Origin of the sequence: Cryobacterium ruanii (genome assembly GCF_004404055.1) — a bacterium.
Taxonomy (GTDB): domain Bacteria; phylum Actinomycetota; class Actinomycetes; order Actinomycetales; family Microbacteriaceae; genus Cryobacterium; species Cryobacterium ruanii.
The window spans coordinates 56,676-287,361 of sequence record NZ_SOHK01000017.1 but is presented as its reverse complement, the minus strand read 5'-3'; the positions used below and the strand labels follow the sequence as shown (position 1 = coordinate 287,361).

Below are 230,686 nucleotides of genomic sequence, written 5' to 3'. Positions count from 1 at the left end.
TCGCGGTATCCGCTCGCAATCATGGCCGGCAGAAACTCGCGGGCAATGTACATGGGGGCGAGGGCGTTGATCTGCATGGTCGGGCGGGTGTCGGCACCGTTGTCGTGTTCCCAGAAGTACTTGCCGCGAACGATTCCGGCGTTGTTGATGACCACGTCGGGGTCGCCGATCTCGGTGCGCACCCGCTGCGCGGTCTGCGCGATGGCGCCCAGGTCGGCGATATCGACGACGTAGGGGACAACCTGCGTGCGCCCCCGGGAACGTTCGGTGAGAATGGCGGTGGTCGCGGCGAGCGCGGCACCGTCGCGGTCCCACAGGATGACGGTTTTCGCCCCCTCGGTCACGCAGCGTTCGGCGTACAAGCGGCCCATTCCCATGGCGGCTCCGGTAATCAGCACGCGGGCTCCGGCGACGGTTTGACTCATACACCCATCATGCCGCCTGCGGGGGTCGCCCGGCACGGATACCACGGGACTACGCTCGATTCAGCTGAAGGACTGGGGAGGTGCGCATGGACTTTCAGACCCTCGCGATCATCTCCGTGATCGCGCTGCTCGGGCCACTACTGGCAACGCCGCGCCGCTGGAACATTCCCGTCGTGATCGGCCAACTCGCCGCCGGCGTGATCGTCGGCCGCACCGGTTTCGGCCTCATCGACGCCGCCGACCCCACCTTGACCCTCCTAGCGGACGTCGGATTCGCCTTGATCATGTTCGTCGCCGGCACGCACGTGCCCGTGCGCTCCGGCGCGATTCGTGCAGCGCTCTCGGCTGGCCTGGTGCGGGCGATCCTCGTGACCGTTTCGGCTAGCGTCCTCGGCGTGGCCATCGCGATGATCTTCGGCACCCAGCACGCACCCTTGTATATCGTGTTGCTCGCCTCCTCCTCGGCCGCGCTCGTGTTGCCCCTCATCCACTCGCTCGGGCTGCGCGGGCGATCGATGCTCGAGCTCACCGCGCAGGTTGCGATCGCCGATATCGCTGCGATCGTGGCGTTGCCGCTCGCCATCGACCCGCCGAATGCGCCTCGCGCCGCCCTCGGAGCCGCCCTGATAGCGACTCTGTCCGTGGCTCTCTACGTCGTGCTGGCCTGGCTCGAACGCAACGGCTCGCGCCTGCGGCTGCACAAGCTCTCGGCCAATCGCAAATTCGCGCTCGAGCTGCGCATCCAGCTGGCCATTCTGTTCGCTCTGTCAGCGGTGGCCGTGTTCAGCCACGTCTCGGTCATGCTCGCCGGGTTTGCGTTCGGCCTCGCCGTCGCCGCGGTCGGCGAACCGCGCCGCCTCGCCCGCCAGCTGTTCGCTCTCGCCGACGGATTCTTCGGGCCGCTCTTCTTCGTTTGGCTGGGCGCCTCGCTCGCACTGCGCGACCTCGCCGAACACCCGCAGATGATCGCGCTCGGCCTCGCACTCGGCCTGGCTACCCTGCTCACCCACGCGACCACCCGCGTGCTGGGCCTCCCGCTGTCGCACGGCCTGCTGTCGGCCGCCCAGCTCGGAATTCCGGTCGCGGCCGCGACGATCGGCACCCAGTTGCACGTTCTGGCCCCCGGTGAAGCGGCGGCCCTGCTGCTCGGCGCGCTCGTGACCATCGCGGTGACCGCGGTGGCGAGCGGATGGGCGCGGACGCGCGCGGCATCCGTTTCTGGGTCGACGGTCGGCTAGAGGAACATCAGTGCGATGCCGGCGACGGCGGCGACTACGCCAATGCCGAGCAGAACCAGGCCGGTCAGGCGCAGCCCTTTACCGTCCAGGTCGGGGTCGTGCGTGCGGCACCGCTCGGGATAGCGATTGCGAAACCACACCCGCACGTCATCGCCCGCCACGAGGTGGTGCGTCTCGTGCGTTTCAGCGGGACACTCGTGCACATCGCCGTCGCTGTCAAACCAGCGGATGACCGTGGTCGGCCCCGACTCGGCCGTTCCTGACGATGCGATCACGGCGGTCGTGCGCGTCCAGCGACCGCCGATGCCGCGCACGGAAAGGCCGACGAAATAAAGGATGAGTCCGATGATAAGGCCGACGAACGAGAGGATCTCACTGATGATGCCGGCGAAGTCGAGTGCGTCCACTGGCACCGCCGTCCGTTGTCTCGTCTGCTCGCGGCACTTACCCCGATGGCTCAAGAGTATCGGGTGACGCGCGCCGGCGGCACGGTCCCGACTGGCGTGCAGCATCCGTTTTTTGACGGCCCGACTCAACAGGGAGGAAACAACATCAAGGCGCTCAACATCGTGCAGCCGATCATGCGGATGCGACCGTCGCCCAGGTCGTCAAAGCTCAGGGTCTCGATGCTCACCCGGAGCGTGTCCATTTCGTTGCCTCTTCTCGCGGGAGAAAATCAGCTCGGGGCATCCATCTGTCAAGAGGCGGTCTGACACACTGGGGACAATGATGCTCGACAATGAAGTGCCGGCCTGGTGGCGCACGCTTGGCCTGCCTGGCCTGGTCGACCTGCACACCCATTTTCTGCCCGAGCGGATGCTGCGGCGCGTTTGGGCCCACTTCGACGACATCGAGCCGCTGATCGGTCACGAGTGGCCGATCCAGTACCGCGACGACCAGGACTCACGGCTCGCGACGATTCGCCGGCTCGGCGTGCGGCGCTTCACCGCGCTGTCCTACGCGCATCGCCCCGGAATGGCGGCCTCCCTGACCGATTTCTCGCTCGACCTGGCGGCTGAACACGCCGATTGCGTGCCGAGCGCCACGTTCTATCCGGAGGAGGGCGTGCTCGGACAGGTGCAGTCCGCCCTTGATCGTGGCGCGCGGGTATTCAAGATCCACGCGCAGATCGGGGCGTTCGACCTGCGCGAACCCCTGCTCGACCCGGTCTGGGGGCTGCTCTCCGACGCCGCGATCCCGGTCGTGATCCACGTCGGCAGCGGGCCGGTTTCCCGGCCGGGGATCACCGGACCGGACAAGCTTGCGGGTGTGCTGGCGCGGCATCCGCAGCTGTCTGCGGTCGTCGCCCATCTCGGTGCCCCGGAATACAGCGAGTTTCTCGACCTGGCCGAACGGTACCCGTGGGTACACCTCGATACGACGATGGTGTTCACCGACTTTTTCGAACAGCTCGCGCCGTTCGCCCCCGCCCTACTGTCACGGCTGGCCGACCTGCCAGACCGCGTCGTGCTCGGCAGCGACTTTCCCAACATTCCCTACCCGTACGCGCACCAGCTGGAGTCGCTCGAACGGCTGCGTGACCGGGAGCCGCGGCTCGACGACGACTGGTTACGTGCCGTCTGTTGGTACAACGGACTGCGCCTAATCGGCGAGTAGGGCGCCGCAAACCTTCGGACAGTTCAGCGTGCGTCGGCGCGCAGACCTTCGCGCGATCCGGCCGTCACGCTGGCTAGGCCCAACGCCGCGCAGCCGACGTTCACCTTCCCCTTCTACAAGTCTTCCGCGAACAGTCGATCAGCGTTTTCAGGACCATCTGGCAGCCCGAGCCGACACCATCCCCGGCACTAATTGTGGTTGCTTCCGTTGCCAGAGCCGCCGTTCTCATCAGCATCGGGCTTGGAATCGGTCCCGCGGTCCGAGCTGTCGCTATCGTCGCCCGTGTCGCCCGTGTCGCCATCGTCGCCCGTGCCGCCCGTGTCGCCCGTGTCGTCCGTGTCGTCCGTGTCGCCCGTGTCGCCCGTGTCGCCCGTGTCGCCATCGTCGTCCGAGTCGCTGGTGCCGGGCGCGGCGTCGTGGTCATGGTCATGGTCCGAAGCAGCTTCGGTGGCTGCGGGCGCAGGCGCCGGCTCCTTTGCCATGTCCACACCGACCCCGGCGGTCGAGCGGGGGGAAACGGTGACTGCTGTCAGCTTGGTGTGCGCCGCGCGCGCGATGCCGTTTTGAACCGACTTTATAAGATCATCGCTGAGTAGCGGACCGGTGTAGGTCACGTCGAGCTCACCGGTGCGGAGGATGGTGGCGTAGTTGCCGAGCGCGTCCGACAGGATGCCTTCCCGAGCGATGGACTCCTCCAGTGCGGCAGGGCTGGTCGCCCGCACCGCGAACCGGAGATCGTGTACCAGGACCTCGGCGACGTGGTAGTGGTCCACCCCGGAAACCGCTGGGTCCTGAAAGTACGCTCGGTTGACCAGTTCCCCGGCTTCGGCAACGGTGCCCCCCATCGGCAGGGCCACGATCAGCTCCGGCACGAGGTGGTCGAGCGAGGCGGGGTCGAGCACGTCGGGAGAGATGTCGGACAGGCTTATCTGGCTCTGGTTCGCCTCATCGTCCAGCACCGTGCGGAGCGCGGCGAGATCGGCGCCGGGAGTCGAGTGGATTGCGATCACCACCCGACGTCGAACCATCAGCCCGTCGTAGGTCACAGTAGGTCGGTCGTTGCCCGCATCGGTACCCGCCTCAGCGGAGCCGATCAGTCCGGCCGAAGCGGGAGTGACTGTGAGGGGCGCAACCACGGCGGTGCATCCGCTCAGTGCGAACGCGATGAGCACCGCCGTGACCAACTTGGTGACGTTGTTCATTTCAGGTTCCCGGCGCAAACCCGGGTTGGTACGCCGGCGGATACGAGCCCATCGGTGTGGTGTCCACGACCGGATAGTCGGAGCTGATTGGGTCGTTGTTGCGCCAGTCGCCTACCGAGAACTGGATCATCATGTCGTGATCTTCGTGCACCAGGTTGTGGCAGTGCACCATGTACCGCCCGCCGATGTGGGCGCCGGTGTTGAACTGCATCAGCATGGTGATGGACTCGTTCTCTCCCGCGTAGAAAACGTCTTTCGGCCCACCCTCCCAGGGGAACGGCTTACCGCCGTTGGTGTTTCGGGCGATGATCTTGGCGTCGATCAGGTGTATGTGCACCGGGTGGAACCAACCTCCGGATTCGTTCGTGATGGTCCACTGTTCAATGGAGTACGGCTGAGGACTGCCGAAGCACCGGGAGAACCCGGAGGCCGCCACGTCCTCCCAGGTTTCCCCGTTGATGGTCCATTCTCCGCCCTGGCGCTGCACCCGAAGTATCCGCTTCGCCACCGCCATGTCCGGGGTCAGCTTCATCACGTCGAGGCCGCCGCGCTCGGGGTTTGCCGAGCCGCCGTCGTCGAGGGTCGCCGGGATGGCGGAGATCGACCCGGCCGTGGAGCCTGAGTCGGCCACCACCTGGAACCGCATGATCTTGTTCGTGTTGGCGTAGCTGACGTTGTTCTTGTTGCTCAGGTTGCGCATCTCGATCATTTGTCCGACCCTGTACTTGCGAAAGTCGATCAGGATCTCGTAACGCTCCGCCGTGCCCTGCCGCCAGGACTGCACCGCCTCCACCCTGGGCGTCATGCCGCCGTCGGTGCCGACGACGTAGAACGGGTCACCGGTAGACAGGGTGGGTCGATAGGAGCGTGTGATCGAGGCCACGAGCACTCGAAAACGGTAGATGCGCGGCTTGACCTTCATCGTCGGCCACGGCACCCCGTTGACCATGATCACGTCACCCCACAGACCCGCGTGGCCGTTGTCGTTGAATCCCAGAGAGCCGTCGGCATTGAACATTGCGTCCGAGATCATCAGCGGCACGTCAAACTCGCCCTGCGGCAGTTGCGCCTGCTCGTACTGGTCCGACATCGGGTAGAAACCGGCGAGCCCTGAGTACACGTTCTGGCTCGTGACCAGGTGGTTGTGGTCGTGGTACCAGAGTGTGCGCGCCGACTGCCAGTTGGGGTACTGGTAGTTCTTGACTTTGCCCGGAGCCGTGAAGTCGTTGGCGTACCCGTCGTACTGGGGCAACGACGCCGAGCCGTGCAGGTGGGTGACGGTGTTGAACGCCGCCGGGTGCAGGAGCCCTGCTGCCGGCAAAGCGTTGCGGATGCGTATCTCGGATCGGGTGCCCTGCCGCACCCGAATGGTCGGGCCGGGAAAGACACCGTTGTAGCCCGCCAGCGTGGTGGAGAGTCCCGGGAGGAGCTGGGCTTGCGCCAGCCTCTGGGTGAGGGCGAATTTGGCGAATGGCCGAGCCGGGTCGCCATCATCGAAGCCCGTGGCGTACGGCACCAGCTCGGGCGGGCGACGGAATACGCCCCGGTACGGGACCGGCATGTTCGCGGGCGCCAGCAGGCTGGGGGTGGGGACCGGGTCCGACATCCTCGCCATGCCGAGAGCACCCATCGCACCGACGGCGCCCACTGCGCCCAACTGCAGTATTTCCCGACGTGTGGTCATAATAACTCCAGAGCGGTGCTTTGAAATGAGTTCATAACGAAGAATGCCGTGGCGGCCTTGTGAAAACCTTGCCCGCCGGGGTGGTGTTCGTGTGCACGCTCGGGAACTGACCCGTTGTGCTGATTACTGGTCGCAATCGACTACTGCCGTCTCCTCAGCTCACCGATCGACACGCCACGGTGAATTCGCGCGCCATTACGCCCCGATAGCAACGATTCCTTGCGAGAAGTCGCAAGAAAACGCCGCTCGACGCCCGATATTCTGAAGAGGTACGCCCGCCGCGACCGCGGCATTCACTCGAATCGGAGGTTCCCATGTCGATATCTGTTGAAAAAACACACGTAGCTAACGCTTTGGTCGGAGAGCCCGAGGTTCTCGAAGACGGCGGAACGCCCCTTGCCCAGCACCGGTCCTGGCTCAGCCTCAAGGCCGCGGCAACCGCGCTGCAGGGTGTGCAGTCTCAGAACGGGTCCATAGCCGACGCCGAACGGCACACGGATGCCGCGGCATCCGTTTTGCGCATCACCGAGTCCATCGCAGACCTCGCGCCGCACTTCGCGCACGATGCTGCATATCTGACGGCCCTGATCACGGACTTCGACCGCTGGGTGGCAGACGGATTCGGCGAACCGGACTTCTATGACTCCCTCATGGCCTTCCAGCCGCAGCAGCAGCGGGTGAACGGGCTGCGCCACCTCGTGGTGTTCCCGATGTACACGCAGAACGGCAGCGCCAACCGCCTCATCGAAGCCGTGCTGATCGAGGTCATCTGGCCCGAGTTCGTCGGCGAGCTCGAGGCCGGCTATGCGAACAAGCTGTTCGTGCCGATTCGTTTTCTCGATTTCACTCCGGGCTACGACACCAACTCGGCCGTGTTGTTTCCCGAGACCGTGGCGATGCGCGAAATTCCCACGTTCACCTGGGGGGCGATCTTCGCCGACCGCGAAGCCGCCCGTTTTCGCCGGGTTGTGCGTGCCGCCGCCGAGATCACCCGACTTGAGTTGCCCGCCGACGCGGCCCTGCTGCTCGACGACCAGCACCTCACCGAAGAGACCTTTGTGATGTGGGATCTCATCCACGACCGCACTCACATGCGCGGCGACCTGCCGTTCGACCCCTTCATGATCAAGCAGCGCATGCCTTTCTTTCTGTATTCCCTCGAGGAACTGCGGTGCGACCTGACCGCGTTTCGCGAATCGGTCACGATCGAGCGCACTGAGCTGGCGAGCCCGGAGGCGCGGCGGCACGCGAAACTGGTGCAGTACGCGGTAATCTTCGACCGCATCTTTCGGTTCGCGATCACCGGAAACCGGGTGCGCAATTATGACGGCCTCGGCGGTCAGCTGTTGTTCGCCTGGATGCACCAGCACGGTGTGTTGCACTGGACCGACACCCGGCTCACGTTCGACTGGGAGGCGGTGCCCGAGGTCGTCATCGCACTCGGCGCGCAGATCGACGAGCTGTACTGGGCGTCGATCGACCGGCCGAAGAAGGCGCACTGGCTCGCGGCCCACGAGATGATCTCGAAGACCCTCACGCCGAATCCGGCATCGACGTGGGCCCGCGGCCTACCGCTCGAGGTGCTCGCCGGAGCGCCGAAGGGCTACACCGACCAGGTTCTCGACGACGAATTTCCGCTGTCGATGTTCTTCGAAGCGCTCGAGAAGAAGATGCGCAATGTCATCGAGTCCACGGCCGGTATCACCGGAAACGCGGTCGACTGATGCGTGCCAGTCCGGCCGTCGCCGGTCGCACCGTGCTGATCGCCGGCGCGACCAGCACGGCCGGTCTGGCCGTCGCCTCTTCGCTAGCGGATGCCGGCGCGCACGTCTTGGCTGTCGGCTCCAATCTCGCTCGCCTTCAGTCCGTACTGGCCGTGGCACCGGAGGCTGTGCTCTACGAGTGCGATCTCGCTGACTTCGATGCGGTGACCGCATTGGCGGCGCGGGTTTCTTTATCGCACGGCCCGATTGACGGGCTGATTCACCTGGTGGGCGGCTGGCGCGGCGGCGGCGGTCTGGCCGGCCAGACCGACGAGGACTGGGCTTTTCTGCACGCGCACGTCGTCACCACGCTGCGAAACACCACCCGGGCGTTCAACGCCGGCCTTCTGGCCTCTGCGGCCGGGCGCCTCGCGATTGTCTCAAGCGTGTCGGTAGACCGGCCTCTAGCGGGCGGCGCGAATTATGCGGCCGTGAAGTCTGCGGCCGAAACGTGGGTACGCGCGGTCGGGCAGGGGTTTGCGAAGGCCGGGGACACCGCCGCGGCGGTGATTTTCGTCGTGGGGTCGCTGGACGGTCTCGAAACCGAGCTGGCTACCCGGGTGACGGGTCTATGGGATGAAACGGCGGCATCCGCTAATAACAGCCGGGTGGCGCTCGCGCTCCAGTCCCCAAAACCTGACGAATAGAAAGGGCTCACGCCAGCGTAAGGGCATGAGCACCACCGACTCCCCCCTCGTCGACAAGTGGCGCAGACCCCGCCCGAGCGGGCCGAGCCTCCGCAAAGGCCTGTGGGTCACCCCCGTATTGGCCGGCGCTACCGCCCTAAGCGTGTCGCTCACTCGCAGCGCCGACGTCTTCACCCAAGCGCCGGCATCGCCGTCGACGAGCTGCACACCATGCTCGGCGCCCTGCGCGGAGACGACGCTCAACGCGCCGAACCGACCAGTCAGAGTGGTTTACGCCTACGAGCACCGCGTGATCGTGCCCGGCGGCGCGCTCGAAGCCTAGCTCCCCCGCACGGCGTAGACCGGGTTCACCCGCCAGGCGGATGTGCCGGCCCGCTGCCCCGCGCTACCGTGAAGACACGCACAACGAAAGGGCGAGCATGCTCGACATCAGGGGAGTCACCAAGAGCTACGGCGCGCGGAAGGTGCTCACCGACGTGAGCTTCACCGTCGGGGACGGCCGCATGACCGGTTTCGTCGGCGCAAACGGTGCCGGCAAAACCACGACGATGCGCATCATTCTCGGTGTGTTGTCGCCCGATTCGGGTACCGTCTTCATCGACGGAGCGCCGGTCACCGCGAGTGACCGCCGCCGCTTTGGCTACATGCCCGAAGAGCGCGGCCTCTACCCGAAGATGAAGGTGGCCGAGCAGCTGGTCTATCTGGCCCGCCTGCACGGGCTGTCGCCGGCATCCGCTCGTCGCAACACAGTTGATCTGCTTGGGCGTCTCGGGCTCGATGCGCGCGCCGGCGATACCGTCGAGTCGCTTTCGCTCGGCAACCAGCAGCGCGCCCAGATCGCCGCCGCGCTCGTTCACGACCCCGAGTTTCTCGTGCTCGACGAGCCGTTCTCGGGCCTCGACCCGCTCGCGGTGGAGATCGTGATGGGCGTTCTCGCCGGTTACGCCGCCCAGGGCGCGCCCGTGTTGTTCTCCTCGCATCAGCTCGACATCGTCGAACGACTCTGCGACGATCTCGTCATCATCGCCGACGGAGAGATTCGCGCGAACGGTTCCCGCGACGCCCTGCGCGAGCAGCACAGCAGCCCCCGCTTTGAGATTCGCACCGCCGGCGATACCGGCTGGATCCGCGAGGTGCCCGGCATCACCGTGATCGACTTCGACGGCGACTTCGCCATCTTCGAAAGCGAAACGGATGCCGCCAGCCAGGCGGTTCTGCACCGCGCGGTCGCACTCGGCGCGGTGCACACCTTCAGCCAGCAGCGACCTTCGCTCGCCACGATCTTCAAGGAGGTCATCGCATGAGCACCACGACCCGACCGGTACACACCGCCCCCACCTTCGCCCAAAGTGTCTGGCTGGTCTCCAACCGTGAGATTTCGGCACGCCTGCGCAGTAAGTCATTTCTGATCGCTACCGGAATTCTGCTGCTCATCTCGATGGCGTCGGTCATCGTCGGCAGCATTGCGAGCCAGAACACGAGCCTGACCAAGGTCGCCGTGGTTGGCACGGCTATCAGCGTCGTCGAGCGGACCGAAGCCTTCGACATCGTCGAAACTTCAAGCGTCGCCGTCGCAGAGGCTCTCGTGCGCGACGGCACGGTCGACGCGGCCGTCGTTCCGTCGTCGAGCGCCGATTCCCTGCTCGGCATCACCGTGATCGCCCTGGATTCGGTACCGAGCGACGTGCTCGGCACCCTCAGTGTGAGCCCGGACCTTGAAATTCTCGACCCGGCCGAGCAGGATAGTTTTCTCGCCTACCTCGTTGCCATCGGGTTCGGCATCATCTTTCTCATGTCGGCGACCACCTTCGGCGCCACCATCGCCCAGAGCGTCGTCGAGGAGAAGCAGACCCGCATCGTCGAGATTCTCATGTCGACCATCTCGGTGCGGGCCCTGCTCGCCGGCAAGGTGCTCGGCAACAGCCTGATGGCGTTCGGGCAGATCGTGTCCATCGGCCTACTGGTCTCGATCGGCCTGGCGATCACCGGACAACGGGTGTTGCTGGCCGATGTGGGCCCGGCGATAGTCTGGTTCGCCGTGTTCTTCGCCTTCGGTTTCGTGTTGCTCGCCGCGCTGTACGCGGCCACGGCATCGATGGTGTCCAGACAGGAAGACGTGGGTTCGGCGACCTCGCCGGTATTGTTCCTGGTGATGATCCCCTACTTCATGGTGGTCTTCTTCAACGACAACCCGCTCGTGCTCGCGATCATGTCGTATGTTCCGTTCTCGGCCCCGGTCGGCATGCCGGTGCGCATCTTCCTCGGCCAGGCCGAATGGTGGGAGCCCGTGCTCTCCCTCGTGGTGCTGGCGCTGTCGACGATGGTCGTGATTTTGATCGGGTCGCGCATCTATTCCAACGGCCTGCTGCGCATGGGCGCTAGGGTCTCGTTGCGCGAGGCCCTGCACAAGTAGGCAGGCGGGGCGGCGTCCAGCCGAATGCGGGAGGATGGGGGAGTGACCCAACTCCATGACCTGTCCTCCCGCGGTTTCGCCTCCGACAACTACTCCGGAATTCATCCGGAAATTCTAGAGGCGATGGCCCGGGCCAACGGTGCCCACCAGATCGCCTACGGCGAAGACGTCTACACGGCGCGGTTGCAGGAGGTCTTCGTTGAACAGTTCGGCGCCGGCATCGAAGCTTTTCCGGTGTTCAACGGCACCGGCGCCAACGTCACCGGGCTGCAGTCCATGTTGCCGCGCTGGGGCGCCGTGATCTGCTCGGCCACCGCCCACATACACAACGACGAAGGCGGCGCCCCCGAACACGTCGGCGGCTTCAAGCTGCTGCCGGTCGTGACCCCCGACGGCAAGCTCACCCCCGAGCTCATCGACCAGGAGGCGTGGGGCTGGGGCGATGAGCACCGCGCCCAGCCGCTCGTGGTGGCCATCACGCAGACCACGGAGCTCGGCACCGCCTACACGGTCGACGAGGTGCGCGCCATCGCCGACCACGCCCACTCCAAGGGGATGACGCTGCACATGGACGGTGCCCGCATCTCTAACGCGGCAGCAAGCCTCGGGGTGCCGCTGCGCGCCTTCACCCGCGACGCCGGCGTCGACGTGCTCAGCTTCGGCGGCACCAAGAACGGCATGATGCTCGGTGAGTGCATCGTGGTACTGAACCCGGCGGCATCCTTTGGATTGAAGTTTCTGCGCAAGTCGAACATGCAGCTCTCCAGCAAGATGCGTTTCATCTCGGCGCAGCTCATCGCGCTGCTCGACGGCGACCTGTGGCTGCGAAACGCCACCCATTCCAATGCGATGGCCGCACGGCTGCGCGGAGCGCTGGAAGGCGAACTCGCCGACGGCACCATCACCGGCCTGAATTTCAGCCAGGCCACCCAGGCCAACGCCATCTTTGCCACCCTACCCGTCGGCGTCGCCGACCGTTTGCGTGAGTCGTTTCGGTTCTACGACTGGGACGCTTCGAAGAATGAGGTGCGCTGGATGTGCGGCTTTGACACGACCGAAGACGACATCGACCAGTTCGTAGCCGCGATCACCCGGGAGCTGTCATGACGTTCAAGGACCAGCCCTGGCTCGCCTCGTACGCGCCCGGCGTTCCCGCCACCATCGCCGAGACCACCGAAACCCTCATCGACATGATGGAGACTTCGGCCGCATTGTTCGCGCCGAACATCGCCCTCGACTTCTTCGGAGCCACGACGACCTACGCCGAGCTTGGCGAACAGATCTCCCGGGCCGCCAACGGCCTGCGCAGGCTCGGCATCACGCCGGGAGACCGCGTGGCGCTCGTGCTGCCGAACTGCCCGCAGCACGTCGTCGCGTTCTATGCGGTGCTGCGCCTCGGCGCCATCGTGGTCGAGCATAATCCGCTCTATACCGACCGGGAACTGCGGCACCAGTTTGAAGACCACGGTGCCCGCGTCGCGATCGTCTGGGACAAGGTCTACGAGACTGTGCGTGCCTTCCCGAAAGATATGGGGGTAGCGGATGTTGTCACCATCGACCTCACCCGCGCCATGCCGTTCTCGAAAAGGCTGGCTCTCAAGCTGCCGATCAAGAAGGCGCAGGACGCCCGCGCCTCCCTCACGGCCGGACCGGGAAAAGGGGCGATCAGCTGGGAGTCCATCGTCGGTGCCCGCAAGCTGCACCACTCGCATCAGCGCCCCCTTCTCACCGACACCGCCGTGCTGCAATACACGAGCGGCACGACCGGCACCCCGAAGGGCGCTATCCTCAGCCACTACAACCTGCGCGCCAACGCCGCACAGGGCTCCGCCTGGGTGGCGGGCCTGCGCCCCGGCGATGAGACGGTGTACGGCGTTCTGCCCATGTTCCACGCCTACGGGCTCACGCTCTGCCTCACCTTTGCCATGAGCATCGGTGCGCGTCTCGTGCTGTTCCCCAAGTTCGACGAGAAGCTCGTGCTCGATGCCGCCAAGCACGCACCGCCGACATTCCTGCCCGCGGTGCCGCCGATCTACGACCGCCTGGTCACGGCCGCTGCGAAAAAGAAGGTGCGCCTCGCGGGCATCCGCTTTGCTATTTCGGGCGCCATGAACCTGCCGGTATCGATCGTGGAACGCTGGGAGAAAGCCACCGGCGGGCTGCTAGTCGAAGGCTATGGCATGACCGAGGCTTCGCCCATCGTTGCCGGCAACCCGATCGGCCCGAGTCGTCGGCCCGGAACGGTTGGCGTGCCATTTCCCAGCACGGACATTCGCGTGGTCGACCCGGAGGACCCGTCGATCGAGCGCGGCTTCGAACAGGAAGGCGAGCTGCTCGTACACGGCCCGCAGGTCTTCTCAGGCTACTGGGACCGCCCGAGTGAGACCGCGCAGGTGCTGCTGCCGGGTGGCTGGCTGCGCACCGGCGACATCGTGCGCGTCTCCGCTGACGGTTTCATCACCGTCGTCGACCGCATGAAGGAGCTCATCATCACCGGCGGTTTCAACGTGTCGCCGTCCGAGGTGGAAGAAGCCCTGCTCTCGCACCCCGATATCACGGACGCCGCCGCAGTGGGGTTGCCGAGCGCCAGCGGCGGCGAAGACGTCGTGGCGGTCGTTGTGCTTCGACCCGATGTAGAACTTGACGTCACCGCTTTGCGCGAGTACTGCCGCACTCGGCTGTCGGCCTACAAAGTTCCGCGACGCATCGTCGAGGTCGACGACTTGCCGCGCAGTCTCCTCGGCAAGGTGCTGCGCCGCGAGGTGCGCAACCGCTTGCAAGGCAAGTAACGCCCCGGGCGTACCGGCGCCCGATGCACCTCTCTCTCTCTCTCTCTGATCTGCTCCTCACCAACGACTAAGCCCCGAACGAGTCGTCCCGAGCGCAAAAAGTGCCCGTTTGAACAAGTCAAACGGGCACTTTTAACGCTTTTGCGAGACGATCAGGGGCGTAGCAATACCTTGATGGCGCGGCGTTCGTCCATCGCGGCGTAGGCCTCGGCGACCTCGGCCAGGGGAAGCTCCAGGTCGAAGACCCGGCCGGGGTTGATCTGGCCGGACAGAACTTCGGGCAGCAATTCCTCGATATAGCCTCGAACGGATGCCACGCCACCGTTCACGCCCACGTTGCGTCCGAACAGCGAGCGAATTGGCAACTCGGCGCCACCGTTGGGCACGCCGACGTAGCCGACCATTCCACCGGGCCGTGTCGACCGGATGGCCTGATCCATGGATTCCTTCGTTCCGACACACTCGAGCACACAGTCGGCGCCGATCCCATCGAACAGGGCCTGCACCGCTGCAACGCCCTCGTCGCCGCGTTCTTCGATGATGTCCGTCGCACCGAATTCGCGAGCCACTGCCTGGCGGTCGGCGTGGCGGGACATGGCGACGATGCGGCTCGCGCCGAGTCGTTTGCTCGCGAGTATGGCGCAGAGCCCGACGGCTCCGTCGCCGACGACAACAACGGTGCTTCCGGTGGTGACACCGGCCGACACAGCCGCATGGTGCCCGGTGCCCATGACATCGGAGAGGGCCAAAAGCCCCGGAATCAGTGCGTCTTCGGGCATCTCGGGTGTTGCCACGAGCGATCCGTCAGCATGGGGAACGCGCACCCGCTCGCCCTGAGCACCGTCGGCGAAGCCACCCATATCGTCATTCGCGCCCCACGGAACGACGTGGAGGCAGGAAAAACTCACGCCGTTGCGGCAGTTGATACAGGTATTGTCGCAGTCGTAGAAAGGAGCAATGACGAAGTCACCCACTTTCAGCGTGGAAACGTCTGGGCCGATCTCTTCGACGATGCCAACAAACTCATGGCCGATCCGGTGCGGTTCCTTGGTTGGCGTGACGCCGCGGTACGGCCACAAGTCCGACCCGCAGACGCAGGCCGCAACCACGCGAACGATGGCGTCGCCGCCGGTCGAGAGTACGGGGTCGGGAACTTCCTCGAGGCGAACATCCCGTTCGCCGTAAATCACAGTTGCGCGCATCGTTAAACCCTAACCGGGCAAACCTGAACCTAACCTCTGCATCTTCTTTTCTCATGAAAGCGGGTAGCGGTTCAGAGCAGATCCCCCTCGGGCGGTACCTCCGGCAGCGCCGGAGCGGATGCCACAGTCAGCGAATCGCCGTCGGCGGCCAGCGCCACGAGCACCGTGTCGCCGTCTCGAATATTGCCGGCGAGCAGTGCCCGCGCCAGGCTGTCGTCGATCTCACGCTGCATCAGCCGGCGGAGGGGACGTGCGCCGTAGATCGGGTCGTAGCCGCGCTCGGCCAGCCAGCGGCGGGCATCCGGAGTCACGGCCAACTCGAGGCGACGCTCGGCGAGACGCTTCTGCAGCCGGTCGACGTCGAGCTCGACGATCTCACCGAGTTCCTCGGTCGTGAGCGAGGAGAACACCACGATGTCGTCGAGCCGGTTGACGAACTCGGGCTTGAAGGCTCGCCGCACGAGGCCCTGCACAGCCTCTTCCTTCTGAGCCGCCGACAGGGTCGGATCGACCAGGAACTGCGAACCGAGGTTTGAGGTGAGCACGAGGATGGTGTTGCGAAAGTCCACCGTTCGGCCCTGGCCGTCGGTGAGCCGGCCGTCGTCGAGCACCTGCAGCAGCACGTCGAATACCTCGGGATGCGCCTTCTCCACCTCGTCGAAGAGAATCACTGAATAGGGGCGCCGGCGCACGGCCTCGGTGAGCTGACCGCCCTGTTCGTAGCCGACATAGCCCGGAGGGGCTCCGACCAGGCGGCTCACCGCGAACTTCTCGCCGTACTCGCTCATGTCGATGCGCACCATGGCTTTTTCGTCGTCGAACAGAAACTCGGCGAGCGCCTTGGCCAGTTCGGTCTTGCCGACACCGGTCGGCCCGAGAAACATGAACGATCCGGTCGGGCGGTCAGGGTCGGAGATGCCGGCGCGCGAACGGCGCACGGCGTCGGCGACGGCACGCACCGCGCGCTTCTGGCCGATCAGGCGGTGGCCGAGCTCATTTTCGAGGTTGAGCAGCTTCTCGGTTTCGCCCTGCAGCAGTCGACCCACCGGGATCCCGGTCCAGGCGGCGACCACGGCGGCGATGTCCTCGCTGGTGACCTGTTCGTTGACCATGCGGGGGCCCACGGATTCTTGGTTCTCAGCGTCGGCGAGCGCCCGTTCCATTACCGGAATGTCGCCGTAGAGCAGTCGTGACGCCTTTTCCAGGTTGCCTTCGCGCTGCGCCCGGTCGGATTCGATGCGCGCGGCATCGAGCCGCCCGCGCAGCTCGCCGACCCGGTTGAGTGACGCCCGTTCGGTGTCCCAGCGCGCCTGCAGCTCCTTCAGGCTGGCTTGGCGCTCCTCGAGATTGCTGCGCAACAACACCCGCCGCGCCTTCGAGGCGTCGTCCTTCTCCTTCTTCAAGGCGAGTTCTTCGAGCTTCAGCCGGTCGACACTGCGCCGCAACTCATCGATCTCGACCGGTGAGGAGTCGATCTCCATGCGCAGCCGGCTCGCCGCCTCATCGATGAGGTCGATCGCCTTGTCGGGCAGCTGGCGGGCGGTGATGTAGCGATTCGAGAGGGATGCAGCGGCCACGAGGGCAGAATCGGCGATCGTCACCTTGTGGTGCGCTTCATAGCGTTCCTTAAGCCCGCGCAGAATGGCGACGGTGTCTTCCACCGACGGCTCGTCGACAAGCACGGGCTGAAAGCGGCGCTCGAGCGCGGCATCCTTTTCGATGAATTCGCGGTACTCGTTGAGGGTCGTGGCACCGATCAGGCGCAGTTCTCCGCGCGCGAGCATGGGCTTGAGCATGTTGCTGGCCGCGACGGAGCCTTCACCGCCGCCCGCGCCCATGAGGGTGTGCAGTTCGTCGACGAAGGTGATGATCTGGCCGTCGGCGTCGTTGATCTCCTTGAGCACGGCCTTGAGCCGCTCCTCGAACTCGCCGCGGTACTTGGCGCCGGCCACGAGTGCGGCCAGGTCGAGCGAGACCAGCTGCTTGTCTTTGAGCGAATCGGCCACGTCTCCGGCCACGATCCGCTGGGCTAAACCCTCCACCACAGCGGTCTTGCCGACCCCGGGTTCACCGATGAGTACGGGGTTGTTCTTGGTGCGCCGGGTGAGCACCTGGCTGATCCGGCGAATCTCGGCGTCCCGACCGATCACCGGGTCGAGCTTGCCGCTGCGGGCGATATCGGTGAGGTTCACCCCATACAGTTCGAGGGCCGTCTTAGCGTTTTCTTGCTGTGGTCGCTGACCGGCTTGCATCGCTATCTCCTCTGAACCTGAGTCTTACTGACTCAAGTTTAGTAGCAGAAAGTCGGCGGCCAGAAGGGGCTTCACCTACCTGACTAGAAAACAAATCAGCACCCCGCTCGTCCGCATGAACTATCCCTGCCGCGGCGCGATGCCGCCCCCGGTAACGAGCCCGAGCGGCCCCAAGCTTTTCCTAAGTTCCTTGGTGCAGTGTCGGGTCAACGTTCCACTCAGAAACGAGCGCAGGAGGCTTGCATGACGGGCTTGACCATGGTGGGGATCTCTCATCATGGCGCATCCTTGGCATTGCTCGAACGGGTTTCCGTTCGCCGGGACGCCCGCCAGGATCTGCTCATGGTCCTGCGTGCCGCGGGATGTCCAGAGGCGGTCTTGCTATCTACCTGCAGCCGAGTCGAGATCTATGTCGACAACACATCACTCGGACTGACCGACCTCTTCTGTGCGCTCCTCGACGTGCTCGTCAAGCATTCCGGAGTGACCCACGACGAACTCAAGGCTGTCATCGAAGTCCGTACCGGCCGAGTCGCCCGCGAGCACCTCTTCGATGTGACCGCGGGGCTGAAGTCCCGCATGCGCGGCGAGGTCGAGATTCTGGCCCAAACCCAGGCAGCCTATCGTGAGTCTCAAACGGCGGACATGGCTGGCCGTGCATTGGCGCAGCTGTTCCCTGCCGCGTTGCGCTCCGGCCGCAAAATCCGCGCCACCACCGCCCTCGACGGGTTCGTTCGCTCGCTCGCTCATCGAGCCGTCGAGACTGGGCTCGCCTCCCTGGCCACGGGCGCCGACCCGCGGGTGCTTGTCGTCGGGTCGGGCCAGATGGCCGCCTCTGCGGTCAACCATCTGATGGGTCTGGGCATACGCGTGACCGTTGCGGCACGCGACGAAGCGTATGCCGCGCGACTCGCCGGTGCCGGAGCCGTATGCGCGCTTTCCGCTTTGACGCGGGGAATCGCCCAGACGGACCTGGTGATCTGCACCACCGCGGCGGCCCAGCCCGTCGTGACGATGGACCACGTCAGTGGCGCCATGGCCGAGCGGAACAGCCCGCTCACGGTCGTCGATCTGTCCGTACCCCGCAACGTCGACCCGGCGGTGGCGCAGGTGCCGAGGGTCACGCTCATCGACCTCGTAGGCTTGAACGACGACGGCACCGCCGAGCCCGGCCTGGTGGCCGCACTCTCTCTTGCCGCAATGATGTCCAACGCCGCGGCCGCCGATTTCACTGTCAGACTGGCTGCACGTGAGGCTGGTCCAGTCATCGCGGCGATGCGATACCGAGTCAAACTGGCCTGTGAGGCCGAGCTCGCCGAGTCCGCCGACTGGCCCACGCTCGATTCCGACGCGCGCGCCCGCTCAGTGCACGCCATCGCCGGCAAACTGCTGCACGGTCCGACCATGGCTGCCCGTCACGCGGCTGCGGTTGGCGACTCCGACGGGCTCAGGCGCCTCTGCACCACCTTCGGGGTTCCGCTGGCCGAAGTTGGTTTGGCCGAGACTGCTCGGACCGGACCCGGCAGTGGAGCGGTCAGGATCGAGTACCATCCCGCTGCATCCCGCTAACGCGCCATGTGGCATGCCGTTGCCGCCTAGTCGCGCCGAGCAGTTCGCGGGGACCGGGCGCGCCCGCTCCCCGAGCGTGATGTCGCCGGCCCGGTCAGCCGCACATGAGACAATGAGGGTTGGTCCTTTTTTCTTACGGAGCTCCCACACCTATGGCCCATTCGCTCAGCACTCATGAGATCGCGCGCATCGTTGGCAGCCAGTCATTCTCGCGCGGTGAACGGTACGCCCGCAACGGGCATGTCACCGAACAGTCCTGGGCCCCGTCGGGAACACACCTCACCGGTCGCGTCAGCGGCACCAGCCCGCAGCCGTACACGGTGCTCGTCTCGTTCACATTGAATGTCGCCGGCCAAGCAGTACGGGCCAGTGGAACCTGCACCTGCCCCATGGGCAGCAACTGCAAACACGTCGCCGCGCTGCTGTTGGCCAGCCGGAGCAGCCCAGCTGAGTTGAACGCTGCGCGCGCCGCCTCCAACGTGCGCGCAATCGGCGATCGCCGCACCGCCGTGTTCGAGTCGACCTTCGTGCCGGCCGCCTACCAACCACCCGCGCCGGCGCCCGTCATCCCCATTCTCCCGCTGGTACCCGCCTGGCGCGCGGCTCTGGCCCCGATCGCTAAACCCAGCGCTGGCGAGGCGACGTCCAGCATGGCGCTCGCGCTACAGTTCGACCTGCTCGACCCCGCCTACAGCCCCAACCGACGCACGGGCCCCCGCCGTCTCGGCGCCCGCCCCATGGTCATGGGTAAGAAAGGCAAATGGATCCGCGGTTCCCTCACCTGGGACAACCTGTCCTGGACCCCTGGCACCTACAATCGCGGCCACCGCAAAATTCTCAACGCCCTTTACGCCCTCTCGGCGACCGGGCAGCGCTACTACAGCTACACCGACCATTGGCTCTACCTCGACAACTTCGAGAACAAGGCCCTCTGGGATCTCCTGTACGAGGCCCAGCTAAGCGGCCTGCCGCTGGTCTGTGCAACGGATGCCCAGAATCCCGTTCTTCTCTCGCCCACGCCAGCCTCGCTCGAGGTCGACATCCGACGCGACGACGACGGCCTGCAACTGACCCCGCTGCTCGTGCTGAGCGAGCGGCTGCACCGCGGCGCTGAATTCGGTTTCATCGGCGATCCAGCACACGGTGCGTACACCTTCACGAGCCCCGCCGACCCGCTGGCGACCGGCCGGCAGCTCGTTCTCGCCCCGCTGAATGCCCCGGTCAGCTCCGAGATCCGCGCCCTCGCGGTCACCGGCGGATTCGACATTCCAGCCGACGACGAGCCAGCCTTCCTCGCCGACTATTACCCGTTCCTGCAGCAAAAACTGGCCCTCACCAGCCACGATGCGTCGTTCGAGCGACCCAGGACCGCCCAGCCCCAGTTGGCCCTCACAATCACCCACCAGACGGATGCCCGCATCACCCTCGCGTGGGAGTGGCAGTACGTCGCACCCCCCGAACCGGCCAACCGTGTCTCGATCACCTCCGGTGCGGCATTCGGCGTGGCCGCCGTGGATGCCGCCGACCCGGCCGGGACGTCCGCTGGCGAAATAGCGGAAACCCCCGTGCTCTACCGTCATCCCCTGCGCCCGACACCCAGCGACACCCGCTTTCGCGACGCGACTCGCGAAACCGACACCCTGCGAGACGTCGAACGCACGATCATTTCGTTCGCCGCGCTCTGGCAGCCCGCCACGCCGGTCAGCCCGGCCCGACTGCTCGAGCACTCCGAACTGCGCGGTGCCGTCATGATCGACTTTCTCGAGCACATCGTGCCGCTGCTCGCCGAGGCCGGCATCGTCGTGCAAGTCTCGGCCGACGCCCCGAGCTACCGTGAGGCCGAGGAAGCCCCGGTGATCAGCCTCGCGACCACCGAAAGCACCGATACGCGCGACTGGTTCGACCTCGCCGTGACCGTTTCGATCGAGGGCGAAGACATTCCCTTTGACGACCTGTTCCGGGCGCTGGCCACCGACCAAGACCTCATGATCCTCGACAGCGGCACCTACTTCAGTCTCGACCGCCCCGAATTGCAGCAGCTGCGGCGCCTGATCGAAGAGGCCCGTGGTTTGCAGGAGAGCAACGCCGGCACGCTCGGCCTCAGCCGTTTTCAGGCCGATCTGTGGGACGAACTGCAGCTGCTTGGCGTCGTCGCTGAGCAGGCCGCCACCTGGCGCAGCGCTGTCGAAGGCCTCGCCGCACAGGGACTGGCTGAGGCAGCTCCGATCGCCGAACGCCCGCTCCCGCCGGCCGTGCACGCCACCCTACGCGCCTATCAGCAGACCGGATTCGACTGGCTCAGCTTTCTCTACGACCACCAACTCGGCGGCGTGCTGGCCGACGACATGGGGCTCGGCAAGACCCTGCAGGCCATCGCGCTCATCGCCCACGCCCGCGACAGCCAACGTGCTGTGCACGGCGCCGCCCGCAAACCGTTCCTCGTCGTCGCGCCGACGAGCGTCGTCTCCAACTGGGCCACCGAGTGCGCTCGGTTCGCGCCCGACCTCACGACGGTGGCCATCGGGCAGACCGCCGCCAAGCGCGGCTCCAGCCTACAAGACGTGATGGGTGAAGCGGATGTCGTGATCACCTCCTACACGCTGTTCCGCCTGGACTTCGAGGAGTACAACGCACAGGACTGGGCCGGACTACTGCTCGACGAAGCGCAGTTCGTGAAGAACCACCAGAGCAAGGCGCACGTTTGCGCCCGCCGCCTGCGCACCCCGTTCAAGCTCGCCATCACCGGCACGCCGATGGAAAACAACCTCATGGAACTGTGGTCGTTACTCTCCATCACCGCCCCCGGCCTGTTTCCGAGCCCCAGCCGGTTCGCCGACTATTACCGCAAGCCCATTGAAACGGATGCCGACGCCGACCGGCTCGCACAGCTGCGCCGCCGCATCCGTCCTTTCATGCTGCGGCGAACCAAGGCCGAGGTGGCCAGCGACCTGCCCGAGAAGCAGGAACAGGTGCTCGAACTCGACCTGCACCCGCGGCACCGTAAGGTCTACGACATGCACCTTGCCCGCGAACGCCAAAAGGTGCTCGGCCTGATCGAGGACATGAACGCGAATCGGTTCGAGATTTTTCGCTCGCTCACCATGCTGCGCCAGCTCAGTCTCGACGCAAGCCTGTACGACGCGAAGTACGACAGTGTGCCGTCGACCAAGCTCGACGCCCTGCTAGAGCTGCTCGAAGACACCGTCGCCGAGGGCCACCGCACTCTCATTTTCAGCCAGTTCACCCAGTACCTCGGCAAGGCGCGGGACCGGCTCGACGCGGCGGGAATCAGCTACTCCTACCTCGACGGCAAGACCCGCAACCGGGCCAAGGCGATCAGTGATTTCAAGGAGGGCTCGAGCTCCGTCTTTCTGATCAGCCTCAAGGCCGGCGGGTTCGGCCTCAACCTCACCGAGGCCGACTACGTCATTCTGCTCGACCCCTGGTGGAACCCGGCGACCGAGGCCCAGGCCGTCGACCGCGTGCACCGCATCGGCCAGACCAAGAACGTCATGGTCTACCGTCTGGTCTCCAAGGACACCATCGAAGAAAAGGTCATGGCCCTCAAGGCCACGAAGGCTCGCCTGTTCGAAAGCGTCATGACCGATGGCGCTCCGCAGGGCACCGCCCTGACCGCCGCCGACATCCGCGAGCTCCTCGCCTGACCTCTCCCGCGTATCTCCGCGGAACCATGCCCGAGCCCAGGCCCGGAACCGCCGATCGCCCCGGTTGTCTTTCGCACGCTCTGCGCACGACCCGACACCAACAGTTCACCCAGCACACCTAGACTGCACGCGACGACCCCACCTCGCGCCTGCAGAAACGGTCCTATGTCCACTATTTTCGATCGGGTTGACGCTCGCCTGGCTCGCACGCTGACCCCGAGCCGTCGCCTCACACTCCAACGTCCGCGTACCCTGGCGCTCGGCTTCCTCGGTCTCCACACGATATTCCTCATCGCTCTGCTCCCCACCATCCTCACCGGCCGGGTACTGGGCGACCTCCCGCTCTACCGCACTTGGGCCGAACTCGGCCTCAACAACGGCGTCTGGCAAGGTATCGATACCGCCTGGGTCTATCCCATCGGCGCCATGCTGCCGATCGCGTTCGCGAGTATCGCCGGTCCGCTTGTCTATCAATTGCTGTGGTTTCTGATGACGACCGCGCTCAATGCCGTCGCGGTCGGGGCGCTCACCGACTGGGGTCGCCGCCGCAGCGGGTTCAAGTCGGCCTGGTACTGGATGCTCGCATCGTTCCTGCTCAGCCCGGTGGGCCTGCTGCGCCTCGAAGGAATCACCGCTCCACTCGTCATCGTCGGCCTTGTGCTGCTCGCCCGGCGTCCGGTTGTGGCCACAGCCTTCCTCACTCTCGCCACCTGGATCAAGGTTTGGCCGGCCGCTGTCATGCTCGCCGTGATCACGGTATCGCCCCGCCGCCGTACGGTCCTGCTCACAGGGGCTGCGCTGTCGGCCGGAGTGGCAGCATCCGTCTGGCTGCTGGGAGGACTGCAATTTCTCACCGGATTCATCACGGAACAGACCGACCGCGCCCTGCAACTCGAGGCGCCCATCACCACCCCGTGGGTGTGGCTGGCCACGCTCGGCCACCATGGCACGGTCATCTACGAGAATTTTGCAATAGCCACCCGTGAGGTGAGCGGACCCGGCACCGACCTGGTCGCTTCCCTGATGACGCCGGCCATGTTTGGCGCCATCGCGGCGATTTTCGTGCTCATCCTCATCACCCAGCATCGGCGAGCGGATGCCAACCAGTTACTGCTGCTCGGAGCCCTTGCCCTGGTCAGCGCGTTCATCGCCTTCAATAAGGTCGGTTCACCGCAATACATGTTGTGGCTGGTGCCGGTAGTCGCGGTCGGTGCTGGCCGAAGCTGGGCCGAGTGGCGGGTGCCCGCTGTGCTGATGCTGGCCATCTCGGGCCTGACGACGCTGATCTTTCCCATTTTCTACCTGCCCCTCATCGACGGCGACCTGTTCTCCCTGCTGCTGCTGACGGCGCGCAATGCGCTGCTCGCCGCACTGATGGGCTGGTCGATCGTGGCCCTCGCAAAGTTGGCCGTTTCGGCCGGCAGGACGCCGCGAGCAATGGTCGACGCACACAACACGCTGAACGTTCAGGCCGACTAATACGCAATTCGTCAATCGGGTTGGGAACGAAACGGTTCGGACGCAGGGAATCATTTCGGCTGAACTGAGGTTAAAGCGAACATGAATATTCAGACACTGGGCATCATCGGCGCCGGTCACATCGGTAGCCAGCTCGCTCGATCCGCGATCTCCGTCGGATACGACGTCGTCATCAGCAACTCACGCGCACCCGAAACCCTCACGGACCTCATTGCGGAATTGGGACCGAAGGCGCGTGCCGCGACGGCCGCAGAAGCAGCCGCGGCAGCGGACGTGGCGATCGTAACCGTACCCTTGCGGGCATACGAAGCCATTCCGGTCGAACCATTGGCCGGCAAGATCGTGATCGATACGAACAATTACTACCCCGACCGCGATGGCACATTCATCGGCCTCGACACCGGCGTAGACACTGTCTCTGAGATGTTGCAGCGTCACCTTCCGACCAGCAAGGTTGGCAAGGGATTCAACCACATCATGGCCCCGGACATCACCACCGATGGAACACCCGCCGGCACCCCTAACCGTCGCGCCCTGGCCACTTCCAGCAACTTCGACGAGGCCACCGAGTTCGTCACGAAGCTCTACGAACAGCTCGGCTTCGATACGGTCAACGTCGGCCCGCTTTCGGAAAGCTGGCGCGTCGAGCGCGACCAGCCTGCCTATGTCATCCGTCAAAACAAGCGCGAACTGATCGAGAACCTCGCTAGGGCCACGCGCACGGGCGCAATCGCCTCGGCCTGAACTCACCGATCGGGCACCACGCCGGTAGGTGCAGGCCGCGCTTGACTGCGTACCCGCGTCGACCCTACACTCCCAGTTCGCCCAGGCAGAATAGACGGATGACCACGACGACGACCTTCGCCCTCATCCGCCACGGCCAGACCGATTGGAATGCGGCCGCGCGCATCCAGGGAGCCACCGATATTCCGCTCAACGACGTGGGGCGCGGCCAGGCCGTGGATGCCGTCGCCCCCCTGAAACGCTACGACTGGGATTTCATCGTCTCGTCTCCGCTGTCCCGTGCGGCCGAAACCGCCGACTTGATCGGTGAACAGCTCGGGCTCGACGTTGCCCAGCGTGTTCCGGACCTGATCGAGCGCGATTATGGGCCAGCCGAGGGCCTCACCGCGGGAGCAGAGCTCGACGCCCTGCGTTTTCCCGGCGGTTTCCGCGGCGCTGAGACCGAGGCGGCTGTCGCGGCGCGCGGGATCGATGCCCTGCAACAGCTGGCCGAGCAACATCCTGGTGCGCGCATCATCGTGGTCGCACACGGCACCCTCATTCGTCTGAGCCTCGCGCACGCGCTCGACCAACGCATCGGCAGCATCACTAACGCCACGCTCAACCTCGTGCATCACCACCACGTACACGCCGATGGCGCGACAACGTGGCAGCTCGACGTACTGAACGGCGAGTCGCTCCTAGCCGTCTGACCAACGCCGAAGCGTCAGCGGCCGGTGGACACCGTCACTGTGAACTTGGTGTTTCGGCCGACCTGGCGGGTCGAACCGACTATCCGGGTAAGGGTGGGTCGGTAGCCGAGGTGCGTGTTCCACACCGTCCACAGTTCGCCGCCGGGTGCAAGCACGCGCGCTGCGTCGATGAACAGTTTTTCAGCGAGGCCGGCGTGCACGGACGCTCCGATATGGAACGGCGGGTTGAGCAGAATCAGATCGGCCGAGTTGTCCGCCTGGCCGGATAGACCGTCGGCGCGCACCACGGTAACGCGATCGGCGAGTGCGTTGGCGTCGACGGTTGCGCGAGCGGATGCGACGGCAACGGCCGACTGGTCCGTCGCGAGCACCTGCAGCAGCGGGCGCTGGGCTGCCAGCGCCGCGGCGAGCACGCCGGTGCCGCAGCCGAGGTCAATGGCGCGCTCGGCGTCGGGCTTCATGCGGTCAAGAACCTCGAGCAGGGCCCGCGTGCCGATGTCGATGCTGGTTCCGGCGAACACGCCGCCGTGGCCGCGCACGGTGAGGTCGAAGTCGTCGTGGCGCTCGTTGCGGGGCCAGTCGCTCGTTGATGTGGACAACGGCGATGAGGCGATGAGCACACGGGACTTCTGGCGGGCCGGGCGCACGTTGAGAGCGCCGAAATGGCGGCGCAGCACCTCATTCATGCTCACGGTCATGTGTTTGATGCGCCCACCGGCGAAGACGATCACGTCGCCAGCGGCGTACTTTGCGATCGCGCCGGCGATCTCGTCGAGCGCATCGAGGCTCCTCGGCAGCTGCAGCAGCACGACGTGGGCGTCTTTGAGTAGTTCTTCGCCGAGCGGCAGTGAGCGGTAGGCATCCGTCAGGTTGACGCCGGAGGCGTTGCTGTCGAGCGCGTATTCGCCCGAAAGTGCGTCCTGGTAAACGCGAATGCCGCGGGCGTCGTGCAGAGCTGCGGCGCCGAGGGTGAGAGCGCCATAGCGGTCCTCGAGCACGACGACCCCACCGGAACGGTAGGCGGCGAGTGCGCCGGCCGCCTCATCAAGGATGAGGCGGTCACTCGCGTCGACGGCAAAGAGGTTCTCCGCCTCGATATCAGGACGGCGACGCAGACGGTCGAAATCGAATTCGTTCACGCTGTCCTTCGCCGGCATATTGGTGTTCCGCGGCGCGGACTGGTCATTCGTGCCCGATTCGGACATGGTTCCCCCTGAAAGTGGTGCTGGTGCAACTAGTTCGTGCTGTGAAACAAAAACATGGAGCTGACTATGGTCTGGGCTGCCGCCAGATGACAATCTGGTTGCTGCGCCTGGTGCGGGTGCCCGCCTTCATCGAAATGACGTCGCCGGCCGAGCCAGCCGCGAAAACGCGGCGGCCCGGTCGGTTCAGCAGTTCGTCGGCGAGCGTCGATTCCAACTCGCGCAGGCGATTTTCGAGCCCGCGCACGTGGTCCTCGAGTTCGAGGATACGACGGATGCCTTCCAAACTCACACCTTCCGAGCCCAAGAACGCAATTTCACGGAGCTTTGCCACGTCGAGCATGGAATAGCGGCGGCTCTTGCCGGGGGTGCGTTCCGGGCTGACGAGCCCCAGGCGATCGTATTGGCGCAAGGTTTGCGGGTGCATTCCCGCAAGCTCAGCGGCCGTGGAAATCACGAAAACCCGGGTGGTCTCGTCCATGACTAGCCCTTCGCCCGCGCGATCAGTTCATCGCGCGGGTTTTCCTTGGGCAGCGCTTCGGCGAACGCGGCGAGCTTTTCCTCTGCATCTTTCGACAGGTGAGAGGGCACTGCGACCTGCACGACCGCGAGCAGGTCGCCCGTGCCCTTGGCCGTGGTCACTCCGCGACCCTTGACGCGCAACACGCGGCCACCGGGAGTACCGGGAGCAACGCGCAGCTTGACGGGGCTGCCGCCGAGGGTGGGTACCTCGATCGTCGCGCCGAGACTGGCCTCGACGAAGGTCACCGGAACGGTCACACGCAAATTGAGTCCGTCACGTTCGAACACCGGATGCTTCCGCACGGTGATCGTCAGCACGATATCGCCGGATTCTCCCCCGTCGGGGCTGGGCTGGCCCTTGCCACGTAGGCGAATCTTCTGCCCATCGGCGACTCCGGCCGGAATCTTGACCTTGATCGGTCGGCCGTCCTGGGTCTGCAGGCTGATCTGGTCGCCCTGGGTGGCCGTGATGAAATCGATGGTTGTCGACGCGATGACGTCGCGGCCCCTGGTGGGCGCGCCCGACCCTCGGTAGCCGCCGGTCGGGTTGCCGAAGCCGCCCCCTCCGCCGCCACCTCTGCCGAACATACCCCCGAGGATATCGTCGAAGCCGCCCTGCTCGAAGGTATAACTTTGCTGGCGGCTTCCGCCGCCGAACATGCCTCCGAAAGCGTCCTCGAATCCGCCGCTTTGGGCGCGCCCGCCGGGCGCGGCGAACCGCGCCCCGCTGCCCATGGCCCGCACGGCGTCATATTCCTTGCGCTGCGCTGCATCGTTCAGCACCGAGTGCGCCTCACTCAGCTCCTTGAACTTCGCCTCAGCGGCGGGGTTCCCCGGGTTGGAGTCCGGGTGGTACTTTCGAGCGAGTTTGCGATACGCCTTCTTCAACTCGGCCGGCGTGACATCTTTCGACACTCCGAGAACCTTGTAGAAGTCCTTGTCGAACCAGTCTTGGCTAGCCATCGCTCGGTACCTGAACGACGACCTTGGCCGCGCGCAGCAGCGTGGAGCCGAGGTAGTACCCCGTCTCCGCGACGTCGCCGACGGTTTCGGTGTCGACGGCCGCACTCGGTTGCTGGAAGATCGCCTCGTGCATGGTCGGGTCGAACGGGTCGCCGACCGTGCCGAACGAGGTCAGGCCGAGGCGTTCGACGCTCGAGCGCAGCTTGGCTGCGATCGTGGCGAAAGCGGAATCGGGCACGAGATCGCCGTGCTTCTCGGCACGGTAGATGTCGTCGAGCACTGGAATCAGCACCTTGACGATATCCCCGGTGACGCGCTCTTTCTCGATGGCACGGTTGGCTTCGGTGCGGCGACGGTAGTTAGCGTACTCGGCCGTCACGCGCTTGAGGTCGGCGAGGTGTTCGCTCGTCGGCTCGGCCACTTCACGCTCCGCCGCGTCCAAAATGTCCTGAACGGTTAGCTCGTCTTCTTCGATACCGTCGGCCGAGGCTGCAGCAGCACCGTCAACGGCGGATTCCGCATCGGGCTCCGTCTCGTCGGGCGCCGCGCCTGCCGCGGCGGTGCCGTCATCGGGCACCCCCGCAGCAGACTCGCCTTCGTACTTCTTGTCCGGGTCTTTCTTATCAGCCATTGTTGCGGCCTACTTCTTCTTGTCGTCGTCGTCGTCGTCAACAACCTCGGCGTCGACAACGTCTTCGTCTTTGTTCTCGTCGGCGCCAGTCTCGTCGGCGCCGGCCTCGTCGGAGCCGGCCGCGGCATCCGCCTGGCTGGACTTGTAGATGGCTTCGCCGAGCTTGCCCTGGCTTTCGTTGAGCTTGTCGAACGCGGTCTTCACCGCGTCGTCGTCGTCACCGGCGAGAGCGGACTTGAGGGCGTCGACATCGGCCTGCACCTCATTCTTCACGTCTTCGGGCAATTTGTCGACGTTGTCCTTGATCAACTTCTCGATCGAGTAGGCGAGCTGCTCGGCCGTATTGCGGGTCTCGGCGACTTCACGCAGGCGCTTGTCTTCGGCGGCGTGCTCTTCACCCTCGCGCACCATGCGCTCGATGTCTTCCTTCGCGAGCGAGGAACCGCCCGTGATGGTCATCGACTGCTCGGTTCCGGTGCCCTTGTCCTTGGCAGACACGTGCACGATGCCGTTGGCGTCGATGTCGAAAGTGACCTCGACCTGCGGAATTCCGCGCGGTGCCGGCGCGATGCCGGTGAGCTCGAAGGTTCCGAGGTTCTTGTTATCGCGGGTGAACTCGCGCTCGCCCTGGAACACCTGGATTGCGACGGACGGCTGGTTGTCGTCGGCCGTGGTGAAGGTTTCGCTGCGCTTGGTCGGGATGGCCGTGTTGCGCTCGATCAGGCGCGTCATGATGCCGCCCTTGGTTTCGATGCCGAGGCTCAGTGGGGTGACGTCGATCAGCAGAACGTCCTTGCGCTCGCCCTTCAGTACGCCGGCCTGCAGTGCTGCACCGACGGCGACGACCTCGTCCGGGTTGACGCCCTTGTTCGGGTCCTTGCCGCCGGTCTCGCTCTTGACGAGCTCGTAGACGGCGGGCATGCGGGTGGAACCACCGACGAGAACGACGTGGGCGATGTCGCCGACCTTGACGCCGGCCTCACGGATGACGTCCTGGAAGGGCTTCTTGGTGCGGTCGAGCAGGTCTTCGGTCATCTTCTCGAACTGGGCGCGGGTAAGCGTCTCGTCGAGGTTGGCCGGGCCGTTTTCGGTCAGCGACAGGTAGGGCAGCTGGATGCTCGTCGACATGCTCGAGGAGAGTTCCTTCTTGGCCTGCTCGGCGGCTTCCTTGAGACGCTGCTTGGCGATCTTGTCCTTCGAGACGTCGACGCCGGTGGTCTCCTTGAAGCGCTTAATGAGGTGATCAACGATGCGCTGGTCCCAGTCGTCGCCGCCGAGGCGGTTGTCGCCGGCCGTCGAGCGCACCTGGATGGTGGAGAAGTCGTCGTCCTTGCCGACCTCGAGCAGCGACACGTCGAAGGTTCCGCCTCCGAGGTCGAAGACCAGAATGAGCTCGTCTTCCTTGCCCTTGTCGAGGCCGTAGGCGAGCGCGGCGGCAGTCGGCTCGTTGATGATGCGCAGCACGTTGAGTCCGGCGATCTCGCCGGCCTCCTTGGTGGCCTGGCGCTCGGCGTCGTTGAAGTATGCGGGCACGGTCACGACAGCGTCGGTGACCTTCTCGCCCAGGTACTGCTCGGCGTCACGCTTGAGCTTGGCGAGGATACGCGCCGAAATCTCCTGTGGGGTGTACTTCTTATCGTCGATGGCGACGTTCCAGTCGGTGCCCATGTGGCGCTTGACGCTGGAGATGGTGCGGTCGACGTTGGTGACGTTCTGACGCTTGGCGGTTTCTCCGACGAGCACTTCGCCGTCCTTGGTGAACGCGACCACCGAGGGGGTGGTGCGCAAGCCTTCAGCGTTGGCGATGACGGTGGGTTCTCCGCCTTCGAGCACGGCCACCACAGAGTTGGTGGTTCCGAGGTCAATACCTACTGCACGAGCCATGTGGGTTGTTCTCCTTCAATCAGATGCGAAATGAACGTCAAAAGTGGTCTCAAGACTTGAGCCTCGATGACTCAAGTATTCCAGCGCACTCAAGGGCTGTCAATTTCTGTAGCTGAAAGTTGAGTGTGAGTGACTCAACTTTGACGGTTAACGGTCCCCGTCCGCGTGACGGCAGACATGAAAAAGCGGGCCGCACCATAAAATCAGTGCGACCCGCCCACGGTTGTAGCCCGAATCCTGGTTAGTCACCCTCAACTTTGATGGTGGCGATAGTTCCGGTGATGACGCCGATCAGGCGATCGCCGTCAAATTCCGAGGTGGGAGCATCCATGACAACGCGCCCCAGTCGCATCACGACGATGCGGTCAGTCACCTCAAGCACGTGCGGGAGCGTGTGGGAGATGAAGATAACCCCCAGCCCCTTGGCCTTAGCCGCGCGAATGACCTTCAGCACCTCGCCGGCCTGACGCGCACCAAGGTGGTTGGTCGGTTCGTCGAGGATGATTACTTTTCTCGCCCACGACACCGCGCGACCGATCGCGACCGCCTGGCGCTGGCCACCCGAAAGCTGGGACACGGAACGGTTGGACGCCGGAACAGCGATTCCGACCCGCTCGAGATCAGCGTGCGCCTCGCGGGCCATCTCCTTTTTGGAGAGAAAGCCGAGCTTTCCCAGAATTCCCGGAACCAGCTTCTCCCGACCGAGAAAAACGTTTTCCGACACGGTCAGGTGGGGCGCCAGCCCTGAGTCCTGATACAGCGTCTCCACACCGGCTTCGAGCGCCTCTCGCGGCGAGTTCCACTCGCGCTCTTCGCCGTCGAGAAAGATCTGTCCCCCGTCGGGACGGTGTGCTCCCGAAAGAACCTTGACCAGGGTCGACTTTCCGGCGCCGTTGTCGCCGACTAGACCGACGACCTCTCCGGCGTGCAGCTTGAGGCTCGCCCCGTCGAGAGCAATTACCGATCCGTATCGTTTGGATACATTTCGTACTTCGTAGATGACTTCGCCGGCCATGGTTATTTTCTCCCGTTCTTGCTCTGCAGGGTCTGGGCGGCGACCGCCGCTGCGATGAGGACGGCCACGACGACCTTCTTCCAGTCGGGTGCGACACCGACCATGATGAGGCCCGACTGCACAGTGAAGAGGATGAGGGCACCCAGGATGGTGCCCATGATGCGGCCAACGCCGCCCATGAGCGAAGCGCCACCGATTACGACCGCCGCGATGGCGTCGAGTTCACGACCGGTCCCCGACGAGGGAGACCCGGCGCCAAGACGGATGTAGACGTACATGCCGGCCAGACCGGCCAGGGCACCGGAGAGGGCGTAGATCATGGTGATGTGGCGTTCCACATTGATACCCGCTGCGCGCGCCGCGAATGCATTCGAGCCAATGGCGTAGGTGTATAGGCCGAAGCGTGACTTGTGCAGAAAGAGTCCGAGGACAACGATAACGATGGCCACGAACAGAACCGCCCAAGACAGCGGATTCCAGTTGGGCGCCATGGCGGTAATCAGGGTGAAGTCGTTAGCGCTGCCGATGGGTGCACCCTTGGAAAGGATGACTGAGAATCCGAGTGCTGCACCCATGGTGGCGAGCGTTGCGATAAAGGGAACGATTTTGAACTTATTGATCAAAAATGCGTTTACGAGACCAACCAGGAGTCCGACGGTGACCGAGACGACGGTTCCCAGTAGCAGCGGAACAGCGGCATCCTGGCCTTTGACCGTCTGGTCCAGGCCCAGCACGTTGGCCATGGTCCAGGCCGAAATTACTCCACTGAGGCCAATGGTGGCACCGACCGACAGGTCGATGCCACCACTGATCACAACAAAGGTTTGACCAACGGCAATCAGGGCAACCGAACCCCAGTCCGTCAAGACGTTGTTCGCCGTCGCGACCGAAAAGAACTTCGGTTCGAGCACGGTGAAGACAACGATCAGGATAATCATCACGCCCACCAGAATTGTGCTCTGGTTGGAGCCCAATGAGGAGAGCCGAGACGAAAGCGTGGATTTCTGCGCGCTCTGTGCGGTTGTCTGACTGACGCTGGTCATGTTTTGCCTTCGTTTTCTACAGCTACCGGGGGGAGGTCTTACTTAGTCGCGACGTAGGTGTACTTCGCGAAGTCAGCGTCGGTGGTGCTGGAATCGAGCACGACGTTCGGGATGACGACCTCGCGCTCGGTCGCCGTCTCGCCGGTCTTGATGAACTCAACGAGGGTCTGGATGGCCAGACGGGCTTCGGCGGCGGGGTCCTGAGCGACGAGCGCGGTGAACACGCCCGACTTGATCTTGGCGACGTTGTCTGGGTACGCGTCGTAGCCGACGAGTCCGACGGTGCCTTCGAGGCCCTTGGCCTCGAGCGCGGCGGCGGCACCCGATGCGTTGGTGCCGTCAATGGCGAAGATGCCGGCCAGGTCGGGGAAGCGGGTCAACCAGTTGTTTACGTTGGTTGCGGCCTTTTCCGGGTTGGACTCGGAGTAGGCAACGTCGGCAATTTCGATGCCGGGATATTCGGCTTCGATCTGGGCCGTGAAGCCGTCGAGGCGGCTGACGTTGGTGGTTGCGGTGGCGCTGGTGAGTCCAACGACGACCTGGTAGGTGCCGCCGTCTTCGTAGCCGATTTGAGTGGCGAGTGCGTCGGCTGCCTTGGCGCCACCGTCGGCGTTGTCGCCCGTGATAAAGGACACGACGTCGGAAAGGTCCTCAACGTGGGTGTCGACGTTGACCACGGGGATACCCGCGGCCACGGCCTTGGACACCGACGCCTGGAGGGCGGTCGGGTCGGTAGGGATGAGCACCAAACCGTCGGGCTGCTGAGCCAACACCGCGTCCACGATCGGAATCTGGGTTTCGGCCGAATAGTTGGCGGGGTCGCCCTGCCAGATGAGCTTGACGCCAAGCTTGGCGGCCTCGTCCTCTGCGCCGGCCTTCATGGCCTGGAAAAAGGGGTCGGCCTCGGCGCCCATGACGAACGCGATTGTGATCTCATCCGCTGCGGCGGCATCGGTGGAATCGGTGCTGGCAGCTCCTGAGCAACCGGCCAGCGTCAGTGCGAAAGCCGTCATTGCACCAACAGCTGCAATCGTGCGGATTGAACGCCTCATGAATGTCTCCTTTGACTACATCACCAGTGCGAGATCGTTCTCGCAAACTGGGTAATATATATAGTCCAGTGCAGGAAACCTTTATGCAAGTTCGACGGGTAACGGTTCGATCACGAAAGTGCGAGGTAATTTTGCCGGACGAAGACGTCACGCAGGCCGCTCATTCGCCGACGATTGTTGACGTGGCGACCCGCGCGGGCGTGTCTCGCGCCACCGCCTCACGCGCCCTTGGCCACTACGGGCGGATCGCCCCCGCGACCATTAAGAGGGTAGAACAGGCGGCCGAGGCACTCGGCTATCGTCCCAACGAGCTCGCTCGAGCGATGCGCATTGGAATCACCAAGACCATCGGCTTGGTGATCATCACCGACTTCACGAACGCTTTTTTCGACCGGGTCACCAAGGCCATCGTCGACGAGGCTAAGCTGCACGGCTACCAGGTCCTCATCACCAATACCGATGAGGATTCCGAAATAGAGCGCCAGGCCGTCGAGACCCTGCTGGAGAAACAGGTCGATGGCTTGATCGTTGTGCCATCCCTGTCGAAAAATTATGACCATCTAGGCGCCGCCAAACTCGGCGGGCGACCCATTATGCTCATCGACCGCCGCCTCGATAATCTTCCGTTTACGGCCATCATCACCGATGACTTCGCGGGCGCCCAGAACGCGGTGCGCCACGCAATTTCGCTCGGCCATAAGCGCCTGGGTTTTCTCATTTCGGCCGCAAGCGTCGAGAACGTCACGGCCCAGAGGCCGGCCGAACTGGTATCGACCGTTTTTGATCGCACCGAAGGTTTTCTACGGGGGGCCTTCGATGCCGGGATAAAGCGAAGCGACCAGCATTGGATTTTTTGCGAAGATGAACCGAAATCTTCAGAGGCGGCCGTGGCATCGCTCCTGGACCGACCAAATCCGCCGACCATCATCTTTACGTCGAACAATGACATGGCGCTAGCTGTGCTCAAGGTGGCGGGCAATCGTCGGCTCACCATCGGTCGCGACATTTCTCTCGTCACAGTGGATGACAGCCAATGGGCGGCCGCCATCGTGCCGGGCATTACCGTCATTGCTCGCCCCGTCGAAGAAATCGGCCGGCTCGCTGTCCAACGACTTCTCTCCGAGATTGCCGACCCGGGTCAGCCGACCGAAATCGTGGTCCTGCCCACCACGCTCATCGCCCGCGATTCCGTGGCAAACCTGTATCTGGAGGGCTTTCGCTCAAGCTAGCGCTGGCAAGCGGATGCAGCCCCCAACCGCGGAACGCCGGCGCCGCATCCGCTGGCCACGGGTGGGCAGTAGATTATGCACATGATCCAGACCGTCGCCGCAGTCGCGGATTCCGCAGCAACACGTGGCCGCGTGGTGGCCTGGGCCTTTTGGGATTGGGGCTCGGCGGCGTTCAACGCCGTCGTAACGACCTTTGTCTTCACCGTGTACCTCACGGGTTCCGCGTTTGGCGATAAGGACGTAATTCCGGCCCAGCTGGGCTGGGCGCTGGCGATCGCCGGCATACTCATTGCCGTCTTGGCACCGATCACCGGTCAGCGATCCGACACCTCCGGGCGCCGCAAGTTCTGGCTCGGGGTCAATACCTTCGCGGTCGTCGCCATCACCGCGACCATGTTCTTCGTTGAGGCGAGCAGCGACTACCTGGTGCTCGGCCTATTCTTGGTGGCTGCCGGAAACGTATTCTTCGAATTCGCCGGGGTCAATTACAACGCGATGCTGGCGCAGGTATCGACTCCCGGCACCATCGGCAAAGTAAGTGGTTTCGGCTGGGGAATGGGCTATCTCGGCGGCATCGTGTTGCTGCTCATCGTGTACTTCGGCTTTATCGCGCCCGAGGTGGGGCTGTTTGGCGTCACGAGTGAGAACGGCCTTGCCGTGCGGGTGTCGATGCTCCTCGCGGCCGCGTGGTTTGGGCTGTCCGCGCTCCCCGTGCTGGTGCGAGTGCCCGAATACCGAGCGCCCACCGCGGAGCGCCGTCAACGGGTCGGGTTTTTCCGCAGCTACGCCGTTCTCGGCCACGACATCGCCCGGCTCTGGAAGACCAGCCGGCCCACGGTCTACTTCCTCCTGGCGAGCGCGGTTTTCCGCGACGGGCTGGCCGGCGTCTTTACCTTTGGGGGCGTGCTGGCAGCATCCGTCTTCGGATTTTCGCCGGGCGAGGTCATCATCTTCGCCATCGCCGCCAACGTGGTCGCCGGCGTGGCAACGATGGGTGTGGGCGTGCTCGACGATCGACTCGGTGCCAAACCGGTGATCCTGACCGCGCTGGCGGGACTTCTCATGAGCGGCCTGGTGGTGTTCTTCCTGCACGACGGCGGACAAATCGTGTTCTGGACCGCCGGCCTCGCCCTGTGCCTCTTCGTCGGGCCAGCTCAATCGGCCAGCCGCACCTTTTTGGCCCGGCTCATCCCGGCGGGCCGCGAGGGTGAGGTCTTCGGCCTCTACGCCACGACCGGACGCTCCGTGAGCTTTCTGGCACCCACTGCTTTCGCCCTCTCGGTCACGATCTTTGGTGAAACCTATTGGGGCATTCTTGGCATCATGCTCGTTCTGCTCGTCGGCTTGCTGCTGCTCATCCCGGTCGCCGCCAAGCAGCAGAAGATCGCCTGACCTCCCTGGAGTCTGAGTACTGCCTGTGCATTCACTGAAATAGGAATGTCTGGTCGCTTCCCGAGCGCGGGCCGGACAGACTTAGGCGCATGACACTGACTCAGCTCCAGAAGGCCGAACTTTTCAACTCGCTGCACGTGCCCGGTGATCCTCTCATCGTGACCAACGTGTGGGATGCCATCACCGCCAAGATCGTGGCCGACGCCCCCGGGGTCAAAGCCCTCGCCACCGCGAGCCACTCCATCTCCAACGTGCGAGGTCTGCAAGACGGCGAGGGTCTCTCGCTCGAGGAGGCCATTATCGCCGCCACGATTATCGCCAGCGCGGTCGATCTGCCGGTATCGGCCGACTTTGAAAAGGGCTACGCCCCGGATGCTGTCGGCGTGACCCGCAACGTGCGGCGGCTCATCGAGGAATCCGGCATCGTCGGTATCAACATCGAAGACTCAATCGGCGCCTCGAAGGCCCCGCAGTTCGACATCGAAACCGCGACCGCGCGGGTTGCCGCGGCCCGCGCCGGAGCCGACCAGAGCGGCATTCCCCTGGTGATCAACGCCCGCGTCGATACCCTCGCCGGCGGCGGCGACTGGGACGAAGCCGTCGTCCGCGCCAATGCTTACCTGGGCGCCGGCGCCGACGTCATCTTCTTCCTCGGCCTCAGTGACGAAGACAAGGTCTCGCGCGCGATCGACCAGGTCAACGGTCGCATCTCCGTCATTGGTGCTCCGGGCCTCGTGCCGTTGAAGCGGCTGGCCGAGCTGGGCGTCTCCCGGGTGAGCTTCGGCCCCAAAACTCTCGGCCTCACCCTCGCGGCACTTCAGGCGGCGGCCACGAACCTCACTGCCCTCGGCGACTACCCCGCCGACTTGGGCTTCGCCTTCAAACTGTAAGCGCCAGCCTCGACGAGGCCAGCGGCATCCGTTTTATGTGCGGATGCGGGTGGCCTCGTTGTGTTCAATGAGTTGCCAGGTCGCACCCTCATCGGCCGAGACCCAGCCTTCCCACTTGTAGCTATCGGGCGTGATGGCGGTGAAGTTCCATCGGATGGGGCACCCGTCGGTGCGAGTGCCCTCCTGCCGCACTCCGTGACGATAAGGAGTGGCAATCAGGTGGCAGTACTCGCCCATTTTGGGGGCGAAGTAGCTCACGCGCCAGGCGCCAGCGAAGGGGTCGTAGACACGCACCGTCGTGGCAACGGTTTCAAATCCCGAGGGGTTCGCCGAGTTGGCAATGACCTCAATGTCCTGCACGGCGCGGCCATCCAGGATGAACTCGACCATCCAGACGAAGTCTCGTTCCACCCACTCGCCGGTTTCTTCGTCCAGTCGCGACCCCTTCGCGGCCCACGAGCCCACCATCTGGCCGAAGCGATGCATGCGCCCGGGATATTCCGGCGTGGGGCCATGCGCGACGAGCGCCTGGTCGAATCGGACGGGCAAGAAAGTCATATTCAAATTTTACCCGACCTCACGTTACGAACGGGTTTCTCACCAGTATCCGCGTGCTCAGTGAACGCTGCGGCTACCGATCGATCGCGGTGCGATGAAAATTTTGAAACGAGCGCGAGGCCGTCGGGCCGCGCTGACCCTGGTAGCGGGAGCCGTACTCGCTCGAGCCATACGGCTTCTCGGCCGGGGAGCTGAGTTGAAAGAAGCACAGCTGGCCAATCTTCATTCCGGGCCACAGCTTGATCGGTAGCGTCGCGACGTTGCTGAGCTCGAGCGTGACGTGGCCCGAGAACCCGGGGTCGATGAAACCGGCCGTGGAGTGGGTGAGCAGGCCGAGGCGACCGAGCGAGCTCTTGCCCTCGAGCCTGGCTGCCACATTGTCCGGCAGGGTGACCTGCTCGTACGTGGCACCGAGTACGAACTCGCCCGGGTGCAAGATGAACGGCTCGTCGGTTTTGGTCTCGATGAGATGGGTCAGCTCGGGCTGGTCTTCGGCCGGATCGATGTAGGCGTACTTGTGGTTGTCGAACAGCCGAAACAGACGGTCGAGGCGCACGTCGATGCTGGACGGCTGAATCATGGTGGGGTCGAGCGGCTCCAAACCGATACGTCCAGCGTCGAGTTGAGCCTTGATATCGCGATCTGAGAGCAGCACTGTGCCAGCCTAGCGGCGCGGGGTTGATATGCTGGCACGGTTCCGATTGTTGTTCATCCATGGTCGGGCGCGCGGATGTAGTTCAATGGTAGAACTTCAGCTTCCCAAGCTGATAGCGCGGGTTCGATTCCCGTCATCCGCTCCAGATAAAAGCTCCGGTCGCATGCTGGCTGGACCACTTCGTATGGTGTTGCCCACCCCCGACCCTACAAAAGCGTCAAGTCGACGACGGATTCAGTCGGCACCCACGTCGTGCCGGTGATGCACGATGTCATGCAGAAAGTACGCCCCGAGCGTGACCACGGTGAACGACGCACCGTCGCTGCGGCGAACGGTGCGCTGGCGGGCATCCGTTGGTACGGCCGCAAAGCTCTCGGCGACGCTGGATGCGGCTGCCATGAGCTCGCGGCCCACGCTGTGCGTATCCTGCAGGTCGTAGCGCTCTGCGATCGCCGTCGCGTCCTGGTCCCAGTTCGCCAGCAGCGGGTTGTCTTCGTCGAGCGCGGCGTGCAAGCGCCTATCGAACAGGAGACAGACATCGCGCACGTGGGCCGCGTATTCGAGGCTCGACCAGGTGTGGTCGTTCGGGCGCACCGCCGCGTCGGTTCGCGCCAAAACGGCAGTCCAGGCGGCGGCGTTCTCGCGAACCAGGCCCGGCAGATCCTCGAAGAGCACCGCGCTCGCCCGAAATCCACAGGCGGGGCACGGGCGTTCGAGCACCCAGGTCCAGTCAGACGTATCAGGGATAATAGGCATAGCTTCATGTTACCGGCCAGGTGTCAGACGGGCTCCGGGCGAACAGTCATGGTGCGCCCGATACCGTGGAGTCAAGCAGGGAGACAGATGACGATTCTGATTGCCGGATGCGGCGACCTCGGCACCGAGGTAGGCCTGCGGTTCGCGCGACTAGGGCATCCGGTGGTCGGGTTGCGCCGCACCGCGAGCCTGCTCCCCGCCGAAATCTCTGGCCAATCCGTCGACCTCAGCATTGAGAAGCCCACCATTCCGGGCGATACCGAGTTCGTCGTCATCGCCATCTCTGCCGGCAGCCCCACCATCACCGCCTACCGCGCCGCCTACCTCGACGGCCTGAACAACCTGCTTGACGCCCTCGCCGAGGCCCGCGTCACGCCCCGCCGGGTGCTGCTGGTGTCATCGACGGCCGTCTACGACGTCAACGACGGCAGCCGGGTCGACGAGCAGACCCCCGCGAACCCCAAGCCCGGCACCGATTCCATCGTGCTTGAAGCTGAGCGGATGCTCCATCAGCGCCTCCCCGCCGCCACCGTGCTGCGCCTGGCCGGCATCTACGGCCCCGGTCGGGAACGACTGATCCAGCAAGTACGTGCTGGTGCCCAGCTCTCCACCCAGTCGCGCCACACCAATCGCATACACCGGGACGACGCCGCTGCCGCGATCGTTCACCTGCTGCTGCGCCCGGAACAGCCCGCACCGCTTTATCTCGGCGTCGACAGTGCCCCGGTGCCGGCCAACGAGGTATTGACCTTTCTTGCCACCGAACTCGGCCTGCCCGAACCGACCCTGAAACCGACAATGCAGCCGACGCCGAACGAGCCGGAATCCCGCGAAAGCCAGCGCGGCGGCGACAAGCTCCTCAGCAACCAGCTCTTGCTGGACACTGGTTTCACCTTCAGCTATCCAACGTACCGAGAGGGCTACCGAGCTCTTCTCTCCGCTCGAGGCACTCGTTACCCCTAGGCGCGTCTCAGCCGACGTACCTACGTTGTCGGCCCGGCCGGGCTTGCCCCGGAGGCCGATGCGATGAGGACTGCCATCGAGGTCAACAACGACCCGAGCCGAACTTGGTCTTCCGGCGTCACGTTGCGGGCGGCATGAGCGAACAGCACTTGAAAATCGTCTTGGATTCTCGCCGCAGTTTTTTGCGCTGCCGGGGTTAATTCCAGCAGGAGACTACGTCGGTCGTGCGGGTGCGGCACTCGGGTGAGCATGTTCAGCTCCACGAGATGACTGGAAATCGCGGTTACGGCGCCCGTAGTCATCTCCAGAGCCTCGGCGAGTAACTTCGGGGTGATGCTGCCAGCTTCGGCTACCCGGGACAGGGCCCGCAATTCACTGATGGAAACGCCGATCTCGGCCGCAACTCGACTGCGGTTGTGGTCCATTGCTCGGAGGAAAGCGAGGGCCGGTACCGACAGGCGTTCCTGGGTGCGTACCAAGTTGTTTGCGTCGTCCATACGTTCCTGACCTCTGGTCGTTACTGATTTCCCGCGCTGCAGGTCCGTGTTATTGCCCGATCAGGGCTTTCCGTTTTGCCAGTGTAACAAGCGATCAATTTCTCAAGTTTCTCACGATCTAAATAGTTAGATTTGTGAGTTACTTGCCGTATATTTAATGATCGGTGAATCCGTGTCCCCATTAAGGGCTCGCAGCCCCGTGCGCCCATGAGCTCACCGCAATGAAATGGATCAAGTAATGCAGAGCTATCGGTTGACCATCAACGATGACTGGTACTACCTGTCGAACGAATACAACATTGCAGATTTGAAGGCGACCTTGGCCGCCGCCGTACACAGTGGCGGTGGCTTCGTGGATATCGTCAGCTCTGTGCAGTCGCACGTGTCCCTGCTGATCACGGCCTGCTCGGTGGTGAAACTCGAAACCGTTGTCGAACAAGACCTGTCCAACACCAACGCAGAATCATCGATCGTCGGACCGACCTCTATCGATGATGACTATTGGCTCGACTGAGCGTTTCATAGCCAGCACAGAGCGAAGTCGCTGACCTGCAGCCACTGTTCGGGAATGTTGACAAATCGTTGATTTTGCGTCATTGACGAGAAGCAAGCACATGAGTACGTTCACGCGAACGGCACCCCCCGCTTCGTGTACGTCTACTGAAAGGCAGTCTCATGAGTTTCCTCGGATTCCTCTTACTCGGTCTCATTGCCGGCGCCATCGCCAAGGCGATCCTGCCCGGCAGGCAAGGCGGAGGCTGGTTCATCACCCTGCTGCTCGGAGTCATCGGAGCTTTCCTTGGCGGATGGCTGGGTGGGCTCCTGTTCAACGTCAACCTGGGCGAGTTCTTCTCCTTGACGACTTGGATCCTCGCGATCGTCGGATCGCTCATCGTGCTCCTCATCTATGGCGCGATCACGAACCGCCGCAAGGCCTGACCCGATCCCCCACCACGAAAAACAGCGCGCCACCCCTTCCGGGTGGCGCGCTGTTTTGTTCTCCGCCATTCAAGATTGACCAAAATAACAAGATTAACGCCACGGTTAGCACCAATCCGAAGCAGGTGTAGCTCCGAATGTATAGCGACCACGGGTTTGCCGTGAATCACCTAGGAGGCACCTGAAATGCGCACATCACCCAATCGCCTGATCGCCACCGTCTTCGGCTCGGTCTACGTTCTCGTTGGATTGCTCGGCTTTGCCGTCACCGGCAGTGTCGGCTTCATCGCCACAGAGGGCGGATTACTTCTCGGCATCTTTGAGGTCAACCCGTTGCACAACGTCGCGCACCTCCTGATCGGAGCCGCCCTGCTCATCGCCGGACTGTCCAACGCCATGGCGGCCAAGGCCACCAACACCACGATCGGCTCCGTGTACTTACTCCTCGGCATCGTCGGATTCTTCATCGCGAGCACCTCGCTCAACATCCTGGCGCTCAACACCGCTGACCACTTCCTGCACCTCGCCAGCGCGATCGTGCTCCTCGGGGTCGGCCTCACCGCTGACAAGACTGTTCGCAACCACGCGACGGTCTAAGCGCAGTACCCCGCTCCGTCCCTTCGCAGCAACAGATCAACCAAGGAGCATCATGTCCCCGGTCCTTCGCACCTGGCTCGGCTTCGCCGCACTCGGCGCCGCCCTCATCCATCTGGCTGTGGGCGTGACCGCTCCGTTTCCCCTCTCGGTTCTCCTGGTCGGGTTCGGCATCGCTGAACTCGGCTGGGGAATCGCGACCCTCGCCGCGGGCCGCGTGATCACCCCCCGCATCGTCGTGGGCGCAGCTCTCATTCCCGTCTACATCTGGGGCGCTACCGCTGCCCTGGGCAGCGGGCTCGGTGTCACGAGCGCGCAGACCGGACTGCCGTTGTACCCGATGGCCGTGGCATCGCTGTTCAGCATGTTCCTGGCCGCTACGGTGGCTATCGCGCTGCGGCGCGCACCGAACGGGATTCTTACACCCGCCGGTACCGCCGTGCCGCGTGCCGCCACACCCGGGGGCTGGCGTTTTCTCACCGGCCTCGTCGTCGGAGGCTTTCTGCTTTCGGCGCTCACCACTCCCGCCCTCGCCGCCACCGAGGTCGGCTCCCACGCGGTGCCGCATGGTTCGCACGGAGTGACGGAGGTCACCGTGCCAGACTCCGGCGGCCACCGGTCACACTAGAGTCCCGCGCAGAACGATCAGGCCGCGTCGGTCGCACTCACCCCGACGTGTCCAGCCCCGACGTGTCCAACCCCGCCAAGTCGGTCACCGGCGGCACGACCTCAATGTTCATGAACCGTTTGACGTTCTCGTCGACCATGATGTCGCTCGGTCGCAGCGGGCGGGTCAGGTAGAGCCCGTCCAGGCTCGTCAGCCGGCTCAGCGCCACGTAGGTCTGGCCGGGGCTGAACACCCGTGCGCCGAGATCGACGACGGCCCGCTCGTAGGTGGCTCCCTGCGACTTATGAATGGTCACCGCCCAGGCCAACCGCAGCGGAAACTGCGTGAATTCCGCCACGACGTCCCGGCTCAGTTTTTTGGTCGCGGCGTTGTAGGTGTACTTGTACTTTTCCCAGACGGTGGGCTCGACCTCGTGCACCTCACCGTCGATGTCGACGAACACGGTTGAGGTGACCTTCGTCACCGTGCCGATACTGCCGTTCACCCAGCGCGGACCGCCGTCGAGTGGTGAATCGTTGCGCAGAAACATCACCTGCGCGCCCACCTTCAGCTCGAGCACTTCGTCAGCCGGAAATTGCCTGCCACCGAAATCCCCGGTGATGTCTGCTTTCGCGGTGAGGGATTTGCCCGACAACTTCTTCAAAGCGGATGCGTTGATGCGATTTACAGCATCATTCCGCGTCGCGAGAGTGATCACTCCCTCACTCGGCGGCGTTCGCGCACCGGCGCCGTTGAGCGCACCGCCGATCTCGGGCGTGACCTGCCCGTGGCGCACGGCGTTGAGCATGAGCTTGAAGTCATTGTCGCGCTGACGGTGAATCTCGGTCAGCTCGAAGATACGCAGTTCAGCGTCACGCCAAACCTTCGCATCGAAAAACCACATAGACCGGTAGTGATCAGCGAAATAGGCGCGCTCGTCGGGGCCACCCGGCACCGGGGCCAGCTGGTACGGGTCGCCGAACAGCACGATCTGCACCCCGCCGAACACGTCGAACGGCCGCTGCCGGGCCTGACGCAGGCTGCGGTCGATCGCGTCCATCAGGTCGGCGTTGACCATCGAGACCTCGTCGATAACGAGGGTGTCGATGGTGTTCAGGAGCTTGCGTACTTGGTCGTTCTGGTCGATCGGGCTATCGGCGATCACTCCGATCGGCAGGCGAAAGAGCGAGTGAATGGTCTGCCCGCCCACGTTCAGCGCGGCAACTCCGGTCGGAGCGGCGATCACGATCTGCTTGCTCGTGTTCCACGACAGGTGGTTCAGCAGGGTGGACTTACCCGTTCCGGCCCGGCCAGTGACGAACACGTTCTGCTTCGTCCCCTCGACGGCCGCGAAGACCAGTGCCTGTTCACGGCTGAGCGGAATCTCGGACACGGCACACTTTCTCTCGCGGACGAATGCTGAACACTGTTATCGGCACAGGTGTTATCTGCACAGGGGACATCCAACTGTAACTGCCGCCGGCCCGCGAGGGGGCGATACCGAGGGCTGGCCCCCTGACTGACGCACCCCCCATACAATATTCAAGTGACCATTCCGGCCGAACAGCAACGGGCGAACGGGCGCCGCGGCAGAATGCTCCGGGCCGTTCTCGCCATCGTGGTGGTCACCGCGCTCCTCGTGGCTGGCCTCGTGGGCACGATCGGAGCCCTCAATCGCACGGTGTACAGCGCCGGCGGCTTTGTCGAGCAGTACCTCGACGCCCTCGCCCGCGGCGACACCGTCGGTGCCCTCGCCCTCGGCGGCGTCAGGCCCACCCGGGCTGACCTCGCGGCCTGGGGGCAGACCGACGAGGCGGCGCACGATCTGCCCGAGACGCTGCTGCGGGCATCCGTTCTCGGCGGCCTCGACAATATCGAACTCGCGAGCACGACCGCCACAACAGCCACCGACGATGGAACCGCCCAGACCGTCGTCTTCGACTTCGACCTGAACGGCACAGCGTCGAGCATGGCGTTCACCGTGGAGCGCGCCGGCACATTCGCCGGCGTTTTCCACGCCTGGCAGTTCACGGCCAGCCCCCTCGCGGTGCTCCAGGTCTCGGTGCTGCACGAACGATCATTCACGGTCAACGGCCTCACGCTGGACACGCGCGCCCACAGCGCAGCAGAGGCCCCCACCACTTTTTCCACGTCCGCCACGTATCTCGCCTTCGCTCCAAACCGCTACACGTTCGAACACGAGTCGGCCATGCTCACGGCCACGACGTCCACCGTACGTGTCACGGCGGCCGGCCCGACGGCGGTCGAGGTCGACGCCCTACCGAACGAGGCCATGGTGGGCCAGGTGCAGTCGGAGCTAAATAAGTTTCTCGACGCGTGCGCGACCCAGACGGTGCTGCAACCGACCAGCTGCCCGATGAGCTTTCCGATCGACGACCGCATCGAGGGCACACCGGCCTGGTCGATCACGGCGTACCCCACCGTCGCGCTGACCGCCGGCGAGTTGTCCTTCGAGATGGTCGCCACTCCCGGGCAGGCCCATATCGTGGTCGAAGTGCAGTCGCTGTTCGACGGCGACATCAGTATCCGCAACGAGGACGTGCCATTCACGATGGGGCTCAGCGTTGTCGTGCAGCCCAGCGGAGCCCTCGCCATCCAGCTGCACTAATAGCTCCGGCCGCCGCTGACCTCGCTACGGTGGACCCTACTCGCTCGGGGTCTGCGCGTCGCGCTGAGCGATTCGGGCTAGGTTCGCGTTGTACGCGACCAGCTCGGCGTCCTCGTTGCGGTCGGCCTTGCGATCGAGTCGCCTGGTGACCTTGGTGTCGTCGCGGCTCCACTGGATTGCCACCACGACGGCCAGCACGAAGGTCGGCAGTTCGCCGATTCCCCAGGCGACGCCGCCGCCCATCTGCTGGTCGGCGATGGCCGAGAGTCCCCAGGTGCGGCCCATCGCGCCGTACCAGTCGGCCAGAAGCAGCCCGGTTCCGCTCATCAGGGCGAGGCCGAAGAAGGCGTGGAATGCCATCGTCACGAGCAACAGCAGCAGGCGGAAAGCGTATGGCAGCCGGAACGGCACCGGGTCGATGCCGATCAGGGACTGCACGAACAGGTAGCCGGAGATCAGAAAGTGCACGATCATCCACTGGTGGCCGATGTGGTCGGTCGTCGCCCAGCTGAAGATGGGGGTGTAATAGAACACCCAGAGCGACACGCCGAACAAAATGGCCGCGACGATCGGATTGGCCACGATGCCGGCGAAGCGCGAGTGCACCGCGGTGAGGATCCACTCGCGCGCCCCGCGACTGCCGTCTTGTCGCTTGGCGATGGCCCGCGCGGCGAGGGTCACCGGGGCGCCGGGCACGAGCATCAGCGGCACGAGCATGGTCAGCATCATATGCATGAGCATGTGGGTGGAGAACAGGTACTTCTCGTAGACGTTCACGCCGCCGTTGGTGATGTAGAACAGGGTGAGCATGCCCAAAACCCAGAGCACGCTGCGGTAGATCGGCCACGCGTCGCCGCGGCGTCGCAGCCGCCAGACGCCGGCAAGATAGAAGAAGATGCCGAAGGCGCAGAACAGAATCCAGGCGAGGTCAAAGTTCCATTCGGTGAAGTACCGCGAGAAGGTCAGCTCGGACGGCAGGAGCTCTCCGGTGAGAATCTGCGCCGGCGTGGACTGCGGAATTTCGGTCGCGACCACCTGGGCCACCGGCGTGGCCGTGCGGGCGAGCGCGGCAGCCACGCCCGAGGCGAGGCCCATGAAGCCGAGCTCGGTCACGACGAGCCACCAGAACCAGCGGCCGCGGCCTGGCTCGACCCGCCGCATCCGCTTGATGAAAAACTGTCGTTGGAAAACCCCGAAGGCGCCCAGGACGATGAGGGCAACGGCCTTGACCAGCACGAGGACGCCATAGGGGCTGAACAGGTTGTCCCCGCTACCGATGCGCAGCTCGGCGTTAACATAGCCGGACGCCGCCACGACGATGAACGAGACCAGCGCGAGCGAGGAATACCGCCCGATCACCCGGCGGATGCGTTCGCCGTCAAGCTGGGTGCGAAGCACAATGATGGTGAGCAGGCCGCCGAGCCAGATCGCTGCGAAGACGAGGTGCAGGCCGAGGGCGGTGATCGCGGCGTTGTGCCCGGCAGCGCCGGCCGAGTGGCCCTGCTGGGCCATGGGTAGCAGGGCGGTCAGGGCCAGCACGGTCACGAAGACCAACGCGGTCTGGTTGCGCACGGCGAAGCACAGCACGGTGACGCCAGCGGCGATCAGGGTGGTCGCGAGCCAGGCCTGCCCGAGCTCGATCTGGCTGAAGAACTGCCCGACCGTGGCGCTGAACTGGTCACTGACGCCGAAGGGCACGTTGGTGACCTGCAAAAAGGTCAGAAAACCCGTCAGAGCGGATGCAACGGCAAACAGCGCAGCCGACGCCGCGGCGAAGTCCAGGGCGGTGCCGAACTCACGTTCCTTCGGGCTGAGCGCGAACAGCGTGAGCACGAGGGCACCGATCGTGCCGGCCGCCGCGACGTTGACCACGAGCTTGGCGATCGGCAGTCCCCAACGCACCACCGGCCCGGGGTCGGCGAGCAGTTGGGCCGAGGCGCCACCGCCATAGGCCAAGGCAACAAGGGTGGACAGCACTGCGACCAGCAGCAGGGCTGCCGGTCCGAGAACGCGGACGAGACGGGGCACCCGTCCAGCTTATTCTCCCATCCCTGGGCATCCGTCGCGCCGGGCGCTGCGCGCAGGCCCGAACCCTCGCTGAGCCGTGAGTTTTGACCCGTTCGAGCGCTCATAGATTCACGGCCGAACGCCAGACGGATGCTCCGGGGCGCCAAAAAGGGCGCCGACCGTGGTCGCCGCCCTTTTTTAGTGCAAGAGCTACTTGGCGGCAGCCTTGAGCTTGCTTCCGGCGGTCAGCTTGACGCGGTGGCCGGCGGCGATGGCGATCTCTGCGCCGGTCTGCGGGTTGCGGCCGGTGCGCGCTGCTGTTGCGGTGCGCTCGACGCCCAACCATCCCGGGATGGTGACCTTGCCGTCGGCGGCAACGGTCTCGGCCAGGGTTGCAAAGAATGCGTTCAGAACGCCGTCAACGGCGGCCTGGCTCTGTCCGGAGTCAGCAGCAACCTTGGCAACGAGCTCGGTCTTGTTCAGCGACTTGTCAGCCATTGAGTGTCCTCCTCGGACCTTTGTCTGTGTAAACAGCGATATTCGTAATGCGGATGTTCCTCGAGAGAGAAGCCCCGCTGGTCGGTTCGACCGAGTTGAAATCTAGCATTGATCCGCCAAATTCCCCGGATCTACGGCGTTTTTGGGCCATTTCAGGACAATTTCACCCCCGCAGGCACTCGATTTTCGCTCTCCGCGAACCAGCGACGAACACCGGGCGAACACAAAACGGGATGCCGACGCAAAGTCGACATCCCGTTTGGGTGATTCTCAGGCCGTCAAAGCGCGAGCTTCAGCGGCTGCCGGCAGGAGTTACCAGCTGGACTTGGTGATGCCGGGCAGCTCGCCGCGGTGCGCCATGTCGCGAAAACGAACGCGCGAGATGCCGAACTTGGAGAGGTGGCCGCGGGGGCGACCGTCAACGGCGTCGCGGTTGCGCAGGCGCACCGGGCTCGCGTTGCGCGGCAGCTTCTGCAGGCCCTTGCGAGCTGCTTCACGCGACTCATCGGTGCCGGCCGGGTCCACGAGGGCCTTCTTGAGCTCAAGGCGTTTGACCGCGTAGCGCTCGACGATGACCTTGCGCTGGTTGTTCTTGGCAATCATGCTCTTCTTCGCCATGTTTAGCGCTCCTCACGGAAGTCAACGTGCTTACGGATGACTGGGTCGTACTTCTTGAGCACGAGACGGTCGGGGTCGTTACGGCGGTTCTTCTTGGTCACATAGGTGTAACCGGTTCCAGCCGTGGAACGAAGCTTGATGATCGGACGTACGTCATGAGCCTTGGCCATTAGATCTTCACCCCACGAGCGAGAACGTCCTTGACGACGCGCTCGATACCACGAGCATCAATAACCTTGATGCCCTTTGCGGACAAGGTCAGCGTGACCTTACGACGAAGCGACGGCACGTAGTACGTCTTCTTCTGAACGTTCGGATCGAAACGACGCTTGGTGCGTCGGTGCGAGTGCGAAATATTGTGTCCGAAGCCGGGAACAGCTCCGGTCACCTGGCATACAGATGCCATGGTTACCTCCATTACCGAAGGGCGAATGCCCTTCCCAAGATCCCTTGTCGACGGGCACAACCCCGCATCGGCCCAGAACTGACCGAGGCCGGGGAAGAAGCGCCCGCAGTGTACGCACACAGGCGTAGCAGTGCTCAACGTTACTGGATCACAGCGCATCCCGCAAACTCACCGGCGGAAGGATTTACGGAGCGGATGCTCTGGCCCTGGCGCTGCAGGCAGCGCAGAGCCCGAAGACATCCACGACGTGCTCGGCCTGCGTGAACCCGTTCGCAGCTGCGACATCGTTCGCCCATTGTTCGACGGCATGCGGCTCGATCTCAATCGTCAGCCCGCAATTGCGGCAGATCAGGTGATGGTGGTGTTCATTGGTACTGCACGCCCGGTACAGGCTCTCTCCCTCGGGTGACTGCAGCGAGTCGGCGTCTCCCCTGGTCGCGAGATCGGCGAGCGCACGGTAGACCGTGGCGAGGCCAATAGGAGATCCGGTCGCGTGCAGGGCGGAGTGCAGGGCCTGGGCGCTGACGAAGCCGTCGTTCGCGTCGAGGGCGCCCCGCACGGCCTCACGCTGCCAGGTGTTTCGCTTCATGACTTCAACCGTAGCGATGTTCGCGGCGACCGGCGCTCATCCCCTCTGCCAGAGCTTCGGCCGGCACCGACCAGCCGTCGCAGCAGCAGGGCAAGCAAGAACAATGTGGCTGCCGTGAGTGCGATCGCCGGGCCGGCTGCCACGTCGAGTGAGCGGGAGAGCAGCACGCCGGCCAGTCCGGACAGCGCACCGAGCACGGGGGCGATGACGAACATCTGGGTGGTCGTGCGCGAGACGAGCCGGGCGGCGGCGGCGGGGGCAGCGATGAGGGCGATGGCGAGGATGGCTCCAACCGCGGGCATCGCGGTCACGACGGTGGCCGTGATCAGTGCCAGGGTCAGCAGTTCAATCGGCCATTCACGATAGCCGGCCGCGCGAAAACCGTTGACATCGAAGGTCGAGAACATGATCTGCTTGCCGAGAAGGATGATGGCCAGCACGGTAAATGACAGCACGATGGCGACGAGCACCACATCCCGGTCGGTCACCGTGAGAATGGACCCGACCAGGTAGGAGTCGACCTTCACCGGCAGGGACGGGTTGAGACCCTGCAACAGAACGCCGAGTGCGAATCCCGCGGTCAGCAGAATGCCCGAAGCCACCTGGTTTCCCTGTCGTTTGACCCGCCCGATCATCGTCATGATGCCCACGATGAACACGCTCGCCACGGCGGCGCCGAGCGGGATGCTCACCCCCACGATCGCCGCTCCGACCGCACCCGGAAAGGTCGCGTGGGTGAGGGCCTGGGCGAAAAAGGTGCGCTGGCGCAGCACCACGAGGGTGCCCACGAGGCCGCTGAGCGCCCCGATCAGCAGCGCCGCCAGCACAGCCTGCTCGAAGTAGCCCATCAGTGCGCCACCGATTCCGCGGCACGGCGCGGGCCGGCGATTCTATCCAGCGTGAGGCGAACGATCAGGGCCGCCACGTAACCGGAAACGAGCACGAGCACGACGGTGGCTCCGCTCGGCAGATCGACGCCCCCGTTCACGGAGACGTCATAGCCGAGCACGAGCCCCACCCAGGCGGCCAGGATCGCGAAGCCGGCGGCGACCGGAAAGAGCAGCCACAGGCGATTGGTCACCAGGCGGGCGACCGCGCCCGGCACGATCAGCACTGCAAGCACGAGCAGGTTGCCCACCGCGCTGCTCGCGGCCACCACGACGAGGGCAATGGCCACGTTGAGCAGAATGTCGAGCACGAGCGGGCGGTAACCGGCAGCAGCGGTACCTTCGAGGTCGAAGGCTCGAAAGACCTGCTCCTTCAGGGTGAACCCTACGATGATCAACGCGATCAGGCAGACGACGACGGTCTGGTTGACCTCGGCCGGGCTGACGGTGAGCAGTCGTCCGAACAGCAGGGCGTCGAGCTGGCCGACGTAATTTGTTTCCCGTGAAACCACGATGATTCCCACGCTGAACATGGCGGTGAACACGATGGCGATGGCGGCGTCCGACGTGACCGCGCGTTTGACGATCACGGTGAGCACGACGGCGGCGATCAGGGCCGCCACCATGGCACCCACGAACAGGCCATCGCGGCCACCCCAGACGAATCCGATGGCCACACCGGGAAAGACCGCGTGGGTGAGCCCATCACTGATGAACTCGAGCCCGCGCAGGTTGACGAGCACGCCGACCAGACCGGCGACGAGGCTGAGCACGACGAGCACGAGCAGTGCCCGCGCCATGAACGGCAGGTCGAAGGCAGTGATCAGGACGATATTCATCGATGGCGTGACGACGTCCACTCAGTGACCTCCGTGGCCGGGAACCACGATGGTGTGCTCGTCCATCTCCACCCCGACCGAGCCGAAGGCCTGCTGCACGTTGGCCAGGGTCAGCACCGTGTCGCGCGGACCGAAAGCCACCTGGGCACCGTTGAGCAGCAGAACGCTCTCACACACGGCACGGGCAAGATCGAGGTCGTGCGTCGACACCAGCACCGCAACGCCCTGCTGCTTGAGCCGTTTCACGGTTTCAATGAGGGCGTCCCGGTTGACCTGGTCGAGACCGTTGAAGGGCTCATCCAGCAACAACAAACGCGGGGCGGATGCTACGGCGCGCGCGAGCAGACCGCGTTGCTGCTGCCCACCAGACAGCTCACCAAAGCGCGTCTTGGCGCTGTTACCCAGGCCAACGGTCTCCAGCGCATCGGCGACCGCGCGGCGATCGGCCCTGGTGGGCATGCGCCACCAGCCCAGCGAGCGGTAGCGGCCCATCATGACGACCTGCTCCAGCGAGACCGGAAAGTGCGGGTCGAGCTGGTCGGTCTGCGGTACGTAACCGATGTAACCGGCCGGTGCCGGCCACTGCCCGAGCACCTCGACGGTGCCGTCCGTGCGTGTGATGAGTCCAAGGATGCCCTTGAGCAGGGTGGACTTGCCGGAACCGTTGGGGCCGATCAGGGCGACGGCCTGGCCCGGCAGCAACGCGAAGTCGATCCCGGTGAGCGCGGGCACGGCGCCGTACGCAAACGACGCCGCCGCCACTCGGAGAGCGGCGCCAGTGTTCGCTGTTGGTGTTATTTGAGAAGTGTTCTCGATCACGGGTTAACTATTGCAGGTCGGCGGGCAGCGCAGAGGGCGTGACGCCCCACGATTCGAGCACGAGCGTTGCATTGTGCAGCTGCGCCTTGATGTAGGTGTCGCCGGCGCTTCCCTCGGGGCCGAGCGAGTCTACGAACAGAGCGTCGTCACCGGAGTAGACGGTGACGCCGGCTTCGGTCGCGATCGTGTCGGCGGTTTTCGGGCTGAGGGATGCCTCGGAAAAGACGGCCGTTACGCCGGTCGCCGTGATGGCCGCCACGAGGGTGTCGATTTCAGCGGCGCTCGGCTCGGCGTTGTCGTCGAAGCTCGGAATCACCGAGCCGACATAGTCGATGTGGTACGCCGCGGTGAAGTAGCCGAGGGCGTCGTGGTTGCTCACGAGCAGGCGGTCGCTCTCCGGCACGGTCTCGACGTTGGTGCGGATCCACTCGTCGAGACTGCTGAGCTGGGCCGTGTAGGCCGTCGCATTGGATTCGAAGGTCGCCGCGTTGCCTTCGTCGGCCGCCACGAGGCCGTCGGTGATCGTCGCGACGATGGTCTCAGCGTTCTGCACGTTCGTCCAGATGTGTGGGTCGCCGCCCTCGTGGGCGTGCTCGTCGGCCGCGGCGTGCTCATCCCCAGCGGCGTCGGTGTGGGCGTCCGCTTCGTCGTTGGCGTGCTCGTCGCCGGCCCCGACCTCGGAGATCGTGATGCCCTCGTCAGCATCGATCGTGACGCCGTCGAAACCGGACGCGGCGATGGCGTCGTCGAGCCACTCTTCAAGACCGACGCCGTTGATCACGAGCACGTCGGCCGCGCCGAGCGCGGTCAGGTCGGCCGCGGACGGATCGTAGCTGTGAGCGCTCTGGTTCGGCTGGATGAGCTGGGTCAGGATGACGCCGCTGGCATCATCGATGACGTTGCGGGTGAAGTCGGCGACCTGGGTGGTCGTCGCAACGATCCTGAGGTCGGCAGCCCCGCCGTCGGCGCTCGCGGTGGTTCCGGCGGAGCACCCCGAGAGGGCTAGGGCGGCTGACGCGAAAAATGCGGAAACGGCGAAAAGTCTCTTGTGCATTCCCCGAGACTAACCTTGCTGATAATGATTGTCAAAACCATTAACAGGCAGGGCAACTACTCGAGCAACAGCGCGGGCTCCTCGATGATGCTCGCGACGTCGGCGAGAAAACGACTCGCGACATCACCGTCGACGACGCGATGGTCGAAGCTCGCACCGATCGTGGTCACGTACCGCACCCGCACCTCACCGTCGACGACCCACGGCTTCTGCTTGATCGTACCGAGTGCCACGATTCCGGCCTCGGGGGCGTTGAGGATGGGGGTGCCGGTATCCATGCCGAAGACGCCGATATTCGTGATGGTGATCGTGCCGTTACTCATCTCGGCCGGACTGGTCTTGCCGTCGCGCGCGGTCATGGTGAGCCTCTCGAGGGCAGCCGCGAGCTCGAGCAGGCTCATGTCCTGCGCTTCCTTGATGTTCGGCACGATCAGCCCGCGCGGGGTCGCCGCAGCGATGCCGAGGTTCACGTAGTGCCGCACGATGATCTCCTCGTCGGTGAACGTTGAGTTCACTGTGGGGTTGCGCCGAACCGCCCAGATCATGGCCTTGGCCATGATCAACAGGGGAGACACCCGAATGCCGGCGAAGTCGGTCGACGCCTTAAGTCGCTTGACGAATTCCATCGTGCGGGTGGCATCGACGTCAACGAACAGACTCACGTGCGGCGCGGTAAAGGCGCTTTTGACCATCGCCTGCGCGATGGCCTTGCGCACGCCTTTGACCGGAATGTGTTCGTCGCGATCGGCTGGCCATTCCGGGGTTGCAATGTTGCGGAACACGCTGGCCTGGGTCGCCCCGCGCAGTACGTCCTCGCGGGTCACGTCGCCCACTGGCCCGGTCGCCTCGACGAGAAGGAGGTCGACGCCGAGGTCCTTAGCGAGCTTGCGAATCGGCGGCTTGGCCATAACCGGCCCAGCGGATGCAGCGCGCCGGGTCGGTTCCAGCGGCTGCGCGCGAGTGCGCGCCGGGGCCTGCGGGGCTAGGGTCTCGTGGGCGACAGCAGCGCCGGGGTGCCGGCGCCGACGGGTCGGCATCGTGGCGGAAGCACCGCGGCCGACGAGCACGGGCTCGGGGGCCTCGTCGCTGATGCTGCTGCTCGTGTCCAGTGTTAGGGCGTCAGCGACAGCGGATGCGGCGGCATCCGCTGTCGGAGCGGCCGCCGGCTGGTCTGCACTCGCGGTGGCGCCGGAGTTGATCGTGATGATCAACGTGCCCACGTCGACGGTGGTGCCGGCCTCGACCAAAATTTCGCCAACCACGCCGACGAAGGGCGAGGGCAGTTCGACGAGGGACTTGGCCGTTTCGATCTCGACCAGCACCTGGTTGATCGTCACGGTGTCGCCGGGCGCGACCTTCCACTCGACGATTTCGGCCTCGGTCAGGCCTTCGCCGACGTCGGGGAGGGTGAACTTCGACACGCTCATGCTGTGCCTTTCCTGCTGCTGGTAAGAGTGAGAATGATCAGTAGGCCAGAACGCGGTCGACGGCCTCGAGCACCCGGTCGGGGCTGGGCAGGAAGTGCGTCTCGACGGCGGCCGGAGGGAACGGCGTGTCAAAGCCGGAGACCCGCAGCACGGGCGCTTCGAGCGTGTAGAACGAGCGTTCGGCGACCGTGGCGGCGATCTCGCTGCCGACGCTCACGAACCCGGGGGCTTCCTGGGTCACGACGAGGCGGCCGGTTTTCTGCACGGAGCCGAGGATCGGCCCATAGTCGATCGGCGAGATCGAGCGCAGGTCGATGACCTCGAGACTGATGCCCTCGCTCGCGGCGAGGTCGGCGGCCTGCAAGAGCACGCTCACCATGGCGCCGTGGCCGACGACGGTGACGTCGGTGCCGGCCCGCACCACCCGGCTCGCGTGCAGCGGTGTCCCGCTCTCGCCGAAGCGCACCTCGCCCTTGGGCCAGTAGCGGCTCTTCGGCTCGAAAAAGATCACCGGGTCGTCGCTTTTGATGGCTTCCTGCATCATCCAGTAGGCGTCGTGCGGGTTGGACGGGCTCACCACGCGCAGGCCGGGCGTGTGCGCAAAGTATGCCTCGGGGCTCTCCTGGTGGTGCTCGATCGAGCCGATGTGTCCGCCGTAGGGAATGCGAATGACCACGGGCATGACGAGGCCGCCCTCGTGGCGGTTGCGCATGCGGGCGAGCTGGCTGGTGATCTGGTCGAAGCCGGGAAAGACGAATCCGTCGAACTGGATCTCGCAGACCGGGCGGAATCCGCGCATGGCCAGGCCGATGGCCGTGCCGATAATGCCGGATTCGGCGAGTGGCGTGTCGAGCACCCGCTTGTCACCGAACTCGGCGATGAGGCCCTCGGTGACCCGAAAGACTCCGCCGAGCGGGCCAATGTCCTCGCCCATCAGCAGCACTAGCGGGTCGTCCAGCATCGCGCGGCGCAGCCCGGCGTTTAGGGCCTTCGTCATCGGCAGCGCAGCGGATGTAACGCTCGTGTCAGTCGCAACGGTCATCAGTTCTCACCCTCGTCGAAAGAGGCTTCGTAGCGGTCGAGCCAGGCCTTTTGCTCTGCCACGAGCGGATGCGGTTCGGCGTAGACGTTGTCGAAGATCACCGACTGTTCCGGACCGGTGATCTCCAGGGCTCGACGGCGGGTGTCGGCGGCGAAGTCGGCCGCTTCCTCGTCGACGGCGTCGAGGAATTCCTGCTCGATTCCCCGGCCCTGCAGGTAGCTGCGAAACCGCACGATCGGGTCGCGGGCCACCCAGTAGGCGAGTTCGTCCGGGTCGCGGTATTTGGTGGGGTCGTCGGCGGTGGTGTGGGCGCCGACCCGGTAGGTCAGTGCCTCGATCAACGACGGGCCGTGGCCGGCGCGGGCGTCATCCATCGACTTGGCCGTGACGGCAAAGCTTGCGAGCACGTCGTTGCCGTCGATCTGGGTGCCGGGCATGCCGAAGCCACTGGCGCGCAGATAGAGCGGTGTGCGGGACTGTCGTGCGACGGGCACCGAGATGGCCCACTGGTTGTTCTGCAGAAAGAACACCTGCGGTGTCTGGTAGCTCGCCGCGAAGACGAGGGCCTCATTGGCGTCGCCCTGCGAGGAGGCGCCGTCACCGTAGTAGACGATGACGGCCTGGTCGGTCTCGGGGTTGCCGGTCGCGGTCGAACCGTCCAGTTGCATGCCCATGGCGTAGCCGGTGGAGTGCAGCGTCTGCGAGGCCAGCACGAGGGTGTAGAGGTGAAAGTTTCCGTGCGCTTCCGGCACCCAGCCGCCGAGGGTGACCCCGCGCAGCATACGCAGTATGTCGACGACGTCGAGGCCGCGGATCATGCCGACGACATGCTCCCGATAGGACGGAAACACGTGGTCCTGCGGCCGGGTGGCGTAGGCGGACCCGACCTGCGCGGCCTCCTGCCCGTGGCTCGGCACCCAGAGGGCGAGCTGGCCCTGGCGCTGCAGGTTGGCCGCCTCGGTGTCGAATCTGCGCACCACGACCATGTCGCGGTAGAAACGGCGATGATCGGCCTCGGTGAGCCGATCGAGGTAGGGCAGAAACTCCTCGGCGGCGGCGTTCGGTTCGAACACCCCGTGCGGTGAGATCATGCGTACGCAGGTCTCGGCCCCGTCGAGGCCGTAGGCCACGGCTGCGGAGGAGGGCATTGCAGCGGTGCTTACCGCAAAACCGGGTGCGGTCGAGTCGTTTCGAGTGGCTGACACCGTACTAACCTATCTGCCGAGCCGCGTGATCGGCGGGAAGGGCTTCGACAAGATCCGCGCTCATGAGTAGGAGTGTCGCCACAGCGTCCTCCTCGCCGATCGAGACCCGGATGCCCTCGGGCGGGAAGGGGCGCACGACGAGGCCTGTCTCGCCGAGCGCCTCGGCCACGCTGGTTGTTTCAGCGCCGGTGGGCAGCCAGAGAAAATTACCCTGGGGCGCAGGCATGTTCCAACCCTGGCGGGTGAGCGCCTGCCAGGTCGCATCGCGGCGCGCGGCGATGATCCGAACGCGGGCGAGCAGCTCTGTCTCGGCTTCGAGGGAGGCGATCGCGGCAGTGGCGGCCTGCGCGGTCACCGAGAGGGGAATCGCGGTCGATCGGGCGGCATTCAGTATGTCGACCGGGCCGAGCGCGTAGCCGACCCGCAGGCCAGCGAGTCCGTAGGCTTTCGAAAAGGTGCGCAGTACGACCAGGTTGGGGTAGCGGGCCAGCAGGAGCGGCCCGTTCACGGCATCCGCTTGGGTGACGAACTCGATATATGCCTCATCGAGAATGACCAGCAGATCGGTGGGCACGACGGCCATGAAGGCTTCGAATTCGTCCTTCGTGACGATGGTACCGGTTGGGTTGTTCGGCGAGCAGACGATGACGACGCGGGTGCGGTCGCTGATGGCTGCGGCCATTTCGGGCAGGTCGTGGCCGTGATCGGTGCGGTTGGCAACGCGCACGCTCGTGGCCCCGGCGACCGTGACGAGTGAGGGGTACGCCTCGAACGACCGCCAGGAGTAGAGCACTTCATCGTCGGGGCCGGCTGCGGCGAGGATGAGTTGTGCCAGTAGCGCTACGGAGCCGGCGCCGACGTGCACCTCATCAACGTCGACGCTGTACTTGGCAGCCAGGCGTTCACGCAGGGCGAGCGCCGAGGCATCCGGGTAGCGGTTGTACGCCGTTTCGGCCGTGACCGCCGCGATGACCCCGGGCAGCGGGTCGAACGGGTTTTCATTGCTGGAGAGCTTGAAGGCGCTGGCGTCAGCCGGTTTGCCCTGCTTATAGGCCGGGAGGGCGATGATCTCCGGGCGCAGGCGCACGATGGGTCGGTCTGAGAGGCTCACTCGGTGAGTCTACGCCCGGATATATTCGCAATAGTGAATGAATGTTCGCGTGACTTTCGCCTGCCGCATACCGGTGAGATAGTAGGGGCATGGCCAGATTCCTGATCCAACTGATCGTCAATGCGGTAGCCCTGTGGTTCACCGCCCTGCTCGTGACGGGGGTGCACGTCGCGCCCTACGCGCCCGACGCGGGTGCCAGCGTGCTCACCTATCTGCTCATCGCGCTCATCTTCGGGTTCGTCAACACGGTTGTCGGCGGGGTGCTGCGCGTCGTCGCCTTTCCGCTGTACATTCTGACGCTCGGCCTGTTCTCCCTGATCGTCAACGGCCTGTTGCTCTTGCTCGTGGGCTGGATCTCCGGGTTTCTGGGCTTCGGTCTGGTCATTGACGGCTTTTGGTGGGGTGTGCTCGGCGCTCTGGTACTCGGCATCATCTCCTGGTTGCTCGGCCTCATTCTGCGCCCGGTCACCGCCCGCGACTGAGCGGCCGGCACTACTGCGCCACTGGCCGTTCCGGCAGGCGGATGCCCCGCCATAAGACGGCCTCGCCCGGTGCGCTTCCGAGCACGCGGGTCACGGTGCCCCGAAAGCCGCTGAGGTTTTCTTCCGGCGAGGCGTCGATCATGCGCGCCGTCTCCTGGTACGTGTCGAGGTGATGCGCCGGCAAGGCCTCCCCGGGTGGTGGTTCCTCGGTCGCGAAGGCCTCGCGCCGAACGGTCACGCGGTCCTCGGACTCGATCAGGCTCGCCCCGCCTAACCCGGTCGTCACGTCGTCCGTGTGCTCCACGGTCAAAGTGGCGACGCCGGAAGGCACGGGAACCCGCGATTCTGGCGCGCCGAAGGTCGCGACTGCCCGCACGGCGAAGACTCCGGAGGCGGCGACCTGAGTGGCGACCAGCCCGCCCTGTGAATGACCGACAATCACGACCGGGTCTTCACCGTCGATGCCCGCGGCACGCATACTCTGCATCACTGCTTCGAAGGACCCCGCGTTCTGCCCGGCCATCGCCGTGACGTTGGCGGTGAGGTCCCAGGGCTCGGTCGTGGCAACGGCGCTCCAGTCAACCGTTCCACCGACGTAGACGGCATACGACGGATGTTCGGGCGTGCCATAGTTCTCGATGAGCACCTGTGGCTGCCCCGCGGTCGCTTTCGGAATTCTCGCGGCTAAATCGCCGACACCGGTGGGTGGAGTCGCTCGTGTTGGTGCTTCCACCGCAGCAACGCCCACCGAACCTTCGCGGAACAGCCCGCGACTGCGGGCGACGGCGAGCACGGCGACCGCCGTACTTGAGACCCCGATCAGGCCCAGGCCGCTGTCGCCCAGCAACAGGTCGACGGGAAGCGGCACACCGAGTGCACCCGCAGCGACATCGTCGAGGGATGAGACGATCAGCTTCGTGAGCACAACGGCTGCAGGACTCGTCAGAAATCGGTAGTCGATCCTGGGCGAGCCGTGATGACTGTTCCAGGCCCGCCAAGCCAGCGCTCCCTGGGCCGCGGGTCCGGCCGCGAGGAGAAGCGCCAGAATGCGAAACCGGCCCAGGTCATAGCCCACCCGGCCGCTTGCGAACACGACCAGTCGCATCGCCGCTCGTTCTGTCCAGCCGTATCCTTCGGCGGCCTCGATGAGACTCGCGGCAAGATCGCCGCTGCGCCGTTCCACCTGACCGAGCGCAACCCCGGCCCAGACCAAGGTCAGCCCGGGGTCCTCCGGGGTCCAGGTCCAGCCCCCACCCGGATCCAGCTGTCGAATGCTCTCCACCCGGGTCTGCCAGTCACCGGCCTGACTCTGAGCATCCCGCAGCATCCCGGCCTGCGCCAGGACGGCGTCGGTCGCCACGAGCGTCGTCCCGCCAACGGCAATAGTCAGTTCACCCCCCGAAATGCGATCCGGGCGCTCGCTCACCGCACTCCCGCGTTCTGCAACTGGCGGATGTTGTGCCAGATCTGGTCCTGGGCGTCGTTGAGGTGATCCAGAATGCCCTGCACATCGTTTACTATTTCTTCGACCCGCTGGCTGTATGCCCGCTGGGCGCTCGAACTCCAGAATTCACTGGTCTCCAGACTAATCAGTCGGCCTTTCGCGTCCCGGATATCTGAGGTGAGCACCAAGAGGCGTTGCCGCTGCGCCCATAGCGCCGCGAGTTGATCTGCCTGATTGGGTGCGAAATTCCCATAGTGATCGTCCATGACACCTCCGGGTCACGGCTGATCGTCGCAGGATTAGTGGCTCGTCCGACAGCACTTCGCGCAATCTGTGCGCAGACGCCGAATATTCGGGGTGTGGAGAAGACGAAACTGCTCCACAATGGGAGACATGCCCTTCGACTCACTCACCCCTGATGAGTCGACGCCGTTTCGAATCATTTTTGTCTGCACCGGAAACATCTGTCGTTCACCCATGGCCGAAGTCGTGCTGCGTGACCTCGTCACGAAGCTGGGACTCGGGCGTCTCATCGCAACCAGCTCAGCCGGCACCGGTGACTGGCATGTGGGGGAGCAAGCCGACGGCCGCACGATCACGGCACTGGCCAAGCGCGGCTACGACGGCAGTCACCATCGGGCTCGCCAGTTCGATCCGCTCTGGTTCGCCGAGCACGACCTCGTCGTCGTGCTCGACCGCAGCCAGGAACGCATTCTGCGCAACTGGGCACTCGAGGATCGCGATCGCGCCAAGGTGCGCCTGCTGCTGAGCTTTGACGCCGAGCAAGCCCCCCTGCTCGACGTTCCCGACCCCTACTATTCCGACGATGCATTGTTTGACGCTGTATTGGGCATGATTGAGAGGGCAAGCCACGCACTTGTGAAACAACTTGCACCCGCAATTCGACAGGGAGTCCGATGAGTCACCTACCAGTACAGGTTCTGAGTCCGCTAGATGGCCGCTACCGAGCCGCCGTTTCCGATCTGGGCGAATTCCTGTCCGAGGCCGGCCTCAACCGTGCCCGGGTTCGCGTGGAGGTGGAGTGGCTGATCACCCTCACCGATCGCAGCCTGTTCGGCTCCGCGCCCCTCACTTCCGAGCAGAAGCTCGCGCTGCGCAGCCTCGTGACCGACTTCGGCCAGACCGAGATCGACGAACTGGCCGAGCTCGAGGCCACCACCCGGCACGACGTAAAGGCCGTCGAATACCTCGTGCGTCGGCGGCTGGGCATGCTCGGCCTCGACCACATCAGCGAACTCACCCACTTCGCCGCGACCAGCGAAGACATCAACAACCTCTCCTACGCCCTCACCGTGCGTGACGCCGTGCAGATCGTGTGGCTGCCCAAGCTGCGTTTGGTCATCGAAGCGCTGCGCACCAATGCCCTTGAATTTCGAGCGGATGCGATGCTGGCGCGCACCCACGGGCAGCCCGCGACGCCGACCACCATGGGAAAAGAGCTCGCCGTCTTCGTCTACCGCCTCGAGCGCGTCGTGGCCCAGATCGAAGCCGGCGACTACCTGGGCAAGTTCAGTGGCGCCACCGGCACTTTCGCCGCCCACGTGGCCGCCGAGCCTTCCGTTGACTGGCCCGCAGTCTCGCGCGAGTTCGTGGAGGGCCTCGGCCTCGGCTGGAACCCACTCACCACGCAGATCGAATCGCATGACTGGCAGGCGGAGCTGTACTCACGCGCCGCGCACGTGAATCGTATTCTGCACAACCTGGCCACCGACATCTGGACCTACATCTCCATCGGTTACTTCCGCCAGATTCCGCAGGTCGGCGCCACCGGCTCCTCCACGATGCCGCACAAGATCAACCCGATTCGCTTCGAGAACGCCGAAGCGAACCTCGAACTGTCCTGCGCCATCCTCGACTCGCTCTCTGCCACCCTGGTGACCAGTCGACTGCAGCGCGACCTCACCGACTCCACAACCCAGCGCAATATCGGTGTTGGTTTCGGGCATTCGCTGCTCGCCCTCGACAACATTCTGCGCGGCCTCGGCGAGATCGACATTGACCGTGCCCTCCTCGCGAGCGACCTCGACTCAAACTGGGAAATCCTGGGTGAGGCGATTCAGACCGTGATTCGCGCGGAGGTCTCGGCCGGGCGCTCGTCGATCGCGGATCCCTACGCGCTGCTCAAGGAACTGACCCGCGGCAAGCGCATCATGAGCACCGACCTGGCGGCCTTCGTCTCCGCCCTCGACATCGGCGCCGCAGCCAAGACCCGGCTTCTGGCGCTCACGCCGGCGACCTACGTCGGGCTGGCCGACCCGCTGGTCGACTACCTGCCCTGACCTGCCTTGAGTGAATATGCACCTTCGTCGGTATCGTCGAGGGTGCATTTTCATTCAGGCAGGCTAGTGGCCGTTCTGCTCGTCGAGGTCGTTCTGCTCCGACGCGTTCGGCTTCATTCCGAGCACGAGCATGGCTATCACCACGAGTGCCACGATGAACGTCACACCGAGCCCGATGGCCGAGAGCATCAGCTCGCGTGTGGTGACCAGGATCGTCACGCCGACGAACAGGGCCATCCCCGCGGAGATGGCGAGTAATTCTGCCGGTTTCAACCGATCGGATCTGCTGGGCTGGTGCGCCGGGTTGGGGGTACCAGGAGTCTTAGGGGTCACAGGGAGTCCGAATCATTGGGTGCGGAGTTCGTAGGTGCAGTGTTCGCGGGTGTGTTGCGGCGCTCGCGAGTCCGGTCCCATTTGAGCGAGAGCCCGGCGATGGGCAGGAAAACAACGAGAAAGACCAGGTAGGCGCCGAACAATCCGACCGAGACGACCGGGTTGGGCGGCAGCAGCAGCAACAGCAGGGCGAGAATTGCCGTGCCGATGCCGGTGAACAGCCAGTCCTTCGCGGGCACGGCCCGTTTACGCACGCGTATTCCGGCATAGATTTCGAGGAACCCGGTGACGGCACCCCAGACACTCACCACGAACAGGAAGAACCCGTGGCCACTCGCGTGAAAGCCCAGGGCCAGCGCACCGGCGATCATGCTTGCGATGCCGTGGATGAGGAACAGGGTGCGATCGGTGGTGACGGTCAGGGTGCGCGGGCCGGCCAAAACAAGCAGGAGGCCACTCGCGAGGGCGAATGCGCCGAACACGACCAAGCCCAGCTGGGCGGAGTGATCCCGGTTAAAGGTGATGATCGCGGCGGGTATCACGGCGATCAGGGCGCGACCGACGGCCACGGACCAATACCCGGGTCCGACGTTTGATGGTGCCGGGGCGTTCGCCACGCACAACCTCTTTCGTTGCAAAAATTTGTCAGGCTCAGTCTACGCGGCGACTCGACGGCGCATCTGTGTGCCGACCACATGCATGAATAGTGCGGACTACCCGCCGGCCACCATGTCGGCGAACCGGGAGTAGTGGCCGTGGAAGGCGACGGTGACGGTGCGGGTCGGGCCGTTACGGTGCTTGGCCACGATGAGGTCGGCCTCACCGGCACGAGGGTTGTCTTTCTCATAGGCACTCTCACGGTGCAACAGAATGACCATGTCCGCGTCTTGCTCGAGCGAACCCGATTCACGAAGGTCGGAGATGGCCGGCATCTTGTCGGCGCGCTGCTCTGGCCCACGGTTCAGCTGGGAGAGCGCGATGACCGGAACCTGCAGCTCCTTGGCGAGCAGCTTGAGCGCCCGCGAGAACTCACTGACCTCCTGCTGGCGTGACTCGACCTTCTTACCGCTGGTCATGAGCTGCAGGTAGTCGATGATGACCATTTTCAGCCCGACACGCTGCTTGAGTCGGCGGCACTTGGCGCGGATCTCCACCAGGGTCATGTTCGGGCTGTCGTCGATGTAGAGCGGAGCATCGTTGATTCGCCCGCGCGTGGCGGCGATGGTGGTCCAGTCTCGGGCTTCGACGGTTCCCTTGCGCATGCTCTGCAGGGGAACGGATGCCTCCGCCGCGAGCAGGCGCATCGCAATTTCACTGCGGCCCATTTCGAGCGAGAAGAAGATGCTCGGCATGTTGTGGTGGATCGAGGCCGAACGCGCAAAGTCGAGGGCAAGCGTGGACTTACCCAACGCCGGACGAGCCGCCACGATGATGAGCTGGCCGCCATGAAAGCCGTTTGTGAGCTCATCCAGGTCGGCAAAGCCGGTGGGAACACCGCTCATCTGCCCGTCTTTGAGCTTGGCAGCCTCGATTTCTTCAATGGCCGCCGTCACGGCATCCGTGAGGGGAACGTAGTCTTCCGTCTGGGTACCCCCGGTGACGGAATAGATCTCGGCCTGGGCGGTGTTCACGAGGTCGAGTACCTCACCCTCGGCGGCGTAGCCCATTTGGGCGATGCGCGTACCCGCCTCGACCAGGCGGCGCAGCAGCGCGCGTTCGGCCACGATGGTCGAGTAGAAGCCCGCGTTGGCTGCAGTGGGCACCAGGCTCGTCAGGGTGTGCAGGTAGTCGGCACCGCCGGCCCGGGAAAGTTCACCGACCTTCGTGAGCTCGTCGGTGACCGTGATGACGTCGGTTGGTTCACCCTGGGCGTAGAGCGAGAGAATCGCATCAAAGATGATCTCGTGCTTGGGGATATAGAAATCTCCGCCACGCACGGTTTCGACGACGTCGGCGACGGCGTCTTTGCTGAGCATCATTCCACCGAGGGCGCTCTGCTCGGCCAGGAGATCGTGGGGCAGCGCGCGCTCCGACTTCCAGGCTTCAGCGGGTCGCTCACCTCGGTCGATTCCACCGCGGGCCGCCGAGCCGTACTCGTTTGACGCCGGCTGGTTGGCCAGGCCCAGATGAGCTATCGACACTCGGCACCTCTTTCTCTTTCGCGCTTCTAGATGTACCAGGACCCACCGACACGGGACGTGACGCACCAGCTTGAGCGAGATGCCGGTACTGGAACACCCTAGGGAGCCAGCAGCACCGGTCACAAACCCCCCTGTGGATAACTCTGTGGAGAATCTGCACGAAACGCCGTGAAGATTGTGCAGAACCTGTGCACTCACCTGTGGACAAACATTAATTTTGTATAAATAAAACCGCTTTGACCAGGGATTTTCGTTTTCCACACGGGTGTGAATAAAGTAGTTTCAATCAAACCTTGAAACTTACCGATACGAATGCTCACCTGTGCACAAATGCAGCAAGTCAATGCCCCCAAAGGGGCCCTTAATGCCCCATAGCGGAGGGTTCCTTTCGGAACCCCCCGCTATGGGGCAGAAAAAACGACCGGCCTGAGAATCGGGCCTACCGAGGTGCGATGCTACTTGGCAGCGACGACCACAAGGGTGATCGTGGCGCTGAGCTCGTCGCGAAGACGAACCGTTGCCGTGTGCTCACCGGTCAGCTTGATCGCGGTGAGCTCAATCTTGCGCTTGTCGACCGTGCCGAGACCGGCGGCTGCGACGGCGTTAGCCACATCCGTGGTCTTGACCGAACCGAACAGGCGTCCGCCAGCGCCGGCCTTGACGACCAGGGTGACCTTGGTGTTCTCAAGCTTGACCTTGAGTGCCTCAGCCTCTTCGAAGGTGGCGTGCTCGCGCGCTGCGCGGGCTGCCTTGATCTGCTCGATCTGCTTCTCGCCACCGCGGGTCCACGCAACAGCGAAGCCCTTGGGAACGAGATAGTTACGAGCAAACCCGTTCTTGACGTCTACGACGTCGCCGGGTGCACCGAGGCCGGAGACCTCATGCGTCAGAATCAATTTCGACATTTGGTTTCCTTACCGGCCTGAGCCTGCGTAGGGCAGCAAAGCCATTTCGCGGGCGTTCTTGACGGCACGGGCGATGAGGCGCTGTTCCTGAACGGAAACGCCTGTGATGCGACGGGCGCGGATCTTTCCACGCTCGGAGATGAACTTGCGCAGGGTGGGGACATCTTTGTAATCAATGACACCAACCCGAATCGACTTCGCGGGAGCGGCGTTCTTGCCACCCTTAGCTCCGCGAAGCGGCTTGCGGCGGTCGCCGCTCGACTTTCCAGCCATGATTTCCTTACTTTCTTAAAAAGGTGTTAGCTACGCGCCAGGCGTGGCTTAGAAGGGTGTCTCGTCGCTGAAGTTGCCAGGGCTGTTCCAGACATCTCCGCCGGATGCTGCTGGTGCAGCAGTCTTGGCGGGGGCGCTGGGTGCCCACGGCTCATCGTTGCCCTGGCCACCGGCAGCGGGAGTGCCGCTACGAGGGCCGGACGACTGCGCGCGAGTGAGTGAAGCGGTGGCGTAGCGCAGGGAAGGACCAATTTCGTCGATCTCGAGCTCCATGCTCGTGCGCTTTTCACCTTCCTTCGTCTCATACGAACGCTGCTTGAGACGCCCGGAAGCGATGACACGCGACCCCTTGGTCAATGAACCCGCCACGTGTTCGGCGAATTCACGCCAAACGCTCGCTCGCAGGAACAGCGCGTCGCCATCTTTCCACTCGTTAGCCGCGCGATCGAACGTGCGCGGAGTGGAAGCGATGGTGAAGTTGGCAACCGCCAGCCCGTTCTGCGTGTAACGCAGTTCCGGATCGCTGGTGAGGTTGCCCACCACGGTGATTACGGTCTCGCCAGCCATGGGCTACTTGTCGCTCGCCTTGTCGGCAGCGGGGGCCGGAGCCGGAGTGGCCTTGGCAGCAGCAGGCTTTGCGGCAGCAGCAACCTTCGCGGCCGGAACCGCGGTGGAAGCGGCAGCAACCGGAGCGGAAGCCTCAGCCTTGGCAGCGACCGGAGCAGCAGCAGCCGGAGCCTCGACTGGCTCGGTCGCAGCAACGACGGGCTTCGCAGCAGCGGCAACCTTCGCGGCCGGAGCGGCGGCGGCTGCGGCAGCAGCGTCAGCCTTGGCAGCGATGACCTTTGGGTTGGCAGCCTTGCGGGCGGCCTTCTCTGCGGCCAGCTTGGTGGCGACGACGACCTGGGCGATGCCCTCTTCGGCGCGGAGCACCTTGGTACGCATGACGGCCTCGGACAGGCTCAGCTGACGGTCGAGCTCGACCGTTGCTGAAGCGTTCGCGGTGAAGTCAACGACGGCATAGATGCCTTCGGTCTTCTTGTTGATCTCGTATGCGAGACGACGACGACCCCAGACATCAACCTTGTCAATGGTGCCACCATCGTTGCGAACAACGTTGAGGAACTTGTCAAGGCTGGGAGCTACGGTGCGCTCATCGATCTCGGGATCGAGGATAACCATAAGTTCGTACTGATGCATGACTAACCCACCTCCTTCGGACTAAAACGGCTACAGACTCTCTGTAACAGGAGGGTTGTGCATGTGTCGGACGCGGAGGCCGGGAATCCGGCACGCAGGCAACCTGCCTAGACTACCGGATGCCGAGTCCGTTCGCCAGTCGCTGCGCGCATCGACCTGCCTTAGCGCTGTTCGGTCAGGGTGGCGTTGGCGGCATCCTGGGCGGCGCGCACACCACTGCCTGTCGTCGTACGCCCGAGGAAGACCTGGTCGAGCAGGGGTCGCATGGCGTTCTCGGCAGCCGGCCAGCCGGCTCCACGCGGCGCCGGCGCCGTTCCGGCGGCCAGCACATCGTAGAACGGGCTGATGTCGATCTTTTGGGCGGCCCAATAGGCCGCATATGACGGCTGCGCGGTGAGCACGGCCGGCGAGGCCGCACCCGAAGCCCCAATGAACTCGGATCCCGCTGCGCTTCCGAGCCATTCCAGCACCCGCTGAGTTTCGGCCGGATGCGCAGACGCGGCGTTGCCGGCGGCTGCGATGCCGTCAACACCGCTGATCGCGCCGGCGGGACCACTCGGTAGTTGCACCACACCCCAATCGAAGTTCGCCCCGGCGCTCACATTGGCGAGGTTGTAGACCCCACTCTGGAATAAAGCCATCTTGCCCTGCAGAAACTGTTCACGACTGAAGTCGCCGTTGGTATTCGTATCGGCGGCCGACGGGGCAACCTGCCACTTGTTCATGAGGTCTACGAGGTACTGGAACGAAACGATGCCGGCGTCTGACGCAAAGGCGTATCGGTTGGACTCGTCCTGCAACCGGGCACCATTGGAGGCCAGGTAGTTCAACACCATCGCCTGCAGGTCATAGCCCGCGTTGTAGCCGTACTGGCTAAGGTTTGATCCGTCGAACTCGGCACTGTCAGCCGTGTTGCCGTTGTAGTCCTTGGTGAGTTTCTGCAGTATCGCGATGAGGGTGTCATCCTCGCCGGTGGGATCCCAGGTGAGCGCGGACACGTCAGCGGGAGTCAGGCCGGCGTCACCGAGCAGTTCGGCGTTGTAATACACCGCGATGCCGGGATCGGCGAGCTGGGGTACACCCCAGAGCACGGCGTCGCGGGTGTATTGGGCTGTCACGGCCGCGGACCAGCCGGCCTGGGCATCCGCTGGCAGGGCGGTCGTGATATTGAGCAGCGCTCCCGAGTCGGCGTAGGCGGGGTAGCTGCCGCCGTCGACCCAGAAGACATCGGGCGCGCCGTCGCCGGCCACGTCGGTGCGCAGCTTCTCGAAGTAGTCGTTCCACGGCACGATCTCGACGTCGACCTGAATGTCGGGGTTGTCCTTCTCGAAGGCCGCGAAGGACTTATCGTAGGCGGCGGCGACCGGTTCGTCCCAGAGCCGAACGGTGACGGTGGTGGCCTCGCCGGGCGCATCAGAGTCGGAGAGATTGAGTGCAGCAACGGCCCCGACAATAACGAGCAGCACGGCGGCAGCGCCGGCGGCAATGATGGTTGAACGCTTGGCCATGATGTCCTCTACTGACGATTCGAACTACATCCCAGTGGACCAGCCTACGCAGAACCCGCGATCGTGATCGACCGCACGAAGCTGCGCTGGAACATGAGAAACAACACGAGGAGCGGGACCAGGGCGAGCGTGGTGGCCGCCATGACGACCGTCCAGTTGCCGTTGAACTGGCTCTGCAGACTCGCGGTGGCGACCGTCACGACCCGCCATTCGGTGCCGGTCGTGACCACGAGCGGCCACATGAAGCTGTTCCAGTGGCTCACGATCGTGATGAGCGTCAGGGTGGCGATAATCGGTCGGGACAGCGGCACCACGATCTCGACCAACACGTCGAGAGTGTTCGCCCCGTCGAGCCGGGCGGCATCGATGAGCTCGTGGGGAATCCCCCGAAAATATTCGCGCAGCAGAAAGATCGCGTAGGGGGAGGCGAAAGCGAACGGCAGCACGAGGCTCCAGAACGAGTTGCGCAGCCCGGCCTCGGTCATCATCAGGTACAGCGGCACGGCCGAGATCGAAGGCGTCGTAAGCTTCGTAGTAGATGCGTGCGGCGACGACATCCGTTGATCGCGCGGGGCCGCCCTGAGTGAGCGCATACACCTGGTCTAAAACCTGGAAGGCCGAAATGACCGTGGTGACGAGCACGAAGAACATGGTCGGACGCAGCAGCGTTAGCTTGATGTGCCAGAACATCGTCACCGCGCCGGCACCGTCGATGCGGGCCGCCTCAAGAATCTGCACTGGGATGTTGAGCAGCCCGGCCATGAAGAACAGCGTGACGTAGCCGACGTTGGTCCAGATCACGACGGCGGCCACGGCCGGCAACCCCAGGACGGGGTCACTCAGCCACTCGACGCGCTGGCCGAACAGGGTATTGAGGGCTCCGTCGGTGGGCGCGAGAATCCACTTCCATACGACGCCGAGGGCGAGCGGGGCACAAATCCACGGCAGCACAAAGATGGTGCGAAACCAGGCCGACCCCGGCAAATCCCTGGTGAACAGGGTGGCCGCGCCGAGCCCGATCAGGGTTTGAATCGGCACTACGAGTGCCACGAAGATGAGTGTGACGACCAAGGAGTTACCGAAAACACCGTCACTGAGAACGGATCGGTAGTTGTCGAAGCCAACGAAGGTGATCGGGCCGATCAGGTCCCAGCTCTGAAAGCTGAGCCAGAGCACGACCAGCACTGGAAGCAGGAGAAAGCAGACCAAGCCGAAGAAGCTGGGGGCGAGAAGAGCAAAGCCGGTGATCGCACTGCGTCGGCGCAAGCTGCCCTTACTGGACACGCTCCGCCCACCACCGCACCAACCGGTGGGTGGCTTCTTCTTCGCCGAGGGGGCCGTCGTCGAGTCGCTGCTCGAGCAGGTAACGGTAAGCCTCGCCAACCTCGCGGCCCGGTTTCACTCCAAGCACGGCCATGATCTGTTCGCCGTTGAGGTCGGGGCGCACGGCACCGAGCTCTTCCTGCTCATTCAGCGCGGCAATGCGCTGTTCGAGGTCGTCGTAGGCGAAGCCGAGCCGGTCTGCCTTACGCCGATTGCGCGTCGTGACGTCGGCGCGGGTCAGTATGTGCAGCCGTTCCAGTTGGTCCCCGGCGTCGCGCACGTACCGACGCACCGCCGAGTCGGTCCAGGCGCCCTCGGTGTAGCCGAAGAACCGCAAGTGCAGCTCGATCAGTCGGGCGACGGCATTGATGGTGTCATTGTCGAAGCGCAGTGCGCGCAGTCGTTTCTTCGCGAGCTTGGCCCCGACCACGTCGTGGTGGTAGAAGCTCACGACGCCGCCTGCTTCGAGCTTGCGCGTGGCCGGCTTGCCGATGTCGTGCAGCAGTGCGGCCAGACGCACGATCAGGTCGGGTGCCTCGAGGTTGCCGCGAGATGTCTCGTAACCAATGGCCTGTTCCAACACGGTGAGGGTGTGCTGGTAGACGTCTTTGTGGTGGTGGTGCTCGTCGATCTCCAATCGCAGGCCAGGAATCTCAGGAAGCACGATCTCGGCCAGGCCCGATTCCATCAGTACCTCGATACCCGCGCGCGGGTCCTTCGAGACCAACAGTTTCGACAGTTCATCACCGATGCGTTCGGCCGAGACGATACGGATGCTGTCCCGCATCTTCTCCATGGCCAATGCGGTGTCCAGATCCAGCGTGAAACCGAGCTGGCCGGTGAACCGGGCTGCGCGCAGCATCCGCAGCGGGTCGTCTCCGAAGGACACCTCCGGAGTGCTCGGCGTGCGGAGGCGCTGGGCCAGCAGGTCGTCGACGCCGCCAGACGGATCGACCAGCGTGAGCTGGGGCAGGCGCAGGGCCATCGCGTTGACGGTGAAGTCCCGGCGCAGCAGATCGGGCGTAAGGCTCGTGCCGAACACGACGTCGGGCTTGCGGGTCGTGCCGTCGTAGCTGTCGGCGCGATAGGTGGTGATCTCCACGGTCTCGCCGGTCAGGCTGGCGCCGATCGTTCCGTAAGCGCGGCCGATATCCCACTGCGCTTCGGAGAGTGGTTTCACGAGCGCGAGAATCTGATCCGGAGTCGCATCCGTGGTGAAATCCAAGTCGTGGAGCGGACGATTCAGGAACGCATCGCGCACCGGGCCGCCGACCAGGGCCAGCTCGTGGCCGGCCGCCGCAAATGCGTTCGCCAGACGGGACACCGTGGGGGTGGCAGCCAGGTCGCCCAGTCGTGCGAGGGCTGCCGCGACGCTCTGCATATGCCCCATATTAGTTGCCATCGGGGGCGCGCAGTCGCGGTGCAGGCGGCTCTAGGCTGGCACGCCGTAGAATCCCCTTATGGTGGCCGAGTCAGATTCCGCGCATCGGCCCGCGCTCCCGGCTGCCGTGTGCACCATCGTGCGCCCGGCTCGGCGCACCCGAAGTCGTCGACGGTTGCGTCCGCTGACGGCGTTCCTGGTCGGGTTCCTGACCTTGGCGTCGCTGGTTTCGGCACCGGCACAGTCCCTCACGCCGGCCAGCGCGCACACCGCGAACGGCACCGCCCGGAGCGCCACCGCGACCCCGGCCGACACGGTCGGCGTCACTGTTTCGCCGCGCGAGTCACCGGAGCTGTCGCCCGGCCAGGACCTGCTCCTAACGGTGACCGTGCACAACAACACCGGCTTGGCCCTTCCGATCGGCCGGGTCGATGTCTACCTGGCGCAGCTCGCACTCACCACCCGCGCAGCGCTTGACACCTGGCTGCGACCCGACGCGGACGCGAATTCCGGTGACCAGCTGGTGAGCGTGCCGACGACGGAAATCATTCCGGCTGGCGCCAGTACCAACCTCAGCGTCACGGTTCCGGCGGATTCCGTCGGGTTGACCGCTCAGAATTCGTGGGGAGCCAGGGGAATTGCCGCAATTCTCAGCGCGAACGACGTCGTTCAAGCCGAGGGCCGCGGCACTTTCGTCTGGTCGCAGGGCAGCGCGATCACTCCGGTCGCCCTCTCCTCCATTTTACCGATCACGACCCCGGAAAGCGCCACCGGCCTCATCACCGCCAAGGCGCTCGAGTCCTACACGAGCTCGGTCGGCCTACTCTCCCGCCAACTGGCTGCCGCGATCGAGGCCCCCACGGCAACGATCGCGATCGATCCGCAGATCATCGCGTCCATCCGGGTGCTCGGCACCGCGGCTCCCACGTCGGCACTGGTCTGGCTCGACCGCCTGGCGGGAGCGGGCAATGACATCTTCCCGCTCAGTTATGCGGATGCCGACATCGCGTTGCAAGCACAGGCTGGCGCCGGTGCGCTACTCACCCCTACCTCTTTCGACCCGGCCATCGATGAGACCCTGTTCGTGGTGCCCTCGGCGACACCGGTTCCGGACACGACCTCCGATCCGACCGACGTGCCCGCTGTGACGTCGCGCACCACGGTTGACATCACTCCGTCTCCCACGCCAGCGGTGGAACCGGGCCAGACGGTCATTCCCAGCACGAGCGACCTGCTGGCCTGGAACTACACGAGCACCGCGATCGGCTGGCCGGCTGCCGGACAGGTCGCGCGCACTGATCTCGACGTATTTGCCGCGAGCGGCCTGACCACCACCATCCTCTCGAGCGGCAACGTCGAGCAGTCAGACGTCTTCACGCCGAATACCGCCGTTACCCTCCCGACCGGGCTCGGGCTGGTCAGCGACACCGCACTGTCTGCCGCAGTCCGTGCGGCCGCCGAAGCCACGACCGAGGACGAGTGGCTGGTCAATGTCGCCGAGGCGGCCTCGCTGCTGGCGATCGTGTCCGCCGAGAACCCGGATTCGGCGCGCACCCTGCTGGTCACGTTTGACCGCAGCAGTCCGACGAGTGCGACCAGGATCGGCCAAACGCTCGCGGCCCTCGACGGGGCCCCCTGGTCGAACGCGGCCTCCCTGCAAGCAGCTTTGGCTGCCCCCCCGGCAACCACGGTGAGCTTTCAGGACGAAGCGATCGACAGCAATCGGGTCACGCTCGCCCGATCGCTGCTGAAACGCGAGGGTGCCATCGCAGAGTTCGCAACGATCCTGGCCGATCCACTGGCCATAACCGCCCCCGCGCGACTCGACCTGCTGGCCCTGCTAGACACGACTTGGACATCACAGACGACAACCTGGGAAGACCAGGTTTTGACCAGCCTCGCCGCCTCCTTCGACCTGATGCACGCCGTGACCGTCACCACCCGCGGGCCCATCATCGTGGTGGGGAGCAAGGTCGACCTGCGCATCACGCTCAACAACGCCCTCGACCAGGCCGTCACCGTGCGCACCGTGATCGTGCCGTCCAACGGCCGCCTCGTCGTCGGTGAGACCCTCGACACCATTATTCAACCCAACTCCGCTCAGGCCGTCTCGGTTCCGCTCAGCGCCGCCGTCGGCAACGGCGACGTTGTCTTGCGCGTCACCCTGTTCACCCTGAACGGCACCCCGCTCGGCCAGCCGGCCCCCATCGAGGTCAGCGTGCGCGCCGACTGGGAAGGAGTGGGCGCGAGCATCTTCGCGATCCTCGTCATCGGATTCTTCGGGTTCGGGATCTGGCGCAATATCGTGCGCCGACGCCGGGAACGCGCCGGCGAGGCATCCGCTGCTGCCAATAAAACGGCGTTGCCGGAGGCGGAACCCGATGTCTGACACCGTTAACGGCAACGGCGGAATCGGCCGAGCCAGCGCGTTCCTGGCCTCCGGCACGATCGTGTCGCGCGTTCTCGGCTTCGTGAAGCTCATCGTGCTGGCGAGCATCATCGGGCAGTACAACGACAGTGCCGACGCATTCGCCCTCGCCAACCAGTTGCCCAACACCGTCTACGTCATCGTCGCCGGCGGCATTCTCACGGCCGTCCTGGTGCCGCAGATCGTGCGGGCCAGTGCCCACCTCGACGGCGGCACCGCCTACATAAACAAGCTCCTCACCCTGGCCCTGTCGATTCTGGCTGGGACGACGATCATCGGCACGCTGTTGGCGCCAGCCATCACCGGGTTCATCGGCATCAACCTGCCGGCCGACCAAAAAGACCTGGCGATCGCTTTCGCCTACTGGTGCCTGCCACAGATGTTTTTCTACGGCCTATACACCCTGCTCGGCGAGGTGCTCAACGCCCGCCGCATGTTCGGACCGTTCACCTGGGTGCCGGTGCTCAACAATGTCGTCGCGATCGTGGGCCTGCTCATTTTCGGCGCCGTGTTCGGGGCAGACGCTACCGGCGAGCGGGCGGCGAGCGAATTCACCCCGGCCATGGTCGCGCTGCTGGCCGGCAGCGCGACCCTCGGCGTCATCGTGCAGGCCGTGGTGCTGTTCTACTTCTGGAAGCGAATCGGCCTGCGCTTTCGCCCCGACTTTCACTTTCGCGGCGTCGGCCTCGGGGCCGCCGGCAAGATGGCTACCTGGACCTTCGGAATGCTCGTTCTGACGACCATCGCCGGGATCGTCGAGACGCAGGTTGTCTCCCTCGCCACCGGTGAAGCCTCCATCGCGGTGCTCGCAACCGCATGGCTGATCTTCATGCTGCCCCACTCGGTCATCACCGTCTCGGTCGCCACCGCGTATTTCACCCGCATGAGTGAGCACGCGGCAGTCGAAAAATTCGACCTGGTAAAAACGGATGCCTCCTCCGCCATCCGAGGTACCACCCTGATCATCGTGCTCGCCACGGCGGTAATCGCCATCTGCGCCTACCCGTTCGCCGCCGTGTTCGTGGCACCGTTCGATCAAATTCAGGGCATCGGCAATGTCATCATCGCCTTCATCCTCGGGCTGATCGCCTTCTGCATCCTGTTCGTGCTGCAACGCACCTTCTATGCCCTCGGGGATACCCGCACGCCGTTCTTCTTCACCCTGTTCCAGGTCGTGCTCATCGTGCTGGGCGTGCTCGGTTGTGCCCTGCTGCCCGTGCAGTGGATTGCCGTCGGCATCGCCCTGGTCATCACGGTCTCGGGTGTATTGCAATGCGTTCTGGCAGCCTTGCTGCTCCGTCGTCGCCTCGGGGGCATCGATGGCCGCCGCATCGTGCGCAGCCTCGTGAAGTACCTCACCGCGGTAATCATTCCGATCGGCCTGGGTCTGACCCTGTTGTTGCTTCTGGGAGGAACCGTCGAGGGTGGTTTTGCCGTCCAGTCCCGCCTGACCGCCATTGCCTCGATGCTCATCATCGGCGTCGTCATGTCGGCGGCCTACTTCGGACTGCTCCTCGTGATGCGCAGCGGCGAGCTCACAGCCTTCCTGGCGCCCCTGCAGCGGCGCCTAGGCCGCTAGCTCAACCCGAGGCCTGCCGTGCGACTGAGAGCTCCGTGGCCCTGCCGGCGGGGGCGGCCGTAGCTGGGTGCCGGCTGCACAAGCTGGGAGGGCCCGGAATAGCATCCGATTAGGATGTGTTGTATCGAAACGTGAGCCGGGATCTTGCCCGTCTTGCCTACCACTGCAAGGAGTGTGCGCGTGCGCCAGATCATCATCATCGGCTCCGGACCGGCCGGCTACACCGCGGCGATCTATGCCGCCAGGGCCAACCTCAAGCCGCTCTTGATCGCCAGTTCGGTGGAGGCGGGCGGTGAACTGATGAACACGACCGACGTCGAGAACTTCCCGGGTTTCCCCGAGGGCGTGCAGGGGCCCGACCTGATGACCAAGATGCAGGAGCAGGCCGAGCGTTTCGGAACCGAGGTTGTCTACGACGACGTCGAGTCGGTTGATTTGATGGGCCCGATCAAGACGGTGACCCTCGGAAACGGCGATATAGAGCACGCCCTCGCAGTCATCTTCGCAACCGGGTCTGCCTACCGCAAACTCGGCCTGAGTGACGAAGAGCGCCTGTCGGGTCGCGGTGTGTCCTGGTGTGCCACCTGCGACGGTTTCTTCTTCAAGGGCAAAGAGATCGCAGTCATCGGCGGCGGAGACTCCGCCATGGAAGAAGCGACCTTCCTGACCCGGTTCGCTTCCAAGGTGCATGTCATCCACCGAAAGGGGGAGCTGCGCGCCTCCAAGATCATGCAGGAGCGCGCCTTTGCCAATGACAGGATCGAGTTCACCTGGAACTCCGAGGTCATCGGCATCACCGGCACCGATGCTGTCGACGGTCTCAACCTGCGCGATACCGTCTCCGGTACCGAGAGCAGCCTTCCTGTGGGCGGCGTGTTCGTGGCGATCGGCAACGACCCGCGCACACACCTCGTGCACCAGCAGCTCGATCTCACCGCGGAGGGCACCATCGCCGTCGCGGGGCGGTCCTCGCTCACCAGTCAGGCCGGCGTCTTCGCGGCCGGTGACGTGATCGACTCCAGCTATCGTCAGGCCATCACCGCGGCCGGCTCCGGTTGCGCGGCCGCTCTCGACGCTGAGCACTACCTCAGCACCCTTTCCGCCGCCTTGCTAGCCCAGGCCGGCGACACCGAACTCATTTCAGCCAACTAAGGAGCACCGAATGACCGCACGATCCGTCACCGAAGCCAACTTCGATCAGGAAGTAATCAATAACGAGAAGACCGTGCTGGTGGACTTCTGGGCCGAATGGTGTGGCCCTTGCCGCGCCGTCAGCCCGATTCTCGACCAGATCGCGGCCGAGAACGCCGACAAGCTCGACATCGTCAAGCTCAACGTCGACGAGCACCCTGCCCTGGCCGCCAAGTACCAGATCACCTCCATCCCCGCGATGAAAGTCTTCCAGAAGGGTGAGGTCGTCAAGACCGTCATCGGCGCCAAGCCGAAGCCGCAGTTGGAAAAGGACCTGGCCGACTACCTCGTTTAACCAGCTCCTACACGTGAAACCCGCCCGGTATGAACCGGGCGGGTTTTTTCGTGCCCGGTGCCACCCCATACGATGAAGACGACAGTAGAACGGATGCGACGTGACAAATCAGGGTTCTCCCCAGGCCGACGCTGTACAGACAAGTACTGTGCAGGGTGGTAACAACCTCGACCCGTGGTACCACCACTACGCCGACCGCGCCGCGGGTCTGAAGGCCTCCGAGGTGCGCGCCCTCTTCGCCGTGGCGTCCCGCCCCGAAGTCGTCTCCCTCGCCGGCGGTATGCCATACGTCGCGGCCCTGCCCCAGGACCGCGTTATCGATGCCATGGATCGTGTCATGCGCCACAAAGGTGCCACAGCCCTTCAATATGGCTCTGGTCAGGGAGTTCCCCTGTTACGTGAGCAGATTCTCGACGTTATGGCGCTCGAAGGGATCAAGGCGAACGCCGACGACGTGGTGGTCACCACCGGCTCCCAGCACGCTCTCGAACTTGTCAGCAAACTGTTCCTGAACCCCGGCGACGTCGTGATCTCGGAAGGCCCGAGCTACGTTACCGCCATGGTCATCTTCAAGTCTTATCAGGCCGAGGTCGACCACGTGCCAATGGACGAGAACGGCCTAATCCCGGCCGCACTGATCGAGCACATCGCTGCCCTGAAGGCGTCCGGCCGCACCATCAAGTTCCTCTATACGATCCCTAGTTTTCACAACCCGGCCGGCGTCACCCTCAGTTGGGAGCGCCGCCTGGAAATTCTCGAGATCTGTCGCTCCAACAATATCCTCGTGCTCGAAGACAACCCCTATGGCCTGCTCTACTTCGACAAACCGGCACCGGATGCCATTCGCTCGCTCGAACGCGACGGTGTCGTCTATCTGGGTACCTTCTCCAAGACCCTCGCTCCCGGATTTCGGGTCGGTTGGGCACTCGCCCCCCACGCGATCCGCGAGAAACTCGTGCTCGCTAACGAGGCCGCCGTGCTTTCCCCTAGCTCCTTCACCCAGATGGTCATCTCGGAGTACCTCTCCACCGCCGATTGGAAAGGTCAGATCAACACCTTTCGCGGTGTTTATCACGAGCGCAAAAACGCCATGCTCTCCGCGCTCGACGAATACCTGCCTGACCTGGGCTGGACGAACCCCGCCGGCGGCTTCTATGTCTGGGTCACCCTGCCCGAACAGCTCGATTCTAAGGCCATGCTGCCCCGTGCGGTCAAGGAGCTGGTCGCGTACACACCCGGCACGGCTTTCTACGCCGACGGTGACGGGCGGCAAAGCATGCGCCTAGCTTTCTGCTACCCCACCCCAGAGAATATTCGCGTCGGCATTCGTCGACTCGCCACGGTAATTCGCGGTGAACTCGATCTGCTCGAAACTTTCGCGGGGACGGGCGCGTTAGGCGCGGCCCCCGACCGGCCAGGCACCAACTATCAGCGCTACGCCGGACCACCGGCCAATATCTCATAGCTCGACTGCTTCAATTCGCCTCCTACCCTCAATTATCTAGGAAAAGACCTGATCATGAGCGAATTAATTCCTCTTAACATCGTCATACTGGCCGGCGGAATCTCGCACGAACGTGACGTTTCACTGCGCTCAGGGCGCCGGGTAGCGGATGCCCTCACCGACGCGGGCCACTCCGTATCTGTACTAGACCCCGGCCCTAACCTGCTCTCCACTCTCAGCCAGCAGTCCCCCGACCTGATCTGGCCCACCCTGCACGGCGCAACCGGCGAGGATGGCGCGCTGCTGTCCCTACTCGAAACCACCGGCATTCCCTTTCTCGGCTCGCGCGGTCCCGCTGCCGCCCTGGCCTGGAATAAGGCCACCGCCAAGGAGCTCGTGCTGCGAGCCGGTTTCGCCACTCCCCCGGCCATCGCACTGTCCACGGAGACCTTTCGAGATCTCGGCGCCACGAGCGTGCTCGAGCACTTGATCAGCGCTATCGGCCTGCCCCTCGTCGTCAAGCCCGCCCAGGGTGGTTCCTCCCAGGGTGTCACCATAGTGCGCACCCCCGCCGACCTGCCGCGCGCCATGGTGGACGCCTACACCTACGCCAACACTGCCCTCGTCGAAGCCTACATAGAGGGCACCGAGGTCACCGTGGCCATTATCGACACCGGCGACGGCGCCACAGCCCTCCCCATCGTAGAAATTGTTCCCGTTGACGGCGTCTACAGCTTCGAGGCACGCTACAACGCGGGCGAAACCGACTTCTACACGCCAGCCCGCCTAGCTGACGATGTAGCAGCGGCCGTTTCTGACGCCGCCGTTGCCATTCACATGCTTCTCGGCCTGCGACACCTAAGCCGAATCGACCTCATCGTCGACAGCGTCGGCACCCCGTGGTTCCTTGAGGCCAACGTGCTACCCGGCCTCACCGAGACCTCCCTGGTACCCCAGGCCATCGAGGCCGACAGTCAAACACTCGGCGCCACCTACTCCGTCCTTGCCACGCACGCCCGGACCAACCAGTAGTCCTCGGCACTGTTTCACGTGAAACATGGTCACAGCGGAACGCAAATAGCCTGCGGGAGAACGATGGGTCTCGGCAAGCTCGACTAGCAGTGCACGCTTGTTTCACGTGAAACATCACAAGCCAACGATTGCTTAACGTGAAACATGATTGCCGCGACCTTTGTCAGACAGCCGATGTGCGCCCACCAAGATGATTGCAGCAGCGACGGGTTGTCCGCGGAATTGCGCATTTCGGGGTTGACGCCCCCCTCGCATGCCTTTCGCGCAATACCGTCGGGATCCTCAATGTCTGAACCAAGAAGGGTGACACGCCGCTGGCGCCAACCGCGGAAACTAAAGGCTACGCTCTCACACCGGCCGCCAGGACAAACGTTTCACGTGAAACACGAAAGACCAGAAACAAACTAGCTCGCGCTAAAGCCAGGCTCTCCGAGCACCGCCAGGATGCGATTGAGATCACCGATAGTGGCGAAATCGACTGTAATCTGGCCTTTTCGCACGCCAAGGTTAATTTTTACGCGAGTATCAAGGCGATCACCGAGGTGTTCCGCAATCTCGTCGAGGTGCCCCTGCCGTCGCCCTGGCAACGGTTTTGCCTTCACGAGCTTAGGCACCGCCGTCGCTGCAGCCTCGGCTGCACGCACCGACAGGTCCTCTTCAACAATTTTGTCGGCCAAGCGCAGCATGCCAGCCAGGTCACCCACTGAGAGAATCGCCCGAGCGTGACCGGCCGAGAGTACGCCGGCCGCCACACGCAGCTGCACCGGTTCCGGCAATTTCAGCAGTCGTAGCGTGTTGGTGATCTGCGGGCGGGACCGACCAATGCGATTCGCCAGTTCCTCCTGGGTGATGCCAAAGTCGGCGAGCAGTTGCTGGTACGCGGATGCTTCCTCGAGCGGGTTCAACTGCGCGCGGTGCAGGTTCTCCAGCAGAGCGTCACGTAACATGTCGACGTCGGCAGTCTCCCGGACGACCGCGGGAATGGAGTCCAGCCCGACCTCTTTGGTTGCGCGCAAGCGACGCTCACCCATGACGAGCTCGTATTTGCCGGGCTCATCACCCAGTGGACGCACAACGATTGGCTGCAATACCCCGACTTCCCGGATGCTGTGCACGAGCTCGGCGAGGTCATCCTCGTCGAAGATCGTGCGTGGCTGGGCTCGGTTGGGAACGATATCTCGCGGGTTCAGGTGAGCCAGGCGAGCTCCAGGAACGGGCACGAGGCCGGGGGAGGCATCCGCTTCAATGACCACGCCGCGCGGAAAGAAAACGTCGACCGGACGAGGCGCCGCTGTGTCGTCCTGCACCGGAATGAGTGCACCGATGCCGCGACCGAGGCCTGTTCTTTTCGCCATTATTGCTGTTCTCCTAATTGGGACTTTTCTCCTCTTTCGGGCTGTTCTCCCGTTCGGGGAGCACCGCGATGGGCCATTTCTGCTGCTGCTTCGAGGTAGGAGAGCGATCCTGCGGAGTTGAGGTCGTAGCTGACGACACTCTGACCGTAGCTCGGGGCCTCAGAAACGCGCACAGAGCGTGGAATTGCAGTATTCAGTACCTCTTTGGGAAAGTGATCGCGTACTTCCTTGGCTACCTGGGTCGCCAAATTGGTACGGCTGTCATACATGGTCAGCAGGATCGTCGACACGACGAGGTCGGGGTTCAGATGCTTCTCGATCAGGGCGATGTTCTTGAGCAGCTGGCTCAGGCCTTCGAGCGCGTAGTACTCACATTGAATGGGAATGAGAACCTCACGCGCCGCAACGAAGGCGTTGATGGTCAGCAGCCCGAGCGACGGCGGACAGTCAATAAAGACGTAGTCGTACGCCTCGGCCACCTCGCCTAAATAGAGGTCGAGCGCGCGGCGCAGGCGCTGTTCGCGCGCCACGAGCGAGACCAGTTCAATTTCGGCACCAGCGAGGTGGATGGTAGCAGGAACACAGAACAGGGCGCCGAATTCAGGGCTTTTCTGAACAACCTCTGACATGGGCATGTCATTGATGATGACGTCGTAGACGCTCGGCGTTTCGGCGCGGTGCTCCACGCCCAGGGCGGTAGAAGCGTTGCCCTGCGGGTCCAGGTCGATGACCAGAACGCGGGCTCCTTGCCGGGCGAGTGCGGCGGCCAGGTTCACGGCCGTGGTGGTCTTGCCGACCCCACCTTTCTGGTTTGAAATCGTCAGCACCCGGGTCTTCTCAGGCTTGGGCAGGTCCCCGGCCGCGATGACCTGACGGCGTCGCGTGAGTTCTGCGATTTCGCGAGCGAGCGGCGTAGTACCGTCGAACCCAACAGCCTTGCCTGTGCGCTGATCTTCAGCAGGATGTTTCACGTGAAACCTTTACGCTCGACGGTGGATGAGCCACCCGAAAGGGACCCCCGAACACCAGATCTGGTGACATTCGGGACTAGTCCACTGTAGCCCGGATGACCCGGGTTGCCTCCGACAGCACGCCGACGCCGAGGGTGATGACCTCGATATCACGGAGACGATACTTGCGAATGGGCTTCGCTGCGGCGTCCACTTCACGCTGGGCGCCCTCACCCTTCATAAGAATGAGTTCGCCGCCGGATCGCAGCAGGGGTGCCGTCAGGGGAATGAGTTTGCTGAACGCACTCACCGCGCGCGCGGTGACCTGATCAAGCGGATGCGCCAGCCGCGCCTCTTCCGCACGCGCCCGCACCACGGTCACATTGGTGAGGTGCAGCGCGGTGACCTGATCGTTCAGCCAGGCGACTCTACGCTCCATCGGCTCGATCAGGACGAAGTTCACATCGGGGCGGGCGATGGCTAGGACCAGCCCCGGCAAGCCAGCGCCGGAACCCACATCACCGACGATGCCCGGTCGCAACAGCGGTGCCACGACGGCGCAGTTGAGAATATGCCGAGACCAGAGCCGGGGGAGTTCCAGCGGGCCGATTAGGCCCAAAATTTCGCCCTGATCAGCCAAATTGTTCGTAAAAGAACGAATCAAGTCGATCTGGGGACCAAAAAGTGTGGCCGCGGCGGCAGGCTCGAGTTCGAGTTCTACCAATTCGGCCGCCACCGACCCAGCGGCATCCGCCTGGCCCTCGTTCCATTTCGAGGCCATGGACTCACCCGCGTTCGAGGCTGAACGAATTGGTTCCGGCGTGGCAGATTCCGACATGTCCGAGGAGACTACGCTGCAGTGATGACGGTGTGGCGGTCGCGACCCTCGCCGGAGGACTCGGACCGGTAGCTGCCGCTCGCAGCGACAATATCGTGTACGAGCTTCCGCTCGTAGGAGGACATGGCGGGCAGGTCAGCTTCGGTCGCTCCAGCGACGATCCGCTCAATGGCGCGCGCCACGAGCGCGGCGAGCTCAGCCTCGCGTGCCTCGCGGGATCCACCGATGTCGAGGATCAATCGCGAGAACGAGCCGGTCTTGTTCTGCACTGCGAGGCGGGTCAGTTCTTGCAGGGCGTTGACCGTTTCCGGCTTGGACAACACGCGCAGGTTGTCGGCGTCGGACGCCTTGACCGAGAGGTACGCGCGGCCGTTGCGGGCATCGATGTCAATATCGCCGTCCAGGTCGCAGATGTCGAGAAATTCCTCGATATAGTCTGCAGCGATGTCACCTTCACGCTCGAGTTGATCGATCGTGAGGGGCGCCTCGGCGACACTGCCCGTCTCGCCCGCGGTGGGGGAGGCATCCGTTGTTGCGGCGGGAACTGCGCTGTCATCAGAGACGTTATGGGCCTCAGTGCTGACCTCGGTGAGGTTGGTCTTATCCGTCACGGTGATCTCCACTACTTTTTCGGGCCGGTTTGCTTCTTGGCGCGGGCCTTGCCGACCGGCTGCTGACGCTGCACGGGCTTGGCGGGCTCCTCGACCACAATGATGTCACCATCGGTCCCGATGAGCTTGCCCTTGCGAGCCAGGCGCTCCTCGCGTGCCTTGGCGGCCTCACTGCCGGGCGTCGGCATGTTTCGAATCACCAGGAACTGCTGAATCATGGTCCAGAAGTTGGAGGTGAGCCAGTAGAACATGACGCCGAGGGGGAATGCCACACCGGAGAACGCAAAGACGAGGGGGAGCAGATAGAGCATGATGCGCTGCTGCTTGAACATGGGGCTCGCCTTGGTCTCCGGAGACATGTTCTTGGAGACGATCTGCAGCTGAGTGATGAATTGCGACGCGGTCATCAGCACGACCATGGTGGCGGCGATAATCATGACGGTCACGTTGAAGGGTTCACCCGCGGTCCAGAGCGACCACTGCGAGGCGAAGGTATCGTGCAAGGGGGCATTGCCGAACAGCGTCGCACTGCCGAAGCTCTCTGCGAGACTCTGGTTGAGCGGGCCAACGCCGGCGTTAGACCGCTGAGCGTCGTTCAGCACCGAGAACAGGGCGAAGAAGATCGGCATCTGCAGCAGCAGCGGCAGGCAGGAGCTCAGCGGGTTGGTGCCCGTCTTCTTGTACATGGCCATGGTCTCGCGGGACATGGCCTCGCGCGAGAATTGGTCCTTCTTGCCCTTGTACTTGTCTTGGATCTTCTTGAGCTCCGGGGCTACCTCAAGCATCTTGCGCTGGCTTTTGATCTGCCGGACGAAGATGGGAATGAGGGCCGCGCGCACGACCAGAACAAGGCCAACGATGGACAACACCCAGGTGAGACCGTCGTCGTAGCCCAGTCCCGCGATTCCCATCTGGGAAAACAGCCAGTGGAAGGCTACGAGCAACAACTCGACCACCCATTTCAGAGGCCAGAGGATCGTCCCTATGAGGTCCATACTGTGGGTTAGCCCTTTCCGTGGCTGGGTGCGACGACAAAACCGAACGACGTCACCCGAAAGCGACGTTTGTTTTTGAGAGGTACATCATCGATGCCGCCTTCAGACCACGGATGACAATGGCTCAGTCTGCGGGCAGCAAGGGCACAGCCCCACGCTAGTCCGTGTTCCTGTACGGCCCCCAGTGCGTAAGTCGAACAGGATGGGTAAAACCGGCACACATCGCCATACAGTGGTGAGATAACGGCACGATAGACGCGGAGAACAAGCACACCCACATTGCGGGGCAACAGAATAATCGTTGTGACTATCGGGTTCATCGACCCGCACTGCTTTTTCGCAAAGAAAGCGGGCGGGAGAGGGAATGTTGTACTTCTTCGTGCAGTGTCTGCCACGCTGCTTCGCGCGCCGCCGGCAAGGCACGGATCACGACGTCCGTTCCCGGCGGTACCAGGGACATCAGTTCGAATGTGACCGCCTTCAGGCGGCGGCGAACGAGATTGCGCCGCACGGCGTTACCCACATTCTTCGCGACAATGAAGCCAAAACGAACCGAAGTACCAACAGGGTCTGAGGGCCCGGCAGGACTTTTTCGCACATAGAGCACGGTGTGCGCACCGACGATTCGCACACCGCGCCGAACGACACCTTGATAATCGCTGCCGCTCGTGATGCGGTTTACGTGAGCGAGCACGAGAACCTGGCGACCACGAGAACCTACGCGGAGAGTTCGGTGCGACCCTTGCGACGGCGGGCACCGAGGATGGCGCGGCCGGCACGGGTGCGCATGCGCAGACGGAAGCCGTGCACCTTGGCGCGACGACGGTTGTTCGGCTGGAAGGTTCTCTTGCTCATAGTTCAATCTCCACGTATTTGAATCACCGCCGGCCAATTTCCCCTCGGCCAGAACAGCAGCGCGCGCAGAAGTCGGAAGCCCACGGGATGGGGTCAACTGATTAAAACTACGGCCTCGACCACGTCTGGTCAAACTCACGCCCCGAATCGGCAAAATCTCCACAATAATGACTCCTACGCAGATTCCAGGTGGAGAAGGCGAAGTCACCGTCGAATTCGCCTCGCTGAGCGGGATTGACTACCGTGAAGACAAGTTATCCACAGGTTGGTGCCCCCAACCTGAGAATTAGGTCGATTTTATACACAAGCGGTGGATAACTTTAACGATGAGCCTGAACCTTGCCGTGATCACGCGCCGTGCGGCCCGCGTAACGGTTGATGGGCCGACGTCCGACACCGGCCGTGCACCTTCCGCCCGCGGCCCGCTCGCGAAAGACCAAAAAACACAGATTGTAGGAACAATGGCAGACGTCGAAGCGCCGATAGCCGAGACATGGCGGTCCGTTCTGACCACGTTGGAATCCGACGCCACGATCACACCCATGCTTTACGGGTTTCTGAGTCTGGTGGAGCCGAAGGGCATTGCCGCCGGCACCTTCTATCTCGAGGTGCCCAATGAGTTCACGGCCAGCATGCTCAATCAGCGGATGCGGGTACCCCTGCTCACTGCGATGGGCCAGCTCGATGAAGCCACCGCCGTGTCGACGTTTTATGTGGTCGTCAACCCGGAGCTCGAGCAGGAATCGTTGCGTCCCGTGCAGCAGACGTTGACTCCGCCGGACGTCGTCACGCCGGCCACACCGCAATCGGTGTTCGAGGGGACCGTGCCCGCTCAGCCGCACGAGACCCGGCTCAACCCCAAGTACAGCTTCGATAACTTCGTGATCGGGCAGTCCAACCGGTTCGCACACGCCGCCGCCGTAGCCGTGGCCGAAGCACCGGCCAAGGCCTACAACCCACTTTTCATCTATGGATCGTCGGGTCTTGGTAAGACTCACCTGCTGCACGCCATCGGTCATTACGCAATGAGCCTCTATCCGGGTATCCGCGTGCGCTACGTCAGTTCCGAAGAATTCACCAACGACTTCATCAATTCCATCGCGAATAACCGCGGCGCCGCCTTCCAAGCGCGCTACCGCAACATCGACATCCTGATGATCGACGACATTCAGTTTCTACAGAACAAAGCGGAGACCCAGGAAGCCTTCTTCCACACCTTTAATACCCTGCACGACCACAACAAACAGGTGGTCATCACGAGCGACCTGCCCCCCAAACACCTCACCGGCTTCGAAGACCGTATGCGCAGTCGCTTCGAGTGGGGTCTGATAACGGATGTACAGGCTCCTGACCTCGAGACCCGCATCGCCATTCTGCGCAAGAAGGCCCAAAGCGAAAAGCTGCAGGTGCCCCACGACATCCTCGAGTTCATGGCGTCAAAGGTTTCGTCGAATATTCGTGAACTCGAGGGGACCCTGATTCGAGTCACGGCTTTTGCAAGCCTTAATCGCACGCCGGTCGATATGGACCTGGTCCAAACGGTGTTGAAAGACCTCATCACTCTCGACGAGGACAATGTGATCGCGCCCGTCGACATCATCACGAACACCGCTAATTATTTCAAGCTCTCGGTCGATGACCTGTACGGGTCCAGTCGGTCACAGGCCATTGCCACTGCCCGACAGATCGCAATGTACCTGTGCCGTGAACTCACCAACCTGTCCCTGCCCAAGATCGGGCAGCTATTCGGCAACCGCGATCACACAACCGTCATGTACGCGAATAAAAAGATCAGTGAGCTCATGAAGGAGCGTCGGTCCATCTACAACCAGGTGACCGAGCTGACCAACCGAATCAAGCAGGACCATCGCTACAAGTAATTCGGCATCGTCAGAAAGCTTCGAATTTCGCGGTCCCACCGAAAGTTTTAAGGTTTTCACCGTGGTTGGGTGTGTGCACGCCCGTGCACACACCGTGTTCAACCCTGGTGGGCCGCTTTTTTTTAGTTTTCACACCTGTGGATAACCCTGTGGAATTAACTCACACAACGTGGCCATTCCTGTAGAAACTCGGGGCCAGTCTGTAGAAACATGTAATTACGCTGCGATCGACTTGCGCAAACGAATGACAAACTTCCACAGCTCGCCCACAACTTACAAACGTGTAGTTCCCAATCCCTGAGCGGTTTTCACAGAGTTATCCACAGTTTCCACAACGGTTAAGAAGATTAACAAGAATTCTTTAACTTGATCTAGCCGACAACCTTGACTCGAAATGCCATTGGACCTGCACGGTAACGAACCGGCCGGTGACAGCAGCTAGCATTGAGGCCCACCCATCCGCCCGTCGAACGCAAGGAATATTTCGTGAGATTTCAGGCAAATCGGGATGTCTTCAGCGAAGCAGTGTCCTTCGCGGTCAAACTTCTTCCCCAACGAACGACCCTGCCGATTCTGAGTGGTGTGCTCATCGAAGCCACCGCCACGGGCTTGATTCTCTCCTCCTTCGACTACGAAGTCTCGGCCCAGACCGAGATAATGGCCGAGGTCGAGGAAACCGGTAAGGTACTCGTCTCGGGTCGCCTCCTCGCCGAAATCGCCAGCCGCCTCCCGAACGCACCGGTGCGTTTCTCTACGGAAAACTCGCGCATCAAGGTCAACTGTGGATCGGCCAGCTTCACGCTGCTCTCTATGCCCGTTGAGGAATATCCGAGTATTCCGGTTGTCAGCACCCAGTCCGGCCTCGTCCCGGCTGAAGAATTCGCCGCCGCAGTCGCCCAGGTGGCCGTGGCTGCGTCACGCGATGATGTCACTCCCGTGATCACCGGCGTGCAGCTCGAGGTCACAGAAAACAGCCTGAGCCTCGTCGCGACCGACCGATACCGTGTCGCGGTTCGGGAAATTGACTGGGATCCAGGCACCAGCGCCGCTACAGGTACGGTTACGGCCCTCGTGCCGGCGCGTACCTTGCAGGAAGTCGGCAAGACTTTCGGTCATAGCGGTACCCTCTCGGTCTCCATCACCAGCAGTGACGATCGCGAACTGATCGCGTTCACCGCGAACAAGAAGACCGTCACCTCGCTGCTGATCAAGGGAAACTTTCCCCCGGTACGTCGTTTGTTCCCCGCCACCGTTGACAACTATGCGGTCATGAACACGGCCGATCTCATCGAAGCCACCCGCCGCGTGCAGCTCGTGCTGGAACGCGAAGCGGCCTTGCGTTTCACTTTCGCCGTCGATGGGGTCACCCTCGAAGCCGTCGGCTCCGAGCAGGCCCAGGCCTCGGAAACCATTGACGCCATCCTCTCCGGCACCGAGACCATCGTCTCCCTCAAGCCACAGTTCCTGCTTGACGGACTCAGCGCCGTTCATTCCGAATTTGTGCGCATCTCGTTCACCAAGACGGAGAACCCGAACAAGCCAGGGCCGGTCCTCATCACCAGCCAGACCTCGCGCGAGCAGGCCGGAGCGGACAGCTACAAGTATCTGCTTCAGCCCAACTTGCTGTTGCGCTAACGCCGGTGCGGGTCACCCACCTCTCCCTGACCGATTTTCGCAACTACGCGAGCGCCGAGGTCGGGTTTGTTCCGGGCCCGAACCTCATCGTCGGGCGCAACGGTCAGGGCAAGACCAACCTGATCGAGGCGCTCGGTTTTCTCAGCACGCTGAGTTCACACCGTGTTTCCAGCGATAAGGCCATGATTCGGGCCGGACGGGACGCCGGCATCATTCGAGCCCGGCTTGAATACAATGGCCGGGAGATCCTGGCCGAGGTACAGCTCAATCGCACCGGACAGAATCGGGCGCAGGTCAATCGCTCGGTCATTAAGACCCGCGATCTTCCCCGCTATTTCTCGAGCGTCGTGTTCGCCCCCGAGGACCTTGCCTTGGTGCGTGGCGATCCCTCTGGTCGTCGCAAGTTTCTCGATCAGCTCCTGGTATTGCGCACCCCGCGTCTCGCCGCCGTACTCAGCGATTACGACCGGGTGCTCAAACAGCGCAACACACTACTTAAATCGGCACGGGCTAGCGGAGCGCGCGGCAACCAGCTTTCAACGCTCGATATCTGGGACGAACGCTTGGTGGAGTTTGGGTCGGAAATCATTGACGAACGAGCCAAGCTCGTGCAGCAGCTCGGTGACCCGCTCCGCGCGGCCTATCGGGCGGTGGTGAACGAGGATCACGGCCCGGCCCTCGTCGCCAGCCTGAGCATCCTGGGTGCTGACGAAGACACCGACCTCAGCGCGGAGAACATTAGGACATCTACTGTTGCGGTTGGTTCGGTGGAATCCACCACCAACGAGATCTTTCGTACGGCTCTGGCCGGACTGCGCAAACGGGAACTGGAACGAGGAATCACCCTCGCCGGGCCGCACCGCGACGATTTGGTCTTCATGCTCAACTCCCTGCCGGCCAAGGGCTATGCCAGCCACGGGGAATCGTGGTCCTTCGCGTTGTCGTTGAAAGTCGCATCTGCTGCGCTGTTGCGCCAGGATTCGGCCAGTGGCGACCCGGTCCTGATTCTCGATGATGTCTTTGCTGAACTCGATCTGAACCGCCGGGCTCGGTTGGCCGCTGCGATCGCATCGTTCGAACAAGTGCTGATAACGGCCGCCGTACTCGAGGATGTCCCGAAAGCCTTGGTGGCCCACACTATTCACATCCATGGTGGTCAGGTTCAGAGCGGAATGGTCAACAATGGCTGACAAAGATGTTCCACGTGAAACAGGGCAGGAACACGATGCACGGGAATTCGCTACCAGTGAAGCGGCGAATGTCTACCTGCGGTTTAAGGGCATCTTCGGCGATCCGAACGCCCGGCGCTCGCGTGGTCGCAAGCGACCTGCGCCGGCCGCCGGTTCGAGTGTTCCCTTTGGAATCGGGCGCGACCCGCGCGGTCTCGGCGATACCATCGACTCGCTCACCATGCAGCTTGGGTGGAACTCGCCCCTGGCCCAATCCGAACTTCTCGCGTCGTGGGCGGAATTGGCCGGGGACGAAACCGCCAACCATTCCACCCCGGCGGGCATCGATGACGGCGTGCTCACCGTGCACTGTGAATCCACCGCCTGGGCCACCCAGTTGCGGCTGATGCGTAATGTCATCATGGAGCACATCGTGAATCGGTATCCGGACGCGGGCATCCAGTCAATTCGTTTCCAGGGGCCCAACGCGCCGTCCTGGAAAAAGGGCCCCAGATCAATTCCAGGGCGTGGTCCGCGCGATACCTACGGGTAACCCAGCATTTAGGTCAACCCCTTGAACAAAACGCGTCAAACGACGATTATGGCCGGTTGGTCTCCCCCTGTTTGGTAGACTGAATGGTCGCCCGTGCGATGGTCAGGAGCCTAATTTCAGATGACAGTTGAACCGACGCCCGAACGCACGTCCCCAGATATATCCCCAGTTGTGGCGGAGCGGGAGCCGGAGCATGAGTACGGTGCCGACGATATCCAGGTGCTTGAAGGCCTGGAAGCCGTTCGTAAGCGACCCGGAATGTACATCGGGTCCACCGGACCGCGCGGACTGCACCACCTTGTCTATGAGATCGTCGACAACTCCGTCGACGAGGCTCTCGCCGGGCACTGCGACAGCATCGACATTCGCATCCTTGCCGACGGCGCGATCCGCGTCGAAGACAACGGCCGAGGAATTCCCGTCGATATTCATAAGACCGAGGGGCGGTCGACCGTTGAGGTAGTGCTGACTGTGCTGCACGCTGGCGGCAAGTTCGGTGGTGGTGGCTACTCCGTCTCCGGTGGATTGCACGGCGTCGGAAGCTCCGTCGTCAACGCCCTATCGAGCCGCCTCGAGGTCGAGGTTCGTCGACAGGGATTCATCTGGCGTCAGAGTTTCGCCAACGGTGTTCCAAATGCGCCCCTGGAACAGGGCGAAACGAACGACGAAACCGGCACGACGATCACATTCTGGCCCAGCGCGGAAACCTTCGAGACGACCGAGTTCGATTACGAAACCCTACGCGCACGCTTTCAGCAGATGGGCTTCCTTAACAAGGGCCTGCGCCTCACCCTCACCGACGAGCGTGAAGCCCACCGTACCGACGAAGGCAAGGTCGTCAGTAATACCTTTAAGTACGACAAGGGCCTCGTCGACTACGTCGAATATCTCAACCGTGCCAAGAAAGCCGAACTCGTCAACGACGAGATCATCTCATTCGAATGGGAAGACCACGAACGCAAGATGGCCCTCGAAGTGGCCATGCAGTGGACCACGGCGTACACCGAGAGTGTGCACACCTACGCGAACACGATCAACACCCACGAGGGCGGAACCCACGAAGAGGGTTTCCGCGCTGCTCTGACCACCCTGGTGAACAAGTACGCCCGTGAGAAGGGCATCCTGAAAGAGAAAGATGACAACCTCACCGGCGACGACGTGCGTGAAGGCCTGACCGCAGTCGTGTCGATCAAACTTGCCGAACCGCAGTTCGAAGGCCAGACCAAAACCAAACTCGGCAACACCGAGGCGAAGTCCTTCGTGCAGAAGGTTGCCAACGACCAGCTCACGGATTGGTTCAACCGCAATCCGAATCCGGCCCGGGAAATCATCCGTAAATCCTTGCAGGCGTCCAACGCTCGTATGGCCGCCCGTAAGGCGCGCGAGACCGCACGCCGAAAGGGACTGCTTGAGGGTGGCGGCATGCCAGGCAAGCTCAAGGATTGCCAGAGCAAAGACCCCTCGATCTCGGAAATTTTCATCGTGGAGGGCGACTCGGCCGGCGGCTCCGCCGTGCAGGGCCGTAATCCGGAAACCCAGGCGATCCTCCCCTTGCGCGGCAAAATCCTCAACGTGGAGAAGGCCCGGCTCGACCGTGCCCTCGGCAACAACGAGGTCCAGGCCATGATCACGGCCTTCGGCGCCGGCATCGGTGAAGAGTTCAACCCCGATAAGGTGCGCTACCACAAGATCGTTTTGATGGCTGACGCCGATGTCGACGGCCAACACATCACTACCCTGCTGCTGACCCTGTTGTTCCGCTATATGCGCCCGCTGATCGACCTCGGCTACGTGTACCTCGCTCAGCCGCCGCTGTACCGGCTCAAGTGGACCAATTCGCCGCACCAGTACGTGTACTCCGATGCCGAGCGCGATGCGCTCCTCGCCGATGGCGCCGCCGCCGGCAAGCGCATCCCGAAGGACAATGGAATCCAGCGCTACAAAGGCCTCGGCGAGATGGACTACAAAGAGTTGTGGGAAACCACTATGGCTCCCGAATCCCGCACGCTGTTGCAGGTCACCCTGGACGACGCGGCATCCGCCGACGAAATCTTCTCCACCCTGATGGGTGAAGACGTCGAATCACGACGTAACTTCATTCAGAAAAACGCGAAGGACGTGCGTTTCCTTGACATCTGACGACACCACGGGTGGCTCCGACCGGGTCAACCCCGAGGACACCGCGGCTCACGCTGCGGCGGCAGCAGCGCACCTCGTACAGCACGGCAAGATCGACCAGGTTGATCTGCAGCTGGAAATGCAACGCTCCTACCTCGATTACGCGATGAGCGTCATCGTCGGGCGCGCGCTGCCCGACGTGCGCGACGGCATGAAGCCGGTGCACCGACGAGTGATCTACGCCATGTTCGACGGCGGCTACCGCCCCGACAAGGCCTTCTCCAAGTGTGCCCGCGTGGTCGGTGACGTGATGGGGCAATTCCACCCGCACGGTGACTCCTCCATCTATGACGCCCTCGTGCGTCTCGTACAGCCGTGGAGTTTGCGCTACCCGCTCGCCCTCGGCCAGGGCAACTTCGGTTCCCCTGGCAACGACGGTGCAGCAGCCCCACGATACACAGAAACGAAGATGGCCCCGCTCGCCCTCGAAATGGTGCGTGATATCGACGAGGATACCGTCGATTTTCAGGACAACTACGACGGCCGCACCCTCGAGCCGACCGTGTTGCCGGCCCGTTTTCCGAACCTGCTGGTCAACGGCTCCGTCGGTATTGCCGTCGGTATGGCCACCAACATTCCACCGCACAACCTGCGGGAGGTCGCTGCAGGCGCCCAGTGGTACCTCGAGAACCCCGACGCCAGCCGCGACGAACTGCTCGAAGCGCTGATTTTGCGCATCAAGGGCCCCGATTTTCCCACCGGCGCGCAAATCCTTGGCGTCAAGGGCATCCAGGACGCCTACCGTACCGGGCGAGGGTCCATCACGATGCGGGCCGTGGTCAGCATCGAGGAGATTCAGGGTCGTACCTGCCTCGTCATCACCGAGCTGCCGTATCAGGTCAACCCCGACAACCTCGCGATCAAGATCGCCGACCTGGTCAAGGACGCCAAGATCACCGGCATCGCGGACATCCGTGATGAGACCAGCGGCCGCACCGGCCAGCGCCTTGTGATCGTGCTCAAACGCGACGCCGTCGCCAAGGTCGTGCTCAATAATCTCTATAAGCACACCCAGCTGCAGGAGAACTTCGGTGCCAACATGCTCGCCATCGTCGACGGCGTGCCGCGCACGCTTGCCCTCGACGGCTTCATCTCGGCCTGGGTCACGCACCAGATCGAGGTCATCGTTCGGCGTACTCAATTTCGCCTCAACAAGGCCGAAGCGGATGCCCATATTTTGCGTGGCTACCTCAAGGCGCTGGACGCCCTCGATGAGGTTATCGCGCTCATCCGTCGGTCCAACACGGTCGACGACGCCCGCGAAGGTCTCATGGCCCTGCTCGACGTCGATAAACTGCAGGCCGACGCCATCCTCACCATGCAGCTGCGTCGCCTGGCCGCCCTCGAGCGCCAGAAAATCATCGATCAAGCCGCCGAACTCGAATTGCAGATCGCGGAATTCAAGTCTATTTTGGCCAGCCCCGAGCGCCAGCGCACGATCATCAGCGAAGAACTCGCCGAGATCACCGCGAAATTCGGCGACGATCGCCGCACTGAGATCATGTTCGGCTTCGACGGCGACATGTCCATCGAAGACCTCATTCCCGAAGAAGAAATGGTGGTCACCGTCACCCGTGGCGGCTACATCAAGCGCACCCGCAGTGACAACTATCGCAACCAGCACCGCGGCGGCAAGGGTGTCAAGGGCGCTCAGCTGCGCGCCGACGACGTGGTCGAACACTTCTTCGTGACGACGACGCACCATTGGCTGCTCTTCTTCACCAACACGGGCCGGGTCTACCGCGCCAAAGCTTACGAGGCGCAAGAATCGGGCCGGGATGCCAAGGGCCAGCACGTCGCCAACCTGCTCGCCCTGCAGCCGGGCGAGGAAATCGCGCAAATTCTTGATATTCGCGACTACGAGGTAGCCCAGTATCTGACCCTCGCCACCCGTGACGGACTGATAAAGAAGACCGCGCTCCGCGAATACGATACCAATCGCACCGGCGGCATCATCGCCATCAAGTTGCGCGAGGGCGACGAGCTCGTTTCGGCACTGCTGGTCGAAGATGATTCCGATCTGCTGTTGGTGTCTCGCAAGGGCATGTCCATCCGCTTCACGGCCACGGACGAAGCACTGCGCCCAATGGGCCGCAGTACCTCCGGCGTGATCGGAATGCACTTCCGCGGCGAGGACACTCTGCTCGATGCATCGGTTATCAATGACGATGGATTTGTGTTCGTGGTAACCGAGGGCGGTTACGCCAAGCGCACCGCGGCAGACCAGTACCGGCTGCAGAATCGTGGGGGGCTCGGCATCAAGGTGGCCAAGCTCAACGACGACCGCGGCGATTTGGTCGGCTCGTTGATCGTGAACCCCGAGGACGAGGTACTTGTGGTTCTTGCCAGCGGCAAGGTGGTACGCTCTGACGTCGCTGAGGTTCCGGCAAAGGGTCGGGACACGATGGGCGTCGTTTTCGCGAAATTCGCGGATGAAGACAGAATCATTTCCATCGCGAAGAACAGCGAACGTAATCTGGTCGCCGTGGCCCCCGAGCTAGAAGAAGAGGGCGCAGCGGATGCCGATGCACCATCTGGTGCCGTCGATACCAGTGCTGCAGAAGGCGCTGTATCCGACCGTGATTCAGGGAAAGTAGAGACACCGAATGAGTAGCGTCGCCGAAAAGCTCGCCAAAAAATCCACTCGCAAGACAGCGACTAAGCAGGTTCGTCTGAAACTGGTTTACGTCGACTTTTGGTCGAGCGTGAAACTGTCTTTCCTTGTGGCGATTTGCCTCGCCATCGTCACGGTCGTGGCGACCTTCCTTACCTACACAGTGCTCGTGCAGACTGAAGTTTTGACCAAGGTCGACGAGTTGTATGCCACCGTCGCGGGAGAGTCGGCTGACCTGGCCTCCATGCTTTCGATCGGCAATGTCATGGGCTTCGCCGTCGTTGTGGCCGTGCTGAATATGGTCGTGATCACGGCCCTCGGGGCCGTCTATGCCGTGCTGTACAACCTCAGCGTCAAAATTACCGGCGGCCTCCTCGTCGGGTTCACTAACAACTAACCTGTTCGTTTCTCTCGCATAATCGAGGGCTGTTTTTCCCTGCAAACAGCCCTCGCCGCCCGAAATGCAGAAAATTCTCGACATGGAGGATGACTCGATTTCAGGTTCCGGCCAGATTCCGGTAGTCTTCAATCTGCCCAAGAGGGGGATATAGCTCAGTTGGTTAGAGCGCTTCACTGATAATGAAGAGGTCCCAGGTTCAAATCCCGGTATCCCCACGCAGTACCAGCTTCATTCTGATATCGGCCGTACTCGGTCGATAAGTCGGGGCCATAGCTCAATTGGTAGAGCGCCTGCTTTGCAAGCAGGAGGTCCGGGGTTCGATTCCCCGTGGCTCCACAGTTCACACACAAGGCTCGTCTTCGGACGGGTCTTTTTTGTTCAACAGCGGGTGATCCTGCCATCGGTGATCCTGGTGGCGGAGGCGCGCATCCGCTGTGATGGCGCATGTGCGGCCCTCAGTGGGACCGTGTTGGCTTTTCTGGCCGATTATGCGAAAGGGCCCGCATCGGTTCGATGCGGGCCCTGCACGAGCTGGTGAGCGTTCTTGCCCTAGTCTTCCTGCCGAGTGTCAGCCTCGACCTCGTCGTCGGCGACCCAGAGTTCGTCGTCGGCGCGGAACGTCTGCCAGACGGCGTAGGCGACGCCCACAGCGGCTACGACGGCCAGGCCGAGAGCGAAGTAGGTACCGGCTCCAGGGCCTTTGGGTTCGACCACGACCGGCTTCTGCAAGCGGATGCGACCAAGCGCGGCCCGCACGCGAGCGTCGCGAGCGACGTCACCGACAGACATGACCGTACCGATTGCGGTGCCAATTCCGGGAAGAACGTCGTTGACGACGCGGCGGCGCACACCGTCGGCCGCTTCCTGCGTGGCGTTCACGCTGGGGCGAACGTAGTGGTCATAGCCCTCGCGAACGCGTGGAGCAAATTCTTCGCGGGCGAGCACGCCAGCCTGGTGGCCGGCTTGACGAGCGAGAACATTCGCTCGTTCCATTACTTCTTGCTGGTGGCTCCATAATTCGTCTGCGCTCTTGCGCAGCCGAGTGAGTTCCTTGCGGCGCTTGCGTGACAGGCTCATCTAGACCCTCCATCGATGTCGTGTAGCGAATGTTTATCCATCTTGCCACTGAGTGCCTATCTTGCCACTCAATCGCCGTGTTGGCAGCGAATGCACTGGGAGCGTTTTGTGCCAATCAGATTCGGTAGTGATTGCTGTGCAAGAATCGTCATATGTCCAAGCACACCGCTGTCGCCACCCTGAACACCACCCTCGGACCGATCAAGGTCAACCTCTTCGGTAATCACGCGCCGAAGACGGTCAAGAACTTCGTCGGACTCGCGACCGGCGAACTCGAGTGGAAGCACCCCGCAACGGGCGTTGCCTCCACCACGCCGCTCTACGATGGCACGATCTTCCACCGCATCATCAAAGACTTCATGATCCAGGCTGGCGACCCGCTCGGCCAGGGAACCGGCGGCCCGGGCTACCAGTTCGACGACGAAATCAGCCCCGACCTCGACTTCACCCAGCCCTACGTGCTCGCCATGGCGAACGCGGGAATTCAGGGCGGGCACGGCACGAACGGCTCGCAGTTCTTCATCACCGTCGTGCCGACCACCTGGCTGCAGGGCAAGCACACCATCTTCGGCGCCGTTGAAGACGAAGACTCCCGCGCGATCGTCGCCAAGCTCGCAACCGTCGCCACCGACGGTCGTGACCGCCCGATCGAAGACGTGATCATCCAGAGCGTTTCGGTCGAGTCCGTCTAACCAACATCTGTCCACCAGAATGAATGCTCTGCCGCGCGAGGCGGCGAATTTTTGTTACCGCCATCCCGGGCGGCAGAGCTTCATTCTGTGCCAGCGTTGCGGGCGCACCATTTGCACTGAGTGCCAAACCCAAGCCGCTGTCGGGGTCATCTGTCCCGAGTGCATGAAAGAGCAACGCAGGAACGCTCCCCGCACCAAGCCGGCAATTCTGACCCGGTTGACTGGCAGCGACCGCCCAACGGTGACATATTCCATAATTGGAATCACTCTAATTGTGTACCTGCTGCAATTCGTCTTCGGTTCCCAGGTCACCAATTTGCTGTTGTACGCGGGCGTCTTCTCACAGCCCGGGAGCTTCGAGCCGTGGCGCCTGCTCACGACGGCGTTCGTACATGGTTCCATCTTTCACGTGCTGCTGAACATGTACACACTGTGGATCTTCGGTCAGCTTCTCGAGCAGTTACTCGGCCGTGGTCGCTATCTTGCGCTTTATCTGCTGAGCGCGCTGGCCGGTTCGCTCGGGGTGCTGTTCCTAGCGGATCCGTTCACGCCCGTGGTGGGCGCATCCGGTGCCATTTTCGGCCTCATGGGCGCGTTCCTGGTGATTCAGCGCCGCCTGGGCGGGAATGCCAGGCAATTGCTCGTGCTGGTCGGGATCAACCTCGTGATCGGCTTCATCCCGGGGTTGCAAATTGCGTGGCAGGCGCACATCGGTGGAATGATCGGCGGTGCCGTGATCGGGTTGATCTTCGTGCAGACGCGACACATTCGGCAAAAGTCCCTGCAGGTGGGGCTGATCGCCGCATTCGCGGCCGTGTTGGTGCTACTCAGCTTTGTGCGTTTCTTTACGAACTAGCGCGGTTGATCGGCCTAGAGTGGCAAGTTATCCACAGGTCTATCCACATGGGGATAATTACACCGGTGTCATTACCCCTGCTATTACCTGGTGACAACGGGGCAGTCACGAATCAAGGACCGTCGGAATACCGGTAGCTCCCAGTTGAAGGGTTGCTGGCTTAGCGCCAGCGGGTCGTCATCAGAAAGCCGATGAAGGCGATTCCGAAGCCGACCAGAATATTCATGGCGCCGAGCCCCGCGATGGGCAACTGGCTGCCGCTGACGTAGAACACGATGATCCAGGCCAGGCCGAGCAGCATGAAACCGAACATGACCGGCTTAAACCAGACGGCATTGGGCGCGTCCTCGCTCGATCGGGCAACTTCGGTGCGGGCGGGCCGGGTGCGGGGATTCTTACGTGCCATTCTGCGATCCTAGCGGCTCCGCCTGTTTTAGTGGATTTGACGCGGAGTCCCTGGGCCACACAGGTCAGTAGACTCGGAATATGTGTCCACAGGCAGACGACCCCACCGAGATCGACGCCCTGCGCTCACGCCGCGGGAAGTCGGGCAAGGTCACCGTCGTTGGGGTACTGGGGGAACTGCTCATCACTGTCGGGGCGCTCGTTTTACTCTTCCTGGGCTGGCAGCTCTGGTGGAATGACATGATCATGGCTAACTCGCAGTCCTCGGCTGCGAGCGAAATCAGCCAGGACTGGATCGCGCAGGACACGTCAACGCCGCAACCCGTTCCGACCGTTGATCCGGCCGAGCCGAGCGCCACGCCGGTGCCCGTCGACTACGGCGTTCCCGTCGTCGGTGCCGTTGCGTCCAACGCCGAAGCCTTCGCGGTGCTCTACGTTCCCCGCTTCGGCGCGGACTATCACCGCAGCATCGCCGAGGGTACCGGTCATGACGTCCTGAATAGCAACCGGCTCGGCATTGGGCACTACGCGGGCACTCAGATGCCCGGCGAGGTTGGTAACTTTGCCGTCGCCGCCCACCGCAGCGCCTACGGAGGGGCCATGCATCTGATCAACGAACTCCAGCTCGGCGATGCCATCTACGTGCAGACCGCTGACGGCTATTACACCTATCGCTATCGTGACACCGAGTACGTGATACCGTCCCAGGTGCGGGTGCTGGCATCCGTTCCGAACAATCCTGACGGAACCGCGGTCGACCGCATCATCACCCTGACCAGTTGCAACCCGCTGTTGTCAACCGCTGAACGTATCATTGCCTACGGCGTGCTCGAATCGTGGCAGCCGCTCTCGGCCGGCGCCCCGGCCGAACTCGCACCGATCATCGCAGCCCAGGGCTAGGAGGCTCCCATGTACGCAGCACTGTGGCGTGTTCTGCCCGGACCGATCTGGGTGCGAATCATTCTCGTCCTGATCCTGATGGTGGCAGTGCTCGCCGTGCTCGCCACCTGGGTCTACCCATGGATTGACGGGATCATCAACGGCCAGGAAGCGACGGTGGGCGGCGCATGACCCGTATTCTCGTAATCGACAATTACGACAGCTTTGTTTACACCCTCAACGGCTACCTGATGGAGCTTGGCGCTGAAACCGACGTCGTGCGCAACGACTCGTTTGAAAAAGCGGATGCCGCCTCCCGCATCGCCGACTACGACGGCGTCCTGGTTTCCCCGGGTCCCGGCAAACCGTCAGACGCCGGTGTCTCCGTTGCCGTGGTCGAGGCGGCACTCGCCGCCGAGCTGCCCCTGTTCGGCGTCTGTCTCGGCCACCAGGCCATCGCTGAGGCCTTTGGAGCCACAGTCACCAACGCTGAAGAGCTCATGCACGGGAAGACCTCGCTCATCACGCACGACGGCAGCGACTTGTATGACGGTGTGCCCCAGCCATTCACGGCCACCCGGTACCACTCGCTCGCTGTCGTCGCTTCGACTGTTCCAAGCGATCTCATCGTGACGTCACGCACCCAGGGCGGTGTCATCATGGGGCTGCGGCACGCCGTCGCTCCCATCGTCGGCGTGCAGTTCCACCCGGAGTCGGTGCTGACCGAGGGCGGCTACCGCATGCTCGGCAACTGGCTGGCGCTCACGGGCCTGGAAAGTGCCCAGGAGACTTCGAAATCCCTACACCCCCTGCTGCGCCTCACCTGACTTCAACCCGCGTGTTCGGGCCGCGGGCCGGGAAAGTACAGCGGGTGTGAACCGGCAAAGTGGTGCGACGGTAAGCCCGTGGACCGGGCCCCGTTCAGACGACGTCAGGTTCCGGCGCAGTAGGTCAGGATGATCTCGGAACGCTGGGGGACGTCGCCCGGCGCCAGCGACTGGGCTTTGATTGGGGAGCCGGATTCCTGGGCACAGGTGTAATCCGCCTTGGACACCGGCGCGAGGCTGTCGCTGCTGACCAGATCGATCGCCGCGACGAGGGACTGGCCGGTCAGGTCCCCGAGGGCGACCAGTCCGCTGGACACCACGTAGTTGACGGTGACACCGACGAACTGGGAGGATGTGGCCGCCGGATCGGTGCGCATGACGACGTCGGCCGCCACTGTCGGAGAATTTTCAGCGGTGACCGACCCGGAAACGAGACCGAGCGCTTCGATCGCGCCCTGGGCATCCGCCAGGGGCTGATTGGTCACGTCGGGAACCACGACGGGCACGGGACCGGTCGAGACGAAGACCTTAATGACGTCGGAGGGGTTGACGATGGTGTCGGCCGGCGGGTCGGTGCGAATGACCTGGTCTGCGGGCACCGTCATGCTTGACTCCTCGGCGCGGGTGGCCGCGAGATCCAGATCGAGGAGGGTGTTCTGGGCCTCGTCGTAGGTCAGGCCGGTGAGTGCGGGCACCTGCCGGGAGCTGTCGGGCAGTTCTACGGAGGGTTGCAGGTTGGCGACCCAGATCATGACGGCTACGACGATGACCACGACGCAGACGATGCCAGCCCAAACCCAGATGACCGGGGGGCGCCGCTGGGTGCGCACCATCGTGTGGTCCTCGGAGAGCTGCTTCAGGGCGAGCGCTGAGCCGGTGATGGCCGTCGGCGCGGCACCGAACAGGCCCGCTCCGACCTCGTCGCCCGCGTGGTGAATCGGAATCTGGCCGGAACCGGCAGTCTCGACATCGTTGCGAAACTCGACGGCGCTCTGGTACCGGGCAAACCGGTCCTTGGCCAGGGCGTGCAGCACGACCGAGTCCAGGGCGGGCGACACCTTGGGGTTGAGCGCGGACGGCTTGACCGGCATTTCACTGACGTGCTGGTAGGCCACAGCTACGGGGGTGTCGCCGCGGAAAGGCGGGCGCCCGGTGAGCATCTCGAACAACACAACGCCGGTTGAATACAGGTCGGTGCGCGCATCGACCGATTCGCCCTTGGCCTGTTCGGGGGAGAAATAAGCGGCGGTGCCGAGGATCGCCGTGGTCTGGGCGACCGTCGTGGCCGAGTCGGAGATGGCGCGGGCGATGCCGAAGTCCATCACCTTCACCTGGCCGGACTTGGTGATCATGATGTTGCCGGGCTTGATGTCGCGGTGCACGACGCCGGCCCGGTGCGAATACTCGAGGGCGGTCAGAACCCCGTCGATGATGCGCACGGCCTCGGCGGCCTCGATCGGGCCTTCGCGAATGATGTCTTTGAGCAGCCGACCGTCGACGTGTTCCATGACGATGAACGGAATCTGCGAGTCATGCCCGGAGTCGTCGGTGACGGTCTCTTCGCCGGCATCGAACACCCGCACGATCGTCGGGTGAGCCATGCGCGCGGCGGCCTGCGCTTCCTGGCGGAAGCGGGTGCGAAATGCCGGGTCGGCCGCGAGGGTTGACTTGAGCAGCTTGATCGCGACCGTGCGACCGAGCCGCGAGTCGGTACCGATATACACGTCGGACATGCCGCCACGGCCGAGCAGGGCCCCGACGCGATAGCGACCGGCGAGAAAACGGCCAGCATCACTCAAAACGGAACTCCCCGGGGCTCGTGGACACAACGGACATTATTTTACCGGCTGCGAAGCCGGGAGGTTACTAACTTCCCGTTGCGTCCGAGACCGTCACGGTCGTCGTCGGGGACGCTCCGGACTCAACCTGTCCGCAAAAGTACGTATACGAGACGTTGAAGGTCTTTGGACCGGTGATCGGTCCGGCCTTCACGGTGGCCGTAATAGCGTCGGAGGGATTGGGGGTGGTGACTTCCGCGCCGTTATCCACAATAACTCGGTAGCCAGACAAGGACTGGCCGGCCGCGCATGTCTGTGCGTTCAATGTAACCACAACGCTGGTGCCGGCAGCTGTTGACGCAGGGACAACCGTGGGTGCACCTGTCGGTGTGGTGGGCGGCGCTGGCGCAGTGTAGACCTTCACATCAATAGTTTCGCCCTTACGGACCGGTCCGGTCGGGTTGACCGAGTAGACCGTACCCGCAACCTGATCGGCCGAGGTCGACGGGTTGCCATCCTGAACATTCGCGACGAACCCCATGCCGTCGAGCTTCGTTCGTGCTGCATCGCTCGTGAGACCGACGAAATCCACGAGGTTGACCTGCACGGTGTTGCTTGTGGGGGTTGGTGTCGGAGTTGGTGTGGGCGATGGGGTGGCTGATGGTGATGCCGAGGGCGTCGTCGATGGTGTCGCCGACGTCTCGGCAGGAGAGGGGGTCTCGTTGTTCTGGGTGAACAGGGCGATAAGCGTGCCGGTGAGCACGATCACGAGCAGGGCCACGAGCGCGATGAGCGGCCAGGTCCACTTGCTGCGTTTCTTCTCCGCCTCGGCGGCCGCAGCAGCGGATGCCCGCGTGATGGGAGCACCGGTGGCCGGCAGGATGGTCGTGGCCTGGTCGTTACCGGCACCGGGCATGAGCATCGTGGCGCTCGTGGCCGTGAGGCCACCAAGAACCGACGGTACGGCCACGGCGGCCGCGGCCACGTCACCACGACGCAGAGCGGATGCCGCGCGCGCGAGGTGAGCAGCCGAAGCCGGCCGGTCGGCTGGGTTCTTGGCTAAGCAGGCGAAGACCAGGTTGCGTACCGGTTCAGACACGGTTACCGGCAGGTCGGGCGCGATCTCGTTGATCTGCGCCATGGCGATGGCGACCTGTGACTCGCCGGTGAACGGACGTCGGCCAGCGAGGGACTCGTACGCGACGATGCCGATCGAGTAGATGTCGGTGGTCGGCGAGGCCGGGTGGCCGCTGGCCTGCTCCGGCGAGAGGTATTGCACGGTGCCCATGACCTGACCGGTTGCGGTGAGCGGAACCTGGTCGGCGATACGGGCGATGCCGAAGTCGGTGATCTTGACCCGGCCCTCCGGCGTGATGAGCAGGTTGCCGGGCTTGATATCGCGGTGCACGAGACCGGCGGCGTGGGCGGCGTGCAGCGCTGCCGAGGTCTGCGCGACGATGTCGAGTACTTTGTCGGTCGGCAGAACGTGCTCGCGCTCGAGAATGGTCGACAGGGCTTCGCCGGGAACGAGTTCCATGACCAGGAAGGCGCTGCCGTCTTCTTCGCCGTAGTCGAAGACATTGGCGATGCCCTCGTGGTTGACAAGCGCGGCGTGGCGGGCTTCGGCGCGGAAGCGCTCGAGAAAGCCCGGGTCGCCGAGATATTCGTCTTTCAAGATCTTGATGGCGACGCTGCGCCCGATGACGAGGTCGGTGGACTTCCACACCTCGCCCATGCCGCCAATCGCAATGCGCGACTGCAGCTCGTATCGTCCCCCGAAGGTGAGCCCTGCTGTGGGTCTCATTTGTTAAGCACCGCCTCTAGTACTTTCTGTGCGACAGGTGCGGCAAGAAGGTTGCCGAACCCGGTTTGGCCCATTCCCCCGCCGTTCTCGATCAGAACGGTAATGGCATACTGCGGATCGTTCGCCGGTGCGAAACCGGTGAACCACAGTGTGAACGGATCGGTTGACCCGTTCTGCGCCGTGCCCGTTTTTCCCGCCACGTCAACCCCATCTATTCTTGCATTGCTTGCCGCGCCATCCTGAACGCCGTTGATCATCATGGCGGTGAGTGTCGCGGCTGTTTCTTCGCTCATCACACGCCCGAGCTCGGTTGGTTCGAAGGTTTCGATGGCGCTGAGGTTGGGCGCGAGAATCTCCTGCACCAGGTTGGGCGCCATGACGATGCCGCCATTGGCGATGGCGGCGCTGACCATGGCCATCTGCAGCGGGGTCGTGCGCACGTCGTACTGTCCGAATGCCGACTGCGCGGTCTGCGGATCGTCGAGCCCACGCGGGTAATTGCTCTCGGTGACGGTCATCGGGATGCTGTAGGTACCGTTGAAGCCGAACTTTTCAGCCGTCTCGCGAATGGCCGTGTCTCCGAGCTCGACGCCGAGTTCAGCGAACGGAACATTGCACGATAGGCGCAGGGCTGTGGCAAGGGTGACCGTATCGCCGGCACCGCAGGTTCCTCCGCTGGAATTCTCGATTTTGCTGGTCGTGCCAGGCGCGGTGTATACGGCCACATTGGGAAAAGTGCTTTCCGGGGTGTAGCTGCCCGATTCGAGCGCGGCCGTCGTGACGACGAGCTTGAAGATCGACCCGGGAGGGTTGAGGGAATTTATCGCGCGGTTGATCAGGGGGGCGTTCTCATCGGCGAGGAGGGCCTCGTAGCTCGTGGTGACCTCGGCGTTGTTGTGCACCGTGAGCAGGTTCGGGTTAAAGCTCGGCTTCGACACCATGGCCAGGATGCGGCCGGTCGCTGGCTCGGTGACGACTACCGACCCGGTGTACTCGCCAAGGGCATCCCACGCGGCCTGCTGCGCCACGGTATCGATGGTGACCTCGACGGCAGCACCCTTCGGTTCCTGGCCGGTGACGAGGGCGCTGATCTTGTCGAAGAACTGCGAGTTGGAGGTTCCGGTGAGTTCGGCGTTGAGGGCGAATTCGAGGCCGGTCGGTTCGCCGTTGATCGGGATGTACCCGGTAATAGGTGCATACAGCTCGGGGTTGGTATAGGTGCGAAGAAACTTGAAGTCGTCGTCGACCGGCATCGACTGTGCGATCGGGTCACCGGCGACGAGGATGGCACCTCGCTCAACCTGGTAGCTGTCGTACAGCGTGCGGGTGTTGCGCGGGTCGGCCGAGAGGTTGTCGGCCTGGAAGGCCTGCACGATCGAGGTCGAGGTGAGCAGGGCGCCGAACATCAGCATCACCACGATGCTGACGCGCTTGAGTTCGCGATTCATTAGACCACCAGCCTGGGTTGATTGCGCACGGTGTCGGAGAGCCGCAGCAACAGGGCGGCGATGATCCAGTTGGCTACGAGCGACGAACCGCCGGCGGCCAGGAATGGGGTGGTCAGGCCGGTCAATGGAATGACGCGGGTGACACCGCCGATGACGATGAAGCACTGAAGTGCCACGACGAAGGCGAGGCCGACGGCGAGAAGCTTGCCGAAGTCGTCCTGGCCGGCGAAACCGATGCGAAAGCCGCGGGCCACGAACAGAAGGTAGAGGGCAAGGATGGCGAAGATTCCGGCGAGCCCGAGCTCTTCGCCGAGGCTCGCGATGATGTAGTCGCTTTGCGGAACGGGCGTGAGCTCCGGTCGTCCCTGGCCCCACCCGGTGCCGAGCAGCCCGCCCTTGGCCAGGCCGAACAAACCCTGCACCAGCTGAAAGCTGCCGCCGTCTGCGTCGTACACGGCCGGGTTGAGAGCATCGAGCCAGTTGGTGAAGCGCCCGTTAACGTAGTTGAGGGTCTGGCTGGCGACGACGGCGCCGCCGAGGAACAGGCCCATGCCCATAATGACCCAGCTGAGGCGGCCGGTGGCTAGGTAGAGCATGACCAGGAACAGGCCGAAGTAGAGCAGGGCGGTGCCGAGGTCGCGCTGAAAGATAATGACCGACATCGACAGGGCCCAGACGACGAGAATCGGACCGAGGTCACGGAACCGGGGAAAGCGTGCTCCGAGAAATTTTCGGCCGACCATGGAGAGACTGTCACGGTTGCGCACGAGATAGCCGGCGAAGAACACAGCGAGGGCGATCTTGGCGATCTCACCGGGCTGGAAAGTGCCGAAACTGCCCACCCGGATCCACACCCGAGCGCCACTGATCTCCTGGCCCAGGCCCGGAACGAGCGGAAGGAAAAGCAGCACCACACCGACGAGGCCGGCGATGTAGGTGTATCGAAACAGCACGCGATGGTTGCGGATGACCAACAGCACGACGATGGCACTGAAGATGGCCAGGGCACTCCACACCGTCTGGCGAACGGCGGCGCTCGCCCAGCCGCTCTGCGCGTCGGCGATATCGATGCGGTAGATCATGGCGATGCCGACGCCGTTGAGCACGGTGGCGATCGGCAAAATGAACGGATCGGCGTCGCGGGCGACGAACCGCAGCACGACGTGCAGGCTGATCACCAGCACCGACAGGCCGGTGCCGAGCAGCACGAGCGTCGGGTCGAGTTCACCAAGGGCACCCAATTGCACGAGCACGACGGAGCTCGCGTTGATGAAACAGGCGATCAGCAGCAGGAAAAGTTCAAGATTGCGCAGTTTTTGCGGCAGGTGCAGGCGGCGCACCGGCTCGTTGGCCGGGCGTGCTTCAAGAGCGGATGCCCTACTCAACGATCGCACCCTTCAGTCGCTCGACAATGTCCACGGCGTCAGCGAGCGAGCCGGCGTTGATGGTCTGCTCGACCTGCTGGCGGTCGTAAACGCGCAGGTCGTCGAGGAGGAGATCGGTGGTCTCATAAACGCTGGAGAGCTTGATCGGGCCAATGTCCTGCTGCACCCCCTGGTAGATGACGACGTTGGAACCGTCGACGCCGACGAAATAGCGGGTCTGGGTCCACTGGTAGCCGAGAACGGTTGTCGTGACAATGCTGAGCACCAGGAGGATGACGCCGATCAGCCAGGTGGCCTTGCGGCGGCGCGCACGGCGGGCATCCTCTTCGATCAGTTCGGAGAGGTAGTCCTGCGAGTCGGGCTCGAAGTGGGTTTCGCGCACCGGGTGAAGGCGCAGGGCCGGGATGCGCAGGGCGCGATTACGGCCGGGTTCTTCGCCGAAGGCGAGCGGATTCGCGGCGGAGCCGACGACGACCGGACTGTCGGTTCGGGCGACATCATCCTCGATGTCGACGATGACCACGGTGACATTGTCGGGGGCGCCACCGTCGAGGCTCTCTTTCACCAGCAGGTCGGCGACGTCCTGAGCGTTTGCGCCACTCGCGAGGGCGGAGGCGATGGCGGTGTGCGAGACGACGCCGGTGAGCCCGTCGGAGCAGAGCAACCAGCGATCGCCGGCAATGGTGGCCATAATCGAGGTGTCGATTTCGGGGCTCGCCTCGACGTCGCCGAGTACGCGCATGAGCACCGAGCGGCGCGGATGCACCATGGCCTCGGCCTCGGTGATGCGACCACTATCGACCAAGCGCTGCACGAACGTGTGGTCGATGGTGATCTGGGAGAGTTCGCGCTCGCGCAACAGATAGATGCGCGAGTCGCCGATGTGGGCGATCGCGACCTCGTTTTCGAGTACCACGATGGCGCTGACCGTGGTACCCATGCCGGTCAATTCGGCGTGTTCAAACACCGTCTCGGCCAGCTGGGCGTTGGCGCCGATCAGGGCGGCCTGCAGGGCGAATTCGGCGTCCTGGGCGCTCGCGTAGGGCTTGTCGGCCTCGATGATGCGCTTGGTGGCGATTGACGAGGCGACGTCTCCGCCGGCGTGCCCGCCCATGCCGTCGGCGACCACGAACAGGCTGCGCCCGGCGTACCCGGAGTCCTGGTTATTGGAGCGAATCTTGCCGACGTGGGACGCGGCTGCGCTATGACTGACCGTCGCCATGACCTACCGCCGAAGCTCGAAGCTGGTGGCGCCGATCTTCACGGTGGCGTTCAGGGGAATCTTGGTTGGCACGGTGACGCGCGAGCCGGCCAGAAAGGTGCCGTTGGTGGAATCGAGGTCTTGCAGCATCCACTCGTCGTGCCAGAGCATGAGGCGTGCGTGGTGGGTTGAGGTGTAGTCATCCCGGATGACAAGGCTCGAGTCGCCCGAGCGGCCGATGGTGATGGTCTCGGTGCCCAGCGGAAACTCGGTGCCGGCTTTCGGGCCGCTCGTGATGACCAGGCGGGTGGTGTTCTGGCTCGTCGCCATTCCTGCCTGCGCACCCGGGATATCCTGGGCGGCCGGGCTGGCGCGGGCGGCCGGCGCTGTGAGCGGGGCCACAGGGGCAGCGGCTGCTGCTGCGACGGGAACCGCGGCGGGAACAGGGGATGCCGGGAAAGCTGCGGCCGGGACGGACGCGGCATCCACTTTCATCTTGCGAACACGCTGACCGAACAGGTCGCTGCGCAGGGCGTAGACGATGCCGAAGATGAACATCCAGAGCATAAGCAAAAAGCCGATGCGCAGCACCAGCAGGGTCAGTTCGCTGACGTTCATGCGCCCGGCCCCCAGAATCCGCCCATGTCGTGGCGTTCGGTGGCCGGATTGGCCGGCGGCGCAGTGCGCGGGTAGTCGCGGGAGTCGGGTGTGGCCTGGGCGAGCACGCGGAACACGATACGGGTGCGGCCGATGGTGACGGTCGAGTCGGGCTCGAGGATGGCCTGGCTGATCGGGGCGCCGTTGAGCTGGGAGCCGTTGGTGGAGCCGAGGTCGCGCACCTGGGCGCGGGCGCCATCCCAGAGGATTTCGACGTGGCGGCGCGAGGTGCCGGTGTCGTCGATCGTGATGTCGGCGTCGGAGCCACGGCCGATCACGGTTCGGGCCTTGACCAGTGGATGCCTGGTGCCGTTGATGTCGAGGACCGGGGTCCAGGCGATGGTGCTCTTGACCGAGGTGGAGTCGATCTGCACCATGCCCTCACTGAGGCTGCGGTCGTCTTGCAGGGTGATGACGATGCCGCCGGTGAACTGGTAGCGCTGCTCGGTGCCGTGTTTTTGCACGAGGGCGGTGAGCTCGTCGATGAGTGTGACGCCCAGGGCGCTCATGCGGGCGTAGTCGGCGTGGGACATGCGTACCGTGAAGCGATTGGGCGCAAGAATACGATCCCGCGCAACAACAGCGGCTTTGGTGTCGAGCTCACGACGCAGCGCGGAGGTTATTTCCACCGGCTGCAAGCCCGATCGAAAGGTCTTAGCAAACGCTCCGTTGACGGCGCGCTCCAAGCCCTTTTCAAAGTTATCCAGTATGCCCACAGGTCTCCCGATCCGGTCCGTTTGGCTATGAGCATGTTACTTGTCTCGAGTGACAACCCACCTGTAGGGCGCAAACGGCACGAACAGTCATACTACCCGGGGAGCGCCCCGGACCGAATTCATCGCCCATTATGGGCATTCCGTGGGACTTTTTTCGGCAGTGCGCGACGAGCGGACGCGGCCTGCGCGGCCTGCGCGGCCGGGCGCCGCGCCGCCGAATGGCGCTGACCCCCCTCACAGTGTTAGCATTCCTAAGTTCGCGCGAGTGGCGGAATTGGCAGACGCGCTGGCTTCAGGTGCCAGTGTTCGAAAGGACGTAGGGGTTCAAGTCCCCTCTCGCGCACTGCGGGTGTTTCAGGAAATTGAGTATGCGTTTTCATGAAATCCAAGCGAACGGGCCGGTTGAGTAGAAATACTCGGCCGGCCTTCGGTTTTTAAGGGTGTTGGCGGGGCCGATCGGGCCTGTAACGGGCGGGGCTGCCCGTTTAAATGGGAAAAGGCCTGCGGGTGGGCAGGCTGAGGCTTTCGGTGCGCGTGTGGTTGGTGCTGGAGTGGGTGGCGGTCGGTGTTACTGCGGTGGGGCCAGGGCCGGTAAGGCGCTGTGGGCGCTTGGACGTCATCGACGTGCCGCGGTCGGCGTGAACGACCTGCGGGACGCCGTGAATACCGAAGATTTCCTTCATCATCTCCACCGCCAACTCGCCTGATTCCGACGCGTGAACATACGCGCCGACGATGTAGCGGGAGTAAATATCGATCATCACGTAGGCATCGAAGTACTTCCCCTTGACCGGGCCGGCGAGTTTCGTAATATCCCAGCTGAGCACCTGGCCTGGCCCCGTCGCCGTCAGTTCCGGGATCGCCCGTGCCGGGTGGCGTGCCAGGCGGCGGCGGTCCTTGACCTGCTGATTCTCGTTCAACACCCGATACATCGTTGATATTGAGCACAAGTAGGTGTCCGCGTCGAGCAGCTGGGCGTAGATCTGGATCGGCGGCAGGTCCACGAACGGCTTTGAATTGACGACGTCAAGGATCTCGCGGCGGCCTTCGTCGCCGATCTTGTTCGCCGGAATCAGCGCCGGTCCACGGACGGGAATGCGTCGTTTCCGCGTGGCGGTCGCTCGGGGTATCCCGACCAGTTCGGCCGCGACGCGAGTCGAGATCCCTCGGCTGGCCAGTTCGCGGTAGGCGGTCATTACGGCTTCGTGTGCGGTGTTTCGTCCCGCGAGCTCTTCGAAAGACTTTCGAGTAGCTCGTGCATTTTTGACATGATCTCCAACGCCACCCCCGTCGTTTCCATACGCTGCTCGGTCTTGCTCAACTGGCGGCGTAGCCGGGCGATTTCAGCCTGCTCCGGCGTTAACCGGCCAATCTTCTCGCCGGGCTTCTTCCTCGCGAGGACACCCGCGTCACGCAGCTTGCGCCACTCGGTGATCTGCGAGGAGTACAACCCCTCGGTGCGCAGATACGCGCCGCCCTCGTTGTTCTTGATGGCCGTGTCATAAGCGGCGAGGTACGCAAGCTTCTGCGCTGGGGTGAACGACCTTCTCGAGGTCGGACCACCAGCTCGGGGTCCGGGACTACTCATATGACTATCGTCGCGCACTGCGCTCAAAGACGGACTAGACATGGTGATGATTCCTGATTCTCGCCCTACGTCACACGGCGGACTTGCTCTGAGGTACTGGCCTCACCCAACCCTGACACGTAGGGGCTCGGCAAATGTTTGTTCGTCAATGTTGAGCAATTCGCCCAGAACGCCGCGAGTGCTTTGGCCAAGACGCTCTGCGGGAACGTTGAGCTCGGGCGCTGCTCCATTGAAGTGAATTGGGATGCCGCTGCTAGAAATATTGTTAAGGGGGCCCAAATCCGGATGCAGGAGCGCCACTACCTCTTTTCGAGAGCGAACAATGGGCGAGTGGAGGGCGACGAGGGGCGTTTCTACTGCCGCGACAGGGACTCCTCGTTCTGTCAGAAGTGAGACAACACCGGAGACACTCAGCCTAGAGACCCAGTCGGAGACTATCCCGTGTATTTCTCCTGATCCCACAACTCGTCCACCGCGCTGAGAAAATGGTGAATTATGTGTGAGGTCGTCACGACCCATTGCTGCGTACAATCGAGCAGCCAAATGATCCGTATGCGCACAAATGGAAACCCACCCGTCGGTTGACTCGAAAATTCCAAAAATACTGAGTCGAGGAAGAGTTGTCCCGCTTCGCACTGGTATCCCAACACTCTCAAGTGTGTCAAGTGGCTCATTTGCCATGAGCGAAGTGAGCGCGCCAAGCATGCCGACATCTACGTGGCTGCCACGCCCGTTTTTTTCGCGACTCACCACCGCCGCAAGAGTACCAATTACTCCATATAGGGGAGCCATGAGATCTCCGAGGGGGAGCCCCACCCGAACCGGCGCTTCGCCCTCTGACCCGGATGTCATCATGAGGCCACTCATGGCTTGGATGATGATATCGACCGCTTTTGCATCGCCAGCTGCAGAGCCTTGCCCGAAGCCGCTAATAGACGTGTAAATAATTCCAGGATTCCAAGCGTGAACCGTGTCGTAGTCAATGCCCAGTCGACTCGTCACTAAAGTTCTCGATGAGAACGTCGGCCCGCTCGACAAGTTTCTTAAGTACTGCAAGGCCCTCAGGATCTTTAAGGTTGATGCCCACGCTCTCTTTGTTACGAGCCCTGTTGAGCTGTGAGACTGACCAGTCATTTTCATTCTCACGTTCGCCAATGAGCTGGCCGGTTGCCGAGATGAACGGTGAATTTGTCTGCGAGCTGTCGCCGCCTTTGGAAACATCCTCAACTTTGATCACCCGTGCCCCCAAGCCTGCGAGGAGAAGCGTCGCGTAGGGACCGGATAGAGCCGTAGTCACATCGATAACGAGGAGCCCTTCTAAGGGCCTCGGGCTTGCATTCATTGAATTCCCCATCACAGATATTTCCGAGCAGCTCCAATGTACCCGGAAAAGATAATATTGAATATAGTAAATGCACGTTTTCTTGTGTAGCCTCAGTCTAGAGACCTAAAACAATGCGTCGCCACTGCCCGTGACACATCTCAGCCGTAATAAAAATAGAAAGTTGCTTGAAATGCGCAAGCCCGAAACAACAGAGTACTCCGGTCGTTATTTCGAAGACTTTTCCGTTGGAGATATCTACTACCACCCCATGGGCAAGACCGTGACTCAAGCCGATAATCAGATTTACACGCTAGCGACACAGAACACGGCCAAAACCCACTTGGACGCGAACTTTGCAAAGCAGACCGAGTTTGGCCTGCCCCTCGTCAACTCCACCTTTATTTTGGCCCTCGTCACCGGGCAGTCCACCATCGACTTGTCTTTCAACGTCTACGCAAATCTCGGTTGGGATACCGTACGGATGCCAAGCCCCGTTTTTGAAGGTGACACCATTTACTCTCGTTCAAAGGTCCTTGCGGTTCGCGACTCGAAGTCGAAGCCCTCGGTTGGGATTGTGACGGTTGCGACAGAAGGCTACAACCAAGACTCCACAATCGTAATTTCGTACGAGCGCACCTTTATGGTTTATCGCGTGGGCCAGGGTCCACAGCTCGAAGGGTCGCGGCCCGACGAGTCAACCTTTCCCGCCGCGAAATAGTTCGATGGCAACGGACATGAAAAAGAACAGCCTCGACAGCCCGGACACGTCATACCTCTTCGTCCCCGGAACCCATCCACAGCGTTTTGAAAAGGCTCTGAACTCTGGTGCTGACAACGTCATCATTGACCTTGAAGATGCCGTTTCCGTCGAGGAAAAGGGCATCGCTTTAGAACACGTGCTGGCTGCACTGAGGGCTGGCCTCTCACGTCCGGTGTTTGTTCGCGTCAATACAATCGACAGTCCGTGGTTTGGTGACAACGTCAAGGAATTGGTGGAACTCGCTTTGTCGGGCACAGCCTCCCTCAAGGGAATTGTTCTCCCCAAAGTGGAGGACGCGTCGCCGCTGGAATCGCTAAGGGCCGTTTTTCCCGAGAATGTGCAAATCGTCGGGCTGATTGAGACCGCAGTCGGCCTCCATAACGTCGTCAGAATTGCGGCGTCAAAGGGCCTGACGCGTTTGGCGATTGGCGCGGTGGACCTCAGCGAGGATCTGGGCGCCGAGAACGACAGTGCAATAATCGACTTCGCTTATGCACAAGTTGTCATTGCGTCACGGCTTTCCAAGCTGCGAGCTCCCCTGGCTTCGCCACCCATGGCTCTTCGAAGCCCCGATGCAATTGAGACTAACGCGCGTCGTCTCCGAGGAATGGGCCTCGGCGGCAGTCTCTGCATTCACCCTGATCAAGTCGCTCCCATCCACGCTGGTTTTGGACCGGCTCTCCCCGAAGTTGAGTGGGCTACCCGAGTCATGGATTCGGTTGGAGGGGCAGTGCAAGTGGACGGTGAGATGGTCGACAGACCTGTGCGCGAGAAGGCCGCAAGAATTCTGGCAGAAGCTGGAAGGCGTCAACTGTGAAGTCACTCCCCCTCGAGGGGCTCCTCGTCGTTTCCATTGAGCAAGCGGTCGCCGCACCTTTTGCAACTCGACAGCTTGCTGACTTAGGTGCTCGCGTCATTAAAGTCGAACGAGTTAGTGGAGACTTTGCCCGCGCGTACGACACGAAAGTCCACGGGGAAGCAAGCTACTTCGTGTGGCTAAATCGTTCAAAAGAGAGCCTTGTTCTGGACCTTAAATCACAGCCAGACATAGAGCTTCTCAAAAAGCTGATTGCCACAGCCGATGTTTTTGTGCAAAATCTTGCCCCAGGGGCAATTGAGCGAATGGGGCTGGGCGCAGCGGAGCTTCTCGAGGTGAACCCTCGACTCATCCACGTCAGTATTTCTGGATACGGGCGAGGCGGAGACATGGAGAAGAAGAAAGCCTACGACCTCCTTATTCAGTGCGAGAGCGGATTGCTCTCGGTTACTGGTTCACCTTACGAAACAGCAAAGGTTGGCATTTCTATAGCCGACATCGCTTCTGGGATGTATGCCTATACCGGCGTGCTGTCGGCCCTACTCAACCTCGCAAAAACAGGCAAAGGTGACGTCATCGAGGTGTCAATGCTCGAGGCGTTGAGTGAATGGATGCAACAGCCAGAGCTATATGCTCGCTACGGCGGTGCCCAGCAGCCCCGTGCTGGGGCGAGCCACGCAACCATTGCCCCTTACGGACCTTTCGAGACATCTGACGGTACGGTTTTTCTTGGAATTCAGAATGAGCGCGAATGGCTCAACTTCTGTGAAATCGTGTTAGGCGACGCAGCGCGGGCAACGTTTCCTCAGTACCAGAACAATTCGAATCGAGTCGCTAATCGCATCGAACTGAACGAAGAAATTCAAGTTCAACTGCGCGGTCTATCGACGGCAGCTGCGGTCGCTCTCCTTGAGAAGGCGGGCGTCGCCAATGCGGAGTTGAGGGACATGGCAAGCGTGGCGAAACACCCGCAACTAGAGGCGCGAAATCGCTGGATCGACGTAGAGACACCAGGCGGAGAGATCAGGGCGCTCCGTCCGCCCGTTTCTAGCGAATCTATGGGGCTTTTCCTCAGCCCCGTCCCGACCCTGGGCCAGCACACTGCGGCCATTAGGCTTGAAATCTTAGGAGGAGTCGACAAATGACAGGCATGGCACGTCAAATTTCACATCATGTGACACATCCTCACACGATTGAAGCGTCGGTTCAGAAACAAATTGATTCGCTCACTCTAGATTTTCTTGGTGTAACCGTTGGTGGCATCCACCGGGAGTCTGCTGAGGTGGCCCGCAAGTCAGTCGACCACGCCCTCGCTCCGCATGAGTTTCGCCCTGCACGAATCATGGGGCTCGACGCCTGGGCCTCCGTTGAAGACGCTGCGCTGGTAAACGGGATAACGGCCCATGGCCTTGAACTCGATGACACTCATGAGCAAGGCTCCATGCACCCAGGTGTAGCAATCTTTCCTGCCACCTTCGCATACGCCGATGCGCACCCAACAGATAAAGAAACCTTCACCAGAGCAATTGCTGTCGGTTATGACGTGATGACAGCCGTCGGAGTTCTCATTGGCGCCGACGAGTCCTACGGACGAGGATTTCACCCGACTGGTATTTGCGGAGCGATGGGTGCGGCGGCGTCCATAGCTGTGATCATGGGTCTGAACGAACACCAATCGCAGAATGCTGTTTCTTTGGCGGCAAACATGTCCTCCGGAAGTCTGGAGTTTCTTTCTGACGGCTCCTGGACAAAACGACTCAACGCGGGAAACGCTGCTGTAACAGGAATTCGCGCAGCTGAATTAGCGCAAGCTGGATTTGAAGGTCCATCAACTTTTCTCGAAGGACGCGATGGGTTTTTGCGCCAGTACGGTCAAGGCCAAGCCGAAGGACGTTCCCTCGTTCTGAAATTTGGCGCGGGCGCTCAAGCGACCAGCATCAAGTTCTACCCTTGTTGTCGTTACATGCATGGGAATATTGACATCATCCGGCAAATCCGAACGGAACGACCAGAACTCACCGGTTCCGACGTCGTAAAAATTGAGTGCGGGGTCATCCAGGCTGGGGCAACTCTCATCGCGAATCCGCCTGAACGAAAAATGACCGTGACGAGCCCCGTGGATGCACAGTTCAACATGCCTTTCGGCGCTGCTTTAGCTTTTTCTACTGGAACTGCAACGGTAGCTCAATTTGACGGCGCGGAAGCGCTGGCGAAAGATCTCGTTGGATTGATGAAAAAGGTCACCTGCTATTCGAGTGACAAGCTGGAAGCAGCATTCCCTGAGATCTGGCAAGCAGAGGTTAAAATTCACCTGAAGGATGGTTCGACAATCGAACGATTCGCTTCAGCGTACAAGGGCTCGCCAACCATGCCCTCCAACGAGGAAGAAATACTCGCAAAAATGGGAAGCCTTGTTTCGAAGGAATGGGCTGACCGGATGAGCTCGCGACTCCGTGATTTCGACTCGTCGAGTCACTACAATTCTTCCGTCTATTTTGGAATATAATTTGGTGCTAGATACCAAAAAAGACTCTGCAAACTAACTCCCCGAAGGAGGCGACATGGCACTTAAAGCACCGGCTGGCGGCCGTAAGCAGCTCAGCGAGGAAGTTTCTGACTACCTCAGAGAAACCATCATGGCTGGTGAACTAAAATCAGGTGAGTCCATTCGTGCTGATGCAATTGGCGAGTTGCTTGGTGTTTCCGCTACTCCCGTGAGAGAGGCCCTTCATGCTCTCAAGGTTGAGGGCTTTCTTGTCTTGGCACCAAGAAAGGGTTTCGCTGTTGCGCCCCTGACCGGCCAAGACATCAGAGATGTCTTTTGTGCGCACGCGTTGATTGCCGGGGAGTTGGCATCCAGAGCCTGCTTGTCGGCGTCAGATGAACAAATCGCAGAATTGGGCGCTTTGCACTTTGAGCTCATGGCGGCCGCGGAACGTGGAGACAATGAGATGCTGGAGGAAAAGAACCACCAATTCCACCGACAGATTTATGTCATTGCAAACTCCATCCGCCTAAGGCAGACGCTAGCAACCTTCGTCAAGTACGTGCCCCGCATGTTTTATTCCAAGATTCCCGGTTGGCCTGTCACAACCGCAAACGACCACTCTGCCGTCATTAGCGCTTTCCGCGCGCACGACGCCGAAGGTGCAAGAGAAGCGATGTCAAAACACATCATTAACTCCGGGGAGCTCTTGGCGCAATACTTTGACGAGCAGCAAAGCGTGACCTCCTGTCCAATCTAGATATCCTATCGGCGTTGTCGCAGCACCGCTGATCGGCCTGTTAGCCGCGCATTTCGCGGTCTCAACGTCTTCCTTTACAGGTGGGGATTCTTCGGGCGACTTTGTCGTGATTTCAGAGCTGCACGGACGCGCGACCGCCAACTCCCATTCAGCGAAAAAGGTCATTGACGGGATTCAGTTTTCTAGAATAGATTGTATAAAATCTACGAAAGCCACGTAGTAGGCGTGAATGCGGCAAGCGAGAAATCCCCAGACTTTTTCGGTCGGCGGTGATCCCACGTTGGCGCTCGAACCCAATTGAGAATATTTAAGGGGAACTCGAATGGCAAAAGATATCAAAGTTGTATTCGGCGTCGACATCGATGCCGTCGGCGGCTGGCTAGGGTCTTACGGAGGAGAGGATTCGCCCTCCGACATTCAGCGCGGACTATTTGCCGGCGAGGTTGGGACACCGCGCCTCCTTCACCTTTTTCAGAAATACAATCTTCCTGCGACGTGGTTCATTCCCGGACACTCCATCGAGACGTTCCCCGACCAGGTCAAGGAAATTGTCGATGCTGGCCACGAAGTGGGGTGTCACGGGTATTCTCATGAAAACCCCATCGCCATGACCCTCCAGCAAGAGAAAGACGTTCTCCGCAAGACCGTGGATCTTGTCGAAAAAGTTTCCGGAAAGCGCCCCCGAGGATATGTCGCACCCTGGTGGGAAATGTCGGAGTCAACTGCCGAACTCCTCTTGGCCGAAGGTTTCACCTACGACCACAGCCAGGGACTTCATGACTTCATGCCCTTCTATGCTCGCGTCGGGGACACCTGGACCAAAATTGACTACACCAAGGAGGCTGAATCTTGGATGAAGCCTTTGGTTCGAGGCAACATAGTTGACCTCGTTGAAATCGGTGCCAACTGGTACGTCGATGACCTTCCTCCCATGATGTTCATCAAAAACTCACCCAATAGCCACGGATTCGTCAACCCCCGGGACATTGAAGAAATGTGGCGTGATCAGTTTGACTGGGTTTACCAGGAAATGGATTACGCCGTATTCCCTTTCACAATTCACCCAGACGTGAGTGGCCGACCTCAAGTTCTTTTGATGCTCGAGCGGCTCATTAAGTACATCAATGGCCACGAAGGCGTCACGTGGGTCACAATGGAGGAAGCCGCCGATGACTTCCGCCGCCGCAGCCCCTTTCCCCGCTAACACTCCAATCACAACGATTCGAAACAACGTGCAAAACCCCAGCCCAAGCGAGGCTGGGGTTTTGCACGTTCTCAGCACGGTTGCAACTTTCGAGAGACCGTTCTGATCATAACCGGCTCTTCGCAATTGAGGATGTAATTGGGGGGCGCGAAAAGGGGCGCGTCGTTGGGTTGAAAGAGGTCGAAGCCTTTCCAAGATGGAAGTTCCAACACTGCCCATCAGGAAGACCTCGACATGTCCCAGAATACTTTCGCCAACCCCGATCTGACCACCTTTTGCCGGCTGGATGAGCTCGGTCTGCGAGCGGTCGGGCAGCACCTCGACCGCGGTCGTGCGGTGCTGGATGGCCGCGTCGTCGAACGTGACTATTGGTGCCACCACTGTGGCTGCCAGGGCGTGCCCCGAGACACCGTCATTCGCCGCCTCGCGCACGAACCGTTGGAGTGGCGGCCGACGACGCTGCTCGTCCGGGTCCGCCGCTACCTCTGCACCGGGTGCGGACGAATATGGCGGCAGGACACCGGGAAAGCGGCCCCGCCGAAAGCGAAGATCTCCCGCGGCGGCCTGCGATGGGCGTTGGCCGGCATAGTCGTCAGCCATCTCTCTGTCAGCCGCGTCGCGGCCGGTCTCGGAGTCGCCTGGCACACCGCCAACAGCGCCGTGTTGGCCGAAGGGAAACGGGTGCTGATCAATGACCCGGCACGGTTCGACAACGTCACGGTCATCGGTAATGACGTGCACGTCTGGAGCCATACCCGCAAGGGCGACAAGTTCGTCACCGTGGTCATCGACCTCACCCCCGTGCGCACCACAACCGGGCCATCCCGGCTGCTGGACATGGTCGAGGGCCGATCGAAACAGGCATTCACGCAGTGGCTGGCCGACCGCCCACAGACGTGGAAAGACCGCATCGACGTCGTCGCGATGAACGGCTTCACCGGCCTAAAAGACCGCTGCCAGCGAGGAACTCTTGGAGGCGGTTCCGGTGATGGATCCCTTCCACGTCGTGCGCCTCGCCGGCGACGCGTTGGACCGCTGCCGGCAACGCGTTCAACAAGACACACTCAGTCATCGCGGGCATGTGTGCTTTGTCAACTTGAAGCCGGCCATTTCAGCGCTAATTAACCGGCCAGCTCGGCACCTTTTCCGGCCAGTTGAGCACCGCGGTCCCAACGGCCGGTTTCCGGGGAGGATTTCGTCGCCGGGCCCCTCGGCGGAGTGGCGTTTGCGCTCGGCCGAGCCGGCTTCAGGATCGAGGTCGCCCGGGCCGGTGCGGGGCTATTTCATGAGGGCGTGTTTGACGCGGTAGGACTCGCCACGAAACTGGAGAAGCCGACCGTGGTGCACGATACGGTCGATGACAGCAGCGGCCATGTTGTCGTCACCGAACACCGTTCCCCAGCGCGAGAATTCCAAATTTGTGGTGATGATCAGGCTTCTTTTTTCATAGCCATCCGCGATGACTTGGAACAGGAGCCGGGCGCCCTCGGTGTCAATCGGTAGGTACCCAAATTGTCAATCGGTAGGTACCCAAATTCGTCAATTGCGAGTAGTCGGTTTTTACCTATGTTGGCCAGTTCCCGATCGAGGCGGCCTTCGTCTTTGGCGCGGCGCAGCTGCATGACCAGCGACGAGGTCGTGAAGAAGCGTGCCGGGATTCCTTCGCGGCAGGCGGCGGCGACCAGGGCGCTGGCGAGGTGGGTTTTGCCGGTGCCAACGTCACCGTAGAGGACCAAGTCCTCGGCCCGGTTGATGAATTCCAACGACGTCAGCTCTTCGCGGCCGTAATCCTCGGGGAACTTCACGCTCGAGTAATCAAAACCCACGAGTGACTTCAGCGCCGGCAGCCGGGCCGCGGTCAGCAGTCGTTGGCGGCGAGATGCTTGCCGGGATTCGTGTTCGGCCAGGAGCATTCCGTGTAGGTATTCGCGTTGTTTCGGGGTGCCTTTCTCGGCCCATTCGGCCAGGACGGTGTTGGTCAGCGATGCCTGCCGGCCGGTCTCGATGATGTCTTGAACGGTGACGAGGCTCATGCGATCTCTCCCGTCACAGTGTTGACGGTGGTGAAGATGTCATAAACACTCAAGTCCACGTTCTCCACCGCCGGAGTGGTCCCGTCGGCCAGGCGTCGGGCGAGCATGCCCAACGCGGCGATCTCCGGGGTGTCTCCGCGCTGGATCAGCATGTCGGCAGCAGTGATGGCGGCGTCGAAACCGGCCGATCCCGATGCGGCATCGACGGCGTTGAGCAGTCGGCGCCGTTGGGTGGCGGTGGCCTTGTCGAGCCAGTCCCGCACCGGCTCGGGGACCAACGACCGCAGTTGGGAATGCCCCCAGGCTCCGGGCTTGGTTACCAGCAACGGCAGCAGCGACGCCGGTTCGAAGATTGTCTCCGTCTGCCGACCAAACGCTCGCGGGAAGGAACGGACGGGCGTGGCCTGCTCGTCGAGGATCTCGACGACGTCGTGGCGCAACCCAACGGTGAGAGTGCGGCTGTGAAAGGACGACCCGGCCGCGTAGGTGTTCCCGTCAATGAGCAGGTTCCCCTTCTTATCGGCGTGCGGGACTCGTAACGCACCGGGTCAAAGCCGACCCCGGGCAGGGCCAGACTGGCGGCAACGTCCTGGGCGAAGAGCTCGCTAATGGGTAGGCCCTTCCGGTAGTGCGTGGCCTCAGCCAACGCCATGCACCGCGTCAGCAGCACGTTGTTCAGGCCCTGCAACGTGGCTGCCTCGGGCTCAGGGACCATCAGGTTCCGGCGGAGAAACCCGACGGCGTTTTCGACGTTGCCCTTCTCATTGCCCGAGTACGGATTGCAGTACCGAGACTCCGACCGGTAGTGCAACTTGAACGCGCTGAACAGTTTCGTCTCGACGACCTTCTGCCCCACTCTTCGCCCGATCCCGGTGGCGTTGTCAAAAACCAGGTGCCGGGGCGCGGCGCCGATGTGTTCGAAAACGGTGCGCAGCACATGGCAGACGCACTCGGAGGTTTCACCGCGGTAGGCCTGCACGAAGCGCATGTTCGAGAACGGAAACGTGACAACGAAGATATGTACGACCTGCCGGAGCCCGCCGATGATGGCCTCCGCCTGCCCAAAGTCGACCTGCGCCGTGCCGGCCGGCCAGACCAGTTCGGTGAAGCCCTCACCGGCCTGGCGGTGTTGGTCGTTCCACTTCTTCACAAAGCGTTGCACCGGAGAATAACTGCCGGTGAAACTCCTCTCGACGACGAGGCGGTCAAAGACCCGTTTGGCCGTGTGGCGTTGCTTCCGAGGCCGGCGCTGATCCTCGCTCAACCACGTTTCAACGGTCGTTTCGAACCCGGTCATCGCCGAGCCGGCGGGCCGGACTATCGGCGCCGGAGGCCGGGGTGAGTAGTCGCGTTGCCCGGTGTATTCGACCACCGCGTCGCGGCTCACTCCGAGCCGGCGGGCGATTTCACGGCCCGCGATTCCGTGGGAGTCGAGAGTTCTGATATTTTCTTGCACGGACATGGGTACCGTCATCTGCTTCCTGGTTCCTTCCGGCGCGACCGCTTGGCAGTTGCTGCGCCGTTAGGAACCTACTGGGGTGGCGGGCCCATGTTTCCAGCTCGCTGAAGAGGGCCTCGGCCACCGGTGATCTCAATCTCTGCGTCTTCCCCAAATCCACGGTCTTGGAGGGGAATCGACTGGCCTGATTCTTAGCGCTCTTTTGGCAGGAAACCAGCCGCTAACTTGGCAGGATTCCAGCGCTGAAACGGCCTAGAAAGAGTTGATCACACACAGCATGTGGGAGATCCGCTTTATCGCGCCCGCCGGACGCTGCACACCGGTCGTGATCTGCTCACAGACAAGCAACAAGACCGCCTGACGGCGCTGTTCGACAGCGATGAGCACGTCGAGGTTCAGGCGACTTGGGGCATCTATCAGCGCATCGTCGCCGCCTACCGAACCGAAGACAGGAAAACCGGCAAAATCATGATGGAAGCGGTGATCGATTCGATCAGTCACGACGTCCCGAAGCTCCTGACGGAGCTCCACCGACTCGGATGGACCCTGAAACAGCGCGCCGCCGACATCCTCGCGTTCTTAGACAGACCCGGATCCTCCAACGGCCCGACCGAAGCCATCAACGGAAGGCTCGAACACCTCCGCGGCACAGCCCTGGGCTTCCGAAACCTGACGCACTACATCGCCCGGTCGCTCCTCGAAGCCGGCGGATTCCGACCCCAACTACACCCCTAATTGCGAAGAGCCTCATAACCAATCGTTGACGTTATTTTGTTTTCTATAATAGAATATTGAATATAGAGCTTCAGCAGTATTTCCATACACGCAAAGGAACGAGCCATGAAAATTGTCGTCCTCGTCAAACAGGTGCCTGACACCTGGGGCCAGCGCGCGTTAGACCTTCAGACAGGCCGAATTGATCGCGTCCTTGGCGAGAACGTCGTCGATGAGATCAATGAACGCGCACTCGAAGTTGGGCTGATTCAACAGGACACCATGGAGGCCGAAGTAATCGTCCTTACGATGGGCCCGGGTTCAGCAAGTGACGCCATCAAAAAGTCCCTTGCAATGGGGGCAGATTCTGCGATTCACATTAACGACGACCTTCTCGTTGGTGCCGACTATATGCGAACGGCGCAGACGATAGCCGCGGCACTCAAGTCGGTCCCTTTTGACCTCCTGATAGCAGGAGACAAATCAACCGATGGTGGGGGTGGAGTCATACCTGCCATGGTCTCAGAAATCCTGGGAATACCTCACCTCACGCACCTTGATTCGGTGACAATTGAGGCGTCCAAGGTTTCAGGTGAACGCAGCAACAACAACGGCTCCGTCAGAGCGCACGCAACATTGCCCGCAGTGATCTCTGTTACCGAGCGATCTGCCGAACCACGCTATCCGACCTTTCGCGGCATCATGAAGGCGAAAAAGAAACCCGTTATTTCCGAAAACTTATCGTCAATTTCTCTCGATTCCGTAAGCCCCGTGTCTGATAACGAGACGACGGCTGTCTTGACCGTCGAGGCCCGAGCCGAGCGCATTGGCGGAATCAAGATAATCGATGAAGGAGATGCCGGGAACAAGATTGCCGAATTCCTCGCCCTCAACCGACTGATTTAAGGCAGACACCACGATGACTAAAATCCTTGTACTCATTGAATTAACGACAGAGGGGCTCTTGGCCAACACATCCAAGTCACTTCTCATCGTGGCCCAATCCATTGGCGAACCCGTAGCGGTTGTCGCAACGTCGGCTGCTCTCTCGAACCAGGTTGTTTCTGAATTGGGCGCTCTGGGGGCGGGATACGTCCACGTGTATGCCGGAGAATCTGTTCTCACGGAATTGGTTAGTCCTTGCGTTTCCGCTTTGGACTCAGCTTTAGAAACCCACGCTGATGCTGTTGTTGTTTTGGCATCAAATTCAATCGACAGCCGAGAAGCGGTGGCGCGTTTTGCGGTCCGTCACAACACCGGTCTTCTCACCGATGTTGTCGCCGTTGCCAAAGAAGACGATGTGATTGTTGCCACCCACTCTGTATTTGGCGGGATCTTCACTGTTAGAGCCCAAGCACGCACCTCTATGACGGTCTTGACGCTTCGGCAGGGTGCGATCGAAGGTTCAGTGGAATCACGAACTCCCGAGGTCAGCACCGTTGCCGCACTCGCATCTCCCACGAGTGCCGTAATCGAAGAAGTCATCGAGCGTGCATCAGGCCCCGTCGGGCCCGACCTTGCAACGTCCAGAGTGGTTGTTGCTGGTGGTCGTGGCCTCGGTGACCAAGAGCGATTTGCGCTTGTGGCCGACTTAGCTTCGGCGCTTGATGGTGCCGTGGGAGCTTCTCGTGCAGCCGTCGACGCTGGCTTTGCGCCTCAAAGCGCTCAAGTCGGGCAAACTGGAACCACGGTGTCCCCAGAACTTTATGTCGCTCTTGGCATTTCAGGCGCCATCCAACATCGGGCAGGCATGCAAATGTCGCAAACGGTTGTGGCAATAAATACAGACCCTTCAGCCCCGATTTTTGATGTGGCCGATTTTGGGGTTGTGGGCGATGTCTTTAAGGTCGTCCCACAGCTGCTGCACGCACTAGCCAAACGACAAGGCTAGCCACGCGATGAAGCTCATCCCATTGACCCGCAAACTCGTCTTGCGCACTCTGTGGAAGGTCCTTTTGGCGCTCGTTGCGCTCGGGTTTGCCGTTCTCCTCGCACAGAGCCTGCGCCAGCTCGCCACCGTTCAAGATTTCATTTCCCATTTTCCTGGCGAATCGACGCTGCCCGAGGACACCCCCGTCGGGTTCCCTGCTTGGTTGAGCTGGCAACATTTTCTTAATACACTTTTCATCCTCCTGATAATTCGAACCGGATGGCAGGTGCGAACAAATCAACGACCCCAAGGGTTTTGGGCTTCACGCCGAGCTCCGCGAGGTGGTCCTCCCCAAAAGATATCCCTGACCCTCTGGCTTCATCTTTCGCTGGACCTGCTGTGGGTCATCAACGGAGTCCTCTTCTACATTCTTCTCTTTGCAACAGGTCAGTGGGCGCGCATTGTCCCTACAAGCTGGGACGTTTTTCCTAACGCTCTCTCGGCCAGCATTCAATATGCATCTCTTTCGTGGCCAGCGGAAAACGGGTGGGTCAATTACAACTCCCTGCAGTTGCTCTTTTACTTTGTAACAGTTTTTATTGCCGCACCACTGGCGGTTGCATCGGGCCTTCGAATGTCGCCCACCTGGCCAAGTTCGAACAAACTACTCTCACGCGCCTATCCCGTAACCGTTGCACGTGCTGTGCATATCTCAGTGTTGGTTTATTTCGTTGCCTTCATCATTGTGCACGTCACTCTTGTAATGGCTACCGGTGCTCGCCAGAACCTCAATCATATGTATGCCACAAATAGCGGGGACAGCTGGGCTGGTGCAATTGTATTTGGCATCTCGCTGGGCGTGATCGTAGCCGCTTGGGCTCTCGCAAAGCCACTCTTCATCAGGCCGGTTGCTTCGCTTTTCGGGAAATTCACGCGCTGACGCGTCAATTTCCGTTCCGCAGATGCTTTGTATCTGAACTTTCCTGTGTTTTACAAAAGAGCTACCCGAACGATGGTTTTAGACGCTATATCCTATATTGGGAACGGATTGTCTGAAAAAGATGACCCGCGAAAGTGATCCACCCTAAGAATTTCACCGCAACGATGAACGGATTATCATGTCGTCCAACCTCACTGAAGAAGAAACCTTTCTCATCAAAACTGTGCGCTCGTTCATCGACCGAGACGTCAAGCCAACAGTGCGTGATGTAGAACACGCGAATGAGTATCCCGAATCGTGGATCGAGACCATGAAACAGATTGGAATCTACGGTCTCACCATTCCCGAGGAATTTGGCGGCTCGCCGGTCTCCATGTCCTGTTACGTGCACGTGACCGAGGAACTTTCACGCGGGTGGATGAGTCTGGCCGGAGCAATGGGCGGGCATTCCGTCGTCGCCAAACTCATTGGCATTTTTGGCACTGAAGAACAGAAGCAAAATTACCTCCCAAGGATGGCTTCCGGCGAGCTGAGGGCAACGATGGCGTTGACTGAAGCGGGGGGCGGTTCTGACCTTCAAGCGATGACGACCATCGCAAAAGCTGATGGGGAAGATCTGGTCATCAACGGCTCCAAAATCTGGATTTCAAATGCACGCCGGTCAGGGGTCATTGCCTTGCTCTGCAAGACAGACCCAACAGCGTCTCCCCGCCATTCCGGCATGTCTGTCGTGCTCGTGGAGCACCGTGACGGCCTGACGGTCTCGCGCGACATGCCAAAACTTGGTTACAAGGGCGTCGAGAGTTGTGAAATCTCTTTTGATGACTATCGCATTTCCGCCCAAGCAATTCTTGGCGGCACCCCCGGCCAAGGTTTTAGCCAAATGATGAAAGGCCTTGAAACTGGGCGAATCCAAGTTGCTGCAAGAGCACTCGGGGTGGGTGCGGCAGCCCTTGAGGACTCCTTAGAGTATGCCCAGGCGCGCGAATCCTTCGGAAAGCCAATCTGGAAGCACCAATCCGTTGGCAACCTCCTCGCCAATATGGCGACCAAACTCACTGCAGCGCGCCAACTGACCCTCCTCGCAGCGGACAAGTTCGACAGTGGAGAGCGCTGTGACATGGAAGCCGGCATGGCCAAACTATTCGCCTCCGAAGTTGCGATGGAAATAGCCCTTGACGCGATTCGAGTTCACGGTGGTGCTGGCTACTCGACGGAGTACAACGTCGAACGTTACTTCAGAGACGCACCGCTCATGATTGTTGGCGAAGGCACAAACGAAATCCAGCGGAATGTTATCGTTTCGCAGCTGGTATCGCGCGGGGGGCTGTAGCGCCAATTTATTGCCTCGACAGACATCTCTGCGGGGAAAGTTTGCTACCTGGGGGCTGCTCTACCTGAGCTATTTCAGTAGTAGAAGAAAGGGAAATGATGACGAAGGAAATTAAGGTCTGTATCGGAACCGATATTGACGCCGTTGCCGGATGGATTGGCTCCTACGGAGGTCAAGATTCGCCCGCGGATATTCAGCGAGGGATGTTTGCGGGAGAAGTAGGTATTCCACGCCTGCTTCGCCTTTTTGAGAAGTATGGAATCTACGGCACGTTCTTTGCGCCGGGCCATTCCATAGAAACGTTCCCACACCGCATTGAGCAAATTGTTGAGGCGGGTCACGAACTGGGCGCTCACGGGTACACCCATGAGAACCCCATTGCCATGACGGCTGCTCAAGAAGAGGACGTTATCAACAAGAGCATCTCTCTTATTGAGAAGTTCTCGGGTCAGAAGCCGCGCGGCTACATCGCTCCCTGGTGCGAGTTGTCCTCCATCACGACTGACCTTCTTTTGAAGAATGGTTTTACCTACGATCACAGTCAGGCTTTCCACGACTTCCAGCCGTTCTATGCGCGTACAGGCGACACCTGGACGAACATCGATTACTCGAAGGATGCCGCAGACTGGATGAAGCCACTCGTGCGGGGCAAGGAAATCGACCTCGTTGAGATTAACTTCAGCTGGTACATCGATGATTTGCCACCAATGATGTTCATCAAAGGCAGCCCTAACAGCCACGGCTTCGTGAACCCTCACGATGTTGAGCAGCTGTGGCGCGATCAGTTTGATTGGGTCTACCGCGAGTACGATTACGCGATTTTCCCCATCACGATTCACCCCGACGTTTCAGGGCGCCCACAGGTGCTTTTGATGTTGGAGAGGCTTTTCGACCACATCCAACGTCACCCCGGGGTCACGTTTGAGAAGTTCGAAGACGTGGCGTCTGATTTCCGTCAGCGCTTCCCGTTCGAAGAGAACAAGCTCTATCCTTTCGATCGCGATATGGCATAGGCAGCAAAGCTCTAGAGAGGTTGGGGCGCAGTGGGAGCATTGCACCCCAACTTTTCACCTCACCCACGCCGCTTGAGTGCGCGTGTCAGCGTTGACAAAACTCACTCCTCGCTACGGCGAAAGGAAAGCACTAATGAACCTGGCCTTGCCAAGAATTGCTCTTTTTACTCTGGGCGGCACCATCGCATCGCTCCCCACTAAAGGCGGAGAGGAGGCCATCCCCACGTTGACCGCGGACCTCCTCATCAAAGCTGTGCCCCAGCTCGAAGGCCTGGCGCGGCTTGAAGCAACAACTTTTTGCCAGACAGCATCAGGTGACTTAACGATTGAAACTATTCAAAGCCTTGCATCAGCCATTGAGAGCTGCTTCGTTGACGGCGTCGATGGCGTTGTCGTTACTCAAGGCACAGACACCCTTGAAGAAACCGCCTACCTTCTTGACCTCTTGACGAGTCAAGAAAAGCCAATTGTACTCACCGGTGCCATGCGAAATGCCGGCTTGGCCGGTGCTGACGGCCCCGCTAACCTTCTGGCAGCTGTTCAGGTCGCAAGCTCCAAAGAAGCCCACAATGTTGGACCCCTCGTTGTTTTTGCCGACCTGATACACCTCCCACGGTTTGTTCGAAAATCACACAGCGGATCAATTGCTGCCTTCACCTCGCCCAATGCTGGCCCGATCGGCTGGATAACCGAGGGCAAGGTCAGGATTCCACTCGCGCCGAAGAAGAGAACCCACCCTTTTATCAAAAGCGCCACAGGTTCGCCCATTCCTCGGGTCGCACTCGTCAAAGTTGGCTTTGGAGATGACCTTGAAATTCTCAAGGACCTAGACCAACGCGGATATCAAGGCCTTGTCGTTGAAGCCTTCGGCGGCGGGCACTTACCCAGTGGAGACGTCGAGCATGTTTCCCAATTAGCTTCGCGTATCCCCGTTCTCTTCACGTCACGCACAGGGGCTGGTGAAGTTTTCACTGCGACCTATGGGTTCGCCGGCTCAGAAAAGGACCTCCTCGACAGGAACCTCATTGGGGCAGGAATCTTTGACGGTCTCAAGGCACGTCTGCTCCTCATTCTTCTTCTGCGCGACGGTGCGACACGGGCACAAATAATCGAGCGATTCTCGTAGGAATCAATGTGACGTTCTTTAGAAAATCGGCCAATTTCTTGTAAACAAGCAGGTAATCGTCATGTTTTTTTTGGTGATCCTGGCCTCAAGCGTTTCGGATTCCCGCAGAGATTGTTATAAGAATATTTCGAGCTTGACATCTACGGAGCAGCGTGGCTAGATTTACTTCAATAATATTTCACAAAATATTTTATTTACCCCCATTCTTCTGACGCATTACTTGCCTGGTCACAGTCGACCATCGCAGGAGTCCAATATTCTAAAAGAGAGATCATAATGACCACGTCCACCACAACTCTCCCCCAGGTGATGACAGTCACCCTTCGGGATGTGAAAAGGGCAACATGGATTGCTTTCTTCGCCTGGACCTTTGCCGTGTACGACTTCGTACTGTTTGGCAACCTTCTTCCGGCGTTCTCTGCCGACATGGGATGGTCCGCCCCTGAGACAACCAACATCGTCACCTGGGTGACTATCGGCACGGCGCTCGTTGCCTTCGCAATTGGACCCATTGTTGACCGCATCGGTCGACGCAAAGGCATCATCATTGCCGTCGCTGGCGCAGCAGTTGCTTCCTTGCTGACGGCAGTAGCAGGGCCGCTTATCGGCATCTTGGGTGGTGTCGGCGTTGTCTTCCTAGTTCTCGTCCGTTCTATTGCGGGCTTGGGTTACGCGGAGCAGGCCATTAATGCCACGTACCTTAACGAAATGTTTTCCAAGGTTTACACAGACCCTTCCCAGGCAAAGCGTCGAGGACTAATCTACTCACTGGTTCAGTCCGGCTGGCCAGTCGGTAGCGTCCTTGCGGCGGGTTCTGTTTACCTTCTTTTTCCCATTGGCGGATGGCCACTGGCGTTCGTCGTCGGAGCCTTCCCGGCTATCTTTATCCTTATCGCCGCACGCTGGCTCAAGGAAAGCCCCCAGTTCGTGAACCGTCGTGCTGCGCTCGCACTTCTTGCGGAGGGCCGGACCGCTGAGGCCCGTGCGTTCGCTGCCGAGGCTGGCGTCGATATTGAAGATCGCGCAACCCCCCTGCGATCCGTCTTCCGCGGTGAGTCTTTGCGTGCGCTTATCTTCGTTGGTATCGGTTTCTTCCTGAGCTGGTTCGGAGTTCTCGTATTCGTCATTCTCGGCACGACAATCCTGACCGCAGAAGACGGTAAGGGCATTAATTTCAGTGACGCCCTTGTCATCCTGATCATTTCCAATGCAACCGCATTCTTGGGCTACCTCTTCCATGGCTGGTTCGGCGACAGGATTGGTCGTCGAAATGCAATCGCAATTGGTTGGGTACTGTCTGCCATTTCGTTCGCAGCGATGCTCCTTGCTCCCAGCGGCGGTGGCGGCGGACTCACCATCACGCTCTACAGTGCTGGCTTGTTCTTCCTGATCGGCCCGTTCGCGGCACTTCTCTTCTTCACCGGTGAAAGCTTCCCCGTGCACACTCGTGCAACGGGTAGCGCAATCATCAACGCAGGAGGTCAAGTGGGAGCCATCTTGGCCGGCGTAGGAGTCACGGCCAGCCTGACTGCTGGCTCTTCCTGGATAGATGCAGCCATGATCTGGGGTGTCGTTCCCGTCTTTATCGCTGCAATCTTGATTCTGTTCTCGAAGAACGTGAACCCCAAGGTTGCACGAACGGACTAGTTCAAAGAACAGCTGAGTCTCAATATCCGCCGTCCAGCTTCTGGACGGCGGATATTGTCCTTTACCCCATCCGGCGCAAACTATCCCTGCCATCACCTGGCGCCTTAGATTGTCTGCTCCTCATAGCATTAGTGATGAAATAAAAGGAGCACACCATGTGCCGAGGTTGTGATGTTGATTCTGGACCCGGGCGAGGAGAAATATGGGCGAAGGCCACACAGGACGAAAAGGCCTTCGAGAGAAACGCCCAAGCGTCGATGATGAAAAAGATACTCGATGCCTATGGGGTGTCGGCCCGCGAACTCCCGGCCGGCGACACCTATCTCCTGTCAAACCGAACGGGAGGCTCTCTCGTCGTGGCCGGGATTCGCCACGTTTGGGCAGGCGCGGCTTCGCTGGCTGGTAGGGAGATCGACCTCTTGGACGATAAGTTCCTCCTCTCGTTAGAAGAGTCCTCGTGACCGACAGTAGGTCGCTTTCTCGCCCACTTATCATCTTGACAGGCGACCTCGGGTCGGGAAAGACTTCCGGCCTTCCGCTTCTCGCCAAACTACTGGGTTCACAGCGGCCCCATTTCATCGTCAACGAAGTGGGGGCTGCTAACAAATTTGTCGGAGCGTTCGGTGTGCCCTCAGCCCGTCTTAGCCTTCTTCCTGGGGGTTGCATTTGCTGCGAGAAACAGTCTGAGCTCGGCGACTTGCTAGCCGTCCTTGTTGAACATCCTCAGTCTGAATTTGACGCAATCGTTCTAGAGTCATCGGGGCTCGCTGACCCCGCTGCCATCCTGCGTTTCATCAGCTTGCACCCGAAGCTGAATCATCAACTCAAAGTCTCGTCTCTCGTTTACTTTCTGGATGCCGCTTCGGGGAGACCGCCGATACCACTTCGACATCAAGACCTCACCTCATTGGCTGTTGCCGACGTGTGCGTTTTGGCCAAGACCGACATGATTGAGACGATCGATCGTGACGCGATTCTTGCCGCCGTTGCAAATGTCAACGCAACCGTTGCCCTGTTCGAGCAAAGGCGTGAGACTGACATCGTCTTGGCCCGGGTGCAAGGCCCTCGCGTGGACCAGGTAGATACCTCAAAAATCGTGGCTAAACCAGACCCGAGCAGTCCGGCAGATAATCAAACTGGCCCATCTGAAACGGCCAACCATGCACACGTGGATGTGCTCAATTTCGATCTGCCCTTCGGCACCAGCTGGCTCGCCCTCAGCACGTGGCTCATAGCTTTGTTGCACCAGCAAGATACTGGCATCCTTCGAGTGAAGGCCGCAATTACCAATAGTGGAGGCTGGGTGTCGCTCAACGGAGTTGGGCATACTGTCTTTCCGCCCGACAACGCCGAATTTACCCACGAAGGGAATCGCCCCGATGGAACTCTCGTCATCATCGGGTTCGGGCTCTCCGAGCAGAAAATCTCTCGCTCCCTGAGGCTCCTCGTTTCCGGAAAAATTTCCCCAACAAGTTAGAAATCGGTCATTATCCTTAACTCTTGAGCTCCCAGTCCTTCACATTCGCGAGCGGTGCAAACTGATCGTGGGCTAATTCAAAGCTTATGGGCTCGCCCGAGAGGACGCGCTGAGGCCAGTTTCTGTTCGCCAACGCTGGCTTTCCAAGGGCAATGAGGTCGGCAGATCCGGACCTAAGGAGCTCAGCGGCATCAACCGGGTTGTCAAGATTTCCGTTGGCAATCACCGCACAGCCAGAATGCCTCTTCGCCAATGATGCGAGTGACTCGTCTCCGTCATCAAATGCAGGGCCGTGGGCCCGGTACTCAGCAGTATGAATGAAGTCAATGCCCGCGGCTCCGAGGGCCTCAAAAATTACCTGGGCCTCCTCTGACGTCCCCGACCAACGATGGTCGTTGTCACTGACTTTTGCTTGCGAAATTCGAATTCCGACTGCGATGTCATCGCCGACAGCTGCTCTGATGTCTTCGCAAATTTCTTGAACGAAGCGAACGCGATTTTGAGGAGAACCACCGTATTCATCGGTCCTCACATTGAGGTAATCCGTAAGAAACTCATCTAAGAGATAGCCGTTGGCTCCATGTATCTCGAGCCCGTCAAAACCGGCATCCTTGGCGAGGAGAGCCGACGCGACAAAAGTACGCCTAACCTCCGCCATTTGGAGTTTCGTAATTTCCACTGGGACTTTGTAATTGCCTTTGCCGCGATACATCCCAAGTTGATCGCCTTTCGGCATGACAGCCGAGGGGCCAATTGTCGTCGTCGCGTAGCGATTTGCTTGAGAATGCGAACCAGCGTGCATCAGTTGTGCAAAAATCTGAGCCCCGTAACCATGAATCGCTTCAATAATTGGTTTCCAGGTTTCAGAGTGTCCTTTGGTTGCCATTCCAGGCTGGTACGCGTAGCCCTGGCTGTGTTCCGTGTCGGTGTACAAACCCTCCGTCGTCAAGAGGCCAAACCCGCCTTCGGCAAAGACTTCATAGTAGGCCTGCATTCGCGAATTCGCGTCGCCAGCCTCTTCCGCGCTTACCCGCGTCATGGGCGCGAGCGCAATCCGATTCTTTATTACTTTGGGGCCAATTGAGGCCTGAGTGAAAAGTGCCGACCGATTCTCTTCGCTGAGTGTCTGAATATTTTCTGGACTAAAATCAGTGATGGGTATTTCGTTTAGCGGGCACATATTCGGAATGTACTGAGTTAGACGCTGTGAAGTCAAGAGTTCCTGAACACCAGATATATATAAAATACCCAGCGTGAATGTGGCTGCGCATTTTCAGCGGTTCAGAACAGTCCCCTGGAACAGGGGCCTACCTGACATTCTCAGCATGCTGTCCATAAAACAAACGCCGCGACACCAGAGATGGGTGCCGCGGCGTTTGTTTTGAACCCTGTGTTGAGTTGCGAAAAGCGGGGCTAACTAGACCGACGCGAGGATCTGGTCAACATCGCGACCAGGCTGCGTTGGCAGCATGTCGGCGTTTATCTCGGCGCGACCCAGAAGCTCATCTATGCGACGCTGACGCGCCTTAGGAATGATCGCGACCACTGTTCCGCAATTTCCCGCACGACCCGTACGGCCCGAACGGTGCATGTACGTCTTGTACTCATCGGGAGCATCGGCCTGAATGACCAGGTCGATGTCATCTACGTGGATACCGCGAGCCGCAACATCCGTGGCAACAAGAGCGTTGACGCGACCGCTGGTGAGCAACTGCAAGTTGCGCGTGCGGCGTGACTAGTTCAAGTCTCCGTGGAGGCTGGTGGCGGGGATGCCGACATCTTCCAACGCATCTGCAAGCTGCTCGGCATAGGCGCGAGTCCGTGCGAACACGAGCGTGGCGGAGAAGAGAAGACGCTGACCCTTGGGGGCCGTCCGGCGCAGGATGCGCTGAACGGGCTCGAGGAATCCGAGGTCGCACATGTGGTCGGCCTCATCGAGAACGGAGATTGTTGCCTTGGACAGGTCAATCGCACGCTGCTGAATAAGGTCTTCGAGGCGACCAAGGCTCTGCGACTGAGATTCTTATCGTTTCGTTGAGTTCAACACAGTCGCCGCATCAAGATTGGGTGGTCACGTCCCGCTGAGTGGTGGAGTTTCTCAACACCTTGCGGGTCAGTTGGTTTAGTTTAGGCGGCGGCGAGTTCTGGGAGGATCACCGCCTCGTCGATGACCTCGATGGGATTGTTCATTGTGGTCAGCTCGAGCATCGAGGCTTCTGAAAAGTAACGTCGTTCGCCGGCTTCCCATTCGTCGTGCTGCTCGATCAAGACTGACCCTGCAAGGCGCACCAGGGCGGCAGCGTTGGGGAAGACGCCGACGACGTCGGTGCGGCGTTTGATCTCCTTCTTGACCCGTTCCAACGGGTTCGTCGACCAGATCTGACGCCAGTGCCGCCGTGGAAAAGCGGCGAAAGCGAGCAGGTCGGGTTGCGCGTCGACAACCATCGCCGCGACCTTCGGGTTCGACCGTGCAAGCATGGTGGTGACCTCGCGGAATTGTTTCTCGATGTGTTCGCGGTCGGGTTGGGCGAAGATGGTGCGGATGATCGACGCGACCATCTCCTGGGATCCCTTCGGGACCACGGCGAGGACGTTGCGCATGAAGTGCACCCGGCATCTCTGCCAGCCAGCGCCTTGAAACACGGTCCCGATGGCTTTCTTCAGCCCGGTGTGAGCGTCAGACATGACCAGCTTCACCCCGTCCAAACCCCGAGTTTTCAACGACCGCAGGAAGCTGGTCCAGAAGCCTTCGTTCTCGCTGTCGCCCACGTCAAACCCCAGTACTTCCCGGCGTCCGTCGGCAGCCACGCCGATCGCGACAACGACGGCCTGGGACACGATACGGTGTCCAACGCGCGCTTTGCAGTAGGTCGCGTCGAGGAACACGTAGGGGAAGTCCTGCGCGGCCAGGGTCCGGTCGCGGAACTCGGCCACTTCCGCGTCGAGGCCGGCGCAGATGCGAGACACCTCCGATTTGGAGATCCCGGAGTCAGCGCCGAGAGCTTTGACAAGGTCGTCGACCTTGCGGGTTGAGACACCGTGGACATAGGCCTCCATCACGACCGCGAACAGTGCCTGGTCGACGCGGCGGCGGCGCTCCAGCAGCGCAGGGAAGAACGACCCGGCCCGCAGCTTCGGGATCTTCAGGTCAAGGTCCCCAGCCGTGGTGCTCAAAGTCCGGGATCGGGTGCCGTTGCGATACGTGCTGCGGTCGCCGGAGCGTTCGAACGGGCGGCGCCGATGAATGCGCTCTCTTCCGCATCGATCAGTTCTTGATACAACGTTTCGGTCGCGACACGGATGCGATCGGTGACATCGGTGAGTTTGAGTTCGCCCAGCAGGGTCAGCAGGGCAGACTGGTCTAGAGCCATCTCTAATGGTTCCTTCGTGAGTTGCTTTAGCCGGTCCCCACTGACCATCGCACGATGGCTCCTCACATTGACGAAGCAACGCTCAAAGCGGGGAAACCACACCACTCAAAGGGACGTAACCAAATACTCGCCCGGCCTTCGCTTATTAACGGTGTCGACGGCTTATGGGGCCAATTTGGATGCCAGTGGTGGGTTAAATGCAAATGGGACTGCGGCTGGGCACGCTAACGCTCTCGGTGCGCGGAGGATGGTGCGTAATTAAGCGTGCTGACGTTATTGCGGTGGCGCCAGCGGGTAGCGCACTGTGTGCTTGGTCAACGGTGTTCCGGTGGCTTCTGTGCGCCGTCGTTCCCGCGGACGCTTTTCGCCGAGGTCGAGCTCGGCCACACGCAGTCCCACAATTACTTTATATATAGGGCGTGGATCCGCAGAAAAAGCATCGGTAAATGAGGGACGATTCAGGTTGCAGTCCGGCCTGTTGACCCTCTGATCACGAGAGCGGCCGGAAAACAGATGTCCTCTACTGGCCGAGTCGGATCTTCAATCCTTTGCAGGAGTAGTCGCGCAGACTCTCGGGCCATCTCCTGGCTGTCTTGGCGAACGGTGGTCAGACTATAGGAATCCCAACTGCTCATCTCAATATCATCGAAACCTACGACCCAGGTGTCTGCCGGGATCGAAATTCCCTCTCGACGCGCCCCGTCCAAGGCTCCTATGGCCATGAGATCGTTTGCGCAAAAAACCGCGTCCGGTGGGTTTTCCAAAGCCATGAGCTCCCGCATGGCCTGAAGCCCGCTCTGGTGGCTGAAGACTCCGCGCTTCATACAGAGGGCGTCCATTTTGTAGCCCCGTTTAGCGAGGCGTTCCACGAACCCGTGCTCGCGTTCAGACGCAGTGCTCACGTGGCCTGGACCAAAAATGCAACCAATGCGTTCCCTGCCGTTGTTGAGAAAATAGTCCGCGACGAGGCCAGCGCCTTCCATGTTCTGGCTGCGCACCTGATCGCTCTTCAGTCCCGCGACATAACGGTTGACCATGACAATCGGATATCCGGCAGCAATAGCCCGTTCAAGTTCGGGACTCTTCGCATTGATCGTCGTAAAAACGAGCCCATCGATTATCCCTTGGCCAAGTGCTTCGAGCGCATTTTTGTCTTGGAGTCCGTCCGAGTTCCAAACGATCACTCTCTTGCCCATGCTGTCAAAGTACTTCGTCAATGCGTCCAGAATCTCGGGATAGAAGGGGTTCTTGATATCTGCAACAACGACGCCAACGGCATGTGCCTGACCGGTTTTCATGGCTTGGGCAGCAGCGTTCGGAACATAGCCAAGCTCACGCATCGCCGCTCGAATCAAATCCAGATTTCCCGGCTTTATGGAAGCGGGGTTCGACATGGCACGAGAAACTGTCGCTTGCGATACTCCGGCCAGACGAGCGACATCTCGGCTTGTAGCCATGACGCTCCCTAGTCCGCTGGTTCCCGAATGTGTGACTTTTTTTCCAAAATTCTGAATACGAACCTCAGAATACTGAGATCGAGCACGTTTAATCAAGACGCTCGACAGGTGGCGCGCGGGCAGGAAACCGATGTCTGACACCGAAGTCACCCGACAGATAGAGGCTACTTCAAACTCATCTGAGAACCAATCCAAATATTATGCTTTGCACGTCACTGAATACGTATACGCTAGCGCCAAGAGAACGACGCATCACAGACGAGGGAGTCACGTGATTACCATGCAAGATGCAGCTCCAGAAGGACATACGTGGTCCGCAAGCTCCGACCGCGCGCTGGCCGTTCAGGAGCTCTATGAGGAGGCAGAAAGCCTCCGTCGCATTCTTCAGGCGCAGACCGCTGTGCTCCTACTGCTCCGAACTGGATCTGGCCGCAATACGGAGCCACTATTGCAGACCCTTCTGCAAGTGAGCGGATGGATTTCAGCTTTGGATGCCTCCGTTCGCGACCAGGCTCACCAAAATCCGTGCGCCGCGCAGCTCTTAAGCGTTTTATCGCTGATCAAGGCGAACCATGCCGTACTGCGTTCCGTCGCGAGCCCATCTCTCACGAGTACGAATTTTCAGGAGTCCTTGAGCGTTGCTCACGCCGGACTCGCCGTCATCAATAAACAGGTCGACACAATATTTGCCGGAACTATCGCAGAACTACGTTCCTTCACAAGCGGTTGTGCCTGCGAAGCAGAACGTCTCAATGAAATGAGGAACACTTAGTATGACCGATTACTCGATTTGGGTCTTGGAATACGCTTATGTCAATCAGTATCCGAAGTCCGGTGTGCTTTATGGTGCGCACAACCAAGGAACGATCAAACTGCCTTACTGTTACGTGGTTCTCAAAAGTGATGACAGAACAATAATGGTGGATGTCGGATACAACTTCAAGGAGTACGGGAAAACGCTTGCCGATAGATTCGGCGTGGTCAACTGGCGCGACCCAACTACGGTGCTTTCTGAGGTGGGCGTCAGCCCGGAGGAAGTCACAGATGTGATTATTACGCACGCCCACTTCGATCACTTTGGCAACGTTGAGGACTTCCCCAACGCACGATTTCATATCCAGGAATCTGAGTTCAGTAAATGGCTCTGGGCCCTGACCCTCCCCAAACAATTCAATTGGCTTCAGGTTGCTATCGACCCCGCGGATTTGCTCAGGGCCAGCGAGTTGGCAGTAAACGGTCGGCTCAACCTCGTCAACGGTGATCTTGATGGGCTATTCCCTGGGATCGACCTGTTTCTCGCGAGCGATTCACATACCTTTGGTTCGCAATTCGTCCGAGTGAATAATTCCGACGGTCAGGACCCCTGGATTCTTGCTGGGGATTTGCGTTATACATTCGAGAACCTCACGGGCTACACCGGAGACGGCATGTATGTTCCCGTGGGATTGGCTTCCGGCAGCCAGCTCAACCTTCTTCTTGCTTCGGAGCGAATGATGAGCCTGGTAGGACACGAAGAACGACGGGTTATTCCTATCCATGAGGAGCGCCTCAAAGATCACTTTCCCGCACGTGAAACAAAAGAGGGCCTTCAAATTGTTGAGGTCGCCCTTGCGCCGGGGCACGATTCGCGTGTCTAAATCCTCTGCAATCTTGCGGCCAACGGAAAGGTCGAATCAGCATGAGTCATATCACAATCACTGACGTTCGTAAGCGTTTCGGAGGCACGCTTGCCCTCGATGGCGTGAGCCTTTCGATTGCGTCTGGAACAGTTCACGGAGTTCTCGGAGAGAATGGCGCCGGAAAAACAACTCTAAATAAGGTCCTCGCCGGCGTCCTGGTTCCCGATTCCGGATCGTTCGTCATCGATGGGCAGGTTGTTCCTTTCGGCAAGCCGCTCGCTTCTCGAGCCGCGGGGCTTGCGATGGCCTATCAAGAAATGAGTTCTCCCCTTAATATCACCGTGGCGGAGAAGCTCCTTTTGCCGCGACTTCCGCGTGGGCGATTGGGCTTCGTATCTCGTCGGGTCATTAACATGCGCGCGGGAGAAATTCTTTCAGAGTGGGGTAAGCCGAATATCAATCCACGAGCGGAAATTGGCGATCTCGACTTGGCGGACAAGCAGTATGTGGAGATTATCGCTGCTCTCGCGACGGACCCTAAACTACTTATTCTTGATGAACCAACGGCATCTTTACCTGAATCGGATTGGCTTTTTTCCTGCATCGATAGGATCACCAAAACGGGTGCAAGCGTAATTTATATATCGCACAAGCTGGCAGAGATTCGTCGCATATGCAGCACGGGCACCGTGCTTCGCAACGGGCGCGTCGTGAAAGACTTTCAGTCGGCCGACGTTGACGATCATGATTTGGTGGAGTTCATGATCGGGCGTTCTTTGGAATTGGTTTTTCCTGAGAAAGTGGACAGGGACGAATCCAAGGTTGAAACAATCGTGAAAATCACCGACCTGACGGTCGGTGATCTCACCGACTTATCGGCAGAGATCAAGGCTGGGGAAATTGTAGGTATCGCCGGCCTGGAAGGTCAGGGTCAAAAAGACCTCTTTTATTGCCTAGCGGGCCTAAAATCACCGCTGTCAGGGGAGGTGGAGGTTTTCGGTTCGCAGAATGCGAAGAACAAGCCGAACTTCACCCTCGTTCCCGAAGATCGCAAAGTTGAGGGCCTGTTCCTTCCCATGCTGACTCAGGTGAACCTGGTTATGGCCGAGCCTCGCAAAGTGTCTAGATGGGGATTACTCAGCCCTAAACGTGAGCGGGCTGTTGCTCGAACTGCAGCCCGTGCGTTCAATATTCCCGTGCAGTTCCTGAGTAGAAATATTCAGGATCTTTCCGGCGGAAATCAGCAGAAGGTTCTGTTCGGGCGGGCCGTGATGACAGAGCCACGCTGCCTCCTCCTGTTCGACCCCACGCGTGGCGTGGACGCGGCAACAAAAATTGAGCTTTACCACATGGCGCGATCTTTTGCCCGTAACGGAGGGTGTGTGCTCATTTATTCGACGGAGATTCCGGAACTCGTTGGACTGTCTGATCGGGTCTACACAATATATGGCGGCAAAATAAGTGGTGAATTTTCGGGCGATTGGCTCACGGAAAGTGCTCTGATGCGTGGTGCTATCGGTCATCAAGAAGGGCTGAAAGAATGAATTTACAAGAATCAACAGGTCTCCATCGCCGACTCGCTCCTCGCGCCAAGGCACCCTATATCGCGGCGGCAGTATTCTTCGTTCTTTATGGACTTCTCATCGTAGTTTCGCCTGTGGCAGGGTCTGCGTTCCTCATCAACAACTTCGTCGTCCTCATGAGTCCACTTGCCATCGCAGCAGTTGGAACAACTTTAATTCTCGTGCTCGGGGGTTTTGATTTATCCGTCGCGGGCACGATTAGTCTTGCCAACGTTGTAGCCGCAACGGCAATGCAGCGAAGCCCGGAGAATATTTGGCTCATTGCCCTTGGCGTCATCGCTATGGGCGCCCTCATTGGCATGATCAACGGACTGCTAGTCTCAATCCTTAATCTTCCCTCGCTCGGAGTGACGCTGGCAACGAACATTGTGCTGGCCGGCATCGCCTTGGTGATCATGCCGGCACCGGGCGGCCGAGTTCCGGTTGAATTTACTTCAGTGCTTACGGGAATGTTGGGTTCTGTTCCCTTCGCTGCGATAGTGCTCCTTGGATTGGGCGCCTTCTGGGTAGCGTTGATGAAAACTCGAACTGGCATGTCGATTGCGGCAATCGGTGGTGATGCGACCGCTGCCAAACTCTCGGGCATCCCTGTTCGACGCGTCTCGACCGTGGCATACGTGATTGCAGGGATGCTCTATTCCGTTGCTGGGCTCTACCTATGCGGATTAACCGCCACGGGGTCACCGGCAGCAGGATCGAGTTTCCTGCTGACAGCGTTTACCGCAGCAGCGCTGGGACTAGTCAGCTTTAAGGGGGGAAGAGGTAGCGGAGTAGCAGCCATATTTGGCGCGGGGACAATTCTGGTTATTCCTAAATTCCTATTTGCCCTCGGTATCGCCGATTTCTGGGTAGGGGCGTGTCAGGGGCTTATAGTGCTGATCGCTTTGACCATCCCTTCGATTGGACGCCTGACCAGGCATGCTGCTCGAAAAGATGCAGGCCGCAACACTCGGGGTTCGCAACTTGCAGCATCGACTGAGGGATTGGAGAAGCAGAAATTACATATCTAACTACTCACGCCGAAGGCACTGACGTTGATCGTCAGGATCACCTGACATGGCCCCGTCGGCTGCGCACGTTTATGGGCACTGCCGGCGGCCAAGCGGCTCTCATGTGGGCGCTGGTAATTCTCCTCGTTCCCCTTTCACGTGTGTTCAGCAGTAACTTTCCGTCCGCGGCAATGGTGAACAGCACGATAATGCTCGGGCTGTTCCTGGCCATAGTTGCCTTTGGTCAGGGCCTTGTGATTTTGAGCGGCGGCATCGATTTGTCCGTTCCTGCAGCGATCGCGCTCGGGGCCTTCTTCACGGGATTCTTTGCCAATGAGGGGTTTCCGACGCCACTTGCCGTGGGTCTGGGGCTTCTCATTTCCTCTCTCGTTGGCCTCATAAACGGCATAATCGTGTGCTCCACGAATTTTCCACCGTTCATTGTGACACTCGCAGTTGGAACAATTGGAGCTGCGTTGCTCCTCGGGGTAAGCCAGGGACAGCCGGGACAAAACTCACCCCCCGAACTCGTGGCACTTTTCAATGGGGAACTCAACGTTCTGGGTGCTGCACCGTCCCTGGTAATGCTCATAGCGGTCCTGATGCTCGGGTACCTGATCCAGTCCAGAACTACATTTGGGCGCAGCGTTTACGCTATTGGGAACAGTATGAAAGCGGCGCGTATCGCTGGGATCAGGGTCAAGTTCAGCACGTTCTTGGTGTACTGGGTCGCGGGAATCGCATACGGACTTGCCGGTGTGCTTCTACTGGGATACGGGTCCGGTTCAGACCTGAACATTGGTAATTCTTGGCTCCTGCCAAGCATCGCCGTCGTTGTTGTCGGAGGATCATCCATCTCCGGCGGAACCGGAAACTATTCCGGAACAGTAGCCGCGGCACTACTCATAACACTCCTGAGCATCGACATCAGTGCTGCAGGCTTTCCGGAGGGAGTGAAGCAAATCCTTTATGGAGCGATCGTGTTGCTCGCCCTCCTTCTCAGCAAGATCGGGGGTGGTCGTAGATAGACATCGTGTGATTTAGACGGCACTTCTTGGCTCACGGCCAAGTCAAATTCAAGAACTATTGCAATCGGAGAAGTACATGAACTTTAAAAAGAAACTCACGTTGGTGGGAGCGATGGCTGCAGTTGCTGCCTTCGCTCTGAGCGGCTGCTCGGCGGCTGTCTCACCGTCGGGGGGAGCTGATGGAGCGAAGGAAAAGATCTTCGTAAACCTGAGCTACAGCGGTAACAACTGGCAAGATGAGGGTGCCAACTTGGCTATGGCCGTGGCACAGGCGCCTGAGGTGGCAGCCAAATACGACGTTAAAAAGGTGATTTCCGGGTCTGATCCCCAGAAGCAGATATCTGATCTGCAATCCATGATCGCCAGTGGTGCAAAGCTAATCGTGCTGTACCCAATTTCGCCCACGGCCCTCAACCCGGTCATTCAGCAAGGTTGTGACGCAGGTGTCACGTTCGTTGCTTATGACGGAACTGTGGAAGCACCGTGCGCGTGGAACATTTCCTACATCACGGGAGCCAGGACAGAAGACCCCGAACAGGCCTTCTTTGGCGCTCAGACAGCACAGGCGCTGGTGGATCTGCTCGGGGGCACAGGCGAGGTCATGATGAACCGCGGTGTTGCGGGCACGTCAACTGACACAGTCCACTACGACACTGCGATGTCTGTATTCAACCAGTACCCCGGCATTAAGGTTGTGAACGAGTTCTACGGGAACTGGGACTCGTCGGTGAGCCAACAGGAAGCCACCAAGGCCCTTGCTGCACACCCCGGTGTCGACGGCATCTGGTCCCAGGCTGGCGAAGACGGTGTCGTCAAGGCGCTTGAAGCAGCAGGAATGGAAATTCCCGTTACCGGAGAGAACAGTAACTACCTGCGACAGAAGCTCTCGGAGGGTTGGCCCGGCGTATCATCCGGATCCGCTCCTGCGCAGGGTGCAGTAGCGGTAAAGCTTGGACTCAAGATTCTTGCTGACGGTGCGGATTCCGTACCCAAGGACATTGAAATGCCCCTCCCGTGGGTTACGACCGAAACCGCGAAGGTCTGCCCTGCTGCTGAGTTCGTGGATGGCTGCAACTTCTTTGCCCAAGCGGATGATTCCTTCGTCACGGAAATCTTCGAAAAGAGCGTCCTCCCAGAAAGCTCCTACACTGCGGCTACCACTGGCGCTGCAGTTTCCGCTTTGCAGGCGTTGCCCAGCATGGACACCCTGGCTCAGCCTGCGTCTCGGCGCATTTATACCCGCGGAGTTTGTGACGCCGGGTGGACTACAGGACCCGTCGAAAAGGGACAAGTTCCCGCAGGCCTTCCTGGCTGTGTAAAAAAGTAGTAGCCCTCAGGACTATCGGTTTGCCGCCCAGCAGTTCAGGGGCAAATATTTAGCAACAAAACCCGCCGGAATGTATACGTATTCATTCCGGCGGGCCGCCCACTCACTTGCAAGGAAGCGAAATCATGATCACTACAGCTACTGCACGAATCGTCCTGAAGAAGCCGGAAAAGGAAGCAAGTCCGCGTAGCGGCTCGCCTGAAGTCCGAACTACTGTCGAAGGTGTTATTGCCGATATCCGTAAGCGAGGCGACGCCGCAGTTCGGGAATATTCAGAGAAATTCGACAAATGGTCACCCGAGAATTTTCGTCTCTCTGAAGCTGAATTAGTAGAGATCATCGCGCAGGTCCCCGACCAGGTAATAGCCGACATCGAGTTTGTGCAGACTCAGGTCCGCACTATGGCCGAGCGACAGATGGCTTCGCTTACGGACTTTGAAATGGAAACTTTGCCCGGAGTCTTTCTGGGGCAGAAAAACGTGCCCATCACGGCTGTTGGCGCGTATATCCCCGGGGGGAAGTATCCGCTGCTGGCCTCCGCGCACATGACCATCGTGACTGCCAAGGTGGCAGGTGTTGAAAGAATCATCGCAGCAACTCCCCCCATCAACGGAAAAATACCGCACGCAACCATTGCCGCGATGCACATGGCTGGCGCGGATGAAATCTACCTACTTGGCGGTGTTCAGGCCGTAGCTGCGATGGTGATCGGAACGGAAACCATTACGCCTGTCAACATGATTGCTGGACCGGGAAATGCATTCGTTGCAGAAGCGAAGCGTCAACTGTTCGGTGAAGTGGGAATCGACTTGTTCGCGGGCCCAACTGAAACACTCATTGTCGCCGACGAGCACGCTGACCCGTTCGTGGTCGCCGTAGACCTGCTGTCGCAGGCCGAGCACGGTCCTGATTCGCCAGCCATCCTCATCACTACGTCGGAAAAGGTCGGCCGCGCAGTCATCACGCACATCGAAGAGATTCTCGTTGATATGCCGACGAAAGGTTTCGCCGAACCGGCATGGCGCGACTATGGCGCGGTGTGGGTCGTGGCCGACCTTGACGACGCGTATGTCCTCGCCGATGACTATGCATCAGAGCATGTGCAGATTTTGACTGAAAACCCTCGCGAGGCACTCGACAAGATGCATCACTACGGTGCGCTCTTCCTTGGGGAAGGAACTTGCGTGTCCTATGGCGACAAGGTCATCGGAACGAACCACGTCCTCCCGACCAAGGGCGCGGCGCGATACACAGGCGGCCTTTGGGTAGGAAAGTATCTCCGCACTGTTACATACCAAGAAGTCAAGAATCAAGAATCCAGTGCGTTCCTGGGCGAAATATGCGGACGCCAGTCACGAGTCGAATACTTCGAAGGGCACGCGCGGTCCGGAGACGTGCGCGCGGCCAAGTACGGGGACAAGACTTTGGCCTGGACTGACCACACGTTCACGGCATAACTGATGCCGCTCGATGACAGATTCGGCGCTCATGACACTGCGCTTGTCGTCGGTGCATCTCGAGGGCTGGGCAAGGCCATCGCTGATGGTCTTGCCCAGCTTGGAGTTCTCGTTATAGGGACCTCCCGAAATAAGGATGATGCTGAGCGAATCGCAAAAAGATACGGCACCTTCCCGGTGGTCCTAGATCTAGAAATTAGCGAGGACATTCCCCGCATTATCGACGAGGTACATCACCGATCAGGTGGTTTTTCGCTCCTCGTGAACAATGCGGGGGTTAATATTCCCGAGCCAGCTCTCGAAGTCTCCCGACAGAACTGGGAGAAGATATTCAGTACCAACGCCGAGGGCCCATTTTTCGTTGCACAAGCGACCGCTCGGCACTGGATTGAGTCTGAAACTACGGGATCGATAGTCTTCGTGAGTTCGCAAGCCGGAACAGTGGCTCTTGAAAACAGAGTTGCCTACGGCTCAAGCAAGGCCGCTGTGTCTCATATGACGAGGCTCCTGGCTTTCGAATGGGCGCGGCACGGCATCAGGGTCAATGCCGTTGCACCGACTTTTATCGATACCGAACTAACGGCCAGCACCCTCAGCGATCCGGTCATGTCAAAGACGTTGCTGGAGCGAATTCCGCTCGGGCGTTTTGGAATCCCTGAAGATGTTGCTAAATCGGTTGCCTTCTTGCTGAGCGAAGAGGCTTCCATGATCACCGGTCACATACTCGCCGTCGATGGCGGCTACACCATCCATTGAAGTCGTGAGGAAAAATATGGACAAGGCTCGAATCTCTATCGTTGGCTCTGGCTACATGGGTGGTGGCATGGCTCAAGTCTTCGCGTTAGCCGGCCACAAGGTTCTCTTGGCGGATGTTGATGGAGCAACGTCTATGGCGGGTCGTGAACGTCTGATGGGGGAAGCTTGGAAGTTTCAACAACAGGGGCTCTTCCCTGACGGATCACTCGCGAAACTTGAAGAAAATATAGCTGCGGTATCTTCAATTGAGGATGCCTCGCGGGATGCTGACTACATCGCAGAGGTCGTTCCGGAGAAACTCGACATAAAAACGTCTGTTCTGGCGAGGATTAGCAGCTCTGCCGCGCCCGATTCAATTATCGCAACCAACACTTCTGCTATATCCATATCAACGCTGGCTCAATTCGTCGAAAATCCTCATCGTTTCCTCGGCGTTCACTGGATGAATCCCGCACCTTTCGTGCCTTCAGTCGAGTTGATTCCTTCGGCGCAAACGTCAACAAGCGTTCTAGAGACAGTCGAACTCATCATCAACGACTTGGGCAAAGTGACTACGCGCGTTTCGGATTCAGCAGGATTTGTGTCTAATCGTCTGCAGTTCGCCCTTTTTCGTGAAGCAGCACTAATCGTCGAAGAGGAACTCGCAACTCCAGATGAGATCGACGAAGTCGTTTCTAACTCCTTCGGGTTCCGGCTCCCGTTTTTTGGGCCATTTGCGATTGCTGACATGGCGGGCTTGGACGTGTATGCCGGTGCCTATGAAACCCTTCAGTCCGCTTTCGGAGATCGATTGGCCCCCCCCTCACTCCTCACTGATCTGGTGGCTCAAGGCAAACTCGGGGTCAAAACAGGTGAAGGGTTCAGGAGCTACGACGCTACGGAGGCCGGGGAGCTTGCTGAACGTCGAAACCGTTCCTATGCCGCGTTGTCATCACTGCGCGATGATCTTGACGCCCAAAATGCCAGTTCGACGGGCTCTGCCGGGTAACAAAGAAATGAGCGACGGGCACCGTAAATCGCGGACCTATTGAGGAAAATTGATGAGGACGCCGACGCAACCTCAGGCTGCGCGGAACCGTCCTGGATCGTTAAAAGCGATTTGCCGATCAGAGCATATGGCCTAACGGCTACCGATTGCAGCAGCGGGGACACTGCTGAAAACGGGGCCTAGCGTGCGCCGTATCCCCGGGGGTGGTGAACTCTGCTTGTCCTGCTGGAACTATTTTTGTCTTAGCTTGAAATGCATCTGTTGCGGGCGGGAAAGTGCCCAGTCGTAGCAGGGCCTTCCGAATAAGCTGAAACACACACTGCGGATGGGTGCGGATAGCCGCACAGTCCACGCGAACAGTCAGGCCTTCGAGAAATCGGGGGCCCTGTGTCGTTAACCGGTGCCGACGCGTATGGGGTCGGCGCCGCGGTAATGTGACCTGCCGCGTCGCTGAATGAAACCCAGGCGGGGCAGGCAAGTAGCCTTGCGATGATGCCCCTGGAATCCGCCCGGGCGAGAACGGATCACGATGACGACGGGTGCCTCCCGGCTGAGCATGTTTCGGCCGAGCCGACCGAGCCGGTGGTTTCGGCTGACCTGGATGGTGCCTGCCCTGCTCGGCGGTCTCGCTCTCACAGTGCTCGCGGCGAACGGAGTGAACTCGCTTCCCGCCGTCGAATCCTTCACCCGCAGCTACCCCGGCGTTTCGACCCACCCAGCCGCTACCCCGGTGGGGATACCGGCCTGGCTGGCTTGGCAACACGGCCTCAACGCCTTCTTCATTCTGTTCGTGATTCGCACCGGATGGCAGGTGCGCACGACCCGACCTTCGTCCGTTTTTTGGACGCGCACGAACACGGGGCTGTTTCGCACGAAGAATCCGCCGATTCGCATCACCCTCGATCTGTGGCAGCACATGGTGTTCGATACCCTGTGGCTCGTCAATGGCATCGTGTTCTACGTTCTGCTGTTTTCGACCGGGCAGTGGCTGCGCGTCGTTCCCACCAGTTGGGACGTCTTTCCCAACGCCGTGTCGGCCGGCCTGCAGTATGCCGCGTTGGACTGGCCGACCGACTCCGGCTGGGTGTACTACAACGCACTCCAGCTGCTCAGCTACTTCGTGGTCGTCTTCGTGGCGGCGCCGATCGCGCTCGTGACCGGCCTGCGCATATCACCGGGGTTGTCGGCGCGGTTGCGCCGCTTCGACCACATCTTTCCCTTGCCTTTGGCGCGCAGGCTGCACTTCGCGGTGCTCATCTTCTTCGTCGCGTTCATCGCCGTGCATGTTCTGCTCGTGCTCACGACCGGCGCCCGCGGCAACCTCAACCACATGTATGCCGCACACAACGATGACGGCTGGACCGGCACCTGGATCTTTGTCGGTTCACTGGTGCTCATTGCCGCTGTCTGGGTCGGCGCGCGTCCGGCCGTCGTGCGGGCGCTCGCAGCTCACAGCGGCCGCATCATTCACCGTAAACGCTAGATCACGGCTTCGCCGCGAGGATATCGCGGCTGAGCAGGGCCGCTCCGGCGACCGCCGCGGGCATCACGATGACGGCTGCACCCGGAACCAGGAACAGCAGATAGGTGAGCACCCCGAAACCGAGGCTGCGGGGCCTGCGCGCGCGCAGAATCCGTCGTCGCTGGCTCATCGAGAAGCCGCGGGCGTCGAAGGCGAAGCCGGTGAGTTCGAGTACGAGGACCCAGCCGCCGAATAGCGCGCCGAGAAGGAGCGCGAGCAGCTGGCCCAGCCCGGGAATCAGACCGCACAGCAGCAGCACGAGCGCGACCGCCACCGCCAGGCAGATCAGCCGCAGGGCGTCGGCTACGGAACGCAGAATGCCACGCTTCGCTTCGATCGGCGCCTCGCCGAGGCTGGTCTCGACCGCCCGCCAGATGCGTTCGTAGAAGGGGTCGCCGACCAGCAGCGTCACGGCGACGAAGGTGTAGACCAGCACGAGGATGCCGGCGGCTGTGACGGCCGCGCCCGCCACGACCCGCAGACCGGTGCGCCAGGGCTCGCCCCAGCCGCTCGCGAACGGACTGATGCCGACGGCGATCGCCTCGATGTTGACCAGCAGCAGCACGATACCGGCAACGTAGGCGATGCCCACGATGAACGCCGGCAGGGCGCCGAGCAGCATGAGGCGCGGCGAGGTGATCCACATTTTGAGGCCGCGCCCCAAAAAACCGGCACCGGCGAAGAACTCGCGGGTGCCGGTGGAAGGGATCGAAGACGTCACCCGAAAACCCTAACCCGCCGGCCTGGACGCGCCTACGGGGCCCTGAGCACTCGGGTACCCGCGTCGGTCAGGACATCTGCGAAAAGCCGAGGTTGATCTCGGGAGTTTCCGGGTCGGGCCAACGGCTGGTGACGACCGTGCCGCGGGTGTATGAGCGGATGCTGTCCGGCCCGTAGATATGCGCGTCGCCGAAGAGCGAGTTCTTCCACTTGCCGAAGGAGAACGACCCGACCGGCACCGGAATCGGCACGTTGATACCGACCATTTCGCTGTCGAAGTTCTGCGCCCGGCCGTCAACGACCATCGAAGCGCCGGCTGCTTCAGCGCCGGCCAGGTAGGACGCGACCCGGTCGCGGTGCTCGCCGGTGATGAGCGGGCCCATCTGCGAGGCCGGATCCGTTCCGGGGCCGATGATCAGCTTCTTCATGCGCTTCTCGATAGCGACTGCGTGGTCGTCGGCGATAGCGACGACGACCACGAGTACGCAGACCGCCATGCAACGCTCCCCCGCGGATCCGGAGGCGGCGTTGATGGCGGCATCCGCTGTCATTTCGAGGTCGGCGTCGGGCAGTACGGCCATGTGGTTCTTGGCCCCCCCCGAGCGCTTGCACGCGCTTGCCGTTCGCTGCCTTTCAGCTGGAAGCAGTTCAGGCGGGTGCCGGAATTGGACTGCTTCCGAACTTTCTTGTACACGACCGGCCGGAATTCAAACCGGTATTGCGCGACGGATTTCAGCGCCAGCTGCCGATTTTTTCGGTTGTGCGGGCCGAATTGCTGCGCTCACCCGTGGTCCGCGCCGCGAGATCGCGAGTTGGCCAGCCGCCTTCAGTGACTGACCCGGCCCGCGGTTGCTCGGCCAGCGTGAAATGGCGGCCCGACCTGCTTGACCGGGCCGCCACGTGCATCGAAGGGTTAGCGGCGGCCGACCCCGTCGGGGTCTGCGGCTACGCGATCTGCTGAGGCTGCGGCATCCGCTGCGTCAATGTCGTGCAACGAGAGCCCGCGCGTCTCCTTGAGGGTTAGCACGACGAGTGCCGTCACGAGGCAGGCCCCCGCGAGGTAGATGGCCACCGGCACCGAGGACTCGAAGGTGGAGAGCAGGCTCACGGCGATGATCGGGGCGATAGAGCCCGCGATGACCGAGGTGACCTGGTAGCCGAGTGAGACGCCGGAATAGCGCATGCGGGTGGGGAACATCTCGGCCATGATTGCGGGTTGGCCAGCGTACATGAGGGCGTGGAACAGCAGGCCAATCATGATGGCGACGATGATGATGAAGTCGTTCTCGGTATCCATCATGGGAAAGGCGAAGAAGCCCCAGGTGCCGGCCAGCACGGCGCCGATGAAGTAGACCGGTCGGCGGCCCGCGCGGTCGGAGAGATGGCCGACGAGTGGAATGACGACGAAGTGAACCGCATGGGCGATAAGCAGCAACAGCAGTACGCGCGAGGTGTCCATTTCAACGATGATCTTCAAATAGGTGATCGAGAACACTACGACGAGGTAATAGAGAATGTTCTCGGCGAAGCGCAGACCCATCGCGGTGAACACGCCCCGCGGGTAGCGGCGGAAGACCTCGATGATGCCGTAGCCCTTATTGCCGGCGACGACCTCTTTCTGTGCCTTCAGAAAGATGGGGGCATCGCTGACCTTGGTGCGGATGTAATAGCCGACGAGCACAATGACGGCCGAGAGCCAGAACGCGACGCGCCAGCCCCAGCTAAGGAAGGCCTCGTTGGACATGGTGGAGGCGAGCACGAAGAGTACGCCGGTTGCGAGCAGGTTTCCCATCGGTACGGCGGCCTGGGGCCAGCTGGCCCAAAATCCGCGCGACTCTTCGGGGCTGTGCTCGGCGACGAGCAACACAGCACCGCCCCATTCGCCGCCGACCGCGAAGCCCTGGATGAAGCGCAGGAGCACGAGCAGAACCGGTGCGAGATAACCGATCTGCTGGAACGTGGGCAGGCAGCCCATCAGGAAGGTGGCGACACCGACGAGCACGAGGCTGAACTGGAGTAGGCGTTTGCGGCCGAACTTGTCCCCGAAATGTCCGAAGACGATGCCGCCGATGGGGCGGGCCAGGAATCCGACGGCGTAGGTGGCGAAGGCGGCGATGATGCCCTCGAGTTCGCTGCCGGCATTCGGAAAGAACAGGGTTCCGAAAACCAGGGTAGCCGCCGAGGCGTAAAGAAAGAATTCGTACCATTCGACGACCGTGCCGGCCATGGATGCCGCGACGACCTTCTTCAGCCCCGAGGACTGCACATCGTTTCGAGTGTCGGCTCTGGTCGTGCTCATGAGATTCCTCCGGATGTCGTCATTGACACAACGCACTCGCTCCTTACTTCCCGCAACCGAGTTCGCGCGTCGTCTGGCTAGTATTAGCTTGCGCTTCGCCGTGGTGGCTGTCAAAGTGCGATTCGCACAAAGAGTCCGTGCAGAAATGCACTTGTCGCGCAAGAGGCGAAACGCGGCACCGGTATTCTCGAAGCTACAAGAGTGAGGTGGAGCAACCGTGACGCACGCGCATCCGCTGCACGTCGACCTGGAAGTGGCCTGCCTGTGCTGCCTCGCGCCGCAGCCGTTTCACTTCACCTCGCTGAGCGACCAGGTGGTCTGTGTGCTGTGTGTGCACCATATCGGAGCCGAGAAGAGCGAACGGCGCGACCTTGAACACGTCAGGATGTGGGCCGCGCGGTGCACGGCCAACCAGACCATGCACGACGCTTACATCGCAGAAACGGATGCCCTGCTCGTCGCCCGAGACACCGACCTGACCGACCTGCGCGGCCAGGTCGCCGAGCTCCGTGCCCTGGTCGCCGGCCAGTTCTCGGCCGGGATCGACGGGGTGCGCGGCCTGCTGCAGAACGACCTGATCAAGCGCGCCGAACGCAACACCGAGCTGGCCCGGCGTCAGATCGACTGGGCGATGGCCGGGCTCTGGCGCGTCGCTACGCTGCACCACGATGACCCGGCAGCAAAGTGCTCCTGCGGCCGTACCGCCGGCACCTGCTCGGAGAGCACCGCGATCGACTCGCTTCGGCAGGCGCTCGGAGATTGGGAGAAGAAGAACGTCGCGCTGCTGCAGGGTGGCCGGCGGCACGGGCTGCCGCCCGAGCATCCAGCGGTGCTGGCCCAGCGCATCCGCTGAACTGGTTAGTGCCCGACCGCGACCGGGGCACCGAGCGGCGGGCGACGCGCGACGAATGCGGCCGAAATCGCGAACAGCGAGATGGTGGCGCCGTACAGGGCCAGCATGCTGATGCCGAGCATGGAGATCGAGAGTGTGAAGGTGCGCGAGTTGAACACGCGCGGGTCGAGCAGCGCGCGAGCGGTGCGCTGCAACTGCAGCTGGCGCACCACAAACAGGGCGAAGGCGATCAGGCCGATACCGAGAGACACCCAGCAGGCAGCGGTTGCCCCGCCCGGGTCGCTCAGGCCGTGGACCAAACTGCCAAAGCCTAAAGCCGAGAGAATTAGGAGAGCACGTCGAACGGGATTTTGCGCGGCGTGGTCACGTTCTGGATGCGCGAGGCGCCGAGGATGAGAGCGCCAGTCGACGCTTGAGATAGGGCGCGGTCCTGCTCGTTGGGTGGGTCGACACGGCTTTGGGGGTTCCGGCCGCGACGATGCGCCCGCCGGCATCGCCCCCGCCGGGGCCGAGATCGATCACCCAGTCGGCGGCGGCTACCACGTCCATCTCGTGTTCGACCACGACCACGGTATTTCCGGCATCGACGAGGCGCCCGAGCTGATGCAGGAGCAGGTCCACGTCGGCCGGGTGCAGCCCGGTCGTCGGCTCGTCGAGCAGGTAGAGCGTGTGGCCGCGGCGGGCTCGCTGCAGTTCGGTCGCGAGTTTGATGCGCTGCGCTTCGCCGCCGGAGAGTTCGGTGGCCGGCTGCCCGAGCCGCAGGTAGCCGAGGCCCACTTCACGCAGGGTTTCGAGGCTGCGTGCGGCGACGGTGACGTCGGTGAGAAAGACGAGTGCGGCATCCACCGTGAGGCCGAGTACCTCGGCGATGTTCTTGCCGCGGTAGGTCACCTCGAGGGTGTCGGGGTTGTAGCGCGACCCGCCGCAGTCCGGGCAGGGCGCGTAGCTGCCGGGCAGGAAGAGCAGTCCGACGGCCACGAAGCCTTCGCCGAGGCAGGTCTCGCAACGGCCACCGGCCACATTGAACGAGAACCGGGAAGCGGTGAAGCCGCGCGCCCGGGCCTCGTCGGTGGCGGCAAAGGTGGCCCGCACAGCGTCGAATAGGCCGGTGTAGGTTGCGAGGTTGGAGCGCGGCGTACGGCCGATCGGCTTTTGATCCACCTGCACGAGCCGATCGACGGCCTCAAGCCCGGTCACCGCGCCAACCTTTGGGCGTTCAGCACGCTCAATGTCGGCGTCGGGGTCGCCGAGATCGAGCACCGGAGCATCGTCGGGCTCTGGATGCAGGTGCTGCCCCACGGCCTCGGCGAGCACCTGACTGACCAGGGTGGACTTGCCCGAGCCGCTGACGCCGGTGACCGCCGTCAACACCCCGAGCGGAATCTGCGCGTCGAGACCCTGCAGGTTGTGCCGCGTCACGTCGGTCAGCCCCAACCAGCCAAGCGGATGCCGAAGCTCCCCCCGTGCCACCGGCTCGCGATCCTGCGCGAACAGGTACCGCCGTGTGACGGACGCGTCCACCGCGGCGAGCCCCGCGGTCGGCCCGCTGTAGAGCACCTCGCCGCCGCCCTCGCCGGCTCGGGGGCCGACATCGACGACCCAGTCGGCGCGACCGACGACGTCCATATTGTGTTCGACCACGAAGACCGAGTTGCCCGAGAGCTTGAGCTGCTCGAGCACGAGCAACAGGGGCTCGGCGTCGGCCGGGTGCAGGCCGGCCGAGGGCTCGTCGAGCACGTAGATGACGCCGAACAGTCCGGAGCGGAGCTGGGTGGCGATGCGCAAGCGTTGCATTTCCCCCGGAGAGAGCGTGGGGGTCGACCGGCCCAGGGCCAGATAGCCGAGGCCCAGTTCGAGCAGCACGTCGATGCGGCGCAGTAGGTCGCCGGCCAGGGTGACGGCCACCTCTGAGGACGCAGCATTGCCTGACACGATCGGCCGCAGGATCTCGGCCAGAGCCGTCATCGGCAGGGCATTGAGCGCGGCGATCGATTGCCCGGCCACGGTCACGGCGAGGGCTTCGGGCTTCAGGCCGCTGCCACCGCAGTCCGGACAAGGACCGGTGTCAACGTAACGCAGCACCCGCTGCCGCACGTTGGGGCTTTTGCTGTCGGCCAGGGTGTGGAGCACAAAGCTCTTCGCGCTCCAGAACCGGCCCTGGTAGGGCTTGGCGATGCGGTCGCGTTGCGGCACGACCTCGACCACCGGTTGTTCCTCTGTGAACAGAATCCAGTCGCGGTCGGCGCGGGACAGGTCTTTCCAGGGCACATCGATGTCGTAGCCCAGCACGGCGACGATGTCGCGCAGGTTCTTTCCCTGCCAGGCGCCGGGCCACGCGGTGATCGCGCCGTCACGGATGCTCAGCGTTGCATCGAGCACCATCGACTCCTCGCTGACGGTGTGCGCCAGACCGAGGCCGTGGCAGCGCGGGCACGCACCCATCGCGGTGTTCGGCGAGAAAGAGTCGGATTCGAGGCGACCGGCGGCATCCGTTGGATAGATGCCTGCTCGGGAATACATCATGCGCAGTGAGTTGGAGAGGGTGGTGACCGTGCCGACGCTCGAGCGGGAACTCGGCGTTCCCCGGCGCTGCTGCAGGGCGACTGCCGGCGGCAGCCCGGTGATCTCGTCGACGTGTGGGGTGTGCCCCTGTTGGATGAGCCGGCGGGCGTAGGGGGCGACCGACTCGAAGAAGCGGCGCTGCGCTTCGGCGAAGATGGTGCCGAAGGCGAGTGAGGACTTACCCGACCCCGAGACGCCGGTGAAGGCGACGATGGCGTCTCGGGGCACGTCGACATTCACATTGCGCAGATTGTTTTCGCGGGCACCACGCACGCGAACGAAGCCCTCGGACTGATTTTCGCTAAGCATCCGACTAACAGTAGTGCGGTTGTGTGCCGCTGGGTCAGATCGAGGTGGCATCCTCGACCTGGCCGACGAGCTCTTCGATGATGTCCTCCAGGAACAGCACACCGGTCACGATTCCGTCGGCGTCGAAGGCGGTCGCCACGTGCGCGCCGAGGCGCCGCATAGAGGCGAGCGCGTCTTCCAACTCGCTGTCACACGAAACGGATGCGAGGCGCCGCAGCCGCTTGCCCGGCACCGGCTCAGTGAAGCTGTCGCCGCTGGTGAGATCCATGACGTCTTTCAGGTGCAGATAGCCGCTCGGCTGGTCGGCGCCATCCGTGAGGATATAGCGGGAGAACCCGTGGCGGCCCACGGCACGCTGGATGTCGGCCGGGGAGGCCGTCGATGGCAGGCAGACCATCGATTCGATTGGCACCTGCACGTCGGAGACCTTTTTCGAGGTGAATTCGAACGCAGCGGTGAGCGTGCCGGAGGCATCCTGCAGCATTCCCTCGCGGGTGGACTGCTCGACGATGCTCGCGACCTCGTCGAGGGTGAACGCGCTTGTCGCCTCGTTCTTGGGTTCGACCTTGCACAGTCGCAACACGCCGTTGGCCAGCCAGTTGAGGCTGAAGATGATCGGGTTGAACACGCGGGCCACGAACACGAGCGGCGGCGCCAGAATAAGCGCGGCCTTCTCGGGAACGGAGAACGAGATGTTCTTCGGAATCATCTCGCCGAAGACGACGTGCAGAAAGGTCACCAGGATCAGCGCGAAGCTGAACGCGATCGTGCTGATCATGCCCTCGGAGAGCCCGGTACCCGCGAGCGGGTATTCGAGCAGGCCGTGAATGGCCGGTTCCGAGACGTTCAGAATGAGCAGCGAACACACCGTGATGCCGAGCTGGCTGGTCGCGAGCATCAGGGTGGCATGTTCCATCGCCCAAAGCGTGGTCTTGGCCGCCTTGCTGCCCTGTGCGGCAAGGGGCTCGATCTGGGAGCGCCGGGCGGAGATAACGGCGAACTCGGCGCCCACGAAGAACGCGTTCACCACCAGCAGCACGACGAGCCAGATCAGGCCGGGTAAATAATCACTCATGGATCAGGTCTTTCTGAATCTTGTCGACGATGCGATCGTGCGGGGTGGCGAGGCTCGGATCGGTCACGGGGTCGACGGGCGTATAGCGCACGCGATGCACGCGCATGCCGTCGACGCGGTCGATGCGCAGCACGCCGCCCTCGATGGCGACCTCGTCGCCGAGTTCGGGAATGCGATCGAGCTGGTCGGCGAGGAATCCGCCGACCGTATCGTAGTCACCGTCGTCTGGCACTGTGACGCCGGCGCGGTCGAACAGCTCGTCGGGGCGCCAGGCCGCGTCGAAGACTACTGACCGGCCAGAGCGGATGACGCCGGCCTTGGCGCGGTCGTGTTCGTCTTCCAGTTCACCGACGAGCTCTTCAACCAGGTCTTCGAGGGTGACAATGCCGGCGGTTCCGCCATATTCGTCGGCGACGACGGCAATCTGGAATCCTTGCTGGCGCAGGGCAGCGAGCAGGGAATCCACGCCCATGGTCTCGGGAACGCGCAGCGCCGGAACCTTGAGTTCGTCGGCCGTCACTTCGCCGCGTGCATTGAGTTCCACAGCGAAGGCCTGTTTCACGTGCAACACCCCGACGATGTCGTCCGAGTCCTTGTCGATCACGGGAAAACGTGAGTAACCGGTGTTCGTCGCCAGACGCACAATGGCCTCGGCAGTGTCGCTGATGTGCACAGTGGCCATGCGCACCCGGGGCGTCATGACGTCGGCCGCCGAATGGTCGGAGAATCGCAGGGTGCGGTGCAGCATGGCGGCGTGATCGTCGTCGAGTACTCCCTCGAGGGCCGAGCGGCGCACCAGAAAGCTCAGTTCTTCGGCAGTGCGGGCGCCCGAGAGCTCCTCCTTCGGCTCAATGCCGAACATCCGAATGATGGCGTTTGCCGTGTTGTTGAACAGCAGAATGACGGGTTTGAATACTGTCGTGAACACTGCCTGGGCCGGCACGACGATCTTCGCCGTCGCGAGCGGAACGGCGAGGGCGAAGTTCTTGGGAACGAGCTCGCCGATCACCATGGAGAACAGCGTCGCGAGCGAGATGGCGACGATCGTTCCGACCAGCGGCACAATACCGACGGGCACTCCGGCACTCGTCAACGGTGCGCTGAGCAGGGAGCGGATGGCCGGTTCAAAGGTGAACCCGGTCAGCAGCGTGGTCAGGGTGATACCCAGCTGCGCGCTCGACAGGTGCGTTGAGGTGATCTTGAGAGCCTTGATGGTCGGACCGAGGCGCTTCTCGCCGCGGTCACGTCGAACCTCGAGGTCATTGCGATCGAGCGTCACGAGCGAAAACTCGGAGGCTACGAAAATTCCCGTTCCAACGGTGAGAAAGAGTCCTACGCCCACCATGATCCACTCAAACATGTTGTGGCCCTCTCAGATCGAAAGGCATGTCGGTGGTGGCGGGCGAGGGTTTATGCGATGGAGGGTCGTCCATTATGCTCTCAGGCTATCGGCGGATGCTGGCAAACCGCCGGTTTGCTCGATTCCACTACGGGGCAGCTGGCTCCGCGACCTCCTCGGTCCTCTCGCACAGCACTACCTTCATGATCATGCCGGTGGCCGTGCGCGGCAGGGTGTCGACGAAGGTCACATAATCGGGCACCTTGAACGCCGCGATCAGGCAGTCAGGTCAATCACGCGGGACTCCTTGACCGAACAGTTCTAGCGAAGTACGGGTCTAGTGGAAGGCGCTGACCCCGGTCAGGTCGCGGCCGATGAGCAGCGACTGGATGCTCTCGGTCCCCTCATAGGTGTGGATGGATTCAATGTCAGCGAGGTGCCGGATAACGTGGTTCTCGAGCAGGATGCCATTGCCGCCAAGCATGTCGCGGGCGAGTGAGGCGAGAGAGCGCGCCGCACGGGTGTTGTGAAACTTGGCGAGGCTGGCCTGGATAGGTCGCAGCGTGCCGGCGGCATCGAGCTCGGCCAGGCGCATGCAGTGCAGCTGCATCGAGGTCAGCTCGGACAGCATGAGGGTGAGCCGCTCCTGCACGATCTGGAATCCGGCGATCGGCTTGCCGAACTGCACGCGCTGCTGGGCATAGTTGAGGGCGGCCTCGAAGACCGCTGTGGCGTGTCCGAGCGCGGACCAGGCCACTCCGAGCCGGGTGGCGAACAGCACGACCGCGGTGTCCTTGAAAGTGTGCGTGCCGGGCAGTACGGCATCGAGCGGAATGCGCACGTCGGTGAGGGTGATGCGGGCCTGATGCACCGCACGGAGCGAGCCCTTGCCGAGCATCGTTTCACCATGGTAACCGGGCAGGGACTGGTCGACCAGGAAGCCGCGCACGTTGCCGTCGTCGTCGCGGGCCCAGACCACGGTCACATCGCCTACCGAACCGTTGCCGATCCACTTCTTTACGCCGTTGATGACCCATTCGTCGCCGTCACGGTGCGCGGTGGTTTCGAGGGCCACAGAATCCGAGCCGTGGTCCGGTTCGGTCAGGGCGAAGGCGCCGAGCTTCTCGGCGCGCGCCAGCGGAACCAGCCAGGTCGCCTTCTGCTCGTCGCTGCCGAACATAGCAATGCTGCGCAGAGCAAGCCCGCCCTGCACGGCCACGACAGTGCCCATCGAGCCGTCGCCGCGGGAGATCTCCATGTTGACGAGCCCGGCGGCGAGCGGGGACATCGGGGTCAGCCCCGGGCCCGTGACACCGTCCGTGAGCAGGTCGAGCTCGCCCAACCGGCGGGCCAGGTGCAACGGATACTCTGCCTTGTCCCAGGCCTCGCTCAGCTCGTCGAGCGTCTCCACCGCAAAGGTACGTGCCCGGCTCCAGAACGCCCGATCCGCGGCTGGAACATTGGCGAAAATGCCGTAATAGTCAGTGTCGAGCGGGGCGGAGACATCGTAATCGGGCATCAGTGCCTTTCGCGTTCGCGGTATGACTACAGTCCTATCTGACACCGTGTCTCACGTCAAGTGATACTTGGTGTCATAATGCTGCGGAGCGGAGCCTCTTCTCAATCACTCGGGCAACATCTTCTGGCAGTGCCGAGACGGGAAAAACCGCGATGAGGAGGTCGCGGGCGGGCGCTTCCACGGCCTCGCGACGCGCAGCTACGGGCGTAAAGCGGGCGCGCACCCTGAGCAGTTCGACGCTGAGGTCGGCCGAATCGGGCATCCGCTCTGCGTCGACGGCGCGAATCATGCGGCGCAGCTCGAAATTGTGGGTGGCGGTCACTGCGGCTGCGAATTGAATCGCGACCACCGGGTCGACAGCCCGCAGGGTGCGCCGCAGATACGCCGAGAAAGTCTTTTCGTAGCGGGACACCATCACGGTTTCACGGTCACGCAAAACGGATGTCTGGCGCACGAGAAGGTCGCGCACCCGCACGATTTCCAGGCGCTCCCGAAACCGCTCGAACACGAGCGTGGCTGCCTCGCAGACGGCCAGCCAGGGGTCGTCGTGTTCGGCGGCGAAATAATCGCAGATCTGCTCGAGCAGCTCTTCGTGGTCGGCGAAGATCACGTCGTCTTTCGACCGAAACTGACGAAAGAAGGTGCTACGGGAAACCCCCGCGGCCGAGGCGATCTGCGCGGTGCTCGTGGCCTCGTAGCCCTGGGCCTGGAACAAGCTGACAGCGATGTCGGCGACGGCGACTCGGCTGCGGGCATCCGCTTGCCGAGCAGCCGGGGGAAGGATGACATCGGGGCGGTCGAAGGGGGCAGACGGATCAGACATGGTCTGGCGAAATTAGCACGGAACAGGGGACGGCCGTCGTGGGTGCCCGGAAAAAGTGGTGCGGGCCCCGACCGCGGCGGACGGCGGATGGAGCGACCGGCGAATTCCCAAGGTTTCCATAAGGCCCACATCGCACTCTTACAGCATTCGCTCACCCTGAAGAGATCGGTGCGTCATGAGCAGGTTCGAAGGCAAAGGAATCGTCAGCAGCAGCAGCAGCAGCAGCAACAGCAGCACAACCGGAATGCGAGGTAGTCCACCTCCCCAGGACCATGGAAGACCACGAAGGGTCTTCGGAAAGCCCATGCGTATACTCGCGGCCGGCATGGCCGCCGTTCTCTGCGCCGGACTGGGCCTGTCGGCCGCGCTTCCGGCCCAGGCCGCGGTTGCCCCCGTCGGCCAGGGGTTCGCCGTCACGGCCTCCGATCTCGCCTACATCCTCAAACAGATCAAGATCGCGGAAGCCCACGTTGCCAACACCACCTCGGCAACCGGCCCCTGCGGCGCCCTGGTCGGAACCGGCCCCAACCAAATCTCCAGCCCGCTGCTCTCGCTCGGACTGCGTACAGTTGACGGTTCCTGCAACAACCTGCAGCCCGGCCAGGACCAGTTCGGTGCTGCCGACCAGGTGTTCCCTCGTCTGGCCAAGCCGGTTTTCTCCTCAGCGGATGTCACTCCCTCCGGCTTCGGACCACCGAACCCGACCTCCTATGCACAGAAAAAAGGCCTCGTCTTCGACTCTGAGCCGCGCACGGTGAGCAACCTGATCGTCGACCAGACCTCCACCAACCCGGCCGCCATCGCTGCCGCGGGCAACCCGGTGCGCACCCAGGGCAACGAGGGCGTTGTGGCCTGCACGACCGACCCAAGCCCGTCCGTGCCCTTTGGCGTTCCGGCCGGCTGTATTCCGTCGAACGAGACGCTGTTCATGCCGAACGTGACGACCGACGTCGGCTTGTCGCCGCCCTACAACTCCCTGTTCACCCTGTTCGGCCAGTTCTTCGACCACGGCGTCGACCAGACAGTCAAGGGCGGCGGCACGGTTTTCGTACCCCTTAAAGTGGACGACCCGCTGCGCGTTTCCGGACCTGACGGGATCGTCGGTAACGGCGATGAGGTACCCTCCAGCCAGGCCTTCATGGTGCTGACCCGCGGGCAGAACCAGCCCGGCCCCGACGGCGTCACCGGCGACGACCCGGCAACGGCGACCGACGAGAGCGCCGACGATGTGCAGGATGCCCTCAACACGGACTCGCCCTGGGTCGACCAGAGCCAGACCTACACTTCTCACGCCTCGCACCAGGTCTTCGTGCGCGAGTATGTGACCGAGGGCGGGCGCCCGGTTGCCACCGGCAAGCTCCTCGGTGGACCGGCCGGGCCGACCGCTGGCGGCATGGCCACCTGGGCCACCACCAAAGCCCAGGCCGCGAGCGTGCTCGGACTGCTGCTGGCCGACAAGGATGTGCTCAACGTTCCGATGCTCGCAGCTGATGCCTACGGCAAGTTCATCCCCGGACCGCTGCGCGGAATGCCGCAGTACGTCACCCCGACCGGCCTGGTCGAGGGTGATACCGCCAACCCCGTACCCGTACCGGGCAACGTGATGTACTTCAAAACTCCGTTCCTGACCGACATCGCGCACAACGCGGAGCCGAAGGCCGGACTGACCCCGGATGCCAACAGCACGGCATCCGCTGATTTCGCCAGCCAGCCAGCCGGAACCTACGACGATGAGATGCTCGATGCACACTTCATCGCGGGAGACGGTCGCGTCAACGAGAACATCGGCCTGACCGCCATCCACCAGGTGTTCCACTCGGAGCACGACCGCCTGATCGGTGACATCGAGAACACCCTGACCAACGACACCTCAGCCAGGGGCGTTGCCGCTCTGGCCGAGTGGAAGCTGGCCAGCGGGGCTGGCGGCTGGAACGGCGACCGCCTGTTTCAGGCTGCCCGCTTCGTCAACGAGATGGAATACCAGCACCTCGTGTTCGAGGAATTCGCGCGCAAGGTGCAGCCCGGTATCAACCCGTTCGAACCATTCGCCTTCACCCAGACCGAGATCAACCCGGCGGTCAAAGCGGAGTTCGCGCACGCCGTATACCGTTTTGGGCACTCCATGCTGACCGAGACAATCTCGCGTCGCAACGAGGACAAGCCGGGAGTAGACGGACTGTTCGGCACGAGTGATGACGTTCTGGGTAGCCAGAACGACATTTCTTTGCTCGAAGGGTTCCTCAACCCGCCCGCCTATACCAACGGTGGACCGGAGGGGCAGCTGACCTCCGAGGAGGCGGCCGGCAGCGTTATCATGGGCATGAGCGACCAGGTCGGTAACGAACTCGACGAGTTCGTCACTGACACCCTGCGCAACAACCTCCTGGGACTGCCGCTCGACCTGGCCGCGATCAACATGACTCGCGCGCGTTCGGAAGGCGTACCGCGGTTGAACCCGTTCCGTCGCGAGCTGTTCAATAAGACCAACGACGGGGCGCTCAGGCCGTACAGGAACTGGATCGACTTCGGTGAGAACCTCAAGCACCCGGAATCGCTGATCAACTTCGTGGCTGCCTATGGTCAGTTCCCGACCATCACCGGCGCGACTACGCTCGACGGCAAGCGCGACGCCGCACGACTGATCGTCAGCCCTGACGCCCTGGCCGGAGAAGTGTCTCCGGACGGCGCCATGGAATTCATGAACAGCACGGGAGTGTGGGCCAACTCGGGCACGCAGTCGATCACCGGTCTCGACGATGTCGACCTCTGGGTCGGCGGCCTGGCTGAGATGACGACCCCGTTCGGTGGCCTGCTCGGCACGACGTTCAACTACGTGTTCGAGAACCAGATGACCGACCTGCAAAACGGTGACCGTCTGTACTATCTCGCCCGCACGCCCGGCATGAACCTCCGCACCCAGCTGGAGGGCAACTCCTTTGCCGAGCTCATGATGCGCAACACCACGGCGCACACCCTCAAGGCCGACCCCTTCGCCACGGCCGACTGCAAGTTCGAGCTCAAAAACCTGGCTGGAACCGTCGCCGACTTCGAGGCTTCGGGCAACATCGTCGCCAACGATCCGCAATCTGAGTGTGATGAGACGGCGCTCCTGATTCGCATGCCGGATGGCACGATCAAGTACCGTGCCCGCAATACGGTCGACCCTGCCGGCATCAACGGCCAGGCCGTCTACAACGGCACGGGCCAGGTGGACCGGATATACGGTGGCAACGACAACGACACCTTCTGGGGTGGCCTCGGCAACGACGTCATCGAGGGCGGCGGCGGTGCCGATGTGGCTCTCGGCGGTGAAGGCAACGACATCATTACCGACCTCGCCGGAGACGATGTGCCCAAGGGCGGTCCTGGCAACGACGCGATCGATGCCGGCCCCGGACTCGACATCATTATGGGCGGCGAAGGCAAGGACTTTACGAACGGTGGAGCAAACGCCAACGAAACCTTCGGCGGTGCCGGTGACGACTTCATCATGCTCGGTGAAAGCCTCGATGCAGCCTTCGGAGACGGTGGCGACGACTGGGAAGAGGGTGGCAACCAGCCAGACCTCATGATCGGAGACAGCAGCAACCTGTTCTTCCTGGACGACTCACAGAAGCCCGGAAACGACTTCATGATAGGCCAGGGCGGCGACGACGACTACGACATGGAGGGCGGCGACGACATTGGTGTCGGTGGCCCCGGCATTGAAAAGGTCGCCGGCGGTTCCGGCTACGACTGGACGATCGGTCAGGGTGACCCTCAGGCGCAGGACGCCGATTTGGCCCTTCCAATCCCGCCGCTCAACATTCTGCAGGTCGGTGTGCGCGACAAGTTCAACGAAGTCGAGGCACTTTCCGGCTGGAAGCTGAATGACATCCTCCGCGGTGACGACGTTGTTCCCAGCGCCGTCGGTGGTGGTGGTTTCATCGGCTGCGACGTCTGGGACCAGGCTGGAGTAGACCGCATCGCGGGCCTCGACGCGCTGATTCCGGAATTCACGACCACGCTGGCATCCGTTGTCGCGGTGTCGGCACAGGGGGATTGCCCGATCCTGACCGGCCCGAACGTCTGGGGCGCCGGCAACGTGCTTCTCGGCGGCGCGGGCAGCGACCTGATCGAGGGACGAGGCGCCGACGACATCATCGACGGTGACGCGTACCTCAGCCTTCGCCTGAGCGTTCGGACCAACCCGAGCGACCCGGCGACGGAGATCGGCAGTGCCAGCATCACCGGCACGAACCAGAGTGCAATGGCCAGCCAGTACCTTTCTGACGGCGCTGGTGGACTCTCCGGTCCGACCCTGCAGGAAGCTGTATTTGCCGGCACGGTCGACCCGGGTGACATCGTTGCGGTACGCGAGATCCTGCAGGGATCTGGCGGCACCGACTCCGCTGTGTTCACCAACGCGGAAGCCGATTACACCGTCACGACGGTGCCTGTTGGTGCGGCCGTCGGTTCGCCGGGCTCGACCACAACGGTGGTCGACAACGTCGGCACCAATGGCACCGACACCTTGCGGAACATCGAACGACTGGTGTTCTCCGACACCGTGGCTCCGAGCGTTCCCATCATCGGCACTGCTACTGCCGGTAACGCGCAGGCGACCGTGAACTGGACCCCGGCAGCTGGCGGCATCGCCACCAGCTTCTCGGTGAAGGTACTGGATGCCGCTGGTGCGCAGGTAGGCGTTGTCCAGACGGCAGGGGCAGGCGCGACCAGCCTGGTCGTGACCGGTCTGACCAACGGAACCACGTATCAGTTCCAGGTGTCCGCCACGAACGCGGAGGGAACGAGTCTGTTCTCGGCTTCGTCCAACGCGGTCACGCCGGTAGCGCCGGTTGTGCAGGTGGTGCCGGGAGCTCCAACGATAGGCACCTCAGTCGCCGGTGACGCCCAGGTCACCGTGAACTGGCTGGCGCCGGGAGCGGTCACCAACGCTCCGCCGGTCACCGGCTACGTCGTTCGTACCTTCACCGGGGCGGGCACCACGCCGACGGGCACCACGACGGTGGCCGATGTCACCAGCGCGGTGGTCGGGTCGCTCACGAATGGAACCGGGTACACCTTTGATGTCGCCGCGATCAACGCGGTCGGCACCGGAGCTGCCTCAGGTCGTTCGGTGGCAGTCACACCGACCGCACCGGTTGTGCAAGTGGTAGCTGGTGCTCCGACGATCGGAACCTCGATCGCTGGTAACGCCTCGGTGACGGTGAATTGGACGCCCCCGGCGCCGGTGGCTAACGCCGCGCCGATCACCGGCTACCGGGTTCGCACTTTCATTGGAGCGAGCACGACGGCAACCGGCACCACGACGGTGGGCAACGTCACCAGCACGGTGATCGGGTCGCTGACGAACAGAACCGGGTACACCTTCGACGTCGCCGCGATCAACGCGGTCGGCACCGGCGCGGTCTCGGCCCGGTCGGTGGCGGTCACGCCGCGCACGGAGTTCGTGGTGCCGACGGTGACGGCGCGCACCCCGGCATCGGGTGCTCGTTCGGTCAGCCAGACCGGCAACGTGACGGCGACGTTCAGTGAGCCGGTCACCGGGGTCAGCGGCACGACGTTCGTGCTTCGGCTGGGTACCACGGCGATCCCCGCAGTGGTGTCGTACAACGCCACGACGCGAGTCGCGACGCTGAACCCGAGCGTGACCCTGCTCGCCGACCGCACCTACACGGCCACCCTCTCGGGCATCCGTGATGTGGCGGGCAACCTGATGGTGGCCAGTTCCTGGTCGTTCATCACCGGTCCGGCACCGACGATCACCTCGAGGACTCCCGCATCGGGAGCGATCGGAGTGGCGCGGAATGCCAACGTGCTCGCGACCTTCAGTGAAGACATCACCGGAGTCAGCGCGACCACGGTTCAGATCACGCGGGTCTCCACCGGTGCGGTCGTCACCTCGGTGGCGGCGTACAACGCCACCACCAACGTGTTGACCATCAACCCGTCGGTGACCTTGAGTTCGAACGTTCAGTACCGGGTGACTGTCACCGGCGGCAACACGAGTGTTCGAGATCTGGTCGGCAACCCGCTGGTGACGAGCACCTGGACGTTCACGACCGGAACCCTGCTCTAAGGGATACCTGATTCGCTCCACCCGGCCGGCGACTGGTTTCCAGTCGCCGGCCGGTCCCCATCGTCAAAGTCGGTACAACGCCGTTGAACAACACAATCTAACAGCACAAGCCTTGAGGAGAAGTCATGACATCACGCAGAGAAGTCCTGCAGTTGGGGGCCTTCGGCGCGCTTGGCATCGTTGGGATGAGTGGAAGCGATGACGCGCCGGTCGCCACCGCCCCGCTCATGACGAAAAGCCTGCTCGCACCTGCGAACATGCCGGTGCCCTACACCGGCGTGTTCCGTCGTCCCCCCGAATTATTGCCGTACCAGACAGGCTTCGATGATGGCGACCCGTCGCGCCCCTTTGCCCGTTACGCCCTCACCCAGAAGCTCGGTCAGGCCCAGTTCGTTCCCGGACTGTCTACGACGGTCGCCGGCTACAACGGGATTTTTCCCGGCCCGACCATTCGGCTGAGCCAAGGCACCCGGAGCGAGGTGCGCATTCGCAACGCCCTGTCAACCAGCGGTCTGCTACACCCGAGTGCGTTCAACACCGTCACACACCTGCACGGCTCAGCGTCATTGCCGCAGTACGACGGCTACGCAAACGACTTCACCGCCGTCGGCAAGGTCAAGAACTATCAGTACCCCAACTGGCAGTCGGCGCGCACGCTGTGGTACCACGACCACAACATGCACCAGACCGCGCAGAATGTGTACGCGGGGTTGGCTGGCATCTATGCCCTGCACGACCCGTTCGAACTGGCGCAGCTGCCCCAGGGCGAATTCGACGTGCCGCTCATGATCTCCGATGCCATGTTCAAAGCCGACGGCTCGCTCGGCTACAACGACAACGACCACAAAGGGGTGTGGGGTGACATCATCATGGTCAACGGTGTGCCGTGGCCCACGATGAAGGTTAAGCCCCGCATTTACCGGTTTCGAGTGTTGATCGCCTCAGTCGGACGATCCTACCGGCCGACCCTCTCGACCGGTGAGCCGATTTACATCGTCGGCACCGACGGCGGCATGGCGCCCACCGTTCAGTCGGTGAGATCGTGGCGTCAGGGCACGGCCGAACGCTACGAGATTCTGATCGACTTTCGCAGGTACAAGCCGGGGCAAACGGTCGAGCTGCGCAACCTCAGCAACAAGAACAACGTGGACTTCGCCAACACCGGCAAAATCATGAAATTCGAGGTCGTAACCGACTCCGGTTCAAACGCCGGTTCTATCTCGGCCATCCCCACCTCACTCGATGATGGCGGCGCGATCCATTCCGCTTTGGGCGGCCTGACCACCATGAGCCTTACCCCCGACATGGCCAAGGTGAAGCGGAGAATGGTGGTGGAGCGCGGGAACGGCCTGTGGAAAATCAACGGCACGACCTGGGCCGATGTGGAGCAGTCGAATTTCACCAAGCTGTTCGGCAATCCTCAGCCCTACGACGTGGAGCAGTGGACCATCACCAACGCCTCGGGTGGCTGGTTCCACCCGGTACATATCCACCTGGTGGACGGCAAGATCATCGGTCGTAATATCAACGGAGGCAAACCGTTTGCCTGGGAAAACGGTCCCAAGGACGTCTTCTATGTCGGTGAGAATGAATCCGTCACGGTGCTGATGCAGTTCGATACCGGGAGGGAGGCCGGCGGTCGCTACATGATTCACTGTCACAATCTCTCGCACGAGGACCATGACATGATGATTCAGTTTGCCGTGGGCGATTACCGGGTGAACGATCCGATCAAATCCGACCCCGCCGTGATCGACACCCAGCCGGCGGACTTCTACCCCCCGGCGTACCTGCCGGGCCCGCCGACCGGTACCTGATGTTTCATGCCAACCGCCCAGCGGCGGGGCCGACTGCTGACTAGCGCGCTCGAACGGGAACAAATCGATCCAGCGTCGCCATGATCGAGGTGCCACCGCCCATCCAGGAGCGAACCTCCAGGGAGCCTCCGGCGACCTCGATGGTGTCGCGCATGATGCGCAGGCCCAAGTGATTATCGGGCGCATCCGCGGACACGTCGAAGCCGCATCCGTTGTCGTGAATGAGCATTATGGTGCGGTCGTCATCCTGAATCAGGGTGAGCTCGAGAACGCCGGCCCTGGCGTGTTTCATGGTGTTGGCGAGCACCTCACGGGCTACCCGGTAGAACATCGCGGCACGGTCACGGTCGAGCTCGCAGTTGGCCGGAATATGAAGCTTGACTTCGATGCCGTGCTCGACGAGCGGTGCGGTCAGGCGGGTCAGCGCGGCGGGCAGGCCGAGCTCCTCGAGATCGGGAGGATACAGCTCGGTGGTCATGGCACGCAGGGTTTGCACGTTCTTCTGCAGGATGGCTTTGGCTTGGCCGAACAGTGCCCGGTTCTCTGGCGTGGAGTGCCGTTCTTCGGCTTCGAGGGCATAAGAGAGCCCAGCGAGATCCTGGATGACGTCGTCGTGCAGGTCGCGTGCGATGCGTTGGCGCTCCAGGTCGGACGCGTCGATGGCGTGTTGCAGCAGTTGGCGCTTGGTTGATTGGTGGTTTTGGATGCGCCGGGCCAGCCGTACCGCTGGAAACAGCTGGGCCAGTTGCAGGGCGCCCAGGGAAAGCAGGAACGCGGGGATGAGGCCGACCACGAGAGCATTCTGTTCGTCACGCACGGCGTCGTCATTAAAATAGGCCTCGAAGATGAGGGGGTCCCCACTCAGCGAGGTGGCACGAACGTACACCTCGACCAACTCGCCGGCCTCGGTCTCGTTTTCGTCACCCGGATCGCTCTGTACCCCCAGGCTCGCTCGCCCTTTACCGCCGGCGAGCAACTCGGGCGTCCAAGTCGGAAGTTTGAAGACCTGACCGATCAGCGCGGGGAGATCGGAGTAGACGATGCGGCCCGCCGGATTCCACACCTTAACTCGCACGATCGATCCGTCCGACATGCGGGGCGCCAACCGTTCATCGAGCCGCCGAGTCGAGCCGGGGTCACCCGCGAGGACAGCATCAGAAAGGAGCGGTCCGACGGAGTAGTCCGCGAGGCGTTGGGCGTGCTGGATGGCATTGTCCATAGCGTTACGCTCGGACATTTCGCGCACCCAGAGCGCTGCCGGCACGGCTACAAAAAACATGGCCAGAACGCCCACGGCGAGAAAACGGCTCACCGCCGCGCGCACTTCGGAGCGTTCGGTCGACCGGGCGCGGTCGCTGCTGCTGGCTCGAGGCTGCGCCGGTGACCACTTAGGCATGCTGGGCTGGCACCAGACCGAGTCGGGTCGCAATCACCACTGCTTCGAGCTGCGAGTGCGCCCCGAGCTTGCCGAGGATGGACTTCACGTAGCCGCGACAGGTGTTCTCCGAAATGCCCAGAGTCTTGGCGTTGGCCCGCACGTCCGAACCCTCGCCCATGAGGCGGAGCACCGCCAGCTCACGTTTCGTAAGGTCGGGAAACGGGATCTCCTCGTTGTGCTGCCGCCGCCGGGCACTCAGCAGGCTCACGAGCGACGGATGCACGATGAGGCCGCCGATGCGCGCGTGACGCAGGGTCTCGAGCACCGTCGTGAGGGAGCCGTCCTTCGGCAGGAATGCACAGACCCCAATTGCTGCGGCCTGTTCGAGGGCTTCCAGCGCAGGGTCACCAGTGAGAATGACAATACGGGTGAGCGGCGCGCGGGCCAGGATCGCAGTGGCCGCGACGAGGCCGCTGCCGTCGGGCAGGTGATAGTCCATGACGACGACGTCGGGTAATAACTCCAAACAGGCGGCAATGCCGCTGGCCACGCTGTTCGCCGAGCCGACGCTGCACAGGTCAGGTTCACGATTGAGAGAACCAGTGAGCAGTTCGGCGAAGGTGGTGTGATCGTCGACGATGAGAATGCGAATCTGCGCTGCCGTTGTGGCTCCCGCCACGGATGCGGTCGCCATCGTTCTCCGCACGCTGGGTTCTAGGGGGGACACCTGCGCGGTCATTTTCGGCAACCTCTCTGCTCGTTTGGGTGCCTTGATATTGGTGAACACGGCATTAACCCAGCTAACGACATCAGTATCAGTACAAGATGAGTTTCTGTCGAGTGCTGTATCTTTTCCCCCCCACGTGGTATAGAAATTGGTGGGCGGGCCGCCCGCTCAGACACGAGCGACGGCGCGTCGCAAAAATGACGTAACAACATCAGTAGCCTCCCGGAGGGAATCCGCGACCGGCTCTGGTCGCGGAGAAGTAGTGGTGGCAGCGCGGTGAGTCAGGCTGCTCGCTGGCGAAACCCGGAGTTGCGCGTGCAGCATGAGCAGGGCGGAGAGCACGTCGGCGAGGTCTGTGTCTCCGTCGGCCGTCGCATGCAGCAGGCGAAGCTGGGCTGCCCGCAGGATCGGGCCGGGAGCGCAGCCCAATTCGTTCTGCATGGCTTGGCGACACCGGTCGTAGGCCTGCAAGCCCTCGGCATGGCGCCCGCTCGTCTCCAGGCCGAGAACGAGGGCCGTCCACGCTCGCTCGTTCAGCGGTTCGTCGGCCAGCGCCAGATTCGCGAACTCGAGGGCATCATCGATGCAATGCAGTGCCGCGGCGGTCTCCGATGCGAGAATGCGGGCGCTGGTAAGCCTGGCGGCGTGCAGGTCGCGGGCCTCTGCGGCCCACGCCGGCACGAGTTCATCACCGAGAAGCGGTGCAGTGGCGAGATCGAGAGCGCGCAGCAGCAGGGGGTAGGCGAGGCCAGGGATGGTCTTCTGGGCTCGCTGCAGCAAAACGTCGAACTGGTCGAGATCGACGTCGACCAGGTTACGGTCGAGAACGTAACCGCCCGTCGTGGTCTGGAGGGGGCCGAATTTTCCCGAGCCGGGCTGCAGGTGGCGACGCAGAACGCTCACATAGCTTTCCAGGGTGGGCAGCGCTTCGACCGGAGCGCTGGCGCCCCAGAGCAGTTCGATCAGGCGGTCCTTGGACACTGGCAGCCCGAGATGCACCAGCAGAATCTCGAGAATCTGGCGAGGTTTGGGGCCGCCCAGCTGATGGGCGTGCAACACGACCGATCCGCGTCGAATGGAAAGGTTGCCGAATACGTGCACGTTCAGATGGGCCATGGCTGTGGTGATGGGCTGTTCTCGAGTGTCGAATCCGGTTGTCATGACGACCTCCACTGTTGGAATGCGACTATGCTGCCCGGTTGCTCCGAGCCGGGGAAGCCGCGTGTGGAGTGGACAATTACCCCCAATTTCGGGGGCATTTCAGGGGGTGGTGTGGTGGCCCGTGCCGAGCGACAGCCGCGCCCCTGCGGGCCGTCGGCGCTACGGTGCCGGCGAGGCTGTCAGCCGCGCGGGGCGGCACCCAGCCGTCGGATTCGAGCGGGATGACCGCGCTGATGCAAACGAGCCGCTTGGCACGGCGGCCGTGTCACCGAACGACGCGCTCGGCTTCGCGCCGGTGACAAGCAGTACGCCAGCCAAAGCTGCCATCACGAGCCAGGCGCTGGCCAGCGGAATCAGGATCTTGCGGCGGTGCTGGAGCAGGGTGGGCGTGCATCCAGGCCGCGTCTGCCGGGTAGTCTCGGGGTGCTTCTCGCCTTCGTACCGACGAACCATGAGCGGGGGCCCGTTTCGGGGAAAAATGGGCCCCTGCTCGCGGTTCAACGAGCGGACGTGCCTGCTCGCGCGCGACCAAACGGCAGTGCGATCGGCGATCAGGCCGGGACGATCAGTTCTCGTCGGCCCTCAGCACCCGGAGCGGCAGGTAGACCGAGCTGCCCATTCGGGTGAACTCGGCCGACTTCTCGGCCATGCCTGCTTCGATCGCCTCGAGGCTGGTGAGGCCGTTTTCTGCGGCATACACCCGGACATCCGCTGAAATGCGCATGGAACAGAATTTGGGCCCGCACATGCTGCAGAAATGGGCGGCCTTGGCCGGCTCGGCGGGAAGGGTCTCATCGTGAAAACTCTGCGCGGTGTCCGGATCGAGTGAAAGCGCGAACTGGTCGGTCCAGCGAAACTCGAAGCGGGCGCGGCTGAGGGCGTCGTCGCGTTCCTGGGCCCGCGGATGCTGCTTGGCCAGGTCGGCGGAGTGGGCGGCGATCTTGTAGGTGATCACGCCGGTCTTCACGTCGTCGCGGTTGGGCAGGCCCAGGTGTTCCTTGGGGGTGACGTAGCAGAGCATGGCTGTGCCGGCCTGGGCGATGATGGCCGCGCCGATCGCGCTCGTGATGTGGTCGTAGGCCGGAGCGATATCGGTCGCGAGCGGGCCGAGGGTATAGAAGGGGGCTTCCTCGCAGAGCTCCTCTTCAAGGCGCACGTTCTCGACGATCTTATGCATCGGCACGTGGCCGGGACCCTCGATCATGACCTGCACGCCGTAGGATTTCGCGACCTTCGTCAGCTCGCCAAGGGTGCGCAGCTCGGCGAACTGGGCCTCGTCGTTGGCGTCGGCGATCGACCCGGGGCGCAGGCCGTCGCCGAGCGAGAAGGTCACGTCGTAGCGGCGCAGAATCTCGCAGAGCTCCACGAAGTGGGTGTACAGAAAGCTCTCCTCGTGGTGGGCAAGGCACCAAGCGGCCATGATCGAGCCGCCGCGCGAGACGATTCCGGTGACCCGGTTGGCGGTGAGCGGAACATAGCGCAGTAGAACGCCGGCGTGCACCGTCATATAGTCGACGCCCTGCTCGCACTGCTCGATCACAGTGTCGCGGTAGATCTCCCAGGTGAGCAGGGCCGGGTCGCCGTTGACCTTCTCGACGGCCTGGTAGAGCGGAACGGTGCCCACCGGAATGGGCGAATTGCGCATGATCCACTCCCTGGTGAGGTGGATGTCCTTACCGGTCGAGAGATCCATCAGGGTGTCGGCGCCCCAGCGGGCGGCCCAGACCATCTTCTCGACCTCTTCGGCAATCGACGAGGTCACGGCGGAATTGCCGATGTTCGCGTTGATCTTCACGGTGAAGGCTTTGCCGATGATCATCGGCTCGCTCTCGGGATGCTTGTGGTTGGCCGGTATGACGGCCCGGCCGCGGGCCACCTCGTCACGCACGAGCTCGACCGGGAAGCCCTCGCGGGCGGCAATGTAGGCCATCTCGGGGGTGACGATGCCGGCCCGAGCCCAGACCAGCTGGGTGGCGGCACCGTCGATGGGCAGCGGATGCTCCCATCCGGACCGCGTTTTCGGCAGTCCCTTCTCGAGATCGATGGTGGCCGCGTCGTCGGTGTACGGCCCCGACGTGTCGTACAGGTCGAAGTGTTCGCCATTGCTGAGGTTGACCCGGCGCACCGGAATTTGCAGCCCCGGCCAGTTTTCGACCGGTTCGTAACGCTTATTGCTGCCCTGGATCGGGCCGGTGGTGACGGTTTGTGACAGGACGGTTTCGTCGTTTGTGCGCATTGGTTTCGAACTTCCTACGCCGGCATTACCCGGACAGGTTCAACGGTCGACGGCCCTGGCCGTCCTCTCAGCTCGCTGGTGCGCGCTCCCGTGGTGGTGTGTCTTCTGACACGTCTACCCTAGTGGTCAGCGAGCGAGAGCGGCCAGCTCGGCTCGAGTCGAAGCGCCGACCTTGCGCAGCAGATTCGCCACGTGGAACTTCACCGTGTTCTCGCTGATTGTGAGCGCTTCGGCGATGGCTTTGTTGCGTGCGCCCGATGCGACGAGTTCGAGCACGCCGCGTTCGCGCGGGCTGAGGCCCCAGGCCGCCTCTGCGGTAACGGATGCCGTGGGCGCGTCGAGCGGTAGTGACACCGCCATCTCGGAGCCCCAGCCGGCCGTCGCCTCGACGCCCAGCGTTCCGCTGAGCGCGACTACGCGGGCGGCCAGCTGTCTCACGCTCGGTACCTCGGCGTCGAGGTCGCCGGGCCCATCGTCGCGAATGCGGATGAGTAGGTTGCTGCCGTCGCAGTCCCACTGCACGCGCACCCGGCCCACGCCGGGCTGTTCGACCAGGGCAAGCACGGCGCCGCGCACAATGGCCCGGGCCTCGTGTGCGACCTCGCCGGGCAGGGCGCGTCCGTTCACCGGTGGCTCGATGAACTGCACGTCGAGGTCGCCGAAACGCACGAGCGGGCGCAGATCGTTCCTGAGGCGTTCGAAGGCGCGCGCCACGGGTTCCTCGGTGAGGCTGCGATCGAGGTCGCTTACCGCGCGGAGGGTGACCATCGCGGCGGCGGCTAGCTCGGTGGCCTTTTGTCGAGCGGCAGTGTCGCTCGTATTGCTCGAGCGGAGCACGGCGAGCAGCGATTCCAGCGTGGTGGCGTGCGCGTCGGTGAGGTCTGCGATGAGCTTGGAGCGCTCGGCGGCCGCGGTGCGGGCGGTCTGTACGGTCTGTGCGGCCTGCACGGTCGAGTCGACGGGAAAAGTCATGCTCCTAGCCTATCCGAACTACCCTCCGGGCCCGCCCTTAACCACCCGTTTGGGTAGTTAAACCATTCGTTTGGCGGGCGGCGCGCCCGCTCGAAAGAGTGGAGCATTGACTCATGACCGAAATGACCACCACCCCGACCACAGCGGATGCCCTCGGCGTCATTTTCGCCGAGAACGGTCGCGTCGTCGGCGTCCTACGGGCGGCATCCGCTTCGTCACTCGATGACGCTGCGGAACTGCTTGCGGCGGCACCGCGGGTATTCGTGCTCGGGGCCGGCCGTTCCGGGCTGGCGCTGAAGATGACCGCGATGCGACTCATGCACCTCGGCCTCGATGTGCACGTGATTGGCGAGGTGACCAGTCCGGCGATCGCGGCCGGCGACCTGCTGCTGGTCGCGAGCGGTTCGGGAACGACGGGCGCCATCGTGCGTGCTGCCGAGACAGCGCGCGGCGTGGGAGCGAGCATTCTCGCGCTCACCACGGCTCCCGAGTCACCACTCGGGCTGCTCGCCACCGTGACCGTGGTCATTCCCGCGGCCACGAAGCAGGACCATGCCGGCCAGGTGTCGGCCCAGTATTCGGGCGGCCTGTTCGAGCAGTCCGTGCTGCTCGTCGGCGACGCTCTGTTCCACTCGCTCTGGCAGTTGAGCGGTTTCACGGCCGAACAACTCTGGCCGCGTCATGCCAACCTCGAGTAACGCCGCGGACGCGGCCAAGGCCTCGTACGCTCACACACTCACCCCCAACAGAAAGTAGAACCCCATGAAGCTTCAGGTAGCAATGGACGTACTGACCACCGACGCCGCACTCGCGCTCGCCGCACAGGTCGCCCCGCACGTCGACATCATCGAGCTCGGTACCCCGCTGATCAAGGCCGAGGGCCTGCGCGCCGTCACCGCGATCAAGGCCGCGCACCCCGACAAGATCGTCTTCGCCGACCTTAAGACGATGGATGCCGGCGAGCTCGAAGCCGACATCGCATTCGCCGCCGGTGCTGACCTCGTGACCGTGCTCGGCACGGCCGGAGACAGCACGATCATCGGTGCCGTCGCCGCCGCGACCAAGCACGGCAAGGGCATCGTCGTCGACCTCATCGGCGTCGCCGACAAGGTCACCCGCGCCCGCGAGGTCACCGCGCTCGGCGCCCAGTTCGTGGAGATGCACGCTGGCCTCGACGAGCAGGCCGAGCCCGGCTTCTCACTCGCGAAGTTGCTCAACCAGGGCGAAACCGCGAAGGTTCCGTTCTCCCTCGCCGGTGGAGTGAGCCTGGCGACCATCGCGTCGGTGCAGCGCGCCGGAGCAACGGTCGCCGTTGCCGGCGGAGCAATCTACGGCGCCGAGGACCCGGCCGCTGCTGCTGCCGCCCTGCGCGCCGCGATCATCTAGTCTCAGCGTCTACTCTGGTGCCGTCCCGCTTCCGCGGGGCGGCACTTCTGCGTTAGGCGGACGCCCGCCAATGCGTCCTGCGGATACCGTTCGGGGCCGGTGCAGACACGCGATCGCTTCTGCGTTCGTGCCTGCACGGGCGCAGTCAAAGAACGGATGTCGTCGAGTCGCCTGTCGGTGGGCGCCACTAGGCTGGTGGCGCCCGAGACAGTCGGCGGCATCGTCGCCGCGAGAGGACGCGCACCCATGAGCAGCACCATCTTCGACCGCGCCCGGCCCGCCCAGTCCGTCGTAACCGCCTCGCTGGTCGACACGCGGCAGAGCTCCTTCTGGCTCGATGACCTCGCGCCGCGCGCGAGCTACCCCCGGCTCTCGGGCAACCTCGACTGCGACCTCGCGATCGTCGGCGGCGGCTATCTGGGCCTGTGGAGCGCTGTGCTCGCCAAGCAGCAGAATCCCGGCGCGCGGGTCGTGCTGTTGGAGGCGCGCACGGTCGGCTGGGCGGCATCCGGTCGAAACGGCGGCTTCTGCGAGGCGAGCCTCACCCACGGCGAGGAAAATGGCCGTAGCCGCTGGCCGCAGGAGATCGATCGGCTGACCGAACTGGGTGTCGAGAACCTGGACGCGATTGAGCGGGCGGTGGCCGATCTCGGCCTCGACTGCGATTTTGAGCGTACCGGAGCGGTCGACCTCGCCATCGAGGAGCATCAGATTGACTGGCTGAACGCGGAAACGACCGACGACGACACCGTGTTTCTCGACCAGGCGGCCGTGCAGGCGCAGGTGGCCTCACCGACCTACCTGGCCGGGGTCTGGCATCGGCGCAGTAGTGCACTCGTGCATCCCGGCAAGCTCGCCGCCGAGCTCGCGCGGGTAGCCACCGAGCTCGGGGTCGAGATCTTTGAGAACTCGCTCGTGCAGAACCTCGATGCGACCGGGTTGAGCGCAGCCTCGGGCACCCGGGTCGTTACCACCAGCGGCACCGTGACGGCACACAGAACGGCCCTCGCCACGAACGTGTTCCCATCGCTGCTCAAACGCAACAAACTCGCGACCGTGCCGGTCTACGACTACGTACTCATGACCGAGTCACTAAATGCCAGCCAGCTCGCTTCGATCGGCTGGCAGAACCGGCAGGGCCTGAGCGACCTCGCCAACCAGTTTCACTACTACCGGCTGAGCGCCGACAACCGCATTCTGTTCGGCGGCTACGACGCCGTCTATCACTACGGTCGCAGGGTGCGCAGCAGCTACGAGAACCGCCCGGAGACCTTCGAAAAACTCGCAAGCCACTTCTTCACGACGTTTCCGCAGCTGGCCGGGGTGCGCTTCAGCCACAAATGGGCCGGCGCTATCGACACGTCCACGCAGTTCTGCGCCTTCTTCGGCCAGGCTCGCGGCGGGCGCATCAGCTACGCTGCTGGATTCACCGGACTCGGCGTTGGCGCCACACACTTCGCCGCCCAGGTCATGCTCGACCAGCTGGCCGGCCGCGCGACGGAACGCACTGAATTGGCGATGGTGCGGGGCCGACCGCTGCCGTTCCCACCGGAGCCCATCGCATCCGCCGGCATTCAGGCCACGCGTTGGGCACTCAATCGGGCCGACCACAACCGTGGCAAGCGCAACGCGCTGCTCAAGACCCTCGACGCGCTCGGCCTCGGCTTCGACTCCTAGCGGGTAGGGTCAGCCCAGGGGAGTGCCGGCGATTCAGGCTGCGACGAACGTTCCGTTGCAGGAATGAACTCAAACAGGTAGAGCTGCTCGGCTTTCAAAGCCATGGTCATGATTAGAGCGGATGCCCGCCTTCACAGGCCCGCCAAAATAACCAGGGTCTCAGCCGAGCAGCAGCTTGCCGAGCTGGTCGGTCGAGTGCACAACAGCGGTCGCAGCAGTGGCTTCGGCAGGGGAGCCGTAGCCCCACTCCACCAGAATCGCCGGAATGCCGTTGACTTGGGCACCGATGGCGTCGTAGCTGCGGTCGCCGACCAGCACGGCACCGCTCGTGTCAACGCCGGTCGCGGCGAGGCGGACCAGGGCCTCGGCGACGATATCGGCCTTGTGGCTGCGGGTGTCATCGGCGGAGGCGCCGACCGTGGCCGTGAAATACTTCGCGAGGTCGAAGTGCGTGAGGATAGCGATAGCACTCAGTTCGGGCTTGCTCGTGGCGAGGGCGAGCGGAATCCCTGCGGCGTGGATGCGCTCGAGCAGGCCAGCCATGCCGGGAAAGACGGCCGTATCGAGCGCGGCGACGCCGTGGTATTCGGCCCGGTAGATCGCGATGGCCTCCACGGCCTCATCGCGAGTCATACCTGCGTATTCCTGAAAAGCGTCGAGCATCGGCGGGCCGACGTAGGCGAGCAGGTCGGCAGCTGAGGGAACGGGACGGCCCAGCAGGGTGAAGGTGCGGGCCAGAGCGGCGGTGATTGCCGGGGCGGAATCGGTGATGGTTCCGTCGAGGTCGAAGAGGATGGCGCTCCACGTGCGCGTCAATGTTGCGTTCATTCGCAATAGCCTAAGCGGTTTGCCCCAAATGTACCCCATTTGCCCATTTTTCCTCAGCTTTCGTTCAGCGCTTTCCAGACGGTGCGTCGACCGGTTAGCCTTTTCCTGTCGAAAGGAACCCGTATGACTCTGCCCCCCTCGCGCCTTATCTATGGCTGCATGGGCCTCGGCGGTGACTGGTCCAACGCGCCGGTCACCCCCGCCGCGATCGACCACGCCGCCGCAGCGGTCGAGGCCGCACTGGATATCGGTATCACCGTGTTCGACCATGCCGATATCTACCGCTTTGGCAAGGCCGAAACGGTGTTCGGCGAAGTACTGAAACGCTCGCCGGGACTGCGCGAGCGCATCGAGATCCAAACGAAGTGCGGCATCCGCTTAGACCCGGACCACGCCCCCTATGACCTCTCCACGATCGTGGCGAGGGTCGACGATAGCCTCACCCGCCTCGGTGTCGAGTACGTCGATACCCTGTTGCTGCACCGGCCCGACCCGCTGCTCGAACCCGCCGCGGTGGCGGCCGCGGTCGCCGCACTGCACGCCGCCGGAAAGATTCGCGCACTCGGAGTCTCGAACATGTCGGGGGCCCAGATCGCGTTTCTGCAGCGCGAGATCGACTTGCCGATCGTGGTGAACCAACTCGAGTTGAGCCTGCTCCGGCACGACTGGGTGGATAGCACGGTGCTCGTCAATCACCCGGATGGCGCCGACAACACCTTTCCGCACGGCACCCTCGAATACTGCGCGAGCAACGGGGTGCGGCTGCAGGCCTGGGGGCCCCTGGCCCAGGGCCGCTACTCGGGCGCTGCGACCCCGGCGCGTACGGCGGCCGAGGAGGCGGCATTCGCTGTGGTGCAGGCGCTGGCCGAGAAGAAGAACACGACGCGTGCGGCCATAGTACTCGGCTGGCTGATGCGGCACCCGGCGCACATCGACCCGGTGCTCGGGTCGAGCGACCCGGCGCGCATTCGCGCCTGCAAAGAGGCGGCCGCGCAGGCGGCGGCAATGACCCGCGACGAGTGGTTTGCGCTGTTTGTCGCGGCGCGCGGGCGACCGCTGCCCTAGCTAGAAGAGTTTCGAGGCCGTGTCGTCGAGTCCGCGCATGGCGTCATAGTCGAGCAGCAGGCAGCGGATGCCGCGATCCTCGGCCAGTTTGCGGGCCTGCGGTTTGATCGTCTGCGCGGCGAAAACCCCGCTGACCGGTGCCAGATGCGGGTCACGGTTCATGAGTTCGAGGTAGCGCGTGAGCTGCTCGACACCGTCGATATCACCGTTGCGCTTCAGTTCGACGGCGACCGATCGACCGCTCGCGTCCTGCGCGAGGATATCGACCGGCCCGACCGCCGTCATGTATTCGCGCCGAACGAAAGTGAAGCCCTCACCGAGCAGGTGAATGTGCTCGGCCAGTAGCTTCTGCAAGTGCGACTCGGCGCCGTCCTTGATCAGTCCCGGGTCGATGCCAAGTTCGTGCGCGGAGTCGTGTTGCACTTCGTAGACGCTGACCACGAGCTGGTCGGCGGTCTTGGCATGGGTGACCGTCCAGAGAGCGGTGATGCCAGCATCCGATTGATCGCTGTCGGGTTCGGAGATAGCGATCGAGCAGGGCGGGCTCATCCAGTTGAGCGGCTTGTAAGAGCCGCCGTCGGAGTGCACGAGCACACTGCCGTCGGACTTGATCATCAACAGTCGGGTGGCCATCGGCAGGTGGGCGCTGAGGCGCCCGGCATAGTCGACGGAGCATTTCGCAATTACAAGGCGCACTGGACGAGTTTACGGCTTCTCGTCGGGCGGGTCAGAAAACGCGCATGGCGATCTCCGCCGGGGCGGCCAGGAGCATTTCTATCTCGTCGTCGAGTCGCACGAGCGTGATCGAAGCTCCGGCCATGTCCAGGGACGTGCAATACTCACCCACGTAGTTGCGACCGATCGTCATGCCGAGCGCGGTGAGGCGTTTGTGGATGATCCCGTACAGGATGTACAGCTCGCTGATGGGGGTGCCGCCCAGACCGTTCACCATCACGGCGACCCGGTCTCCACTGACAAACGGCAGATCGGGAACGATTGCGCCGAGCAACTCGTCCACGATCTCGTTGGCGGGCATCCACAAAGCGCGGCGCCGTCCGGGTTCGCCGTGAATCCCGACACCGATCTCGATCTCGTCGTCGCCGAGTTCGAACAGGGGCGCCCCCCGGGCGGGCGGGGTGCACGCTGTCAGCGCCACGCCCATGGTCCGGGTGACCGAATTGACCTTCTCCCCGATGCGCACCAGTTCGTCGAGGTCGGCCCCGGTCTCCGCGGCGGCCCCGACTGCTTTCATCACGAAGAAGTTACCAGCCACCCCGCGGCGGCCGACGGTGTACGTGGAATCCTGCACCGAGACGTCATCATCGATGAACAGCGTGCGCACCGCGATGCCGTCGGCACTGGATGCTTCCTCCGCCATCTCGAACGCCATCCGGTCGCCGGTGTAGTTGTTGACCAAAAGCAGTACGCCCTTGTTGGAGGCGAGGAGCTTGGTCGACCCGATGATGTAGTCGATCGGCGGCGCGGCGAAGACGTCCCCGGGGCAGGCGCCATCGAGCATTCCTCGGCCGACCGTCATGACGTGGGCGGGTTCATGGCCGGAGCCGGAGCCCTGGATGATGGTCACCTTGTCATGGTTGGGGGCGTCGGCGCGATGGATGAGGTGGTATTCGGGTACGTAGCGCAGCGTGTCGGGATTCGCGAGGGCGATGCCCTCGAGCATCTCGGGGACGAACTGCTTGGGGTCGTTGATGAACTTCTTCATGCTGTCTCCACGTCGTTGTCGGGATCGGATGGCTGATGGGGTACTAGGTGGGCCAGGTGCGGGCGAGGTGTTCGGCCAGCACGGCGATGGCGATCGCGCCCGCGTCGGGCGAACCGATGCTGCGTTCACCGGTGTAGCTCGCGCGGCCGCGGCGAGCCTGGAGGAGACTGGTGGCGTCTGCGGCTTGCCGGGCGGACGTCGCCATCTTTCCGAGCGCCGTCTTCGCGTCGTCCCCGGCTTGAAATGCATTCTCGAGAGCGTCGACAGCGGGAACGAGAGCGTCGAGGAGGGTCTTGTCGCCGACATCGGACTTACCGCGATGTTTGATCCCCTCGATCGCCGCGCGCAGGGCGGCGATCGAGTTCGCTGGTGTGATCTCGTTGAGGCCGGTGAGTTGTGTGCCGGCGCGAAGGAATGCTGTACCCCAGAGGGGCCCGGAGGTGCCGCCGATGGTGCTGGTGATGATGATGGCGATCTTGCTCAGAAAAATGCCGGGGTCGCTTCGGTCAACGCCATCCCAGCCTGAGAGCACGACTTCGAACCCGCGCGCGAGGGAGTATCCGAAGTCCCCGTCGCCCACGACCGAGTCGAGTTCACCGAAATATTTCTCGTTGGCCAGCGCTTCCTCGGCGATGGACCGCACCACGAATTCCGTCGTGTCCTGAGAGCTGGTCATGATTCTTCCTCCGGGTCGGGGGAGCGCAGTACAGACAGGACGTCGTCCAGCGTTACAAACCCGCGCGGCACCACGCCGGCGGGGGAACGAAGCACGGACGTGGACACGCCGTGCGGCTCGCCGAGCGAAGTGACGACGAGGGCGGCACCGGCGAAGTCCTCGTCGGCCGTGTAGCTGCTCACCGTGACGACGGTGCGCAGCCTGGCCGCGCGGGCCGCGCGCAGGCCGTTGCTGCTGTCCTCGATCACGACGGCCTCGTCAGTGGTCACGCCGAGGTGTTCGAGCGCGTAGGTGTAAATGTCGGGTGCCGGCTTCTTGGCGGCCACGATGTCCCCGGCGAAAACCTGGAACTGTGCGGCCAGCATCTCGCCTACGGTGTAGAGCAGCACCGCACGCACGGAGGCTTCGGCCGAGGTCGAGGCGACCGCCAGCAGCCAACCGTGGGCGGCAGCATCGGCGACGATGCGGGCGATTCCCGGGCGGGCGGGCAGGGCTCCGGAGGCGACCAGGTCGGTGTAGATCTGCGTCTTGCGCCGGTGCCAGGAGGCGACCGCCTGCTGTTGGCTGGCTGGATCGACGGGCAATCCCGCTGCAAGAACGAACTTCGGGGTGAGCAAGCTCGTGAGGCGTTCCTTGCCGCCGCCGATCATCAGCTTCCCGGCGTAGTCCTCCTCGCTCCAGTGCACGGGCAGGCCGAACTCTGCAAAGGTGGCGTTGAAGGCTGGTAGGTGTCCGTCACGTTCAGTGTCGGCTAGCACACCATCGCAGTCGAAGATGAGCGCCGGCATCGCTCACCACGCCTTGCCGGCAGAGCCGAACGTACGGGCCAAGCCGCGGGTCAGGTCGACGACATCGCCGCTCACGGCGCGAAAGAGCGTCGGCGGGTCCCACTTGTCGGCCTGCTCGGCGAGCCGCAGGTTGGCCAATGTGGACTGCAGATAGGTCATCTTGAGCGCGGTGGAGATGTTGACCTTGGAACAGCCGCGCTGGATTAGATCATGGAATTGCGCATCCGTCATTCCGCTGCCTCCGTGCAGGGCGATGGGGAGCGGATGCGCCGCCACCAGGTCGCTGACCCGGTCGAAGTCCAGTGTGGGCTTCGACGTGTAGACGCCATGGGCGTTGCCGATCGACGGCGCGAAGACGTCGACTCCGGTCGCCTCGATGAAAGCGAGCGAGACGTCCAGCGTCTGCCGCGCCGCCGTCTGGTCGGAGCCGACGCCGTCCTCAACGCCGGTGATGGATTCAATCTCACCCTCGACATGGGCGCCGTAGCCCCGAGCCTCCTTGACGACCTCGATGGTCTGGCGCTGGTTCTCAGCGACCGGCAGCGCAGACGCGTCGAACAGCACCGAGTTCCAGCCGATGGCGAGGCATTCGCTGATCACGTCGCGGTCGGGGCAATGGTCCAGGTGCAGGGCCACCGGCACCTCGATGTCGGCGGTCATGGACTGCCACATGGCGAACAATATCTTCGCGCCGATCGACCGGACGGTCTTGACCGAGGTCTGCACGATGATGGGCGAGCGCACCTCGACGGCCGCATCAAGCACACCCTGCATGGTGAGGTCGTTGAACACATTGACGGCCGGTACGCCATAGCGTTCCTGGAACGCGCGATCGACGATTTCCTTCAGCGAAACGATTGGCACGACAGCCCCCTTTGGCTTTCGTTCACGATATCCCCGCACACGGATCGTTCGCTATCGGGGAGTCCCCCCATGCGTCTGGGGGAAGTCCCTGCTCTTCATGGTCCGCGGCATCCGCTCAGGAATGATGTGGATGGGCCAGCCCGGCCAGCATTGTGCGGTTGGCCGCCCCGGTCTTCCTGAGGATCGTTCCGACGTGCTTCTCGACGGTCTTCACCGAGATGCCGAGCTCGGCACCGATCTGCTTGTCTCGGAGCCCGCTCTCCACAAGCCCACGCACCTCTCGCTCGCGAGACGTCAGATGGGCAGGACCGATCGGCTCGCCCCATTGTTCCAGCAGGGAGCCGGAGACAACGGCGTCCCCGGCGACGGCCGAGTCGACCGCCCGCACGAGTGACTGCCCATCGGCGGAACGGTTCAGGAATCCCCGAGCGCCAGAGCGAGCCGCGTGTCGGATTCTTTCATCATGCGGGTCTCCGACCAGGAGAACCACGGCCGTTCCCGGACTGGTGCGGGCCAGTGACCCCAACAGGTCGGTGCCTGGCCGGTCGACCAGATTGATGTCGGTGACGACGACGTCGGGCTGGAGGTGCCGTGCCCCAGACAGTGCGCCGGCCGCGTCGCCGTACTCGGCGACCACCTCGATCCCCGTCCCTTCCCGCGCGAGCAGGTGCACCAGACCGGCCCGAATCACCGGTTGTTCGTGCAGGACCAGCACCCGATGGGGGCGTGTGCCGCTCGGGCGCCCGGGCGACACTCGCGACGGGCCGGCCGGGTCGTTTCCGCCAAGCCGGCCGAACCCATGCGCCAGCGCCGCGCGCTCGGTCTTGTGCAACTCGGCCAGGCTGATGCTGACCTCAATGGCGACGGTGTGCAGCCGGAAGTCGGCGATGGCGCTGGCCGCCTGGGCGGCGAAGAGTTCCAGCATCCGGGCGTCCTGGCTGGTGAAGAGACGCTCGGAGGTGTTTGCAAAGACGACGCACGCGCCGATGACGCCTGAGGGGAGCCTGATCGGCACGCCAATGACCGGCCGTTGGTAGCGGGCGTCGTCTTGGCCGAGGTGACCGCCCGGTACTTGGGAGTACTCGTTGAACACGACGGATCCGCCGGCGCGCACGACGGCGCCGGTCACGCCTTCGTCCAGCGGGAAGACCTGGCCCGCTCGGCACTCAGCGCCGAGGTCGACCTCCTTGCGATAGACCTGTGCGGTCTCATCTATGGTGCAGATCGAACCCATGCCGCACCCCAGCAGCTGGGCGGCGCTCAGCAGGATGCGCTCCAGCAGCGGTCCGAGCCCCGTATCGCTGGCCTGGCCTTCAGCCAGGAATACCGCCACCTTGTCGCCGGGCCGGTCGTTCAGCGGTCGAAGGGCATCGAACAGGATGTCGCTCGGGGTCGGTGCGGCAGGCAGGGTCGGGGCCATAGTTTTCTCGTCTCTGAGTGTGAAAGCACGACCGAGTTCCGGAAACAGCACTTCACCCTATGGGCCGGCTTCCGTTGGCGCTACCGGTCGATGCTTCGATGTGGCTGGGAACCACCCGCTGTCACCATGCACGGCGACTCACGGGGCGGGCCGCCGGCGCCGCCAGCCCGGCCAGCACCATCAGTACTAAAATCAGGTACAGCGCATTGAGGATTCCCCAGGCCTCGCCGAGCAGGCCGAGCACGGGGGGCCCGACCAGGAAGGCAAAGTAGCCGATGATTGCCACGGCACTGACCCGGGCTGCAGCGTTCTTGGTATCGTCGGCGGCCGCCGACATGCCCACCGGAAACCCGAGCGAGGCACCAAGGCCCCAGAGCACCGTGCCGACATAAACGAGTGGGGTGTTCGGCGCGAGAATGAACAGCACAAGCCCGGCAATGCCCACGCCGGCGCAGGCGCGGAGCACGGGCACCCGGCCGAATCGGTCGAGCACCGGTCCGCCGATCACGCGGCCCACGGTCATCGCAGCCACGAACACGCCGAAGACGATCGCGCCGTCGGTGTTGCTGAAGCCGTGGCCGTCGACCGAGGCGAGGGCGAGCCAGTCGTTGGCCGACCCCTCGGCGAAGGTCATGCCGAGCACTATGAGGCCGATCAGAAGCAGTTTACGGTCGCCCCAAACGGCGAGACTGTCACGCAGGCGGACGCGCCAGGTGAGGTGCGGGGCTTCCGTTTTCTCCGTGGTCGGGGTCACCGCCGAAAGGAATTGCACCGCCCCGACGATCGTGCCCAGAACCAGCACCGCCATGACCAACAGGTGCCAGAACACGGAGATGTGTAGAGCGGACGCGGTGGCGCCGCCGAGCGCGCCGACCACCGTGCCGAGGCTGAAGCAGGCGTGCATGAGCGGCATGAGCGTGCGGCCGATCGCGCGCTCGGCTGCGGCGCCCTCGACGTTCATCATGACGTCGAGGGATCCCATGCCGATGCCGAACACGGCGAGGGCCGTGAAGACGAACGGGGCCGAGGGTATGAGGCTCACCCCCGCGCCCATGAAGACGAGGCCGGTAACGGACAGGGTGGTGCTCAGCAGCATCGCCCGGCGTGCCCCGAGGCGATTGAGCAGGCCCGCTGCCAGCAGCAGCCCGATCACCGAACCGGTCGAGAGTCCGAAGATGAGAATTCCCACCTGGGCGGTGTCGAGCCCAAGACCGTCGCGTACGGTCGGAACCCGCGACATCCAGCTGGCCAGGCCGAGTCCGGCCACGAAGAAAACGGCAAACACAGCGTTGCGCCAGCCGAGCAGTGCCGGCCCCGGCGACGCGCTGCCGGCGCAGGCGGGAGAACCGGAACTGGACCCAGCTGGGGTGATCACTATGGGGCACACGATTCCTGAAGCAGCGAACGGCCTCGACACGAGATGGGCAGATACGTCAACGGTACAGTGACGGCCGCTCGAACGAACGATCTACATGCTTCGGTGGTCTCTGACCGCGGATTCCAAATCGGCGAGTCCGGGGGCCATCGCGGCGTCGACGGCCATGGGGTCTGAGATGTTCAGCCGTTGCATCTCCCGGCGCCCCTGTGGCGCCGTGTTGATTTCGTGCTCGCCAGCTTCGAGGCCGGACAGCAGGTCGGAAATGACGTCGTCGAGAGATCGACGCTCCCAGCCCAAGTCGGCTCCGGCGTTCTGAGATGTCATCATGTCGGTATCCGTCGCGCCCGGGTAGACGGTCGCCACATGCACTCCCATTCCGGTCAATTCGCGCCGCAGGGACTCTCCGAAACGAGCGAGGCCGGCTTTGGTCGCGGCATAGACGGAATAGAACGGCATTCCGACGAGGGCGATTCCGCTGGAAATGTTCAAGATAATGCTGTCTCGGTCAGCACCGGCTCGAAGACGCGGCAGCAATGCCCTGGTCAGCAGCACGGGGGCCACGAGGTTGAGATCGATCATCGATCGAATATCAGCCTCACTGGTGCGTTCGAGCCGTCCGGCCCGAACATTGCCCGCATTGTTCACGAGCAGGTCGATGGTAGTCCACGAGTCAACGGCCTCAACCACTCGGTCAGCGCTGCCCGGCAGAGTGAGATCCTGCGTCAAAACTTCGGCCGAGCCACCGGCGGCTTCGACCAGCCGGGCTGTCGCGGTGAGTGTCGACTCTTTGCGGCCCACCAGGAGGAGATGTGCGCCCCGCGAACCGAATTCGATCGCCAGGGCCCGCCCTATTCCTTGCCCTGCTCCAGTGATGATGCCGTGTCGGTTGCGTAGATCCAAAGTAGTCATTCCTTCGATTCGGGCGAGACGGGCCGCGCGTGCGGCCCTGAACCGCATCGTTGAAAAGAATCAACGGCTTACTGAAGCGCGTTATTCCTGACACGACGCCGGAGCATTGTTCGCGCAGCACCATCGCGAGCGAGCATCGGTCCGATCATGCCTCCCAGCGACGGTCACCGCTGGACAGGATTCGCCCCACCGGTTGTGTTAGCGTAGCCTTACCTTAGCAATCGTTCGCCTCGTCTGGAGTCCCATGCGCATCCCCCTTTCTGTCGTCGCGATCGTTGCTGGCGTCACCGTGATCGCCCTAGCCGGCTGCACGCAGGCCGCCGAACCCGTAGCAACCGGCGAAGCCACCAGTGATGGTGCCTTCACGCTTTACTCCGGGCGCGACGAAGCACTCATCCAGCCGCTCATCGACCAGTTCGAGGAGCAGAGCGGCATTAGCGTCGAGGTGCGTTACGGCAACACCGCCGAGCTCGGCGCCCTGCTGCTCGAAGAGGGCGATGCTACCCCCGCCCAGGTCTTCCTCGCGCAAGACGCCGGAGCGCTCGGCGCCCTCGCCAACGCCGACCTGTTCGCGACACTGCCAGCCGAGACCACCGACGCCGTGCCGGCCGGATTCACCTCGACCGACGACACCTGGGTCGGCGTCACCGGCCGCGCCCGCGTGATCGCCTACGACAGCGAGGCTCTGAGCGCGGCCGACGTGCCGACATCCGTTGACGCCTTCACCGACCCTGCCTGGGCCGGAAAATTCGGCATCGCGCCGACCAACGCAAGCTTTCAGGCTTTCGTCACCGCCTACCGGGTGCTGAACGGCGAGGAAGCCGCCGACGAGTGGGTCGCCGCCGTCGCCGCGAACAGCCCGGTCATCTTCGATAACAACCGCGCCATTCTTGCCGCCGTCAATGACGGTGTCATCGAGGCCGGACTCATCAACCACTACTACTGGTTTGCTCTGGCCTCCGAGACCGGCGAAGAAAACATGCGCGCCCAGCTTGCCTACCCCGAGGCTGGCGACGCTGGATCCATTGTGAACGTGGCTGGCGCCGGCCTTCTCGCCGGAGCAGCCGAGGACGCCGACGCGCTCGAGTTCATTGACTACCTTGTCGGCGCCGAGGCGCAGCAGTACTTCGTGGATGAGACGTTCGAGTATCCGTTGATCGATGGCATCGACGCCCCGGCTGGCCTGCCCGAGCTGGACTCACTGGTCAACCCCGACCTCGACCTCGCCGACCTCGACACCCTCGAAGACACCCAGGCGCTGCTCGGCAAGCACGGCCTGATCTAGCGGTGAACGCACGGCTGCCCACTCCGGTCGGCAGCCGTGCCCTACCCTTCGCGAGCCGCTCACCCAATCTCCGCCAGGTGGATGCTCCGATTCCGATCCGCGCGCCGGCCCAGCTCAGCGCCATTCTCGCCACCGGGAGCTTCTCGTGACCGAGCTGCTCAGTCCGCCATTTGAAACGGATGCCCCGCCGCCGCGCGCACCCGGCCGGTACCGTTGGGGCGCGCCACCCTGGCTCCTGGTACTCGCCGCGCTGTGCGCCGCGACCGCCACCATTCCTCTGGTCTATCTCGTCGTGCGCACGACCGAGGCCGGGCTGACCGAACTGCTCGACACCCTCGTGCGCCCGCGGGTGCTGCAGCTCACGATCAACACCGCGCTGCTCGCTGCGGCCGTCACCCTGTCGTGCCTCGTGCTCGGCACGATCTGCGCCTGGATTCTTACGCGCATCCGCTTGTCGTTTCAGCGCACCCTGCTGCTGGTCTCGGCGCTGCCTCTCGCGGTTCCGAGCTATCTGGCTGCCTACGGCTGGCTGGTCTGGTTTCCGCACCTCAATGGGTTCTGGGCCAGCTGGTTCGTCATGACCATGGTCTGCACCCCCTACGTGACGCTGCCGGTCGCGGCGGCGCTGCGCGGGGCATCCGCTGATCTGGAATCGGTGGCTCGCACCCTCGGTCGAGGGCCGTTGCGGGCCTTTGCGGCCGCGACGTGGCCGCAGATTCGCCCCGCCGCGATCGCCGGGGCATTGCTGGTCTGCCTCTACTCGCTGAGTGATTTCGGGCTCGTTTCGATGCTGCGGTTTCAGACGCTCACCTGGGGAATCAATGCCGCCTATGGTGCGAGTTTCGACCGCAACCAGGCTGCGCTGCTCGCCCTTGTACTCGTCGTGCTCGCGCTCGTGGTCGTGGCCGGCGAACGGCGCAGTCGCCGCCAGGTGTCCAGCGTTCCCGGTCGCAGCACTATGCCGACTCGCTCGCCCGGCCGTACGTGGCCCGTCTACGTCGCGGTGCTTCTCGCCGCGCCGCTCGCCGGGGTTGTGGTTCCGGTGGTCGGGCTGCTCAGCCGCCTGCTCGAGGCTGAAACCCTGCGTGCCATCGATGTACCGCGGTTGATCGAGGCGGTCGGCGCGACCCTCGGGCTTGCCCTGGCCGCCGCCGTGGTCGCCGTGCTCGTGGCGTTGCCGATCGCCGCCCTCGCAGCCCGCTACTCAGGTCGCCTGGTCGCTGTGATCGAGGCCGTCGGTTTTCTCGGTCACGCCCTGCCCGGCATCGTCGTGGGCCTGTCGCTCGTGTTTTTCGCGCTCGCTGCGGTTCCGACGTTCTACCAAACCTCCGTCGTACTCGTCTTCGCATATGTTGTTCTGTTCATGCCGCGGGCGATCGGCAGCGTGCGCAGCGGCATCGCGACGGTGCCCCCGAGCCTCGGCGACGTCTCCCGCATGCTCGGCCTCTCTCCGTTCCAGACGTGGTGGCGGGTCACTGCGCGCCTCGCCCTGCCGGGCATTGCGATCGGCGCACTGCTCGTTGCCATCTCGGCCATGAAAGAATTGCCAGCGACGCTGCTGCTGCGGCCGACGGGTGTTTCGACGCTCGCGACCGAGTTGTGGAGTCGCACGGCCCTGTTCGAGTTCGGCGCTGCGGCGCCCTATGCGGCGGCGCTCGTGCTCGTGGCGATGGTGCCCGCGGTGCTGCTGTCCGGCATCCGCGGCACGGCAAGGGAGAACTAGTGGGCTGGGTAACAATCCAGGGGATGGGCGTCGCCTATGGCGACAGCCGGGTGCTCGACGACGTCAGCCTGCGCATTCCGCGTGGCTCACTCGTGGCCGTTCTCGGCCCGAGCGGATGCGGCAAGACCACCCTTTTGCGCGCGATCGCGGGTCTGCTGCCGGTCACCGCAGGCACAATCACGGTCGGCGGGCGTCTCGTCACCGGCCCCGGCGTGCAGCGAGCCCCGGAGAAGCGCGGCATGGGCTGGGTTCCGCAAGACGCCTCGCTGTTCCCGCACCTCACGGTGGGTGAGAACATCGGTTTCGGGCTGCCGCGCACGAGGCAGAGCGACGACCTCTACTGCGAACCCGGCGAGACTGCCGGAGGAGTCGGAGGACTGTTCGCCGGACTCACCCGCCGCGCGCGCGCCAACCGCACCCGCCACGCTTCACTGCACACCACGCCGCTTGCCCCGGCTCCGATCACGCCCGACCGGAGTCGCCGCACCAGCCGCGCGGCCCGCATCGCAGAGCTCGCCACTCTGGTCGGCCTCGCCGAACTCGTCGATCGCGCCCCCTCGCAGCTCTCCGGCGGTCAGGCACAGCGGGTCTCGCTGGCCCGGGCGCTCGCCCCCCGGCCCGACCTCATGCTGCTCGACGAACCATTCGCGGCTCTCGACCCGCTGCTGCGCTCGGCCCTGCGCACCGAGGTAGCTGCCCTGCTGCGGAGCCAGCACAACACGAGCCTGCTCGTGACGCACGATCAGGAAGAGGCGCTCTCGCTCGCCGACTTCGTGGCCGTCATGCGCGGCGGCGAGATTTTGCAGTTCGGCAGCCCTGCCGATGTCTACGAGCGCCCGGTCGACCCGTGGGTCGCCGGGTTCGTCGGCGATACCGTCGAGCTCGACGGAGTCTGGCAGGGCGGCCGGGTCGCTTGCGGCCTCGGCTCGCTCCCAGCGGACTGGATGGGTGCGCGAGCAGTGAACGACGGGGGCGCAGCCTCCGCTCCCGCTGACGGAACGAGCGTGCGCGTGCTGCTCCGCCCGGAATGGCTGACCCTGTCCGCCCCGTCAACCGAGCGTCAAACGGATGCCGCCACCACCGCCATCGCGTACGCCGGCCACGACGCCCTGGTGAGCTTCACCCTCGCCGGCGGCCTCGTCGTGCGCGCCCGCGTCGCGGCCCCCGACCTGCCCCGCGTCGGCGACCGGCTGAGCCTCGGAGTGCGCCAGAACGCCTTGGCCTACCCACTGGGATCCTGACCCGGTCGCGGCCGTCGCGCTGACCGGTGCCGCGCCGCGACCGCTGACCCGTTCGGCATTCAGCGCAAGAAGCCACTCTTTCAGCGAGTTGCACGACGCCAGCTCGCGCATGTGCCACCCTTAGGAATGGTGAGAGTTCCGGGCCGTGCGCACGGAGCCCGCCCGAAACTAGGCGCAAGCGCGCATGAAGTGGTTGTAGCCAAGCCAATGGAGGCCTAATGAAGGAGCGCAATTCCAATTCGGTCATGAGGCGCAAACCCATCACCGACATCGGTGACGAGGTCGCCAAGAACGGTCTCTTCAAGAGCCTCGGACTCTGGCAGCTCACCGCGATCGGCGTCGGCGGCATCATCGGAATCGGTATTTTCACCCTTGCTGGACTCGTCGCAAACGGTGGCCCGGACGGCGAAGGCGCCGGTCCGGCCGTGCTCATCTCGTTTCTCATCGCCGGACTCGCGAGCGCGGCCGCCGCCCTCAGCTACGCGGAGTTCGCCGGGATGATCCCCCGCGCCGGCTCGGCGTACACCTACGGCTATGTCGCCCTCGGTGAGATCGTCGGCTGGTTCATCGGCTGGGACCTGCTGCTCGAGTACATCGCGATCGTCGCCGTCGTCGCGATCGGCATCTCGGGGTATTTCACCGAGTTCATGGGCGGCATCGGCATCGACGTTCCGACCTGGATGCAGGGCACCCCGGACACCCTCGACGGCGGCCTGATCAACCTGCCCGCCATCGTGGTCTGCGTGCTCGTGACCTTCATCCTCAGCCGTGGAACGCAGACCTTCGGTCGCTTTGAGCTCGTCGCCGTCGGGCTCAAGGTGTTGCTGATCCTCGCAATCATCGTTCTTGGGTTTTTCTATATCAATACCCAGAACTACGTTCCATTCTTGCCGAACGGGTTCGGCGCGGTCTTCACCGGCGCGGCCACGGTCTTCTTCGCCGTCTTCGGCTATGACGCTATGAGTACCGCCGCCGAAGAGGCCAAAGATGGCAAGAAGCACATGCCGAAGGCGATTTTGCTCTCGCTCGCCATCGCCATGGTGCTCTACGTGCTTGCCACTCTCGTGCTCACCGGCATGCAGAATTGGCAGGATATCGACCCGACCGCCGCCTTCGCCGTCGCATTCCAGTCCGTCGGGCTTCCAATCGTCGCGACCGTGCTCTCGGCTTTCGCCGTTGTGTCGATCCTCACCGTCATGTTGACCTTCCTCCTCGGCGTCAGCCGGGTCTGGTTTTCAATGAGCCGGGACGGCCTGCTTCCCAAGTGGTTCTCCGGCACCGACAAGAAGGGAACTCCCGCCCGCGTCACCTGGATTGCCGGCCTTGCCGCGGCCATACTGGCCGGGGTCTTCCCGATCCGGCTGATTGCCGACCTCACCAATATCGGAATTCTCGCCGCCTTCGTCGTGGTCTGCGTCGCCGTGATTGTGTTGCGGCGCACCCGCCCCGATGTTCCCCGCACCTTCAAGCTGCCGTTCATGCCCTGGGTGCCCGTGTTCGGGGTGCTGTCCTCTGTCTTCCTCATCACGCAGCTTCACTGGGAGACCTGGCTGCGCTTCGGCATCTGGCTTGTCATCGGCCTGGTCATCTACTTCTTCTATGGTCGGCGCAACTCCGTCATGAACCCGAAGAGCCCGCGCTACATCGAGCATCCGGTCGATCCGCACTAGCGCCGTTCAGACAGCGGATGTCGGCGCGCGGCCTATCCTGCACCGCGGCGCGAAGTCAGCGCGCGCCGACGACCATCCAGGCCAGACTGCGGGCGCGCAAGCCCAGGGTCAGGGCGCGGGCGCCGAGATAGCCGAGGGCGAACGCCGCCATGAGCAGTGCAAGACCAACCGGGCCTGCCGGCGCCCAGACCAACACGGCGGCGGCCAACGGCACGAAGGCTGCAAAGTTGAGCAGCCCGGTGAGGGCCAGGTAGCGAGCGTCGCCGGCACCGATCAGCACACCGTCAAGCACGAAAACGACGGCGCCGAGGGGAACGGACGCCCCCAGCACAATCAAGGTCAGCGGCAGCAGTGAGGTCACCGCTTCAGAGTTCGTGAACGCGTGCCCGAGCACGCCGCTCGTGCCGATCACCACCGCGGCGAGCACGACACCGGCGAGCACGCCCCACTCCAGGCAGCGGCGCAGCACGGTGCGCACCTGCGCTACTTCCCCGGCGCCGAGGCCGCGGCCGACGAGGGCCTGGGCGGCGATCGCGAGAGCATCGAGGGCGAAGGCGAGCGTCGCGAACAGGGTCATCGCGATCTGAAAGGCGGCGAGTTCGGGCGAGCCGAGCTGGGCGGCCACGAACACGGCGAGCAGCATGGCGCCGCGCAGGCTCAGCGTGCGCATAAACAGCCAGCCGCCGCTGCGGGCGCCGAGCAACAGCCCGGCGCGATGCGGCCGCAGCGGGGCGTGGTGGCGCCGGGCGTGTCTGGTGACGACGACGAGGTAGACGACGACCATGCTCCACTGGGCCACGACCGTGCCCACGGCCGATCCGGCGATGCCCCAGCCGAGCAGATAGATGAACACATAGTTGAGCGCGATGTTCGCGCCGAAACCGATCCCGGCCACGTAGAGCGGGGTGCGGGTGTCCTGCAGGCCACGCAGCAGTCCGGTCGCGGCGAACACCAGCAGCATGGCGGGCAGGCCGAACATGGAGATGCCGAGGTAGGTGGCGGCATCCGCCGTGACGGCGGTTTCGGCGCCGAACGCGCCGACGAGCGCCGGCGTGGCGAGCAGGCCGCCGGCCGCGAGCACGAGGCCGAGGCCGAGGGCGAGCCAGAGCCCGTCGATCCCGACCGATACCGCCCGTCGGCTGTCACCAGCACCGAGCCAGCGGGCCACGGCGGGAGTGGTGCTGTAGGCGAGAAAGACCATGAGGCCGATGATGGTCTGCAGCACCGCGCTCGCCAGGCCGAGGCCGGCCAGCGGGGTGGTACCGAGGTGGCCGACCATGGCCGAGTCGGCCAACAGAAACAGCGGCTCGGCCACGAGCGCACCGAGCGCGGGCACGGCGAGACGCAGAATGTCTCGGTCGATGGGCTGTGCCCGCAAGATATTGATGCTCTGACTCTACGGCGGCGTGCGCCTGCCGGTCGCCGCGCTCACCGCCGAGACGGATGCCGAATGCTCACGATTCGACAGCGGCCGGTGCCAACCCCGACAACCTGCGAAATTGTTAAGAATGCCGAATCTTTCATGAGCAGTGACCGCTTATCGTGCGCATCCCACGCCCCATCCAGATATGTTCATCCCAAGAGCTGCTGCCGACCGTGGACGCTTCAGATAATCTTTGCTGCGCCGGGAACATCATTTCCGGTCCTGAAAACCCTTTCCATTCCGCAAGGATGTTGGCCGCCTCACCGACGAGCGTGCGGACATCCGCTTCGAAAGGATCGACCATGCCTGATCCCCAGCTAACCCCCGAGGCACTCAGTATCGGCGTCGTCCGCGAGAGCGGGGCGGATGAGCGGCGCGTTGCCCTCGTGCCCCGCGCCGTCGCGTCCCTCGTCGCCAAGGGGCTCGACGTAGTCGTCGAGCCCGGTGCGGGGGCGGAAGCGCTTATGAATGACGACCTCTATCTCGCCGCCGGCGCCACCCTCGGCGACGCGTGGAGCGCCAACATCGTGCTCAAGGTCGCCCCGCCAACCGACGCCGAGATCGCTCGCCTGTCGGTGGGCGCGACCCTCATCGGATTTCTATCGCCACGCACCGCCGACAACAAGATCAGCGCGCTGCGGGACGCCGGCATCGTCGGTTACGCGGTTGAGGCGATCCCGCGCATCTCCCGTGCCCAGGTGATGGACGCGCTCTCGTCGCAAGCGAACGTGGCCGGCTACAAGTCGGTCATCCTCGCCGCATCGCTGTCGACCAGATTCTTCCCGATGCTCACCACGGCGGCCGGCACCGTCAAGCCGGCGAGCGTTCTCGTGCTCGGCGTCGGCGTCGCCGGGCTGCAGGCTCTCGCCACCGCCAAACGGCTCGGCGGACGCGCAACCGGCTACGACGTGCGCCCGGAGGTCGCCGACCAGGTGCGATCCGTGGGAGGCCAGTGGCTCGACGTGGGGATCGATGCGGCCGGTGACGGCGGTTATGCCCGCGAGCTCACCGACGAGGAGCGCGCCGAGCAGCAGGCCGCGCTCGAGACCGCGATTTCCACCTTCGACGTCGTCATCACCACCGCTCTCGTACCTGGGCGTCCGGCGCCGCGGCTGGTGACCGCCGCTGCCGTGCACGGGATGAAAGCAGGCAGTGTCGTCATAGACATGGCGGGCGAGACCGGAGGTAACTGCGAGCTCACCGTTCCCGGCGAAACCGTCGTCGTCGGCGGCGTCACCATTGCCTCCCCGCTCAACCTGCCCTCGACGATGCCCGAGCATGCGAGTGAGCTCTACTCGAAGAACCTCACCGCCCTGCTCGAATTGCTCGTGCGTGACGGCCGACTCGACCCCGACTATTCCGACGACGTGGTGGCGCTCTCCTGCGTCACGCGTGACTCAGTCTTGAACAGGATCTGACATGGACTACACCGGCTTTCTGGCGAACATCGCCATTCTCGTGCTTTCGGGTTTCATCGGCTTCGCCGTCATCTCCAAGGTGCCCAACACCCTGCACACCCCCCTCATGTCGGGCACCAACGCCATCCACGGCATCGTCGTGCTCGGCGCCCTCGTCGTGCTCGGCACCGCGCCCAACCCGAGCGTCCCGCTGCAGATTATCTCGTTCGTGGCGATCGTGTTCGGAACCGTGAACGTCATCGGCGGGTTCGTCGTGACCGACCGCATGCTCGCGATGTTCAAGACCCGCCCCACCGCGTCGACCGACGGAAAGAACTGACCATGGACATCCTCGTCTACGCTCTCTACATCGTCGCGTTCGCGATGTTCATCCTTGGATTGTCCGGGCTGACCGCCCCGAGATCTGCCGTGCGCGGCAACAAGATCGCTGCGGCCGGCATGGCCGTCGCGTTCGTCGCGACCCTGATCCACATCCGCGAGACCAGCAGCTGGCTGATCATCATCGCCGCGCTCGTCGTGGGCGTGATCATCGGCATCCCGCCCGCCCGCAAGGTGAAGATGACGGCGGTGCCGCAGCTCGTCGCCCTGTTCAACGGCGTCGGCGGCGGAACCGTCGCCCTCATCGCCTGGGGGGAGTTCATCGAAAGTGACGGCTTTACCGGCCTCCGCGTCGCCTCCGGCCCGGTCCTGCCGCTGGTCGTCGCGTCCCTCTTCGCGGCGATCATCGGCTCGCTGTCGTTCTGGGGCTCGATCGTGGCCTTCATGAAGCTGCAGCAGATTCTGCCCGGCCACCCCCTGTCGGTCGGCCGGCTGCAACAGCCACTCAACGCGATCCTGTTCCTCGGGTCGATCGTCGCGGCCGTCATCGTCGGTATTGGCTCGACCACCACCGGTGCCGCCCCGGTTTGGTTCGGGGCGATCCTGATCCTGGCGGGCATCCTCGGGGTCACGACCGTGCTGCCGATCGGCGGCGCCGACATGCCCGTCGTCATCTCACTGCTCAACGCGCTCACCGGCCTGTCGGCGGCGGCGGCCGGGCTCGCGCTGAACAACATCGCGATGATCGTCGCCGGCATGATCGTCGGGGCGTCGGGTACCATCCTCACCAACCTCATGGCCAAAGCCATGAACCGGTCGATTGTCTCGATCGTGGCCGGCGGGTTCGGTGGCGGCGGCAAGGGTGCTGCGGTGGCGAGCAGCGGCGACCAGATCGCAAAATCCACGTCCGCAGCGGATGCCGCCATCAAGCTCGCCTACGCCAACCAGGTCATCGTCGTGCCCGGGTACGGGCTCGCCGTCGCCCAGGCCCAGCACGCCGTGAAGGACATGGCCAAGGTGCTCGAAGCGCGCGGGATCGAGGTCAAATATGCGATCCACCCGGTAGCCGGGCGCATGCCCGGGCACATGAACGTGCTCCTCGCCGAGGCCGACGTCTCCTACGACGCGATGAAGGAGATGGACGACATCAACGGAGAGTTCTCCCGAACCGACGTCACCATCGTCATCGGCGCCAACGACGTCACCAACCCCGCCGCACGCACCGACCCCAACTCGCCCATCTTCGGCATGCCTGTGCTCAACGTGACCGAGTCACGGTCGGTGATCGTGCTCAAACGCTCGATGAGTTCGGGCTTCGCCGGTATCGAGAACCCGCTGTTCTTCGGCCCCAACACCACCATGCTCTTTGGCGACGCCAAGAAGTCCGTCGCCCAGGTGACCGAGGAACTCAAAGCGCTCTAGGCGGTTTCGCACGTATGACCGCGCCCATCTCCGTGCGCGCTGCGACCATTACCGTAGCGCCTGCCAAAATGGGGGCTGAGTGCCTCGATGACTTGTTCCCGCGAGTCGCTGCACGCACTTGCCAGCGAATAGTCAGTCGAGCAGCACGTGCGATCCGGCAAATCGACAACCGGTCACCGGCCCCGGATAGGCTGAACACATGACTGAGCTGGCGACTGCATCCGGAATCAACCAGAACGAACTCGACCCGGAGGTGCGCCCCCAAGACGACCTCTTTCGGCACGTGAACGGCAAGTGGATCGCCCGCAGCGAGATCCCCGCCGACAAAGCCCGCTGGGGCTCGTTCATGATGCTCGCTGAAGACGCCGAGAAGGCCGTGCGCGAGATCATCATCGAGGCGCAGACCGCGCCGGCCGGCAGCCTGGAACGCAAGTTCGGCGACCTCTACACGAGCTTCCTCGACGAAGAACGCATCGAAGCGCTCGGCGCCACACCCCTGCAAAAAGACCTCGAAGCGGTCGACGCGGTCACCACCATCTCCGAACTGCTCGCGACTCTCGGCCGCCTCGAGCGCGGTGGCGTCGCCGGCGCCTTCCACCTCTACGTCGACAACGACCCGGGTAACCCCGAACGCTACCTCGTCTTCATCGCGCAGGGCGGGATCGGACTGCCCGACGAGAGCTACTACCGCGAGGAAAAATTCGCCGAGATTCGCACCAAGTACCAGGAATTTCTCGAGCGGATGTTCACCCTCACCGGTTTCGCAGACGCCGCCCCCCGGGCAGCGCGGGTCTTCGACCTTGAAACCGAACTCGCCGTGCACCACTGGGACAAAGTCGCCACCCGCGACAGCGAGAAGACCTATAACCTGCGCACCTGGGGCCAGGTTTCGGCGCTCGCCGCCGGCGCCGACGTTGATCTCTGGCTGGAGGGCCTCGACGCCCCGGCCGGCGCCCTCGAAGAGGTCGTCGTGCGGGAGCCGAGCTACATCGCCGGACTCGCGGCGACCCTCACCGACGACCGCCTTGGAGCGTGGCAGGACTGGCTTCGGTGGCAGGTCATCCGCTCGAGTGCTGCATACCTGTCCAGCGAATTCGTCGAGGCGAACTTCGACTTCTACGGCCGCACCCTGAGCGGCACACCGCAGCTGCGCGACCGCTGGAAGCGCGGTGTCTCACTCGTCGAGGGCGCACTCGGCGAGGCCGTCGGCCGCATCTACGTGGAGCGCCACTTCAAACCGAGCGCCAAGGAGAGCATGGACGTGCTCGTGGCCAACCTCGTCGCGGCCTACGAGGACAGCATCAGCACCCTCGACTGGATGACCGAGGAAACACGCACCCGCGCCCTCGAGAAGCTCAGTAAATTCACGCCGAAGATCGGTTATCCGGTGAAGTGGCGCGACTATTCGGGCCTGCAGATCACCGCCAATGACGTTATTAGCAACGTCAAGGCCGCGGGCGAATTCGAATTTCAGCGCGAGCTCGGCAAGATCGGCAAGCCCCTCGACCGCGACGAATGGTTCATGACCCCGCAGACCATCAACGCGTACTACAACCCCGGATTCAACGAGATCGTCTTCCCGGCGGCCATTTTGCAGTTTCCGTTCTTCGACGACGAGCGCGACCCGGCCGCCAACTACGGCGCGATCGGAGCGGTCATCGGCCACGAAATCGGCCACGGCTTCGACGACCAGGGCTCCAAATACGACGGCGACGGCCGTCTCATCGACTGGTGGACCGCCGACGACAAGGCCGCGTTCGAGCTGCGCACGGCCGCGCTCATCGCGCAATTCGAGGGCCTCGAACCGCGGGCCATCCCGGGCCACATTGTAAACGGTGCACTCACGATCGGCGAGAACATCGGCGACCTCGGCGGGCTCTCCATCGCCTGGAAGGCCTACTTGCTCTCGCTGAACGGCCAAGCGAGCCCGGTCATCGACGGCCTCACCGGTGCCGAACGTTTCTTCCTCTCCTGGGCCCAGGCCTGGCAGATGAAGCTGCGCGACGCTGAGGCCATTCGCTTGTTGGCTATCGACCCGCACTCGCCGAACGAATTTCGTTGCAACCAGATCGTCAGCAACATTCCGGCGTTCTACGAGGCCTTCGACGTCACCGAAGCGGATGCCCTCTACCTCGCTCCCGGGAAGCGCGTCACCATCTGGTAACACGACTGGGTTAGTGTGGGCCTGAGTCGAACGAGCAGGGGATGGCGGGTGCATGGCCGCGCCGGGGAAGGAAGGGGCCGACAATGGACTTTCCGAATCACGGCGACGCGGGCGCGTCGGCGGATGCCGGTGGCCGCCGCGCCAGCCTGAATGCCGGGGATGCCGGTCATTCCCGCCATGCCGCTGCGCCCGGCGGCAAGCATCGTGGCACCGATGTTCCCGAGAACTTTGCCCGGGGTTTTATCTCCCTGGGCGAGCTCGCTCTCAACGGAGTGCAGGTCTCGGCGAGGGCGACCGACCTCTCGACCGGACGGGTGCTGTTTTCGGTCGACGACCACGTAGCGATGCCCACGGCGAGCGTGGGCAAGGTGCTGCTTCTGATCGAGGTCGCCGCTCGCCTGAACGATGCTGAATTCGGCCTGGCCACGATGCTCGAGCGCTCGGTGGCCGATGCCGTGGGCGATTCCGGCGTCTGGCAGCACCTGCAGGTGGCTCGGCTCGGCGTCGCCGACCTCGCCGCGCTGGTCGGGGCGACGAGCGACAATCTCGCGACCAACGTGCTCATCCGGGCCGTTGGGCTGCACGCGGTGCGCGCCCGCACCGAGCAGCTCGGTCTTAGTCGCACGGCGCTGCTCGACCTCGTGCGCGACCGGCGTGGCCCGGATGATGCACCACAACTGTCGGTGGGCAGCGCGAAGGAACTCACCTGGCTGTTCACGGCCTTGGCCCGCGGCGAAATCGTCGATGCCGAGACGAGCGCACGGGTGATCGGCTGGCTGTCGCTCAACACTGACCTGTCGCTCGTGGCGAGTGCGTTCGGGCTCGATCCGCTCGCGCACCGGGAGAGCGACCACGGGCTGCTCATGGTCAACAAGACGGGAACGACCGCGGGGGTGCGCAGCGAGGTGGGAATCCTCCGCGGTCCGCGCGCCGGTGTGACCTACGCCGTCTCGATGCTGTTCGACGACGGGCAGCTGATGACGCGGCTCGCGGTGCTCGACGGCATGCGCGCGGTTGGGGCCGATCTGCTGGAGTACGTGCACTGACACGGACGGGCTCCGTGCGTGGGCCCAGTTTATAAACTGGGCCCACGTTCATAGGTTGGGCCCGGAGACGGTGTGGCTGCGGGGCATCCGCTTTCGGGTCGTCCTTCTTTCGCCGAGTCGTGAGTTTCACGCCGCTGCAGGTGCAGCTGCCGAGCCGTGATTGTTGACCCCGCTTGAACGTTTTTCGGGCTGACATTCACGGGTCAGTGATCGAAACTCACGGGTCGGCACCCGGTCTCGCCGACAAATTGTGCCATCGTGGGGTTGTCGGGCATGGACGCCCGCCACCTATGCGAAGGAGCTATACCATGGCGGTCATCGGATGGATTGGGCTGGGCCACATGGGCGGCCCCATGACGGCGAACCTGGTGAAGGCCGGGCACAGCGTGCGCGGCTTCGACTTGAGCGCCCCGGCGCTCGACGCCGCGGTGGCCTCCGGCGTCACCCGAGCGACGAGCATTGCAGACACCGTCGCAGGCGCCGACGTGGTCTTCACCATGCTCCCCAAGGGTGATCACGCCCGTGCGGTGTACTTCGGTGACGAGGGCGTGCTAGCCCACGCCGCCACGTCGACCCTGCTGGTGGACTCCTCGACGATCGATATCGAGTCGGCCCAGGCGCTGCACGATGCGGCCGCTGCGGCGGGTTTTCGTTTCGTCGACGCCCCGGTCTCGGGCGGAATCACCGGCGCCGAAGCTGGCACCCTCACCTTCATGATTGGCGGTGAAGCGGATGCCGTTACCGACGCGACCGCCTACATCGAGCCGATGGCCGCGAATATCATCCCCACCGGCGGTGCCACAACCGGCCAGGCCGCGAAGATCTGCAACAACCTGATGCTGTTCATCAACCTGGCCGCGACCTCGGAGGGTGCGGTTTTGGCCGAGCGGCTGGGGCTGGACAAGCAGGTGTTCTGGGATATCGCATCCGTTTCGTCGGGCGACAGCTGGGCGCTGCGCACCTGGTATCCGATTGCGGGGGTGGTGCCGTCAGCGGCCGTGAACCGTGATTTCGCGCCGACCTTCACGGCCGAGCTCGCCAATAAGGACATCGGCCTGGCGGTCGCCGCTGCTGCCGCAACCGATACGCCGCTCGAGATTGGCACGCACGTGCAGCAACTGTTCCAGCGCCTGATCGACCAGGGCCAGGGGGGCAAGGACTGTTCCATGATCGTGAAGCTGGTCGACGGCACCCTGGCCTGAGCGGCCGCCGACCCGTGAGTTTCCAGCGTCGAGCCATGAGGTCTGGCCCGATTCAAACGCCACGACTTATAAGTCGTGCGCAAAAACTCACGGGTCGACGTGCAGGAGGTGGTCGTAAAAAGCTCCCGGGCAGCGCACGCTATGGAATCTCAGGTAGACAGTCTGACTCCGGGACACCGCGCATACCTCAGACGATCGCGAGCTCGGGCCCGGCGGCAGTCAGCTTGCGGGCCTGACGCGGGTCGACCCCGTCGTCGGTGATGATGAGATCGAATTCGTTGGCGTCGGCGACGCGGCAGAACGAGTTCTGGCCGATCTTGCTCGAGGTCAGCGCGAGCACGCGCCGCCGCAGCAAGCGGATGCGCCACCGCGCCTTTAGCACGGCCCTCACCATCTTCACGTGGATCGTCTGCGAGCGTCATGAGCACCGTCATCGTGCTGTTGCTGGCCATTCATGCGGCCTACGGCCTCTCGATTCGCCCGATCATCAAGTCGACCGACGCGCTGATCTGCTTCATCTTCGCCTGGAACGAATACTTCCTGGCCAGCCTGCTCACCTCGACCATGGCACGCACCACCCCGCCGTTCCTCGGCAGCTTCGTCGACGGACGCGGGCAGTTTCTCGCGGTACTCTCCGCAGCATCGAACCTTGCGGTCCTGCCCGTGGTGCTGGCCGGCTGGCTGGCGCAAAAACGCCTCGTCACCGGCCTGGCCATGGGCGCGATCAAGTAGCGATCGATAGACTCAGGGGAGTCAAATGAAACCGGAACCAGCAGGAACCAGCCGAAGTGCCGACGAGCGGCGTGCCAGCATCCTGGCCGCGCTCGCCGACGCCGGCCGGGTCGAAGTGAACGAGCTCGCCGAATCGCTCGCCGTGGCCGAGGAGTCCATCCGCCGCGACCTGCGCACCCTCGAAGACGGGGGCTCCTGCGTCGAGCGCACGGCGGAGCGATCAATTCGGCCGCCCTGCAGGTGGTCACGACGTCGATTCCGGTTGCTCTCGTGGCGAGCCGCAACGCCGAGCTCTCGGTCTACAACCTCGGCGGGACCGTCGACCCCGACGATGACTCGCAATCCGGCCAGTGGACCCGCGAATCGCTCGAACACATTCGCATCGACACGGCGTTCATCAGCGTCAGCGGGCTCACCAGCGACGGTCAGCTGTTGGCCACAAACCCGAAGGCCGCCCGTGTCAAGCGTGCCGCAATGGATGCCGCCACTACCGTCGTGCTCATCGCCAACCACGACCAGCTCGACGCCCACGGCCTCGTGAAGTTCGCGCAGCTCGACGAACTTGACCACCTCGTGGTCGATGCCGGAGTGAGCCACGCGGTGCTCACCCTGGCCGCCGAGGCCGGCGTGCCCGTTCTGTGTGCCGTTCCGCTCGAAACTGAGGTCGCACCGTGACCGCCGGCAGCTACCCGGTTGATGGCTTGCTCTTCGACTGCGACGGAGTGCTTGTCAACTCCGACGAAGCGGCGGCGATGGCCTGGAACGAGTGGGCCGTGGAGTACGCGCCCGGCTTCGACTTCGACCGTGACATCATCCATGGCCGACCGGCCAGGGAGACGATTGCCGAACTCGTGCCGGCGGCCGACGTTGACCGCGCCGACCACGCGCTCATGCTGAAAGAGGTCGAGACAGCCCCGCTCGTGCGCGCCCTGCCCGGTGCCCGCGATCTGCTGCAGGCGCTGCCGACCGGCCGTTTCACCATCGTAACGAGCGCCGTGGCCCTCGTAGCCCGCGCCCGCCTGCACGCTGCCGGGCTGCCGTGCCCGGTGGGCCTGGTCACCTTCGACGACGTCGGCAATGGCAAACCCGCCCCCGATCCGTACCGCCTCGGGGCAGACCGGCTGGGCATCGATCCGCGCCGCGGGGTGGTGTTCGAAGACGCCGACGCCGGCGTTCAGTCGGCCCAGGCCGCCCGGATCGGGCTCACCGTCGGCATCGGAGCGCGCGGGCTCGAGACCAAGGCGACCCTCGTTTTAGCCGACCTGACCGGTATCCGCTTTGATGGCACCCGATTGCATTTGGGCGATGCGGTGCAATTGCGCCGACCCCGACCAGACAGCACCGTAGGAATGAGGAACGCATGACCGACACCACGCCCCCCACGCTGGTCCAGCTGAGCAACGCGACGCTGCCGTCGTTGTCGCCCGCCGTGGAGGTTCCCCGCTACGACCGCGCCGGACTCACCGCCGGCATCGTGCACTTCGGCGTCGGCGGTTTTCACCGCGCGCACCAGGCCCTCATGATCGACGACCTGCTGCAGCAGGGCCTTGCCCGGGACTTCGCCATCTGCGGCGTCGGTGTGATGCCCTCCGACGCCCGCATGCGCGACGCGCTGCTCGAGCAGAACGGTCTCTACACCCTCGTCGTGAAGCACCCGGACGGCAGCCTCGACGCCCGCGTGATCGGGTCTATCATCGACTACCTGTTCGCCCCCGACGACGTGGAGGTCGTGATCGAACGCCTCGCGAGCCCCGAGGTGAGGATCGTCTCGCTCACCGTCACCGAGGGCGGCTACAACATTCACCCGGTCAGCGGTCAATTCGATCTCGGCAACCCGCAGGTCGCTGCTGACCTGCAAGCGGATGCTGCCCCCGCGACGGTCTTCGGCCTCGTCGTCGAGGCCCTGCGCCGCCGCCGCGACCGCAACATTGTGCCGTTCACCGTGATGTCCTGCGACAACCTGCAGGACAACGGTCGCGTCGCCCGGCGCGCGTTCGTGGCCTTCGCCACGGCGAAGGACGGCGACCTCGGCGCCTGGATCGACGCCTCTGTGAGCTTTCCGAACTCCATGGTCGACCGCATCACCCCGGTCACGACCGACGACGATCGAGCTCAGATCGCTGAGACGTTCGGGCTCGCCGACCGCTGGCCCGTCGTTTGCGAGCCGTTCTTGCAGTGGGTGCTCGAAGACTCCTTCACCGCCGGCCGCCCGCCCTACGAGAAGTCTGCCGCCCAACTCGTGAGTGACGTCGAACCCTACGAGCTCATGAAGCTGCGCCTGCTCAACGCGAGCCATCAGGGCCTGGCTTATTTTGCGCACCTGTGCGGCTATCGCCTCGTGCATGACGCCGTGGCTGACCCTCTCATCGCCGGTTTTCTGCGCGCCTACATGGACCGCGAGGGGTCGCCGACGCAAACCGGTGCCGGGAATCGACCTCGAGGACTACAAGACCCAGCTGATCGAGCGCTTCAGCAACCCGGGCGTGCGCGACACCGTGGCGCGATTGGCCGCCGAGTCGAGCGACCGCATTCCCAAGTGGTTGCTACCGGTGATCCGGGAGCAATCGGCGCGCGGCGGCGAGCTCGCCCTCTCGGCCGCGATCGTGGCGAGCTGGGCGCGTTACGCCGAGGGGACCGACGAGCAGGGCGAACCGATCGACGTCGTGGACCGCATCAAGGACACGGTCATGCAGAGCGCCGCCGGCTACCAGACCGACCCGCACGCGTTCCTGCGCGACCGCGACCTGTTTGGCGCCCTCATCGATGACGCCGCGTTCGTGGCAGCCTACGACCGCGCGCTCGACCTGCTGCACACCGTTGGAGCACGCCGCACCCTCGAGGTGCTCACCGAGTCGCTCGATTAAGCTGATCAAACGAACCGGGCTTTAAGGGAGATGACGTTGGCACTGAACCGTCGGGTGGTTGTCGGGGTCGATTCCTCGACCCAGAGTTGCAAAGTCGTGAGTGTCGACGCCGATACCGGCGAGCTGTTGCAGTTGCGCAGCGCGCCGCACCCCGACGGCACGAGCATCGACCCAAAGCGCTGGTGGGACGCCTTCGAGCAAGCCGGAGGGGGGTCATCCGCTGCGGGTGAAGGCAACGTGCTCGCCCTCGGCGTGAGCGCGCAGCAACACGGCATGGTCGCCCTCGACCGTGCTGGCATGCCGGTGCACGACGCCCTGCTCTGGAATGACGTGCGCAGCGCCCCGCAGGCCGCCGCGCTCACCGAAAAGTACGGTGCGTCGATGTGGGCCAGCGAGATCGGTATGGTGCCGGTCGCCTCGTTCACGATCACGAAGCTGGCCTGGCTGCACGAGAACCGCCCCGAACTCGCCGCGCGTGTGGAGCAGGTTTTGCTGCCGCACGACTGGCTTACCTGGAACATTCTCGGGCGGCCCGCCGAGGCCACGACCGACCGCAGCGACGCCTCCGGAACCGGGTATTTCTCGGTGCACAGCAGCGAGTACCGCCTCGACCTGCTCGAGGCCGCCCTTGGCCGGTCCGCTCGAGTGCCGCGCGTGCTCGGGCCGTCTGAGCGCGCCGGGGTTTCTCCCGGTGGTGTCATCGTGTCGGCCGGCGCCGGCGACAACGCCGCGGCCGCGCTCGGTCTTGGCGTCGCAGAGGGCGATGTGGTTGTCTCGATCGGCACGAGTGGCACCGTCTTTGCGAGCACCGCGGCCCGTATCGCGGATGCCTCCGGCTCGGTCGCCGGGTTCGCCGACGCTGCCGGTGGCCAGCTGCCCCTCCTCGCGACCATCAACGGTGCCCGCACCCTCGTGGCCACCGCCCACATGCTCGACGTCGATATCGAACGCTTCGGCGCCCTCGCCCTGTCGGCCCCGATCGACGCCGACGGGCTGCTGCTGCTGCCCTACCTCGACGGCGAACGTACCCCCAACCTGCCGGATGCCACCGGGTCCCTCACCGGCATGCGCCGGGCCAATATGCGCCCCGAAAACGTGGCGCAGGCATCCGTTTTGGGGCTGGTCTGCAGCCTCGCCGACGCGCTCGATTCGCTTCGTCGTCAGGGCGTGCCCGTGCGCCAGGTCATTCTGATCGGCGGTGGCTCACAGTCGCCCGCCGTGCAGAAAATTGCAGCGGATGTCTTCGGCGTGCCTGTCGTGCTGCCCGCCCCCGGCGAATATGTGGCCCTCGGTGCCGCCCGGCAGGCGGCTTGGGCGCTCGATGGCGACTTCCCGCAGTGGAAGCGTGAGATCGCGACCGAACTCGAGCCTTCTGCCGCCAGGGACTGGGCCGTCGACGTGCGGGCCCGGTACGCCGAGCAGCGCGGCCTCATCTACGGGGTCTGAGGGAGGGCGCGCTGCGCCGGGTCGCCGAGCAACGGCGCTAGCGGCAGCAATAAGCGGAACAGGCTTTGCTGCGGCAGGAACACCGCCACCAGGTAGAGCCCGTAGCTCGCCGAATACGCCACCACCTCCGGCCGAAGCGGAAGCAGCGCCCGCCGCGACAACCACCACCCGAATCCCGCCACGAGAACGAGCACCAGTACGATTCCGGCCACGCCGAGGTACTGTGTCGCCATCAGAAACCACGGGGTGAGCGGCACGAACGGGAGGACCCGGCCGACGAAGCCGGTCCACCACGACAGCTCCGTGGCCAGGTAGGCGTCGTGCACCCCGGTGACGGCGGCGGCCACGAGCGGCCAGGCCAGGCCAGGCCGCGGCAATCACAAGCCCGCCGGTCACGATCGACCAGCGGTCGCGCCACGGAAACCGCTCGCGCTCACGCCAGCGCAGCAACAGAATGATTGCGAGGGCCAGCGACAACGCGAGCACTCCCGGCCGGGTGAACGCGGCCACCACGGCGAACGGGATCATGAGCAGGTAGCGCCGCGACAGCAGAGCCCAGAGGCTGCCGAACATGCAGAACAGGAACAGGCTCTCGGCGTAGGCCACCTGCAGAATGAACGAGAGCGGTCCGAAACAGAACAGGGCGACCGCCCACAGCGCCGAGGTGCTACCTACGCGCGGGGCCAACAGCCGGTAGAGCGCAAGCGTCGCCAGGGCACCGAACAAGGTCGCCACGAGTACGCCCGCAACGTAGAATTCGAGGCCGGTCAGTGCCGTCACGCCGCGCACGAGCCACGGGAACACCGGCAGAAAGCCCCAGGCATTCGGCTCGACGTTGCCGATCGCGTCGGTGGGCAGTTCGGTCGGATACCCGTACAGCGCGATCGATCGGTAGAACGAACTATCCCACGAGCCGGAAAAGGTGAAGAAGCTTGGGTCGCTGCGGTAGCTCGCAAAGGCCCAGTCGTACCTGGTCGCGATGGCGAACAGGGCGGCCAACAGGGTCGTCGTCAGCAGCCGCGACGCCGCCCAGATGAGGAGCACCAGGCCCCACGGCGGCAGGCGACCGAGGCGAAAGCGGAGCGCACCCAGCCGCTCTGCCCCGCCCCCGTTCGTCATCGACCCAGACCAGCTGCCGCTAGCAACAGCGCCCCTGCGGGTTCTGGTCCTGGCGATCGGTCTGGTCGCGCCAGAATTCGCGCTCCGTCATGAGCGGATGCGCCGCGTGGGCGCCACTCGCAGCATCCGCTTCGTGGTGTGCCACGTACTTCTCGTAGGCGTCCTCGCCGAGTAGGCCTTTGAGGTACCAGGCCACGCCGCGGGCGCCCTTGCGCACGCCAGCCAAGAGGGTCACTAATGACCCTCGATTGTGATTTTCTTGTGCACCGGCAGGGCATCCCACTCGGCCTGCAGCACCTTTTCCGGCGGGGTCATGATGAACCCGGCCGGCGCGTAGATCTGCGATTGCACGGCTTCATCCTCGCTCGTGGCGCTGGATTGGTTGCGATATGCGCGCACGGTGGCCTGGATGGCCGTGAGGATCACGATGATGGCGAGCACGACGAAGACGATCGACAGCACACCCTGCACCATCGTGTTGCGCACCACGGCCTCCATGGCCAGAACGCTCGGCGCGGTGCCGAAACTCGTCTCGCCCGAAGAGAGTGCCTCGGAGAACGCGCGGTTCTGCGCGAAATAGCCGATGCCGGGGGTGGTCGAGAAAATCTTCAGGAACGACGCCGAGATCGTGACCACTGCGGCGAAACCGAGCGGCAGTGCCACCACCCAGAGATACTTGAACAGTCCACGCTTGGCGACGATGGCCATGCAGACAGCCAGGGCGATCGCCGCGAGCAGCTGGTTGGCGATACCGAACAGCGGAAACAGCGTGTTGATGCCGCCGAGCGGATCGGTCACTCCCATCAGCAGCACGGCACCCCACGCGGCGACCATGATGGCCGTGGCGGCCCAGGCGCCGGGGCGCCAGGAGGTGTTCTTGAACTTCGGGAAGAAGTTGCCGAGGCTGTCTTGCAGCATGAACCGGGCAACGCGCGTGCCGGCATCCACTGCGGTGAGGATGAACAGGGCCTCGAACATGATGGCGAAGTGGTACCAGAAGCTCATCATCGACGTGCCGCCGACGAGCTGCTGCATGATGTGCGAGAGCCCGACGGCGAGTGTGGGAGCGCCGCCGGTGCGGGAGACGATCGACTCTTCGCCAACGTTGGTTGCCATGTCGGTCAGCATGCTCGGGGTGAGGTTGACGCCGGTCAGGCCGAGGCTGTTCACGAACGCGACCGCGCCCTGCACGGTGCCGCCGGTGAGGGCGGGCGAGGCGTTCATGGCGAAGTAGATGCCACGGTCGATCGACAGCGCGGCGACGAGGGCCATGACGGCGACGAGCGACTCCATGAGCATGCCACCGTAGCCGATGAACCGGGTCTGGCGTTCCTTCTGAATGAGCTTGGGCGTGGTGCCAGAGGCGATGAGGGCGTGGAAGCCGCTGAGGGCGCCGCAGGCGATCGTGACGAACAGGAACGGAAACAGCGTTCCGGCCACGACGGGGCCGGTGCCGGTGGTGGCGAAGCCGCTGACCGCCGGCACGTTGATCTCGGGACGGATGATGACGATCGCCACGGCGAGCATGCCGATCGTGCCGATCTTCATGAAGGTCGACAGGTAGTCGCGCGGGGCGAGCAGCAGCCAGACCGGCAGAATCGCGGCGATGAAGCCGTAGATGATGATTCCCCAGGCGATGGTGACCTTGTCGAGCAGCAGGTAGGTCTGGCCCCAGTCGGTGCCGGCCACCATGCCGCCGCCGACGATGGCAGCGATGAGAAGCACGAAGCCGATGATGGAGATCTCGGTGATCTTGCCCGGGCGGAAGAAGCGCAGGTAGCAGCCCATGAACAGCGCGATCGGAATGGTCATTCCGACCGAGAACACCCCCCACGGGCTTTCGGCGAGGGCGTTGGTGACGACGAGGGCGAGAATGGCCACGATGATGACCATGATCACGAGGGTCGCGATGAGGGCAGCGGTACCGCCGATCACGCCGAGTTCGTCACGTGCCATCTGTCCGAGCGAACGGCCCCCGCGGCGCATGGAGAAGTGCAGGATCAGATAGTCCTGCACCGCGCCGGCGAGAACGACGCCGACGATGATCCAGATTGTGCCGGGCAGGTAACCCATCTGCGCGGCGAGGACCGGGCCGACGAGCGGGCCGGCGCCGGCGATGGCGGCGAAGTGGTGGCCGAACAACACGCGACGGTCGGTCGCGGCGAAGTCCTTGCCGTCCGCCTTGTACTCGGCCGGGGTGGCCCGACGGTCATCGGGGCGAACGATGTGCTTCTCGATGAACTTCGAGTAGAAGCGGTAGCCGATGAGGTACGTGCAGATCGCGGCGAAGACAAACCAGATGGCGTTCACGGTCTCACCGCGCACGACGGCGAGCATGACCCAGCTGAGGCCACCGAGCAGTGAAATGACCGACCAGATCGCAACCTTGAGCGGGGTCCACCGGCGATCATGGGCGTCAAGCTCCTCGGGATTCAACGCGACCGCGAGGTCGTGTGGAACCCGTTTCAGAACCGTCGGTTCTTCGGTCGTGCTGGACGCGGCGCCCATATCTCCTCCTTGAGCCAAAGGCAGATCCTGTGAATCTGCCTTCTTTACGTTACCTTGACGCGAGAATGGCTCAAACCCTGAGCGCGAAACGGGGCGCAGATCGAACGCGTAAAATGGGCAGCCGGGCACTCGCCCGCATTCTGCGCCTTCGACCATTGGAGCCACCGTGGCCGCACCCACTCATCTTGATTCCGTCATCGCCCTTGCCCGCCACCGCGGTTTTGTCTTCCAGGCCGGTGAGATCTACGGCGGTTCGCGTTCCGCCTGGGACTACGGCCCCCTCGGCGTCGAGCTCAAGGAGAATATCAAGAAGCAGTGGTGGCGTTCCATGGTCACGAGCCGCGACGACGTTGTCGGCCTCGACTCGAGCGTGATCCTGCCTCGCCAGGTCTGGGAGGCATCCGGTCACGTCGAGGTCTTCAGCGACCCGCTGATCGAGTGCACGAGCTGCCACAAGCGTTTTCGCGCCGATCACCTCGAAGAGCAATATGAGGAGAAGAAGGGCCGCCCGCCCGAGAACGGACTCGACGACATCGCCTGCCCCAACTGTGGCAACCGTCACATTTGGACCGAGCCGCGCGCCTTCTCCGGCCTGCTCAAGACCTACCTCGGCCCGGTCGATGACGAGGCCGGCATGCACTACCTGCGCCCCGAGACCGCGCAGGGCATCTTCGTGAACTTCGCCAACGTGCTGCAGGCGTCACGCTCCAAGCCGCCGTTCGGCATCGGCCAGATCGGCAAGAGCTTTCGCAATGAGATCACACCGGGCAATTTCATCTTTCGCACCCGCGAGTTCGAGCAGATGGAGATGGAATTCTTCGTCGAGCCCGGCACCGACGAGACCTGGCACCAGTACTGGATCGACACCCGCATGAAGTGGTACACCGACCTCGGCATCAACCCCGAAAACCTGCGCCTGTTCGAGCACCCGGCCGAAAAGCTCTCGCACTACTCCAAGCGCACCGTCGACATCGAGTACCGTTTCGGCTTCACCGGCACCGAGTTCGGCGAGCTCGAGGGCGTGGCGAACCGTGGTGACTTCGACCTGTCGACACACGCGAAGGCATCCGGTAAAGATCTCTCCTACTTCGACCAGACCAAGAACGAGCGCTGGACGCCCTGGGTGATCGAGCCCGCCGCCGGCCTGACCCGTTCGCTCATGGCCTTTTTGGTCGACGCATATGTCGAAGAAGAGGTTCCGAATGCCAAGGGCGGCGTCGACAAGCGCACCGTTCTCAAGCTCGATCCGCGCCTGTCGCCGGTGAAGGCCGCGATTCTGCCCCTGTCGCGCAACGAGAAGCTGTCGCCGATGGCGCGCGAGCTCGCCGCGACCCTGCGCCAGCTCTGGAACGTCGACTTCGACGACGCCGGAGCCATCGGGCGTCGCTACCGCCGCCAGGATGAAATCGGCACCCCGTTCTGCATTACGGTCGACTTCGACTCCCTCGACGACCAGGCCGTCACCGTGCGCGACCGTGACACGATGGCGCAGGAGCGTGTGCCACTCGCCGACCTCGAGGCCTACCTCGCGGTGCGCTTGCGCGGCGTCTAACGCCTCAAAAACGGATGCCAGGGCCTGGCGTCGTGCAGACTGTGACCATGAAAGCGGTCTACTTCGAAGAGTTCGGTGTTCTGCCGGTGTTGCGCGAGGTGCCCGAGCCGCTGTTGAGCGCGGCCGGTGTGATCGTGCGGGTGGAGGCGACCGGCGTCTGCCGCAGCGACTGGCACGGTTGGCTGGGCCATGACACCGACATCGCCCTGCCACACGTTCCCGGCCACGAACTGGTCGGCGTGATCGATGCGGTCGGGCCGCTCGTGCGTCGGTTTCGGGTGGGGCAGCGAGTGACCGTGCCGTTTGTCTGCGCCTGCGGCGACTGCCCGGAATGCGACGCCGGCAACGGGCAGGTCTGCCGCAACCAGACCCAGCCCGGCTTCACCCACTGGGGCTCCTACGCCGAACGGGTCGCGCTGCACAACGCGGACGTAAACCTCATCGCCATTCCGGGCGACCTCGACGCCGGAGCTGCGGCCCTGCTCGGCTGCCGCTTCGCCACCTCGTATCGCGCGCTCGTGCACCAGGCCGGCCTCCAAAGGAGGGAAACCCTCGTGGTCGTCGGCTGCGGCGGAGTGGGCCTCAGCGCGGTGATGATCGGGCAGGCGCTCGGCGCCACCGTCATCGCCGTCGACATCAGCACGGACGCGCTCGACGCCGCGACCCGGGTCGGGGCCGCGCACGTGGTCAACTCCTTCGGGCTGGGCGACGCCGAGGTGGTTCAGCGCATCAGGGCGCTCACGCCCAACGGTTCCGGTGCCCAGGTAAGCCTCGAGGCGCTTGGCCGGGAGAACACCGTGGCCATCGGCATCCGTTCGCTGGCCACGCGGGGAAGGCACGTTCAGATCGGCCTGCTGGCCGACGACCCGCGGATGCCGCTCGGCACGGTGATCGCGCGGGAACTGACCGTGCTCGGCAGCCACGGCATGCCGGCCCATGACTACCCGGCACTGCTTGAGCTTGTCGTGAGCGGCCGGTTGCGCCCCAACGACCTGATCAGCCGCCGAATCACGCTGGCCGATGCGCCCGCCGCCCTCGCTGCGATGTCCACTCCCGGCGCACCCGCCGGGGTCACCCTGATCGAACTGGACTAGGAGGCGATCGCACCGGTGCTGGCGGCTTCGGCATCGGCTGCGCCCGCGGCGGGCAGCGTGACATCGATGCCGAATAGGGCGTCGAGCCCGGTGAGGTAGGCATCTTGCTTGCCGGCGCGGGCCAGTTCACGGGCGCGCACCATGGGGGCGTGCAGCAGCACACCGGCCAGGTGGCGCAGGGCCGACTCGGTCGCTTCGCTCGAGTCGCCGCGGCTGCGAGCCCGGGCGATTTCAGCGTCGCGCAACTCGAACACGTAGCTGCGCAGGGCGACAACGGCCGGGGTGAGGCTCTGTTCCTCGGCGACGTCGGAGAATTTACGGGCGGCCTTACCGACGATTTCGCGGGCGTCGGTCGTGGCGTTGAGCTCTTCGAGCGGGGCGTGGATGCTGATCGTTTCCAGGTCGAGCAGTTCAACCCCGGGCACCTGCGCCACGTCGGGCGCCACATTGCGGGGCAGGCCGAGGTCGATGATGAGCTGTGGAGGCGCTTCGGGGCCGGTATCGGCCGGGCAGAGGCGGGCCGGGGCGTCGGCGGTGGCGCCGATGATCGCGAACGGGTCCACCCCGATCTCGGCGCGTCCGCGGGTGATGAGCGCTGCGTCGATCACGTGGTCGTCGCGCAGGGTGCAGGTCACCACGACGTCGGCGCGGGCGACCTCGGCGGCGAAATCCGCTTCCGAAACAGCTTCGATGTCGTGCGACGCGGCAAATCCGACGGCCCGACCGGATGGCGAGTAGACGCGCACGTTTTCGGCTCCGCGATCGCGCAGGGCGGCGAGCGAGGCCCCGGCGTAGCGGCCGGTGCCGACGAGCAGCACGCGGGCACTCGACCAGTCGATGACCCGGCTCTCGGCGAGTTCGAGCGCGAGGCGCACGATAGAGCGACCGGCTGAACCGATGCCGGTGCGGTTCTTGACGCCGCGCGAGGTCTGGGATGCCCTCTGAAAGAGGCGCTCGAGCTCGGGGCTCGTGGTGCCGTCGGCGCGAGCCTGTTCGAGCGCGCGGCGCACCTGGCCGGCGATTTCGACCTCGCCGACGACGACGGACTCGAGGCCGCTCGTCACGGCGAACAGGTGCTCGGCGACGCCATTGCCGTGCACGAGGGTGAGGTTGTCGCGCAGGGTGTCCGCGTCGAGGCCGCTGCTGGCACTCACGGCCTCGATGGCGGCGTAGACGGCGGGAAGCGGCGACACGCCGTAGGGCTCATTCAGGTCGAGGTAGGCCTCAAATCGGTTGCAGGTCGCGACGACGACGGCACCGCTGAGCGGTCCGTGCTGCTCCACCATGCGGGTGGCCGCCGCGCTTCCGCCCATAGACAATCTCTCCAGCACATCGAAGGTGGAGTTTTTATGACTGGCGGACAAAAGAATAAGCACTCCATGATCCTACGACTCAATGCTGTACGCTCCCGGCGCGCGCCGTCAGGGATGTTTGAGAGAATGATCGGGATGATCCTCGACGCGCAGCATCCACTCTCCTCCGGTCTCACCGCCGATTCCCGCCTGATCCAGGCCTATCAGGGCACCAGGCCCGCCGTGACGCCGGTGTGGTTCATGCGCCAGGCAGGGCGATCGCTGCCCGAATACCGCGAGTTGCGCGTGGGGACGCGCATGCTCGACGTGTGCCTCGACCCTGAATTGGCGAGCGAAATCTCGTTGCAGCCGGTGCGTCGCCACCAAGTCGATGCCGGAATCTTCTTCAGCGACATTGTCGTGCCGTTGAAGCTCGTCGGGGTCGACGTGTCGATCGTAGCGGGCAAGGGTCCCGTTCTCGGCAAGGCCGTGCGCACCCGAGCGGATGTCGACGAACTCACCGCACTCGACCCCGCCCAGCTCGATGCGGCCCTCGCGCCGATCAGCGCGGCCGTGTCCCTGGCGGTGTCCCAGCTTGGATCGACCCCGCTTATCGGCTTCGCCGGTGCCCCGTTCACGCTCGCCGCGTATCTGGTCGAGGGTGGTCCGTCGAAGGATCACATTCACGCCCGCGCACTCATGCACGTCGACCCGGACGCCTGGGCGAAGCTCATGGCCTGGACGGCCGACGTCACCGGCCGATTCCTCCGCGCGCAGGTGCTCGCCGGCGCCAGCGCCGCCCAGCTCTTCGACTCGTGGGCCGGCGCCCTGTCGCTGGCTGACTATGCGGCATCCGTCGCTCCCGCCTCGGCCGCGGCGATCGCCCACGTGCGCGACCTGACCTACACGGTGCCGGGCGCAGCCGACGAACCGATGGACCGTAACGTGCCCATCGTGCACTTCGGCGTGGGAACCGGCGAACTGCTCAAGGAAATGCACAACATCGGTGCCGACGTCGTGGGCGTCGACTACCGCGTACCGCTAGACGAGGCCAACCGCCGGCTCGGCGGCCTAGTGCCGGTCCAGGGCAACGTCGACCCGGCCCTGCTCGCAGCTCCCTGGCCGGTACTCGAAGCGCACGTGCGTGACGTACTGGAACGTGGCCGCACCGCCCCCTCGCACGTGCTCAACCTCGGCCACGGCGTGCCACCCGACACCGACCCCGATGTGCTGACCCGCCTGGTCAGCCTCGTGCACGACGTGAGTGCGGCCGAATAGCCCATGGTGAGCCGTGTCGATTCCTGGTCACCCCGGGCTGCCGGCATAACTCCTGCAATTTGCCGTGCGACGAAACAAATACCGCGTAATTCTTGATGAGTGGACGGTCGGGGGTTTTTCTGCAGGAGTTGTGCCGGAGGCCGTGCGCTGAATAGAAAAGGAACTGTGAAATGAGCACACCGATCGATGTTCTCGTCATTGGCGGGGGAGTAGCCGGCTTGGTCGCCGCCCGCGAATGCGCCCAGGTGGGGCTCAGCGTGACCATCATCGAGGCAACGGATGCTGTGGGTGGCCCGGTCGCGGGCCACGTCCTCGACGGGCTCAGCCTCGACAGCGGCACCGAGAGCTTCGCGGTGCGCGGCGGCACCGTGGCCGCCTTCATCGAGGATCTCGGCCTCACCGACCAGGTCGTCGCGCCCAACGCAGCCGGCGCCTGGCTGCATCTGCCCGTCCTCCACCCGGGTTCTTCGTCCAGAGCCCGTGCGAAAAGGATCGCCGCCGGTCTTGCTTTGCCAGGCCCGTCAACGGATACCTCGATGAGCGTTCCACTGCCCATGGCCGGTGTTCTCGGAATCCCCGGCTCGCCGCTCGCCGACGACGTGCGCCGCGTCATCGGCTGGAAGGGGGCGCTGCGCGCCTACCTCGATCGGCTCATGCCCGTGCTCACGATCGGCCGCGAGCACAGCCTCGGCGAGCTCGTGAAGAAGCGCATGGGAGCGCGCGTGCTCGATCGCCTCGTCGAACCGGTCGCCTCGGGCGTCTACACGACGAGTGCCGTCGACCTCGAAATCGACGTTGTCGCTCCCGGACTCAACCGCGCCCTCACCACCGCCGGCTCACTCTCCGGCGCTGTTTCGGCTTTGCGCGCCGGCGCCCCGGCCGGTTCCAACGTCGGTGGGCTGCTGGGCGGCATGGCGATCCTGCCCGCCGCCATCGTGGCCGCGCTCGAACACCACAACGTGAGCATTCAGACCGGCACCACGGCCGAAACCCTGGCCCGATCGGGTACCGACGACGCGCCGACCTGGAACGTAACCGTCACTCGACAAGCGGATGTCGCCCCCGCCGCCCCGCAAGCGGCTCCCGCCAACCCCGCCATAACCGCGCCCGCCGTAATGCCCGATCCCGCCACGCCCGCCATCCCCGCCACCACCGCAATCCTCACCGCCCGCTACGTGATCGTCGCGACCCAGGGCGCGCAGGCCCTGCGACTGGTCAATTCGCTCGGCGCACAGTTCGACGCGCTCGCCGAACTCGACTGGCCGGCCCCGACCGCCGTCACCCTCACCTCGCTTGTGCTCGACGCACCCGCCCTCGACGCCCATCCGCGCGGAACCGGCGTGCTCGTCGCAGTCGACGCCCCCGATGTCACCGCCAAAGCCCTCACCCACGTCACCGCGAAGTGGGCCTGGGTGGCGCAAGCCGCCGGCCCCGGCCGCCACGTCGTGCGGCTGTCCTACGGTCGCGCCGGAGCGCCCAACCCCACCGATGACCTGAGCGACGACGAGTTGCAGGCGCTCGCGCTGCACGATGCATCCGTTTTGCTCGGCGTGCCGCTGCCGGCGAGCTCCGTGCGCGCCTTTGCGCGCATGGAATGGCGCGACGCCCTGTCGCCGGCCACGCTCGGTGCCCCCGAACGCGCGCAGCAGGTTCGCGAGGCCGTCGCCCAGGCCCCCGCGCTCGAGATCACCGGCGCTTGGCTGGCCGGAACCGGGCTCGCCTCGGTCATTCCGCACGCGCTCGAGGCCGGGGACCGCATCCGGCACGCCGCCCTCGGCCTCACCATTGCCGCGCCCGACCTTTAGCGTCTACCGAATCAGCCCCGTAGTGAACCAGCCCCGTACCGAACCAAGCCCGTACCGAACCAGCCCCGTACCGAACTAAGCCCGTACCGAACCAAGCCCGTACCGAACTAAGCGCGTACCGAACCGCGGAGATTCGCGGGTCAAACCGCAAAATCTGTCTGCTTCGAGGTGGCTGCGCTGCCATCTCCGCGGTTCTGTACCGGTGCCGAGGTGACCGGCGCACGCTTCAGCCCCCTGGCCCGGGTTTTCGATCCGAAATTTATGCACTGCCTGTATTGATACGGGTGTACCCAGACATGCCGACGCGACACCCCCGACGCAAACGTCGAACCGGGTTACTCTGGGGGAACCTTACGAGAGTGGAGACTCAATGCGCGGAAAGCTTCTGTTCATCACGGGCGGGTTCGTCGGCTATGTGCTCGGTGCACGTGCCGGCCGCAAACGTTACGAGCAGATTGCTGCCGCCGCCAATGATCTCTGGAACGCCAAACCCGTTCAGCGCCGGGTGACCGAGGTGCGCGACGCCGCCCTCGAACTGGTCGGCGACGTTCCCGCCACCCTGTTCAAGGCCGGCAAGAAGGCGGTCAGCCAGGCCGCGGCCAAGAAGAAGCAGGCCGCTCCCAAAACGGATGCCCCCGCCGCGTCCACCCCGACACCCCAGGCCAGCACCACCAAGAGCCGCACGGTCGCCACGAAGCCGAAGCCGAAGCCGAAGACGGTGCCGGACGCCGGCGACACGGCCGCGCACTAACCACGAACTCGTAGAATTCAGACACCTGAACCACCGATACCCGAACGTAGGGAAGGCAATCCGTGACTAGCAGTGGATTCAACCCGAAGAGCAAGCGCCCGTTGCTCGCCCTGATCGGGGAGCTGCCCGGCCAGATCAGCGCCCTCGTCAAAGCCGAACTGGATGCCTTCAAGGCCGAGTTCGCCGCGAAGGCTAAGAACGTCGGGGTCGGTGCAGCCCTCTTCGTGGTGGCCGGCGCCTTTCTCTTCTTCGCACTCGGCGTGTTCGTCGCCCTCGCGGTGGTCGCCCTGGCCCTCGTGCTTCCGCTCTGGCTGGCCACCCTCATCGTGGCGGTGGCGCTCGTGCTCGTGGCCGTCATCCTCGTGTTGATCGGGGTGAACCGGGTGAAGGCGGCCACGAAACCCGACCCGGAGGGCGTGCACGCGAGCATCCGTGACGACGTCGATGCATTCAAGGGAGTTGGCGAATATGACCACAAATAGCAGCACGGGAACAGAGAAGTACGGTATCGGCGATCTGCGTGCCGAAGCGCGGCACGCGCGTGCCGAGCTCGCCTCGACGCTCGATGCCATCGAGTACAAGTTCGACCTGCCCAAGCAGCTGCGCATCAAACGGCGGCGCCTCACCCATGCTCTGCGCCAGCTCGGTGAAGACAGCCCGGCGGCGCTCGTGGGCATTGCGCTCGGAGCGGCGACCGTCGTGGGTGTAATCGTCTGGTTTGGTGCCTCTGCGGTGGCCAAGAACCGCTAGTTCCGATCAAGCCCGCTCGGTCAGTTCACAGGAACGTTCGGCTCCTTTTGGTGCCGGGGCCAATTCGGAGCAAACTATACCCATGACTCACCCGGCTGCCGGAGAGGCAGTAACCAGCGTTCAGCCCACCACCCCCATCGATCCCGAGGTACCCGCGGCTTCGCCGCAAGGCTTCACCCTCTTCACCGTTCTACGAAGAGATCCGCACAACCCCGATGACCTCGACGGCCGCGATGTTCCGCACGCCGTGAACGAGCTCGACGATGTGTTGGCCCTGATCGAAGCCGAGGGCGTCACCGTGCGCGGTTTCTACGATGTCTCCGGCCTCAAGGCCGACTCAGACGTCATGATCTGGACCCACGCCGCGAACGCCGAGAGCCTGCAGTGGGCGAACCGCGAGCTGCGCCGCAGCCGCCTGCTCAAGAGCCTGCTGCCGACCTGGAACGCCATGGGCGTGCACCGCGACGCCGAGTTCAACAAGAGCCACGTGCCCGGCTTCCTGCGTGGCATCGAGCCGAAGGCCTGGCTCACTATCTACCCGTTCGTGCGCAGTTTCGAGTGGTACCTGCTGCCCGAGACGGAACGCAGCGCCATGCTTGCCGACCACGGCCGCAAGGGCGCCGCCTACCGCGGAGCCATCGCCAACACCGTCTCAGCCTTCGCCCTCGGCGATTACGAGTGGCTGTTGCCGATCGAGAGCGACGAACTCACCGAGCTCGTCGACCTGATGCGGGGCCTACGCGACACCGAAGCGCGCCGTCACGTGCGCGAAGAGATTCCGTTCTTCACCGGACGCCGCATTTCCACCGCCGAGCTCGTCGAGGTGTTGCAGTAATGGCCCGGTATGACGCAGTGCTGTTGGCCGGTTTCGGCGGTCCTGAGGGCCAGGATGACGTGATTCCGTTCCTTCGGAACGTGACCGGCGGTCGCGGCATTCCCGAGGAACGACTTGAGGTCGTCGCCAAGCACTACCGTCACTACGGTGGCGTCAGCCCGATCAACGACCAGAACCGCGTGCTGAAGGCGGCGCTGCAGGTCGAACTGACCCGTCGCGGCATCGACCTGCCCGTGATCTGGGGCAACCGCAACTGGGCGCCGTACCTGCGCGACACCATCTCTGAGGCGCACGAGGCTGGCCAGGACCGCCTGCTCGCGATTGCGACGAGTGCCTACAGCTCCTACAGCGGATGCCGACAGTACCGCGAAGACTTCGCCGCGGCCCTCGATGACAAGGGTCTCACCGGCACGGTTCACATCGACAAGATCCGCCAGTTCTTCGACCACCCCGGATTCGTCGACCCGTTCATCGTCGGTGTGACGCAGGGCCTGCAGGTCGTGCGTCAGGCAGTGCCCGGCATTGATGTGGACACCGAAGTCGAGATTCTGTTCTCGACCCACTCCATCCCCATGACCGACGCCAACAAGAGCGGCCCGGCCGAGCGTGGTTTCGGCGAGGGCGGTGCCTACGAGGCGCAGCACCGCGCCGTCGCCCAGGTCATCATGGACTCCCTGGTGGAACCGGCCGACAACACCTCGCCACTGCAGACGCCGTGGCAGCTCGTGTACCAGTCCCGCAGCGGCCCACCCAGCATGCCGTGGCTCGAGCCCGACATCAACGATGCGATCGCCCTGCTGCCGGCCCGTGGCATCCGTGCCGTCATCATCGTGCCACTCGGTTTCGTGAGTGACCACATGGAGGTCATGTGGGACCTCGACAACGAGGCAATGGAGACGAGCGAGAAGTTCGGCATCAAAGCTGTGCGGGTGCCGACCCCCGGGATCTCGCCCGCTTTCGTGAGCGGCCTCGTCGACCTGATCGAGGAACGTCTGAACGATACCCCGGTCGAAGACCGCCCGGCGAAGACCACGCTCGGCCCCTGGTACGACGTGTGCCGCCCCGGCTGCTGCGAAAACGTGCGTCTCGGCTTCAAACCGGCCGTCGCCGGAATGGCGCCATGACCGTGATCCGCGTGGGTACCCGCGCGAGCGCCCTTGCGCTCGCGCAGACCCAGACCATCGTCAACCGCATCGCGGCCTCGGCCGGCGTTGAGGTTGAAATCGTGCGCGTCACCACGCACGGTGACACGTCGACCGAACCGCTCTCGAGCCTCGGCGGTACCGGTGTCTTCGCGAGCGCCCTGCGCGAAGCCCTGCTGAACGACGAGTGCGACGTCATCGTGCACTCCTTCAAGGACCTGCCGACCGAGCCCCACCCCGGCCTCGCCATCGGCGCAACGCCCAAGCGGGCGGATGCCCGCGACGTGCTCGTGGCGCGCGCCGGATTCACCCTGGACACCCTGCCAGAGGGAGCCCGGGTCGGTACGGGCTCCCCTCGCCGGGTCGCCCAGCTGCTGGCACGTCGCCCTGACCTGACGATCGTCGACATTCGCGGCAACATCGATACACGCGTGGGGCGCGTCGCCGAGGGCGACCTCGACGCCGTCGTGCTCGCCGCCGCCGGTCTTGGCCGTCTGGGCCGGCTCGATTCCCTCGCGCCCGAGTTTCTCGACCTGTCGGCCTGGCCGAGCGCTCCTGGCCAGGGTGCACTCGCCATCGAGGTGCGCGATGGCAAGCCCGATCGCCTGCTCGGCGTGGCCCTCGCCGCCATGAATCATGCCTCCACCCAGGCGACGACGACGGCTGAACGCACCGTCCTGGCCCGCCTCGAGGCCGGCTGCGCCGCACCGATCGGTGCGACAGCGGTCGTGGACGACGGCTTGCTCTTTCTCACCGCGACCGTGTACAGCCCGGATGGCTCCCGCAAGGTCACGAGTTCGCACGCGGCGACGCCCGATTCCCACTCCGCCCTCCATCTCACTGAAGCCGCGCTCGACGTGGCCGAACGAGTGTCCATAGATCTTCTGGCCGGTGGCGCGGCCGAGTTCGCTCCCCTGAAAGTGACTGAGTGACCACGTGACCAATCGACTGACCAAGCCCCTCGCGGGCTGGCGAGTTCTCGTTCCGCGCGGCGGACCCTGGGGTGACCAGGTTGCTGCCAACCTGCGGGCCAGGGGTGCGCACCCGATCGTCGCTCCGATGATCAACTTCGCCGCCACCGACGACGCCCCGGCCCTCGACGCGGCGCTCACCCGCCTCGCCGCCGGCGACTTCGACTGGATGACCATCACGAGTGCCACGACCGTCGATGTGCTGTCGTCGCATCGCGCGGTCGTCGCGCCCGGAACACGCATTGCCGCGGTAGGTGAAACCACCGCGGCCGCGCTCATTGCGGCCGGCTACCACGTGGACATCGTTCCCTCCGAAGACAATTCGGCCCGCGGTCTGCTCGAGGAATGGGAGACCGCCACCGCCGGCGTCATCCCCCTGCGTGTGCTGACCCTGCGCAGTGAGATTGCCAAGCCGCTGCTCAGCGAGGGACTGCGCCGCGTTGGGCACGACGTGGAATCCGTCGTCGCCTACCGCACCATCGGTGTTCCGGTCAGTGATCAGGTCGTCGCCGACGTCAAGGCCGGCCTCGTGCACGCCGTGCTCGTCACGAGTGGCAGCGTCGCCCGCCAGGTGCGCGAACAGTTCGGCGACATTCCCGAACGCACTCTGGTGGCGTGCATCGGCCCGCGCACCGCCAAGGACTCCCGAGCCCTTGGACTACGCGTCGACGTGATCGCCTCGGAGCGCAGCGCCGAGTCTCTCATCGAGGCGCTCGTCGACGCCGCGCTCGCGGGAACCGCACCGGCGCTGTAGCGCGCCAGGCGGCATCCACCGGTGTAAACAGCCAGGTAACGACCGGATAACGAAACGTTCAGCCGGGCGGCGTAGGGTACAAGGGTGACCAACCCCGTTATCCGCCCACGACGTTTGCGCGCCAGCCCCGCGCTTCGTCGCCTGGCCAGTGAGATTCGTGTTCACCCGGCGGAGCTCGTGCTCCCCATGTTCGTGCGCGAAGGCGAGCATCCCCGACCGATCAGCTCGATGCCCGGCGTCGTGCAGCACAGCATCGACAGTGCGCGTCGAGCCGTGGTGCAGGCGGCGGAAGCCGGCGTCGGCGGCGTCATGTTGTTCGGGGTTCCAGAAGTTCGCGACGCCACCGGAACCGGCGCGACCGACCCAAACGGCATCCTCAACCTGGCCACCCGTGCCCTCGTCGATGAAATCGGCGATGCGCTCGTCGTGCAGACCGACCTGTGCCTCGACGAATTCACCGATCACGGCCATTGTGGCGTGCTGGCGGCCGACGGCCACGTCGACAACGACATGACGCTCGAGCGCTATCGCGACATGGCGCTGGCCCAGGCCACGGCCGGGTCCGCGCTCCTCGGCCTCTCTGGCATGATGGACGGCCAGGTCGCCGCCGTGCGCGAAACCCTCGACGCCAACGGTTTCGAAGATACCGCCGTGCTCGCCTACTCGGCCAAGTACGCCTCCGCTTTCTACGGCCCATTCCGCGAGGCGGTGGCGTCGACCCTGGTCGGCGACCGCCGTACCTACCAGCTCAACCCGGCCAACCGCCGCGAGGGCGTGCGCGAAGCCCAGCTCGACATTGACGAGGGCGCCGACATCGTCATGGTCAAGCCGGCTGGCAGCTACCTCGACGTGCTCGCCGAAGTCGCTGCCATGAGTGATATTCCGGTTTGGGCATATCAAGTATCCGGCGAATACGCCATGATCGAAGCCGCTGCCGCACAGGGCTGGATCGACCGCCGCCGCGCCGTCGAGGAGTCGGTGCTCAGCATCCGCCGCGCCGGAGCCGACGCCGTACTCACCTACTGGGCCGTTGAACTGGCCACCTGGCTCAAGGAGGAACAAGCATGACCGACACGATGTCCCCCGGCGTGGGGTACGCGCCCACCCGTAACGACGAACTGTTCGCCCGCGCCCGCCGCGTGATCCCTGGTGGGGTCAACTCGCCCGTGCGTGCTTTCGGCTCGGTCGGTGGCACCCCGCTCTTTTTGGTGAAGGCCGCTGGCGCCTATGTCACCGATTCCGACGGTCGTGAATACGTCGACCTCGTCAACTCCTGGGGCCCGGCGATCCTCGGTCACGCGCATCCTCAGGTCATCAAGGCAGTGCAGGATGCCGCCGCCCTCGGGCTGTCATTCGGCGCGTCGACACCGGCCGAGACCGAACTGGCTGAACTGGTCGCCGAGCGGGTTGGCGCGGTCGAGAAACTGCGCCTGGTCTCTACCGGCACCGAAGCGACCATGACCGCCATTCGCCTGGCCCGCGGCTTCACCGGTCGGGACCTGCTGATCAAGTTCGCCGGCCACTACCACGGCCACTCCGACGGCCTGCTGGCCCAGGCCGGCTCGGGCCTCGCCACGCTCGCGTTGCCCGGATCGGCCGGCGTCACCGCCGCAACCGCCGCGCAGACACTCGTGCTGCCCTACAACGACCTCGACGCCGTGCGGGCCGCTTTCGAAGCGCACCCCGGGCGCATCGCAGCCATCATCACCGAGGCGGCCGCCGCTAACATGGGCGTCGTCGCCCCAGATGCCGGCTTCAACGCGGCGCTGTCATCGATCGCGCACGCAAACGGCGCGCTGCTCATCCTCGACGAGGTGCTCACCGGTTTTCGCGTGAGCCGCTCCGGCTTCTGGGGCCTCGAAACCAGCAGCCTCGAGTCGGCCGGCGAAAAGTTCTACACGCCCGACCTGCTCGCCTTCGGCAAGATCATCGGCGGCGGCCTGCCCGTCGCCGCCCTCGGCGGCCGGGCCGACGTGATGGACTTTCTCGCACCGACCGGCCCGGTTTACCAGGCCGGAACGCTGTCGGGCAACCCGGTCGCCGTCGCAGCCGGCATCGCGACCCTCAACCTGCTCGACGAGAGCGTCTACGACCGGCTCAACGCGACTGCCATTATCCTCTCAGAGGCCGTCTCCGCCTCGCTCGCAGCCGAGGGTGTCGCCCACCGGGTTCAGCGCGCCGGCAACCTGTTCAGCTTCGTCTTCGGCGCGGAGGCGCAGGGTTCAGCCCCGCGCACCTACGCCGATGTTCAGCGGCAGGAGGCATTTCGCTACGCACCGTTCTTCCACGCCATGCTCGACGGCGGCGTCTCGCTGCCGCCGAGCGTGTTCGAGGCCTGGTTCGTCTCCGACGCGCACGACCAGAGCGCCATCGGGCGCATCTTCGAGGCGCTGCCGGCCGCGGCGAAGGCTGCGGCCGCCGCAACCCCGCGGGTCTGATCCACCAAGCAGAGCTGAACCCAAGAAAGCAGGGCTGACCCAGGCAAGCGGATGAGCGTGGCCGACCTCGTTCATCCGCTCAGCTTGGAGAGTTCCTGCGCTGTGACGTTACTGCTTTGTGAGGTTCAGACAACGGGTTTTCGACCCTGACCGGGCAGACTGGAACCATGGCTTCCCTGAGCGTGCACTCCGACCGGCTCGAGATCCACCTGACGCGCGCGGAAAGGACCCTCGCGCTGCGACGGGAGTCGATCGTGGTGCAGCGGGACAACATCCGTTCGGTGATCATCACCGAAGATCCGTGGATCTGGTTGCGCGGAATTCGCGCCCTCGGCTCGATTGTTCCGCTCGTCGTGGCGGCCGGAACTTGGAAGTTTCACGGCGGCAAGGACTTCGTTTCGATCAAGCGGCGTCGTTCGGCCGTGGTGATCGACCTCGTCGGCGAAGAATTCGCGCGTGTCATTCTCACGAGCCAGCATGCGACCGATCTGATCGACTCGCTCAAGCTGCCCGCTGAAACCAGCGTCGAGCCGGCCAGCGTCGAGCCGGCCAGCGTCGAGCCGACCAGCGTCGAGCCGACCAGCTAGGTGACGTCCTTCTTCCAGCTCACGGCATAGCCGATCACGGCCGTAACCAGGGCGTAGCCGAGCAGCACGAGGCCGCCCTGCCACCAGTCCAGCGGCGCTGAAGCCGACGGATTCGCGAGGTTCAGAAAGCTCGACCCGACCAGCGCGTCTGACGCGGCACCGGGCAGAAAGTTGCCGATTTTCGCGGTGATCTCGAGAAAAGATGCCGCCAGCCGCAGCAGCGGTTCAACGAACTGGGTGAAGGCCAGCACGATCACGATCGAGGCGACCTGGTTCGGCACGAGCACTCCGAGGCCCACGCCGATCGCTGCCCACAAGCCCATGGCGAGCAGGGTGCGGGCGACGAGCAGCCAGGTCTCCGAGTCGAGCAGCAGCGCATTCACCCCGAACGCGCTCAGCACCCCGCCACCGAGACCAACGGATGCCGCCAGCGCGACGACCCCGAAGCCCGCACCGACCAGGATCAGTGTCACGGTCTTCGCGCCGAGCACGAGGCCGCGGCGGGGTGTCGCCAGGAAGGTGGGGGTGAGGGTCTGGTGGCGAAATTCACCGGTCGTCGCGAGGGCACCGAGCAGCACCGGAAAGACGTAGCCGACCGAAGAAGCGAAGCTGTAGATCAGCGGCGGGAGGCTGCCGAAATCGGTGGATCCGCCGCCGGTGTTCACGGCATCCGGGCTGATCACACCGGTCTGGATTCCGGCGAACAGCGCCGCGAGGCCGCCGGCCAGTAGACCGATGTAGCAAAACAGAACGATGGCCAGAATCCACCACAAACGGGTCGTGAAGATCTTGGCGAATTCGGCCGAAACGCATCGCAGGAAGATAATCACAGTGAGTGGCCTCCGCCGACGAGGGTGAGAAACGAGTCTTCGAGGCCGGCTTTCTGCCGATGCAGCACGCTCAGTTCGACCCCGGCTTCGAAGGCGAGGTGACCGAGCCGCGCCGGATCGCCCGTCGCGGCGAGCAGCCCGGTGCGACCGATCGAGAAGCTGATGCCGGCCGCGGTCAGCGCGGCGGCGAGGGCCTCGCGGTCGGGTGAATCCACGATCGTCTGTGGCGCGGCATCCGTGTCGAGGCTCGACAGCGGGCCGAGGTGCACGAGTTGGCCCCGGGCGATGATGATGACGTCGTCAACGCTCTGCTGCACCTCGGAGAGAAGGTGGGAGCTGACCAGAACGGTGCGGCCCTCGGCGGCCATGTCGCGCAGAAACCCACGAATCCAGCGGATGCCCTCCGGGTCCAGCCCGTTGATCGGCTCGTCTAGCACGAGCACGCCCGGGTCGCCGAGCAGCGCATAGGCCAGGCCGAGTCGTTGGCGCATGCCGAGGGAGTAGCCGCCGACCCGCTGGGAGGCGTGAGCGGCGAGTCCCACCTGGGCGAGTACCTCCAGCACGCGGGTGCGCGGCAGCCCGGCGGCGATCGCATAGACGCCGAGGTGGCTCCGGGCGGTGCGGCCCGGGTGAAAGCTCGCGGCTTCAAGGGCGGCGCCCACCGTGGCCAGCGGATGCGGCAGGTCGCGGTAGCGCACACCGCCGAACGTGGCCGTGCCGCTGCTGGCGTTGACCAGCCCGAGCAGAATGCGCAGGGACGTGGTCTTGCCGGCACCGTTCGGCCCGAGAAAGCCGGTGACCCGGCCGGGTTCCACCGTGAACGACAGGTCGTTGACGGCGGCGACACCGCCAAAGCGTTTGCTGATGCTGGTGAATTCGATAACAGCGCCGGTGGGCATCCGACTCCCCTCTGTAGTGAGTCCAGCCTAGGGCCGGCAGCGCCGATGCCTCCGCCGCGAAAGCGGGCCTTCCGACCACATCGTTACGGCCGTAGAAAGTCGTCGAACGCGTCGAGTATCCGGTCGACCTCGTGCGCCGTGGTGTGCGGGGCGAGGCCGATGCGCAGTCCGCCGTCATCGCGCAGGCCGAGGTGCCGACTCGCTTCTCGAGCGTAGAACGAACCGGCCGGAGCCAGAATACCCCCCCTCGATCAGAAACGTGGAGGCGGCATCGGCCGAATGGTTGGCGAAGGTCACCAAAACGGTGGGGGTGCGCCGAGCGGCGCGGGAGCATCGGAACTCTCTTCTGGCGTTTCGGTTCTGATCGTGCTCTCAGTACGGCCGCTCAGGTTGCGGGCGCCGACGCCTCGCTCGCATGGGCGGTGCAGGTCGGAGCCGCGGCGGCCACGCATGCAGCGCACACGACCAGCTGTTCCCGGCAGGAGGAGTCGCGGCAGTTGAGCATGTTCGTGGTGGGTGCGGCGCAGATCTGGCAGGTGCCGATTATGGCAGCGTCCGGGGCAAAATCGATGGACATCCGCTGGTCGAAGACATAGAGCGAGCCCGACCACAGGCCCTCATTGCCGAAGGCCTCGCCGTAACGCACAATTCCGCCGTCGAGTTGATACACCTCGCCGAATCCACGCGACTTCATGAGACCGCTGAGAACCTCACAGCGGATGCCGCCGGTGCAGTAGGTCACCACCGGTTTGCCCTTGAGGTGGTCGTATTTGCCGCTGTCGAGTTCGGCCACGAACTCTCGCGTATTGGCTACGTCGGGAACGACCGCGTTTCGAAAGTGACCGATTTCGGCCTCGAACTTATTGCGCCCATCGAAGAAGACCACGTCGTCGCCGCGCGCCGCAACGAGGGCGTTGAGCTCGGCGGGCGCCAGCTTGGTGCCACCACCGACAACTCCCGCGGTGTTGACGCGCAACTCTCCCGGGGCGCCGAAGCTCACGATCTCATCGCGCACCTTCACCACGAGCCGAGGAAAGTCGCGGCTCTGACCCTTCCCGTCCAGGCCGGTGCCCTCGCTCCACTTGAAGTCGATGTGCCGGAACGGTGCATAGTCGCGGGTCTTGCGAATGTACTTCTTGACGGCGGGCAAGTCGCCACCGACCGTTCCATTGAGGCCGTCCTTGGAGATCAGGATGCGTCCGCGCAGGCCGAGCCCGGCGCACAGGTCCCGCTGCCACAGTCGAACGGCCTCCGGGTCGGCCAGGGGCGTGAAGATGTAATAGAGCAGAATCTTCGGAATGGCCATGGAGTTATTTTACGAGGGGCGCGTAGGGTGGGCGAACTGGCTGCGCTGCAACAAAGCAGCTGATGCCCAACGAGGAGGCCATCGTGACGCTCGACCCACTCGCCCGTTTCGGCGAGGTGCCCCAGTTCTCGCTCACCAGCACCGACATGACCGACGGCGGCCCGTTGCGGCCGGCGCAGTATGCCGCCGATGCCGGGGGAGCGGACGTCTCGCCGCAGCTGTCATGGAGTGGTTTCCCTCCCGAGACCGAGAGTTTCGCCCTGACCGTGTACGACCCAGACGCCCCGAGCGGCTCGGGGTTCTGGCACTGGGCCGTGGCCAACCTCCCGATATCCGTGACCGACCTGCCGATTGGCGCGGGCGCCGCGGGCGGGGCTCTGCCGGGATCGTCCCTAACCTTGCCCAACGAGCTGCGATTGACCTCCTTCTCTGGTGCCGGGCCGCCACCCGGAACCGGCACGCACCGCTACCAGTTCATCGTGCACGCCGTCGATGTGCCGACGCTCGACCTCGACCCCCAATCCACCCCGGGCGTTCTCGGCTTCAACCTGCACTTTCACACGCTCGCGCGCGCGGTGCTGGAAGCGACCGGGGTTGCGGGCGGGGCATCCGCTGCGTGAACGTACGGCAGGAACAGCCACCTGAAGCCGGGAGTTGCCCCCAAATGGGGTACTTCCCAGCGAGCATTCGGGAGAGTCGACTTAGCCTCAATCAGTGAGTAGAACCAGTACCCTGATCGACACTGTTCGCAGCACGCCCCTCTCCGCAGAGCCCCCGACCTCGCCGGGTCCCGCCCGGGTTGGAAAGCCGGCACGCGCCTGGCTGCACGGCATCCGTCTGCACGCCGACGGGGTGACCGTCGACCGGTCGGCTCATCGGGAGACGGGCATTCGTCGGTTGCCGGTCTGGGCCTGGCGTGCGCTTATGTTGCGACGGGTAACCCCGGTGCATAAATTCAACCTGCATCCGATTGATTCGGTCGTGTATGACCTAGATCTCGACTACGTCGGCGATGGGGAGAAGATTCACCGGCTCGACGTGCTCGCGCCCAAGCGCGAGCAAGGCGCGGAGCCACTCCCGGTATACGTGTACTTTCACGGTGGGGGCTGGACCTCGGGCGACAAGGATCCGCTCACCAAATACTGTGCGAGCCAGGCCGCCGCGGGCATGATCGTGGTCAACGCGAATTACCGCATGGCCACCCGGTTCCAGCTGAAACACATGTTGCAGGACGGCAACGCGGTGCTCGGCTGGGTCGCCCGTAACATCGCCGCCTACGGGGGAGACCCCACCCGCGTCGTGCTCGGCGGCGACTCCGCCGGCGGCCACATTGCGGCGCTGCTCACGGCCGCGGCTTACGCGCCGGAGCTCGCCGAGCACTACGGCATTCGCCCGCCGGTCGCGGCGCGCAACCTTCGCGGCCTGGTGCAGCACTGCAGCATCGCTGACTTCTCGGTGCTGTTCGACCGCGGGTTCGTACTGAGCCTCAACTTCGTGCGGATGCTGCTGCCCGAGCGTGGCCGCGGCCTGCACCTGCGCACGGCAGCACGGTTCATGTCGCCGATCGAGTGGCTCGACCGGGGCTTTCCGCCGGTTTTCGTCACAACCTCGGAGCGGGACTATTTCTACCGCGCCAACCTTAACTTCATCGAGGCGTTGCGGGCGCGCGCTATTCGGGTCGACACTCTGATCTACGGTCGGCGCAGCGTCAATACCAAGCACACTTGGCAGCAGGACGACACGCATCCCGAATCGCAAGAGGTCTACCGCCGGCTCGGCGCCTTCGTGCGTGCCGTCGCGCCGCGTTCGTTGGCTGCCGCTTGAACTAGGAGCGCGCGCCGGTCGCGGCGAGCACCCCGCCGAGGCCGATCATCATCACGCCACCGGCCGACGACAGGGTCTCGATGCGTTTGGGCGATCTGGCAAACCAGTCCCGTGCAGTGCCGGCGGCAAAAGCCCAGGTACTGTCGCCGATTAGGGCGAGCACCACGAACACCAGCCCGAGCACCGCAAGTTGCAGAGGCACATCCCCGGCCCGGTAATTCACGAACTGCGGCAGCACCGCGATGAAGAACACGAGCGATTTGGGGTTGCTCAGCCCCACCACGAAGCCCTCGAGCACGAGGCGCCACCTGGTCTTTCGCGCGACCCGGGCCTCGCTCAGCTGGGCGGCCGTGCGCCGGTTGCGAATCGCCTGGACACCGAGATAGATGATGTAGGCTGCGCCGGCGAACTTGACGATCGTGAACAGCAGCACCGACTGGGTCACGATGGCGCCGAGCCCGAGTGACACCGCGACGATCACCGGAATCAGCCCGAGGGCGTTGCCGAGCACACTGAGAAACCCGCCGAGCCGGCCGAGCGCGAGCGATCGCCCGATCACGAACAGCACGGTCGGGCCGGGAATGACGATGAGCGCGATCGAAGCGAGCGCGAACGTCAGCAGGGTGGGCAGGGAAACCATGTATGAATGCTAGACCCGCCGGCGACTGTGGCACATCGTGCACGCACACCCCGCTGGGGTAGCGGATGCTGGCGCTCACCCACAACGGATGCCCCGCCTGCGCGACCGCTTCGTTAGCATCGTGTCGTGCATATGTTCTTCAGAACCCTCCTCCATGCCCTGCTGTCGAAGTTCGGCCCCCGGCTCGGCCACTTCGACGTCGC

Annotated in this window: 210 protein-coding genes, 4 tRNA genes, 10 pseudogenes and 1 riboswitch (2 of these 225 only partly in view); of the genes and pseudogenes, 118 read left to right on the top strand and 106 right to left on the bottom strand. The window is 63.3% G+C overall.

Features of this window, described 5'->3' with window-relative positions; translation table 11 throughout:
• Positions 1–425 carry the 5' portion of an SDR family NAD(P)-dependent oxidoreductase gene (locus E3T47_RS12885; RefSeq protein ID WP_134556436.1) on the bottom strand. 412 nt of this gene lie to the left of the window's left edge, so 425 of the gene's 837 nt are visible here — the first part of the coding sequence; it begins with the start codon at positions 423–425; its stop codon lies beyond the left edge, outside the window.
• Between the two features lie 86 nt (positions 426–511).
• Between E3T47_RS12885 and E3T47_RS12880 the strand changes: the two genes are divergently transcribed.
• Positions 512–1,663, top strand: coding sequence for a cation:proton antiporter (locus E3T47_RS12880; RefSeq protein WP_134556435.1), 1,152 nt, complete (start codon positions 512–514; stop codon positions 1,661–1,663).
• On the opposite strand, the gene E3T47_RS12875 is transcribed toward E3T47_RS12880, so the two are convergent.
• Positions 1,660–2,070, bottom strand: coding sequence for a DUF3592 domain-containing protein (locus E3T47_RS12875; protein WP_134556434.1), 411 nt, complete (start codon positions 2,068–2,070; stop codon positions 1,660–1,662). The two genes, E3T47_RS12880 and E3T47_RS12875, sit on opposite strands and share 4 nt — an antisense overlap.
• A gap of 63 nt (positions 2,071–2,133) precedes the next feature.
• Between E3T47_RS12875 and E3T47_RS12870 the strand changes: the two genes are divergently transcribed.
• Positions 2,134–2,376: a hypothetical protein gene (locus E3T47_RS12870; protein WP_206751337.1), complete on the top strand. Its 243-nt coding sequence runs from the start codon at positions 2,134–2,136 to the stop codon at positions 2,374–2,376.
• 13 nt (positions 2,377–2,389) lie between these two features.
• On the top strand, positions 2,390–3,280 hold the full coding sequence (locus tag E3T47_RS12865) for an amidohydrolase family protein (RefSeq protein ID WP_241982256.1): 891 nt from the start codon (positions 2,390–2,392) through the stop codon (positions 3,278–3,280).
• A 188-nt stretch (positions 3,281–3,468) separates the two neighbouring features.
• Here the strand turns inward: E3T47_RS12865 and E3T47_RS12860 are convergent, their stop codons facing one another.
• Entirely contained in the window at positions 3,469–4,482 is a 1,014-nt protein-coding gene (locus E3T47_RS12860) for a hypothetical protein (protein WP_134556432.1), read from the bottom strand.
• Between the two features lies 1 nt (position 4,483).
• Positions 4,484–6,166 (bottom strand): multicopper oxidase family protein, encoded by a 1,683-nt coding sequence (locus tag E3T47_RS12855; protein ID WP_134556431.1) that lies wholly within the window; start codon positions 6,164–6,166, stop codon positions 4,484–4,486.
• 314 nt (positions 6,167–6,480) lie between these two features.
• Here E3T47_RS12855 and E3T47_RS12850 point away from each other — a divergent pair, with 314 nt between their 5' ends.
• From E3T47_RS12850 to E3T47_RS12820, 7 genes are all read left to right on the top strand, one after another.
• Entirely contained in the window at positions 6,481–7,890 is a 1,410-nt protein-coding gene (locus E3T47_RS12850) for a DUF6421 family protein (RefSeq protein ID WP_134556430.1), read from the top strand.
• On the top strand, positions 7,890–8,576 hold the full coding sequence (locus tag E3T47_RS12845) for an SDR family NAD(P)-dependent oxidoreductase (RefSeq protein WP_134556429.1): 687 nt from the start codon (positions 7,890–7,892) through the stop codon (positions 8,574–8,576). Before E3T47_RS12850 ends, E3T47_RS12845 begins: the two co-directional genes overlap by 1 nt.
• A gap of 25 nt (positions 8,577–8,601) precedes the next feature.
• Positions 8,602–8,898, top strand: a complete 297-nt coding sequence (locus tag E3T47_RS12840; RefSeq protein WP_134556428.1) for a hypothetical protein — start codon at positions 8,602–8,604, stop codon at positions 8,896–8,898.
• 97 nt (positions 8,899–8,995) lie between these two features.
• On the top strand, positions 8,996–9,880 hold the full coding sequence (locus E3T47_RS12835; RefSeq protein WP_134556427.1) for an ABC transporter ATP-binding protein: 885 nt from the start codon (positions 8,996–8,998) through the stop codon (positions 9,878–9,880).
• Positions 9,877–10,989, top strand: a complete 1,113-nt coding sequence (locus E3T47_RS12830; protein ID WP_134556426.1) for an ABC transporter permease — start codon at positions 9,877–9,879, stop codon at positions 10,987–10,989. Before E3T47_RS12835 ends, E3T47_RS12830 begins: the two co-directional genes overlap by 4 nt.
• A 24-nt stretch (positions 10,990–11,013) precedes the next feature.
• The gene (locus E3T47_RS12825) at positions 11,014–12,096 is read left to right on the top strand and encodes a threonine aldolase family protein (protein WP_134556425.1); all 1,083 of its coding nucleotides are present in this window, start codon (positions 11,014–11,016) and stop codon (positions 12,094–12,096) included.
• Positions 12,093–13,778, top strand: coding sequence for a long-chain-fatty-acid--CoA ligase (locus tag E3T47_RS12820; RefSeq protein ID WP_134556424.1), 1,686 nt, complete (start codon positions 12,093–12,095; stop codon positions 13,776–13,778). The genes E3T47_RS12825 and E3T47_RS12820 overlap by 4 nt, the downstream gene beginning before the upstream one ends.
• Positions 13,779–13,930: 152 nt before the next feature.
• Here E3T47_RS12820 and E3T47_RS12815 read toward each other — a convergent pair whose 3' ends face one another.
• Complete coding sequence (locus E3T47_RS12815; protein ID WP_134556423.1) at positions 13,931–14,980, bottom strand: zinc-dependent alcohol dehydrogenase family protein; 1,050 nt, start codon at positions 14,978–14,980, stop codon at positions 13,931–13,933.
• Between the two features lie 71 nt (positions 14,981–15,051).
• On the bottom strand, positions 15,052–17,232 hold the full coding sequence (locus tag E3T47_RS12810) for an ATP-dependent Clp protease ATP-binding subunit (RefSeq protein WP_134556422.1): 2,181 nt from the start codon (positions 17,230–17,232) through the stop codon (positions 15,052–15,054).
• Positions 17,233–17,475: 243 nt separating this feature from the next.
• Here E3T47_RS12810 and hemA point away from each other — a divergent pair, with 243 nt between their 5' ends.
• From hemA to E3T47_RS12785, 5 genes are all read left to right on the top strand, one after another.
• Positions 17,476–18,801: a glutamyl-tRNA reductase gene (hemA, locus tag E3T47_RS12805; protein WP_134556421.1), complete on the top strand. Its 1,326-nt coding sequence runs from the start codon at positions 17,476–17,478 to the stop codon at positions 18,799–18,801.
• Positions 18,802–18,953: 152 nt separating this feature from the next.
• Positions 18,954–22,466, top strand: a complete 3,513-nt coding sequence (locus E3T47_RS12800; RefSeq protein WP_241982255.1) for a DEAD/DEAH box helicase — start codon at positions 18,954–18,956, stop codon at positions 22,464–22,466.
• Between the two features lie 165 nt (positions 22,467–22,631).
• Positions 22,632–23,945, top strand: a complete 1,314-nt coding sequence (locus tag E3T47_RS12795; protein WP_134556420.1) for a glycosyltransferase 87 family protein — start codon at positions 22,632–22,634, stop codon at positions 23,943–23,945.
• An 81-nt stretch (positions 23,946–24,026) separates the two neighbouring features.
• Entirely contained in the window at positions 24,027–24,689 is a 663-nt protein-coding gene (locus tag E3T47_RS12790; protein WP_422386496.1) for an NADPH-dependent F420 reductase, read from the top strand.
• Positions 24,690–24,787: 98 nt separating this feature from the next.
• The gene (locus E3T47_RS12785) at positions 24,788–25,381 is read left to right on the top strand and encodes a histidine phosphatase family protein (protein ID WP_134556419.1); all 594 of its coding nucleotides are present in this window, start codon (positions 24,788–24,790) and stop codon (positions 25,379–25,381) included.
• 14 nt (positions 25,382–25,395) lie between these two features.
• Here the strand turns inward: E3T47_RS12785 and E3T47_RS12780 are convergent, their stop codons facing one another.
• The 8 genes from E3T47_RS12780 to E3T47_RS12745 form a co-directional block, all read right to left on the bottom strand.
• Positions 25,396–26,520: a class I SAM-dependent methyltransferase gene (locus E3T47_RS12780; protein ID WP_241982253.1), complete on the bottom strand. Its 1,125-nt coding sequence runs from the start codon at positions 26,518–26,520 to the stop codon at positions 25,396–25,398.
• A 130-nt stretch (positions 26,521–26,650) separates the two neighbouring features.
• On the bottom strand, positions 26,651–27,064 hold the full coding sequence (locus E3T47_RS12775) for a heat shock protein transcriptional repressor HspR (RefSeq protein ID WP_134556418.1): 414 nt from the start codon (positions 27,062–27,064) through the stop codon (positions 26,651–26,653).
• A 2-nt stretch (positions 27,065–27,066) separates the two neighbouring features.
• The gene (locus E3T47_RS12770; RefSeq protein ID WP_134556417.1) at positions 27,067–28,068 is read right to left on the bottom strand and encodes a DnaJ C-terminal domain-containing protein; all 1,002 of its coding nucleotides are present in this window, start codon (positions 28,066–28,068) and stop codon (positions 27,067–27,069) included.
• The gene (locus E3T47_RS12765; protein ID WP_134556416.1) at positions 28,061–28,699 is read right to left on the bottom strand and encodes a nucleotide exchange factor GrpE; all 639 of its coding nucleotides are present in this window, start codon (positions 28,697–28,699) and stop codon (positions 28,061–28,063) included. Before E3T47_RS12765 ends, E3T47_RS12770 begins: the two co-directional genes overlap by 8 nt.
• 9 nt (positions 28,700–28,708) lie before the next feature.
• Entirely contained in the window at positions 28,709–30,583 is a 1,875-nt protein-coding gene (gene dnaK / locus E3T47_RS12760; protein WP_134556415.1) for a molecular chaperone DnaK, read from the bottom strand.
• Between the two features lie 241 nt (positions 30,584–30,824).
• The gene (locus tag E3T47_RS12755) at positions 30,825–31,598 is read right to left on the bottom strand and encodes an ATP-binding cassette domain-containing protein (protein WP_134556414.1); all 774 of its coding nucleotides are present in this window, start codon (positions 31,596–31,598) and stop codon (positions 30,825–30,827) included.
• A gap of 2 nt (positions 31,599–31,600) precedes the next feature.
• Positions 31,601–32,641, bottom strand: coding sequence for an ABC transporter permease (locus tag E3T47_RS12750; protein WP_134556413.1), 1,041 nt, complete (start codon positions 32,639–32,641; stop codon positions 31,601–31,603).
• Positions 32,642–32,679: 38 nt separating this feature from the next.
• Positions 32,680–33,693: a substrate-binding domain-containing protein gene (locus tag E3T47_RS12745; protein ID WP_134556412.1), complete on the bottom strand. Its 1,014-nt coding sequence runs from the start codon at positions 33,691–33,693 to the stop codon at positions 32,680–32,682.
• Between the two features lie 2 nt (positions 33,694–33,695).
• Between E3T47_RS12745 and E3T47_RS12740 the strand changes: the two genes are divergently transcribed.
• The 3 genes from E3T47_RS12740 to E3T47_RS12730 all read left to right on the top strand — a co-directional run bounded on the left by E3T47_RS12740 (position 33,696) and on the right by E3T47_RS12730 (position 37,204).
• A complete protein-coding gene (locus E3T47_RS12740) occupies positions 33,696–34,922 on the top strand; it encodes a LacI family DNA-binding transcriptional regulator (protein ID WP_134556411.1) in 1,227 nt (408 codons plus the stop codon).
• Between the two features lie 81 nt (positions 34,923–35,003).
• On the top strand, positions 35,004–36,314 hold the full coding sequence (locus E3T47_RS12735) for an MFS transporter (RefSeq protein ID WP_241982251.1): 1,311 nt from the start codon (positions 35,004–35,006) through the stop codon (positions 36,312–36,314).
• Positions 36,315–36,403: 89 nt separating this feature from the next.
• Positions 36,404–37,204 (top strand): isocitrate lyase/PEP mutase family protein, encoded by an 801-nt coding sequence (locus tag E3T47_RS12730; RefSeq protein ID WP_134556409.1) that lies wholly within the window; start codon positions 36,404–36,406, stop codon positions 37,202–37,204.
• Positions 37,205–37,237: 33 nt separating this feature from the next.
• On the opposite strand, the gene E3T47_RS12725 is transcribed toward E3T47_RS12730, so the two are convergent.
• Complete coding sequence (locus tag E3T47_RS12725; protein ID WP_134556408.1) at positions 37,238–37,762, bottom strand: hypothetical protein; 525 nt, start codon at positions 37,760–37,762, stop codon at positions 37,238–37,240.
• A 73-nt stretch (positions 37,763–37,835) separates the two neighbouring features.
• Positions 37,836–38,417: a dCTP deaminase gene (gene dcd / locus E3T47_RS12720; RefSeq protein WP_134556407.1), complete on the bottom strand. Its 582-nt coding sequence runs from the start codon at positions 38,415–38,417 to the stop codon at positions 37,836–37,838.
• Between the two features lie 71 nt (positions 38,418–38,488).
• Between dcd and E3T47_RS12715 the strand changes: the two genes are divergently transcribed.
• Positions 38,489–38,562: transfer RNA gene (locus E3T47_RS12715), tRNA-Gly, on the top strand.
• 89 nt (positions 38,563–38,651) lie between these two features.
• Here E3T47_RS12715 and E3T47_RS12710 read toward each other — a convergent pair.
• Positions 38,652–39,173 carry a DinB family protein gene (locus E3T47_RS12710; RefSeq protein WP_134556406.1) on the bottom strand — a complete coding sequence of 174 codons (522 nt, stop codon included), beginning with the start codon at positions 39,171–39,173 and terminating at the stop codon, positions 38,652–38,654.
• 87 nt (positions 39,174–39,260) lie between these two features.
• On the opposite strand from E3T47_RS12710, the gene E3T47_RS12705 reads away from it, so the two are divergent.
• Positions 39,261–40,136: an NAD-dependent epimerase/dehydratase family protein gene (locus tag E3T47_RS12705; RefSeq protein WP_134556405.1), complete on the top strand. Its 876-nt coding sequence runs from the start codon at positions 39,261–39,263 to the stop codon at positions 40,134–40,136.
• A gap of 20 nt (positions 40,137–40,156) precedes the next feature.
• Here E3T47_RS12705 and E3T47_RS12700 read toward each other — a convergent pair whose 3' ends face one another.
• Positions 40,157–40,633 carry a MarR family winged helix-turn-helix transcriptional regulator gene (locus E3T47_RS12700; RefSeq protein ID WP_134556404.1) on the bottom strand — a complete coding sequence of 159 codons (477 nt, stop codon included), beginning with the start codon at positions 40,631–40,633 and terminating at the stop codon, positions 40,157–40,159.
• 238 nt (positions 40,634–40,871) lie between these two features.
• On the opposite strand from E3T47_RS12700, the gene E3T47_RS12695 reads away from it, so the two are divergent.
• The 4 genes from E3T47_RS12695 to E3T47_RS12680 all read left to right on the top strand — a co-directional run bounded on the left by E3T47_RS12695 (position 40,872) and on the right by E3T47_RS12680 (position 42,794).
• A complete protein-coding gene (locus E3T47_RS12695; RefSeq protein ID WP_134556403.1) occupies positions 40,872–41,147 on the top strand; it encodes a hypothetical protein in 276 nt (91 codons plus the stop codon).
• Between the two features lie 161 nt (positions 41,148–41,308).
• A complete protein-coding gene (locus E3T47_RS12690; RefSeq protein ID WP_134501983.1) occupies positions 41,309–41,572 on the top strand; it encodes a GlsB/YeaQ/YmgE family stress response membrane protein in 264 nt (87 codons plus the stop codon).
• Positions 41,573–41,758: 186 nt separating this feature from the next.
• The gene (locus E3T47_RS12685) at positions 41,759–42,169 is read left to right on the top strand and encodes a DUF4383 domain-containing protein (protein WP_134556402.1); all 411 of its coding nucleotides are present in this window, start codon (positions 41,759–41,761) and stop codon (positions 42,167–42,169) included.
• A gap of 52 nt (positions 42,170–42,221) precedes the next feature.
• Complete coding sequence (locus E3T47_RS12680) at positions 42,222–42,794, top strand: hypothetical protein (protein WP_134556401.1); 573 nt, start codon at positions 42,222–42,224, stop codon at positions 42,792–42,794.
• Positions 42,795–42,831: 37 nt separating this feature from the next.
• Here E3T47_RS12680 and E3T47_RS12675 read toward each other — a convergent pair whose 3' ends face one another.
• Positions 42,832–44,166, bottom strand: a complete 1,335-nt coding sequence (locus E3T47_RS12675) for an ATP-dependent DNA helicase (protein ID WP_134556400.1) — start codon at positions 44,164–44,166, stop codon at positions 42,832–42,834.
• A gap of 153 nt (positions 44,167–44,319) precedes the next feature.
• On the opposite strand from E3T47_RS12675, the gene E3T47_RS12670 reads away from it, so the two are divergent.
• On the top strand, positions 44,320–45,402 hold the full coding sequence (locus E3T47_RS12670) for a hypothetical protein (protein WP_134556399.1): 1,083 nt from the start codon (positions 44,320–44,322) through the stop codon (positions 45,400–45,402).
• Between the two features lie 36 nt (positions 45,403–45,438).
• Here E3T47_RS12670 and E3T47_RS12665 read toward each other — a convergent pair whose 3' ends face one another.
• The 14 genes from E3T47_RS12665 to E3T47_RS12600 form a co-directional block, all read right to left on the bottom strand.
• Positions 45,439–47,430, bottom strand: a complete 1,992-nt coding sequence (locus E3T47_RS12665; RefSeq protein ID WP_134556398.1) for a bifunctional copper resistance protein CopD/cytochrome c oxidase assembly protein — start codon at positions 47,428–47,430, stop codon at positions 45,439–45,441.
• A 189-nt stretch (positions 47,431–47,619) separates the two neighbouring features.
• Positions 47,620–47,907 (bottom strand): HU family DNA-binding protein, encoded by a 288-nt coding sequence (locus E3T47_RS12660; RefSeq protein WP_092447981.1) that lies wholly within the window; start codon positions 47,905–47,907, stop codon positions 47,620–47,622.
• A 312-nt stretch (positions 47,908–48,219) separates the two neighbouring features.
• Positions 48,220–48,525: a 30S ribosomal protein S14 gene (rpsN, locus tag E3T47_RS12655; RefSeq protein ID WP_092110538.1), complete on the bottom strand. Its 306-nt coding sequence runs from the start codon at positions 48,523–48,525 to the stop codon at positions 48,220–48,222.
• A gap of 2 nt (positions 48,526–48,527) precedes the next feature.
• Complete coding sequence (rpmG, locus tag E3T47_RS12650) at positions 48,528–48,695, bottom strand: 50S ribosomal protein L33 (RefSeq protein WP_035880539.1); 168 nt, start codon at positions 48,693–48,695, stop codon at positions 48,528–48,530.
• Positions 48,695–48,931: a 50S ribosomal protein L28 gene (gene rpmB / locus E3T47_RS12645; RefSeq protein WP_134556397.1), complete on the bottom strand. Its 237-nt coding sequence runs from the start codon at positions 48,929–48,931 to the stop codon at positions 48,695–48,697. Before rpmB ends, rpmG begins: the two co-directional genes overlap by 1 nt.
• A 184-nt stretch (positions 48,932–49,115) precedes the next feature.
• Positions 49,116–49,520, bottom strand: coding sequence for a Fur family transcriptional regulator (locus E3T47_RS12640; protein ID WP_134556396.1), 405 nt, complete (start codon positions 49,518–49,520; stop codon positions 49,116–49,118).
• Positions 49,517–50,368, bottom strand: a complete 852-nt coding sequence (locus E3T47_RS12635) for a metal ABC transporter permease (protein WP_134556395.1) — start codon at positions 50,366–50,368, stop codon at positions 49,517–49,519. The genes E3T47_RS12640 and E3T47_RS12635 overlap by 4 nt, the downstream gene beginning before the upstream one ends.
• Complete coding sequence (locus tag E3T47_RS12630) at positions 50,368–51,267, bottom strand: metal ABC transporter permease (RefSeq protein ID WP_134556394.1); 900 nt, start codon at positions 51,265–51,267, stop codon at positions 50,368–50,370. The genes E3T47_RS12635 and E3T47_RS12630 overlap by 1 nt, the downstream gene beginning before the upstream one ends.
• Positions 51,268–52,065, bottom strand: coding sequence for a metal ABC transporter ATP-binding protein (locus E3T47_RS12625; RefSeq protein WP_241982249.1), 798 nt, complete (start codon positions 52,063–52,065; stop codon positions 51,268–51,270).
• A gap of 7 nt (positions 52,066–52,072) precedes the next feature.
• Positions 52,073–53,119, bottom strand: a complete 1,047-nt coding sequence (locus E3T47_RS12620) for a metal ABC transporter substrate-binding protein (RefSeq protein WP_134556393.1) — start codon at positions 53,117–53,119, stop codon at positions 52,073–52,075.
• A 56-nt stretch (positions 53,120–53,175) separates the two neighbouring features.
• Positions 53,176–54,546 (bottom strand): dihydrolipoamide acetyltransferase family protein, encoded by a 1,371-nt coding sequence (locus E3T47_RS12615; protein WP_134556392.1) that lies wholly within the window; start codon positions 54,544–54,546, stop codon positions 53,176–53,178.
• A gap of 37 nt (positions 54,547–54,583) precedes the next feature.
• Positions 54,584–55,588 (bottom strand): alpha-ketoacid dehydrogenase subunit beta, encoded by a 1,005-nt coding sequence (locus E3T47_RS12610; RefSeq protein ID WP_134556391.1) that lies wholly within the window; start codon positions 55,586–55,588, stop codon positions 54,584–54,586.
• Positions 55,588–56,679 (bottom strand): thiamine pyrophosphate-dependent dehydrogenase E1 component subunit alpha, encoded by a 1,092-nt coding sequence (locus E3T47_RS12605; RefSeq protein WP_422386498.1) that lies wholly within the window; start codon positions 56,677–56,679, stop codon positions 55,588–55,590. Before E3T47_RS12605 ends, E3T47_RS12610 begins: the two co-directional genes overlap by 1 nt.
• Before the next feature lie 118 nt (positions 56,680–56,797).
• The gene (locus E3T47_RS12600; RefSeq protein WP_241982247.1) at positions 56,798–57,904 is read right to left on the bottom strand and encodes a histidinol-phosphate transaminase; all 1,107 of its coding nucleotides are present in this window, start codon (positions 57,902–57,904) and stop codon (positions 56,798–56,800) included.
• A gap of 89 nt (positions 57,905–57,993) precedes the next feature.
• Between E3T47_RS12600 and E3T47_RS12595 the strand changes: the two genes are divergently transcribed.
• On the top strand, positions 57,994–58,386 hold the full coding sequence (locus E3T47_RS12595; protein WP_134556389.1) for a phage holin family protein: 393 nt from the start codon (positions 57,994–57,996) through the stop codon (positions 58,384–58,386).
• A 10-nt stretch (positions 58,387–58,396) separates the two neighbouring features.
• On the opposite strand, the gene E3T47_RS12590 is transcribed toward E3T47_RS12595, so the two are convergent.
• Both E3T47_RS12590 and E3T47_RS12585 read right to left on the bottom strand, forming a co-directional pair.
• A complete protein-coding gene (locus tag E3T47_RS12590; RefSeq protein WP_134556388.1) occupies positions 58,397–59,812 on the bottom strand; it encodes a hypothetical protein in 1,416 nt (471 codons plus the stop codon).
• Complete coding sequence (locus E3T47_RS12585; RefSeq protein WP_134556387.1) at positions 59,809–60,096, bottom strand: hypothetical protein; 288 nt, start codon at positions 60,094–60,096, stop codon at positions 59,809–59,811. Before E3T47_RS12585 ends, E3T47_RS12590 begins: the two co-directional genes overlap by 4 nt.
• A 127-nt stretch (positions 60,097–60,223) precedes the next feature.
• Between E3T47_RS12585 and E3T47_RS12580 the strand changes: the two genes are divergently transcribed.
• Positions 60,224–60,751: a low molecular weight protein-tyrosine-phosphatase gene (locus E3T47_RS12580; RefSeq protein WP_134556386.1), complete on the top strand. Its 528-nt coding sequence runs from the start codon at positions 60,224–60,226 to the stop codon at positions 60,749–60,751.
• Positions 60,748–62,130: an adenylosuccinate lyase gene (gene purB, locus E3T47_RS12575; protein ID WP_134556385.1), complete on the top strand. Its 1,383-nt coding sequence runs from the start codon at positions 60,748–60,750 to the stop codon at positions 62,128–62,130. The genes E3T47_RS12580 and purB overlap by 4 nt, the downstream gene beginning before the upstream one ends.
• A 63-nt stretch (positions 62,131–62,193) precedes the next feature.
• Here the strand turns inward: purB and E3T47_RS12570 are convergent, their stop codons facing one another.
• From E3T47_RS12570 to E3T47_RS12520, 10 genes and pseudogenes are all read right to left on the bottom strand, one after another.
• Positions 62,194–62,403, bottom strand: a complete 210-nt coding sequence (locus E3T47_RS12570) for a hypothetical protein (protein ID WP_241982245.1) — start codon at positions 62,401–62,403, stop codon at positions 62,194–62,196.
• 56 nt (positions 62,404–62,459) lie between these two features.
• The gene (locus E3T47_RS12565; protein ID WP_134556383.1) at positions 62,460–63,080 is read right to left on the bottom strand and encodes a hypothetical protein; all 621 of its coding nucleotides are present in this window, start codon (positions 63,078–63,080) and stop codon (positions 62,460–62,462) included.
• 96 nt (positions 63,081–63,176) lie between these two features.
• On the bottom strand, positions 63,177–64,532 hold the full coding sequence (gene dnaB / locus E3T47_RS12560) for a replicative DNA helicase (protein WP_277871834.1): 1,356 nt from the start codon (positions 64,530–64,532) through the stop codon (positions 63,177–63,179).
• Between the two features lie 527 nt (positions 64,533–65,059).
• The gene (gene rplI / locus E3T47_RS12555; RefSeq protein WP_092110565.1) at positions 65,060–65,509 is read right to left on the bottom strand and encodes a 50S ribosomal protein L9; all 450 of its coding nucleotides are present in this window, start codon (positions 65,507–65,509) and stop codon (positions 65,060–65,062) included.
• Positions 65,510–65,518: 9 nt separating this feature from the next.
• Positions 65,519–65,782, bottom strand: coding sequence for a 30S ribosomal protein S18 (gene rpsR, locus E3T47_RS12550; protein ID WP_035835236.1), 264 nt, complete (start codon positions 65,780–65,782; stop codon positions 65,519–65,521).
• A 48-nt stretch (positions 65,783–65,830) separates the two neighbouring features.
• A complete protein-coding gene (locus E3T47_RS12545) occupies positions 65,831–66,349 on the bottom strand; it encodes a single-stranded DNA-binding protein (protein ID WP_134556381.1) in 519 nt (172 codons plus the stop codon).
• A 264-nt stretch (positions 66,350–66,613) separates the two neighbouring features.
• A pseudogene (rpsF, locus tag E3T47_RS16455) lies at positions 66,614–66,982 on the bottom strand (30S ribosomal protein S6); the annotation flags it as partial.
• A 161-nt stretch (positions 66,983–67,143) separates the two neighbouring features.
• Complete coding sequence (locus E3T47_RS12535; RefSeq protein ID WP_134556379.1) at positions 67,144–68,490, bottom strand: ABC transporter substrate-binding protein; 1,347 nt, start codon at positions 68,488–68,490, stop codon at positions 67,144–67,146.
• Between the two features lie 44 nt (positions 68,491–68,534).
• Entirely contained in the window at positions 68,535–69,083 is a 549-nt protein-coding gene (locus E3T47_RS12530; protein ID WP_241982243.1) for a carbohydrate ABC transporter permease, read from the bottom strand.
• 680 nt (positions 69,084–69,763) lie between these two features.
• Positions 69,764–71,194 carry a CCA tRNA nucleotidyltransferase gene (locus E3T47_RS12520; protein WP_134556378.1) on the bottom strand — a complete coding sequence of 477 codons (1,431 nt, stop codon included), beginning with the start codon at positions 71,192–71,194 and terminating at the stop codon, positions 69,764–69,766.
• A 79-nt stretch (positions 71,195–71,273) separates the two neighbouring features.
• Between E3T47_RS12520 and E3T47_RS12515 the strand changes: the two genes are divergently transcribed.
• The 6 genes from E3T47_RS12515 to E3T47_RS12490 all read left to right on the top strand — a co-directional run bounded on the left by E3T47_RS12515 (position 71,274) and on the right by E3T47_RS12490 (position 79,163).
• A complete protein-coding gene (locus E3T47_RS12515; RefSeq protein ID WP_134556377.1) occupies positions 71,274–73,583 on the top strand; it encodes a DUF6049 family protein in 2,310 nt (769 codons plus the stop codon).
• Positions 73,576–75,201, top strand: a complete 1,626-nt coding sequence (murJ, locus tag E3T47_RS12510; protein WP_134556376.1) for a murein biosynthesis integral membrane protein MurJ — start codon at positions 73,576–73,578, stop codon at positions 75,199–75,201. Before E3T47_RS12515 ends, murJ begins: the two co-directional genes overlap by 8 nt.
• Positions 75,202–75,381: 180 nt before the next feature.
• The gene (trxB, locus tag E3T47_RS12505; RefSeq protein WP_134556375.1) at positions 75,382–76,353 is read left to right on the top strand and encodes a thioredoxin-disulfide reductase; all 972 of its coding nucleotides are present in this window, start codon (positions 75,382–75,384) and stop codon (positions 76,351–76,353) included.
• Between the two features lie 10 nt (positions 76,354–76,363).
• The gene (gene trxA / locus E3T47_RS12500; RefSeq protein ID WP_092110604.1) at positions 76,364–76,687 is read left to right on the top strand and encodes a thioredoxin; all 324 of its coding nucleotides are present in this window, start codon (positions 76,364–76,366) and stop codon (positions 76,685–76,687) included.
• Between the two features lie 100 nt (positions 76,688–76,787).
• Positions 76,788–78,152, top strand: coding sequence for an aminotransferase-like domain-containing protein (locus E3T47_RS12495; RefSeq protein WP_422386495.1), 1,365 nt, complete (start codon positions 76,788–76,790; stop codon positions 78,150–78,152).
• A gap of 54 nt (positions 78,153–78,206) precedes the next feature.
• The gene (locus E3T47_RS12490; protein ID WP_134556374.1) at positions 78,207–79,163 is read left to right on the top strand and encodes a D-alanine--D-alanine ligase family protein; all 957 of its coding nucleotides are present in this window, start codon (positions 78,207–78,209) and stop codon (positions 79,161–79,163) included.
• Positions 79,164–79,567: 404 nt separating this feature from the next.
• On the opposite strand, the gene E3T47_RS12485 is transcribed toward E3T47_RS12490, so the two are convergent.
• The 8 genes from E3T47_RS12485 to rpmH form a co-directional block, all read right to left on the bottom strand.
• Complete coding sequence (locus E3T47_RS12485; protein WP_134556373.1) at positions 79,568–80,518, bottom strand: ParB/RepB/Spo0J family partition protein; 951 nt, start codon at positions 80,516–80,518, stop codon at positions 79,568–79,570.
• The gene (locus E3T47_RS12480; protein ID WP_134556372.1) at positions 80,518–81,489 is read right to left on the bottom strand and encodes a ParA family protein; all 972 of its coding nucleotides are present in this window, start codon (positions 81,487–81,489) and stop codon (positions 80,518–80,520) included. Before E3T47_RS12480 ends, E3T47_RS12485 begins: the two co-directional genes overlap by 1 nt.
• A gap of 76 nt (positions 81,490–81,565) precedes the next feature.
• Complete coding sequence (gene rsmG, locus E3T47_RS12475) at positions 81,566–82,249, bottom strand: 16S rRNA (guanine(527)-N(7))-methyltransferase RsmG (RefSeq protein WP_166805722.1); 684 nt, start codon at positions 82,247–82,249, stop codon at positions 81,566–81,568.
• A gap of 68 nt (positions 82,250–82,317) precedes the next feature.
• Complete coding sequence (locus E3T47_RS12470; RefSeq protein ID WP_241982269.1) at positions 82,318–82,779, bottom strand: Jag family protein; 462 nt, start codon at positions 82,777–82,779, stop codon at positions 82,318–82,320.
• A 149-nt stretch (positions 82,780–82,928) separates the two neighbouring features.
• Complete coding sequence (yidC, locus tag E3T47_RS12465) at positions 82,929–83,912, bottom strand: membrane protein insertase YidC (RefSeq protein WP_134556370.1); 984 nt, start codon at positions 83,910–83,912, stop codon at positions 82,929–82,931.
• An 8-nt stretch (positions 83,913–83,920) separates the two neighbouring features.
• Positions 83,921–84,232 (bottom strand): membrane protein insertion efficiency factor YidD, encoded by a 312-nt coding sequence (gene yidD / locus E3T47_RS12460; protein WP_134556369.1) that lies wholly within the window; start codon positions 84,230–84,232, stop codon positions 83,921–83,923.
• Positions 84,229–84,606: a ribonuclease P protein component gene (gene rnpA / locus E3T47_RS12455; protein WP_134556368.1), complete on the bottom strand. Its 378-nt coding sequence runs from the start codon at positions 84,604–84,606 to the stop codon at positions 84,229–84,231. The genes yidD and rnpA overlap by 4 nt, the downstream gene beginning before the upstream one ends.
• 23 nt (positions 84,607–84,629) lie before the next feature.
• The gene (rpmH, locus tag E3T47_RS12450) at positions 84,630–84,767 is read right to left on the bottom strand and encodes a 50S ribosomal protein L34 (protein WP_010204566.1); all 138 of its coding nucleotides are present in this window, start codon (positions 84,765–84,767) and stop codon (positions 84,630–84,632) included.
• Between the two features lie 326 nt (positions 84,768–85,093).
• Here rpmH and dnaA point away from each other — a divergent pair, with 326 nt between their 5' ends.
• From dnaA to E3T47_RS12405, 9 genes are all read left to right on the top strand, one after another.
• A complete protein-coding gene (gene dnaA, locus E3T47_RS12445) occupies positions 85,094–86,647 on the top strand; it encodes a chromosomal replication initiator protein DnaA (RefSeq protein ID WP_422386494.1) in 1,554 nt (517 codons plus the stop codon).
• Positions 86,648–87,133: 486 nt separating this feature from the next.
• The gene (gene dnaN / locus E3T47_RS12440; protein WP_134556366.1) at positions 87,134–88,282 is read left to right on the top strand and encodes a DNA polymerase III subunit beta; all 1,149 of its coding nucleotides are present in this window, start codon (positions 87,134–87,136) and stop codon (positions 88,280–88,282) included.
• 5 nt (positions 88,283–88,287) lie between these two features.
• Positions 88,288–89,472, top strand: a complete 1,185-nt coding sequence (gene recF / locus E3T47_RS12435) for a DNA replication/repair protein RecF (protein WP_134556365.1) — start codon at positions 88,288–88,290, stop codon at positions 89,470–89,472.
• Positions 89,465–90,004: a DciA family protein gene (locus E3T47_RS12430; RefSeq protein ID WP_134556364.1), complete on the top strand. Its 540-nt coding sequence runs from the start codon at positions 89,465–89,467 to the stop codon at positions 90,002–90,004. Before recF ends, E3T47_RS12430 begins: the two co-directional genes overlap by 8 nt.
• 120 nt (positions 90,005–90,124) lie before the next feature.
• The gene (gyrB, locus tag E3T47_RS12425) at positions 90,125–92,143 is read left to right on the top strand and encodes a DNA topoisomerase (ATP-hydrolyzing) subunit B (protein ID WP_134556363.1); all 2,019 of its coding nucleotides are present in this window, start codon (positions 90,125–90,127) and stop codon (positions 92,141–92,143) included.
• 91 nt (positions 92,144–92,234) lie between these two features.
• A complete protein-coding gene (gene gyrA, locus E3T47_RS12420) occupies positions 92,235–94,796 on the top strand; it encodes a DNA gyrase subunit A (RefSeq protein ID WP_241982268.1) in 2,562 nt (853 codons plus the stop codon).
• Positions 94,789–95,193, top strand: a complete 405-nt coding sequence (locus E3T47_RS12415; RefSeq protein ID WP_134556361.1) for a DUF3566 domain-containing protein — start codon at positions 94,789–94,791, stop codon at positions 95,191–95,193. The genes gyrA and E3T47_RS12415 overlap by 8 nt, the downstream gene beginning before the upstream one ends.
• A gap of 144 nt (positions 95,194–95,337) precedes the next feature.
• Positions 95,338–95,411: transfer RNA gene (locus E3T47_RS12410), tRNA-Ile, on the top strand.
• A 48-nt stretch (positions 95,412–95,459) separates the two neighbouring features.
• A tRNA-Ala gene (locus E3T47_RS12405) sits at positions 95,460–95,532 on the top strand.
• 213 nt (positions 95,533–95,745) lie between these two features.
• Here the strand turns inward: E3T47_RS12405 and E3T47_RS12400 are convergent.
• A complete protein-coding gene (locus E3T47_RS12400) occupies positions 95,746–96,273 on the bottom strand; it encodes a hypothetical protein (protein ID WP_134556360.1) in 528 nt (175 codons plus the stop codon).
• 152 nt (positions 96,274–96,425) lie between these two features.
• On the opposite strand from E3T47_RS12400, the gene E3T47_RS12395 reads away from it, so the two are divergent.
• Both E3T47_RS12395 and E3T47_RS12390 read left to right on the top strand, forming a co-directional pair.
• A complete protein-coding gene (locus tag E3T47_RS12395) occupies positions 96,426–96,965 on the top strand; it encodes a peptidylprolyl isomerase (protein ID WP_134556359.1) in 540 nt (179 codons plus the stop codon).
• Between the two features lie 241 nt (positions 96,966–97,206).
• Positions 97,207–97,821 carry a rhomboid family intramembrane serine protease gene (locus tag E3T47_RS12390; RefSeq protein WP_338419395.1) on the top strand — a complete coding sequence of 205 codons (615 nt, stop codon included), beginning with the start codon at positions 97,207–97,209 and terminating at the stop codon, positions 97,819–97,821.
• A 160-nt stretch (positions 97,822–97,981) separates the two neighbouring features.
• On the opposite strand, the gene E3T47_RS12385 is transcribed toward E3T47_RS12390, so the two are convergent.
• Complete coding sequence (locus E3T47_RS12385; protein WP_134556357.1) at positions 97,982–98,227, bottom strand: cell division protein CrgA; 246 nt, start codon at positions 98,225–98,227, stop codon at positions 97,982–97,984.
• An 80-nt stretch (positions 98,228–98,307) separates the two neighbouring features.
• Between E3T47_RS12385 and E3T47_RS12380 the strand changes: the two genes are divergently transcribed.
• Genes E3T47_RS12380 through E3T47_RS12375 form a run of 3 tightly spaced genes read left to right on the top strand, consistent with a single transcriptional unit; the run spans position 98,308 to position 99,932 of the window.
• Positions 98,308–99,126 carry a class E sortase gene (locus E3T47_RS12380; protein WP_134556356.1) on the top strand — a complete coding sequence of 273 codons (819 nt, stop codon included), beginning with the start codon at positions 98,308–98,310 and terminating at the stop codon, positions 99,124–99,126.
• Between the two features lie 9 nt (positions 99,127–99,135).
• Positions 99,136–99,297: a hypothetical protein gene (locus E3T47_RS15975; protein WP_166805717.1), complete on the top strand. Its 162-nt coding sequence runs from the start codon at positions 99,136–99,138 to the stop codon at positions 99,295–99,297.
• Complete coding sequence (locus E3T47_RS12375; protein WP_134556355.1) at positions 99,294–99,932, top strand: anthranilate synthase component II; 639 nt, start codon at positions 99,294–99,296, stop codon at positions 99,930–99,932. The genes E3T47_RS15975 and E3T47_RS12375 overlap by 4 nt, the downstream gene beginning before the upstream one ends.
• Positions 99,933–100,036: 104 nt before the next feature.
• Here E3T47_RS12375 and pknB read toward each other — a convergent pair whose 3' ends face one another.
• The 7 genes from pknB to E3T47_RS12340 form a co-directional block, all read right to left on the bottom strand.
• The gene (pknB, locus tag E3T47_RS12370; protein ID WP_134556354.1) at positions 100,037–101,731 is read right to left on the bottom strand and encodes a Stk1 family PASTA domain-containing Ser/Thr kinase; all 1,695 of its coding nucleotides are present in this window, start codon (positions 101,729–101,731) and stop codon (positions 100,037–100,039) included.
• 67 nt (positions 101,732–101,798) lie between these two features.
• Entirely contained in the window at positions 101,799–103,514 is a 1,716-nt protein-coding gene (locus E3T47_RS12365; RefSeq protein WP_134556353.1) for a protein kinase domain-containing protein, read from the bottom strand.
• Entirely contained in the window at positions 103,511–104,962 is a 1,452-nt protein-coding gene (locus E3T47_RS12360; RefSeq protein ID WP_134556352.1) for a peptidoglycan D,D-transpeptidase FtsI family protein, read from the bottom strand. The genes E3T47_RS12365 and E3T47_RS12360 overlap by 4 nt, the downstream gene beginning before the upstream one ends.
• Positions 104,962–106,356 carry an FtsW/RodA/SpoVE family cell cycle protein gene (locus tag E3T47_RS12355; protein WP_422386493.1) on the bottom strand — a complete coding sequence of 465 codons (1,395 nt, stop codon included), beginning with the start codon at positions 106,354–106,356 and terminating at the stop codon, positions 104,962–104,964. Before E3T47_RS12355 ends, E3T47_RS12360 begins: the two co-directional genes overlap by 1 nt.
• Positions 106,340–107,569: a PP2C family protein-serine/threonine phosphatase gene (locus E3T47_RS12350; protein WP_134556351.1), complete on the bottom strand. Its 1,230-nt coding sequence runs from the start codon at positions 107,567–107,569 to the stop codon at positions 106,340–106,342. Before E3T47_RS12350 ends, E3T47_RS12355 begins: the two co-directional genes overlap by 17 nt.
• A 3-nt stretch (positions 107,570–107,572) precedes the next feature.
• Positions 107,573–108,166: an FHA domain-containing protein FhaB/FipA gene (locus E3T47_RS12345; RefSeq protein ID WP_134556350.1), complete on the bottom strand. Its 594-nt coding sequence runs from the start codon at positions 108,164–108,166 to the stop codon at positions 107,573–107,575.
• Positions 108,163–108,921, bottom strand: coding sequence for an FhaA domain-containing protein (locus E3T47_RS12340; RefSeq protein ID WP_134556349.1), 759 nt, complete (start codon positions 108,919–108,921; stop codon positions 108,163–108,165). Before E3T47_RS12340 ends, E3T47_RS12345 begins: the two co-directional genes overlap by 4 nt.
• A gap of 259 nt (positions 108,922–109,180) precedes the next feature.
• On the opposite strand from E3T47_RS12340, the gene E3T47_RS12335 reads away from it, so the two are divergent.
• A tRNA-Leu gene (locus tag E3T47_RS12335) sits at positions 109,181–109,264 on the top strand.
• A 142-nt stretch (positions 109,265–109,406) separates the two neighbouring features.
• Here the strand turns inward: E3T47_RS12335 and E3T47_RS12330 are convergent.
• The 3 genes and pseudogenes from E3T47_RS12330 to E3T47_RS12320 all read right to left on the bottom strand — a co-directional run bounded on the left by E3T47_RS12330 (position 109,407) and on the right by E3T47_RS12320 (position 111,851).
• Positions 109,407–110,117: a DDE-type integrase/transposase/recombinase gene (locus E3T47_RS12330; protein ID WP_134556348.1), complete on the bottom strand. Its 711-nt coding sequence runs from the start codon at positions 110,115–110,117 to the stop codon at positions 109,407–109,409.
• A complete protein-coding gene (locus E3T47_RS12325; protein WP_134556347.1) occupies positions 110,117–110,509 on the bottom strand; it encodes a hypothetical protein in 393 nt (130 codons plus the stop codon). Before E3T47_RS12325 ends, E3T47_RS12330 begins: the two co-directional genes overlap by 1 nt.
• A 102-nt stretch (positions 110,510–110,611) precedes the next feature.
• A pseudogene (locus tag E3T47_RS12320) lies at positions 110,612–111,851 on the bottom strand (CaiB/BaiF CoA transferase family protein).
• 130 nt (positions 111,852–111,981) lie between these two features.
• Between E3T47_RS12320 and E3T47_RS12315 the strand changes: the two are divergent.
• The 7 genes and pseudogenes from E3T47_RS12315 to E3T47_RS12285 form a co-directional block, all read left to right on the top strand.
• On the top strand, positions 111,982–112,551 hold the full coding sequence (locus E3T47_RS12315) for a MaoC family dehydratase (RefSeq protein WP_241982240.1): 570 nt from the start codon (positions 111,982–111,984) through the stop codon (positions 112,549–112,551).
• Positions 112,552–112,567: 16 nt separating this feature from the next.
• Complete coding sequence (locus E3T47_RS12310; protein ID WP_166805716.1) at positions 112,568–113,410, top strand: HpcH/HpaI aldolase/citrate lyase family protein; 843 nt, start codon at positions 112,568–112,570, stop codon at positions 113,408–113,410.
• Positions 113,407–114,555: a CaiB/BaiF CoA transferase family protein gene (locus tag E3T47_RS12305; protein WP_134556345.1), complete on the top strand. Its 1,149-nt coding sequence runs from the start codon at positions 113,407–113,409 to the stop codon at positions 114,553–114,555. Before E3T47_RS12310 ends, E3T47_RS12305 begins: the two co-directional genes overlap by 4 nt.
• Entirely contained in the window at positions 114,552–115,916 is a 1,365-nt protein-coding gene (locus tag E3T47_RS12300; RefSeq protein ID WP_134556344.1) for an MmgE/PrpD family protein, read from the top strand. Before E3T47_RS12305 ends, E3T47_RS12300 begins: the two co-directional genes overlap by 4 nt.
• Positions 115,917–115,971: 55 nt before the next feature.
• Positions 115,972–116,655, top strand: a complete 684-nt coding sequence (locus E3T47_RS12295) for a GntR family transcriptional regulator (protein ID WP_134556343.1) — start codon at positions 115,972–115,974, stop codon at positions 116,653–116,655.
• 322 nt (positions 116,656–116,977) lie between these two features.
• Positions 116,978–117,859 (top strand): polysaccharide deacetylase family protein, encoded by an 882-nt coding sequence (locus tag E3T47_RS12290; RefSeq protein ID WP_134556342.1) that lies wholly within the window; start codon positions 116,978–116,980, stop codon positions 117,857–117,859.
• Between the two features lie 234 nt (positions 117,860–118,093).
• Positions 118,094–118,937: pseudogene (locus E3T47_RS12285) on the top strand (ISL3 family transposase); the annotation flags it as partial.
• A 200-nt stretch (positions 118,938–119,137) separates the two neighbouring features.
• Here the strand turns inward: E3T47_RS12285 and E3T47_RS16585 are convergent.
• From E3T47_RS16585 to istA, 3 genes and pseudogenes are all read right to left on the bottom strand, one after another.
• On the bottom strand, positions 119,138–119,320 hold the full coding sequence (locus E3T47_RS16585) for an ATP-binding protein (RefSeq protein WP_277871833.1): 183 nt from the start codon (positions 119,318–119,320) through the stop codon (positions 119,138–119,140).
• Positions 119,290–119,892 (bottom strand): ATP-binding protein, encoded by a 603-nt coding sequence (locus tag E3T47_RS12280; protein ID WP_277871828.1) that lies wholly within the window; start codon positions 119,890–119,892, stop codon positions 119,290–119,292. Before E3T47_RS12280 ends, E3T47_RS16585 begins: the two co-directional genes overlap by 31 nt.
• Positions 119,889–121,354 (bottom strand): annotated as a pseudogene (gene istA / locus E3T47_RS12275) (IS21 family transposase). The gene E3T47_RS12280 and the pseudogene istA overlap by 4 nt, the downstream one beginning before the upstream one ends.
• 270 nt (positions 121,355–121,624) lie before the next feature.
• On the opposite strand from istA, the pseudogene E3T47_RS12270 reads away from it, so the two are divergent.
• The 10 genes and pseudogenes from E3T47_RS12270 to E3T47_RS12225 form a co-directional block, all read left to right on the top strand.
• Positions 121,625–122,086, top strand: a pseudogene (locus E3T47_RS12270) (transposase); the annotation flags it as partial.
• 105 nt (positions 122,087–122,191) lie between these two features.
• Positions 122,192–122,971, top strand: coding sequence for an electron transfer flavoprotein subunit beta/FixA family protein (locus tag E3T47_RS12265; RefSeq protein ID WP_134556341.1), 780 nt, complete (start codon positions 122,192–122,194; stop codon positions 122,969–122,971).
• 13 nt (positions 122,972–122,984) lie between these two features.
• Complete coding sequence (locus tag E3T47_RS12260; protein WP_134556340.1) at positions 122,985–123,956, top strand: electron transfer flavoprotein subunit alpha/FixB family protein; 972 nt, start codon at positions 122,985–122,987, stop codon at positions 123,954–123,956.
• Positions 123,957–123,963: 7 nt separating this feature from the next.
• Positions 123,964–124,875 carry a cytochrome b/b6 domain-containing protein gene (locus E3T47_RS12255; protein ID WP_134556339.1) on the top strand — a complete coding sequence of 304 codons (912 nt, stop codon included), beginning with the start codon at positions 123,964–123,966 and terminating at the stop codon, positions 124,873–124,875.
• A gap of 178 nt (positions 124,876–125,053) precedes the next feature.
• Positions 125,054–126,208: an acyl-CoA dehydrogenase family protein gene (locus E3T47_RS12250; RefSeq protein WP_134556338.1), complete on the top strand. Its 1,155-nt coding sequence runs from the start codon at positions 125,054–125,056 to the stop codon at positions 126,206–126,208.
• Between the two features lie 98 nt (positions 126,209–126,306).
• A complete protein-coding gene (locus tag E3T47_RS12245; RefSeq protein ID WP_134556533.1) occupies positions 126,307–127,221 on the top strand; it encodes a polysaccharide deacetylase family protein in 915 nt (304 codons plus the stop codon).
• A gap of 133 nt (positions 127,222–127,354) precedes the next feature.
• The gene (locus E3T47_RS12240) at positions 127,355–128,347 is read left to right on the top strand and encodes an asparaginase (RefSeq protein WP_198416635.1); all 993 of its coding nucleotides are present in this window, start codon (positions 127,355–127,357) and stop codon (positions 128,345–128,347) included.
• A 276-nt stretch (positions 128,348–128,623) separates the two neighbouring features.
• Positions 128,624–129,994, top strand: coding sequence for an MFS transporter (locus tag E3T47_RS12235; RefSeq protein WP_134556337.1), 1,371 nt, complete (start codon positions 128,624–128,626; stop codon positions 129,992–129,994).
• A gap of 260 nt (positions 129,995–130,254) precedes the next feature.
• The gene (locus E3T47_RS12230; RefSeq protein WP_134556336.1) at positions 130,255–130,455 is read left to right on the top strand and encodes a hypothetical protein; all 201 of its coding nucleotides are present in this window, start codon (positions 130,255–130,257) and stop codon (positions 130,453–130,455) included.
• On the top strand, positions 130,452–131,471 hold the full coding sequence (locus E3T47_RS12225) for a CobW family GTP-binding protein (RefSeq protein ID WP_134556335.1): 1,020 nt from the start codon (positions 130,452–130,454) through the stop codon (positions 131,469–131,471). The genes E3T47_RS12230 and E3T47_RS12225 overlap by 4 nt, the downstream gene beginning before the upstream one ends.
• Before the next feature lie 16 nt (positions 131,472–131,487).
• Here the strand turns inward: E3T47_RS12225 and E3T47_RS12220 are convergent, their stop codons facing one another.
• The 4 genes and pseudogenes from E3T47_RS12220 to E3T47_RS12205 all read right to left on the bottom strand — a co-directional run bounded on the left by E3T47_RS12220 (position 131,488) and on the right by E3T47_RS12205 (position 136,440).
• Positions 131,488–132,651, bottom strand: a complete 1,164-nt coding sequence (locus tag E3T47_RS12220) for an oxidoreductase (RefSeq protein WP_134556334.1) — start codon at positions 132,649–132,651, stop codon at positions 131,488–131,490.
• Between the two features lie 237 nt (positions 132,652–132,888).
• Positions 132,889–133,473: pseudogene (locus E3T47_RS12215) on the bottom strand (helicase-related protein); the annotation flags it as partial.
• A gap of 125 nt (positions 133,474–133,598) precedes the next feature.
• Positions 133,599–134,842, bottom strand: a pseudogene (locus tag E3T47_RS12210) (IS256 family transposase).
• 458 nt (positions 134,843–135,300) lie between these two features.
• Positions 135,301–136,440: a LacI family DNA-binding transcriptional regulator gene (locus E3T47_RS12205; RefSeq protein WP_198416634.1), complete on the bottom strand. Its 1,140-nt coding sequence runs from the start codon at positions 136,438–136,440 to the stop codon at positions 135,301–135,303.
• A gap of 130 nt (positions 136,441–136,570) precedes the next feature.
• Between E3T47_RS12205 and E3T47_RS12200 the strand changes: the two genes are divergently transcribed.
• From E3T47_RS12200 to E3T47_RS12155, 10 genes are all read left to right on the top strand, one after another.
• Positions 136,571–137,071 (top strand): hypothetical protein, encoded by a 501-nt coding sequence (locus E3T47_RS12200; RefSeq protein WP_134556333.1) that lies wholly within the window; start codon positions 136,571–136,573, stop codon positions 137,069–137,071.
• A 1-nt stretch (position 137,072) separates the two neighbouring features.
• Positions 137,073–137,936 (top strand): N-acyl homoserine lactonase family protein, encoded by an 864-nt coding sequence (locus E3T47_RS12195; protein ID WP_134556332.1) that lies wholly within the window; start codon positions 137,073–137,075, stop codon positions 137,934–137,936.
• Between the two features lie 41 nt (positions 137,937–137,977).
• Complete coding sequence (locus tag E3T47_RS12190; protein WP_134556331.1) at positions 137,978–139,462, top strand: sugar ABC transporter ATP-binding protein; 1,485 nt, start codon at positions 137,978–137,980, stop codon at positions 139,460–139,462.
• The gene (locus tag E3T47_RS12185; RefSeq protein ID WP_134556330.1) at positions 139,459–140,511 is read left to right on the top strand and encodes an ABC transporter permease; all 1,053 of its coding nucleotides are present in this window, start codon (positions 139,459–139,461) and stop codon (positions 140,509–140,511) included. Before E3T47_RS12190 ends, E3T47_RS12185 begins: the two co-directional genes overlap by 4 nt.
• A gap of 71 nt (positions 140,512–140,582) precedes the next feature.
• Positions 140,583–141,518 carry an ABC transporter permease gene (locus tag E3T47_RS12180; protein ID WP_198416633.1) on the top strand — a complete coding sequence of 312 codons (936 nt, stop codon included), beginning with the start codon at positions 140,583–140,585 and terminating at the stop codon, positions 141,516–141,518.
• A gap of 76 nt (positions 141,519–141,594) precedes the next feature.
• On the top strand, positions 141,595–142,845 hold the full coding sequence (locus tag E3T47_RS12175; protein WP_134556329.1) for a sugar ABC transporter substrate-binding protein: 1,251 nt from the start codon (positions 141,595–141,597) through the stop codon (positions 142,843–142,845).
• Between the two features lie 125 nt (positions 142,846–142,970).
• Positions 142,971–144,302, top strand: coding sequence for a histidinol dehydrogenase (gene hisD, locus E3T47_RS12170; RefSeq protein WP_134556328.1), 1,332 nt, complete (start codon positions 142,971–142,973; stop codon positions 144,300–144,302).
• 3 nt (positions 144,303–144,305) lie between these two features.
• Entirely contained in the window at positions 144,306–145,058 is a 753-nt protein-coding gene (locus E3T47_RS12165) for an SDR family NAD(P)-dependent oxidoreductase (RefSeq protein ID WP_134556327.1), read from the top strand.
• Positions 145,059–145,074: 16 nt separating this feature from the next.
• Complete coding sequence (locus E3T47_RS12160) at positions 145,075–146,046, top strand: 3-hydroxyacyl-CoA dehydrogenase family protein (protein ID WP_134556326.1); 972 nt, start codon at positions 145,075–145,077, stop codon at positions 146,044–146,046.
• A 529-nt stretch (positions 146,047–146,575) separates the two neighbouring features.
• Positions 146,576–147,529 (top strand): cytochrome b/b6 domain-containing protein, encoded by a 954-nt coding sequence (locus tag E3T47_RS12155; RefSeq protein ID WP_241982238.1) that lies wholly within the window; start codon positions 146,576–146,578, stop codon positions 147,527–147,529.
• Between the two features lies 1 nt (position 147,530).
• On the opposite strand, the gene E3T47_RS12150 is transcribed toward E3T47_RS12155, so the two are convergent.
• From E3T47_RS12150 to E3T47_RS12135, 3 genes and pseudogenes are all read right to left on the bottom strand, one after another.
• Complete coding sequence (locus tag E3T47_RS12150) at positions 147,531–148,289, bottom strand: EI24 domain-containing protein (protein WP_198416632.1); 759 nt, start codon at positions 148,287–148,289, stop codon at positions 147,531–147,533.
• 67 nt (positions 148,290–148,356) lie between these two features.
• A pseudogene (locus tag E3T47_RS12145) lies at positions 148,357–148,918 on the bottom strand (aldehyde dehydrogenase family protein); the annotation flags it as partial.
• A 283-nt stretch (positions 148,919–149,201) separates the two neighbouring features.
• Complete coding sequence (locus tag E3T47_RS12135) at positions 149,202–150,587, bottom strand: MFS transporter (protein WP_134556324.1); 1,386 nt, start codon at positions 150,585–150,587, stop codon at positions 149,202–149,204.
• A gap of 217 nt (positions 150,588–150,804) precedes the next feature.
• Here E3T47_RS12135 and E3T47_RS12130 point away from each other — a divergent pair, with 217 nt between their 5' ends.
• Positions 150,805–151,440: a hypothetical protein gene (locus tag E3T47_RS12130; protein ID WP_134556323.1), complete on the top strand. Its 636-nt coding sequence runs from the start codon at positions 150,805–150,807 to the stop codon at positions 151,438–151,440.
• Positions 151,441–151,445: 5 nt separating this feature from the next.
• Here E3T47_RS12130 and E3T47_RS12125 read toward each other — a convergent pair whose 3' ends face one another.
• The 7 genes from E3T47_RS12125 to E3T47_RS12100 form a co-directional block, all read right to left on the bottom strand.
• On the bottom strand, positions 151,446–151,739 hold the full coding sequence (locus E3T47_RS12125) for a hypothetical protein (protein WP_134556322.1): 294 nt from the start codon (positions 151,737–151,739) through the stop codon (positions 151,446–151,448).
• A 64-nt stretch (positions 151,740–151,803) separates the two neighbouring features.
• Positions 151,804–154,311, bottom strand: coding sequence for an excinuclease ABC subunit UvrA (locus E3T47_RS12120; RefSeq protein ID WP_241982236.1), 2,508 nt, complete (start codon positions 154,309–154,311; stop codon positions 151,804–151,806).
• A 34-nt stretch (positions 154,312–154,345) separates the two neighbouring features.
• On the bottom strand, positions 154,346–155,386 hold the full coding sequence (locus E3T47_RS12115) for a hemolysin family protein (RefSeq protein WP_134556320.1): 1,041 nt from the start codon (positions 155,384–155,386) through the stop codon (positions 154,346–154,348).
• Positions 155,379–156,746 (bottom strand): hemolysin family protein, encoded by a 1,368-nt coding sequence (locus tag E3T47_RS12110; RefSeq protein ID WP_134556319.1) that lies wholly within the window; start codon positions 156,744–156,746, stop codon positions 155,379–155,381. The genes E3T47_RS12115 and E3T47_RS12110 overlap by 8 nt, the downstream gene beginning before the upstream one ends.
• Before the next feature lie 127 nt (positions 156,747–156,873).
• Positions 156,874–156,987: a long-chain fatty acid--CoA ligase gene (locus tag E3T47_RS16580; RefSeq protein ID WP_166805715.1), complete on the bottom strand. Its 114-nt coding sequence runs from the start codon at positions 156,985–156,987 to the stop codon at positions 156,874–156,876.
• Positions 156,988–157,062: 75 nt separating this feature from the next.
• Entirely contained in the window at positions 157,063–158,244 is a 1,182-nt protein-coding gene (locus tag E3T47_RS12105; protein ID WP_134556318.1) for an acyl-CoA dehydrogenase family protein, read from the bottom strand.
• A 73-nt stretch (positions 158,245–158,317) separates the two neighbouring features.
• Positions 158,318–159,067: a TetR/AcrR family transcriptional regulator gene (locus E3T47_RS12100; RefSeq protein WP_134556317.1), complete on the bottom strand. Its 750-nt coding sequence runs from the start codon at positions 159,065–159,067 to the stop codon at positions 158,318–158,320.
• A gap of 304 nt (positions 159,068–159,371) precedes the next feature.
• On the opposite strand from E3T47_RS12100, the gene E3T47_RS12095 reads away from it, so the two are divergent.
• Positions 159,372–165,149 carry a peroxidase family protein gene (locus E3T47_RS12095; RefSeq protein WP_166805714.1) on the top strand — a complete coding sequence of 1,926 codons (5,778 nt, stop codon included), beginning with the start codon at positions 159,372–159,374 and terminating at the stop codon, positions 165,147–165,149.
• Positions 165,150–165,274: 125 nt separating this feature from the next.
• Positions 165,275–166,966 (top strand): multicopper oxidase family protein, encoded by a 1,692-nt coding sequence (locus E3T47_RS12090; protein WP_134556315.1) that lies wholly within the window; start codon positions 165,275–165,277, stop codon positions 166,964–166,966.
• A gap of 40 nt (positions 166,967–167,006) precedes the next feature.
• On the opposite strand, the gene E3T47_RS12085 is transcribed toward E3T47_RS12090, so the two are convergent.
• The 5 genes from E3T47_RS12085 to E3T47_RS12065 all read right to left on the bottom strand — a co-directional run bounded on the left by E3T47_RS12085 (position 167,007) and on the right by E3T47_RS12065 (position 173,440).
• A complete protein-coding gene (locus E3T47_RS12085) occupies positions 167,007–168,362 on the bottom strand; it encodes a sensor histidine kinase (protein WP_134556314.1) in 1,356 nt (451 codons plus the stop codon).
• On the bottom strand, positions 168,355–169,038 hold the full coding sequence (locus E3T47_RS12080) for a response regulator transcription factor (protein ID WP_241982234.1): 684 nt from the start codon (positions 169,036–169,038) through the stop codon (positions 168,355–168,357). The genes E3T47_RS12085 and E3T47_RS12080 overlap by 8 nt, the downstream gene beginning before the upstream one ends.
• A gap of 201 nt (positions 169,039–169,239) precedes the next feature.
• Positions 169,240–170,232, bottom strand: a complete 993-nt coding sequence (locus E3T47_RS12075) for an AfsR/SARP family transcriptional regulator (RefSeq protein ID WP_134556312.1) — start codon at positions 170,230–170,232, stop codon at positions 169,240–169,242.
• Between the two features lie 565 nt (positions 170,233–170,797).
• Positions 170,798–172,468: a phosphomethylpyrimidine synthase ThiC gene (thiC, locus tag E3T47_RS12070; RefSeq protein ID WP_134556311.1), complete on the bottom strand. Its 1,671-nt coding sequence runs from the start codon at positions 172,466–172,468 to the stop codon at positions 170,798–170,800.
• A riboswitch (TPP riboswitch) is annotated at positions 172,463–172,570 on the bottom strand. Its footprint overlaps the gene before it by 6 nt.
• A 24-nt stretch (positions 172,571–172,594) precedes the next feature.
• The gene (locus E3T47_RS12065) at positions 172,595–173,440 is read right to left on the bottom strand and encodes a LuxR C-terminal-related transcriptional regulator (RefSeq protein ID WP_134556310.1); all 846 of its coding nucleotides are present in this window, start codon (positions 173,438–173,440) and stop codon (positions 172,595–172,597) included.
• A 113-nt stretch (positions 173,441–173,553) separates the two neighbouring features.
• Between E3T47_RS12065 and hxlB the strand changes: the two genes are divergently transcribed.
• From hxlB to E3T47_RS12050, 3 genes are all read left to right on the top strand, one after another.
• The gene (gene hxlB / locus E3T47_RS12060; protein ID WP_422386492.1) at positions 173,554–174,138 is read left to right on the top strand and encodes a 6-phospho-3-hexuloisomerase; all 585 of its coding nucleotides are present in this window, start codon (positions 173,554–173,556) and stop codon (positions 174,136–174,138) included.
• Positions 174,139–174,202: 64 nt separating this feature from the next.
• Positions 174,203–174,826, top strand: a complete 624-nt coding sequence (gene hxlA / locus E3T47_RS12055) for a 3-hexulose-6-phosphate synthase (protein WP_134556309.1) — start codon at positions 174,203–174,205, stop codon at positions 174,824–174,826.
• A 246-nt stretch (positions 174,827–175,072) separates the two neighbouring features.
• Positions 175,073–176,503, top strand: a complete 1,431-nt coding sequence (locus E3T47_RS12050; RefSeq protein WP_134556308.1) for an NAD(P)/FAD-dependent oxidoreductase — start codon at positions 175,073–175,075, stop codon at positions 176,501–176,503.
• 159 nt (positions 176,504–176,662) lie between these two features.
• Here the strand turns inward: E3T47_RS12050 and E3T47_RS12045 are convergent, their stop codons facing one another.
• Positions 176,663–177,331, bottom strand: a complete 669-nt coding sequence (locus E3T47_RS12045) for an HAD hydrolase-like protein (RefSeq protein WP_134556307.1) — start codon at positions 177,329–177,331, stop codon at positions 176,663–176,665.
• Between the two features lie 123 nt (positions 177,332–177,454).
• Here E3T47_RS12045 and E3T47_RS12040 point away from each other — a divergent pair, with 123 nt between their 5' ends.
• Positions 177,455–178,396, top strand: coding sequence for an aldo/keto reductase (locus E3T47_RS12040; RefSeq protein WP_241982233.1), 942 nt, complete (start codon positions 177,455–177,457; stop codon positions 178,394–178,396).
• Here the strand turns inward: E3T47_RS12040 and nucS are convergent, their stop codons facing one another.
• The 8 genes from nucS to E3T47_RS12000 all read right to left on the bottom strand — a co-directional run bounded on the left by nucS (position 178,397) and on the right by E3T47_RS12000 (position 186,154).
• A complete protein-coding gene (gene nucS, locus E3T47_RS12035) occupies positions 178,397–179,092 on the bottom strand; it encodes an endonuclease NucS (RefSeq protein ID WP_134556306.1) in 696 nt (231 codons plus the stop codon).
• 31 nt (positions 179,093–179,123) lie between these two features.
• Positions 179,124–180,119 carry a dihydroxyacetone kinase subunit DhaK gene (dhaK, locus tag E3T47_RS12030; RefSeq protein WP_134556305.1) on the bottom strand — a complete coding sequence of 332 codons (996 nt, stop codon included), beginning with the start codon at positions 180,117–180,119 and terminating at the stop codon, positions 179,124–179,126.
• A gap of 43 nt (positions 180,120–180,162) precedes the next feature.
• Positions 180,163–180,795, bottom strand: a complete 633-nt coding sequence (dhaL, locus tag E3T47_RS12025) for a dihydroxyacetone kinase subunit DhaL (RefSeq protein ID WP_134556304.1) — start codon at positions 180,793–180,795, stop codon at positions 180,163–180,165.
• Positions 180,792–181,583, bottom strand: coding sequence for an HAD-IA family hydrolase (locus E3T47_RS12020; RefSeq protein ID WP_134556303.1), 792 nt, complete (start codon positions 181,581–181,583; stop codon positions 180,792–180,794). The genes dhaL and E3T47_RS12020 overlap by 4 nt, the downstream gene beginning before the upstream one ends.
• 3 nt (positions 181,584–181,586) lie before the next feature.
• Positions 181,587–182,447: a class II fructose-bisphosphate aldolase gene (locus tag E3T47_RS12015; protein ID WP_134556302.1), complete on the bottom strand. Its 861-nt coding sequence runs from the start codon at positions 182,445–182,447 to the stop codon at positions 181,587–181,589.
• 115 nt (positions 182,448–182,562) lie between these two features.
• The gene (locus tag E3T47_RS12010) at positions 182,563–183,867 is read right to left on the bottom strand and encodes a GAF domain-containing protein (RefSeq protein WP_134556301.1); all 1,305 of its coding nucleotides are present in this window, start codon (positions 183,865–183,867) and stop codon (positions 182,563–182,565) included.
• Positions 183,868–183,988: 121 nt separating this feature from the next.
• Complete coding sequence (locus E3T47_RS12005) at positions 183,989–185,242, bottom strand: MFS transporter (RefSeq protein ID WP_241982231.1); 1,254 nt, start codon at positions 185,240–185,242, stop codon at positions 183,989–183,991.
• Between the two features lie 93 nt (positions 185,243–185,335).
• Positions 185,336–186,154 carry an SDR family NAD(P)-dependent oxidoreductase gene (locus E3T47_RS12000; protein ID WP_198416631.1) on the bottom strand — a complete coding sequence of 273 codons (819 nt, stop codon included), beginning with the start codon at positions 186,152–186,154 and terminating at the stop codon, positions 185,336–185,338.
• A gap of 244 nt (positions 186,155–186,398) precedes the next feature.
• On the opposite strand from E3T47_RS12000, the gene E3T47_RS11995 reads away from it, so the two are divergent.
• The 5 genes from E3T47_RS11995 (at position 186,399) to E3T47_RS11980 (ending at position 192,073) form a co-directional block, all read left to right on the top strand.
• The gene (locus tag E3T47_RS11995; RefSeq protein ID WP_134556300.1) at positions 186,399–187,439 is read left to right on the top strand and encodes an extracellular solute-binding protein; all 1,041 of its coding nucleotides are present in this window, start codon (positions 186,399–186,401) and stop codon (positions 187,437–187,439) included.
• 2 nt (positions 187,440–187,441) lie between these two features.
• Positions 187,442–187,588: a hypothetical protein gene (locus E3T47_RS15965; protein ID WP_166805713.1), complete on the top strand. Its 147-nt coding sequence runs from the start codon at positions 187,442–187,444 to the stop codon at positions 187,586–187,588.
• Positions 187,585–189,162, top strand: coding sequence for an ABC transporter permease (locus E3T47_RS11990; protein WP_198416630.1), 1,578 nt, complete (start codon positions 187,585–187,587; stop codon positions 189,160–189,162). Before E3T47_RS15965 ends, E3T47_RS11990 begins: the two co-directional genes overlap by 4 nt.
• Positions 189,162–190,403, top strand: a complete 1,242-nt coding sequence (locus tag E3T47_RS11985; RefSeq protein WP_134556299.1) for an ABC transporter ATP-binding protein — start codon at positions 189,162–189,164, stop codon at positions 190,401–190,403. The genes E3T47_RS11990 and E3T47_RS11985 overlap by 1 nt, the downstream gene beginning before the upstream one ends.
• Before the next feature lie 245 nt (positions 190,404–190,648).
• A complete protein-coding gene (locus E3T47_RS11980; protein WP_422386491.1) occupies positions 190,649–192,073 on the top strand; it encodes an amino acid permease in 1,425 nt (474 codons plus the stop codon).
• Between the two features lie 55 nt (positions 192,074–192,128).
• On the opposite strand, the gene E3T47_RS11975 is transcribed toward E3T47_RS11980, so the two are convergent.
• Both E3T47_RS11975 and E3T47_RS11970 read right to left on the bottom strand, forming a co-directional pair.
• The gene (locus E3T47_RS11975) at positions 192,129–193,451 is read right to left on the bottom strand and encodes an MATE family efflux transporter (RefSeq protein ID WP_134556297.1); all 1,323 of its coding nucleotides are present in this window, start codon (positions 193,449–193,451) and stop codon (positions 192,129–192,131) included.
• A 142-nt stretch (positions 193,452–193,593) separates the two neighbouring features.
• Positions 193,594–193,800 (bottom strand): hypothetical protein, encoded by a 207-nt coding sequence (locus tag E3T47_RS11970; RefSeq protein ID WP_134556296.1) that lies wholly within the window; start codon positions 193,798–193,800, stop codon positions 193,594–193,596.
• On the opposite strand from E3T47_RS11970, the gene E3T47_RS11965 reads away from it, so the two are divergent.
• The 6 genes from E3T47_RS11965 (at position 193,799) to mmsB (ending at position 201,066) form a co-directional block, all read left to right on the top strand.
• Positions 193,799–194,914: an NAD(P) transhydrogenase subunit alpha gene (locus E3T47_RS11965; RefSeq protein ID WP_134556295.1), complete on the top strand. Its 1,116-nt coding sequence runs from the start codon at positions 193,799–193,801 to the stop codon at positions 194,912–194,914. The genes E3T47_RS11970 and E3T47_RS11965 overlap by 2 nt on opposite strands.
• Before the next feature lies 1 nt (position 194,915).
• Positions 194,916–195,233, top strand: coding sequence for an NAD(P) transhydrogenase subunit alpha part 2 (locus E3T47_RS11960; protein ID WP_134556294.1), 318 nt, complete (start codon positions 194,916–194,918; stop codon positions 195,231–195,233).
• Between the two features lie 2 nt (positions 195,234–195,235).
• A complete protein-coding gene (locus tag E3T47_RS11955) occupies positions 195,236–196,654 on the top strand; it encodes an NAD(P)(+) transhydrogenase (Re/Si-specific) subunit beta (protein ID WP_134556293.1) in 1,419 nt (472 codons plus the stop codon).
• A 199-nt stretch (positions 196,655–196,853) separates the two neighbouring features.
• On the top strand, positions 196,854–198,818 hold the full coding sequence (locus E3T47_RS11950) for a M13 family metallopeptidase (RefSeq protein WP_134556292.1): 1,965 nt from the start codon (positions 196,854–196,856) through the stop codon (positions 198,816–198,818).
• 83 nt (positions 198,819–198,901) lie between these two features.
• Positions 198,902–199,864 (top strand): serine hydrolase, encoded by a 963-nt coding sequence (locus tag E3T47_RS11945; RefSeq protein WP_134556291.1) that lies wholly within the window; start codon positions 198,902–198,904, stop codon positions 199,862–199,864.
• Between the two features lie 308 nt (positions 199,865–200,172).
• Entirely contained in the window at positions 200,173–201,066 is an 894-nt protein-coding gene (gene mmsB / locus E3T47_RS11940) for a 3-hydroxyisobutyrate dehydrogenase (protein ID WP_134556290.1), read from the top strand.
• Positions 201,067–201,253: 187 nt separating this feature from the next.
• Here the strand turns inward: mmsB and E3T47_RS11935 are convergent, their stop codons facing one another.
• Positions 201,254–201,466: a hypothetical protein gene (locus tag E3T47_RS11935; RefSeq protein ID WP_134556289.1), complete on the bottom strand. Its 213-nt coding sequence runs from the start codon at positions 201,464–201,466 to the stop codon at positions 201,254–201,256.
• Positions 201,467–201,486: 20 nt separating this feature from the next.
• Here E3T47_RS11935 and E3T47_RS11930 point away from each other — a divergent pair, with 20 nt between their 5' ends.
• The 7 genes and pseudogenes from E3T47_RS11930 (at position 201,487) to xylB (ending at position 206,108) form a co-directional block, all read left to right on the top strand.
• Positions 201,487–201,798, top strand: coding sequence for an ABC transporter permease family protein (locus E3T47_RS11930; RefSeq protein ID WP_241982229.1), 312 nt, complete (start codon positions 201,487–201,489; stop codon positions 201,796–201,798).
• A gap of 25 nt (positions 201,799–201,823) precedes the next feature.
• Positions 201,824–201,994: pseudogene (locus E3T47_RS16835) on the top strand (DeoR family transcriptional regulator); the annotation flags it as partial.
• The gene (locus E3T47_RS15955) at positions 201,931–202,473 is read left to right on the top strand and encodes a DeoR/GlpR family DNA-binding transcription regulator (RefSeq protein WP_422386497.1); all 543 of its coding nucleotides are present in this window, start codon (positions 201,931–201,933) and stop codon (positions 202,471–202,473) included. The pseudogene E3T47_RS16835 and the gene E3T47_RS15955, both read left to right, overlap by 64 nt.
• Positions 202,470–203,162 (top strand): HAD-IA family hydrolase, encoded by a 693-nt coding sequence (locus E3T47_RS11920; RefSeq protein ID WP_134556287.1) that lies wholly within the window; start codon positions 202,470–202,472, stop codon positions 203,160–203,162. Before E3T47_RS15955 ends, E3T47_RS11920 begins: the two co-directional genes overlap by 4 nt.
• A pseudogene (locus tag E3T47_RS11915) lies at positions 203,159–204,151 on the top strand (mannitol dehydrogenase family protein); the annotation flags it as partial. The gene E3T47_RS11920 and the pseudogene E3T47_RS11915, both read left to right, overlap by 4 nt.
• Entirely contained in the window at positions 204,141–204,662 is a 522-nt protein-coding gene (locus E3T47_RS16890) for a mannitol dehydrogenase family protein (RefSeq protein ID WP_479684278.1), read from the top strand. The pseudogene E3T47_RS11915 and the gene E3T47_RS16890, both read left to right, overlap by 11 nt.
• A 30-nt stretch (positions 204,663–204,692) precedes the next feature.
• Entirely contained in the window at positions 204,693–206,108 is a 1,416-nt protein-coding gene (gene xylB, locus E3T47_RS11910) for a xylulokinase (protein ID WP_134556286.1), read from the top strand.
• Positions 206,109–207,246: 1,138 nt separating this feature from the next.
• Here xylB and E3T47_RS11900 read toward each other — a convergent pair.
• Positions 207,247–207,453: a YbdD/YjiX family protein gene (locus tag E3T47_RS11900; protein ID WP_134556522.1), complete on the bottom strand. Its 207-nt coding sequence runs from the start codon at positions 207,451–207,453 to the stop codon at positions 207,247–207,249.
• Between the two features lie 8 nt (positions 207,454–207,461).
• Positions 207,462–209,735 carry a carbon starvation CstA family protein gene (locus tag E3T47_RS11895; RefSeq protein WP_134556285.1) on the bottom strand — a complete coding sequence of 758 codons (2,274 nt, stop codon included), beginning with the start codon at positions 209,733–209,735 and terminating at the stop codon, positions 207,462–207,464.
• Positions 209,736–209,901: 166 nt separating this feature from the next.
• On the opposite strand from E3T47_RS11895, the gene E3T47_RS11890 reads away from it, so the two are divergent.
• The gene (locus E3T47_RS11890) at positions 209,902–211,287 is read left to right on the top strand and encodes a glycine--tRNA ligase (RefSeq protein ID WP_134556284.1); all 1,386 of its coding nucleotides are present in this window, start codon (positions 209,902–209,904) and stop codon (positions 211,285–211,287) included.
• A 47-nt stretch (positions 211,288–211,334) separates the two neighbouring features.
• Positions 211,335–212,381 (top strand): zinc-binding dehydrogenase, encoded by a 1,047-nt coding sequence (locus tag E3T47_RS11885; RefSeq protein WP_134556283.1) that lies wholly within the window; start codon positions 211,335–211,337, stop codon positions 212,379–212,381.
• Here the strand turns inward: E3T47_RS11885 and E3T47_RS11880 are convergent.
• Positions 212,378–213,757 carry a glutamyl-tRNA reductase gene (locus tag E3T47_RS11880; RefSeq protein WP_134556282.1) on the bottom strand — a complete coding sequence of 460 codons (1,380 nt, stop codon included), beginning with the start codon at positions 213,755–213,757 and terminating at the stop codon, positions 212,378–212,380. The two genes, E3T47_RS11885 and E3T47_RS11880, sit on opposite strands and share 4 nt — an antisense overlap.
• Before the next feature lie 72 nt (positions 213,758–213,829).
• Between E3T47_RS11880 and hemE the strand changes: the two genes are divergently transcribed.
• The 12 genes from hemE (at position 213,830) to E3T47_RS11820 (ending at position 224,984) form a co-directional block, all read left to right on the top strand.
• Positions 213,830–214,951: a uroporphyrinogen decarboxylase gene (hemE, locus tag E3T47_RS11875; RefSeq protein WP_134556281.1), complete on the top strand. Its 1,122-nt coding sequence runs from the start codon at positions 213,830–213,832 to the stop codon at positions 214,949–214,951.
• A 170-nt stretch (positions 214,952–215,121) separates the two neighbouring features.
• The gene (locus tag E3T47_RS11870; protein ID WP_134556280.1) at positions 215,122–216,756 is read left to right on the top strand and encodes a protoporphyrinogen/coproporphyrinogen oxidase; all 1,635 of its coding nucleotides are present in this window, start codon (positions 215,122–215,124) and stop codon (positions 216,754–216,756) included.
• A gap of 370 nt (positions 216,757–217,126) precedes the next feature.
• On the top strand, positions 217,127–217,507 hold the full coding sequence (locus E3T47_RS15950; protein WP_166805711.1) for a hypothetical protein: 381 nt from the start codon (positions 217,127–217,129) through the stop codon (positions 217,505–217,507).
• Positions 217,508–217,569: 62 nt separating this feature from the next.
• Positions 217,570–217,989 carry a phage holin family protein gene (locus tag E3T47_RS11860; protein ID WP_134556279.1) on the top strand — a complete coding sequence of 140 codons (420 nt, stop codon included), beginning with the start codon at positions 217,570–217,572 and terminating at the stop codon, positions 217,987–217,989.
• Entirely contained in the window at positions 217,976–218,257 is a 282-nt protein-coding gene (locus E3T47_RS11855) for a hypothetical protein (RefSeq protein ID WP_241982226.1), read from the top strand. Before E3T47_RS11860 ends, E3T47_RS11855 begins: the two co-directional genes overlap by 14 nt.
• A gap of 82 nt (positions 218,258–218,339) precedes the next feature.
• Positions 218,340–219,092 (top strand): hydrogen peroxide-dependent heme synthase, encoded by a 753-nt coding sequence (gene hemQ / locus E3T47_RS11850; RefSeq protein WP_134556278.1) that lies wholly within the window; start codon positions 218,340–218,342, stop codon positions 219,090–219,092.
• Entirely contained in the window at positions 219,092–220,216 is a 1,125-nt protein-coding gene (locus tag E3T47_RS11845) for a ferrochelatase (protein WP_134556277.1), read from the top strand. Before hemQ ends, E3T47_RS11845 begins: the two co-directional genes overlap by 1 nt.
• Positions 220,213–221,166 carry a hydroxymethylbilane synthase gene (gene hemC, locus E3T47_RS11840; protein WP_134556276.1) on the top strand — a complete coding sequence of 318 codons (954 nt, stop codon included), beginning with the start codon at positions 220,213–220,215 and terminating at the stop codon, positions 221,164–221,166. The genes E3T47_RS11845 and hemC overlap by 4 nt, the downstream gene beginning before the upstream one ends.
• Before the next feature lie 4 nt (positions 221,167–221,170).
• The gene (locus E3T47_RS11835) at positions 221,171–221,959 is read left to right on the top strand and encodes a uroporphyrinogen-III synthase (protein WP_134556275.1); all 789 of its coding nucleotides are present in this window, start codon (positions 221,171–221,173) and stop codon (positions 221,957–221,959) included.
• An 84-nt stretch (positions 221,960–222,043) separates the two neighbouring features.
• Complete coding sequence (hemB, locus tag E3T47_RS11830) at positions 222,044–223,027, top strand: porphobilinogen synthase (protein ID WP_134556274.1); 984 nt, start codon at positions 222,044–222,046, stop codon at positions 223,025–223,027.
• Complete coding sequence (gene hemL, locus E3T47_RS11825; RefSeq protein WP_241982225.1) at positions 223,024–224,397, top strand: glutamate-1-semialdehyde 2,1-aminomutase; 1,374 nt, start codon at positions 223,024–223,026, stop codon at positions 224,395–224,397. The genes hemB and hemL overlap by 4 nt, the downstream gene beginning before the upstream one ends.
• A gap of 167 nt (positions 224,398–224,564) precedes the next feature.
• Positions 224,565–224,984, top strand: a complete 420-nt coding sequence (locus E3T47_RS11820) for a hypothetical protein (RefSeq protein ID WP_134556273.1) — start codon at positions 224,565–224,567, stop codon at positions 224,982–224,984.
• Here the strand turns inward: E3T47_RS11820 and E3T47_RS11815 are convergent.
• The 3 genes from E3T47_RS11815 to trhO form a co-directional block, all read right to left on the bottom strand.
• The gene (locus E3T47_RS11815; protein ID WP_241982223.1) at positions 224,981–225,814 is read right to left on the bottom strand and encodes an ABC transporter permease; all 834 of its coding nucleotides are present in this window, start codon (positions 225,812–225,814) and stop codon (positions 224,981–224,983) included. The genes E3T47_RS11820 and E3T47_RS11815 overlap by 4 nt on opposite strands.
• A complete protein-coding gene (locus E3T47_RS11810) occupies positions 225,811–226,713 on the bottom strand; it encodes an ATP-binding cassette domain-containing protein (RefSeq protein WP_134556272.1) in 903 nt (300 codons plus the stop codon). The genes E3T47_RS11815 and E3T47_RS11810 overlap by 4 nt, the downstream gene beginning before the upstream one ends.
• 385 nt (positions 226,714–227,098) lie before the next feature.
• Positions 227,099–228,019 (bottom strand): oxygen-dependent tRNA uridine(34) hydroxylase TrhO, encoded by a 921-nt coding sequence (gene trhO, locus E3T47_RS11805; RefSeq protein WP_134556271.1) that lies wholly within the window; start codon positions 228,017–228,019, stop codon positions 227,099–227,101.
• Between the two features lie 62 nt (positions 228,020–228,081).
• Between trhO and E3T47_RS11800 the strand changes: the two genes are divergently transcribed.
• Both E3T47_RS11800 and E3T47_RS11795 read left to right on the top strand, forming a co-directional pair.
• Positions 228,082–228,639 (top strand): YbhB/YbcL family Raf kinase inhibitor-like protein, encoded by a 558-nt coding sequence (locus tag E3T47_RS11800; RefSeq protein ID WP_174844674.1) that lies wholly within the window; start codon positions 228,082–228,084, stop codon positions 228,637–228,639.
• A gap of 94 nt (positions 228,640–228,733) precedes the next feature.
• Complete coding sequence (locus tag E3T47_RS11795; protein ID WP_241982221.1) at positions 228,734–229,843, top strand: alpha/beta hydrolase; 1,110 nt, start codon at positions 228,734–228,736, stop codon at positions 229,841–229,843.
• 1 nt (position 229,844) lies between these two features.
• Here E3T47_RS11795 and E3T47_RS11790 read toward each other — a convergent pair whose 3' ends face one another.
• Complete coding sequence (locus E3T47_RS11790; RefSeq protein ID WP_134556270.1) at positions 229,845–230,483, bottom strand: LysE family translocator; 639 nt, start codon at positions 230,481–230,483, stop codon at positions 229,845–229,847.
• A 132-nt stretch (positions 230,484–230,615) separates the two neighbouring features.
• On the opposite strand from E3T47_RS11790, the gene E3T47_RS11785 reads away from it, so the two are divergent.
• Positions 230,616–230,686: the beginning of an acyl-CoA thioesterase gene (locus tag E3T47_RS11785; RefSeq protein ID WP_134556516.1), read on the top strand. 487 nt of this gene lie beyond the right edge of the window; the window shows 71 of its 558 coding nt (coding positions 1–71); the start codon lies at positions 230,616–230,618; the stop codon falls past the right edge of the window.

Excerpts from the sequence above, each read along its gene's own strand:
- E3T47_RS12365 (WP_134556353.1), bottom strand. The coding sequence starts at position 103,514 with ATGAGACCCACAGCAGGGCTCACCTTCGGGGGACGATACGAGCTGCAG.
- E3T47_RS12310 (WP_166805716.1), top strand. The coding sequence starts at position 112,568 with ATGAAAAAGAACAGCCTCGACAGCCCGGACACGTCATACCTCTTCGTC.
- E3T47_RS11945 (WP_134556291.1), top strand. The coding sequence starts at position 198,902 with ATGGACTTTCCGAATCACGGCGACGCGGGCGCGTCGGCGGATGCCGGT.
- E3T47_RS12300 (WP_134556344.1), top strand. The coding sequence starts at position 114,552 with ATGACAGGCATGGCACGTCAAATTTCACATCATGTGACACATCCTCAC.
- rsmG (WP_166805722.1), bottom strand. The coding sequence starts at position 82,249 with ATGGCCTCGAAATGGAACGAGGGCCAGGCGGATGCCGCTGGGTCGGTG.
- E3T47_RS12750 (WP_134556413.1), bottom strand. The coding sequence starts at position 32,641 with ATGACCAGCGTCAGTCAGACAACCGCACAGAGCGCGCAGAAATCCACG.
- E3T47_RS12230 (WP_134556336.1), top strand. The coding sequence starts at position 130,255 with ATGAAAAAGATACTCGATGCCTATGGGGTGTCGGCCCGCGAACTCCCG.
- E3T47_RS11790 (WP_134556270.1), bottom strand. The coding sequence starts at position 230,483 with ATGGTTTCCCTGCCCACCCTGCTGACGTTCGCGCTCGCTTCGATCGCG.
- E3T47_RS12725 (WP_134556408.1), bottom strand. The coding sequence starts at position 37,762 with ATGACTTTCTTGCCCGTCCGATTCGACCAGGCGCTCGTCGCGCATGGC.
- E3T47_RS11820 (WP_134556273.1), top strand. The coding sequence starts at position 224,565 with ATGGCTTCCCTGAGCGTGCACTCCGACCGGCTCGAGATCCACCTGACG.
- E3T47_RS11895 (WP_134556285.1), bottom strand. The coding sequence starts at position 209,735 with ATGGGCGCCGCGTCCAGCACGACCGAAGAACCGACGGTTCTGAAACGG.
- E3T47_RS12345 (WP_134556350.1), bottom strand. The coding sequence starts at position 108,166 with ATGAACGTCAGCGAACTGACCCTGCTGGTGCTGCGCATCGGCTTTTTG.
- E3T47_RS12825 (WP_134556425.1), top strand. The coding sequence starts at position 11,014 with ATGCGGGAGGATGGGGGAGTGACCCAACTCCATGACCTGTCCTCCCGC.
- yidD (WP_134556369.1), bottom strand. The coding sequence starts at position 84,232 with ATGAACCCGATAGTCACAACGATTATTCTGTTGCCCCGCAATGTGGGT.
- E3T47_RS11810 (WP_134556272.1), bottom strand. The coding sequence starts at position 226,713 with ATGCCCACCGGCGCTGTTATCGAATTCACCAGCATCAGCAAACGCTTT.
- E3T47_RS12795 (WP_134556420.1), top strand. The coding sequence starts at position 22,632 with ATGTCCACTATTTTCGATCGGGTTGACGCTCGCCTGGCTCGCACGCTG.
- rpsR (WP_035835236.1), bottom strand. The coding sequence starts at position 65,782 with ATGGCTGGAAAGTCGAGCGGCGACCGCCGCAAGCCGCTTCGCGGAGCT.
- E3T47_RS12100 (WP_134556317.1), bottom strand. The coding sequence starts at position 159,067 with ATGTCTGATCCGTCTGCCCCCTTCGACCGCCCCGATGTCATCCTTCCC.
- E3T47_RS11870 (WP_134556280.1), top strand. The coding sequence starts at position 215,122 with ATGAGCACACCGATCGATGTTCTCGTCATTGGCGGGGGAGTAGCCGGC.
- E3T47_RS12415 (WP_134556361.1), top strand. The coding sequence starts at position 94,789 with ATGAGTAGCGTCGCCGAAAAGCTCGCCAAAAAATCCACTCGCAAGACA.
- E3T47_RS12235 (WP_134556337.1), top strand. The coding sequence starts at position 128,624 with ATGACCACGTCCACCACAACTCTCCCCCAGGTGATGACAGTCACCCTT.
- E3T47_RS12640 (WP_134556396.1), bottom strand. The coding sequence starts at position 49,520 with ATGAAGCGAAACACCTGGCAGCGTGAGGCCGTGCGGGGCGCCCTCGAC.
- rpmH (WP_010204566.1), bottom strand. The coding sequence starts at position 84,767 with ATGAGCAAGAGAACCTTCCAGCCGAACAACCGTCGTCGCGCCAAGGTG.
- E3T47_RS12880 (WP_134556435.1), top strand. The coding sequence starts at position 512 with ATGGACTTTCAGACCCTCGCGATCATCTCCGTGATCGCGCTGCTCGGG.
- E3T47_RS12120 (WP_241982236.1), bottom strand. The coding sequence starts at position 154,311 with ATGCTTAGCGAAAATCAGTCCGAGGGCTTCGTTCGCGTGCGTGGTGCC.
- E3T47_RS12240 (WP_198416635.1), top strand. The coding sequence starts at position 127,355 with ATGAACCTGGCCTTGCCAAGAATTGCTCTTTTTACTCTGGGCGGCACC.
- yidC (WP_134556370.1), bottom strand. The coding sequence starts at position 83,912 with ATGGACCTCATAGGGACGATCCTCTGGCCTCTGAAATGGGTGGTCGAG.
- E3T47_RS12610 (WP_134556391.1), bottom strand. The coding sequence starts at position 55,588 with ATGACCGTTGCGACTGACACGAGCGTTACATCCGCTGCGCTGCCGATG.
- hemQ (WP_134556278.1), top strand. The coding sequence starts at position 218,340 with ATGACTCACCCGGCTGCCGGAGAGGCAGTAACCAGCGTTCAGCCCACC.
- E3T47_RS12800 (WP_241982255.1), top strand. The coding sequence starts at position 18,954 with ATGGCCCATTCGCTCAGCACTCATGAGATCGCGCGCATCGTTGGCAGC.
- E3T47_RS12265 (WP_134556341.1), top strand. The coding sequence starts at position 122,192 with ATGAAAATTGTCGTCCTCGTCAAACAGGTGCCTGACACCTGGGGCCAG.
- E3T47_RS12685 (WP_134556402.1), top strand. The coding sequence starts at position 41,759 with ATGCGCACATCACCCAATCGCCTGATCGCCACCGTCTTCGGCTCGGTC.
- E3T47_RS12860 (WP_134556432.1), bottom strand. The coding sequence starts at position 4,482 with ATGAACAACGTCACCAAGTTGGTCACGGCGGTGCTCATCGCGTTCGCA.
- E3T47_RS11845 (WP_134556277.1), top strand. The coding sequence starts at position 219,092 with ATGGCCCGGTATGACGCAGTGCTGTTGGCCGGTTTCGGCGGTCCTGAG.
- E3T47_RS12400 (WP_134556360.1), bottom strand. The coding sequence starts at position 96,273 with ATGAGCCTGTCACGCAAGCGCCGCAAGGAACTCACTCGGCTGCGCAAG.
- E3T47_RS12375 (WP_134556355.1), top strand. The coding sequence starts at position 99,294 with ATGACCCGTATTCTCGTAATCGACAATTACGACAGCTTTGTTTACACC.
- rpsN (WP_092110538.1), bottom strand. The coding sequence starts at position 48,525 with ATGGCGAAGAAGAGCATGATTGCCAAGAACAACCAGCGCAAGGTCATC.
- E3T47_RS12095 (WP_166805714.1), top strand. The coding sequence starts at position 159,372 with ATGCGTATACTCGCGGCCGGCATGGCCGCCGTTCTCTGCGCCGGACTG.
- E3T47_RS12165 (WP_134556327.1), top strand. The coding sequence starts at position 144,306 with ATGCCGCTCGATGACAGATTCGGCGCTCATGACACTGCGCTTGTCGTC.
- E3T47_RS12680 (WP_134556401.1), top strand. The coding sequence starts at position 42,222 with ATGTCCCCGGTCCTTCGCACCTGGCTCGGCTTCGCCGCACTCGGCGCC.
- E3T47_RS12790 (WP_422386496.1), top strand. The coding sequence starts at position 24,027 with ATGAATATTCAGACACTGGGCATCATCGGCGCCGGTCACATCGGTAGC.
- E3T47_RS12740 (WP_134556411.1), top strand. The coding sequence starts at position 33,696 with ATGTCTCCTTTGACTACATCACCAGTGCGAGATCGTTCTCGCAAACTG.
- E3T47_RS12635 (WP_134556395.1), bottom strand. The coding sequence starts at position 50,368 with ATGGGCTACTTCGAGCAGGCTGTGCTGGCGGCGCTGCTGATCGGGGCG.
- E3T47_RS12810 (WP_134556422.1), bottom strand. The coding sequence starts at position 17,232 with ATGCAAGCCGGTCAGCGACCACAGCAAGAAAACGCTAAGACGGCCCTC.
- E3T47_RS12155 (WP_241982238.1), top strand. The coding sequence starts at position 146,576 with ATGACGACGGGTGCCTCCCGGCTGAGCATGTTTCGGCCGAGCCGACCG.
- E3T47_RS12280 (WP_277871828.1), bottom strand. The coding sequence starts at position 119,892 with ATGAGCCTCGTCACCGTTCAAGACATCATCGAGACCGGCCGGCAGGCA.
- E3T47_RS12075 (WP_134556312.1), bottom strand. The coding sequence starts at position 170,232 with ATGACAACCGGATTCGACACTCGAGAACAGCCCATCACCACAGCCATG.
- E3T47_RS12330 (WP_134556348.1), bottom strand. The coding sequence starts at position 110,117 with ATGACCGCCTACCGCGAACTGGCCAGCCGAGGGATCTCGACTCGCGTC.
- hemE (WP_134556281.1), top strand. The coding sequence starts at position 213,830 with ATGATCCTCGACGCGCAGCATCCACTCTCCTCCGGTCTCACCGCCGAT.
- E3T47_RS12770 (WP_134556417.1), bottom strand. The coding sequence starts at position 28,068 with ATGGCTAGCCAAGACTGGTTCGACAAGGACTTCTACAAGGTTCTCGGA.
- E3T47_RS12735 (WP_241982251.1), top strand. The coding sequence starts at position 35,004 with ATGATCCAGACCGTCGCCGCAGTCGCGGATTCCGCAGCAACACGTGGC.
- E3T47_RS12260 (WP_134556340.1), top strand. The coding sequence starts at position 122,985 with ATGACTAAAATCCTTGTACTCATTGAATTAACGACAGAGGGGCTCTTG.
- E3T47_RS12325 (WP_134556347.1), bottom strand. The coding sequence starts at position 110,509 with ATGAGTAGTCCCGGACCCCGAGCTGGTGGTCCGACCTCGAGAAGGTCG.
- E3T47_RS12290 (WP_134556342.1), top strand. The coding sequence starts at position 116,978 with ATGGCAAAAGATATCAAAGTTGTATTCGGCGTCGACATCGATGCCGTC.
- E3T47_RS12535 (WP_134556379.1), bottom strand. The coding sequence starts at position 68,490 with ATGGCCAAGCGTTCAACCATCATTGCCGCCGGCGCTGCCGCCGTGCTG.
- E3T47_RS12515 (WP_134556377.1), top strand. The coding sequence starts at position 71,274 with ATGGTGGCCGAGTCAGATTCCGCGCATCGGCCCGCGCTCCCGGCTGCC.
- E3T47_RS12710 (WP_134556406.1), bottom strand. The coding sequence starts at position 39,173 with ATGCCTATTATCCCTGATACGTCTGACTGGACCTGGGTGCTCGAACGC.
- dhaK (WP_134556305.1), bottom strand. The coding sequence starts at position 180,119 with ATGAAGAAGTTCATCAACGACCCCAAGCAGTTCGTCCCCGAGATGCTC.
- E3T47_RS12490 (WP_134556374.1), top strand. The coding sequence starts at position 78,207 with ATGAGCGAATTAATTCCTCTTAACATCGTCATACTGGCCGGCGGAATC.
- E3T47_RS12830 (WP_134556426.1), top strand. The coding sequence starts at position 9,877 with ATGAGCACCACGACCCGACCGGTACACACCGCCCCCACCTTCGCCCAA.
- E3T47_RS12245 (WP_134556533.1), top strand. The coding sequence starts at position 126,307 with ATGACGAAGGAAATTAAGGTCTGTATCGGAACCGATATTGACGCCGTT.
- E3T47_RS11800 (WP_174844674.1), top strand. The coding sequence starts at position 228,082 with ATGCCCAACGAGGAGGCCATCGTGACGCTCGACCCACTCGCCCGTTTC.
- E3T47_RS12855 (WP_134556431.1), bottom strand. The coding sequence starts at position 6,166 with ATGACCACACGTCGGGAAATACTGCAGTTGGGCGCAGTGGGCGCCGTC.
- E3T47_RS15950 (WP_166805711.1), top strand. The coding sequence starts at position 217,127 with ATGCGCGGAAAGCTTCTGTTCATCACGGGCGGGTTCGTCGGCTATGTG.
- E3T47_RS11885 (WP_134556283.1), top strand. The coding sequence starts at position 211,335 with ATGAAAGCGGTCTACTTCGAAGAGTTCGGTGTTCTGCCGGTGTTGCGC.
- dhaL (WP_134556304.1), bottom strand. The coding sequence starts at position 180,795 with ATGACCAGCTCTCAGGACACGACGGAATTCGTGGTGCGGTCCATCGCC.
- E3T47_RS12840 (WP_134556428.1), top strand. The coding sequence starts at position 8,602 with ATGAGCACCACCGACTCCCCCCTCGTCGACAAGTGGCGCAGACCCCGC.
- E3T47_RS12395 (WP_134556359.1), top strand. The coding sequence starts at position 96,426 with ATGTCCAAGCACACCGCTGTCGCCACCCTGAACACCACCCTCGGACCG.
- E3T47_RS12850 (WP_134556430.1), top strand. The coding sequence starts at position 6,481 with ATGTCGATATCTGTTGAAAAAACACACGTAGCTAACGCTTTGGTCGGA.
- hemC (WP_134556276.1), top strand. The coding sequence starts at position 220,213 with ATGACCGTGATCCGCGTGGGTACCCGCGCGAGCGCCCTTGCGCTCGCG.
- hxlB (WP_422386492.1), top strand. The coding sequence starts at position 173,554 with ATGACCGAAATGACCACCACCCCGACCACAGCGGATGCCCTCGGCGTC.
- E3T47_RS12585 (WP_134556387.1), bottom strand. The coding sequence starts at position 60,096 with ATGGACGATCACTATGGGAATTTCGCACCCAATCAGGCAGATCAACTC.
- rplI (WP_092110565.1), bottom strand. The coding sequence starts at position 65,509 with ATGTCGAAATTGATTCTGACGCATGAGGTCTCCGGCCTCGGTGCACCC.
- trxA (WP_092110604.1), top strand. The coding sequence starts at position 76,364 with ATGACCGCACGATCCGTCACCGAAGCCAACTTCGATCAGGAAGTAATC.
- E3T47_RS12050 (WP_134556308.1), top strand. The coding sequence starts at position 175,073 with ATGAGCAGCACCATCTTCGACCGCGCCCGGCCCGCCCAGTCCGTCGTA.
- E3T47_RS12180 (WP_198416633.1), top strand. The coding sequence starts at position 140,583 with ATGGGCACTGCCGGCGGCCAAGCGGCTCTCATGTGGGCGCTGGTAATT.
- hxlA (WP_134556309.1), top strand. The coding sequence starts at position 174,203 with ATGAAGCTTCAGGTAGCAATGGACGTACTGACCACCGACGCCGCACTC.
- E3T47_RS12755 (WP_134556414.1), bottom strand. The coding sequence starts at position 31,598 with ATGGCCGGCGAAGTCATCTACGAAGTACGAAATGTATCCAAACGATAC.
- E3T47_RS11995 (WP_134556300.1), top strand. The coding sequence starts at position 186,399 with ATGCGCATCCCCCTTTCTGTCGTCGCGATCGTTGCTGGCGTCACCGTG.
- E3T47_RS11960 (WP_134556294.1), top strand. The coding sequence starts at position 194,916 with ATGGACTACACCGGCTTTCTGGCGAACATCGCCATTCTCGTGCTTTCG.
- E3T47_RS12250 (WP_134556338.1), top strand. The coding sequence starts at position 125,054 with ATGTCGTCCAACCTCACTGAAGAAGAAACCTTTCTCATCAAAACTGTG.
- E3T47_RS12295 (WP_134556343.1), top strand. The coding sequence starts at position 115,972 with ATGGCACTTAAAGCACCGGCTGGCGGCCGTAAGCAGCTCAGCGAGGAA.
- E3T47_RS12350 (WP_134556351.1), bottom strand. The coding sequence starts at position 107,569 with ATGGCGACGGTCAGTCATAGCGCAGCCGCGTCCCACGTCGGCAAGATT.
- E3T47_RS12865 (WP_241982256.1), top strand. The coding sequence starts at position 2,390 with ATGATGCTCGACAATGAAGTGCCGGCCTGGTGGCGCACGCTTGGCCTG.
- dnaK (WP_134556415.1), bottom strand. The coding sequence starts at position 30,583 with ATGGCTCGTGCAGTAGGTATTGACCTCGGAACCACCAACTCTGTGGTG.
- thiC (WP_134556311.1), bottom strand. The coding sequence starts at position 172,468 with ATGCGCACAAACGACGAAACCGTCCTGTCACAAACCGTCACCACCGGC.
- E3T47_RS11970 (WP_134556296.1), bottom strand. The coding sequence starts at position 193,800 with ATGGTCGATCCTTTCGAAGCGGATGTCCGCACGCTCGTCGGTGAGGCG.
- E3T47_RS12820 (WP_134556424.1), top strand. The coding sequence starts at position 12,093 with ATGACGTTCAAGGACCAGCCCTGGCTCGCCTCGTACGCGCCCGGCGTT.
- E3T47_RS12775 (WP_134556418.1), bottom strand. The coding sequence starts at position 27,064 with ATGGACGAGACCACCCGGGTTTTCGTGATTTCCACGGCCGCTGAGCTT.
- rpmB (WP_134556397.1), bottom strand. The coding sequence starts at position 48,931 with ATGGCATCTGTATGCCAGGTGACCGGAGCTGTTCCCGGCTTCGGACAC.
- rpmG (WP_035880539.1), bottom strand. The coding sequence starts at position 48,695 with ATGGCCAAGGCTCATGACGTACGTCCGATCATCAAGCTTCGTTCCACG.
- E3T47_RS12160 (WP_134556326.1), top strand. The coding sequence starts at position 145,075 with ATGGACAAGGCTCGAATCTCTATCGTTGGCTCTGGCTACATGGGTGGT.
- E3T47_RS12040 (WP_241982233.1), top strand. The coding sequence starts at position 177,455 with ATGACTCTGCCCCCCTCGCGCCTTATCTATGGCTGCATGGGCCTCGGC.
- E3T47_RS12785 (WP_134556419.1), top strand. The coding sequence starts at position 24,788 with ATGACCACGACGACGACCTTCGCCCTCATCCGCCACGGCCAGACCGAT.
- E3T47_RS15975 (WP_166805717.1), top strand. The coding sequence starts at position 99,136 with ATGTACGCAGCACTGTGGCGTGTTCTGCCCGGACCGATCTGGGTGCGA.
- E3T47_RS12020 (WP_134556303.1), bottom strand. The coding sequence starts at position 181,583 with ATGCCGGCGCTCATCTTCGACTGCGATGGTGTGCTAGCCGACACTGAA.
- xylB (WP_134556286.1), top strand. The coding sequence starts at position 204,693 with ATGACGTTGGCACTGAACCGTCGGGTGGTTGTCGGGGTCGATTCCTCG.
- E3T47_RS12110 (WP_134556319.1), bottom strand. The coding sequence starts at position 156,746 with ATGTTTGAGTGGATCATGGTGGGCGTAGGACTCTTTCTCACCGTTGGA.
- E3T47_RS12190 (WP_134556331.1), top strand. The coding sequence starts at position 137,978 with ATGAGTCATATCACAATCACTGACGTTCGTAAGCGTTTCGGAGGCACG.
- E3T47_RS12175 (WP_134556329.1), top strand. The coding sequence starts at position 141,595 with ATGAACTTTAAAAAGAAACTCACGTTGGTGGGAGCGATGGCTGCAGTT.
- E3T47_RS11965 (WP_134556295.1), top strand. The coding sequence starts at position 193,799 with ATGCCTGATCCCCAGCTAACCCCCGAGGCACTCAGTATCGGCGTCGTC.
- E3T47_RS12135 (WP_134556324.1), bottom strand. The coding sequence starts at position 150,587 with ATGAGCACGACCAGAGCCGACACTCGAAACGATGTGCAGTCCTCGGGG.
- E3T47_RS12545 (WP_134556381.1), bottom strand. The coding sequence starts at position 66,349 with ATGGCTGGCGAGACCGTAATCACCGTGGTGGGCAACCTCACCAGCGAT.
- E3T47_RS12705 (WP_134556405.1), top strand. The coding sequence starts at position 39,261 with ATGACGATTCTGATTGCCGGATGCGGCGACCTCGGCACCGAGGTAGGC.
- E3T47_RS12010 (WP_134556301.1), bottom strand. The coding sequence starts at position 183,867 with ATGGCCCCGACCCTGCCTGCCGCACCGACCCCGAGCGACATCCTGTTC.
- hemL (WP_241982225.1), top strand. The coding sequence starts at position 223,024 with ATGACCGACACGATGTCCCCCGGCGTGGGGTACGCGCCCACCCGTAAC.
- E3T47_RS12730 (WP_134556409.1), top strand. The coding sequence starts at position 36,404 with ATGACACTGACTCAGCTCCAGAAGGCCGAACTTTTCAACTCGCTGCAC.
- E3T47_RS12220 (WP_134556334.1), bottom strand. The coding sequence starts at position 132,651 with ATGTGCCCGCTAAACGAAATACCCATCACTGATTTTAGTCCAGAAAAT.
- E3T47_RS12845 (WP_134556429.1), top strand. The coding sequence starts at position 7,890 with ATGCGTGCCAGTCCGGCCGTCGCCGGTCGCACCGTGCTGATCGCCGGC.
- mmsB (WP_134556290.1), top strand. The coding sequence starts at position 200,173 with ATGGCGGTCATCGGATGGATTGGGCTGGGCCACATGGGCGGCCCCATG.
- E3T47_RS12695 (WP_134556403.1), top strand. The coding sequence starts at position 40,872 with ATGCAGAGCTATCGGTTGACCATCAACGATGACTGGTACTACCTGTCG.
- E3T47_RS12195 (WP_134556332.1), top strand. The coding sequence starts at position 137,073 with ATGACCGATTACTCGATTTGGGTCTTGGAATACGCTTATGTCAATCAG.
- E3T47_RS11955 (WP_134556293.1), top strand. The coding sequence starts at position 195,236 with ATGGACATCCTCGTCTACGCTCTCTACATCGTCGCGTTCGCGATGTTC.
- E3T47_RS12080 (WP_241982234.1), bottom strand. The coding sequence starts at position 169,038 with ATGGCGACCGCATCCGTGGCGGGAGCCACAACGGCAGCGCAGATTCGC.
- E3T47_RS12255 (WP_134556339.1), top strand. The coding sequence starts at position 123,964 with ATGAAGCTCATCCCATTGACCCGCAAACTCGTCTTGCGCACTCTGTGG.
- E3T47_RS12185 (WP_134556330.1), top strand. The coding sequence starts at position 139,459 with ATGAATTTACAAGAATCAACAGGTCTCCATCGCCGACTCGCTCCTCGC.
- E3T47_RS12580 (WP_134556386.1), top strand. The coding sequence starts at position 60,224 with ATGCCCTTCGACTCACTCACCCCTGATGAGTCGACGCCGTTTCGAATC.
- trhO (WP_134556271.1), bottom strand. The coding sequence starts at position 228,019 with ATGGCCATTCCGAAGATTCTGCTCTATTACATCTTCACGCCCCTGGCC.
- E3T47_RS12765 (WP_134556416.1), bottom strand. The coding sequence starts at position 28,699 with ATGGCTGATAAGAAAGACCCGGACAAGAAGTACGAAGGCGAGTCTGCT.
- E3T47_RS12615 (WP_134556392.1), bottom strand. The coding sequence starts at position 54,546 with ATGAGCGTGTCGAAGTTCACCCTCCCCGACGTCGGCGAAGGCCTGACC.
- E3T47_RS11950 (WP_134556292.1), top strand. The coding sequence starts at position 196,854 with ATGACTGAGCTGGCGACTGCATCCGGAATCAACCAGAACGAACTCGAC.
- E3T47_RS12745 (WP_134556412.1), bottom strand. The coding sequence starts at position 33,693 with ATGAGGCGTTCAATCCGCACGATTGCAGCTGTTGGTGCAATGACGGCT.
- E3T47_RS12115 (WP_134556320.1), bottom strand. The coding sequence starts at position 155,386 with ATGAGTGATTATTTACCCGGCCTGATCTGGCTCGTCGTGCTGCTGGTG.
- E3T47_RS12090 (WP_134556315.1), top strand. The coding sequence starts at position 165,275 with ATGACATCACGCAGAGAAGTCCTGCAGTTGGGGGCCTTCGGCGCGCTT.
- E3T47_RS11855 (WP_241982226.1), top strand. The coding sequence starts at position 217,976 with ATGACCACAAATAGCAGCACGGGAACAGAGAAGTACGGTATCGGCGAT.
- E3T47_RS12000 (WP_198416631.1), bottom strand. The coding sequence starts at position 186,154 with ATGACTACTTTGGATCTACGCAACCGACACGGCATCATCACTGGAGCA.
- E3T47_RS12700 (WP_134556404.1), bottom strand. The coding sequence starts at position 40,633 with ATGGACGACGCAAACAACTTGGTACGCACCCAGGAACGCCTGTCGGTA.
- E3T47_RS12520 (WP_134556378.1), bottom strand. The coding sequence starts at position 71,194 with ATGCAGAGCGTCGCGGCAGCCCTCGCACGACTGGGCGACCTGGCTGCC.
- purB (WP_134556385.1), top strand. The coding sequence starts at position 60,748 with ATGAGTCACCTACCAGTACAGGTTCTGAGTCCGCTAGATGGCCGCTAC.
- E3T47_RS12105 (WP_134556318.1), bottom strand. The coding sequence starts at position 158,244 with ATGCCCGATTACGATGTCTCCGCCCCGCTCGACACTGACTATTACGGC.
- E3T47_RS16890 (WP_479684278.1), top strand. The coding sequence starts at position 204,141 with ATGACGCCGTGGCTGACCCTCTCATCGCCGGTTTTCTGCGCGCCTACA.
- E3T47_RS12620 (WP_134556393.1), bottom strand. The coding sequence starts at position 53,119 with ATGCACAAGAGACTTTTCGCCGTTTCCGCATTTTTCGCGTCAGCCGCC.
- E3T47_RS11930 (WP_241982229.1), top strand. The coding sequence starts at position 201,487 with ATGAGCACCGTCATCGTGCTGTTGCTGGCCATTCATGCGGCCTACGGC.
- E3T47_RS12360 (WP_134556352.1), bottom strand. The coding sequence starts at position 104,962 with ATGAATCGCGAACTCAAGCGCGTCAGCATCGTGGTGATGCTGATGTTC.
- E3T47_RS12530 (WP_241982243.1), bottom strand. The coding sequence starts at position 69,083 with ATGCGCTCACTCAGGGCGGCCCCGCGCGATCAACGGATGTCGTCGCCG.
- E3T47_RS12045 (WP_134556307.1), bottom strand. The coding sequence starts at position 177,331 with ATGAACGCAACATTGACGCGCACGTGGAGCGCCATCCTCTTCGACCTC.
- E3T47_RS12605 (WP_422386498.1), bottom strand. The coding sequence starts at position 56,679 with ATGATCTCACCGCACGGGGTGTTCGAACCGAACGCCGCCGCCGAGGAG.
- E3T47_RS12380 (WP_134556356.1), top strand. The coding sequence starts at position 98,308 with ATGTGTCCACAGGCAGACGACCCCACCGAGATCGACGCCCTGCGCTCA.
- murJ (WP_134556376.1), top strand. The coding sequence starts at position 73,576 with ATGTCTGACACCGTTAACGGCAACGGCGGAATCGGCCGAGCCAGCGCG.
- E3T47_RS12430 (WP_134556364.1), top strand. The coding sequence starts at position 89,465 with ATGGCTGACAAAGATGTTCCACGTGAAACAGGGCAGGAACACGATGCA.
- dnaA (WP_422386494.1), top strand. The coding sequence starts at position 85,094 with ATGAGCCTGAACCTTGCCGTGATCACGCGCCGTGCGGCCCGCGTAACG.
- E3T47_RS12815 (WP_134556423.1), bottom strand. The coding sequence starts at position 14,980 with ATGCGCGCAACTGTGATTTACGGCGAACGGGATGTTCGCCTCGAGGAA.
- E3T47_RS12835 (WP_134556427.1), top strand. The coding sequence starts at position 8,996 with ATGCTCGACATCAGGGGAGTCACCAAGAGCTACGGCGCGCGGAAGGTG.
- hisD (WP_134556328.1), top strand. The coding sequence starts at position 142,971 with ATGATCACTACAGCTACTGCACGAATCGTCCTGAAGAAGCCGGAAAAG.
- E3T47_RS12085 (WP_134556314.1), bottom strand. The coding sequence starts at position 168,362 with ATGCCTAAGTGGTCACCGGCGCAGCCTCGAGCCAGCAGCAGCGACCGC.
- E3T47_RS12660 (WP_092447981.1), bottom strand. The coding sequence starts at position 47,907 with ATGGCTGACAAGTCGCTGAACAAGACCGAGCTCGTTGCCAAGGTTGCT.
- hemA (WP_134556421.1), top strand. The coding sequence starts at position 17,476 with ATGACGGGCTTGACCATGGTGGGGATCTCTCATCATGGCGCATCCTTG.
- E3T47_RS12595 (WP_134556389.1), top strand. The coding sequence starts at position 57,994 with ATGGCCAGATTCCTGATCCAACTGATCGTCAATGCGGTAGCCCTGTGG.
- E3T47_RS12065 (WP_134556310.1), bottom strand. The coding sequence starts at position 173,440 with ATGACTTTTCCCGTCGACTCGACCGTGCAGGCCGCACAGACCGTACAG.
- E3T47_RS11980 (WP_422386491.1), top strand. The coding sequence starts at position 190,649 with ATGAGGCGCAAACCCATCACCGACATCGGTGACGAGGTCGCCAAGAAC.
- gyrB (WP_134556363.1), top strand. The coding sequence starts at position 90,125 with ATGACAGTTGAACCGACGCCCGAACGCACGTCCCCAGATATATCCCCA.
- E3T47_RS12385 (WP_134556357.1), bottom strand. The coding sequence starts at position 98,227 with ATGGCACGTAAGAATCCCCGCACCCGGCCCGCCCGCACCGAAGTTGCC.
- E3T47_RS12485 (WP_134556373.1), bottom strand. The coding sequence starts at position 80,518 with ATGGCGAAAAGAACAGGCCTCGGTCGCGGCATCGGTGCACTCATTCCG.
- E3T47_RS12690 (WP_134501983.1), top strand. The coding sequence starts at position 41,309 with ATGAGTTTCCTCGGATTCCTCTTACTCGGTCTCATTGCCGGCGCCATC.